The 230,686-nt window shown below is 62.7% G+C and carries 200 protein-coding genes and 4 tRNA genes (1 of these 204 running past the window's edge); 152 read left to right on the forward strand and 52 right to left on the reverse strand.

Annotated features, from left to right (window positions below):
* Positions 1-41: 41 nt before the first annotated feature.
* The gene (locus tag GJB56_RS01115) at positions 42-665 is read right to left on the reverse strand and encodes a TetR/AcrR family transcriptional regulator (RefSeq protein WP_019744384.1); all 624 of its coding nucleotides are present in this window, start codon (positions 663-665) and stop codon (positions 42-44) included.
* Between the two features lie 150 nt (positions 666-815).
* On the opposite strand from GJB56_RS01115, the gene GJB56_RS01120 reads away from it, so the two are divergent.
* From GJB56_RS01120 to GJB56_RS01150, 7 genes are all read left to right on the forward strand, one after another.
* On the forward strand, positions 816-1,484 hold the full coding sequence (locus GJB56_RS01120) for a MerR family transcriptional regulator (RefSeq protein ID WP_029536759.1): 669 nt from the start codon (positions 816-818) through the stop codon (positions 1,482-1,484).
* Positions 1,481-2,326: a thioesterase family protein gene (locus tag GJB56_RS01125; protein WP_020906772.1), complete on the forward strand. Its 846-nt coding sequence runs from the start codon at positions 1,481-1,483 to the stop codon at positions 2,324-2,326. Before GJB56_RS01120 ends, GJB56_RS01125 begins: the two co-directional genes overlap by 4 nt.
* A 34-nt stretch (positions 2,327-2,360) precedes the next feature.
* A complete protein-coding gene (proC, locus tag GJB56_RS01130) occupies positions 2,361-3,176 on the forward strand; it encodes a pyrroline-5-carboxylate reductase (protein ID WP_019744381.1) in 816 nt (271 codons plus the stop codon).
* Positions 3,177-3,302: 126 nt separating this feature from the next.
* A complete protein-coding gene (locus GJB56_RS01135; RefSeq protein WP_003941845.1) occupies positions 3,303-3,539 on the forward strand; it encodes a helix-turn-helix domain-containing protein in 237 nt (78 codons plus the stop codon).
* A gap of 244 nt (positions 3,540-3,783) precedes the next feature.
* Complete coding sequence (locus GJB56_RS01140; protein WP_003402602.1) at positions 3,784-3,885, forward strand: 30S ribosomal protein bS22; 102 nt, start codon at positions 3,784-3,786, stop codon at positions 3,883-3,885.
* Positions 3,886-4,122: 237 nt separating this feature from the next.
* On the forward strand, positions 4,123-5,256 hold the full coding sequence (locus tag GJB56_RS01145; protein WP_113682359.1) for an NAD-dependent epimerase/dehydratase family protein: 1,134 nt from the start codon (positions 4,123-4,125) through the stop codon (positions 5,254-5,256).
* Positions 5,253-6,290 carry a lysophospholipid acyltransferase family protein gene (locus GJB56_RS01150; protein WP_113682360.1) on the forward strand — a complete coding sequence of 346 codons (1,038 nt, stop codon included), beginning with the start codon at positions 5,253-5,255 and terminating at the stop codon, positions 6,288-6,290. Before GJB56_RS01145 ends, GJB56_RS01150 begins: the two co-directional genes overlap by 4 nt.
* Before the next feature lie 39 nt (positions 6,291-6,329).
* On the opposite strand, the gene GJB56_RS01155 is transcribed toward GJB56_RS01150, so the two are convergent.
* Positions 6,330-7,325: an HAD family hydrolase gene (locus GJB56_RS01155; protein ID WP_020968932.1), complete on the reverse strand. Its 996-nt coding sequence runs from the start codon at positions 7,323-7,325 to the stop codon at positions 6,330-6,332.
* 200 nt (positions 7,326-7,525) lie between these two features.
* On the opposite strand from GJB56_RS01155, the gene GJB56_RS01160 reads away from it, so the two are divergent.
* The 12 genes from GJB56_RS01160 to GJB56_RS01210 all read left to right on the forward strand — a co-directional run bounded on the left by GJB56_RS01160 (position 7,526) and on the right by GJB56_RS01210 (position 16,256).
* Entirely contained in the window at positions 7,526-7,786 is a 261-nt protein-coding gene (locus tag GJB56_RS01160; protein WP_003941953.1) for a glutaredoxin family protein, read from the forward strand.
* A 140-nt stretch (positions 7,787-7,926) separates the two neighbouring features.
* On the forward strand, positions 7,927-8,790 hold the full coding sequence (locus GJB56_RS01165; protein WP_021343418.1) for a redox-sensing transcriptional repressor Rex: 864 nt from the start codon (positions 7,927-7,929) through the stop codon (positions 8,788-8,790).
* Positions 8,787-10,148: a glutamyl-tRNA reductase gene (locus tag GJB56_RS01170; protein ID WP_019744375.1), complete on the forward strand. Its 1,362-nt coding sequence runs from the start codon at positions 8,787-8,789 to the stop codon at positions 10,146-10,148. The genes GJB56_RS01165 and GJB56_RS01170 overlap by 4 nt, the downstream gene beginning before the upstream one ends.
* Positions 10,145-11,119, forward strand: a complete 975-nt coding sequence (gene hemC, locus GJB56_RS01175) for a hydroxymethylbilane synthase (protein ID WP_019744374.1) — start codon at positions 10,145-10,147, stop codon at positions 11,117-11,119. Before GJB56_RS01170 ends, hemC begins: the two co-directional genes overlap by 4 nt.
* Positions 11,120-11,179: 60 nt before the next feature.
* Positions 11,180-12,742 carry a uroporphyrinogen-III synthase gene (locus GJB56_RS01180; RefSeq protein ID WP_003941969.1) on the forward strand — a complete coding sequence of 521 codons (1,563 nt, stop codon included), beginning with the start codon at positions 11,180-11,182 and terminating at the stop codon, positions 12,740-12,742.
* A 75-nt stretch (positions 12,743-12,817) separates the two neighbouring features.
* Positions 12,818-13,792: a porphobilinogen synthase gene (hemB, locus tag GJB56_RS01185; RefSeq protein ID WP_113682361.1), complete on the forward strand. Its 975-nt coding sequence runs from the start codon at positions 12,818-12,820 to the stop codon at positions 13,790-13,792.
* A 49-nt stretch (positions 13,793-13,841) separates the two neighbouring features.
* Positions 13,842-14,504 (forward strand): hypothetical protein, encoded by a 663-nt coding sequence (locus GJB56_RS01190; RefSeq protein WP_019744372.1) that lies wholly within the window; start codon positions 13,842-13,844, stop codon positions 14,502-14,504.
* A 57-nt stretch (positions 14,505-14,561) separates the two neighbouring features.
* Positions 14,562-14,717 (forward strand): hypothetical protein, encoded by a 156-nt coding sequence (locus tag GJB56_RS31310; RefSeq protein ID WP_019744371.1) that lies wholly within the window; start codon positions 14,562-14,564, stop codon positions 14,715-14,717.
* A 15-nt stretch (positions 14,718-14,732) separates the two neighbouring features.
* Positions 14,733-15,170 carry a hypothetical protein gene (locus GJB56_RS01195; RefSeq protein WP_019744370.1) on the forward strand — a complete coding sequence of 146 codons (438 nt, stop codon included), beginning with the start codon at positions 14,733-14,735 and terminating at the stop codon, positions 15,168-15,170.
* Positions 15,163-15,678, forward strand: a complete 516-nt coding sequence (locus tag GJB56_RS01200; RefSeq protein ID WP_019744369.1) for a hypothetical protein — start codon at positions 15,163-15,165, stop codon at positions 15,676-15,678. Before GJB56_RS01195 ends, GJB56_RS01200 begins: the two co-directional genes overlap by 8 nt.
* A complete protein-coding gene (locus tag GJB56_RS01205) occupies positions 15,671-15,943 on the forward strand; it encodes a hypothetical protein (protein WP_021333927.1) in 273 nt (90 codons plus the stop codon). The genes GJB56_RS01200 and GJB56_RS01205 overlap by 8 nt, the downstream gene beginning before the upstream one ends.
* A gap of 31 nt (positions 15,944-15,974) precedes the next feature.
* The gene (locus GJB56_RS01210) at positions 15,975-16,256 is read left to right on the forward strand and encodes a metal-sensitive transcriptional regulator (RefSeq protein WP_003942012.1); all 282 of its coding nucleotides are present in this window, start codon (positions 15,975-15,977) and stop codon (positions 16,254-16,256) included.
* Positions 16,257-16,268: 12 nt separating this feature from the next.
* Here the strand turns inward: GJB56_RS01210 and GJB56_RS01215 are convergent, their stop codons facing one another.
* Positions 16,269-16,784: a TetR/AcrR family transcriptional regulator gene (locus GJB56_RS01215; protein WP_230091111.1), complete on the reverse strand. Its 516-nt coding sequence runs from the start codon at positions 16,782-16,784 to the stop codon at positions 16,269-16,271.
* Between the two features lie 30 nt (positions 16,785-16,814).
* Here GJB56_RS01215 and GJB56_RS31575 point away from each other — a divergent pair, with 30 nt between their 5' ends.
* Complete coding sequence (locus tag GJB56_RS31575) at positions 16,815-16,958, forward strand: hypothetical protein (RefSeq protein ID WP_230091112.1); 144 nt, start codon at positions 16,815-16,817, stop codon at positions 16,956-16,958.
* Between the two features lie 40 nt (positions 16,959-16,998).
* On the opposite strand, the gene GJB56_RS01225 is transcribed toward GJB56_RS31575, so the two are convergent.
* The gene (locus tag GJB56_RS01225; protein ID WP_113682445.1) at positions 16,999-18,930 is read right to left on the reverse strand and encodes an acyl-CoA dehydrogenase family protein; all 1,932 of its coding nucleotides are present in this window, start codon (positions 18,928-18,930) and stop codon (positions 16,999-17,001) included.
* A 59-nt stretch (positions 18,931-18,989) separates the two neighbouring features.
* Positions 18,990-19,337, reverse strand: coding sequence for a hypothetical protein (locus GJB56_RS01230; protein WP_113682362.1), 348 nt, complete (start codon positions 19,335-19,337; stop codon positions 18,990-18,992).
* Positions 19,338-19,447: 110 nt separating this feature from the next.
* Between GJB56_RS01230 and hemL the strand changes: the two genes are divergently transcribed.
* From hemL to GJB56_RS01265, 7 genes are all read left to right on the forward strand, one after another.
* Positions 19,448-20,773, forward strand: coding sequence for a glutamate-1-semialdehyde 2,1-aminomutase (gene hemL, locus GJB56_RS01235; protein WP_019744354.1), 1,326 nt, complete (start codon positions 19,448-19,450; stop codon positions 20,771-20,773).
* A gap of 67 nt (positions 20,774-20,840) precedes the next feature.
* Positions 20,841-21,500 carry a histidine phosphatase family protein gene (locus GJB56_RS01240; protein WP_003941868.1) on the forward strand — a complete coding sequence of 220 codons (660 nt, stop codon included), beginning with the start codon at positions 20,841-20,843 and terminating at the stop codon, positions 21,498-21,500.
* Complete coding sequence (locus tag GJB56_RS01245) at positions 21,497-22,102, forward strand: TlpA disulfide reductase family protein (RefSeq protein WP_021333937.1); 606 nt, start codon at positions 21,497-21,499, stop codon at positions 22,100-22,102. Before GJB56_RS01240 ends, GJB56_RS01245 begins: the two co-directional genes overlap by 4 nt.
* A gap of 2 nt (positions 22,103-22,104) precedes the next feature.
* A complete protein-coding gene (locus tag GJB56_RS01250; protein WP_003941906.1) occupies positions 22,105-22,953 on the forward strand; it encodes a cytochrome c biogenesis CcdA family protein in 849 nt (282 codons plus the stop codon).
* Positions 22,950-24,614, forward strand: a complete 1,665-nt coding sequence (gene resB / locus GJB56_RS01255) for a cytochrome c biogenesis protein ResB (protein WP_113682363.1) — start codon at positions 22,950-22,952, stop codon at positions 24,612-24,614. Before GJB56_RS01250 ends, resB begins: the two co-directional genes overlap by 4 nt.
* Positions 24,611-25,573: a c-type cytochrome biogenesis protein CcsB gene (gene ccsB, locus GJB56_RS01260; protein ID WP_047889757.1), complete on the forward strand. Its 963-nt coding sequence runs from the start codon at positions 24,611-24,613 to the stop codon at positions 25,571-25,573. Before resB ends, ccsB begins: the two co-directional genes overlap by 4 nt.
* A gap of 142 nt (positions 25,574-25,715) precedes the next feature.
* Complete coding sequence (locus tag GJB56_RS01265) at positions 25,716-27,350, forward strand: MinD/ParA family ATP-binding protein (RefSeq protein ID WP_113682364.1); 1,635 nt, start codon at positions 25,716-25,718, stop codon at positions 27,348-27,350.
* A 25-nt stretch (positions 27,351-27,375) separates the two neighbouring features.
* Here GJB56_RS01265 and GJB56_RS01270 read toward each other — a convergent pair whose 3' ends face one another.
* Together GJB56_RS01270 and GJB56_RS01275 are read right to left on the reverse strand one after the other, a co-directional pair.
* Entirely contained in the window at positions 27,376-27,582 is a 207-nt protein-coding gene (locus tag GJB56_RS01270; protein WP_019744349.1) for a hypothetical protein, read from the reverse strand.
* Between the two features lie 163 nt (positions 27,583-27,745).
* Positions 27,746-27,958 (reverse strand): BldC family transcriptional regulator, encoded by a 213-nt coding sequence (locus GJB56_RS01275; RefSeq protein WP_003942029.1) that lies wholly within the window; start codon positions 27,956-27,958, stop codon positions 27,746-27,748.
* 291 nt (positions 27,959-28,249) lie between these two features.
* Here GJB56_RS01275 and GJB56_RS01280 point away from each other — a divergent pair, with 291 nt between their 5' ends.
* Both GJB56_RS01280 and GJB56_RS01285 read left to right on the forward strand, forming a co-directional pair.
* The gene (locus GJB56_RS01280; protein WP_019744347.1) at positions 28,250-28,636 is read left to right on the forward strand and encodes a DUF4229 domain-containing protein; all 387 of its coding nucleotides are present in this window, start codon (positions 28,250-28,252) and stop codon (positions 28,634-28,636) included.
* On the forward strand, positions 28,633-29,736 hold the full coding sequence (locus GJB56_RS01285; protein WP_021333942.1) for a PLP-dependent cysteine synthase family protein: 1,104 nt from the start codon (positions 28,633-28,635) through the stop codon (positions 29,734-29,736). The genes GJB56_RS01280 and GJB56_RS01285 overlap by 4 nt, the downstream gene beginning before the upstream one ends.
* Here the strand turns inward: GJB56_RS01285 and GJB56_RS01290 are convergent.
* The gene (locus tag GJB56_RS01290; protein ID WP_113682365.1) at positions 29,634-30,257 is read right to left on the reverse strand and encodes a GNAT family N-acetyltransferase; all 624 of its coding nucleotides are present in this window, start codon (positions 30,255-30,257) and stop codon (positions 29,634-29,636) included. The genes GJB56_RS01285 and GJB56_RS01290 overlap by 103 nt on opposite strands.
* Positions 30,258-30,379: 122 nt before the next feature.
* Between GJB56_RS01290 and GJB56_RS01295 the strand changes: the two genes are divergently transcribed.
* The 4 genes from GJB56_RS01295 to GJB56_RS01310 are packed head-to-tail and all read left to right on the forward strand — an operon-like array spanning position 30,380 to position 32,470.
* A complete protein-coding gene (locus GJB56_RS01295; protein WP_021333944.1) occupies positions 30,380-31,117 on the forward strand; it encodes a lysophospholipid acyltransferase family protein in 738 nt (245 codons plus the stop codon).
* Between the two features lie 54 nt (positions 31,118-31,171).
* A complete protein-coding gene (locus GJB56_RS01300) occupies positions 31,172-31,423 on the forward strand; it encodes a helix-turn-helix domain-containing protein (protein ID WP_113682366.1) in 252 nt (83 codons plus the stop codon).
* A gap of 5 nt (positions 31,424-31,428) precedes the next feature.
* Positions 31,429-32,040, forward strand: a complete 612-nt coding sequence (locus GJB56_RS01305) for a Clp protease N-terminal domain-containing protein (RefSeq protein ID WP_113682367.1) — start codon at positions 31,429-31,431, stop codon at positions 32,038-32,040.
* 49 nt (positions 32,041-32,089) lie between these two features.
* The gene (locus GJB56_RS01310; protein WP_003941998.1) at positions 32,090-32,470 is read left to right on the forward strand and encodes a phage holin family protein; all 381 of its coding nucleotides are present in this window, start codon (positions 32,090-32,092) and stop codon (positions 32,468-32,470) included.
* A gap of 12 nt (positions 32,471-32,482) precedes the next feature.
* Here GJB56_RS01310 and GJB56_RS01315 read toward each other — a convergent pair whose 3' ends face one another.
* Positions 32,483-33,352 carry a 1,4-dihydroxy-2-naphthoate polyprenyltransferase gene (locus GJB56_RS01315; RefSeq protein ID WP_019744341.1) on the reverse strand — a complete coding sequence of 290 codons (870 nt, stop codon included), beginning with the start codon at positions 33,350-33,352 and terminating at the stop codon, positions 32,483-32,485.
* Between the two features lie 49 nt (positions 33,353-33,401).
* Between GJB56_RS01315 and GJB56_RS01320 the strand changes: the two genes are divergently transcribed.
* Positions 33,402-36,650: a BTAD domain-containing putative transcriptional regulator gene (locus tag GJB56_RS01320; RefSeq protein ID WP_113682446.1), complete on the forward strand. Its 3,249-nt coding sequence runs from the start codon at positions 33,402-33,404 to the stop codon at positions 36,648-36,650.
* Between the two features lie 21 nt (positions 36,651-36,671).
* Here the strand turns inward: GJB56_RS01320 and GJB56_RS01325 are convergent, their stop codons facing one another.
* Positions 36,672-37,499 carry an ABC transporter permease gene (locus GJB56_RS01325; RefSeq protein ID WP_003941848.1) on the reverse strand — a complete coding sequence of 276 codons (828 nt, stop codon included), beginning with the start codon at positions 37,497-37,499 and terminating at the stop codon, positions 36,672-36,674.
* Positions 37,496-38,503 (reverse strand): daunorubicin resistance protein DrrA family ABC transporter ATP-binding protein, encoded by a 1,008-nt coding sequence (locus GJB56_RS01330; protein WP_003941960.1) that lies wholly within the window; start codon positions 38,501-38,503, stop codon positions 37,496-37,498. The genes GJB56_RS01325 and GJB56_RS01330 overlap by 4 nt, the downstream gene beginning before the upstream one ends.
* A gap of 154 nt (positions 38,504-38,657) precedes the next feature.
* Here GJB56_RS01330 and GJB56_RS01335 point away from each other — a divergent pair, with 154 nt between their 5' ends.
* A complete protein-coding gene (locus GJB56_RS01335) occupies positions 38,658-39,551 on the forward strand; it encodes a hypothetical protein (RefSeq protein WP_230091113.1) in 894 nt (297 codons plus the stop codon).
* 54 nt (positions 39,552-39,605) lie between these two features.
* Here the strand turns inward: GJB56_RS01335 and menE are convergent, their stop codons facing one another.
* The 5 genes from menE to GJB56_RS01360 are packed head-to-tail and all read right to left on the reverse strand — an operon-like array spanning position 39,606 to position 42,917.
* On the reverse strand, positions 39,606-40,745 hold the full coding sequence (gene menE, locus GJB56_RS01340) for an o-succinylbenzoate--CoA ligase (protein WP_021334073.1): 1,140 nt from the start codon (positions 40,743-40,745) through the stop codon (positions 39,606-39,608).
* Entirely contained in the window at positions 40,742-41,044 is a 303-nt protein-coding gene (locus GJB56_RS01345; protein WP_019744336.1) for a DUF3349 domain-containing protein, read from the reverse strand. The genes menE and GJB56_RS01345 overlap by 4 nt, the downstream gene beginning before the upstream one ends.
* Before the next feature lie 4 nt (positions 41,045-41,048).
* The gene (locus GJB56_RS01350) at positions 41,049-41,384 is read right to left on the reverse strand and encodes a DUF3349 domain-containing protein (protein ID WP_019744335.1); all 336 of its coding nucleotides are present in this window, start codon (positions 41,382-41,384) and stop codon (positions 41,049-41,051) included.
* Positions 41,385-41,438: 54 nt separating this feature from the next.
* On the reverse strand, positions 41,439-41,702 hold the full coding sequence (locus GJB56_RS01355) for a membrane protein (RefSeq protein WP_019744334.1): 264 nt from the start codon (positions 41,700-41,702) through the stop codon (positions 41,439-41,441).
* 15 nt (positions 41,703-41,717) lie between these two features.
* Positions 41,718-42,917 (reverse strand): inorganic phosphate transporter, encoded by a 1,200-nt coding sequence (locus GJB56_RS01360; protein WP_019744333.1) that lies wholly within the window; start codon positions 42,915-42,917, stop codon positions 41,718-41,720.
* Between the two features lie 284 nt (positions 42,918-43,201).
* On the opposite strand from GJB56_RS01360, the gene GJB56_RS01365 reads away from it, so the two are divergent.
* The 5 genes from GJB56_RS01365 to GJB56_RS01385 are packed head-to-tail and all read left to right on the forward strand — an operon-like array spanning position 43,202 to position 48,813.
* Positions 43,202-44,626, forward strand: coding sequence for an ABC transporter substrate-binding protein (locus tag GJB56_RS01365; RefSeq protein WP_020968953.1), 1,425 nt, complete (start codon positions 43,202-43,204; stop codon positions 44,624-44,626).
* A gap of 60 nt (positions 44,627-44,686) precedes the next feature.
* Positions 44,687-46,945: an ABC transporter permease gene (locus tag GJB56_RS01370; protein WP_113682369.1), complete on the forward strand. Its 2,259-nt coding sequence runs from the start codon at positions 44,687-44,689 to the stop codon at positions 46,943-46,945.
* Complete coding sequence (locus GJB56_RS01375; protein WP_020968954.1) at positions 46,938-47,681, forward strand: ABC transporter ATP-binding protein; 744 nt, start codon at positions 46,938-46,940, stop codon at positions 47,679-47,681. Before GJB56_RS01370 ends, GJB56_RS01375 begins: the two co-directional genes overlap by 8 nt.
* Positions 47,682-47,692: 11 nt before the next feature.
* Positions 47,693-48,451 (forward strand): ABC transporter ATP-binding protein, encoded by a 759-nt coding sequence (locus tag GJB56_RS01380; RefSeq protein WP_113682447.1) that lies wholly within the window; start codon positions 47,693-47,695, stop codon positions 48,449-48,451.
* A 2-nt stretch (positions 48,452-48,453) separates the two neighbouring features.
* Entirely contained in the window at positions 48,454-48,813 is a 360-nt protein-coding gene (locus GJB56_RS01385; protein ID WP_003942018.1) for a hypothetical protein, read from the forward strand.
* An 80-nt stretch (positions 48,814-48,893) separates the two neighbouring features.
* Here the strand turns inward: GJB56_RS01385 and GJB56_RS01390 are convergent, their stop codons facing one another.
* Positions 48,894-49,283, reverse strand: a complete 390-nt coding sequence (locus GJB56_RS01390; RefSeq protein ID WP_019744328.1) for a VOC family protein — start codon at positions 49,281-49,283, stop codon at positions 48,894-48,896.
* 28 nt (positions 49,284-49,311) lie between these two features.
* Positions 49,312-50,205 carry a 1,4-dihydroxy-2-naphthoyl-CoA synthase gene (locus GJB56_RS01395; RefSeq protein ID WP_024487301.1) on the reverse strand — a complete coding sequence of 298 codons (894 nt, stop codon included), beginning with the start codon at positions 50,203-50,205 and terminating at the stop codon, positions 49,312-49,314.
* Positions 50,206-50,288: 83 nt separating this feature from the next.
* Between GJB56_RS01395 and GJB56_RS01400 the strand changes: the two genes are divergently transcribed.
* From GJB56_RS01400 to GJB56_RS01410, 3 genes are read left to right on the forward strand one after another with little or no spacing between them, the layout of a single operon-like run.
* Positions 50,289-50,933, forward strand: coding sequence for a PaaI family thioesterase (locus GJB56_RS01400; RefSeq protein WP_024487302.1), 645 nt, complete (start codon positions 50,289-50,291; stop codon positions 50,931-50,933).
* 1 nt (position 50,934) lies between these two features.
* The gene (locus tag GJB56_RS01405; protein ID WP_020906810.1) at positions 50,935-51,930 is read left to right on the forward strand and encodes an o-succinylbenzoate synthase; all 996 of its coding nucleotides are present in this window, start codon (positions 50,935-50,937) and stop codon (positions 51,928-51,930) included.
* A 48-nt stretch (positions 51,931-51,978) separates the two neighbouring features.
* Complete coding sequence (locus GJB56_RS01410) at positions 51,979-52,425, forward strand: DUF6918 family protein (protein ID WP_003941973.1); 447 nt, start codon at positions 51,979-51,981, stop codon at positions 52,423-52,425.
* A 66-nt stretch (positions 52,426-52,491) separates the two neighbouring features.
* On the opposite strand, the gene GJB56_RS01415 is transcribed toward GJB56_RS01410, so the two are convergent.
* Both GJB56_RS01415 and GJB56_RS01420 read right to left on the reverse strand, forming a co-directional pair.
* The gene (locus GJB56_RS01415; protein ID WP_113682370.1) at positions 52,492-53,319 is read right to left on the reverse strand and encodes a siderophore-interacting protein; all 828 of its coding nucleotides are present in this window, start codon (positions 53,317-53,319) and stop codon (positions 52,492-52,494) included.
* Positions 53,320-53,377: 58 nt separating this feature from the next.
* Positions 53,378-53,980, reverse strand: a complete 603-nt coding sequence (locus GJB56_RS01420) for a flavin reductase family protein (RefSeq protein WP_021343457.1) — start codon at positions 53,978-53,980, stop codon at positions 53,378-53,380.
* Between the two features lie 68 nt (positions 53,981-54,048).
* On the opposite strand from GJB56_RS01420, the gene menD reads away from it, so the two are divergent.
* From menD to GJB56_RS01440, 4 genes are all read left to right on the forward strand, one after another.
* Positions 54,049-55,662, forward strand: coding sequence for a 2-succinyl-5-enolpyruvyl-6-hydroxy-3-cyclohexene-1-carboxylic-acid synthase (gene menD, locus GJB56_RS01425; RefSeq protein ID WP_020906813.1), 1,614 nt, complete (start codon positions 54,049-54,051; stop codon positions 55,660-55,662).
* A complete protein-coding gene (locus tag GJB56_RS01430) occupies positions 55,659-56,102 on the forward strand; it encodes a DUF3592 domain-containing protein (protein ID WP_113682371.1) in 444 nt (147 codons plus the stop codon). Before menD ends, GJB56_RS01430 begins: the two co-directional genes overlap by 4 nt.
* 68 nt (positions 56,103-56,170) lie before the next feature.
* The gene (locus GJB56_RS01435) at positions 56,171-57,316 is read left to right on the forward strand and encodes a glycosyltransferase family 4 protein (RefSeq protein WP_205318831.1); all 1,146 of its coding nucleotides are present in this window, start codon (positions 56,171-56,173) and stop codon (positions 57,314-57,316) included.
* A 97-nt stretch (positions 57,317-57,413) separates the two neighbouring features.
* The gene (locus GJB56_RS01440; RefSeq protein ID WP_230091200.1) at positions 57,414-58,052 is read left to right on the forward strand and encodes a demethylmenaquinone methyltransferase; all 639 of its coding nucleotides are present in this window, start codon (positions 57,414-57,416) and stop codon (positions 58,050-58,052) included.
* 55 nt (positions 58,053-58,107) lie between these two features.
* Here the strand turns inward: GJB56_RS01440 and GJB56_RS01445 are convergent, their stop codons facing one another.
* Positions 58,108-59,370 carry a geranylgeranyl reductase family protein gene (locus GJB56_RS01445; RefSeq protein ID WP_020968961.1) on the reverse strand — a complete coding sequence of 421 codons (1,263 nt, stop codon included), beginning with the start codon at positions 59,368-59,370 and terminating at the stop codon, positions 58,108-58,110.
* 104 nt (positions 59,371-59,474) lie between these two features.
* Here GJB56_RS01445 and GJB56_RS01450 point away from each other — a divergent pair, with 104 nt between their 5' ends.
* Both GJB56_RS01450 and htpX read left to right on the forward strand, forming a co-directional pair.
* Positions 59,475-60,524, forward strand: coding sequence for a polyprenyl synthetase family protein (locus GJB56_RS01450; RefSeq protein WP_020906817.1), 1,050 nt, complete (start codon positions 59,475-59,477; stop codon positions 60,522-60,524).
* A 135-nt stretch (positions 60,525-60,659) separates the two neighbouring features.
* Positions 60,660-61,523, forward strand: a complete 864-nt coding sequence (gene htpX, locus GJB56_RS01455) for a zinc metalloprotease HtpX (RefSeq protein WP_029254860.1) — start codon at positions 60,660-60,662, stop codon at positions 61,521-61,523.
* A 70-nt stretch (positions 61,524-61,593) separates the two neighbouring features.
* On the opposite strand, the gene GJB56_RS01460 is transcribed toward htpX, so the two are convergent.
* Positions 61,594-62,085, reverse strand: coding sequence for a YajQ family cyclic di-GMP-binding protein (locus GJB56_RS01460; RefSeq protein WP_003941854.1), 492 nt, complete (start codon positions 62,083-62,085; stop codon positions 61,594-61,596).
* 224 nt (positions 62,086-62,309) lie between these two features.
* On the opposite strand from GJB56_RS01460, the gene GJB56_RS01465 reads away from it, so the two are divergent.
* From GJB56_RS01465 to GJB56_RS01595, 27 genes are all read left to right on the forward strand, one after another.
* A tRNA-Tyr gene (locus tag GJB56_RS01465) sits at positions 62,310-62,392 on the forward strand.
* Positions 62,393-62,703: 311 nt separating this feature from the next.
* Positions 62,704-62,776 (forward strand) — tRNA-Thr (locus GJB56_RS01470).
* Positions 62,777-62,821: 45 nt separating this feature from the next.
* Positions 62,822-62,894: transfer RNA gene (locus tag GJB56_RS01475), tRNA-Met, on the forward strand.
* A gap of 61 nt (positions 62,895-62,955) precedes the next feature.
* Positions 62,956-63,123 (forward strand): 50S ribosomal protein L33, encoded by a 168-nt coding sequence (gene rpmG, locus GJB56_RS01480; protein ID WP_003941903.1) that lies wholly within the window; start codon positions 62,956-62,958, stop codon positions 63,121-63,123.
* Positions 63,124-63,209: 86 nt separating this feature from the next.
* Positions 63,210-63,764 (forward strand): (3R)-hydroxyacyl-ACP dehydratase subunit HadA, encoded by a 555-nt coding sequence (gene hadA, locus GJB56_RS01485; protein ID WP_113682374.1) that lies wholly within the window; start codon positions 63,210-63,212, stop codon positions 63,762-63,764.
* Positions 63,751-64,176, forward strand: a complete 426-nt coding sequence (hadB, locus tag GJB56_RS01490; RefSeq protein ID WP_003941909.1) for a (3R)-hydroxyacyl-ACP dehydratase subunit HadB — start codon at positions 63,751-63,753, stop codon at positions 64,174-64,176. The genes hadA and hadB overlap by 14 nt, the downstream gene beginning before the upstream one ends.
* 173 nt (positions 64,177-64,349) lie before the next feature.
* Positions 64,350-64,422, forward strand: a tRNA-Trp gene (locus GJB56_RS01495).
* A gap of 31 nt (positions 64,423-64,453) precedes the next feature.
* Positions 64,454-64,957 carry a preprotein translocase subunit SecE gene (gene secE / locus GJB56_RS01500; protein ID WP_020968963.1) on the forward strand — a complete coding sequence of 168 codons (504 nt, stop codon included), beginning with the start codon at positions 64,454-64,456 and terminating at the stop codon, positions 64,955-64,957.
* A gap of 84 nt (positions 64,958-65,041) precedes the next feature.
* Positions 65,042-65,878, forward strand: a complete 837-nt coding sequence (nusG, locus tag GJB56_RS01505; RefSeq protein WP_003942049.1) for a transcription termination/antitermination protein NusG — start codon at positions 65,042-65,044, stop codon at positions 65,876-65,878.
* Between the two features lie 66 nt (positions 65,879-65,944).
* Positions 65,945-66,379 carry a 50S ribosomal protein L11 gene (rplK, locus tag GJB56_RS01510; protein WP_003941896.1) on the forward strand — a complete coding sequence of 145 codons (435 nt, stop codon included), beginning with the start codon at positions 65,945-65,947 and terminating at the stop codon, positions 66,377-66,379.
* Positions 66,380-66,488: 109 nt separating this feature from the next.
* Positions 66,489-67,208 carry a 50S ribosomal protein L1 gene (gene rplA, locus GJB56_RS01515; RefSeq protein WP_003941982.1) on the forward strand — a complete coding sequence of 240 codons (720 nt, stop codon included), beginning with the start codon at positions 66,489-66,491 and terminating at the stop codon, positions 67,206-67,208.
* Between the two features lie 152 nt (positions 67,209-67,360).
* Positions 67,361-68,053, forward strand: a complete 693-nt coding sequence (locus GJB56_RS01520; protein WP_019744313.1) for a hypothetical protein — start codon at positions 67,361-67,363, stop codon at positions 68,051-68,053.
* Positions 68,054-68,505: 452 nt separating this feature from the next.
* A complete protein-coding gene (gene rplJ, locus GJB56_RS01525) occupies positions 68,506-69,090 on the forward strand; it encodes a 50S ribosomal protein L10 (RefSeq protein WP_003942074.1) in 585 nt (194 codons plus the stop codon).
* A 78-nt stretch (positions 69,091-69,168) separates the two neighbouring features.
* A complete protein-coding gene (rplL, locus tag GJB56_RS01530; RefSeq protein WP_003941857.1) occupies positions 69,169-69,555 on the forward strand; it encodes a 50S ribosomal protein L7/L12 in 387 nt (128 codons plus the stop codon).
* A 259-nt stretch (positions 69,556-69,814) separates the two neighbouring features.
* Entirely contained in the window at positions 69,815-70,936 is a 1,122-nt protein-coding gene (locus GJB56_RS01535; protein WP_024487305.1) for an ABC transporter ATP-binding protein, read from the forward strand.
* A gap of 9 nt (positions 70,937-70,945) precedes the next feature.
* Complete coding sequence (locus GJB56_RS01540; RefSeq protein WP_003942038.1) at positions 70,946-71,740, forward strand: MlaE family ABC transporter permease; 795 nt, start codon at positions 70,946-70,948, stop codon at positions 71,738-71,740.
* A gap of 5 nt (positions 71,741-71,745) precedes the next feature.
* Positions 71,746-72,606 (forward strand): MlaE family ABC transporter permease, encoded by an 861-nt coding sequence (locus GJB56_RS01545; protein WP_003941894.1) that lies wholly within the window; start codon positions 71,746-71,748, stop codon positions 72,604-72,606.
* Entirely contained in the window at positions 72,603-73,964 is a 1,362-nt protein-coding gene (locus tag GJB56_RS01550) for an MCE family protein (RefSeq protein WP_019744311.1), read from the forward strand. The genes GJB56_RS01545 and GJB56_RS01550 overlap by 4 nt, the downstream gene beginning before the upstream one ends.
* Positions 73,961-75,040, forward strand: a complete 1,080-nt coding sequence (locus GJB56_RS01555; RefSeq protein ID WP_019744310.1) for an MCE family protein — start codon at positions 73,961-73,963, stop codon at positions 75,038-75,040. The genes GJB56_RS01550 and GJB56_RS01555 overlap by 4 nt, the downstream gene beginning before the upstream one ends.
* Positions 75,037-76,032: an MCE family protein gene (locus GJB56_RS01560; RefSeq protein ID WP_003942053.1), complete on the forward strand. Its 996-nt coding sequence runs from the start codon at positions 75,037-75,039 to the stop codon at positions 76,030-76,032. Before GJB56_RS01555 ends, GJB56_RS01560 begins: the two co-directional genes overlap by 4 nt.
* On the forward strand, positions 76,032-77,285 hold the full coding sequence (locus GJB56_RS01565) for an MCE family protein (protein WP_113682375.1): 1,254 nt from the start codon (positions 76,032-76,034) through the stop codon (positions 77,283-77,285). The genes GJB56_RS01560 and GJB56_RS01565 overlap by 1 nt, the downstream gene beginning before the upstream one ends.
* Entirely contained in the window at positions 77,282-78,559 is a 1,278-nt protein-coding gene (locus GJB56_RS01570; protein WP_020906821.1) for an MCE family protein, read from the forward strand. The genes GJB56_RS01565 and GJB56_RS01570 overlap by 4 nt, the downstream gene beginning before the upstream one ends.
* Complete coding sequence (locus GJB56_RS01575) at positions 78,556-79,803, forward strand: MCE family protein (protein ID WP_019744308.1); 1,248 nt, start codon at positions 78,556-78,558, stop codon at positions 79,801-79,803. Before GJB56_RS01570 ends, GJB56_RS01575 begins: the two co-directional genes overlap by 4 nt.
* Positions 79,804-79,902: 99 nt before the next feature.
* Positions 79,903-80,631, forward strand: coding sequence for a hypothetical protein (locus tag GJB56_RS01580; RefSeq protein ID WP_019744307.1), 729 nt, complete (start codon positions 79,903-79,905; stop codon positions 80,629-80,631).
* Between the two features lie 45 nt (positions 80,632-80,676).
* Entirely contained in the window at positions 80,677-81,555 is an 879-nt protein-coding gene (locus GJB56_RS01585) for a hypothetical protein (RefSeq protein WP_047889747.1), read from the forward strand.
* 450 nt (positions 81,556-82,005) lie between these two features.
* A complete protein-coding gene (gene rpoB, locus GJB56_RS01590; RefSeq protein WP_019744305.1) occupies positions 82,006-85,512 on the forward strand; it encodes a DNA-directed RNA polymerase subunit beta in 3,507 nt (1,168 codons plus the stop codon).
* A gap of 117 nt (positions 85,513-85,629) precedes the next feature.
* Positions 85,630-89,586, forward strand: a complete 3,957-nt coding sequence (locus GJB56_RS01595) for a DNA-directed RNA polymerase subunit beta' (protein WP_019744304.1) — start codon at positions 85,630-85,632, stop codon at positions 89,584-89,586.
* A 95-nt stretch (positions 89,587-89,681) separates the two neighbouring features.
* Here the strand turns inward: GJB56_RS01595 and GJB56_RS01600 are convergent, their stop codons facing one another.
* A complete protein-coding gene (locus GJB56_RS01600; protein WP_003942070.1) occupies positions 89,682-90,068 on the reverse strand; it encodes a glyoxalase superfamily protein in 387 nt (128 codons plus the stop codon).
* A gap of 88 nt (positions 90,069-90,156) precedes the next feature.
* Between GJB56_RS01600 and GJB56_RS01605 the strand changes: the two genes are divergently transcribed.
* Positions 90,157-91,164 carry an LLM class flavin-dependent oxidoreductase gene (locus GJB56_RS01605; RefSeq protein ID WP_113682376.1) on the forward strand — a complete coding sequence of 336 codons (1,008 nt, stop codon included), beginning with the start codon at positions 90,157-90,159 and terminating at the stop codon, positions 91,162-91,164.
* 13 nt (positions 91,165-91,177) lie between these two features.
* Here the strand turns inward: GJB56_RS01605 and GJB56_RS01610 are convergent, their stop codons facing one another.
* On the reverse strand, positions 91,178-91,675 hold the full coding sequence (locus GJB56_RS01610) for a SixA phosphatase family protein (RefSeq protein ID WP_007728426.1): 498 nt from the start codon (positions 91,673-91,675) through the stop codon (positions 91,178-91,180).
* A gap of 73 nt (positions 91,676-91,748) precedes the next feature.
* Here GJB56_RS01610 and GJB56_RS01615 point away from each other — a divergent pair, with 73 nt between their 5' ends.
* Positions 91,749-91,949 (forward strand): hypothetical protein, encoded by a 201-nt coding sequence (locus GJB56_RS01615; protein ID WP_003941897.1) that lies wholly within the window; start codon positions 91,749-91,751, stop codon positions 91,947-91,949.
* On the opposite strand, the gene GJB56_RS01620 is transcribed toward GJB56_RS01615, so the two are convergent.
* Positions 91,946-92,704, reverse strand: coding sequence for an acyl-[acyl-carrier-protein] thioesterase (locus GJB56_RS01620; RefSeq protein WP_020906825.1), 759 nt, complete (start codon positions 92,702-92,704; stop codon positions 91,946-91,948). The genes GJB56_RS01615 and GJB56_RS01620 overlap by 4 nt on opposite strands.
* Positions 92,705-92,748: 44 nt before the next feature.
* Entirely contained in the window at positions 92,749-93,738 is a 990-nt protein-coding gene (locus tag GJB56_RS01625) for an NAD(P)-dependent alcohol dehydrogenase (RefSeq protein ID WP_113682377.1), read from the reverse strand.
* 65 nt (positions 93,739-93,803) lie between these two features.
* Between GJB56_RS01625 and GJB56_RS01630 the strand changes: the two genes are divergently transcribed.
* The 7 genes from GJB56_RS01630 to GJB56_RS01660 all read left to right on the forward strand — a co-directional run bounded on the left by GJB56_RS01630 (position 93,804) and on the right by GJB56_RS01660 (position 100,303).
* Positions 93,804-94,460, forward strand: coding sequence for a TetR/AcrR family transcriptional regulator (locus GJB56_RS01630; RefSeq protein WP_113682378.1), 657 nt, complete (start codon positions 93,804-93,806; stop codon positions 94,458-94,460).
* A 79-nt stretch (positions 94,461-94,539) separates the two neighbouring features.
* A complete protein-coding gene (locus GJB56_RS01635; protein ID WP_019744299.1) occupies positions 94,540-95,505 on the forward strand; it encodes an NADPH:quinone oxidoreductase family protein in 966 nt (321 codons plus the stop codon).
* An 89-nt stretch (positions 95,506-95,594) separates the two neighbouring features.
* Positions 95,595-96,065 (forward strand): MarR family winged helix-turn-helix transcriptional regulator, encoded by a 471-nt coding sequence (locus GJB56_RS01640; RefSeq protein WP_003941890.1) that lies wholly within the window; start codon positions 95,595-95,597, stop codon positions 96,063-96,065.
* Positions 96,062-97,594, forward strand: a complete 1,533-nt coding sequence (locus tag GJB56_RS01645; protein WP_003942006.1) for a DHA2 family efflux MFS transporter permease subunit — start codon at positions 96,062-96,064, stop codon at positions 97,592-97,594. Before GJB56_RS01640 ends, GJB56_RS01645 begins: the two co-directional genes overlap by 4 nt.
* A gap of 147 nt (positions 97,595-97,741) precedes the next feature.
* A complete protein-coding gene (locus GJB56_RS01650) occupies positions 97,742-98,836 on the forward strand; it encodes an LLM class flavin-dependent oxidoreductase (protein ID WP_113682448.1) in 1,095 nt (364 codons plus the stop codon).
* Entirely contained in the window at positions 98,823-99,296 is a 474-nt protein-coding gene (locus tag GJB56_RS01655; RefSeq protein ID WP_113682379.1) for a MarR family winged helix-turn-helix transcriptional regulator, read from the forward strand. Before GJB56_RS01650 ends, GJB56_RS01655 begins: the two co-directional genes overlap by 14 nt.
* A gap of 20 nt (positions 99,297-99,316) precedes the next feature.
* The gene (locus tag GJB56_RS01660; RefSeq protein WP_195849575.1) at positions 99,317-100,303 is read left to right on the forward strand and encodes a pirin family protein; all 987 of its coding nucleotides are present in this window, start codon (positions 99,317-99,319) and stop codon (positions 100,301-100,303) included.
* A 40-nt stretch (positions 100,304-100,343) separates the two neighbouring features.
* Here GJB56_RS01660 and GJB56_RS01665 read toward each other — a convergent pair whose 3' ends face one another.
* From GJB56_RS01665 to GJB56_RS01675, 3 genes are read right to left on the reverse strand one after another with little or no spacing between them, the layout of a single operon-like run.
* Positions 100,344-100,871, reverse strand: a complete 528-nt coding sequence (locus tag GJB56_RS01665) for a gamma carbonic anhydrase family protein (RefSeq protein WP_003941993.1) — start codon at positions 100,869-100,871, stop codon at positions 100,344-100,346.
* 44 nt (positions 100,872-100,915) lie between these two features.
* Positions 100,916-101,776, reverse strand: coding sequence for an EamA family transporter (locus GJB56_RS01670; protein ID WP_020968975.1), 861 nt, complete (start codon positions 101,774-101,776; stop codon positions 100,916-100,918).
* Positions 101,773-102,573: a crotonase/enoyl-CoA hydratase family protein gene (locus GJB56_RS01675; RefSeq protein WP_113682381.1), complete on the reverse strand. Its 801-nt coding sequence runs from the start codon at positions 102,571-102,573 to the stop codon at positions 101,773-101,775. The genes GJB56_RS01670 and GJB56_RS01675 overlap by 4 nt, the downstream gene beginning before the upstream one ends.
* A gap of 109 nt (positions 102,574-102,682) precedes the next feature.
* Between GJB56_RS01675 and GJB56_RS01680 the strand changes: the two genes are divergently transcribed.
* The 14 genes from GJB56_RS01680 (at position 102,683) to tuf (ending at position 118,607) form a co-directional block, all read left to right on the forward strand.
* On the forward strand, positions 102,683-103,483 hold the full coding sequence (locus tag GJB56_RS01680; RefSeq protein WP_031331858.1) for a TIGR03084 family metal-binding protein: 801 nt from the start codon (positions 102,683-102,685) through the stop codon (positions 103,481-103,483).
* A complete protein-coding gene (locus GJB56_RS01685; protein ID WP_113682382.1) occupies positions 103,480-105,201 on the forward strand; it encodes an acyclic terpene utilization AtuA family protein in 1,722 nt (573 codons plus the stop codon). The genes GJB56_RS01680 and GJB56_RS01685 overlap by 4 nt, the downstream gene beginning before the upstream one ends.
* Entirely contained in the window at positions 105,198-106,346 is a 1,149-nt protein-coding gene (locus GJB56_RS01690; protein WP_113682383.1) for an acyl-CoA dehydrogenase family protein, read from the forward strand. Before GJB56_RS01685 ends, GJB56_RS01690 begins: the two co-directional genes overlap by 4 nt.
* Positions 106,343-107,941 carry an acyl-CoA carboxylase subunit beta gene (locus GJB56_RS01695; RefSeq protein ID WP_019744291.1) on the forward strand — a complete coding sequence of 533 codons (1,599 nt, stop codon included), beginning with the start codon at positions 106,343-106,345 and terminating at the stop codon, positions 107,939-107,941. Before GJB56_RS01690 ends, GJB56_RS01695 begins: the two co-directional genes overlap by 4 nt.
* Positions 107,942-107,949: 8 nt before the next feature.
* A complete protein-coding gene (locus GJB56_RS01700; RefSeq protein WP_113682449.1) occupies positions 107,950-109,935 on the forward strand; it encodes an ATP-binding protein in 1,986 nt (661 codons plus the stop codon).
* On the forward strand, positions 109,935-111,095 hold the full coding sequence (locus tag GJB56_RS01705) for an acyl-CoA dehydrogenase family protein (RefSeq protein ID WP_029536739.1): 1,161 nt from the start codon (positions 109,935-109,937) through the stop codon (positions 111,093-111,095). Before GJB56_RS01700 ends, GJB56_RS01705 begins: the two co-directional genes overlap by 1 nt.
* A 24-nt stretch (positions 111,096-111,119) precedes the next feature.
* Positions 111,120-111,905, forward strand: a complete 786-nt coding sequence (locus tag GJB56_RS01710) for an enoyl-CoA hydratase family protein (RefSeq protein ID WP_046378231.1) — start codon at positions 111,120-111,122, stop codon at positions 111,903-111,905.
* Between the two features lie 42 nt (positions 111,906-111,947).
* On the forward strand, positions 111,948-112,559 hold the full coding sequence (locus GJB56_RS01715) for a TetR/AcrR family transcriptional regulator (RefSeq protein ID WP_113682384.1): 612 nt from the start codon (positions 111,948-111,950) through the stop codon (positions 112,557-112,559).
* A gap of 83 nt (positions 112,560-112,642) precedes the next feature.
* Positions 112,643-113,191, forward strand: coding sequence for a DUF3558 domain-containing protein (locus GJB56_RS01720; RefSeq protein ID WP_113682385.1), 549 nt, complete (start codon positions 112,643-112,645; stop codon positions 113,189-113,191).
* The gene (locus tag GJB56_RS01725) at positions 113,188-113,733 is read left to right on the forward strand and encodes a DUF3558 domain-containing protein (protein WP_060939051.1); all 546 of its coding nucleotides are present in this window, start codon (positions 113,188-113,190) and stop codon (positions 113,731-113,733) included. The genes GJB56_RS01720 and GJB56_RS01725 overlap by 4 nt, the downstream gene beginning before the upstream one ends.
* Positions 113,734-114,142: 409 nt before the next feature.
* Positions 114,143-114,517: a 30S ribosomal protein S12 gene (rpsL, locus tag GJB56_RS01730; protein WP_003941908.1), complete on the forward strand. Its 375-nt coding sequence runs from the start codon at positions 114,143-114,145 to the stop codon at positions 114,515-114,517.
* The gene (gene rpsG / locus GJB56_RS01735) at positions 114,517-114,987 is read left to right on the forward strand and encodes a 30S ribosomal protein S7 (RefSeq protein ID WP_003941856.1); all 471 of its coding nucleotides are present in this window, start codon (positions 114,517-114,519) and stop codon (positions 114,985-114,987) included. The genes rpsL and rpsG overlap by 1 nt, the downstream gene beginning before the upstream one ends.
* A 201-nt stretch (positions 114,988-115,188) precedes the next feature.
* Entirely contained in the window at positions 115,189-117,291 is a 2,103-nt protein-coding gene (gene fusA / locus GJB56_RS01740) for an elongation factor G (RefSeq protein ID WP_003942073.1), read from the forward strand.
* A gap of 125 nt (positions 117,292-117,416) precedes the next feature.
* Positions 117,417-118,607, forward strand: coding sequence for an elongation factor Tu (gene tuf, locus GJB56_RS01745; RefSeq protein WP_019744283.1), 1,191 nt, complete (start codon positions 117,417-117,419; stop codon positions 118,605-118,607).
* Positions 118,608-118,725: 118 nt separating this feature from the next.
* Here tuf and GJB56_RS01750 read toward each other — a convergent pair whose 3' ends face one another.
* From GJB56_RS01750 to GJB56_RS01770, 5 genes are read right to left on the reverse strand one after another with little or no spacing between them, the layout of a single operon-like run.
* Positions 118,726-119,289 (reverse strand): hypothetical protein, encoded by a 564-nt coding sequence (locus GJB56_RS01750; protein WP_019744282.1) that lies wholly within the window; start codon positions 119,287-119,289, stop codon positions 118,726-118,728.
* On the reverse strand, positions 119,286-120,260 hold the full coding sequence (locus GJB56_RS01755) for a DUF6286 domain-containing Asp23/Gls24 family envelope stress response protein (RefSeq protein ID WP_019744281.1): 975 nt from the start codon (positions 120,258-120,260) through the stop codon (positions 119,286-119,288). The genes GJB56_RS01750 and GJB56_RS01755 overlap by 4 nt, the downstream gene beginning before the upstream one ends.
* Positions 120,247-120,426 (reverse strand): hypothetical protein, encoded by a 180-nt coding sequence (locus GJB56_RS01760; protein WP_003942043.1) that lies wholly within the window; start codon positions 120,424-120,426, stop codon positions 120,247-120,249. Before GJB56_RS01760 ends, GJB56_RS01755 begins: the two co-directional genes overlap by 14 nt.
* Position 120,427: 1 nt before the next feature.
* A complete protein-coding gene (locus GJB56_RS01765; protein WP_020906840.1) occupies positions 120,428-120,805 on the reverse strand; it encodes a hypothetical protein in 378 nt (125 codons plus the stop codon).
* A complete protein-coding gene (locus tag GJB56_RS01770) occupies positions 120,802-121,269 on the reverse strand; it encodes an Asp23/Gls24 family envelope stress response protein (protein ID WP_003941912.1) in 468 nt (155 codons plus the stop codon). The genes GJB56_RS01765 and GJB56_RS01770 overlap by 4 nt, the downstream gene beginning before the upstream one ends.
* Positions 121,270-121,453: 184 nt before the next feature.
* Here GJB56_RS01770 and GJB56_RS01775 point away from each other — a divergent pair, with 184 nt between their 5' ends.
* Both GJB56_RS01775 and GJB56_RS01780 read left to right on the forward strand, forming a co-directional pair.
* Positions 121,454-122,632, forward strand: a complete 1,179-nt coding sequence (locus GJB56_RS01775) for an NAD(P)/FAD-dependent oxidoreductase (RefSeq protein ID WP_029254871.1) — start codon at positions 121,454-121,456, stop codon at positions 122,630-122,632.
* Positions 122,633-122,674: 42 nt separating this feature from the next.
* Positions 122,675-123,439, forward strand: a complete 765-nt coding sequence (locus tag GJB56_RS01780; protein WP_029254872.1) for a glutamate racemase — start codon at positions 122,675-122,677, stop codon at positions 123,437-123,439.
* Between the two features lie 37 nt (positions 123,440-123,476).
* Here GJB56_RS01780 and GJB56_RS01785 read toward each other — a convergent pair whose 3' ends face one another.
* A complete protein-coding gene (locus GJB56_RS01785; RefSeq protein WP_019744276.1) occupies positions 123,477-123,845 on the reverse strand; it encodes an SPW repeat domain-containing protein in 369 nt (122 codons plus the stop codon).
* Positions 123,846-124,206: 361 nt separating this feature from the next.
* On the opposite strand from GJB56_RS01785, the gene GJB56_RS01790 reads away from it, so the two are divergent.
* A complete protein-coding gene (locus GJB56_RS01790) occupies positions 124,207-124,944 on the forward strand; it encodes a DNA alkylation repair protein (RefSeq protein ID WP_031333080.1) in 738 nt (245 codons plus the stop codon).
* Between the two features lie 38 nt (positions 124,945-124,982).
* The gene (locus GJB56_RS01795; protein ID WP_113682386.1) at positions 124,983-126,302 is read left to right on the forward strand and encodes a glycosyltransferase 87 family protein; all 1,320 of its coding nucleotides are present in this window, start codon (positions 124,983-124,985) and stop codon (positions 126,300-126,302) included.
* Here the strand turns inward: GJB56_RS01795 and GJB56_RS01800 are convergent.
* Complete coding sequence (locus tag GJB56_RS01800; protein WP_020906844.1) at positions 126,274-127,329, reverse strand: ferredoxin--NADP reductase; 1,056 nt, start codon at positions 127,327-127,329, stop codon at positions 126,274-126,276. The genes GJB56_RS01795 and GJB56_RS01800 overlap by 29 nt on opposite strands.
* Before the next feature lie 361 nt (positions 127,330-127,690).
* On the opposite strand from GJB56_RS01800, the gene mdo reads away from it, so the two are divergent.
* The 4 genes from mdo to GJB56_RS01825 all read left to right on the forward strand — a co-directional run bounded on the left by mdo (position 127,691) and on the right by GJB56_RS01825 (position 132,058).
* Positions 127,691-128,965 carry an NDMA-dependent methanol dehydrogenase gene (gene mdo / locus GJB56_RS01810; protein WP_003942095.1) on the forward strand — a complete coding sequence of 425 codons (1,275 nt, stop codon included), beginning with the start codon at positions 127,691-127,693 and terminating at the stop codon, positions 128,963-128,965.
* A gap of 86 nt (positions 128,966-129,051) precedes the next feature.
* Complete coding sequence (locus tag GJB56_RS01815) at positions 129,052-130,134, forward strand: MadB family AAA-type ATPase (RefSeq protein ID WP_113682388.1); 1,083 nt, start codon at positions 129,052-129,054, stop codon at positions 130,132-130,134.
* Positions 130,131-131,654 carry a MadC family VWA domain-containing protein gene (gene madC / locus GJB56_RS01820; RefSeq protein WP_113682389.1) on the forward strand — a complete coding sequence of 508 codons (1,524 nt, stop codon included), beginning with the start codon at positions 130,131-130,133 and terminating at the stop codon, positions 131,652-131,654. Before GJB56_RS01815 ends, madC begins: the two co-directional genes overlap by 4 nt.
* Before the next feature lie 56 nt (positions 131,655-131,710).
* Positions 131,711-132,058 (forward strand): hypothetical protein, encoded by a 348-nt coding sequence (locus GJB56_RS01825; protein WP_020968992.1) that lies wholly within the window; start codon positions 131,711-131,713, stop codon positions 132,056-132,058.
* Here the strand turns inward: GJB56_RS01825 and GJB56_RS01830 are convergent.
* Together GJB56_RS01830 and GJB56_RS01835 are read right to left on the reverse strand one after the other, a co-directional pair.
* Positions 132,047-132,466: an RNHCP domain-containing protein gene (locus GJB56_RS01830; protein WP_113682390.1), complete on the reverse strand. Its 420-nt coding sequence runs from the start codon at positions 132,464-132,466 to the stop codon at positions 132,047-132,049. The genes GJB56_RS01825 and GJB56_RS01830 overlap by 12 nt on opposite strands.
* A 15-nt stretch (positions 132,467-132,481) precedes the next feature.
* Entirely contained in the window at positions 132,482-132,844 is a 363-nt protein-coding gene (locus tag GJB56_RS01835) for an RNHCP domain-containing protein (protein ID WP_113682391.1), read from the reverse strand.
* 420 nt (positions 132,845-133,264) lie between these two features.
* Here GJB56_RS01835 and GJB56_RS01840 point away from each other — a divergent pair, with 420 nt between their 5' ends.
* From GJB56_RS01840 to GJB56_RS01850, 3 genes are read left to right on the forward strand one after another with little or no spacing between them, the layout of a single operon-like run.
* Positions 133,265-134,470: an iron-containing alcohol dehydrogenase gene (locus tag GJB56_RS01840; protein ID WP_020968994.1), complete on the forward strand. Its 1,206-nt coding sequence runs from the start codon at positions 133,265-133,267 to the stop codon at positions 134,468-134,470.
* A 58-nt stretch (positions 134,471-134,528) separates the two neighbouring features.
* Positions 134,529-135,920 (forward strand): MadS family sensor histidine kinase, encoded by a 1,392-nt coding sequence (locus tag GJB56_RS01845; RefSeq protein ID WP_113682450.1) that lies wholly within the window; start codon positions 134,529-134,531, stop codon positions 135,918-135,920.
* Positions 135,917-136,600 carry a MadR family response regulator transcription factor gene (locus tag GJB56_RS01850; RefSeq protein ID WP_019744264.1) on the forward strand — a complete coding sequence of 228 codons (684 nt, stop codon included), beginning with the start codon at positions 135,917-135,919 and terminating at the stop codon, positions 136,598-136,600. Before GJB56_RS01845 ends, GJB56_RS01850 begins: the two co-directional genes overlap by 4 nt.
* Here the strand turns inward: GJB56_RS01850 and GJB56_RS01855 are convergent.
* A complete protein-coding gene (locus GJB56_RS01855; RefSeq protein ID WP_041815731.1) occupies positions 136,597-137,136 on the reverse strand; it encodes an RNA polymerase subunit sigma in 540 nt (179 codons plus the stop codon). The genes GJB56_RS01850 and GJB56_RS01855 overlap by 4 nt on opposite strands.
* An 83-nt stretch (positions 137,137-137,219) precedes the next feature.
* Positions 137,220-137,714 carry a GbsR/MarR family transcriptional regulator gene (locus tag GJB56_RS01860; RefSeq protein WP_019744262.1) on the reverse strand — a complete coding sequence of 165 codons (495 nt, stop codon included), beginning with the start codon at positions 137,712-137,714 and terminating at the stop codon, positions 137,220-137,222.
* Positions 137,715-137,782: 68 nt separating this feature from the next.
* On the opposite strand from GJB56_RS01860, the gene GJB56_RS01865 reads away from it, so the two are divergent.
* Together GJB56_RS01865 and GJB56_RS01870 are read left to right on the forward strand one after the other, a co-directional pair.
* Complete coding sequence (locus GJB56_RS01865) at positions 137,783-138,718, forward strand: ABC transporter ATP-binding protein (protein ID WP_113682392.1); 936 nt, start codon at positions 137,783-137,785, stop codon at positions 138,716-138,718.
* Entirely contained in the window at positions 138,715-140,385 is a 1,671-nt protein-coding gene (locus GJB56_RS01870) for an ABC transporter permease (RefSeq protein WP_113682393.1), read from the forward strand. The genes GJB56_RS01865 and GJB56_RS01870 overlap by 4 nt, the downstream gene beginning before the upstream one ends.
* A gap of 23 nt (positions 140,386-140,408) precedes the next feature.
* Here the strand turns inward: GJB56_RS01870 and GJB56_RS01875 are convergent, their stop codons facing one another.
* Both GJB56_RS01875 and GJB56_RS01880 read right to left on the reverse strand, forming a co-directional pair.
* Complete coding sequence (locus GJB56_RS01875; RefSeq protein WP_113682394.1) at positions 140,409-141,197, reverse strand: thioesterase family protein; 789 nt, start codon at positions 141,195-141,197, stop codon at positions 140,409-140,411.
* A gap of 233 nt (positions 141,198-141,430) precedes the next feature.
* Complete coding sequence (locus GJB56_RS01880; RefSeq protein WP_113682395.1) at positions 141,431-141,907, reverse strand: MaoC/PaaZ C-terminal domain-containing protein; 477 nt, start codon at positions 141,905-141,907, stop codon at positions 141,431-141,433.
* 104 nt (positions 141,908-142,011) lie between these two features.
* Between GJB56_RS01880 and GJB56_RS01885 the strand changes: the two genes are divergently transcribed.
* Entirely contained in the window at positions 142,012-142,437 is a 426-nt protein-coding gene (locus tag GJB56_RS01885; RefSeq protein ID WP_019744256.1) for a DUF6314 family protein, read from the forward strand.
* A gap of 16 nt (positions 142,438-142,453) precedes the next feature.
* Here GJB56_RS01885 and GJB56_RS01890 read toward each other — a convergent pair whose 3' ends face one another.
* Positions 142,454-142,666: a TOBE domain-containing protein gene (locus GJB56_RS01890; protein WP_003942061.1), complete on the reverse strand. Its 213-nt coding sequence runs from the start codon at positions 142,664-142,666 to the stop codon at positions 142,454-142,456.
* A 142-nt stretch (positions 142,667-142,808) separates the two neighbouring features.
* On the opposite strand from GJB56_RS01890, the gene GJB56_RS01895 reads away from it, so the two are divergent.
* Entirely contained in the window at positions 142,809-143,012 is a 204-nt protein-coding gene (locus GJB56_RS01895; protein WP_019744255.1) for a DUF4287 domain-containing protein, read from the forward strand.
* A 6-nt stretch (positions 143,013-143,018) separates the two neighbouring features.
* Here GJB56_RS01895 and mftM read toward each other — a convergent pair whose 3' ends face one another.
* Together mftM and mftR are read right to left on the reverse strand one after the other, a co-directional pair.
* Positions 143,019-143,852, reverse strand: a complete 834-nt coding sequence (gene mftM, locus GJB56_RS01900; protein WP_113682396.1) for a mycofactocin oligosaccharide methyltransferase MftM — start codon at positions 143,850-143,852, stop codon at positions 143,019-143,021.
* 28 nt (positions 143,853-143,880) lie between these two features.
* On the reverse strand, positions 143,881-144,480 hold the full coding sequence (mftR, locus tag GJB56_RS01905) for a mycofactocin system transcriptional regulator (RefSeq protein WP_019744253.1): 600 nt from the start codon (positions 144,478-144,480) through the stop codon (positions 143,881-143,883).
* A gap of 150 nt (positions 144,481-144,630) precedes the next feature.
* On the opposite strand from mftR, the gene mftA reads away from it, so the two are divergent.
* The 18 genes from mftA (at position 144,631) to GJB56_RS01995 (ending at position 166,262) form a co-directional block, all read left to right on the forward strand.
* Positions 144,631-144,726 carry a mycofactocin precursor MftA gene (gene mftA / locus GJB56_RS01910; protein WP_063836238.1) on the forward strand — a complete coding sequence of 32 codons (96 nt, stop codon included), beginning with the start codon at positions 144,631-144,633 and terminating at the stop codon, positions 144,724-144,726.
* The gene (gene mftB / locus GJB56_RS01915; protein ID WP_007728309.1) at positions 144,711-144,998 is read left to right on the forward strand and encodes a mycofactocin biosynthesis chaperone MftB; all 288 of its coding nucleotides are present in this window, start codon (positions 144,711-144,713) and stop codon (positions 144,996-144,998) included. The genes mftA and mftB overlap by 16 nt, the downstream gene beginning before the upstream one ends.
* Positions 144,999-145,074: 76 nt before the next feature.
* Positions 145,075-146,292 (forward strand): mycofactocin radical SAM maturase, encoded by a 1,218-nt coding sequence (mftC, locus tag GJB56_RS01920; protein ID WP_003942089.1) that lies wholly within the window; start codon positions 145,075-145,077, stop codon positions 146,290-146,292.
* A 55-nt stretch (positions 146,293-146,347) separates the two neighbouring features.
* Positions 146,348-147,526: a pre-mycofactocin synthase MftD gene (mftD, locus tag GJB56_RS01925; RefSeq protein ID WP_019744252.1), complete on the forward strand. Its 1,179-nt coding sequence runs from the start codon at positions 146,348-146,350 to the stop codon at positions 147,524-147,526.
* A gap of 26 nt (positions 147,527-147,552) precedes the next feature.
* The gene (locus tag GJB56_RS01930) at positions 147,553-149,484 is read left to right on the forward strand and encodes a mycofactocin system FadH/OYE family oxidoreductase 1 (protein WP_070796647.1); all 1,932 of its coding nucleotides are present in this window, start codon (positions 147,553-147,555) and stop codon (positions 149,482-149,484) included.
* Positions 149,481-150,308 (forward strand): mycofactocin-coupled SDR family oxidoreductase, encoded by an 828-nt coding sequence (locus GJB56_RS01935; protein ID WP_113682397.1) that lies wholly within the window; start codon positions 149,481-149,483, stop codon positions 150,306-150,308. The genes GJB56_RS01930 and GJB56_RS01935 overlap by 4 nt, the downstream gene beginning before the upstream one ends.
* Complete coding sequence (locus GJB56_RS01940) at positions 150,308-152,257, forward strand: mycofactocin system FadH/OYE family oxidoreductase 2 (RefSeq protein WP_113682398.1); 1,950 nt, start codon at positions 150,308-150,310, stop codon at positions 152,255-152,257. The genes GJB56_RS01935 and GJB56_RS01940 overlap by 1 nt, the downstream gene beginning before the upstream one ends.
* Before the next feature lie 52 nt (positions 152,258-152,309).
* On the forward strand, positions 152,310-153,548 hold the full coding sequence (locus GJB56_RS01945) for an HNH endonuclease signature motif containing protein (protein WP_113682399.1): 1,239 nt from the start codon (positions 152,310-152,312) through the stop codon (positions 153,546-153,548).
* Between the two features lie 100 nt (positions 153,549-153,648).
* The gene (gene mftE, locus GJB56_RS01950) at positions 153,649-154,341 is read left to right on the forward strand and encodes a mycofactocin biosynthesis peptidyl-dipeptidase MftE (RefSeq protein WP_019744248.1); all 693 of its coding nucleotides are present in this window, start codon (positions 153,649-153,651) and stop codon (positions 154,339-154,341) included.
* 97 nt (positions 154,342-154,438) lie between these two features.
* Positions 154,439-155,836: a mycofactocin biosynthesis glycosyltransferase MftF gene (gene mftF, locus GJB56_RS01955; RefSeq protein ID WP_020906864.1), complete on the forward strand. Its 1,398-nt coding sequence runs from the start codon at positions 154,439-154,441 to the stop codon at positions 155,834-155,836.
* Positions 155,833-157,314 carry a mycofactocin dehydrogenase MftG gene (gene mftG, locus GJB56_RS01960; RefSeq protein WP_070797554.1) on the forward strand — a complete coding sequence of 494 codons (1,482 nt, stop codon included), beginning with the start codon at positions 155,833-155,835 and terminating at the stop codon, positions 157,312-157,314. Before mftF ends, mftG begins: the two co-directional genes overlap by 4 nt.
* A 105-nt stretch (positions 157,315-157,419) precedes the next feature.
* The gene (locus GJB56_RS01965) at positions 157,420-158,733 is read left to right on the forward strand and encodes a helix-turn-helix domain-containing protein (RefSeq protein ID WP_019744245.1); all 1,314 of its coding nucleotides are present in this window, start codon (positions 157,420-157,422) and stop codon (positions 158,731-158,733) included.
* 143 nt (positions 158,734-158,876) lie between these two features.
* Entirely contained in the window at positions 158,877-160,400 is a 1,524-nt protein-coding gene (gene adh, locus GJB56_RS01970; RefSeq protein WP_007730158.1) for an aldehyde dehydrogenase, read from the forward strand.
* Positions 160,401-160,491: 91 nt separating this feature from the next.
* Positions 160,492-161,052, forward strand: coding sequence for a DUF779 domain-containing protein (locus GJB56_RS01975; protein WP_019744244.1), 561 nt, complete (start codon positions 160,492-160,494; stop codon positions 161,050-161,052).
* Between the two features lie 165 nt (positions 161,053-161,217).
* On the forward strand, positions 161,218-162,690 hold the full coding sequence (gene eat, locus GJB56_RS01980; protein ID WP_003941913.1) for an ethanolamine permease: 1,473 nt from the start codon (positions 161,218-161,220) through the stop codon (positions 162,688-162,690).
* Positions 162,687-164,111, forward strand: a complete 1,425-nt coding sequence (locus tag GJB56_RS01985; RefSeq protein WP_019744243.1) for an ethanolamine ammonia-lyase subunit EutB — start codon at positions 162,687-162,689, stop codon at positions 164,109-164,111. The genes eat and GJB56_RS01985 overlap by 4 nt, the downstream gene beginning before the upstream one ends.
* On the forward strand, positions 164,108-164,881 hold the full coding sequence (eutC, locus tag GJB56_RS01990; RefSeq protein WP_019744242.1) for an ethanolamine ammonia-lyase subunit EutC: 774 nt from the start codon (positions 164,108-164,110) through the stop codon (positions 164,879-164,881). Before GJB56_RS01985 ends, eutC begins: the two co-directional genes overlap by 4 nt.
* Before the next feature lie 82 nt (positions 164,882-164,963).
* Entirely contained in the window at positions 164,964-166,262 is a 1,299-nt protein-coding gene (locus GJB56_RS01995) for an HAD-IB family phosphatase (RefSeq protein WP_113682400.1), read from the forward strand.
* A 15-nt stretch (positions 166,263-166,277) separates the two neighbouring features.
* On the opposite strand, the gene GJB56_RS02000 is transcribed toward GJB56_RS01995, so the two are convergent.
* On the reverse strand, positions 166,278-167,108 hold the full coding sequence (locus GJB56_RS02000; RefSeq protein WP_051720805.1) for a glycosyltransferase: 831 nt from the start codon (positions 167,106-167,108) through the stop codon (positions 166,278-166,280).
* 222 nt (positions 167,109-167,330) lie between these two features.
* Here GJB56_RS02000 and GJB56_RS02005 point away from each other — a divergent pair, with 222 nt between their 5' ends.
* The 6 genes from GJB56_RS02005 (at position 167,331) to GJB56_RS02030 (ending at position 175,761) form a co-directional block, all read left to right on the forward strand.
* Positions 167,331-167,870, forward strand: a complete 540-nt coding sequence (locus tag GJB56_RS02005; protein ID WP_019744240.1) for a hypothetical protein — start codon at positions 167,331-167,333, stop codon at positions 167,868-167,870.
* 234 nt (positions 167,871-168,104) lie between these two features.
* Positions 168,105-169,475, forward strand: coding sequence for an MFS transporter (locus GJB56_RS02010; protein ID WP_019744239.1), 1,371 nt, complete (start codon positions 168,105-168,107; stop codon positions 169,473-169,475).
* A gap of 207 nt (positions 169,476-169,682) precedes the next feature.
* Positions 169,683-171,320, forward strand: coding sequence for an AMP-binding protein (locus tag GJB56_RS02015; RefSeq protein WP_113682401.1), 1,638 nt, complete (start codon positions 169,683-169,685; stop codon positions 171,318-171,320).
* A 4-nt stretch (positions 171,321-171,324) separates the two neighbouring features.
* Positions 171,325-172,992: a sigma-54-dependent Fis family transcriptional regulator gene (locus tag GJB56_RS02020; protein WP_030535447.1), complete on the forward strand. Its 1,668-nt coding sequence runs from the start codon at positions 171,325-171,327 to the stop codon at positions 172,990-172,992.
* A gap of 108 nt (positions 172,993-173,100) precedes the next feature.
* Positions 173,101-174,600 (forward strand): aldehyde dehydrogenase family protein, encoded by a 1,500-nt coding sequence (locus GJB56_RS02025; protein ID WP_019744236.1) that lies wholly within the window; start codon positions 173,101-173,103, stop codon positions 174,598-174,600.
* A 48-nt stretch (positions 174,601-174,648) separates the two neighbouring features.
* Positions 174,649-175,761 carry an NDMA-dependent alcohol dehydrogenase gene (locus tag GJB56_RS02030; RefSeq protein ID WP_019744235.1) on the forward strand — a complete coding sequence of 371 codons (1,113 nt, stop codon included), beginning with the start codon at positions 174,649-174,651 and terminating at the stop codon, positions 175,759-175,761.
* Between the two features lie 54 nt (positions 175,762-175,815).
* On the opposite strand, the gene GJB56_RS02035 is transcribed toward GJB56_RS02030, so the two are convergent.
* Positions 175,816-177,264, reverse strand: a complete 1,449-nt coding sequence (locus GJB56_RS02035; protein WP_113682402.1) for a hypothetical protein — start codon at positions 177,262-177,264, stop codon at positions 175,816-175,818.
* 224 nt (positions 177,265-177,488) lie between these two features.
* On the opposite strand from GJB56_RS02035, the gene GJB56_RS02040 reads away from it, so the two are divergent.
* The 3 genes from GJB56_RS02040 to GJB56_RS02050 all read left to right on the forward strand — a co-directional run bounded on the left by GJB56_RS02040 (position 177,489) and on the right by GJB56_RS02050 (position 182,719).
* Positions 177,489-179,735 (forward strand): MMPL family transporter, encoded by a 2,247-nt coding sequence (locus tag GJB56_RS02040; RefSeq protein WP_113682403.1) that lies wholly within the window; start codon positions 177,489-177,491, stop codon positions 179,733-179,735.
* 183 nt (positions 179,736-179,918) lie between these two features.
* Positions 179,919-181,358, forward strand: coding sequence for a hypothetical protein (locus GJB56_RS02045; protein ID WP_113682404.1), 1,440 nt, complete (start codon positions 179,919-179,921; stop codon positions 181,356-181,358).
* On the forward strand, positions 181,355-182,719 hold the full coding sequence (locus GJB56_RS02050) for an outer membrane protein assembly factor BamB family protein (RefSeq protein ID WP_113682405.1): 1,365 nt from the start codon (positions 181,355-181,357) through the stop codon (positions 182,717-182,719). Before GJB56_RS02045 ends, GJB56_RS02050 begins: the two co-directional genes overlap by 4 nt.
* A gap of 195 nt (positions 182,720-182,914) precedes the next feature.
* Here GJB56_RS02050 and GJB56_RS02055 read toward each other — a convergent pair whose 3' ends face one another.
* A complete protein-coding gene (locus GJB56_RS02055) occupies positions 182,915-183,802 on the reverse strand; it encodes a glycosyltransferase (protein WP_113682406.1) in 888 nt (295 codons plus the stop codon).
* 361 nt (positions 183,803-184,163) lie between these two features.
* On the opposite strand from GJB56_RS02055, the gene GJB56_RS02060 reads away from it, so the two are divergent.
* Complete coding sequence (locus GJB56_RS02060) at positions 184,164-184,466, forward strand: hypothetical protein (protein ID WP_054186885.1); 303 nt, start codon at positions 184,164-184,166, stop codon at positions 184,464-184,466.
* A 17-nt stretch (positions 184,467-184,483) separates the two neighbouring features.
* Here GJB56_RS02060 and GJB56_RS02065 read toward each other — a convergent pair whose 3' ends face one another.
* Both GJB56_RS02065 and dctA read right to left on the reverse strand, forming a co-directional pair.
* Positions 184,484-185,317 carry a glycosyltransferase gene (locus GJB56_RS02065; protein WP_230091115.1) on the reverse strand — a complete coding sequence of 278 codons (834 nt, stop codon included), beginning with the start codon at positions 185,315-185,317 and terminating at the stop codon, positions 184,484-184,486.
* A 569-nt stretch (positions 185,318-185,886) separates the two neighbouring features.
* Positions 185,887-187,284, reverse strand: a complete 1,398-nt coding sequence (gene dctA, locus GJB56_RS02070) for a C4-dicarboxylate transporter DctA (RefSeq protein WP_113682407.1) — start codon at positions 187,282-187,284, stop codon at positions 185,887-185,889.
* Between the two features lie 188 nt (positions 187,285-187,472).
* On the opposite strand from dctA, the gene GJB56_RS02075 reads away from it, so the two are divergent.
* A complete protein-coding gene (locus tag GJB56_RS02075; RefSeq protein WP_021334317.1) occupies positions 187,473-187,733 on the forward strand; it encodes a GlsB/YeaQ/YmgE family stress response membrane protein in 261 nt (86 codons plus the stop codon).
* A gap of 157 nt (positions 187,734-187,890) precedes the next feature.
* Here GJB56_RS02075 and GJB56_RS02080 read toward each other — a convergent pair whose 3' ends face one another.
* Positions 187,891-188,637: a GTP pyrophosphokinase gene (locus GJB56_RS02080; protein WP_029254901.1), complete on the reverse strand. Its 747-nt coding sequence runs from the start codon at positions 188,635-188,637 to the stop codon at positions 187,891-187,893.
* A gap of 48 nt (positions 188,638-188,685) precedes the next feature.
* On the reverse strand, positions 188,686-189,285 hold the full coding sequence (locus GJB56_RS02085; RefSeq protein ID WP_003941968.1) for an SACE_7040 family transcriptional regulator: 600 nt from the start codon (positions 189,283-189,285) through the stop codon (positions 188,686-188,688).
* Positions 189,286-189,383: 98 nt separating this feature from the next.
* Between GJB56_RS02085 and GJB56_RS02090 the strand changes: the two genes are divergently transcribed.
* From GJB56_RS02090 to GJB56_RS02130, 9 genes are all read left to right on the forward strand, one after another.
* Entirely contained in the window at positions 189,384-190,973 is a 1,590-nt protein-coding gene (locus GJB56_RS02090; RefSeq protein WP_021334316.1) for a carboxyl transferase domain-containing protein, read from the forward strand.
* Between the two features lie 5 nt (positions 190,974-190,978).
* Positions 190,979-193,018, forward strand: coding sequence for an acetyl-CoA carboxylase biotin carboxylase subunit (locus GJB56_RS02095; protein ID WP_029254902.1), 2,040 nt, complete (start codon positions 190,979-190,981; stop codon positions 193,016-193,018).
* Entirely contained in the window at positions 193,018-194,181 is a 1,164-nt protein-coding gene (locus GJB56_RS02100) for an acyl-CoA dehydrogenase family protein (RefSeq protein WP_020906879.1), read from the forward strand. The genes GJB56_RS02095 and GJB56_RS02100 overlap by 1 nt, the downstream gene beginning before the upstream one ends.
* On the forward strand, positions 194,178-194,666 hold the full coding sequence (locus GJB56_RS02105; RefSeq protein ID WP_047889533.1) for a MaoC family dehydratase: 489 nt from the start codon (positions 194,178-194,180) through the stop codon (positions 194,664-194,666). Before GJB56_RS02100 ends, GJB56_RS02105 begins: the two co-directional genes overlap by 4 nt.
* Entirely contained in the window at positions 194,663-195,490 is an 828-nt protein-coding gene (locus tag GJB56_RS02110) for an HpcH/HpaI aldolase/citrate lyase family protein (RefSeq protein ID WP_020906880.1), read from the forward strand. The genes GJB56_RS02105 and GJB56_RS02110 overlap by 4 nt, the downstream gene beginning before the upstream one ends.
* Before the next feature lie 3 nt (positions 195,491-195,493).
* Complete coding sequence (locus GJB56_RS02115) at positions 195,494-196,249, forward strand: CoA transferase subunit A (protein WP_007730192.1); 756 nt, start codon at positions 195,494-195,496, stop codon at positions 196,247-196,249.
* A gap of 41 nt (positions 196,250-196,290) precedes the next feature.
* The gene (locus tag GJB56_RS02120; protein WP_175413829.1) at positions 196,291-196,896 is read left to right on the forward strand and encodes a 3-oxoacid CoA-transferase subunit B; all 606 of its coding nucleotides are present in this window, start codon (positions 196,291-196,293) and stop codon (positions 196,894-196,896) included.
* Positions 196,897-197,355: 459 nt separating this feature from the next.
* The gene (locus tag GJB56_RS02125) at positions 197,356-226,020 is read left to right on the forward strand and encodes a non-ribosomal peptide synthase/polyketide synthase (RefSeq protein WP_154606638.1); all 28,665 of its coding nucleotides are present in this window, start codon (positions 197,356-197,358) and stop codon (positions 226,018-226,020) included.
* A gap of 89 nt (positions 226,021-226,109) precedes the next feature.
* Positions 226,110-230,686, forward strand: partial view of a non-ribosomal peptide synthetase gene (locus GJB56_RS02130; RefSeq protein WP_113684471.1) — the start only. It continues 9,172 nt past the right edge of the window; 4,577 of the gene's 13,749 nt are visible here — the first part of the coding sequence; the start codon lies at positions 226,110-226,112; its stop codon lies beyond the right edge, outside the window.

The following is a 230,686-nucleotide window of genomic DNA, read 5'->3' on the forward strand; positions in this document are numbered from 1 at the left end:
GTTAAGGGCTAATCGGACATGCCTGGAAATTCGACCAGCGTTCACGAAGTGACGCCGACGGCTTTCAGAGCTATCTCGCGGTAGAGAACACTGACTTCGCGCGGAGTCTGCGGTCCGTCGAGTCGATACCAGAGGACGACGGACTGACACATGCCCAGCAGTGCGCGGCCCGTTCCGGTGATGTCCGGGACCGTGAACTCACCGCTGTCGACGCCTGCCGTCAAAACGTCGACGAGTAGATTCTCGAGCTTCTTTCGTTTGGCGGCGTAGCTCTTTCGTTCGGCGTCCTCGAGGTACCGCAGTTCGGAATCGAGGAACGCGATGTCGGAGCGACTGGTCATGTGCAGAACACACGCCTCGACGAGATTGCCGAACTGTGCCGTCGGCGACGGTCCGGCAGCGTCGACCGCAGCGCTCGCGCGTGCGGTGACGTTCTCGATGCCCGGTTCCATCAGCGCGACGAGGATGCCTTGTTTGTTGCCGTGGTGGTAGTACAGCGTCGGCACGGTGACACCGGCACGTTTTGCGATGTCACGAACCGACGCTCCGTGGTAACCGAGTTCGTGGAACACCTCGAGTGCGGCGGTGAGCAGGGGAGTCAGCGTCAGTGGTTCGACGATGCGCCACTGTTCGTCGGGTTGAGCCCCCGACTGCAAATCCGTCATTCCGCCTGTTCGCTCCGTTCGGAAATTTCTGGTGGTGTGCGCAGAGAAGGTTCAACCCTAGCGCAAGGCGTGTCCTGCCTACCGATGCTCGGCCACCATTGGATAGCATCACTATCCAGTGGTGGCCCGAGCGAGTTGGACGGAGGAGCGGTGAAGGTTTCCGAATTGGCCGCACAGTCCGGCGTTGCGTTGGCCACGATCAAGTACTACCTCCGTGAAGGTCTGCTGATGCCTGGTGAACCGACCAGCGCGACGGGAGCGAGGTACGGCGAACAGCACGTCCGGCGACTTGCGTTGATCAGGGCGCTGGCCGGGGCGGGACTCGCGATTCCACGGATTCGTGCGGTGCTCGAATTGGTGGACAGTGACGAGCGATCCGAATTCGAGACCTTCGGTCGCGCGATCGCGCAACTACCGCCCTACGTCGATCCGGTGCCGGATCAACAGTTCCCCAGAGCTCGCAAGGTTCTGGAGTTTCTCGGTCAGGTCTACGAGCCGAGGTACGTGGCGGTTGCTCACCTCGAGCGTGCACTGATCGGTCTCGAGGATGCCGGACTGAGCCTCTCGGACGAGCGATTGCGCGCCTACGGCGACCACATCCGAGGAATTGCCGAAGTGGAAATCGAGCTGATGCCCACCAGTACGACGAAGGAGGGCGTTCGCCATGCCGCTTCGACCGAGGACGGCATTCGCTATGCAGTCCTCGGAACCGCCATGTACGAACCCGTCCTGACAGCATTGCGACGCCTGGCGCACCAAGACCTTGCCGCACGACATTTCCCGCAACACCGAGAAAGCACCGAACAGGAAAATCGATGAGCACCAGCCCCTTTCAAGATCTCAATCGCCTCACCTCGCTCGGCGACGGGCGATACACCGCAACGATCGATCCGATCTGGACCATCGGGCCGAAAGTGCACGGCGGCTCCATGATGGCTGTGTGCGCCGCTGCCGCGCGTCAATGTCTGCGAGACGGCGCAGGTGAGAACGACTCGCTTCTGAAGATGCAGCCACTCGCGGTGAGCGCCAACTATCTGTCCGCCCCCGACCCCGGTGAAGTCGAACTGGAGGTGATCGTCCGAAAGCAGGGACGCCAGGTCGCGTTGTTCGACGTCGAGTTGAGCCAGGCGGGACGCAGCGCTGTTCGCGCGGCGGTCACGCTCGGATTCCCCGATGACGGCGACCCCACCTTCGTCACTGCCTCGTCGATCGACGACATGTCACCGGAACCGCCGGAGAGTGCGGTGGCCGTCATCGGCGATCACCCGATGGCGCAGGTCGTGCACGTCGGGCAGGGCTGCGACATGCGAATCGACACCACCTCGGCGCACTTCCTGACCGGCAGCCAAGGCGAGGCCGAGGTCAGGATGTGGGTTCGTCCTCGACCCGAGGACGAGAACGACATCGACACCGCTGTGCTGTTCGCGATCATGGCGGGCGACATCAGCGCGCCCGTGACGATGAACCGCGGCCTGTTCGGGTGGGCGCCGACCGTGCAGTTGACGACGTACCTGCGCCGACTGCCGACGCCGGGATGGCTTCGCGTGCGGGCAAGCTCGGATGTTCTGGGCAGCACGTGGTTCGAAGAGGATCATGCTGTTCTCGATTCGACGGGCGCAGTCGTCGTACAGAGCCGTCAATTGGCGATGATGCCCCGCTAGGGTCGATCGCTGCGGTCGTGGCAGGCTGTTCGCCATGACAAGAATTGCGATTATCGGTGGCGGCAAGATCGGCGAGGCGCTGATCTCCGGGCTGTTGCAGGCCGGCCACGCCATCAAGGATCTGGTTGTCGCCGAGCAGTATCAACCTCGCGCAGACGAATTGATCGCCGAATACTCCATCCGCGTCAGCACGATCGCCGACGCCGCCGAGGGCGCCGACGTCATCGTCATCGCGGTCAAGCCCGGCGACGTCGAATCAGCGCTCACCGCGTTGACGAAGGTCGATCTGGATGGCGACCTCGAGCAATTGATCGTTTCCCTTGCGGCGGGTATCCCGACCGGGTTCTTCGAAACGCGTCTGCCCGCAGGGTTCCCGGTCATCCGCGTCATGCCGAACACCCCCATGTTGGTCGGGGAGGGCGTGAGCGTCCTCTCGCCCGGACGGCACGTCAAGGCCGAGCATCTCGAGCTCGTACGCGGCATCCTCGGCAGCGTCGGCAAGGTGGTCACGGTTCCCGAATCGCAGATCGACGCGGTCACTGCTGTCTCCGGTTCCGGCCCGGCCTACTTCTTCTTGGTTGCCGAAGCGATGATCGATGCGGGAGTCGGTCTCGGCCTGACGCGCCCGGTCGCTACCGAATTAGTGGTGCAGACGATGGTCGGCTCCGCAGCGATGCTCGATCGCACCGGCGACAGCGCGACGGATCTTCGCGCCGCGGTGACGTCACCGGGTGGAACGACGGCTGCGGCACTGCGTCAGCTCGAAGCGGGCGGCCTGCGGACGGCGTTCTTCGATGCCTTGGATGCCGCCAAGTCGCGCTCGGCCGCGATGGGTTCAGCTGCGGAATAGTCGTCCGTTTAGCCACACCCGTCGCTTTAACCCCACCAGTACAGCTAAGCTCGACTTAGTACGTACGTGTCTGTTCCGCCGGAGGGGAAGCCGGCGGCGCGAGTCGTGCTGGAGGTATGTGGATTAATGGTGTCTGCAAACAAGCCGTCCATGGGTTCGTCCCACGACGGAAAGCCGGCAGTGGCCGGCACGCAATTCCTCACTGTTGCTGAGGTAGCAACTTTGATGAGGGTGTCGAAAATGACTGTGTACCGGTTGGTACACAGTGGCGAATTGCCCGCTGTACGAGTGGGCCGTTCGTTCCGTGTACACGCGAAGGCGGTACACGATTACCTCGAAACCTCGTACTTCGATGCCGGCTGACCAGCCGGTTCGAAGAGGATGACCTCGGCGTGAGCCGAGTCGCGGGCACAGCGGTTGCTGTGCCGGAGGCTCGGTTTATGCCGAGTGAGACCACACCGGTACGATGAGTCACTGTCGTACCAGCAAGCTGGTGTCGTAAGGCGCTGAGCTAGTTAAAACGAGGGCCAGGCGCCAATTGCTTGGCGCAGGCGTACGTGACCGGCGTGCGCAGGAACGCTAGAGAAGAACGTGAGGGACACCCGCTATGGGTTCAGTGATCAAGAAGCGTCGCAAGCGCATGTCGAAGAAGAAGCACCGCAAGCTGCTTCGTCGTACCCGAGTACAGCGCAGGAAACTCGGTAAATAAGCAGTACCTGTTGATGCCCGCCGCCCCTTCCGGGGTGGCGGGCATCGATGTATTTCAGGGGAGGGGCGACGTATCTCAGGGGAGAGATGTGTCGGCCGTCTCATTGTCTGGGCGGTTTGTCTTGAATGGCCGAATTTTGGGTAGTCAGCGCGGGACCCCCTCTGCCCGTAAAGTGGGGGAAAATCGCGGGAGGAACGCTTCGGCAGAGCGCGTTTCTACTGGATATGGGGGTACTTGGTGGTTGAAGGTGACAACACTTCAGGGGGCACGACGCCTCGCGTCGTACTGGTGACCGGGGCGAGCAGATTTCTCGGCGGCTACCTGGTGACCAGGCTTGCGCAGAATCCGTCGATAGAGCGTGTCATCGCCGTCGACGCCGTCAGTCCGAGCAAGGACATGATGCGCAGAATGGGCCGCGCGGAATTCGTGCGAGCAGACATCCGCAATCCGCTGATCGGCAAAGTGATCCGAAACGCCGAGGTCGACACCGTCGTGCACGCGTCGACGCTTCAGAAAGCCCCCAAAGCCGGCAGCCGCGCCGCGATGAAGGACATGAACGTCATCGGCGCCATGCAACTGTTCGCGGTCTGCCAGAAAGCTCCGACGGTTCGCAAGGTGATCCTGCGCTCGGCTTCGGTCGTCTACGGGTGCAGTGCCAAGGATCCCGCTCAGTTCACCGAAGAAATGAGTGCGCGCCGCCGGCCGCCGGGCGGATATGCCCGCGACAGCCTCGAGATCGAGGGATACCTCCGCGGGATGGGGCGTCGGCGCCCGGACATCTCGGTCGGGATTCTGCGGTTGGCGCCGTTGATCGGACCTCAGCTGACTGCAACCGTCGGGCACTACGTCACCGCCCCACTCGTGCCCACCATCGTCGGGCGCAACGCGCGCCTGCAATTGCTCCACGTCGAGGATGCCCTCGCGGCGCTGGAGAAGGCGACTATCGGCCACGCCTCGGGTACGTACAACATCGCCGGCGACGGAGTGGTCATGATGTCGCAGGCGATCCGCCGGGCAGGCAGGGTGGAAGTTCCCATGCCGCTCGCTCTGTTCCGTAGTGTCGGGAGCGCGTTGGTGGGGTCGTCCATGAGGCTCTACACCGACGAGCAACTCGAGTACTTCCGGTTCGGCTGCGGACTCGACACCACTCGCATGCGCAGCGAGTTGGGGTTCGAGCCGCGATGGACCACCATGCAAGCACTCGACGATTTCATGCGTGCGATGCAGACGCGCCGGATCATCAAGTCCGAGTGGATCGATCGGGCAGAGAATGCGTTGACCACCATCCTCGGCGGTGACGCTGCCGAGGCGAGCGTAAGTGCAGACGTGATGCACATGCCGTTGTCGGGACGAAGTGCGGTGAAGGGGTGACTGACGTGGCGAAGGTAATTCCCCTGCGGCCCAGCGCAACTCACACCGGAAAGTCGGAAGCTTCTCGTTCGCGTGAGTCCGTCACCGGCGCGGAGCGTGACGTCCGTGAACAAAGTCAGCGTCGGCATCCGTCCGGAGTGCCGTCGGCGGCCGACCATGGTGGTGAGAGCACGTTCGTCGATGCGGCCAGGTCGGCGATCGTCGACCAGATCGCCTCGGCAGCAGAATTTTTCCGACGTCGGGTGTCCGGCGACTACGAGGTCGACGAGTTCGGATTCGACCCGCATTTTGCGGACAACGTCGTCATGCCAATGCTGCGGCCGTTGTTCGAGAAATGGTTCCGCGTCGAGGTCAGCGGGATCGAGAACATTCCCCTCACCGGGGGAGCGTTGGTGGTTGCCAATCACGCCGGTGTCATCCCACTCGACGGGCTGATGACGTCGGTTGCCGTGCACGATCATCATCCGGCGCATCGTCCACTGCGAATGTTGGCTGCGGACATGGCTTTCGAAATGCCGGTGGTGGGCGGACTGGCGCGCAAAGCCGGCCATACGTTGGCGTGCAACCCCGACGCCGAGCGTCTGCTCAACGAAGGTGAAGTCGCGGCCGTGTTCCCGGAAGGATTCAAGGGCATCGGGAAACCGTTCAGTGAGCGGTACAAGTTGCAGCGGTTCGGGCGCGGTGGCTTCGTGTCGGCCGCAATGCGAACCGGTGTTCCGATCATCCCGTGCTCGATCGTGGGCTCGGAGGAGATCTATCCGAAGATCGGTGATCTCACCACACTCGCACGCGTTCTCGGTTTGCCGTATTTCCCGGTCACACCTTTGTTTCCGCACCTCGGGCCACTCGGCCTGGTTCCATTGCCGTCGAAGTGGTACATCGAGTTCGGAAAACCGATCGTCACCGACACCTTCGAGAGCGGTGCAGCCGACGATCCGATGGTCCTGTTCGAGGTCACGGACCACGTCCGAGAAACGATTCAGCAGACGCTTTATCGGTTGTTGGCCAAGCGGCGCAACGTCTTTCTCGGCTGAGTTCGGTCCGGATCGCTTCTCGATCCGGACCGAACCCGCTCAGGCGTTCTGTTCTTTGCGCCTGGCGAGAATTGCCGCGAGCGCACCGCCGACTGCTCCGAGTACCAGCGCTGTGGGAACGCCGATTTTGGCGGCCTTTCGTCCGGTGCGGAAATCACGAACTTCCCAACCGCGGTTCTTCGCGAGTTCACGAAGGTCTGCGTCGGGGTTGATCGCCACCGGTGTCCCCACCAACGAGAGCATCGGTACGTCGTTGTGGCTGTCCGAGTAGGCGGAACAGCGCTTGAGATTGAGGCCTTCACGCACCGCCAACGTCCGTACGGCGTGCGCCTTGCCCATGCCGTGCAGGATGTCGCCGACGAGTCGGCCGGTGAAGACTCCGTCCTCACTTTCGGCGACGGTGCCCAAGGCGCCGGTCAATCCCAGTTTCTCAGCGATGACCTGGGCCAGTTCGACCGGAGTTGCCGTCACCAACCACACCTGTTGTCCGGCGTCGAGGTGCATCTGGGCCAACGCCCTCGTGCCTGGCCAGATCTTGTCGGCAATGACCTCGTCGTAGATCTCCTCGCCGAGGCGGGCGAGTTCGGCGGTGGATCGACCGGCCACGAAGGACAGTGCTTTCTCGCGGCCTTCGGCGACGTCGTCGCTACTTTCTCGGCCGGTGACTCGGAACTTGATCTGCTTCCACGCGAAATCCACCAGATCCGAGGTCTTGAGATACTTTCGTGCAGCGAGACCACGGGCGAAGTGGATGATTGACGCACCCTGCACCATGGTGTTGTCGACGTCGAAGAATGCGGCGGCCGTGAGGTCGCGCGGAACGGCCGGGGGCTCTTCGCCGGTTTCCGGTTCTGTGGGGTTGGCAGCTTCGTGCAATGCCAGAGCTGCATCAGCGCTCGCCTCGCCGGCGAGATTGGCTCGAACTTCCGACTCACTCGGGCCCAGCGGATTCTTCACATGGCGACGTCCGGGGAGAATGACCCCGGCAAGCCCTGATCCGAATCCGGAGCCGTTCGGTAGTGATCGCGCAGGCACCCGCACCTCCCGTGTTGCATTCTCGAGCAGAGAACTCTTCGAGTCAGCCTATCCTCCGCGATGAGGCCCGATGGGTTGGATGGTGACCTTCCCTGTGGTGTGTGACGTTCCTCTCCGCCGATTTGGTATCGAGTGGGGCTCCGGAGGCACACTCGACCGATCAAGTAGATGGCGTCCCAGTAGAAGAAAGGTATGCGTCGATGACTGCAGCTACGCATGAAGTGACCCTGTTGACACGCGCAGGATGCGCGTCCTGTGTCGGCGCGGCGGAGGTACTACGACGGGTCTGTTCCGAGTTCGAGCTGGAATTGACGTGCATCGACGTAGACGAAGCTGCCGCGACGGATCCAGAGCTGAGAGCGGAGTACGGAGACAGATTGCCGGTCATTCTTCTCGACGGACGCGAGCACGGTTACTGGGAAGTTGACGAAGAGCGCCTTCGTGACGATTTACGCAAGTAAGGCAACCCTCAAAGTTGTCTGCCAAGCCGCTTTGCAGGTGAACGGCACATCGAACCCGTCTCGAGCAACTTTGTGCATGGGTTCACAAGCGGTTACCGTGGTGTGAACATTCCCCCGGAGCATCGTGGAGGTCGACAGTCGTGTCGACCGGACGAGGAGCCAGCGACGTGACCGAACCGCACCAGACGCATGAGCCTGTGGCTCAGCGCGTCACCGGCGCTGCGGGCTCTTCTGTCACCGACTCGATCGCTCAGGATCGCGTCATCCCCCAGGCTACGGTGACGCGCTTGGCCGCATACCTGCGGGTCCTCGGAGTGATGTCCGACCGGGGTACCTCCATCGTCTCGAGCGAGGAACTTGCCCAGGCGTCCGGTGTCGGATCAGCGAAGTTGCGTAAGGATCTGTCGTTCCTCGGACCCAACGGTGTCCGCGGCGTCGGGTACGACGTCAACAGGCTCCGCATCCGCATCGAGCGTGCACTCGGACTCGATCGTGGGCACAAGGTCGTTCTCGTCGGAGTCGGAAACCTCGGCAAGGCGCTGGTCGGCTACGGCGGATTCAGCCGCCGCGGTTTCGAGATGGTCGGACTCTTCGACAGTGACGCAGATCGAATCGGAAGCAGAGTCGGGGATCTCGTCGTGCGCAGCACCGAGGAACTGACCGTCGCCTGCCGTGAACTGAATGCGACCATCGGCGTCATCTCCACACCGGACGAGGCCGCTCAGGGCGTGTGCGACCAGTTCGTCAGCGCCGGACTGCGCTGCATCATGAGTTTTTCGCCGATCGCCCTAGACGTTCCCGATCACGTGGAACTGCGACGCGTCGATCTCGCCGTCGAGATGCAGGTTCTCTCCTTCAACAGTGCGCGCAATGCCGATCAGGCATCCAGCGCGCCGCGAGTACGAGTGGCTCACGCCGCATCCGCTTCGTCAGTCCCATCCACCAGTTCACCCGCTCCGGTCGGAGCAGGTTCGACAAGAAACGGATCAGTGATCGCGCCGTGAGTGTTCTGCTTGTCGGGGTCTCGCATCGAACCGCGCCCGTCCCGGTGCTCGAGCGAGTAGCTGTCACCGACACCGATCGTCCGAAGCTGATCGACAAGCTTCTGGCGTCTTCGCACATCTCCGAAGCGATGATCGTCTCCACCTGTAACCGGGTGGAGGTCTACGCGGTGGTGGACGCGTTCCACGGTGCACTCACCGAGGTCGGTGAAATCCTCGCCGACCATTCGGGTCTCGACCTGACGGCGCTGCACGCTCACGCGTACGTCCGCTACAGCGAAGCAGCCGTCGAGCACCTCTTCGCGGTGGCCAGCGGCCTCGATTCCATGGTGATCGGCGAACAGCAGATCCTCGGCCAGATCCGTTCGGCCTACGCATCTTCGGATGCGCAGCAGGCCGCCGGACGCGTCGTCCACGAACTGGCTCAGCAGGCACTGCGCGTCGGCAAGCGAGTGCATTCCGAAACCGGAATCGACTCAGCCGGAGCATCAGTCGTATCCGTGGCTCTTGATCGTGCAGCGGGCATCATCGGTGAGGGCGGCCTCGTCGGCCGCACTGCCGTGGTTGTCGGAGCAGGCTCGATGGGCGGTCTGTCGGTTGCGCATCTCACTCGCGCCGGAATCGAACGCATCGTCGTCGTCAACCGGACACAGGAACGCGCCGAGCACCTCGCCGAGACGGCACGCTCCAACGGCGTCGACGCCGACGGTGTTGCCTTCGATCAGCTTTCGGCCGCGATGGCGCAGGCAGATGTCATGGTCACCTGTACCGGCGCGGTCGGGGCAGTGGTCACCCTGGCGGATGTGCACCGCGCACTCGCCGAGCCCGATCGCGACAACACTAAGCATCTGGTCATCTGCGACCTCGGGCTGCCGCGCGACATCGATCCCGCCGTCGCCGGCCTGCCGGGTGTCACCGTTCTCGACATGGAGACGCTGCAGCGTGATCCAGCGGCAGGCGCAGCCGCTTCCGACGCAGATGCCGCACGCACCATCGTCGCCGGCGAGCTTGCGACCTACCTTGCCGGACAGCGCCTCGCCGAGGTCACTCCGACCGTGACGGCTTTGCGTCAGCGCGCCGCCGACGTCGTCGAAGCCGAACTGATGCGGCTCGATTCGCGTCTGCCCGGCCTGGACGATCCGCAGCGCGACGAGGTTGCACGCACCGTGCGACGCGTCGTGGACAAGCTTCTCCACGCCCCGACCGTGCGCGTCAAGCAACTGGCGTCGGCCCCCGGCGGCGACTCCTACGCAGCAGCGCTGCGCGAACTCTTCGAACTCAGCCCCGGATCTCCCGCGGCCGTGGCCACACCCACCGACCTGGTGGACGGCGACCGCACTGGAAGGGACCTGCAGGCATGAGCGTCACCACCCCTCGATCGGGGAGCCCGCTGCGGATCGGCACTCGCGGAAGTCTTCTCGCGACCACGCAGGCCGGCACCGTGCGCGATGCCCTCATTGCAGCGGGACATCCCGCCGAGTTGGTCATCATCAAGACCAAGGGCGACCAGTCCACCGATCCCGTCCAGAAGATCGGCGTCGGAGTGTTCACGGCAGAGCTTCGAGAAGCTTTGCTGGACAACCGCGTCGACGTTGCTGTGCATTCCTACAAGGACTTACCGACCGCGCAGGATCCGCGTTTCGTCATCGCGGCGATTCCGCCTCGTGAGGATCCGCGTGACGCGCTCGTCGCCCGCGACGGTCTGGTCCTCGGGGAGCTTCCGGCCGGTTCCAAGGTGGGAACCTCGGCGCCCCGCCGTGTTTCGCAGCTCAAGGCACTCGGGCTCGGCCTCGACATCGTGCCGTTGCGGGGCAACCTGCAACGCCGTCTCGGCAAGGTCGAATCCGGTGAACTCGACGCCGTGATCCTCGCTCGCGCCGGCTTGTCCCGTATCGGTCTGCTCGATCTCATCACCGAGAACATCGAGCCCGTGCAGATGCTCCCCGCTCCGGCGCAGGGCGCTCTGGCCGTCGAATGCCTTTCTGCCAATGCGGAATTGGCGGCGATCCTGGCTGAGCACGATGACGCCGGTACACGGGCGGCAGTCACTGCCGAGCGTGCACTTCTCGCCGAGCTGGAAGCGGGCTGCACCGCTCCGGTCGGAGCGATCGCGGAGATCGTCGAATCCCTCGACGACGACGGCAGAATCTTCGACGAACTGTCGGTACGCGGCTGCGCAGCCGCCATCGACGGTTCGGACGTCATCCGTACCGGCGCCGTCGGTGCGCCGGACAAGGCCGAGGAACTCGGCCGAGCGGTAGCGCGCGAGTTACTCGAACTCGGCGCCCGCGAGTTGATGAACGTGACTACAGGCGAGGCAGCCGATGTTTGACGCCCCACTTTGCACTTGCACCAAGTTCCCATTTCGATACAGCGCACTGGAGAATCACCGATGACCCGAGTCCGAAAGAACACTCCCGGACGGATCCTGTTCGTGGGATCGGGACCGGGCGACCCCGCCCTGCTCACCGTTCGCGCACGTGACGTCCTCACCGGCGCCGCAATGGCATTCACCGATCCGGATGTCGACAAGGGTGTCGTCGCACTCGTCGGGATCGACATGGGCCGCGACGAGGAGACCGGCGAGCTGATCGCGGACGTGCGTCCGGCACTCGGTGAGCCTGCCGAGGTTGCAAAGACATTGGTGCACGAGGCCAAGAACGGCCACGACGTCGTGCGTCTGGTCTCCGGTGACCCGCTGACCACGGATTCCGTGATCGCAGAGGTCACGGCAGTCGCCCGCACGCAGGTTCAGTTCGAGGTTCTCCCGGGTCTGCCTTCGGGTTCGGCTGTGCCGAGCTACGCCGGTATGGCGCTCGGCTCGGGTCACACCGAGGCCGACGTTCGCGGTGAAGTCGACTGGGCTGCTCTGGCCGCTGCACCGGGACCGCTTGTTCTGCACGCGACGTCGGGACATCTCGCCGAGACCGCCAGCGCGCTGGTCGAGAACGGCTTGGCTCCGCAGACGCCTGCTGCCATCACCGTCCGCGGTACCACTCGTCAGCAGCGAACCGTCGAGGCAACTCTCGCGACGCTCAACGAAGCCGGATCCGAACTGGTGGGCTCGCTCATCGTCACCGTCGGCAAGGTTGTCGCGCAGCGCAACAAGATGTCGTGGTGGGAATCGCGCGCTCTGTACGGCTGGACCGTCCTCGTGCCGCGCACCAAGGATCAGGCCGGCGAGATGAGCGACCGTCTGGTCACTCACGGAGCGATCCCGATCGAGGTTCCGACCATCGCCGTCGAGCCGCCTCGCAGCCCGGCTCAGATGGAGCGTTCGGTCAAGGGCCTCGTCGACGGTCGTTACCAGTGGGTGGTCTTCACTTCCACCAATGCGGTTCGCGCAGTGTGGGAGAAGTTCGAGGAGTTCGGTCTCGACGCTCGCGCCTTCTCCGGCGTGAAGATCGCCTGTATCGGCGAAGCAACCGCAGCCAAGGTCCGCTCGTTCGGCATCAACCCCGAGCTGATCCCGACCGGTGAGCAGTCCAGCGAAGGCCTGCTGGCCGAATTCGCCCCGTACGACGACGTTTTCGATCCGGTCAACCGGGTTCTGTTGCCGCGCGCGGACATTGCAACCGAAACCCTCGCCGAGGGCCTGCGCGAACGCGGTTGGGAGATCGACGACGTCACCGCCTACCGCACCGTCCGGGCGGCGCCGCCGCCGGCCGAGACCCGCGAGATGATCAAGACCGGTGGATTCGACGCCGTCTGCTTCACCTCGTCCTCGACCGTGCGCAACCTCGTCGGCATCGCCGGCAAGCCGCACGCCCGCACGTTGGTCGCGTGCATCGGCCCGAAGACGGCCGAAACTGCTATCGAGTTCGGTCTGCGCGTCGACGTGCAGCCCGAGACCTCGCAGGTGGGACCGCTGGTGGAGGCTCTCGCCGAGCACGCAGCTCGGCTGCGCGCTGAAGGTGCTTTGCCGCCGCCGCGTAAGAAGTCTCGAAGGCGCTAGCGCACCCGTGAGTGGTTGAGGAGTCTGTGGACTCCTCAACCACTCACAGGTTCCGACGAAGGAGGGCTACTTCTCGTGTTTCCCACTCATCGCCCTCGCCGGCTCCGGCGCACCCCAGCGCTCCGGCGACTCGTGGCAGAGACCTCGCTCGAACCCCGGCACCTCGTGTTGCCGATGTTCGTTGCAGACGGCATCGATACGCCGCGTGAGATCAGTTCCATGCCAGGCGTTTTCCAGCACACCCTCGATTCGCTGCGGTCCGCCGCGGTGGAAGCAGTGGAAGCCGGCGTCGGTGGCCTGATGCTCTTCGGCGTCCCCAAGGCGGAGGACAAGGACCCCCAGGGCTCCGGTGCCTCCGATCCCGACGGCATCCTCAACGTCGGATTGCGCGCTCTGGCAGAAGAACTCGGTGATTCAACGGTCATCATGGCCGATACCTGCCTCGACGAGTTCACCGATCACGGCCACTGCGGCGTGCTTAACGCCACCGGCGCCGTCGACAACGACGCAACCTTGATCCGGTACGTCGAAATGGCTCTCGCGCAAGCTGAATCGGGTGCGCACCTGCTCGGCCCCAGCGGCATGATGGACGGTCAGGTGGCTGCGATCCGCGGTGCGCTCGATGCATCCGGGTATGTCGAGGTCGGTCAGCTCGCCTATGCCGCGAAATATGCGTCAGCGTTCTACGGGCCGTTCCGTGAAGCCGTCGGATCCTCACTGCAAGGCGACCGTCGTACTTATCAGCAGGACGGCGCCAACCGCCGCGAGTCGATGCGCGAGGTAGACCTCGACATCGCCGAGGGCGCTGACATGGTGATGGTCAAGCCTGCAATGTCCTACCTCGACATTCTGCGTGAGACCGCCGACCGGTCTCCGGTTCCGGTCGCGGCGTACCAGATCTCGGGTGAGTACTCGATGATCACGGCCGCCGCGCAGAACGGGTGGATCGATCGGGACGCGGCGATTCTCGAATCGCTCACCAGCATTCGCCGCGCCGGTGCCGACGTGGTCCTCACGTACTGGGCGTCGGAAGTTGCCGGATGGCTGTGACGGAGTCACGCATGGTGGCTGCACCGGTATCGACCGATACGCTGGTGTCATGACCGAGCAGTGGCCGCCGTCGCGCCAGGAACCGCCCCGCCGGGAACCTCCCTACGAGAACCAGCCGTTCGAGAATCAGCCGTACCGCGAACTCGGACCGATGCCGACGGGTCAGATCCCGGGATACGGCCCCGGTTACAACGGATACCCGGGCCCCCAGCCGAAACCCGAGCCGCCGACGGACGTCGTGACTGCGATTCAGTTGTGGTGGGCTGTGACGGCGCTGGGATTGGTCCAGGGCGGCGCGATGATCTGGATGCTGCTCGGGCAGAAGTCGATGTTCGTCGACGAGATGCTCAGGAACCAGGCGGCTGTCGACGCCGGTCTGACACGCTCCGACGTGGAGGGCATGTTCCCACTGGTCATCGTGTTCTCCGCTGTCCTGGTGGTGATCGTCACCGCGGTGTTCCTTTTGTTCGTGCGTTCGATGAGTCGTGGCAAGAACTGGGCTCGAATGTTGCTGACGTTCTGTGGAGTCTTCATGTTGGTCTCTGCGATCCCCGTGATCTTCGGGCTCGGCGGCGACGGAGGCGCGGCCACTCTGCTGTTCGGCGGAGCGGAAATCCTGCAGGCAGTTGCTGCTGTCGGGGCGATCGTGATGATGCACCGAAAAGAGTCCAATCCGTACTTTCTTCGTTTCCCCCCGGCGGGGAACCGATAGGTAGCTCGGGGTACTGTGAAACGGGTCACTGCAGTAGTAGGGGAGAGGTCGTAGACAATGAGTTCTCAGGAAGCCCTGCGCACGGAAAGCACCCACGACGCTCCACTGCGCCAACGTGGTTCACGGACCGAAGTGATCTTGTTCGCCATCCTTGGAGCCTCTGTTCTGGTGACACTCCTGGTGCTCATGATTCCGGGCATCGTCAGCGGATAGCGCACACTTGAACCCGTGAGTATCTCTACGAAGGTCCGGCGCCCGACGGCCGTCGAGGCAGCATTCTGGTTGTGGATCGCCAGCGCGTTCCTACTCATACTCTTCGGCCTGATCAATGTCACCAGCGCCTCGTATTCGCTGCGTGAGCAATTCACCGATCAAGGCGTATCGGCCGGAAACATCGACATCTACGTCACCTTCGTGCGGGTGTCCGGGCTGGTTCTGCTGTTGACCGGCCTTGCGATCGGCGGCCTCGCCGGTCCCACTCGCGCCGGAAAACCTCTGTGCCGACGGATCCTGGTGATCGTGTCCGGGGTGTTCGCGGTGCTGCAGATCGCGCTGGTCGTCGCCGGGATCAGTACCGTGCTCGCGCTTGTCGTTCCCGTCATGCTGATCTGTGCCTGCGTCGCGATCTACCGCGACACCACCCGAAGTTGGTTCGCCCGTGGCTGATCGCGCGCCGGAAATCGGCCCGGACGTTCTGTACTACGAACCGGGATCTCGGTGGTGGGCCATCGCGTTCGGTCCGATCTTCTGCCTGATCGCCTTGGTCATCGAGCTGTTCACCGGCCCGGTGGTGCATTGGTTCGGTCTGGCGATGTTCGCCGTGATCCTCACCGGCTTGGTGTACGTGCAGGTGATTGCCGCGCGCCGGCATGCGAGCGTGCTTCTGACCGCGACCACGTTGCGTCAGGGAACCGAAGAGGTGCCGATCACCGAGATCGCCGAGGTGTTTCCCGAATCGGACGACGCCGCCTACGAAGACGAAATGGAGCCGTGGGAAACGGCACGCGCGCTGGGTGAGCTGTCCGGAGTGCCCCGGCGTCGGCACGGTATCGGCTTGCGTCTGACCACCGGGGGATTGGTGCGAGCGTGGGCGAAAGACGATCGGGCACTTCGCGAGGCGTTGAGCCAGGTTGTCACGGTCGGTGTGGAACCGGACGGGTCTGCCGATGATTGAGGCGCAGCCAACTCCGCTCGTCGACGTGAAGACGTGGATCGGTGTACTCGGTATCGTCGCCGCCACGATTCTGGCGGTCGTGTGCTGGCGAGCGGGTACGACGACGTCCGACTTCGGACCGATACTGGAGGGCGCTCCGCCGTTCGAGAGCACGCACTACGACGGTCTCTGGATCTCGGGCGCCGGGTTGTCGATTCTGGTTGCGGGGCTGATGGCCATCGATGTCGTGCGCCGCGTCCGGGTGGGCTTCGTCGCATCGCAGTAGCCCTCATACGGGTAGGGGGTATAGTTGCGGTATGAGTAGTTACAGCCCCGAGCAGGACGATCTGCTCAAACGCCTTCGTCGTATCGAAGGTCAGGTAGCCGGAATCTCGCGCATGGTTGCAGACGACCGGTACTGCATCGACGTGCTCACCCAGGTGTCCGCCGCGACGAGCGCGTTGCAGTCCGTATCCCTGAAGCTTCTCGACGCGCACCTTGCGGGTTGCGTCGTCGAAGCTGCCAAGCAGGGTGGTCCGGAAGCGGACGTCAAGATCAAGGAAGCTCAGGCGGCCATCGCTCGCCTCGTTCGTTCGTAAGGTGTCGGTCCGTCACTCCGTGATGGACCGCGCGAGCGCCCGGGCGGAGAAGCTCACGAAGTACTCGGGTGTGACTTCTTTGGCGATGTTGATGACGATGGTGTCCGACAGGCCTTTGAGTCCGGAGAGCACGAGATGGATCACCGCGGGGTCGTCGATCAACCGGCTCCCTTCGGCTGCAGCAGATTCGGTGAGCGCTCGAATCAATGCCGAGTTGTAGACCGCTACGGATGCGTGAAGTTCCCGCATGCTTTCTCGGTCGGACCCGGCCATGCCTTCGATGTCGCGCCAAGTGGTGGTGAGTCGACCCACCCGTGCCCAGTGCCGAGCAAACTCGGAAATCATGGACTCGAGTAAGGCGCTCAGTCCCTGCTCGCGGGGGAGCGAGTTCACGAAGTCCGCCATTTCCAGCTGACTTTCGCTGAGGAGGGCTGCGAAGATGTCCTGCTTGTCGACGAAATACTGGTAGATCAGTCCGGTGCTGGTTGTGCCATCCCGGTGTCGTTCCTGCCCGGATTCTGGCAGCACATCCAATCGTTCTGGCTCGGATCAGCGGCCATGGAACCCATCCGCTCCGTCATCTACTTCGGTGGGAACGGAGCAGGACCGCACCTGCTCGTTCTGGGTATCTGGCTGGTCGCGGCACTCGGCCTGACCGGACTGCTTGCCTCTCGGCAGTCGAAAAAGACGGCAGCGCAATAAATGTGGTGGGGCCGGCGACTGCCGACCCCACCCGAACCCTTTACTTCAGCCGTACCGCGTCCGTGCCCGGTCCGTCGAGCATCGCGGACCCCAGCAGGATGTCCGGAATGCCGAACCCGTCGATCAGTGTCTCGACGTGGGGGCGCAGGGTGCGGCACCGCTCGTTGATCCCGCGCGTCACGGCCTTCGAACGCTCCACCGACAGATGCCGGTGTTCCATGAACCAGGCCTTGTCCTCCTCGATGACGGACAGTGCGTAGAGGTCGCACACCTCGCCGAAGAGTTCCTTCGCGGTCTCGTCCTCACAAGAGTCGATGCCGGCGACGAATGCTTCCAGGATGACGCGCTCGATGTGCGCCTGAGCGGCTTTGAGCACGTGGTCCTGCACGAAGTTGAACGCGTCGAACGGGTTCTCCTCGCGTTTCTGCGCTGCCTGCAATCGCCTTGCCGCAGTGGCGAGTAGGTACTCCTCGCGGTCTTCGAACATCTTCATCTGGGTGCCGCGGTTGAAGAGGCTGCCGTCCTCTTCGTTGTCCTGGCGAGTGTCGACGATCGTCTGCAGGATCTGCTGCGCTGCCGTGCGCTTCTTGACCACGTCGGAGACCGTCGTAGCCGCGAAGCGCATCCAGTCGACCGGGCTCATGCCGCGGACTTCGTCGGCGTACGAGGTGAGGAGTTCTTTTGCGACCAACTGCGTCAGAACGTGGTTGTCACCCTCGAACGTGGTGAAGACGTCAGTGTCAGCCTTGAGCGCGGTGAGGCGGTTCTCCGCGAGATAGCCTGCGCCACCACAGGCTTCGCGTGCTTCCTGGATTGCCCGAGTGGCATGCCACGTGTTGGCGGCCTTGAGTCCGGCGGCACGACCCTCGAGTTCGCGCTGCTCCTGCGGGTCCGGGTCGTCGCTGCTCTGAATGTCGTGCATCGCGGCGACCAGTTCGTTCTGTGCGAACTGCAGAGCGTACGAGCGGGCGATCAACGGCAGCAGACGCTTCTGATGGACGAGGTAGTCCATGATCAGGACCTCGTCGTCACTCTTCGGAGCACTGAACTGCCTGCGCTGCAGGGCATATCGACCGGCGATGGCCAATCCGACGCGGGCGGCCGCTGCCGCGGAACCACCGACGGTGACACGTCCACGAACCAATGTGCCGACCATCGTGAAGAACCGACGGTTCGGGTTCTCGATCGCCGAAGTGTACGTGCCGTCCTCGGCGACGTCGGCGTAACGGTTGAGCAGGTTCTCACGCGGGATGCGGACCTGGTCGAAGACGATGCGGCCGTTGTCGACTCCGGGCAGTCCACCCTTGAGCCCGCAGTCGGACGTCGTCACTCCGGGGAGGTCGTTGCCGGCGCCGTCACGAATCGGCACGACAAAGCAGTGGACGCCCTGGCTTTCGCCTCCGGTGATCAGCTGTGCGAACACTGCCGCGACAGTGGCGTGCTGGGCAGCGCCGCCGATGTAGTCCTTGCGAGAAGACGGGGTGGGGGAGTTGACGACGAACTCGCCCGTCTCGACGTCGTAGGTTGCCGTGGTTTCGAGTTCCTGGACGTCGCTGCCGTGACCGGTCTCGGTCATCGCAAAGCAACCGAGCAGGTCCAGGTCGATCAGCGGCTTGACGTACGCCTGGTGGTGACGCTCGGTGCCGAGGTTTTCGATGGCGCCGCCGAACAGTCCCCACTGCACGCCGGCCTTGACCATCAGTGAGAGGTCGGACATCGCGAGCATCTCGATGCTGGTGACGGCGCCACCCGCGTCGCCCGTTCCGCCGTGAGAGACCGCGAAACCGTTTGCGGCGTAGCCGAGATCGGCGAGGACCCGCATCTGTTCGAGAGCCTTGGAGCGCGCAATGGCGGTGTTGGGTGTGTAGTGCGGAGCAAAACGTTCGTCGTTCAATTCGCCGCGAACGCGCTCACGCACCTCCCGCCAGCGTCCGTCGAGTGTTGTCCTGAGGTGGTCCGCTGTGGTGGCCATGGAACCGACGATAGCGCGTAGCGCACCGCGGGCAACCCGGTTCGATCCCAACCTCACATTCAGCAGGAGCCCGCGGCACCCGCTTCGATTCCTTGGCGGAAGAGTTCCTTCTCGCTCTCGGACATAGCCTGGTACGAAGGGTCGTTCTCGACGATCTTCAGGAAGTCGGCGCCCGCTGTCTGTGTCGACGTGTCGCCGCTCTGAACACGCTGCTGAACGTAGACGGACACTGCCGAACACCCGCCGAGAAACGCCGGGTCGGTGCTCGTTGCCGCGGTGGTTCGAGCCGAGTCTGTGACGCTCGGCGGCGACGAAACTGTCGCCTTGTCGTCGTTCGAAGCGTCCGAACCACACGATGTGAGAAGAATCGCAGCCGAGACCATCAGCGTCGTCAACAGTCGCTTCATGCTCGGAATCGTCTCACGCGGGGCCCGGTTCGACCGGAAAACTCGCCTCGAGCACCGAAGTCCTACACCCTGTCGTTGTCAGATTCGACAGAACTGGGACACTGGAAGCCGTGACTGTGTCTTCCGGTGATCCCGACGTGCATGCAACGAACTCCGCTCGGCTCTTCGAACGTGCCGGCAACGTGATTCCGGGTGGCGTCAACTCGCCCGTCCGCGCGTTCGGTTCGGTCGGCGGAACACCGCGATTCATTCGCGAAGCATCCGGCTACACCCTCACCGACGTCGACGGGAACAACTACGTCGACCTGGTGTCGTCCTGGGGTCCGATGATTCTCGGGCACGCTCACCCGGCAGTCGTCGAAGCCGTTCGCGAAGCAGCGCTCGGCGGTCTCTCCTTCGGTGCGCCGACCGAAGGCGAAGTTGCCCTCGCCGAGGAAATCGTCGCCCGCGTCGCGCCCGTGGAAAAGGTTCGCCTGGTCAACTCCGGAACCGAAGCCACGATGAGCGCAGTCCGCCTCGCCCGCGGATTCACCGGACGCACCAAGATCATCAAGTTCTCCGGTTGCTACCACGGCCACGTCGACGCCCTTCTCGCCGACGCCGGATCGGGCCTCGCGACGTTCGGGCTGCCGACCTCACCCGGCGTGACCGGCGCTCAAGCCGAAGACACCATCGTCGTCCGCTACAACGATCTCGATGCAGTCGCCGCGGCGTTCGCCGCCAACCCCGGCGCCATCGCGTGCGTCATCACCGAAGCTGCAGCCGGAAACATGGGCGCCGTCGCACCGCTTCCCGGTTTCAACGAGGGTCTGCGTCGTCTCACCCGTGAGCACGGCGCACTCCTGATCATGGACGAGGTGATGACGGGATTCCGCGTCAGCGCCTCGGGTTGGTACGGCATCGACAACGTCGCCGGCGACCTCTACACCTTCGGCAAGGTCATGAGCGGCGGCCTGCCTGCCGCAGCCTTCGGCGGCCGCGCCGACATCATGGGTCACCTCGCGCCGGACGGTCCCGTCTACCAGGCCGGCACCCTCTCTGGTAACCCCGTGGCCGTCGCCGCCGGACTCGCGAGTCTGCGCGCCGCCGACGCCGAGGTGTACGCCAAGCTCGGCCGGAACGCGACCGCCCTCGGCGACCTCATGACCCAAGCCCTCACCGCCGAAGGCGTCGAACACCGTGTGCAGTACGCCGGAACCTTGGTGAGCGTGTTCTTCACCGAGAACACGGTGACCAACTACGACGAAGCCAAAGCCGCGCAGACCTGGCGATTCCCCGCCTTCTTCCACGCGTTGCTCTCCCGCGGCGTGTACCCGCCGCCGAGCGCGTTCGAAGCGTGGTTCGTCTCCGCTGCACTCGACGATCGAGCATTCTCGATCATCGCCGACGCCATGCCGCACGCCGCCAAGGCCGCAGCTGCTGCCGTCAAGCCCTGACACGTTCAAGCTCGAGCAACAACCGCACGCTTCCGACATCCATCTTCTTCAGCGAGGACCCTCGACTGTGACCGACGCCGATCACCCCGACCACACGTCCACCCGCACCATCGTCCACGTCCTTCGCCACGGCGAAGTTCACAACCCGCGCGGGATCCTCTACGGACGGCTCCCGGGCTTCCGGTTGTCGGTGGCGGGCGAAGCCCAGGCTCGTGCGGTCGCGTCGGTGCTCGCCGATCACGACATCACCCACGTGGTCGCGTCGCCGCTGCAGCGCGCACAAGAGACCGCGACGCCGATCGCCGAGGCACACAAGCTCGACATCGTCACCGACGAAAACCTCATCGAGGCAGGCAACGAGTTCGAGGGTCTCAAGGTTGCCGTCGGGGACGGTGCGCTCTCACGTCCGCGTCACTGGTGGAAATTGCGTGACCCGTTCACCCCGTCCTGGGGCGAGCCCTACCTGCAGATCGCTCATCGCATGCTCGCAGCCGTCAACGCCGCACGCGTCGCGGCAGTCGGACACGAAGCCGTCGTCGTCAGCCATCAGCTTCCGGTCTGGACACTGCGTCGATTCCTGCAGGGCGAGCGTCTCTGGCACGATCCCCGTCACCGTCAGTGTGGACTGGCCTCGTTGACCTCACTGGTCTACGAGGGCGACACCCTGGTCGACATCGTCTACTCCGAACCTGCCGGTGCCTCCGACCCGAGAGTGACAGGAGCATGATTTCGCGCCGCATCGCCGCAGCATTCGCAGCCGCTGCGTCGGCGATGCTTCTTCTCTCGTCCTGCGCGACCGGCGACGACGCCGTCGCACAGGGCGGAACTTTCGACTTCGTCTCACCGGGCGGGCAGACCAAGATCTTCTACGATCCACCGTCCGACCGAGGCACCATCGGCAAGCTCTCCGGGCCCGATCTTATGAACGAAGGTAAGAAGGTCGGCGTCGACGACTTCGAGGGCAAGGTCGTCGTCCTCAACGTCTGGGGTCAGTGGTGCGGGCCGTGCCGCGCCGAAGCCGACGACCTGGAACAGGTCTACGAGCAGACCAAGGATTCGGGCGTGCAGTTCCTCGGCATCAACGTCCGCGACGACACCAAGAACAAAGCGCAGGACTTCGTGGTCGACAACAAGGTCTCGTACCCGTCGATCTACGACCCGTCGATGCGTTCGCTGATCGCCCTCGGTGACGGCTACCCCACGTCGGTCATTCCGACGACGATCGTCCTGGACCGCCAGCATCGCGTTGCCGCGGTGTTCCTCCAAGAACTTCTCGCCGAGGATTTGCTGCCCGTCGTCCAGCGAGTAGCTCAGGAAGACGCGCAGTAAAGATGACAACCACGACCACCACGCTGCTGGCAGGCAGCGACACACTGAGTGCCGGTGTGGGCGAAGCGTTTCAGAACGCGGCGTCGTCCGGTCCGCTTCTGCTGGCCCTCGGCGCCTGTGTGCTCGCCGGTCTGGTGTCGTTCGCTTCACCGTGCGTCGTGCCGCTCGTCCCCGGCTACCTGTCCTACCTGGCCGGCGTCGTCGGCGCCGACGCCCCCGCGATCACCGCCGACGAGGCGAGGACCCGGACGATCACCCGGAGCAGTCGCCTGAGGGTCGCCGGTGCGGCCGGATTGTTCGTCGCCGGCTTCACCGTCGTCTTCGTTCTCGCGACCGCGTCGGTGTTCGGCGTGATCTCGACTCTGCTCGTCAACCGCGAGGTCCTGATGCGCGTGGGCGGTGTGGTCACGATCGCGATGGGTCTGGTGTTCATCGGACTGATCCCGGCGCTGCAGAAAGACGTCCGTTTCGAACCGCGTCGTGTGTCGTCGCTGGTGGGGGCGCCGCTGCTCGGGGGAGTGTTCGCGCTGGGGTGGACGCCATGCCTCGGGCCGACGTTGGCAGGCGTGATGTCCGTAGCCGCGGGAACCGACGGGATGACCGCCGCGCGCGGTGTCACCTTGATCGTCGCGTACTGCATCGGACTCGGCCTGCCGTTCATCATCTTGGCGCTGGGGTCGGCGCGTGCGCTGACCGGCGTCGGCTGGTTGCGTCGTAATGCACGCACCATTCAAATTTTCGGCGGAATCATGTTGGTGGCAGTGGGAATCGCCCTCGTCACAGGCGCGTGGGACCAGTTCGTCGGCTGGGTTCGCGACGCATTTATCTCGGAGGTGACGCTGCCGATATGACAGCTGACGATAATAACGACAACCCGACACCCGTGCTGCCGAAGCAGTCGGTGATCGGTCGAGTCGTTGCACTCGGGCGCAACACCTGGCGCGGGCTCACCTCGATGCGGACCGCGCTGGTTCTGCTGTTCCTCCTCGCACTCGCTGCGATCCCCGGCGCCCTGCTGCCACAGCGAACCCTCAACGAGGGCAAGGTCGCCGACTACATCGCCGAGCGTCCGACGCTCGGTCCGTGGATGGACCGCCTCGAACTGTTCGACGTGTTCAGCAGCTTCTGGTTCACCGCGATCTACGCTTTGCTCTTCATCTCGCTGGTCGGCTGCATCCTGCCGCGTTGCGTGGAGCACGCGAAGGCGCTGCGCACCCGTCCGGTGAATGCGCCGCGCAATCTTGCTCGCCTGCCGCACCACACCAAGAGCGTCGTCGACGGCGAGACTCCCGACGAACTTGCTGCCCGGGTGTCGAAAGAACTGCGTGGGTGGCGCGTCGAAACGCGTCGCGGCGATACGAAATCACGACGCGAAGGCGAGATCACCATCTCGGCGGAGAAGGGATACCTCCGCGAATTCGGCAACCTCGTGTTCCACCTGTCCCTGGTCGGATTGTTGATCGCGATTGCCGCGGGCAAGTTGTTCGGCTACGAGGGCAATCGCATCGTCATCGCCAACGACGGCCCCGGATTCTGCACGACTTCGCCGGCAGTGTTCGACTCGTTCGTCGCGGGCCTGAGCCTCGACGGCACCGGCATGACTCCGCTGTGTGTCCGTGTGAAGAATTTCCAGGCCGACTACCTCGAGACCGGTCAGGCAGAGATGTTCACCTCGGACATCTCGTACCAGGCAGGCGACGACCTCGAGTCCGATACCTGGCGGGACACGACCATCCAGGTGAACCACCCGCTGCGGATCGCCGGCGATCGTGTGTACCTGCAGGGACACGGATACGCGCCGACATTCACCGTCACGTTCCCGAACGGTGAGACCCGCACCGAGACGCTCCAGTGGCGTCCGGACGACGCCACGACGTTCCTGAGTAGTGGCGCAATGCGTTTCGACCCGCCGGGCGGCATGTATCCCGATACGGACGAGCGCCGGAAGAACCAGATTGCCATCGAAGGATTGTTCGCGCCCACAGCGCTGTTCCACGGCAACCTGCTGTCGTCGAGTTACCCGGCGATGAACGATCCGGCAGTCGCCATCGACATCTACAAGGGTGATACCGGACTCGATACCGGTAACCCGCAATCGCTGTTCGAACTCAACACCGAACTGATCAATCAGGGCCGACTGGTCAAGCAGGATCGAGTCAATCTGTTCCCGGGTGAGAGCGCGACGCTTGCCGACGGAACTCAGGTGCGATTCGATGGTGCCGTCGACTTCGTCAACCTGCAGGTCTCCCACGATCCCGCTCAGGTGTGGGTACTGGTTTCAGCGTTGACGATGATGGCGGGGTTGCTCGTCTCGCTCGTGATCAAGCGTCGCCGCGTCTGGGCACGTATCTATCCAGATGACGAACGACGTACTGTAGTAGAACTTGGTGGGCTTGCCCGCACCGACCACGCAGGCTGGGGCGACGAGTTCGACCGCCTCGCCGACCGCTTGCTGAAAAGCAATCCGACCACCGCGGTGAACCAACCGCACGCGCAGGAGAACGCCCGATGACAACCAACGAGACACTCGCGCAGTACAGCGACTGGGCCTTCAAGTCCGCCTTCACCGTGCTTGTGCTGGCGTTTGTGCTGCTCATCGTGCAGTACGCGTCGGCCAGAGCAAAGGCGGTTCAGGACAAGGAACTGGTCACCGCCGGCGGAGTCGATGCGTCCGTGCCTGGCAGAGTCGCGGAGACTCCGACCAAGTCGCTCTCGGAGCGATTCGGCGGAATGGGCCGAGCTGTCTTGGTTGTCGGAACAGTACTGATCTTCGCGTCGATCGTGCTCCGCGGATTTGCGACGGAACGATTCCCACTCGGCAACATGTACGAATTCGTGGCGATGGCGTGTGCGGCGTCGTTGCTGGTCGGGCACGTCCTGCTGATCAAGCCGGCGTACCGTCCGATGTGGGTCTTCCTGCTGGTACCGGTTCTGATCTTGATGTTCCTCGCCGGCACGGTTCTCTACGCCGACGCGGCTCCCGTGGTTCCGGCGCTGCGCTCGTACTGGCTGCCGATTCACGTGACGATCGTCAGCGTCGGCTCCGGCATCTTCATGATCGGCGGTATCGCCAGCCTCCTGTTCCTGTTGCGACTGAAGTTCCCGCCCGGTGACGAAGGCACGAGCATCGGCGGCCGGATCGCGGAGCGACTGCCGGACGCCCAGACGCTCGACCGCTTGGCATACAAGAGCACGATCATTGCATTTCCGCTGTTCGGCGCAGGTGTGATCCTCGGTGCGATCTGGGCGGAAGCTGCATGGGGACGCTTCTGGGGTTGGGACCCCAAAGAGACGATGTCCTTCATCGCCTGGGTGATCTACGCGGCCTATCTGCACGCGAGGGCAACGTCTGGTTGGCGGGAGACGAAGGCTGCCTGGATCAACATCGCCGGATTCGTTGCGATGCTGTTCAATCTCTTCATCATCAACATGGTCGTGTCCGGCTTGCACTCCTACGCGGGACTCAACTGATCCTCTCGAGGTACCGTGGGTGGCTGCCGACCGGTCTGTAGGTATTACCGGTGGGTAAGTCAGGGGCGGCGCCAGCTACGATGCAGCTTGGTGAATTACTAGCTGTCTGGTAGCTGCGGGATCGACGAGGGGGAACTGCGAGATGGCCGACAAGATCGAAGACGCCGGAGCAGGATTGTGGGAGCCGGTGCGTCCTGCCGAGCCGACGCGGCGCGAGCTGCGCACATCCGCGCCCGAGCCGTCATCCGACTCGGTTCCCAGTGATGTTCGCGGTCTCTTCGTGGCCCCGGTCGACTCCGGCCCGCTCCAGCAGGTCGCCGGCCAGGCGCCCAGTGCACCCGCCGCTCCGCCGCCGACGACGACCCCAGCGACTCCGGCGGCGCCGGTACCAGGTCCCAAGACGCCGGTCATCCAGTATCCGGCAGCACAGCCCGGCCCGATCAACGGCCAGTTCTCGACCTCGCCCGCGATGCCGATGCAGACCTATGAACCTACGAATCGTGCAGGGTCGGTTCCGGATTCGCGAACTGGCCCTCCGCAGCCTGTCCAGAGTCCGCTGCCTGTCCAGAATTCGCAGCCCAGTCCGACCGCGCATGGATCCGCGAGACCGCTCCAGCACCCGCAGGCGCCTTTTGCGCCCGGCGTGCATCCGCCAAATCCCGTGATTCGGCAGTTCGGGCACCCCGGCGCTGCGCCGGTGCAGAACGGCCACGCCCTCCAGAATGGTCAGGCCATGCCGATGGCCCCGCCGACAGCGCCACCTACTCGCGCTCCGATGCCGCAGACCGGATTCAACTCGGCTCCGGACAGTCGCTTCGAGTCGGCTCTCCCGATGACTGCGCAAGATCTCTCGGCTGCGCTCCTCGTCAAGCGGCCTGTCCGGCCTGCCCCGGTGGGTGGCTGGCGCAAGGCGCTGTACACGTTGTCCGGCCGATCGGTGAACCTCGGAAACGGTGCAAAGGAGCAGCACCTCGTCGAGTTGACGCGCCAGATCAACCAGCCGCTGCAGGGCTGCTACAAGGTTGCGGTGCTCAGTCTCAAAGGTGGCGTCGGAAAGACCACGACCACTGCGACACTTGGGTCGATGTTCGGCTCGATCCGCGGCGATCGCGTCGTCGCTGTCGATGCAAACCCCGACCGGGGAACGCTGAGCCAGAAGATCCCGCTCGAAACTCCGGCAACAGTGCGAAACCTGTTGCGCGACGAGAACAGTATCGAGAAGTACAGCGACGTCCGCGGCTACACATCGCAGAATCGCCACCGTCTCGAAGTGCTTGCATCCGACAGTGATCCAGCAGTTTCAGAGGCCTTCAGCGGCGGGGACTACACGCGCACGGTCGACATGCTCGAGAAGTTCTACAGCATAGTTCTGACCGACTGCGGCACCGGATTGATGCACTCGGCGATGCAGGCCATTCTCGAAGGTGCAGATTCGTTGATCGTCGTCAGTTCCGGATCTGTCGACGGTGCACGTAGCGCCTCCGCGACACTTGATTGGCTCGACGCTCACGGTTACAGCAGGCTGGTCGCCACGTCCGTAGCCGTCATCAACGCGGTACGGCCTCGCTCGGGCAAGGTTGATCTGCCCCGGGTCGTCGAGCATTTCGAGCAGCGCTGTCGAGCGGTGAGACTGATTCCGTTCGATCCGCATTTGGAAGAGGGCGCCGAAATCGATCTGGACCGGCTGCGTCCAGGTACTCGGGAAGCGGTGCTGGAGTTGGCTGCGGTGGTTGCGCAGGACTTTCCGGCCTCCCCGTTCGCGTTGCCGGGGCGGTAATCGGATAGCCGGGTGAGCCCGGACGCTACGTCGACGTGTCAGTCGGCGGTACGTCCGGCCCTTCCGTGCGCTTGCGTCGTGTTTGCTGGTTCACATTCCACAGGAATTCGGGATCGTCGTCCGGCCCGCGTACGCCGCTCACCGGGGTACGCGTCGACGGATCGGGCCCGAACGCCTTCCACATCAGAACGATCAATGTCACCAAACCCACCAACGCCAACAGATACAACACGGCGCACCTCCTCAGGGAACTGAAGTCGAGCCTACTCAGTCTCCGGCCCGCTTCACCAGAAGTGGTGCGGACAAGCGTTTCGGCTCAGTGCGCTGTGCTGTATCTGTCGGGTACTGCAAGATCTGTCGGGTACTACAAGTACTTCGACGTGAGCTGAAGTTGCTCAGTTGTTGTCCGCTTCGGTAGTCAGCGAGCGCAGAAGCTGCATGACCTCGGTCTCACGGAATCGACGATGTCCTCCTGGTGTGCGAAGCGAGCCCAGTCGTCCTGCGTGTGCCCAGCGGGTCACGGTCTTGGGATCGACATGAAACAATGCCGCTACCTGTCCGGGCGTCATGAGTGCGTCTGCGGCGGTATTGAAGGTTGGTGCGCTCATTGTGAGGTCCTCCATGTTGATGTCGAACGTTTGACGAACAGTGATTCCGAACCGAGCAGTGATTCCGAACTTTGGTTCCGAACCGTTGTGTCGACCAGTTGCCAAAAACCTGCGTCGAGTTTGTTTCGAAGTCCTTCGCTCACATTCGACCGTTTTCTGAGTGGTAGCGCAATGTTTGCACAGATATAGCCGGGTAGTCGATCTTTCAAGATAAAGTAATGTTTAAGTAAAGGACAAAATGGATATAGCGGGCTCAGTCCCACCCGTATTCGGAATGGGTAACCTGAGAGGGTGAGTCAGTTGTCTGAAAACCCCGAAAATGTTCCTTCTGAGCCGGTCAAGGCCAGTAAACCCTCCGCAAACTCTGGGCAAGCAAAGTCGGCTGCCGGGCCGGTGACCAAGGGTCAACTAGCCCGCGACGTGGTGCTGTACTCGGTCGCTCGGCTGCTGCTTGTCGTCGTGATCGGTGCCGTCATCATCGGTGGCGGAAAGCTCGCCGGCACCGACGTTCCCCTGATCGTCGCGGCACTGTTCGCAGTTCTCATCGCGCTGCCGCTGTCGCTGCTGCTCTTCGCGAAACTGCGCAAGCGTGTCAATGCGGGCATCGCGGCGGTCGACGCCCAGCGTCGGTCCGATCGTGACGATCTTCGCTCCAAGCTGCGCGGAGACGGGCGGTGACCACGGAGTCGCTCGACGTCGACCGTCGGACCTCGCGCCAGTGGGTCGACAACGCGGTGCGGCTGATCGAAGCCGACGCGCAACGCAGCGCGGACACTCACCTACTGCGCTATCCGCTGCCGAGTAACTGGACCGTCCAGCTCTATCTGAAGGACGAGTCGACCCACATCACGGGGAGTCTCAAGCATCGACTCGCACGGTCGCTTTTCCTCTACGCGATCTGCAACGGCTGGGTTACCGAAGAGACCACCGTCATCGAAGCGTCGTCCGGTTCGACGGCTGTCAGCGAGGCGTATTTCGCGAAGTTGCTCGGCCTGGATTTTGTCGCGGTGATGCCCGCGAGCACGAGTCCCGCCAAGATCGCACTGATCGAGGCGCAGGGCGGACGTTGTCATTTCGTGAGCGATCCGTCCTCGATCTACTCGGAATCGCATCGGCTCGCGAGTGAGTTGAACGGTCACTACATGGACCAGTTCACCCACGCCGAGCGCGCGACGGACTGGCGTGGAAACAACAACATCGCCGAATCGATCTTCACTCAGCTCGAGCACGAGGAACATCCGATTCCCGACTGGGTGGTCGTCGGAGCCGGGACGGGCGGAACCGGCGCCACGATCGGCCGCTTTCTTCGCTATCGGAAATTCGACACGGGGCTGTGCGTGGTAGATCCGGAGCACTCCGTGTTCTTCGACGCGTGGCGAGCGAGCGATCCGTCGATCGTCGGTACACGGGGTTCCCGGATCGAGGGCATCGGCCGTCCGCGCGTCGAACCGTCGTTTGTCGGTCAGGTGGTCGACCGAATGATCAAGGTGCCGGACGCAGGCTCGATCGCGGCCGCCCGGCACGCCAGCACAGCCCTGGGGCGCAAAGTGGGTGGCTCGACGGGGACGAACCTGTGGGGAGCTTTTGCGTTGATTGCCGAGATGATGGCAGCCGGGCGCAGCGGCAGCGTCGTCACGCTGCTGTGCGACGGCGGAGAGCGTTACTCGGGCACGTACTACAACGACGAATGGGTGGCGTCGGAAGGGATCGACCTGCTCGGTCCGACGGCAGTGCTGGACGAGTTCGTACGTTCGGGTGCGTGGACGGTCAGTTCCTGAATCGCCGGCGCCGGACCGTGTGACGGGCGGCTCATCGTCACCCGCGGCCAGGCGTCCAGCCCGGACGACTGCTCGTCCGTTCTGATGCGTATCAGGCCGGGAGAGAGCGTGTTCTCGGCCAGACGCACGAACCCGAGTCGCTCGTAGTACGGCGCGTTCCACGGAACGTCGACGAACGTCGTCAGAGTCACGAGATCGTGGTGATGGTCCGCCGCCCATTCGGTGACGGCGTCGATCAGCTGAGCTCCGAGGCCTTTGCGGGCATGATCGGGGTGAACGGAGACCTGTTCGATATGTGCACCGCCGTCCACGATCTCGACGAGCGCATACGCAACGGGTACGTCGTTTGCGTCGGTCTGAACCCAGATGTGCTCGGCTGCGAGAAAATCGTTCAACTCGTCGAGCGTCGGCGGTGGATCGTCTGCGATGGCGTCCATCCCGATGTCTCGGAACGGTTCGCCCGCGGCGATCTCGATCTGTTGCAGTGCGGGTAGGTCGGTGGATATGGCCGAGCGGATCACAGAAACCGTTTTACCTCGAGAGCGGAGTTTCTCCCAGCGCTACGCCTTCTGTAACCCAAACCTACGCAACCGTAGGTTGTGTATCGTTTGGTCAAGGGGCACTTCTCCAGCGAGGGCGGATCATGGGCAATCCTGAAGTTTCACTCGACAATTACGAGGCTGTGTACGAGTACTACCGCAGTCATCAGCAGAACCGATTCGTGGCGAAGCTCGCTTATGCCGCATTGGCGCTGAAGTACCGCCCGCGAGTGAAGTACGCGCCGGGTGCGGAAGCCGCGCTGAAGACTCTGCTGGAACGCAAGACGCAGTTGGTCGTGGCAGTCAATCATCTGACCGAGAGCGACCAGTTCACGCTCGCCGCGACCGCGTGGCGGACTCCGTTGCGTCGAGTGATCGGACGGACCCGGGTCCTCGCCAAAGACGAACTCTTCGTTGATCCTTCACAGCGCAAGAAGGTCGACATGATGGGCAGCATCCCGGTTTTTCGCAGCAAGAACTACGGCCTCCGTGCAGTTTCGGATGCCGGCCGAGTGATGATGGACGTCGCGGCCGAGCGGCTGGGCAACGGGGATTGTCTGGCGATTTTCCCGGAAGGGACGTGCAACACCGAAGATCCGACGCGGCTGCAGCACGTCAACAGCGGAATCGGCCACATCGTCGCGCGCGCCGAGAAGTTGGGATGCTCACCGGCCCTGGTGTCGATCGGCATCAATTACGGTCCGGTGGCCGGCGACGTCAAGGCTGCGAGTGTCTTTGTCGGAATGCCGGTGACCGAACTTCCGGACAAGCCGATGGATATCGCCCGAACTGTGCAGGCCGACTTGCAGGTGGCAGTGAACGGAGCCGTCGCCGGATACTAGACGCGCCTGTCAATTTTGGTTGACAGATTCCGGTTGTCAACCTAAATTGACATCATGACCGAAGCAACCTCTCTCGCTGCTGCCGCCGGTAGCCCGGATCCCACCGAGGGATTGCGTGCTGTTCGAGCGCTGCGTCGTCTACTCGAAAAACTCGAGGCCATTCAGGTCGCCAATGCGCGCCGTCACGGATGGTCCTGGCAGGCGATCGCGGATGCTCTCGAGGTCAGCCGTCAAGCCGTCCACAAGAAATACGCGTCCGCGCAGTCGGAATCGATGCTGCGTTCACTGCGCGAGAAGGGCAGGTAATTGCCATGTTCGAAAGGTTCTCCGCACAGGCTCGAGGCGTCGTTGTCGATGCTGTCGCCGGATCCGGTCCGGTCACGCCGATGGAACTTCTGACCGCGCTGCTCACCTCTGATCGGGGCATCGCCACCGAGGTGCTCACCGAGTCCGGTGTCTCCCTCGACGTGATCCGCCGTGCCGGCGCCGGCGCGAAGGGCGGTGACTCGAAAGGCGCTGACTCGAAAGGCGCTGACTCGAAAGGCGCTGACTCGAACAATCTCGACGACGACGCCGAGATACTCAAGTCGATCGGCATCGATCTCGATGCGGTTCGGGAAAGCCTCGAGCAGTCGTTCGGTGAAGGTGTGCTGGACGAGACGCCCGTGCCGGACGGTGTCGATACTTCGCGGAAAGGCCGATTCGGGTTTCCTCGTTCACGATTCGAGAAGGACTCCAAGAAGGTGTTGGAACTCTCGCTTCGTGAAGCACTCGCGCACAAGGACAATCGAATCGGTGCCGAACACATTCTGCTCGGCATCCTGCGTGTCGCCGACGGGCCTACCCGTCAGGCCCTCGAAACGCAGGTCACGATGTCGGTGATCCGTGAGCGCTTGGAAGCGAAGATGAATCGCGCCGCCTAGATTCGGCACGGCTCCGCATGCACGGGGCGGGATGTGCCAGCATTCAGACATGACATTTCTGGCACGTCTCATCATCAACGGCATAGCCATCTGGCTGGCGTCGGCGTGGGTCACCGGCATCACGATCGCCAACCACGACAACGGCACCTGGGGCACGGTTCTCGTGATCGCGGTGATCGCTTTGATCTTCACGGTGGTCAACGCCTTCATCAAGCCGGTAGTGCAGCTTCTCTCACTACCGCTGCTCATCCTGACCCTCGGACTGTTCACGCTGGTGATCAACGCCCTGATGCTGATGCTGACGGCGTGGATCTCGTCCGGTACGTCCTACGGCTTGACGGTCGACGGCTTCTGGACGGCAGTCTGGGGCGCGCTGATCATCTCGATCGTGAACTTTCTGCTCAGCGCGTTCGTCCCCGACAACCGTTGAGTACGTCGACGTTCAGGCGAGACTGAGCGCAACTGCGGTCGCGGCACCCCAGACGAGCATGGCGAGTCCGGTGTCGCGCAACGCGGGGATCAGAGCCATTCCCTGGCCCCCTGAACGCAGCGGGGCGTTGGCTCGGATTGCCAGTGGCAACGCCAGCAATCCGAGCAGGGCCCACGGAGTACGCAGGATCAGCAGCAAGGTCGCGACGAACGGGACGGCCAGCAGGATCACGTGCAGCGTGCGGGTCTTCGCGTCGCCGAGCCGGACTGCGAGAGTGATCTTTCCGGACTCGGTGTCGGTCGGGATGTCTCGAAGATTGTTGGCAACGAGCACCGCGCTCGAGAATGAACCGATGGCGATCGCGCCGGCCAGCCCGGCCAGATCCACCCGTTCGGCCTGTACGAATTGAGTTCCCAGCACTGCGATCAGCCCGAAGAAGATGAACACGGCGATCTCGCCGAACCCGCTGTATCCGTACGGCTTCTTGCCGCCGGTGTAGAACCAGGCACCGATGATGCAGAACACGCCGACCGCAACCAGCCACCAGGCTGTGGTCGCCGCCAGAACGAACCCGGCTACCGCGGCAACGGTGAAGCAGCTGATCGCTGCGGCCTTCACAGCTCCGGGACTGACCAACTTCGATCCGACCAAGCGCAGTGGCCCGACGCGGTCGTCGTCCGTTCCGCGGATTCCGTCGGAGTAGTCGTTCGCGAAATTCACCCCGACGATCAAGGCCAAGGAGACGATCAGTGCCAGGAGCGCCTTCCACCACACTGCGAGGTCCAGGGACGCCGCGGCTCCGGTGCCGACCAGCACGGGCGCAATCGCGTTCGGGAGTGTGCGCGGCCTCGCGCCTTCGATCCATTGAGCAGCTGTTGCCATACAACGATCTTTGCACTGTGCAATACGATCGAACGCGGTGGATCAGCACATGACTCGAGACGTGAGTGAGCGCGCCAGGTACGCGCAGTCGGGCGAAGACCCGGCAGACATTGCCTTGCTCGGACCCATTTCGACCAAAGTGGGCGATCGTCTGGTTCCGTTGCCGGGTCCGCGAGCTCGAACTCTGCTGGTTGCGCTGGCTCGCAATCCGGGTGAGCCCCGTACCGCGCAGAGCCTGATCGACGACGTCTGGGGGCTGGAGCCGCCGCGCTCACCGATGAACGCCCTCCACACTCAGGTCTCGCGCCTGCGATCTGCACTTCCGGACGGGGCACTCGAAGTCACGGCGGCCGGATACCGGCTCACTCTCGCTCGGGAGCGTGTCGACCTGGCGCGGGCAGCGGACGCCGCCCGTCGTCTGCGCGCCGGCGGCGCCGACGCGTCCGAGGCACTCGCCGTCACGACCGCGGCGCTGCGCCTGTGGCGCGGTACCCCCGGGAGCGACGTGGTCGGCGACGTCGCAGATCGTCTGGCGCTCGACGCAGGCCGCGTGTACGACGAACTGGAGTCCGCGCAGATCGACGCGTTGCTCACGTTGGGGGAGTACGCGGCCGCCATTCCACTGGTGCGCGGACGCCATCTGTCGAGCCCGTTCGACGACACAGCGGCCGAAGCGTTGATGCGTGCGCTCGCCGGAGCCGGCCGGGTCAACGAGGCACTCGAAGTATTCGCGGAGTTCCGCAACCACCTCGCCAATCGCCTGGGCGCTGATCCGTCACCCGCACTGGTGGCTCTGAACGCGGAACTTCTCGGGGCACCTGCGGCAACACCGCGAGCTGCGCGGGCGATCGGTCTACGCGCTGCCCCCAACACCTTGCTCGGTCGCGACAGCGACATCGACCAGATCGAATCCTTGCTGGCTCGCTCACGTGTGGTCACCATTCTCGGACCTGGTGGCGCCGGAAAAACCCGTCTCGCACACGAATTGGGCCTGCGCGGATCCGTGAACCAGCCTGGCGTCGCGGTGGTACTCGTGGAGTTGGCGTCGTTGCGCAGCAGTGAAGATGTCATCGCGGCCATCGGCGGCACCCTCGGAATCAGCGAATCCGATCTGGCGCCAGGCAAATTGACCGTCGGCCGGACGCATTCGGCGCGAGAGCGACTCAAAGAGGCGTTGTCCGCCGGTCCGATGTTGCTCATCCTCGACAATTGCGAGCACGTGATCGGCGCGTGTTCGGAGATAGTGGCCGAGATGATCGCGGCCGGTCGTCAGCTGACGGTACTGACCACCAGTCGTTCGCCGCTCATGATCAGTGCCGAGGCGGTGTACCCGTTGCCGCCGTTGGCGATCGACGACGGAACCGGCTCGGCAGTCGAACTCTTCTCGGCGAGAGCACGTGCGGTGCGGCCGTCCGTTCATCTGGACGTCGATGCGGTCGTCAAGCTGTGTACGACGCTCGACGGACTCCCGTTGGCGATCGAGCTCGCGGCTGCCCGGGTCCGCACGATGAGCGTCGACGAGATCGGTTCGAGACTTCGAGATCGGTTCGCGTTGTTGCGCTCCGATGATCCGACGTCTCCGGATCGGCATCGCACTCTGCACGCGGTGATCGACTGGAGCTGGAATCTGTTGGGCAGCGGGGATCAGATTGCGCTGCGTCGATTGTGCCGATTCCCGGCAGGTTTCACGCTTTCCTCGGCGCAGGCCGTTGCCGGGTGGGGCGCGTTGACCGATGTGGCCGGCGCCGTCGAAGCGCTGGTCAATCAGTCACTTCTTTCCGTCAGCGACGGGCAGGGTGAGCTTCGGTACTACATGCTCGAGACGGTCCGTGAATATGGCGAGGAGCGACTCGCCGCGTCCGGAGAGGGGCCGGAAGTCATCCGGCGCCTGGATGACTGGGCAATCGCGATCGCCGAGGACGCCGTCGTGCGTGCACGCACGGATCAGCTGCGCCTGATTGCCGACCTCGACGCCGAGCACGACAACCTTCTCGCGGTTCTTCGCTGGGCCGTGGAGCGCGGCGACGCGGTCACCGTAGCCAATGTCTTTCCCGTCCTCGCGATTCTGTGGGCCGTACGAGGATCGAATTCGGAAGTCTCGAACTGGGCGTCGAAGATCGTCGGGGCGACCGCGGACAACGATCTACGCGATGTAAATGCAGAATTGGTGGGCGCGACGTTCATTCTGGTGGCGATGCATCTGTTTTTCGCGGAGACCGATCGAAACCATGCCCGCGCGCGGGTTCGTCTTCGAAAGCTGTTGCGTGAGCGCGATGATCTCGGTCCGTTGTTCGCATTTCTGATCAAGCTGACCACGAGTGGGATCGCCAACCACAGACTTGCGCGTTTGGTTGCGGAAGGCGTTCGCAGTTCCGACCCCGAGACCCGAATGGCTGCGCTGTCCGCGCGTTCGAATATGCGCGAGAACATCGGGGATCTGCGGGGCGCTTTGCTGGACGGGGAAGCGTTGTTCGACTACGCGACCAATGCCGGTGACGAGTGGGGCCTTGCGATGGCGGCCCAGCATGTCGGGTCGGTCCACAGCCAATCCGCGCGATATGGCGAGGCCATCGAGTTCTACGCGATTGCGGCGGCGTCGATGGAACGCCTCGGTGCACGTGACGAGGCGATGCAGCTCATCTGCTTTCAAGCCGGAGCAATGATCGCATCCGGTGACACCGCCGGCGGGCGAACACTTCTCGATCGGGCACGCCCGGCCTTGGCGCACTCGGGTGGGACCGGTGCCATCGAAACCGATCAACGGCGCGCGGCGCTCATAGCGAGCATCGCCGAGGCGGATCTCGCCGACGGCCGAATCGACGAAGGGTTGGCCAGGTATCGAGAAGCACTGGAGTTGTTGGGCTCTGCGATCGAGAACATCTTCGGTGATCCCTTCGTCGTTCTGCTCGGTGCTGCGGCCGTGTGTGCTCACGTCGTTCACGGCCGACATGAACTCGTGGCAAATCGTGTTCTGCAGATGAAGGATTCGAGTGCTCTCAAGTTCGATCCCAAGGGTTATGCGGACCTGCCGCTCGCGGGTTCCTTGGCGTCGGCGATCGGGTCGTTCGATCTTGTCACGGGCAACATCGATCGAGGGGTCGAACTGATGGCTCTGTCGTTGAAAATGCCGGGGAGACAGGACTTCGTCTCGCTCCACCATGCGCGCCTCTCCGAATTCGCGGTTGGTGTAGTCGGAGCCGACAAGTGGTCTGTGGAAACCGAGAAGGTATCGGGTTACTCACGCAGAGCGGTCCGCGAAGCAGTGTTGGCTGCGCTTCGCGGACCGGTGCTGGATTAGAGCTGGACGATGTTGCGGGACTTATGTCTTGCGCATGTACATCCGCACGGTCAGGGGCGCCATGACGGCAACGATCACCGCGGCGCCGACCAACGACCACACGACGTGGATACCGAAGTGACCGTCGTTGGCCAGCTCGCGAACCGCGGTCACCAAGTGTGAGACCGGATTGACGTTCACGAACTTCTGAAGCCAACTCGGCATGGTGGCAGGATCGACGAACGCATTCGACAGGAACGTCAGCGGGAACAGCACGAGCATCGAAACACCCTGCACCGTAGACGCTTTGTTCATCAGCACGCCCATGAGGGCGAAGATCCAGCTGATGGAGAACGCGCACACCATGACCAGGATCGCGGCAGACAGAATGCCGACCACGCCGCCTGCGGGGCGGTATCCCATCGCGAAACCGACGATGAACGTGATGGTCGTGGCGATGCCGTAGCGCACGACGTCGGCGAGCAATGCGCCGGACAGCGGGGCGATACGAGCGATGGGAAGGGATTTGAAGCGGTCGAACACGCCCTTGTCCATGTCCTCACGAAGCTGAGTGCCCGTGACGATGGAACCGGTGATGACGGTCTGGACGAGGATGCCGGGGATGATCGTCGGCAGATATGCCGTCACGTCACCGGCGATCGCGCCGCCGAAGATGTACGTGAACATCAACGTGAAGATGATCGGCTGGATGACGACGTCGAATAGTTGCTCGGGGTTGTGCTTGATCTTGAGAATTCCGCGGTACGCCATCGTGAACGTGTTCGCGAAGCTCTGCTGCAGGCTGATGCGGCGGGGTGCGGCGTCCGGCTGGGCTATCGGCGACCGGGGTTTGGTGAGGGTGGTTGTCATGCGACGCTCCGATCGGAGTCGTTGTCGGACTGGGCGTCGTTGCGTCCACCGTCTTCGGGCTGGTGCCCGGTAATGGTCAGGAACACTTCGTCCAGGCTGGGTTTCTGTACGTTGATCTCGTCGACGGCAATTCCTTGCTCACGCAGACGGATCAACAGGTCCGCTGTGATCGACGGGTCGCTGAGCGGTGCGGTGATCCGACCGACTTCGGGGGTGACTCCCACCTCGACGCTGAGCGCAGCCGCAATGAGCGAGCGAGCTTCCTCGGTTCGGTCACGGTCGACCAACTTGAGCTGGAGGGAGGAGATCCCTACCGAAGCCTTGAGTTCGTCGGCGGTGCCGTTGGCGATCACGCGACCGCGGTCGATCACCGCGATGCGATCGGCCAACTGATCGGCCTCGTCGAGGTACTGCGTGGTGAGCAACACCGTCGAGCCCTCGGCGACGAGTCGCCGAATGGTCACCCACATCTGGGCGCGGGTGCGCGGATCCAGGCCGGTGGTGGGTTCGTCGAGGAACAGCAGCGGCGGGCGGGCGATCAGGCTGGCCGCCAGATCCAGGCGCCGACGCATACCGCCGGAGAAGTTCTTCAGCGGTTTGGTTGCGGCCTCGACCAGGTCGAACTCCTCGAGGAGTTCGAGGGACTTGGTGCGCGCATCGCGGCGGCTCAGGCCGAGCAACCGGGAGAAGATCACAAGGTTCTCGGTCGCGGTCAGATCCTCGTCGACGGAGGCGTACTGCCCGGTGACGCCGATCAGGGAGCGGACCGCGGTGGGTTCACGGCTGACGTCGTGACCGAAGATGCGCGCCTCACCGCCGTCGGGGCGAAGGAGGGTGGCGAGCATGCGGACAGTGGTGGTCTTGCCGGCGCCGTTCGGCCCGAGGACGCCGAACACCGAGCCGGTGGGGACGGTGAGGCTGACGCCGTCGACCGCGCGGTGCTCGCCGAACTTCTTGACGAGTCCGTCGGCCTCGATGGCAAGAGGCGAAGCTGTGTGGTTCATGGGATGAAGCTTGGCAGATCGATCTTGCATGGACCTTGCGTGGAACTTGCGGTTACTTGCACAGCGCGCGAGGTCGGTGCTCCACAACCGGCAAACAATCCCCAGACGGATCTTGCTTGTCGGTGTGCGGGCGCGGCGGCATCACGCTCGCTGCATGGAGATTCTCACGCGGGCACAGGCTCACCGCGACGGCACCAGCGACGCGCAGTTGCAGCGAGCGGTCAGGCGCGGCGAGCTGCACCGAATCGCAGCGGGGATCTACATGCGCGCCGATCACTTCCGCGAACTCGATGCGAGAGCACGCCACCGCTGCGCTGTCATGGTAGCCACCGAAAGCTGTGGACCAGGCGCAATCGTGAGCCACGCTTCGGCAGCGGTCATGCACGGATTGGATTGCGGCGGATTGCGATTGGGCACCGTGCACATGACGCGTAACCGGTGCTCGGGTGGGCGGAAGAGTCAAACCTTGCATCTTCATCCGGCAGTGGTCCCGGCCGAGGAGGTCGTGCTGATCGACGGCGTCGCAACCACGTCGCTTGCGCGAACGTTCGTCGACCTCGCACGGACGACGCCGTTCGAGAACGCCGTGGTGATCGGCGATTGCGCCCTGCGACGCGGAATGAGGCGTGAGGACGTCGACGCTTCGCTCGATCATGCGCGCGGACGGCTGGGAATGAGTCGCGCTCGAGTGGCGGCGACGTTCATCGAACCAGGTGCCGAGAGTCCGGGGGAGTCCATCAGCCGGGTACGCATGCGCGACGACGGTTGGCCGATGCCGACCCTGCAGCACGAGATCCGTCACGGTGGCCGGTTCATCGGGAGAGTCGATTTCTTCTGGAAAGAGCACGGTGTGGTGGGCGAGTTCGACGGGATGGTCAAGTATCGCGGCGACAATCCGGGGAGGGCGGTAGAGCGCGAGAAACTGCGGGAGGACGCGATCCGGGACGCGGGGTTCGAGGTGTTCCGGTGGGTATGGGCGGATCTTCGCGACTTCGAACGTGTCCGCGAAAGGTTCGAGCGGGCTTGCCTCCGCGGAGCCGCGCGCTGATTGTGCAGCCGCGGCGCTGATCAGGCCTGCGGCTGAACAATCGGGCTGCGGCTGCTAGCTGAACCGAGCCACCAGGGCGGCGCGGTCGAGCTTGCCCGGCCCCCGGAGCGGCAGTGCGTCCACGACGAACAGCTCGCGCGGCGCCGCGGTGACGTCGAGTGTCCGCTGAGCATGTGCGCGTAGTTCATCGAGCGTGGGAGCTTCGCCCTCGGGTACGACCACGGCCACCACCCGCTGCCCCAGCCGCTGGTCCTCGATGCCGATCACCGCGCACTCGCGAACGGCCGGGTGATCGGCCAGCGCGGCCTCGACCACCTGCGGTACGACGGTCAGCCCGCCGGTGGAGATTGCCTCGTCCAACCGGCCGCTGATGCGCAGGACTCCGTCGACCACCGCTCCGGCGTCGTCGGTCCGGAACCAACCGGGCTCGGCGAAAGCGGGGTGGTCGGGAAGCCCGCGGTACCCGGACGCGAGCATCGGCCCACCCAGCAGCACTCGCCCGTCGTCGATACGAATCTGCGCTCCGGACAACGGGATTCCGTCGTAGACGCAACCGCCGGAGGTTTCACTCATCCCGTAGGTGCGGACGACGGTGATGCCCGCTTCGGTGGCCTGCGCGAGTACCGGCGCGGGAGTCGCAGCGCCGCCGAGCAGAACCGCGTCGAGTGACGCCAGCGCCTCGACCGCGGCGCGATCACCGAGCGCCTTGACCAACTGCGTCGGCACCAAGGAGGTGTAGCGGCGCGGTCCGCTCATCGCGGCGACGGCGCCCGGAAGCGCTGCCGGGTCGAAACCCGCACTGACGTCGACGATCACCGGTTGCGTTCCGGCGAGAACACTGCGCAGCAGAACCTGCATACCGGCGATGTGGTGCGGAGGGAGAACGAGCAACCAGGATCCTGTGCCGCCGAGGCGTTCGTGGGTCGCGTCGCCGCTGGCACGCAGGGCATCAGCACCGAGCATCGCGCCCTTCGGCGTTCCCGTGGTTCCCGACGTGGCGACTACCAGCGAGACGCCGTCGTCGATGGGCTGATCGGGGTGCAGAGCGTCGCTCAGTCGGGCCGTCTCGCGTGCGTCGGCAGCCGGGACGGGGAGCACGGCGTCGTGCTCGCCGCCCAGGATCTGCGCGACGGCAGGCAATACCTCGAAAGCCGCCTCGCCCTGCGGAACCGCGAGTGTGCGAAGAACGTTCACCGGATGTCCGGCCCGGCAAGGGGCCAACCGCCGTCAGCCAGATGGCTTCGCACGCGGTCGACATCGGTTTCGAGAGGCATCTCGTTGGTGATCTTCGTGATGAGGACCTGGATGTCGGTCTTCTCGATGGGCAGATCGCCGTCCTCGATCAACGCGTCGGCGACGGCGTCGACCTCGGCCTCGGAGAGTCTGCGAGTGAGGAGTGCGAAGAGCGGGATGTAGTCCTGTTCGGGGACGCCATTGGGATAGCCGGCCCGCAACCAGCCGACTATCGACGTGAGGAAGGGCGGAAGAGCCATGACGTCAGCTCACATCTCGAACTTCGTTGTCGGCGTCCACGTCTTCGATAACCGGCCACCCACCTGCGCGCAGTCTTTCGGTGACACGATCGACGTCGTCCTCGGACGGCTCCTCGTTGAGGATCCCCTCGATGATGGCGCGAATCGTGTCGTAGTCGACGTGGCGGTCCGGTACCTCGTGCGCGGACTCGATGGACATCGAAACGACCTGCTCGATCTCCTCGTCGGTCAGACGTCGACGGAGAACCGCGAGCAGGGCGAAATGATCCTTGTCCGGGATGCCCTCGGGGTACCCGGCGCGTAGCCAGTCGAGCACGCTGCGCAATGAATACTTGCTCAAATCCTCGGCCTCATTTTCGTTTCGGTGGTTTCAGTGGTGTGCCGCGACGACCACTCAGAAGACGTGGATTCCGAACGTGCTGGCCAAGAAGTTCTTCATCAACAACAGAATTCCGGCGAAGATCGTGACGAGCACGATCGCAAAACAGAGGTACGCACCCATTTTACCCAGGGTGGTCGGTCCTTCGGTGCCGTCGGGATTAGGCAGGCTCAGCGACTTGAGGCCGAATGCGAAGATCGCCGGCAGTCCCGCTCCGAAGAGCAGTCCTACTGCCACTACCTGCCAGAGCGAATCGAGGGTATCGGTGAGTAGATGCATTCTCTTGCGCCCCTTTCAGGAGTTGCGGGTGGCTTCGGTGGACGGCGTGGGTTCGGCTGCCGGGATCTCGGCAATTGCCGCATCTGAATTCTCGTCCCATTCGGCGGTGACGTTCGCCGCGTCCACGGGTTCCTTACGCGAGCGTATGTACATGAAGATCGCGAAGGCGATGAGCGCGGCGAAGACGACGAGCACGCCGGCGAGTCCGCCGACCAGATGCGCAAGAGCCCAGCAGATAGCTCCGACGACGGCAGCCGACGGCAATGTGATCAGCCAGGCTGCGGCCATCCGGCCGGCGACACCCCAACGGACCTCGGCGCCCTTGCGACCGATACCCGTACCGAGGATCGAGCCGGTGGCGACGTGGGTGGTCGAGAGGGGGAGTCCGAGGTGGCTCGACGTGAGGATGATGGCGGCGGACGACGCTTCGGCTGCCAGACCCTGCGGCGCGGCAATCTCGACAAGACCCTTGCCCAGGGTGCGGATGATGCGCCAACCGCCGAGGTAGGTGCCGAGGGCGATCGCGACGGCACAGGTGAACTTCACCCAGAACGGCATCTCGGTCTCGGCGGTGATGGTGCCGTGAGCGACCAGGGCCAAAAAGATGACGCCCATCGTCTTCTGGGCGTCATTGGTGCCGTGTGCAAGTGAGATCAGGGAGGCGGTGCCGATCTGGCCGAAACGGAAACCGCGCTCGCGCTCGTCTTCCTTGACGGATGCGGTGATGCGGTACACGAGCTTGGTGCCGACGCCCGCGACCAGAGCAGCGACGACCGGCGCGAGGATTGCGGGGACGACGACCTTGGTCAGCACTCCGCCCCACTCGACTCCGCCCATACCGATGGAGGCGATCGCGGCGCCGATCAAGCCGCCGAACAGCGCGTGCGAGGAGCTCGACGGCAATCCGAGAAGCCAGGTCGCCAGGTTCCAGATGATTCCGCCGACAAGACCGGCGAACACGATCAGCAGCAGATCCTGCCCACTGACCGCGCCGAGGTTGACGACACCTTTGGCTACCGTCGCGGCGACCTCGACGGACAGGAACGCACCGACCAGGTTCAGGATCGCGGAAAGTGTGACCGCAACTTTGGGCTTGAGTGCACCGGTCGCGATGGAGGTGGCCATTGCGTTACCCGTGTCGTGAAAACCATTCGTGAAATCGAACGCGAGGGCGGTGACAACTACCACCAGGAGGATTACGAGCTCTGCGGTCACAACGTGAATTGTGCGTATCGAACGCGTAAAAGTACAGCGAACGGGATGCGAACAGGGCCTCCGTGGAGTACGTCCCCGCGCGTGGGCTGCGGCGCTGCCGTTCGCGATGTGTTCAGCGCCACGAAATCCGAACCCTGTGTGGGACCTCACTTTTTGGTCTCACTCACCGGGAAGGCACATTCGGACCGTTTTAAACGCTGATTACCTACGGGCACCGAGCGCACCGGAACAGGGGTTTCACCTCTGTATCTCGGTGTCTGTCAGTGAGAAGGAGAGCTCCGACCGTGAAGCCCAACAAGTCCACGAAGCTGATCGTGGCACTCGCAGCGACCGCCGTTCTGGCATCAGCCTGCGCATCGAATCGTGGTGACGATCCCTACGCCGTCGCTGTCGGCGGATCAGGCGTCAGCGCCGATCTTGCGTCGAGCACATCCGACGCGAAGTTCGGCACCCTCGATTCGCCGTGTGGCGAAGGCGATGCCACCGGCGCAACCGATCAAGGCGTCAGCGACACCGAGATCAAGATCGGGTTCGGTGACGACCGCGGGTACGTGAAGTCTCCCGGGCTGAACAAGGAAATGAGCGATGCGGTGAACGCGCTCATCTCGTGGTGCAACGATCAAGGCGGTATCAACGGCCGCAAGGTCGTCGGTACCGACTACGACGCCGCGATGACGCAGGCCAACTCGGTCATGCAGGAAGCGTGCGCGAGTCAGTTCATGATGGTCGGCTACGGCTTCGCGATGGATCAGACTGCGGAGCAGACGCGTGTCGCGTGCAACCTGGTGTCAGTGCCAGGCTTCACCGTCTCGCCGGACGCCGCGAACGGACCCATGACGTTCCAGGGAGTTCCGTTCCCCGTCGACTACGCGAACGGTTCGCAGTGGTTCCAGATGGCCGAGATGCATCCCGATCTGGTGAACGACTTCGACGTCGTCAACAGCACGATGCCCACGATCATCAGCTCCACCACGAAGATTCGTTCGATCGCCGAGGCAGCGGGCTTCAAGCTCAAGGATTGCGGCGTCACACTCAACTACGAGGGCGAATCGAGCTACGTGCCGTTTGCCGAGAAGTACAAGGAGTGCGGTGCGAAGGGTATCTGGACGTCACGATCGGCAAGCCCGTCGGAGCTGAACTTCGTGAAGGCCCTCGACCAGGTCGGGATCGATCCCATCTTCTTCGGTGAAGCCACCTGGTACGGCGCGACCGTCTCCGATTGGAACAAGGACACCGGACTGCTCGACAACCTCAACGCGGGCATGACCTTCCAGATGCTCGAGAACGCGGACAAGGTGCCCGCAGTGAAGAAGTACGTGGATCTGGTTTCCGAGCAGGGTGGCAAGACTGCGCTTCTCGGTATGCAGGCGGCGTCGTCGTTCCTGCTGTGGGCGGCCGCCGCGGACGAGTGCGGCAGCGATCTGACGCGTCAGTGCATGGTCGACGAACTCTCGAACATTCACGAGTGGGACGGCGGCGGATTGCATGCCGTCACCGATCCCGGCAAGAACATGCCGGCCACCTGCGGACTCATGACCTCGCTGAAGGGCAGTACCTACTCGCAGGCCTTCCCGTCCACCGCGGGCGAATTCAAGTGCGACCCCAAGTACCTCGTCGCGACCGACAAGAGCACCTGGGGAACCGAGCTCGGCGCTGACCGCGTTTCGACGAAGTACCAGAACGCCAACGTCATCAAGCCGCAGTCCTGATTCTTCCGACTCGGGCGGCGAGCGCCAACCGCCGCCCGAGTCCCTAACGAGGGTTCAGCCATGAACACTTTTGTCACTTTCACGATCCTGGGCCTGGTCCTGGGGTCGGTGTACGCGATCGCTGCCTCCGGGCTGGTGCTCACGTACAACACGTCAGGCATCTTCAACTTCGCGCACGGTGCACAGGCAATGCTCGGTGCGTTCATCTACTGGCAGTTGCGCTACGGCTGGGAACTTCCCACGGTTGTCGCCTTGCTGATCTCGTTGGTCCTGGTCGGTCCGCTGATGGGTCTCGGCCTCTACGTCCTGATCATGAAGGGGCTACGCGATACCGCCGAGGTCACCAAAATCGTTGTGACGGTAACGATCCTGCTCGGAATGCTCTCGATCTCGCACTGGTTCTGGCATCCCGAGACCGCCCGAACGATGCAGATGTTCTTCGGTGACCAGTCCAAGATCACGGTGTTCGGCGCGAGCATCCGCTACCACGAGCTGATCTGCATCCTCGTTGCGATCGCTATCGCCGTCGGTCTGCGTATTCTATTCACGCGCACCCGGGCCGGTGTTGCGATGCGCGGCGTCGTCGACGATCCGGAACTACTGCGCCTCAACGGCCACAATCCGGAGCGTCTCGCGGCACTGTCCTGGGCGATGGGTTCGACGCTCGCAGTCCTGGCCGGCATCCTGATCACCCCGATCAGTGGCGGCACACTCGAGGCGAACATGTTGACGCTCTTGGTGATCGACGCGTTTGCCGCGGCCATGTTCGGCCGGTTGCGCAGCATCCCACGCACGTTTGTCGGCGCCGTGGTTCTCGGGCTTGCCGGTACGTACGTATTGGCGTACTTCCCGACAAGTTGGAGTTGGACGTCGAATTTCCGTGTCTCCCTGCCGATGATCGCGCTGTTCGTCGTACTCATCGTCCTACCTCAGGACCGCCTGCGCGGCGCGGTCACTCGCACTCGCGAGCGGTACCACGTTCCGAGCGTACGCAAGGCCGTCGTCTGGGGCGTGGCACTGATCGTCATCGTGTACCTGATCCGTCTGCTGATGGTGACGTCGGCGGTCACGACACTGACTATCGGAATGACTTTCGCGATCATCGCGCTCTCGCTCACACTCCTCACCGGCTACGCCGGTGAATTGAACTTGGCGCCGGTATCTTTCGGCGCTATCGCGACCATCGTGGCCTTCCACTTCGGGATCTCAGGTTCCGGGTTGGCTGCGCACCTCAACCTGTGGGGCATCGTCGTCGGAGTCCTCGTCACCGCCGTGATCGGTGGCCTCGTCGCGTTGCCGGCGCTGCGGCTCAGAGGGCTGTATCTCGCGCTTGCGACCATGGCATTCGGAGTGTTCCTCTCCAACATGGTCCTTCGCGACACCACCGAACACGAGATGTTCGGCATGAAGTATTCGCTGTTCAAAGACGGCAACATCGCTCTCCCTCCGCTGAAGATCGGCCCGCTCGATCTGAGCAACGAGACGGTGTTCCTGATGACCGTGACCGCGCTGTTCTCGGTACTCGGCGTCGGCGTCATCGCGTTGCGTAACAGCGGCTACGGGCGCCGTCTCGCTGCGATGAAGGACAGCCCGGCCGGTTCGGCCATGCTCGGCCAGAGCCTGGTTCGGCTCAAGCTGAGCGTCTTCATGATCTCTTCAGGGATCGCCGGTCTCGGCGGCATTCTGATGTCGAGCGCGATGGGTTCCGTCTCGGGCGAGAGCTTTGCCATCATGGTCAGCCTCTCGCTGCTCATGCTGACCGTCGTCGCGGGCATCGGATACGTCACCGGCGCGCTGTTCGGTGGGCTCATGGCCGGAATCGGCTTTGCCGTCATCATGGTCTCGTTCACCAATCTGGCTTCGGCGCAACCGGAGTTGGAGGGAATGTGGCTGCTGCTGGGCAACATCGCGGCCGTCAGCCCGGCCCTGATCGGCATCGGTGTCGGCGCGAACCCCAGTGGCACCGTGCACAGCGTGATCGAGGGCTACCGTCGGCTCACCGATGCCAGGCCGGTTCTGATCGGCGGCGCCGCAGTCGTTCTGCTGACCTACGTCCTTGCTCTGACCGGCGTACTCGGCAACTGGTGGTTCGCATCCATCACGATCGCGGTGGTGTTCATGCTGCCCGTGATCGGCGAGATGGTCATGCCCCGTGCGGTTCTCACTCCGGAAGAATTGGCAGCCAAGGCGACAGTCGTTCCCGAAGACGTCGGGATCGACGTCCCGTACAGCCCCGAGATCCGTGACGAGATCGACCGCGAACTGGGGATTCCTCAGTACCAGGGCGGCTCGCCGAAGGAGTTGACCGCCCATGTCTGATGCACCTCTTCTCGAAACACGCGGTGTGAGCGTTCGTTTCGGTGGGCACGTCGCGGTCAAGGACGTTTCGCTCACCGTGCAACCCGGAACCGTGACGGGACTGATCGGACCGAATGGTGCGGGCAAGACGACGCTCTTCAACACCATCACCGGGCTGCAGAAACCCACGTCCGGTCAGGTGTTCCTCGGCGGCGTCGACGTGACGAAGCTGCCGCCGCACAAGCGGGCAGGTCGCGGGCTTGCACGTACCTTCCAGCGGCTCGAACTGTTCGTCTCGCTGTCGGTGCGTGACAACCTGCGCGTCGCCGGAGACATCCACAAGGCGAACGGCCGCAACAAGATCGACGTGGACAGCGAGACGGATCGTCTGCTGGAGCTGACCGGGCTGACGGATGTCGCGGACAAGGACGTCGCGGACATCCCCACCGGACGCGCCCGCGTCGTCGAAGTTGCACGGGCGCTCATGACCGACCCGCGAGTGCTGCTGCTCGACGAACCGGCCTCGGGCCAGACCGAGCAGGAAACCGAGGTCTTTGCCGAGATGCTCACCGAGCTGGCGGCGGGTGGACTCGGAATCTGTCTGGTGGAGCACGACATTCCGCTGGTGATGAAGGTGTGCTCGACCATTCACGTGCTCGACTACGGCGCAGTCCTCGCATCGGGTGATCCGGAGAAGATCCGGACGGATCCGGAAGTGATCGCGGCCTACATCGGGACCGAGGAGGAGGCGGTATGACTTCAGCGAAAATTGGCGAGGCGAAAATTGGCGAGGCGAAAATCGACGAGGGCATACGCAGCCCCGACCGCGCCGAACCGTTGCTCGAACTGTCCGGTGTCCGTGCCGGTTACGGATCCATCGAGGTTCTGCACGGGGTGGATCTGGTACTCGAACCGGGCGCAGTGGTGGCGCTGCTCGGACCCAACGGTGGTGGCAAGACGTCGACGCTCAAGATCTGCTCAGGCGTCCTGCCGGTCACCCGCGGCGAGTTCCGGCTCGCGGGCCAGGTCGTGAACGGCGTCGAGCCTTCGGAGTTGGCGAGGCTGGGCGTCTGCTCCATCCCCGAGGGACGCGGGATCTTCGCAAACCTGACCGTGCGCGAAAATCTGTGGATCGCCACGGGAACGGGCGTCGGGTTGGCCGAACTCGAAGAGGTTGCGTACAGCAGGTTCCCGATCCTGGGGGAGCGGCGCGGGCAGTTGGCCGGATCGATGTCCGGCGGCGAGCAGCAGATGCTGGCGCTGTCACGGGCGCTCGGCACTCACCCGACGGTGCTCCTGCTCGACGAGCTGTCGATGGGTCTCGCACCGCGAATCGTCTCGCAGATGTACGACGTCGTCGGCTCGCTTGCAGCCGAAGGCATTTCCATTCTCGTCGCCGAGCAGTTCGCACGAGCGGTGCTGCCCATCGCGACCTCGGCCGCACTCATGTTGCAGGGACGCGTCGTGAAGACCGGCGATCCCCTCGACATCGAAAACGAACTTTCTACCAGTTATCTAGGAGGATGACGATGACTACTCTCGCCGAAGATCGCCGTGAGGAATTCAAGAAGAACATCGCAGAGTTGAAGCTGGACAAGAAGCAGGCAGGCGGCGACGCTGCGACGCGCATCGCCGGCCTGGTGCTCATGGTCGTCGGAGTCGTCGGCGCCTTCGTCGTCTACATCTCTTCGCTGACGCTCTCGGACCTGCGGGATCTGGTGTCGTACCAGATCCTCACCGTGGTTTTCCTCGCCCTGACAGTGGTCGGTGCCGCACTCTTCCTGGCCGCATCGGTGGCAAAGGTGCTGCGGCTGTGGTTGGTTCGCCAACTGCTCGAGGGTCAGGCCCAGACAGATCAGATCTCTCAGGCGCTGAGCACGCGCAACTGATCTCTGCGAAGAACCGACAGATGCCCGCCACGAAAGTCGTGGCGGGCATCTGTCACTGCTCGGCTACAGCTGTGTCTCGACTACGCGGACGGTGGCCGGGAATCGCGTCGGATCGGATGGTCCTCCGGGATCTGCACCATCACGATCGGTGTCCCGTCGGGGTCGGCGATCCACATCTCGTGCAGACCCCACGGTTCTTGCCTGGCCTCGCGGGCGATCTTGACTCCGGCGAGAACCAGTTCGGTCTGAGCGGCAGTGAGGTCACGGACCTGCAGCCAGATCGCGCCGCGAAAGCCACCTTCGCCGGTGCCGCCGTGCGCTGCGACTTCGATCAGCCCTTGGCCGGCGAAGAAGACTGTGCCGCCGGGATATTCACGAGCGATCGCCAGACCGAGGGTGTCTCGGTAGAAGCTCAGCGTTCGTTCGTACTCGCTCGGGCGCAATATCGTACGGCTACTCAGAATCTCCACGTCCGACCTCCCTCTCGCACCTACTGTCTCAGAAGTACCAGGGATATGGTGACCAATCGGGATCACGCTTTTCGAGGAACGAGTCGCGACCCTCGACGGCCTCGTCGGTCATGTACGCCAAACGTGTTGCCTCACCGGCGAACAGCTGCTGGCCGACCAACCCGTCGTCCTGCAGGTTGAACGCGTACTTGAGCATCCGCTGTGCCTGCGGCGACTTGCCGTTGATCTTGCCTGCCCAGTCGATCGCGACGTTTTCGAGTTCCGCGTGGTCGACAACCTTGTTGACCGCGCCCATCTGATGCATTTCCTCGGCGGTGTACGTCTCACCCAGGAAGAAGATCTCGCGAGCGAACTTCTGGCCCACCATCTTTGCCAGATAGGCGCTGCCGTAGCCGCCGTCGAAGCTTCCGACGTCGGCGTCGGTCTGCTTGAACCGTGCGTGCTCGCGGCTGGCGAGCGTCAGGTCGCACACCACGTGCAGGCTGTGACCGCCGCCCGCAGCCCAACCGTTGACCAGGCAGATCACGACCTTCGGCATGAAGCGGATCAGGCGCTGGACCTCGAGGATGTGAAGGCGTCCGGCGCGTGCTTTGTCGACGGTGTCCGCCGTTTCACCTTCGGCGTACTGGTAGCCGCTGCGGCCACGGATGCGCTGGTCTCCGCCCGAGCAGAACGCCCAGCCGCCGTCCTTCTCGCTCGGTCCGTTGCCGGTGAGCAGGACTGCTCCCACGTCGGAGGTCATACGGGCGTGATCGAGCGCGCGGTACAACTCGTCGACGGTGTGCGGGCGGAACGCATTACGTACTTCCGGTCGGTCGAAGGCGACGCGAACGGTGCCTTGACTGACGTGCCGGTGGTACGTGATGTCGGTGAGGTTCTCGAATCCGGGAACAGGGCGCCAGAGCTGCGGGTTGAAGGTCACCTCAGTCACGATAGAGGCACGCCTCGCGCGTCTAACGGATGCCTGAGGTAGAACACGTTCCCGGGCGCGCTAACGTGCAGGTCATGAGCGAACAAACCGCAGACGGCACGGAGATCGTCACAGACGGTGAGAAGCGGGGCGGATTTCCACGGTTCCGGCATACTCCCGCAGGTCCGGACTTCGGCCGCTTCGTCGAAGCGATGCGCAGGTTGCAGGACCTTGCCGTCTCGACCAATGTTCCCGACGACGTACTCGCAGACATCGCTACGCAGGCCGAGGAGCTTGCCGATCGGTTGACTCCGTACGAGGTGCCGGAGGGCAAGTCGCCCGCGGGTTCGAACATCCAACTGCCCGGACGCGGCAGCCTCCTCATGCTCCCGTGGATGGTCGAGAAGTTCGACACCGAAGGAGTCCGCAGTACCGGCGTCTTCCGCCGCTACCACCTGGGCGGCAACGGTGCCGCTCACGGCGGTGTCCTGCCCTTGCTGTTCGACGACGTCTTCGGGATGACGGTCCACGCGGGTGGCCGTCCGATTTCCCGGACCGGCTACCTCCACATCAACTACCGCGCGATCACTCCGCTCAACACGCAACTGGTGATCGAAGGGAAGGTGGATCGGGTCGAGGGTCGCAAGACCTTTGTCAGCGCACGTCTGACCGACCTCGACGGCAAGCTCCTCGCCGACGGTGAGGCGCTCATGATCGAACTGCTTCCAGGACAGCCCTGAGATGTTCCCCTCGTTCGACGATCTGATCTCGGACGCCGTGGTGCTCGCGCTGCCGATGCGAGTTCGCTTTCGCGGCATCACGACTCGTGAGGCTCTGCTCGTTCGTGGCCCGGCCGGGTGGGGAGAATTCGCACCCTTCGTCGAGTACGACGACGACGAGGCGTCGCAGTGGCTGCTCGCCGGGATCGAGGCGGCGTGGCTGGGTCCGCCGCCTGCGCTTCGTCACGCCGTTCCCGTCAACGCCACCGTGCCGGCGATCGACGCCTCTGCCGTTCCGCAATTGTTGGAGCGCTTCCCCGGGGCCCGGACCGCCAAGGTCAAGGTCGCCGAGAAGGGGCAGTCGTTGGCGCAGGACGTCGCCCGGGTGAACGAGGTGCGTCGGCACATCCCGAACGTGCGCGTCGACGCCAACGGCGGGTGGAGTGTGGACGAGGCGATCACGGCTTTGCGAGCGATCACCGAGGACGGTGAACTCGAATACGCGGAGCAGCCGTGTGCAAGCGTCGAGGAACTGGTCAGCGTCCGCGCCGCGGGGACCGGTGTGCGGATCGCTGCCGACGAGAGCATTCGCCGTGCCGAGGACCCGTTGCGCGTCGTACGAGCCGGGGGAGCGGACGTAGCCGTCGTGAAGGTGCCCCCGCTGGGCGGAATGCGTGCTGTGGTGGCGCTGTCGGCGCAGCTGGCGGACTACGGGGTGCCGGTGGTGGTCTCGAGTGCGCTGGACACGGCTGTGGGGATGTCCGCGGGACTGGCGGCCGCGGCAGCCTTGCCCACGCTTCCGTTTGCCTGCGGCCTCGGCACGGGCGGCCTGTTCGTCCGGGATGTCGCGGTCACCGGAGCAGCCGTCGACGGCGCTTTGTCTGTTGGTGCCGTCGAGCCTGATCCGGTTCTGCTCGAGACGCTGGCCGCGCCCGCGGACCGGCGCGACTGGTGGTTGGAGAGGGCCAGGCGCTGCCATCGGATACTCGGCAGTAGAGACCTGCCGAATTTCGTATAGTCTCGGGCGCGACCTGATGAACATCAGTGAAGAATGAAGGGATCGAAAGTGGTTGCAGCTCTGAACGAAACCCTGCTCGAGGAATCACGGGTTCCCGCGGTCGTCGCGGACGTGCAGACCTTGATCGACGCAGAGGTTTCGGATAAGTCGGGGGCCTCAGGGCTGGCTCTCAAGGGTGGCTACGGCGCGGTCAAGAAGGTGAGCCCGTCCATCGTGCCGGACGCCGTCACCGCGCTTCTGCCGGCTTTCGTGGCAAAGCTCGAGCCGTACTGGCAGGAATTCTCGGCTTCCGGTGAAGGCAGCTTCGCCGATTTCATCAGCGCCCGCGGCGACGCGGTTGCCGATTCCCTCCTCGAGGTGACGGACGAGCGTATCGAAGGTAGCGACAAGGCCGTCGTCAAGTCGATGTACTCGAAGCTGCGCGGTTCGGCCAAGAAGCATGTGACTGCAGCTCTGCCGCGTCTGGGCGATGTGATCCAGAAGCACGCTGCATAAGCGAACGTAAGACAACGAGCGGCCCGGGAGTTTCTCCCGGGCCGCTCGTTTTTTTGCATTCGTTTGTCAGTGAGCCGAATGTCCGCGGCGCCAGAAGCCGGTGAAGGTGATGTCCGTCTTGGCGAACTTTCGGTCGTTCACGAGATGCCGACGCAGCCCGGTGGTGAGTGCCTGTTCGCCGGCGACAAACGTGTAGGACGGCCCCTCGGGCAGTTCGGCGGCGCGGACGGTCTCGAGGGTCAGAACACCCGGCGTTGCGTGTTCGTCCTCGCGAACGAGCCAATGCACGTTGACGTTCGCCAACTCCGGAATGTCTTGCTTGTCTTCGATGTTCGGAATCTCGACGAAGACCTCGGCACGCAGGTCTGCCGGCGCGGTTTCCAGAATGCCGATGAGCGCCGGAAGTGCGCTCTCGTCGCCGACGAGCAGTTGCCACTTGGCCTCGGGTGTGGGGTTGTAGATGCAGCCTTCGTCGAGGAGGGCGACATTGTCGCCGGTCGACGCGGTGTCCGCCCACGCGGATGCCGGGCCGATGTCGCCGTGATAGGCGAAGTCGATGTCGATCTCCGTGGTCTCACCGAAGAGACCGGATCCGGCAGCACGGTAGGCGCGAATCGTGTAGTTGCGCACGACCGGTCGCGTGTCCTTGGACATCAACAGGTACTGCGCGTACCAGAGATTGCTTGCCGCGCTCGGCAACCGGAGTTCGCTCTGGCCGACCTGCGGGATGAACATGCGGAACCACTGATCGGCACCCATCGGTGCGATGGTGGACAGCTCTTCGCCGGCAATGGTCACTCGGATGAAGCTCGGGCTGATTCGTTTGTTCGCCACGACCTGCGCCGACACGATGCTGCGTGAGGCCGGTTTCACGAACTTGGCGCGCTTGGCCATGACTGGTTGCTCCCTGATTAGCTGTTACTCGTACCTAATCAGGTAACCCTAACCTGATTTACGGCCGGTGTGGAGTGGTGGGTCTGTCCTTTTCGACGACTTCGGGAGGAAGACCCCACTGCGCTCGGCCAAGTCGGCTCATCGGTGCGATTGCCGCGAAGTCCGGTAACCCGTCGTCGGCGACAGCCTCGGGACGTACTGCGACCGCGACCACATTTCCCATCACGACAAATGAATTACCGACCTCGATGACCTGGTGAAGCGTGCATTCGATGGCGATCGGGGAGTCGGCGACCCGGACAGGGCGAACCCGCTCGCTCGGTTCGCTACGGATGTTCAACTCGAGAAATTCGTCGGCCTCGGCGTCGTAGAAGGCCGAACTCTTGTTCACCACGTCTGCGAGCGTGGCGGTCGCCAGGTTGATCACGAATTCGCCGGTCGCTTCGATGTTGCGCAGACTGTCCTTGCGTCCGACCGACGTGAACTGCACGATCGGCGGCGCCGAACTTGCCACGGTGAAAAAGCTGTACGGAGCCAGATTGCCGACGCCGTCCGCCGACAGGGTGGACACCCAGGCAATCGGCCGGGGGACCACCGAAGCAGTGAGTAACTGATAGAACCGGCGGGGTTCGAGCTCGGCTGGATCGAAGAGTGTGCGCACCCACACATAATGCCGCTGTCCCCGCCCCTGGGCATGCTTGCACCCGAACATCTGACACTCTTGAAGGCGTGAATCCGTCCACTGCACAAGCCACAGCCGTCGTCGACGAACTGGTTCGTGGTGGCGTGCGTGAAGTCGTGCTGTGTCCAGGCTCTCGCAACGCGCCCCTCGCATTTGCCCTCCAGGCCGCCGATCTCGACGGCCGGTTGCGTCTGCACATGCGGATCGACGAGCGGACAGCAGGCTTTCTGGCACTCGGACTGGCAATCGCCGGGAAACGACCGGTCCCCATCGTGATGACCTCCGGGACCGCCGTCGCGAATCTCGGACCTGCTGTCCTCGAGGCCAACTACGCGCGAGTGCCGCTGGTGGTCCTGAGCGCCAACCGGCCTTACGAGATGCTCGGCACCGGCGCCAACCAGACCGTCGAGCAACTCGGGCTCTTCGGCAGTCAGGTTCGCGCAACCATCAGCCTGGGCTTGGCCGAGGACGATTCGACGCAGAACAGCCAGTGGCGCTCGGCGGTCTGCCGGGTCCTCGCCGCTGCCCGCGGAACCAGATCCGGAAACGCGGGTCCGGTGCATTTCGACATCCCGCTCCGAGAGCCGCTGGTGCCGGACGTGCACGTCCATGGCCCGGTTCCGGAGGGCCGTCCAGGCGGTGCAGCCTGGACCACCACGCAGAACGCGACGCTCGATGTTCCGGTCGATCTGGACCTCACCGCAGATACGGTGGTCATTTCCGGACACGGCAGCGCACTTCGGCCTGAGCTGGCCGGCCTGCCGACAGTGGCCGAGCCGACGGCTCCGATGCACGGGATCGCACTGCATCCACTCGCGCTCTCGCAACTCAAGCCCAAGCAGGCGATCATCACCGGCCGCCCGACGTTGCATCGTCAGGTCTCGAAGGTTTTGGCCGATCCGAGCGTCGACGTCTACGCGCTGACCACCGGGCCGCGCTGGCCCGACGTATCCGGCAACGTGCTCGCCACGGGAACCAGGGCAGTGGTCACCGGGACGCCCGATCCCGCCTGGATTGCTCGATGCGCCGCGCTGACCGAACACGCCGAAACTGCCGTCCGCAAGCAACTCGACGCCCACCCCAAAGCCACTGGCCTGCACGTGGCAGCTGCCGTGATGGATGCACTCGCGGACGGCGACCAGCTTCTGCTCGGCGCGTCCAACCCTGTTCGCGACGCGGCACTCGTGAGCTATCCCAAGCCCGCCGTGCGGGTGCTGTCGAATCGCGGCGTCGCAGGTATCGACGGCACCGTCTCGGCGGCGGTCGGTGCCGCACTGGCATACGAGGGTGGCCGGACCGTCGCCCTCATGGGCGACCTGACCTTCCTGCACGACGCGTCCGGGCTGCTGATCGGGACCGGTGAGCCGAGGCCGAGCGACCTCACCATCGTCGTGGCCAACGACGACGGCGGCGGCATCTTCGAACTCCTCGAACAAGGCGACCCGCAGTACGCCGGCGTCTTCGAGCGAGTGTTCGGAACACCGCACGGCATGGACCTCGCTGCGCTGTGCGCGGCCTACCGCGTGCCGCACGCAGCCGTCACCGTCGACGCCCTGGCAACGACGCTGGCGCAACCCGCAAACGGCATTCGTGTGCTCGAAGTCGCGACAGATCGCAGTGGACTGCGCGAACTCCACGCTTCCGTGCGAGCACAGTTGTGACGCAAACGGTTCTGCGGCGCTTCCGCATCGGCGTACTGGTGGTTGCGGTCGGCATTTCGGTGCTCGCGGTGATCCTGGTTCTCGGTGCCTGGCGCAACGATCGGACCATCGAATCGAACATGGGGACCGCAACCGCCGAGGTGCTCTCGGCAGGCTCGCTACGTTCGGCGATCAGCTTCGTGACACCAGACGGCGCGAATCACAACCCTGAACTCGGCGTGCTCTACCCCACCAATCTGACTGTGGGACAACGCATCGAGGTGGAGTACTCCAAAGCCGACCCTGATTTGGTCCGGGTAGCGGGACGCAACGCGACGGTGGCGCTGATCCCGGCGGGATCGGTGATCGTCGTGACGTGGCTCCTGGCTGGACCGTCGATCTGGTACCTGCGCAAGCGGGAAGGGGGAGCTCCGGGATCGGCGCCGGTCGCTTCGAGTTAGTTCGCGCTTCGCCGGAACTTCACACGAACATGACGTGGACTTTTCCTGGCCCTGTCACCGTTCTCGGTGTGAGAGTAGCCATCGTTGCGGAGTCATTCCTGCCCAACATGAACGGTGTCACCAACTCGGTACTACGCGTGCTCGAACACCTCGATCGCACTGGCCACGACGCCATGGTCATTGCGCCGGACACTGTCGGATCCGACACCTCTGCCGCCACCGAACACGAAGGTGTTCAGGTGGTTCGGGTGCCCGCCGTCATGGTGCCCAAAGTCAGTTCACTCCCCGTCGGCCTGCCACAACCGCGTCTGACGACGGCCGTGCGGACCTTCGCGCCCGACGTCGTCCATCTGGCGTCGCCGTTCCTGCTCGGCGCCGGGGGAGTGGCCGTCGCCAAGCGGCTCGCGATACCCACCGTCGCGGTTTACCAGACCGACGTCGCCGGATTTGCCGAAAGCTACGGTCTCGGCGTCACCAGTCGCGCCGCGTGGGCGTGGACCCGTCGAATCCACAAGAGCTGCAACAGGACCCTTGCACCCTCCACGGCGGCAGTCGACGCCCTCGAAGAGCACGGCATTCCGCGCGTGCACCGGTGGGCCCGCGGCGTCGACGCACAACGATTCGCGCCTTCGCGTCGTAGCTCGGCGTTGCGGCAGTCCTGGATCGGCGACAGCGACCAGTTGGTGGTCGGCTTCGTCGGTCGCCTCGCGCCCGAAAAACACGTCGAGCGACTGGCCGTGCTGGCGGCCGATCCCAGTGTGCAGATCGTGATCGTCGGAGACGGTCCGGATCGCGAGAACCTACGACGACTGATGCCGGATGCGATCTTCACCGGACAACTCGGCGGTACCGCCCTGGCCGACGCCTATGCGAGCCTGGACGTATTCGTTCACCCCGGCGAGCACGAAACTTTCTGCCAGGCGGTTCAGGAAGCCCTCGCGAGCGGTGTACCTGTCGTCGGACCGGACGCCGGCGGACCGCGTGACCTGATCTCGCATTGCCGCAACGGCTACCTCCTGCCGACGGACAGGTTCACCGAACTCCTGCCAAGCGCCGTCGACGCACTTCGTCAGCGTGATCTGCGGGTGCAGTTCGGCTCCGCGGCGAGGCGCTCGGTGCTGCACCGGACCTGGCCGGCAATCTGCGAAGAGTTGCTCCGTCACTACGAGGACGTGCAGGGCCTCGGGCGGCGAACGGGTGCCAGAGCAGCCTGAACGCCCTCGCTGCCCGAGGGTTGGTAGCGTTTCGGGTGTGGCCACTACACACGGAACCCGAGCAACTCTCGAGAAGCAACCGCACGAAGTCGCGTCGATGTTCGACGACGTCGCGGAGCGATACGACCTCACCAACACCGTGCTGTCCTTCGGCCAGGACAAGGGTTGGCGCAAGGCCACCCGCGAAGCCCTCGACCTCAAGCCGGGCGAGAAGGTACTCGACCTCGCCGCCGGAACCGGAGTCTCGACCGTCGAACTGGGGCGCTCCGGTGCCTGGTGCGTCGCCACCGACTTCTCCAAGGGAATGCTCAAGGCCGGAATCTCGCGCAAAGTTCCGATGGTCGCAGGTGACGCGATGTACCTGCCCTATGCCGACAACGTGTTCGATGCCGCGACGATTTCCTTCGGCCTGCGCAACGTCTCCGACTTCGAAGCCGGACTGCGCGAGATCGCCCGCGTCACCAAGCCGGGCGGACGTCTCGTCGTCAGCGAGTTCTCGACGCCCGTCTTCGGGCCCTTCCGCACGGTCTACATGGAGTACCTCATGAAGGCGCTCCCGCAGGTCGCACGCACCGTCAGCAGCAACCCCGACGCCTACGTCTACCTCGCCGAATCGATCCGTGCCTGGCCGACCCAGGAAGAGTTGGCACGCAAGATCGAGGCTGCCGGGTGGAAGAACGTCAAGTGGCGCAACCTCACCGGCGGCGTCGTGGCGCTGCATTACGCCACTGCCTGAACTGCTGTGCGCCTTTATTAACCGCGGGCGGTTAATAAAGGCGCACAGCACTTGCTCAACCGAACAACGGTCGGGAGTCGATCTTTCTCGACGCGGCCCCCGACGCACGCCATGCCTTCGCCGTCAGATCGGCGTCGGCGTCGGTGACGAGGTTCCCCATCACCCGAACGGCGACCGTCATCAGTGCCCGTGAGCGCATCGCAATCGGGCCCGAGGCGGGCAGGAATTGCGGAACCGTCAGCAGGCCTGCGAGTCGGCGCGCGACCGAGAACGCCTGCCCGTAATGCTCCCGAAGCACGGTCGGCCACAGCTCCGTGAGGTCGTCGGCGCCGAGCTGTTCGACCACCAGACGTCCGCCTTCGAGGCCGTAGTCGATGCCCTCACCGTTGAGCGGGTTCACGCACGCTGCGGCGTCGCCGATCACGGCCCAGTTGCGTCCGGCGATGTTGGAGACGGCGCCGCCCATGGGTAGCAAAGCCGAAGCGACGGAATGTATCTCGCTGCTCCACTGCCACTCACTTCGGCGCTGGTCGGTGTACAAGTCGAGCAAGGGACGCAGGGCACCCGGCGCCGGGCGCTTGGACGTCGCCAGTGTCCCGACGCCGATGTTCACCTCGCCGGTGCCGAGCGGGAAGATCCAGCCGTACCCCGCCTGCAACGTGCCCTCGGCGTCCCGCAGTTCCAGATGCGAGGTGATCCACGGGTCGGCGCTGCGCGGCGTCGCGACGTAAGCGCGTGCCGCGACGCCGTACGCGGTGTCCCGGTGCCACTGCCGTCCCAGCTTCTTGCCGAGCGTCGAGCGAACGCCGTCGGCGATGATCAGCGTCCGGCAACGAAGAGTGCTGCGTCCCGAGGGGCCGGCGAGTACGACGGCGGCTACTCGATCACCGTCGAGTTCGACGTCGACGGCCTTGGTGCCCTCGACCATGACCGCGCCCGATTCGACGGCGCACTGGCGAATGGCGTCGTCGAGTTCGGTCCGAGGGATCGCACTGCCGATCGGCGGGAACGACGTCCCTGGCCACTCGAGTTCGAGTTCTTGTCCGAAGCCGGACAACCGCAGGCCCTTGTTGGTCGTATGTGACCGAACCCACTCGCCGAGGCCGAGGAGATCCAGTTCGGCCACGGCGCGCGGAGTGAGTCCATCACCACAAGTCTTGTCTCGCGGGAACACGGCAGCGTCCACCAGCACGACGTCTCGGCCGCTGCGGGCGGCCCAAGCCGCGGCCGAAGAACCCGCGGGACCTGCGCCGATGACCACAATGTCGGTTTCGGTCGGAAGCGAATCGACGACGGGGGACTGCTCTTCTACGGACACACTCACATCTTCCCAGGCTCGCGATCGCCACCGTGGCGAGGCCGTCCCGAGTGCGAACCGCTAGGTTCACTACCGTGGGAACCGAGCCGTCACTGACGACAGGAATGGGTACTGACATCGTGAGCACCGAAAAGACTGCTGCCGACGCAACCGCATCGAGCACCGTCGTTGCAGGCATCGACCTGGGCGACGAACAGCTCGCCGCAGTAGTGCGTGGTGGACTCTCCGATGTCGAGGAGTTGTTGGTCAGCGAGCTGTCCGACGGCGAAGACTTCCTCACCGAGGCCGCGCTGCATCTCGCGCGAGCCGGTGGAAAGCGCTTCCGTCCGTTGTTCACGATCCTGACCGCGCAACTCGGACCGGTGCCGAACGATCCGTCGATCATCACCGCAGCGACTGTCACCGAACTCGTTCACCTGGCGACGCTCTATCACGACGACGTCATGGACGAGGCGTCCATGCGGCGCGGAGCACCCAGCGCCAACGCCCGCTGGGGAAACAGCGTGGCGATCCTGGCCGGCGACTATCTGTTCGCGCACGCATCACGCCTGGTATCGACGCTCGGACCTGAAGCCGTTCGGATCATCGCCGAAACCTTCGCAGAACTGGTCACCGGCCAGATGCGCGAGACGATCGGCGTCAAGAAGGAACAGGATCCGGTCGAGCATTACCTCAAGGTCGTGTGGGAGAAGACCGGTTCGCTCATCGCTGCATCCGGACGATTCGGCGGCACCTTCTCCGGCGCCGACGCAGCTCACATCGAGCGTCTCGAGCGCCTGGGTGACGCCGTCGGCACCGCGTTCCAGATCTCCGACGACATCATCGACATCTCGTCCGTATCGGCGCAGTCCGGAAAGACTCCGGGCACCGACCTGCGCGAGGGTGTCCACACCCTGCCCGTCCTGTACGCGTTCCGCGAAGAAGGAGCCGACGCAGATCGCCTGCGGGAGCTGCTCGCGGGCCCGGTCACCGAAGACGCACTGGTAGAAGAAGCTCTCGAACTGCTCGAGCGTTCGCCGGGCATGGTCAAGGCGAAGGCAAAGCTGGGCGAGTACGCAGTCTCGGCAAAGGCCCAGTTGGCCGAGCTCCCGCAGGGACCGGCGAACGAAGCGCTCGTGCGCCTCGTGGACTACACGATCGAACGAGTCGGCTGACACACCTGGGGTGAAACCCTGACGACCCTGGGTGGGAACCCTGATGACCCTGTCCTTCGTTGACTGAACAGAACCGGTGCATACGCCGGGAGTTCGGGTGAGCCTTCGGCTCCAGCGAGGCAAGAGGTGAGCAGTTTGCACGGCTACGCGAACGGTGCGAAGACATTCGGGTTGTTGGTGGGGATGTCGGCGCTGATCGTCTTCATCGGTTCGCTGTTCAACAGCCCGTTCCTTCTGTGGGGATCCGTTCTGTTTGCCGTCGGCATGAATGCCTACGTCTACTTCAACAGCGACAAGCTGGCGCTTCGATCGATGCGCGCCCAGCCCATCACCGAGGTCGAGGCACCGGCGATCTACCGGATCGTGCGCGAACTCGCCACGACGGCGCACCAACCGATGCCCAGGCTGTACATCAGCCCCACGAACGCCCCGAACGCGTTTGCCACCGGTCGTAGCCCTCGTCACGCCGCGGTGTGCGTGACCAGCGGCATCATGCAAATCCTGAACGAACGCGAGCTGCGCGCCGTACTCGGGCACGAACTCTCCCACGTCTACAACCGGGACATTTTGATCTCGTCCGTGGCCGGCGCGATGGCCAGCGTCATCTCTGGCCTGGCCAACTTCGCGATGTACGCGAGCATCTTCGGTGGCCGAGGGAACGGGCAGGGAAGTAATCCGATCGCCTTGCTGCTCGTCTCCCTACTGGGACCGATCGCGGCAACCGTGGTCAAGCTGGCCGTTTCGCGCTCTCGCGAGTATCAGGCTGATCAATCGGGAGCCGAGCTCACCGGTGACCCATTGGCGTTGGCGTCGGCGCTGCGCAAGCTCGAGTCGGGCGTGGCAGCCGCGCCGTTGCCGCCTGAGCCCAAGCTCGCGGCGCAGTCCCACCTGATGATTGCCAACCCCTTCAGAGCGGGGGACAAGGTGAGCAAGCTGTTCTCGACGCATCCGCCCATGGCGGACCGGATCGAGCGTTTGGAGAAGATGGCCGGGATGTAGGGCCTTCGGCCCCTGTGCACGGTTAGGTAGTCCCAGGACTCCTTAACCGCGCACAGGGGCGCAGCCCCCACTACCGGTAGTTCACGAACTGCAGGGCGATCCCGAAGTCCTCACCCTTGAGCAGGGAGATGACGCCCTGGAGGTCGTCGCGCTTCTTGCTGCTCACACGAAGTTCCTCACCCTGGATCTGCGCCTTGACGCCCTTGGGGCCCTCGTCGCGAATCTTCTTGGTGATCTTCTTCGCGTTCTCGCTGCTGATGCCCTGGACCAAGGTTCCGGACAGCTTGTAGATCTTTCCGGACTGCGCCGGCTCGCCGGCATCGAATGCCTTCAGCGAGATGTCACGACGGATCAACTTCTCCTTGAACACGTCGAGGGCGGCAAGCAGTCGCTCCTCGGTGTCGGCGTTCAACGTGATCGTCTCTTCACCAGACCACTCGATCGACGCTCCCGTGTTTCGGAAGTCGAAACGCGTGGTCAGCTCCTTGGCAGCCTGATGCAGGGCGTTGTCCACCTCTTGACGGTCAACCTTGCTCACCACGTCGAAGGACGAATCAGCCACTTCACACTCCCGCTTTCCGGTAGTTCACGAACATCGAGTTCTGCCCACCTTCCATACCGGTGGACACCTCGACGTTATCGGGTCGGCACCGCCCGTTACCACCCGGTTTGCAAAATGGGGGTGTGTTCGTTGTATTCTTCTCACCGCACCGAGGAAGCCGTTTTCGGCCGCCGCACGTCGCGATATACTTGCGAATGCGCCGGATCGAAGCTTGGTGCAAGCACGGCAGATTGCCCGAGCGGCCAATGGGAGCGGACTGTAAATCCGTCGGCTTATGCCTACGTAGGTTCGAATCCTACATCTGCCACACCAAGTCAGCCCCGATTCTCTTTACGAGAGTCGGGGCTGACTTTTTTGTGCTTGTTCCGAGGTCGGGTGGGCGTTGGTGACGCCGGCGTCGGCTGCGGCTCAGGGGCCTCGGGAGTGCTTCTGGGGATGCCTTCGGGGGAGTGCGGGGTCAAGTTGGTTCCCGCAAAGCCCTCGCCAGCGGCCCCGATCGGTGCAACAATGGGCTCCGGCACCATTTTTGCCCCGATGACCAGCGGATTTGGTGCTGGCGCTCGTTCGTGTGTAATCTTTCGGAGGCTTCAAGAGAGCGGCAACGCACTCCTGAGCCACGCCCCCTTAGCTCAGTCGGTAGAGCGTTTCCATGGTAAGGAAAAGGTCAACGGTTCGATTCCGTTAGGGGGCTCGCTGGATTGTGGTGCCGTGCTTTCCGCGCGACACTCGACACCGAGGCGGTGTAGCTCAGTTGGTAGAGCAAACGACTCATAATCGTTGCGTCGCCGGTTCAAGTCCGGTCACCGCTACACAATATGCATGATCCACCCTGATTGCTCGTAATCAGATACACCCGAAAGAAGGCATCCCGTGGCCTCCTCGACCGACGTTCGGCCCAAGATCACCTTGGCCTGCGAGGTATGCAAGCACCGCAACTACATCACCAAGAAGAATCGGCGCAACGACCCCGATCGCCTGGAGCTCAAGAAGTTCTGCCCCAACTGCGGAACCCACCAGTCGCATCGCGAGTCGAAGTAGTAAGTCCTTAACAGGACGACGATTTTCGCGGAAGACCCTCTCTGGGCCTGCGTCTTCGGGTCCTAGCTAGAAGAGAGTCTCACCGCGTGACAGATTTGCAAGAGAACCAGGCAGCGGCCGAGGTCCCTACGGACCCGGCCGCTCATGCCGTCCAGATGGTCGGTCACCACTATCGTGTCGAAGACTTCTACGAGGTCGGACGCGAGAAGGTGCGCGAGTTCGCTCGCGCCGTCCAGGACGCGCATCCTGCGCACTACGACGAATCGGCAGCCAAATGCCTCGGATACGACGGCCTGATTGCTCCCATTACGTTCGTCGCCATCGTGGGTGCCATTGCTCAGCGACGTCTGTTCGAAGAGATCGTCACCGGCTACGACTTGAGTCAGATTCTTCAGACCGATCAGCGACTGGTGCTGCACAAGCCCATGCAGGTCGGTGACCGACTCTTCTGCGATGTTTTCCTGGATTCGTTCAGGCAGGCCGCAGGTAGCGACATCATCGTGACCAAGAACATCATCACCGATCAGAACGACGAAGCAGTTGTCACCACGTGGACAACGCTTGTTGCTCGAACGGGTGGGGAAGTGGACGAGAACATCGCCCACGCAGTCAAGGACGTGATGATGCATGTCGCTTCGTAAATTTTCCGACGTGAGTGTCGGCGAACTTCTCCCCGAGAAGTCCGTCACCCTGACGCGTGGAAACCTCGCCAACTACGCGGGTGTTTCGGGAGATCCCAATCCGATTCACTTCAGTGACGAGGTCGCACGACTTGCCGGCTTGCCGGACGTCGTCGCGCACGGCATGCTCTCCATGGGCATCGGTGCCGGCTACGTCACCGAATGGCTGGGGGATCCGGGTGCAGTGACCGAGTACAACGTACGGTTCACGAGCCCGGTGATCGTGGCAGCCGACAAGGCTGCCGAGATCGAGTTCACCGCCAAGGTGAAGTCGATCGACGAAGAAAGCAAGACCGCAGTACTGGCAATCGTGGCCAAGTCCGAAGGTAAGAAGATCTTCGGTCGTGCCACCGCCACGGTCCGTCTAGCCTGATCGCAGGGCGGATTGTGTTTGTTCCGGGGCTTTGAAGTACACTGAGATTTCTGGGATTCCTCAGCGCTGCGCGCTGCCCTGAATGTTGCAAGACATTCACCTCGGGTAGCGCGTATGTTGTGTGATCGCAGAACGGTTGATTCAGGCAGGGTCCACCTGTCGATGTCAACCAAAGGGGCGTAGCTCAACTGGCAGAGCAGCGGTCTCCAAAACCGCAGGTTGCAGGTTCAAGTCCTGTCGCCCCTGCCCCCGGATGCCAGCGACTGAGAGGAACGACGTGAGCGAGGAGCGCGCCAAGCGCGACGCCGACACTTCGGATGCGGAGACTTCAACGTCTGCCGATTCGACCGGTGTCGACGACACTGCAGCTGACGCGACTACGCGTTCCGATCTGTCGTTGGACAAGGACGGTGCCGAGAAGGCTCCCTCCGCATCCAGTGGGGTTTCCAACAAGCCGACCGGCAAGCGCGCTGCACGCGGCGCCTCGGTCAGCGCGTCCACCGTGAAGACTCCGGCCCGGACGGCATCCCGGACATCTTCGGCCAAGCCGACTGCAACGAACCCCGGCAAGAAGCCCAAGGCGAAGAAGGACAACATCTTCAAGCGCCTGCGCAAATTCTTCCGCGAGGTCATCGCAGAACTCCGTAAGGTCATCTGGCCGAACCGCAAGCAGATGATCACCTACACCAGCGTCGTGCTGACGTTCGTGGTCTTCATGGTCGCTTTCATCAGCGGCGTCGATATCGCTGTGATCAAGGGTGTCACCTGGCTGTTCGGCTGATCGCCGTAGCAGTCGGGCGTCTTTGCCTGCGAGCGCGACAAGACCCGACCCGGGTCCGAGTAACGAGAGGAAGCGAGTGCCCCAGTGAGCACCCCCGAGAACGACACGAATGAGGCTTTGGCCGAAGAGCGTGTTTCTGCCGAGGCGGCAGCCGAAGTAGACGTCGTGGTTGCCGAAGGCACCGATGCAGACGTTGCCGAAGGCACTGATGCAGACGCTGCAGCGACCGAGGACGTCATCTCCGACGATGCCGAGAACTCCGACGAGGCCGCTCCCGCCGCCGAGCTCGAGGTCGAGGATCCCGTTGCCGAACTCAAGGCTGCGCTGCGTCGCGCCCCGGGTGACTGGTACGTCATCCACTCGTACGCCGGTTACGAGAACAAGGTCAAGACCAACCTCGAGACTCGCGTTCAGAACCTCGACGTCGGTGACTACATCTTCCAGGTGGAAGTTCCCACCGAAGAGGTCACCGAGATCAAGAACGGCCAGCGCAAGCAGGTCAATCGCAAGGTTCTGCCCGGATACATCCTCGTTCGCATGGAGCTCAACGACGAGTCGTGGGGCGCAGTGCGCAACACGCCTGGCGTCACCGGTTTTGTCGGTGCCACGTCGCGTCCCTCGCCGCTGACCCTCAACGAGGTCGTCAAGTTCCTGCTCCCGCAGCAGGAGCAGAAGAAGCAGCAGGCTGCAGCGGCCGCCGTCGCAGCAGGCGAGGCACCGTCCGAGTCCTTCGGCAAGCCCCTCATCGAGGTCGACTTCGAGGTCGGCGAGTCGGTCACCGTCATGGACGGCCCGTTCGCAACCCTTCCGGCCAGCATCAGCGAGGTCAACGGCGAGCAGCAGAAGCTCAAGGTTCTCGTGTCGATCTTCGGTCGTGAAACCCCGGTTGAGCTCAACTTCAACCAGGTCGCGAAGATCTGACCACCCCAAAACTTGCAATTTGTTCGACGCAAGACACACACCCAAGCTAGAAACTAGGAACTAGAGATGCCCCCAAAGAAGAAGAAGCTCGCCGGGCTCATCAAGCTGCAGATCCAGGCAGGTCAGGCTAACCCTGCACCTCCCGTGGGTCCCGCGCTCGGTCAGCACGGCGTGAACATCATGGAGTTCTGCAAGGCCTACAACGCGGCGACTGAGTCCCAGCGCGGCAACGTTGTGCCGGTCGAGATCTCGGTCTACGAAGACCGGACCTTCGATTTCAAGCTGAAGACCCCTCCCGCCGCCAAGCTGCTCCTCAAGGCAGCCGGCGTCGCCAAGGGCTCCGGCGAACCGCACAAGACCAAGGTTGCCTCGGTGACCATGGATCAGGTGCGCGAAATCGCGAAGACCAAGGCTGAAGACCTCAATGCCAATGACATCGAGCAGGCCGCGAAGATCATCGCCGGCACCGCTCGTTCCATGGGCATCACGGTCCAGGGCTAATAGTCCGCTCCACAGCATTACGTGGGAGGGCCGGCCAGGCCCCGACCACAACTGAACCATTCACCACTGCACAGGTAATTCGCTGCAGTGATAAGTAAGGACAGAACAAATGGCAAAGCGCAGCAAGGCGTACCTCGCCGCCGCTGAGAAGATCGACGCAGACAAGCTCTACAGCCCGCTTCAGGCTGCAAAGCTCGCCAAGGAGACGTCGTCCACCAAGATGGATGCAACCGTTGAGGTTGCAGTTCGTCTGGGCGTCGACCCCCGTAAGGCTGACCAGATGGTCCGCGGAACGGTCAACCTGCCCCACGGCACCGGTAAGACCGCTCGCGTCATCGTGTTCGCTGTTGGCGAGAAGGCAGCAGAAGCCGAGGCTGCAGGCGCTGACGTAGTCGGTGCAGAAGACCTGATCGAGCGCATCCAGGGTGGATGGGTCGATTTCGACGCCGCAATCGCGACTCCTGATCAGATGGCCAAGGTCGGCCGCATCGCCCGTGTCCTCGGACCGCGTGGCCTGATGCCGAACCCGAAGACGGGCACCGTCACGGCGGATGTCACCAAGGCTGTCAACGACATCAAGGGCGGAAAGATCAACTTCCGCGTCGACAAGCAGGCCAACCTGCACTTCGTCATCGGCAAGGCATCGTTCGACGATGAGAAGCTGGTGGAGAACTACGGCGCAGCCCTGGACGAGATCCTGCGTGCGAAGCCCTCGTCGGCCAAGGGTCGCTACGTGAAGAAGATCACGGTCTCGACCACCACCGGTCCGGGCATCCCGGTGGATCCGAACCGTACTCGCAACCTCCTCGAGGATGCTGCAGACGCGTAAGCAGTCCGCATACGAACAAGAAGGCCGGCAGGGATCACTCCCTGCCGGCCTTCTTGTCTGTTTCGGGAGAGGGTGATCCCTGCCGGTGGTACCGGTCCAACGGTGGTATCGATCCAACGGTGGTATCGATCTAACGGTGGCATCATCGGGGTATGCACGAAGCGTTCCAGTTCCTCGGAAACTTTTGGTGGCTGATCTTCGTTTTCGGCGGCACCATCGGTGGGGCGCTGAAAGGTGTCGCGGTTGCCAACGAAAGGCGGATCGAGCGCCGGCAAGAGCGCTTCCGGCTCAAGCAGGAGACCAAGGTCGCCATCGCGCAGGCCAACGCACAACATCACGCCGACGAAGAAACACAGCGCCGAGAGCTGGCCAAGGCCATCGAGCAGCACGATGCGGTCGACGCCCGATGGTTCTCGTACGAGCTCGATCCGGTCACACTGCTCGACACTCCGATGATGACGGACATGCGTGAGCCTTTGACGGCCGATTTTCATCGAGCCAAATATCGTGCCGATCTGCTCCGTCCAGGCAATCCGGAGACGATGATCGGTAACCAGCAGGCACAAACCGAGTACCGCGAGGCGGTGCACGCTTACTCGATCGCCTTCGAGATCGCAGAAGCGGAGGCGAAACGTCGCCGACGGAGCGGATTCACCCTCGATGAACAAGAGCGCCTGGTACGGGCGCAACGTCTGCTGCGCCTGGCCATGGACGATGGCGCGACGCCACAGGAACGTCAGAGTGCGTATCGGAAGGCTCACAAAGAACTCGACGGGCTGCTGGTGCTGCCGGACCGAGCTCGGGCAGAGATCGAACACAAGATCGCCAGGGCTATCGGTGCTTGAAGAAACCGGGTGCTTGAAGAAACCGGGTGCTTGAAGAAACCAGCTGCGTGACGAGGCCGATTTGGTTATGCAGCGAGTAGTCAGGTAGTCTTCGACGCGGAGTTCAGTGCTGGATATGAACTTCACCCCAAAATCATGTTCTACCCAAGACCGTTGGTGATTGCACTCAGTAATGAGTGTGGTTGAAAGTCCGGGAGTGCCCGGCGGCCCACGTAGGTGAACGAGGTAGGGGGATAGCTTGATGTAGTGGTTCTACAGTTTGCCTGGTTATGCACTGCTTTGCGTTGCATCGTTAGGCTGATTCGTAAGCCTCTTCTTCATGTTTCCTCTGTACGCCCCGTGCGCTTGCGCCGGGGCGTTTTGCATGTCGCGGACTGTGTCTTCTCGGGTTCACCCGATGAGGTGCAGCGGTTCCTGAGTGGGACAACGACTGTCACGAGAGGAGGCGAAGTATGGCAAAGCCTGAGAAGGTTTCCGCAGTTGCGGAAATCACCGAGCAGTTCAAGGGTTCGACCGCCGCTGTGGTCACGGAATACCGTGGCCTTTCGGTTGGCAACATCACGACACTGCGACGCGCTCTCGGAGAAGGTGCCACCTACTCCGTCGCCAAGAACACCCTGGTCAAGCGTGCCGCCGCAGAGGCTGGCATCGAGGGCCTTGATGACCTGTTCGTTGGTCCGACCGCCATTGCATTCATCAAGGGCGAACCGGTCGACGCTGCGAAGGCTCTGAAGAACTTCGCTAAGGACAACAAGGCGCTCATCATCAAGGGCGGCTACATGGACGGCGCTGCGCTGTCCGTGGAAGAGGTCAACAAGATCGCGGATCTCGAATCCCGCGAAATCCTGTTGGCAAAGCTTGCCGGCGCGATGAAGGGCAACTTGGCAAAGGCCGCAGGCCTGTTCAATGCTCCCGCTTCGCAGATGGCCCGTTTGGCCGCTGCCCTGCAGGAGAAGAAGGCCGCAGAAGGCGGAGCCGCAGAGGCCCCCGCAGAGGCTGCCACCGAGGCTCCGGCCGAGGCCGAAGCCGAAAGCTGATCCGCACCCGCGCATCACTGCTATAACCCCGCCCGGTCGCGGATCAGCGACATGGGACTTACAGGAAGGACCGCCACAATGGCGAAGCTCAGCACCGAAGAGTTGTTGGACCAGTTCAAGGAGCTCACCCTCCTCGAGCTCTCGGAGTTCGTTAAGGCATTCGAGGAGACCTTCGAGGTCACCGCTGCTGCTCCCGTCGCCGTCGCCGCTGCAGGCGCACCGGCTGCCGGCGCAGAAGCTGCTGAAGAGCAGGACGAGTTCGACGTCGTCCTCGAGTCGGCTGGCGACAAGAAGATCCAGGTCATCAAGGTCGTCCGTGAGGTCGTTTCCGGCCTCGGCCTGAAGGAAGCCAAGGACCTCGTCGAGAGCGCTCCGAAGGCCATCCTCGAGAAGGTTGCCAAGGACGCCGCAGAGGCTGCCAAGGAAAAGCTCGAAGCTGCCGGCGCAAAGATCGTCATCAAGTAAGACGGTTTTCCCGCTGCTCTTCGCGAGTAGTAACGAAGAGGGCCACTCCCCACGGGGAGTGGCCCTCTTTTTTTGAACTTTTTTCGCGGGTGATATGTCGGAATCCATGCAGGTGGGAGGGGTGCCCGAACTAGGCTGTGACCTGAATTATGCTTCTTCCCTACTCGTTAGTAGTATTCGCAGTCACGGGTACCACTCCCATGCGATAGAGTGACCCAACCCACACGGGTGCATGCATGCAACGGACGTCGCGGAGGTAATGGTGGGAGTCGAGGTAGCGGTACAAGGACTGACAAAGTCTTTCGGGTCGCAGAGGATTTGGCAGGACGTGTCGTTGACACTTCCCGCGGGTGAGGTCAGCGCACTGCTCGGGCCTTCGGGTACCGGTAAGTCGGTGTTCCTGAAGTCCCTGATCGGACTGCTCCGCCCTGAACAAGGCTCCATTGTCATCGACGGCACGGACATCCTGCAGTGCTCCTCCAAGGAGCTCTACGAGATCCGCAAGCTGTTCGGCGTTCTGTTCCAGGACGGCGCACTGTTCGGCTCGATGAACTTGTACGACAACATCGCATTCCCGCTTCGTGAGCACACCAAGAAGTCGGAATCCGATATCCGCAAGATCGTGATGGAAAAGCTCGATCTCACGGGTCTGGTCGGCGCCGAGGACAAGCTTCCCGGTGAGATCTCCGGCGGTATGCGCAAGCGTGCCGGTCTTGCGCGTGCACTCGTTCTCGATCCCGAGATCATCCTCGTCGACGAGCCTGACTCCGGTCTGGATCCGGTGCGTACGACGTACATCAGCCAGACGCTGATCGACATCAACGCCCAGTCGGACGCGACGATTCTGATCGTCTCGCACAACATCAATCTCGCACGCACGGTGCCGGACAACATCGGCATGCTCTTCCGTCGTCAGTTGGTGATGTTCGGTCCTCGTGAGGTGCTGCTCACCTCTGACGAGCCCGTCGTCAAGCAGTTCCTCAACGGAACGATGATCGGTCCGATCGGTATGTCGGAGGAAAAGGACGAGGCTCAGATGGCGCACGAGCAGGCGCTCGTCGACGCCGGTCACCACGCCGGTGGTGTCGACGACGTCGAGGGCATCGTGCCGCAGATGAAGGCCACCCCCGGAAACCCGGAGCGTCAGGCTGTTCGTCGTCGCCAGGAGCGCGTCCGCCAGATCATGCACACCCTCCCAGCTAACGCTCAGGCGGCAATTCAGGACAGCCTCGACGAGGTTGACGGAACTGGGCAGTACGCTCCCCAGTACGCCGACGCGAGCGGCTATCAGGGGGAGTGGAACGACAACTCGCAAGACACGCAGGTCATTCCTGCATACGAGGGCGATCCCTACGGAAACACGACACACGGGCAAGGGTAGGCATATCGGATGGGGGTTACCCGCAACTCGGTTCTGAGTCCGGTCAACGGAGCATTAACTCAGGCCGGAAACATCGTCGAACTGTTTGTCGACGTCGTCAGGAATACGTTCCGGCGTCCATTTCAGTTCCGTGAGTTCATCGAGCAGGCCTGGTTCATCGCCAGCGTGACAATTTTGCCGACGGCATTGGTAGCCATTCCTTTCGGCGCCGTCGTCTCACTGCAGACCGGTTCGCTGATCAAGCAGTTGGGCGCAGAATCGTTCACCGGCGCTGCCAGCGTCCTGGCGGTGATCCAGCAGGGTAGCCCTCTGGTGACAGCATTGTTGGTCGCCGGTGCGGCCGGATCGGCCGTGACGGCCGACCTCGGTTCTCGAACCATTCGCGAAGAGATCGACGCGATGGAAGTCCTCGGAATCAATCCGATTCAGCGCCTGGTGGTTCCGCGTGTACTCGCGATGGTGCTGATCGCTGTGCTGCTCAACGGACTGGTGTCCGTAGTCGGTATCGCGGGTGGTTACTTCTTCAACGTGATCCTGCAGGGCGGTAACCCCGGTGCCTACATCTCCTCGTTCTCAGCTTTTGCGCAGCTACCGGACATTTGGAGCGGTGAGATCAAAGCCGCGGTGTTCGGTGTCATCGCCGGTGTGATCTCCGCGTACAAGGGACTCCACCCATCCGGTGGCCCGAAGGGCGTCGGTGAGGCGGTGAACCAGGCCGTCGTCATCACGTTCCTGCTGTTGTTCTTCGCCAATCTGATTCTGACGATGGTGTACCTCCAGATCGTGCCGGCGAAGGGATCTTGACCTAAATGACCATCGCACGAGGCCGCGGCGATCAGTTCCTGCTGAAGAGCCGCAAAGTTGCCAGAATTCCAGTGAACGCGTTGGACCGCGCGGGCGAGCAGATGTCGTTCTACGCGCGCGCCATCGCATGGACCCCGCGCACCCTGCATCGGTACCGGAAGGAGACGCTTCGGCTGCTCGCCGAAGTGACCTTCGGTAGCGGTGCGCTCGCAGTCATCGGCGGAACGATCGGTGTCATCGCGATGATGTCGGGATTCACCGGTGTCGTCGTCGGTCTGCAGGGCTTCGCCGCTCTGGAGCAGTTGGGTAGCTCGGTCCTGACCGGCTTCCTGTCCGCATACGTCAACACCCGTGAGATCGCTCCGATCGTTGCGGCTCTTGCGCTCTCGGCCACGGTGGGTTGTGGTTTCACCGCTCAACTCGGCGCTATGCGAATCTCCGAAGAGATCGATGCACTGGAGGTCATGGCAGTTCCGTCAGTGCCGTTCCTGGTCACGACCCGCATGATCGCCGGCTTCGTCGCCGTCATCCCGCTGTACATCGTGGGTCTGCTTGCGGCGTACCTCGCGTCGCGAGTGATCAGTACCGTGTTCAACGGGCAGTCGACGGGCTCGTACGACCACTACTTCAATCTGTTCCTGCCACCGCAGGACGTGCTGTATTCGTTTGCGAAAGTCCTGGTCTTCGCCTTCGTGCTGATTCTGATCCACTGCTACTACGGGTTCCATGCCTCGGGTGGTCCCGCAGGCGTCGGTGTGGCCGTCGGCCGCGCTGTTCGTGCCGCAATCGTCACGATCGCCGTTCTCGACTTCTTCCTCAGCCTCGCAATCTGGGGCACCACGACGACAGTGAGGGTGGCCGGATGATCGAGGCTCCGTCAGTCCTGCGCCGCCGTGTGCTCGGACTCGTGTTCTTCGTGGTGTTGGCACTGTTCCTGGCCTTCACCATCGGAACCTTCAACAAGACGTTCAAGGACGTCGTGAAGATCGACCTCGTCACCGACACCGTCGGAAATGCATTGCCACCCAACGCGGACGTCAAGGTTCGTGGTCTGCTGGTCGGCGAGGTGCGATCCGCGTCGACAAAAGACGGCCAGGTCACCTCGGTCCTCGCGATCGAACCGGACAAGGCTGATCTGATTCCGTCGAACGTGACGGCACGTCTGCTCCCGAAGACGCTTTTCGGTGAGCGATACGTCTCCCTGATCATTCCGGAGGGAACCACCGCTGCTCCGATTTCCGCGGGAACGGTGATCCAGCAGGACAAGAGCGGAAACGCTGTCGAGGTCGGCGACGTTCTGGACGGACTGCTCCCACTTCTGCAGGCGATTCCGCCGCAGGATCTGGCGAACACTCTCGGTTCTCTCGCGCAGGGTCTGACGGGACGCGGCGCTGAGCTCGGTCTGACGGTCGATCGTCTCGAGGAGATCTTCCGCGGCGTCAACACCGAGCTGCCCGCGGTGCAAGAGGATCTGCGCAAGTTCGCGGACTTCTCCCAGACGTACTCGGACGCTGCGCCCGATCTGATCAACGCTCTCGACAATCTGCGGACCACGGGTAACACGGTGGTTCAGAAGCAGGACCAGTTGCGGACTCTGCTGGCGTCGCTCACCGTGACATCGTCGGACACCGCAGCCTTCCTCGAAGCGAACTCGTCCTCGATCATCACGCTCGCTGCGGATTCGAAGGAAGCTCTCCAGCTTCTGGCTCAGTACTCACCGACGTTCGGGTGCACGTTCAAGGGCTTCTCGGACACCGCCCCGGAAGCTGCCAAGATCCTGTCCACCGACGCGCCCAATCCTGGTGTGCGTGCGAGTATTCAGATCGTGAACCCCAAGGGTCGCTACCTGCCCAACCAGGACGAGCCACGGCTCGTCGACAACCGCGGCCCGGTTTGCTACGACAACGTCACCGAGCCAGGTCGTCCGTTCCCGCAGTACCCCGGTGGTTCGTACGGTGACGGTTCCTACCAGGTTCCTTCCCGCAATCCCGGTCCCGCCACCATGGAATTCCTGCCTGCACCCGAGGGCTCCGGACCTCAGTTGTTCTCGACCAACAACAGCGGTCCTGCTCAGCAGGCCGGCTACGCGGGCTCGAAACTCGAAGAGGATACGTTGAAGGTGATCTACGGACAGGCCAACGGTGTTGCGCCGGACGATGTTCCGGCGTGGACCACGATGGTCAGTGCTCCGGCATTTTCCGGTGCGGAGGTGAGCGTCCAATGAGAGGACTCGCAGCTCCACTGACAAAGCTCATCATCTTCGTGGTGGTCACCGTCCTGGCAACAGGATTGCTGGCCGCCAGCATCGCCAACCTCGGCGGCGGCGGAGGCACCAAGTTCAACGCAGTGTTCTCCGACGTCACTTCGCTGAACGAGGGCGACGAGGTGCGCATCGCCGGTGTTCGTGTCGGACAGGTCGAGAAGATCGCGATCGTCAACGACAACCAGGCCGAGGTGCAGTTCTCGGTGTCCGACCGTGATTGGTTGCCTGCCAGTTCCATCGCCACGATCCGGTTCCGCAACCTGGTCGGGCAGCGATACATTTCGCTCTCGCAAGGTGAAGGCAGCCAGGGGCAGAAGATCACCGGCGGCGACACCCTGCCGTTGGCGCAGACTCGCCCGGCAGTAAATCTCACGACCCTGTTCAACGGCTTCAAGCCGCTGTTCACCACCCTGAGCGCTGACGACGTCAACAAGCTGTCCTACCAGATCATCCAGGTCTTCCAGGGGGAGTCCGGCACCATCAGCGAACTCGTCCGCAACACAGCGAGTTTGACCAACACCGTCGCGGACAAGGACGCCGTCATCGGGGCGGTGATCAAGAACCTCAACGACGTTCTCGACACAGTCAACGCGAACGACAAGAACCTCGATTCGCTGATCGTCAACACCCAGCAACTCGTCACCGGGTTGGCCAACGAGCGCGGTGTCGTCGGTTCGGCCGTCACCTCACTCGCCGGGTTGACCGATGCCACGGCAGATCTGCTCGAGCCGACGCGGCCGTCGATTCAGGGCTCGATCACGGCGCTCAACACGCTGGCGACCACGCTCAACCGTCGTAGTGACGACGTGAACGCGGTGCTCGAGACCTTGCCGGTCAAGCTCGACAAGCTCGCTCGCGTAGCGAGTTACGGTTCCTGGTTCCAGTTCTACCTGTGCGGAATCGACATCGTTGCCGGTCCCGGACAGTCTGCGTCGCTGAATCTGCCCACCGGCCTGCCTACGGTCAATCAGCCGATTTACACCAACGCGGCCACGCGATGCACTCAAGACGGTATGAGGGAGTTGCAAGGTCGATGAGTAAACGTCGCAGTCCGGCAATGGCCGGAGCCATCGGTATCTTCGTGGTGCTGTTGGCCACTTTGTCCGCGTTCTTCCTCGATTCGCTTCCGTTCGTGGGAGCAGGCTCGTCCTACTCCGCCGAGTTCTCCGAAGCTGCGGGTCTCAAGCCTGGCAACGAGGTTCGTATCGCCGGCGTGAAGGTCGGCAAGGTCACTTCCGTCGATCTCGACGGTGACCGTGTTCTCGTCGACTTCAAGGTCAGTGACGCGTGGGTGGGAGATCAAACCTCTGCGTCCATTCAGATCAAGACGATTCTGGGACAGAAGTACCTCGCACTCGATCCGCGCGGAACCGACAACCTCGATCCCAAGGACCGGATTCCGCTCGAGCGCACCACCTCTCCGTACGACGTCGTTCAGGCCTTCTCGGCAGCGGCGGACACCGTCGGCGACATCGACACCGACCAGTTGGCGAAGAGCATGGAGACGTTGTCCCAGGCATTCTCCGAGACACCTGGCGATGTCCGCGCTTCGCTCGACGGTGTCAGTCGGCTGTCGCAGACGATCGCGAGCCGCGATCAGGACTTGCAGAAGCTCTTCGCCGCCACCGGGAAGACGTCGCAGATTCTTGCGGATCGCAACAAGGAGTTCACCCAGCTGATCCGAGACGGCGGACTTCTGGTGCAGGAGCTCAACAATCGCCAGCAAGCGATTTCGCAGCTGCTCACCGGAACTCAGCGAGTCTCTCAGCAGCTCACCGGTCTCGTTCGCGACAACGAGGCGGCAATCGGGCCGGCGCTGACGCAGCTCAACGGCGTCATCGACATCTTGAAGGCCAACAACGAGAACTTGGACAAGGCACTGAAGCTCTACGAACCCTTCATTCGCTTGTACGCCAACGTGGTCGGCAACGGCCGTTGGTTCGACCAGGTCGTCGTGAACCTCCTTCCGCCGGGTCTGCCGGATATTCCGGGCTACCGTGACCCCGTTCGTACGTTGGGAGGCAACTGATGGCTGATACTGCCGAAGCCGGAAGCGGCTCCAAGAAGCGCTCGGTCGCGATCATCGCCGCTGTTCTGATCGGGTTACTCGTAATCGGTGGCGCGCTGTGGTGGGTGTTCACTCGCGCCGGTACCACCAAGATCACCGCCTACTTCGACAAGTCGGTGGGTATCTACGACGGTTCCGACGTTCGTGTTCTCGGTGTCAAGGTCGGCACCGTCGAATCCGTCGAACCTCAGGGAGATCAGGTCAAGGTCGAGTTGCGCGTCGATCGTGGGATCGACATCCCCGCCGGTGCCAGTGCCGCTCAGATCACGCCTTCGGTGGTTGCCGACCGCTACATCCAGCTGACACCGGTCTTCACCGGCGGCGACAAGATGGCCAGCGGTGCAGTCATTCCGATCGAGAAGACGGCGACGCCCGTCGAGGTCGACCAGTTGTACTCCAGCATCGACGAACTCGCGTCGGCGCTCGGTCCTGAAGGTGCCAACAAGAACGGAGCACTGTCCGATTTCGTAGAGACAGGTGCGGCCAACCTCGAGGGCAACGGTGAAGCGTTGGGAGACAGCATCACCAACCTCTCGGATGCCGCACGGACGCTCAACGATTCGCGTGACAACATCTCGCTCACCATCAAGAACCTGGATACTTTCGTGGGCGCTCTCGCGGCCAACGATCAGCAGGTGCGCCAGTTCAACACTCAGTTGTCGGACCTGACCGGATTCTTGGCAGGTGAGCGCGACGATCTCGGTGCCGCTCTGAACCAGCTCTCGATTGCTCTCGGCGACGTCGCGAAGTTCGTGGCAGACAACCGTGATCAACTGGTCCAGACAACCGAAGGTCTCGTCGAACCGACACGGACATTGGCGAACAACAAGGAAGCCCTGGCCAACACGCTCACCATGCTTCCGTTGGCGATCTCCAACCTGGTCAACTCGTACGACGCCGAATCAGGTGTGCTGGCTTCACGTCTGGCGTTCCCTGATCTTCAGAACCCGGCCGGCGTGCTCTGCAAGTTGATGGACCTCGGCAAGCTGTTGCCCGGTGATCCTCGGTTCGAGGCATTGGGAAGGCAGATGCAACCGGCTATCGACCAGTGCGCAAACGTCGCGGCGATGACCGACGCAGCCAATCAGGCTGCAGGCCTGAACCTTCCCTTCGGCATCCTTGCCGGTTCCGAACGACAGATGCAGGTAGTTCCGGGCACTGTGCCCGGCGTCGTGTCACCGCGACTGACCAGTGGAAACGGGGAGGGCGAGTGAAGCGTTCATTGATAGTCGGCGCCGGACTGTGCGCCGTCCTGATCTCGGCAACAGCCTGCTCGTCCGAGGGAATCTACGCGGTTCCGCTTCCCGGCGGTCCCGATGTGGGTTCCGATCCGATGCACTTGACCATTCAGTTCGACGATGTCTTGGACCTTGTTCCGCAGTCCGCTGTGAAGGTCGACGGTGTTCCGGTCGGTCGAGTCGACGACGTGTCGGTCGGACCGGACGGATGGACCGCGGACGTCGGAATCATCCTCGACTCGTCGGTTGATCTACCCGCCAACGCAATTGCCGCGGTCGAGCAGACCAACCTGCTCGGCGAGAAGTTCATCCAGTTGTCGGCCCCGCCATCCGGACCGGACTCTGCGAAGCTGGCCGACGGAGACCTGATTCCGCTCGATCGCACTCGCCACGCCACGGAGATCGAGCAGGTTCTCGGCGCATTGTCGCTGCTGCTCAACGGCGGCGGTGTGGGCCAGTTGCAACCCATCGTCGAAGAACTCGGGGCCGCATTCGACGGTCGCGAGGGCAAGACGAGAAGTCTTCTGGAGCAGGCGAACACACTCATCGGTGGACTCAACGAACAGCGTGACGACATCACCCGCGCGCTCGACGGCCTGGATGTGCTCTCGACCCGCGTCAACGATCAGAACGAGAAGATCGGGAAGATTCTCGAGGAACTCCCCGTTGCGACACAGGTTCTCAACGAGCAGCGCCCGCAGCTGACGCAGATGCTTGCTCAGGTGGATCGACTCGGAACAGTGGGAACCGACGTCCTCACGCAGTCCAAGGACGATCTGATCGCTGATCTTCAGGCTCTGCGTCCAACGCTGCAGGCGCTCGCAGACTCCGGTGACGACTTCGTCGGGGCACTTCCTTTCCTTCCGACGTTCCCGTTCCCGGACGGTGTCGAGAAGATTGCGCAGGGTGGTTCCGTGAACCTCTTCCTGAGCGTCGACTTGCAGATCGGCAACACTCTCTCGGGTCTCGGTGTCGGACAGGGTGAACCGGAATACCGTCAGCCGAAGTTCGGCAATCCCAAGCCGGTGGTAGATCCGTCCAACCCGTACTACAACGGAAACGGACCGCGGCCGGGTTGGCCGACGGTGTCGCTGCTGCCGATCGCTCCGATCCTGCCGCAGATCCCCGTCGTCGCCGGTCTACCCGCCACCACGGCCGGTGACCCGGCAACACCGGCTCCGGCAGCGGACCCACTCAACCCCATCCAGGGAATGCTGGAACAGTTCGGAATCGGTGGTGATGGACAGTGAGATCAGCTCTGGTCAGATGGCAGCTCGTCGGCTTCGTGGTGGTCGCGCTTCTGGGTCTCATCTACGTCGGCGCCAAGTACGTGCGTCTGGACAACCTCATGGGGTTCGGTCAGTACACGGTCAAGACCGAATTGGCCACGTCCGGTGGAATTTTCACCAACGCCGAAGTGACGTATCGCGGTGTGCCGGTCGGTCGAGTGGGCGACATGTCGTTGACCGAGGACGGAATTCAGGTCGACCTGAAGATCGACAACAGTGCTCCGGAGATTCCCGCGTCGGCCCGTGCAGTCGTGGCCAACCGCTCCGCCATCGGTGAGCAGTACGTCGATCTTCAGCCCGATACCGATCAGGGACCGTTCCTCGCGGACGGCTCGGTGATCGCGGTGGGGGACACCACAACTCCGATCCCGATCGAAGATGTGCTGACCAGCGCCAACGGCTTGGTCAAGTCCGTGCCGGTCGACGCGCTCCACACCGTCGCCGTCGAACTCGGTGCCGCATTCAACGGCAAGGGCGAGGACATTCAGGTCCTGGCCGATTCGCTGTCCGGTCTCTCGCAGTCCGGGCTCGACACTCTGCCTCAGACGCTCGCGCTGATTCGGAACAGTGAGACGGTACTGACGACGCAGTCGGATCAGTCGTCCGCGATCAAGCAGTTCAGTACCGATCTCGATGCTGTCACGGCGCAGTTGCGGACCAGCGATCCGGACATCCGTCGCTTGATCGACAACGGCATCCCGGCCAGCGATCAGATCGGTGCCCTCATCAACGAGGCGGGCCCGAGCCTGACGACTGACCTGACCAATCTTGCCGCGACCACCAAGACGCTTGCACCCCGAACAATCGCGCTGCAGCCGTTCCTGATCTTCCTTCCCGGCCTGGCCGCTGCCGCACCGACGGTTGCTCCCGGCGACGGAACGGTCCATCAGGGCTTGGTGCTCGAGACCAACAATCCGCTCTCGTGCACGGTGGGTTACGAAGGCACCATGGCGATCCTGGACGAGATGAAGCGTCAGAATCCCAACTTCGACGACACCCAGCAGGATTTCCCGCTCAACACCGCGGCGTCGTGTGAGACGCCGCTGGGCAGCGAGACGGGCGTCCGCAGTGCCAACCGCGTGGTGTACGCCGATCCCGACACGATCCAGCCTTGGGACTTCAAGCCGAAGGTCGATCCGGACAAGTTGAACCTCAACCCGATCGCGACGCAGTTGGCGCCGTTGCTCGGAGTGACACCGAAGTAGACCGATCCGAATGTGGTCGAGTTTGTGCAGTTCAGGCTACTGAGTTGTGGCAGTTGACGATTCGCGGCCAGAGGCTGGGCAAAACAGGTAAGTAGGGTAGTGAGTGTGATTCAGAGAAACAGTTCCCCGCAGTCCGGCGGGCCCGAGCAAGTCGAATCGGGAGCGCCGACAACCGGTAGACCGAAGGGGCTGACAGCGTCTCTGATTGCGGTCGGTGTCTTGCTTCTGGCGGCAGTGGTTGCGCTCGGTGTGTTCGGCGTCCCGTACGTTCGGGCGCTCACCACCGACCGCACCACCGCCGAGATGCGTGACGACGCGCTGATCGGTGCGCAGCAAGTCGCGATCAACCTCAACAACGCGGATTCGGCCAATCTCGACCAGTCGATCGAGAACATGCGTTCTTCGGTGACCGGTGACGAGATGACGACGTATCTGCAGACCGTTCAGGATTCCATCACCGACGAGTTGCGTAACTCGGGTTCGAAGGCTGATACCGAAGTTGTGCAGTCCGCGCTGACCGAGCTCAATACCGATGACCGGACCGCCACGGCACTGGTCGTCGTTCGAGTCACCACGACCCAGGGCAACCAGTTCGTCAAGAATCAGCTCGGCATGCGGCTGGGCATGGTCGAGGTCGACGGGGTCTGGAAGGCGCAGTCCGCTGATCCGATCGGATCGCGGCTCGATCTCGGCTCGGGCACTCTGCCGGCTGCCGACGGCTCCACGCCTGCTCCTGACGCAACGCCCGCACCCGGTTCGGGGACCGAAGCACCGGCATCCGGTGCTCCTGCACCGACAACCGAGGGTGGTGATTCCGGTGGCCAGTAGTTCGTCGAACCTGCACACCGACATCCCTCGAAGGAGAAGCGCGTAATGCCACCCAAACGTCGTACCGGCGGACCGTCCTCCCCTCAGAACCGTCGGCCGAAGATCGCTGGAAGCGCTCGTTCGCTCAACGTCCCCGCGGGGACGTCCGACTCGGACCCGGTCGAGCCCACGATCGAACAGCCGGAAGAAGAGACACAGGAGGCTGTGAAGCCGGAGGCTGTGAAGCCAGAGGTTGCGAAGCCGAAGGTTGCGAAGCCGACGCTCACGAAGGCCGAGTCCGGCGACATCGAGCCGCCGAAGACGGAAACCGACGCTCCGGAATCCACACCAGGCCCCGATCTGACCAAACCGGCGAAAACCGTCGCAGACGAACCCAAGGCCCCTGCTACCCCGGAGACGGGCGCGGGGGAGTCGGCGACAACAGCTACACAATCCAAGACCGGTTGGCGCCTGGTCGCGATCCTGGGGGCCGCAGCGGTCATCGTCGCGATCCTCGCCGGCATCGCCTTCTTCAAAGTCGGCGCGAAGACGGACGACATCGCCTGGGTGGACGAAGGCGCCACTGCTGAGGTTCTTCGTGTGACGCCGTCGGCGTTGGCTGCAGTCTTCACGTTCTCGCCCGACACGTTCGACGCCGATTTCGACAAAGGTGTACAGGGCCTGAACCAGTCGATGCGCGATCAGCTGACGCAGTACAAGGACACGCAGAAGGCCGGCGTCGAACAAACTCAGACGGCAACGACCGCTGATGTCCCGCTGATCGGGATCACACGACTCGAGAAGGACCGGGCGCAGTTGCTCGCCCAACTGAACGTCAGCTCGACGCAGAACGGCGTGGCGGCAGACTCTCGCTCCGGAATGGTCATCGTGAGCCTGGAGAAGCAGGACGGAAACTGGCTGATCTCGGAGATTCGCGACCAGTAGCTCGGAGATTCGCGACCAGTACCCGCGCGAAGATCTGGACCGACGCACGATGTCGGTCCAGATTTTTCGTATGTGACGCCGTTGCTGGCTACACTTCCGGTGGCGGTGTTCGAATGCGCGTCACGAATGTTCGAATGCTGCGACACGCGCTCTCGCCCTTGACGGAGCGGTCCGCAAGGTCCACTCTGATCGGTGAACATGCACGGACGAGTGATCGGCAGTCTCACGTCAGTATCTGAATTCGACCCTCAGTTACACCCGACTCGACATTTCCAGAGTAAGGGTGTACTTTTGGACGTTGCGCTGGCTGCCTCCTGTCCACCCCTCGTCTCAACCGCTGCGAAGTCAAGTACTTCTTGCTTTCTGCGACGGGTTTCGTTCGGGTTGTAACCAGCGAAATTCGAAGCAGATACAGCGGCGGTCGCAACAGCACGGAGCGGCCCGCGTGAGGTGCTGGAAGGACGCATCTTGGCAGTCTCTAGCCAGACCAAGGCAGTTTCCGGAATCCCCGGAGCCCCGAAGAGGGTTTCGTTCGCGAAAGTTCGCGAACCCCTCGAAGTTCCCGGGCTTCTTGACGTACAGACAGATTCGTTCGAGTGGCTGATCGGCGCGCAGAGTTGGCGTGAACGAGCAGCGGCACTCGGCGACAATGCAGTGTCCGGTGGTCTCGAGGACATCCTCGCGGAGCTTTCTCCGATCGAGGATTTCAACGGCACTATGTCGCTGTCCTTCTCCGACCCTCGATTCGACGAGGTCAAGGCCTCGACGGACGAGTGCAAAGACAAGGACATGACCTACGCGGCGCCGTTGTTCGTCACCGCGGAGTTCATCAACAACAACACTGGTGAGATCAAGAGCCAGACGGTCTTCATGGGAGATTTCCCGATGATGACCGACAAGGGCACCTTCATCATCAACGGCACCGAGCGTGTGGTCGTCTCGCAGCTCGTGCGTTCCCCCGGTGTGTACTTCGACATGAGCGTCGACAAGAGCACCGAGAAGGATCTGCACAGCGTCAAGGTGATCCCGGGTCGCGGCGCATGGCTCGAGTTCGACGTCGACAAGCGCGACACCGTTGGTGTCCGTATCGACCGCAAGCGTCGTCAGCCTGTCACCGTCCTGCTCAAGGCACTCGGCTGGACCACCGAGCAGATCACGGAGCGCTTCGGCTTCTCCGAGATCCTCATGGCCACGCTGGAGAAGGACAACACCGCCGGCACCGATGAGGCGTTGCTCGACATCTACCGCAAGCTGCGTCCGGGCGAGCCCCCCACCAAGGAGAGCGCGCAGACCCTGCTGGAGAACCTGTTCTTCAAGGACAAGCGCTACGACCTCGCTCGCGTGGGTCGTTACAAGATCAACAAGAAGCTCGGCCTGAACGCGGGTCAGCCGATCGTTGCATCCACGCTCACCGAAGAAGACATCGTCGCCACCGTCGAGTACCTCGTGCGTCTGCACGCAGGTGACACCTCGATGACGGCTCCGGGCGGCGTCGAGGTTCCCGTCGAGGTCGACGACATCGACCACTTCGGCAACCGTCGTCTGCGTACCGTCGGCGAGCTCATCCAGAACCAGATCCGCGTGGGCCTGTCCCGCATGGAGCGTGTGGTTCGTGAGCGCATGACCACGCAGGACGTCGAGGCAATCACGCCTCAGACGCTGATCAACATCCGGCCCGTCGTCGCTGCGATCAGGGAGTTCTTCGGAACCTCCCAGCTGTCGCAGTTCATGGACCAGAACAACCCGCTGTCGGGGCTGACGCACAAGCGTCGTCTGTCCGCCCTCGGCCCGGGTGGTCTGTCCCGTGAGCGCGCCGGCCTCGAGGTTCGCGACGTTCACCCGTCGCACTACGGCCGCATGTGCCCGATCGAGACCCCGGAAGGCCCGAACATCGGCCTGATCGGTTCGCTGTCGGTCTACGCCCGCGTCAACCCGTTCGGTTTCATCGAGACCCCGTACCGTCGCGTCGTCGACGGACAGGTGACCGACGAGGTCGACTACCTGACCGCTGACGAAGAAGACCGCCACGTAGTCGCGCAGGCCAACTCGGCCATCGACCGCGAGGGTCGCTTCACCGACTCGAAGATTCTCGTCCGCCGTAAGGGTGGCGAGGTCGAGTTCGTCGCGTCCTCCGACATCGACTACATGGACGTTTCGCCGCGTCAGATGGTGTCCGTCGCAACCGCGATGATTCCGTTCCTCGAGCACGACGATGCAAACCGTGCCCTGATGGGCGCCAACATGCAGCGTCAGGCTGTCCCGCTGGTTCGCAGCGAGGCACCTCTCGTCGGAACCGGCATGGAGCTGCGTGCAGCTGTGGATGCCGGCGACGTCATCATCACCGAGAAGACCGGTGTCGTGGAGGAGATCTCCGCGGACTACGTCACGGTGATGGCTGACGACGGAAGCCGCAAGACGTACCGGATGCGCAAGTTCGCGCGTTCCAACCAGGGCACGTGCGCCAACCAGCGTCCGATCGTGGACGAGGGACAGCGTGTCGAGGCCGGCCAGGTTCTGGCCGACGGCCCTTGCACCGAGAACGGTGAGATGGCGCTGGGCAAGAACTTGCTCGTCGCGATCATGCCGTGGGAAGGCCACAACTACGAGGACGCGATCATTCTGTCGCAGCGTCTCGTGGAAGAGGACGTCCTGACCTCGATTCACATCGAGGAGCACGAGATCGATGCCCGCGACACCAAGCTCGGTGCCGAGGAAATCACTCGCGACATCCCGAACGTCTCCGACGAGGTCCTCGCCGACCTCGACGAGCGCGGCATCATCCGTATCGGTGCCGAGGTTCGTGACGGCGACGTGCTGGTCGGAAAGGTCACGCCGAAGGGCGAGACCGAGCTGACCCCCGAAGAGCGCCTCCTTCGCGCCATCTTCGGTGAGAAGGCTCGCGAGGTTCGTGACACGTCCCTCAAGGTTCCTCACGGTGAGACCGGCAAGGTCATCGGAATCCGCGTGTTCTCACGTGACGAAGACGACGATCTACCTCCCGGTGTCAACGAGTTGGTCCGCGTCTACGTGGCACAGAAGCGCAAGATCCAGGACGGCGACAAGCTCGCCGGCCGCCACGGTAACAAGGGCGTCATCGGCAAGATCCTGCCGCAGGAAGACATGCCGTTCCTCTCGGACGGCACGCCTGTCGACATCATCTTGAACACGCACGGTGTCCCGCGTCGTATGAACATCGGTCAGGTCTTGGAGACCCACCTCGGGTGGATCGGCAAGACCGGCTGGAACATTCAGATCGCGTCCGACGGCACTCGTCCCGACTGGGCTGCGACCCTGCCGGAAGAGATGCTGTCCGCTCCGGCCGACTCGAACATCGCCACCCCGGTGTTCGACGGTGCGAAGGAAGACGAGCTCACCGGTCTCCTCGGCGCGACGCTGCCGAACCGTGACGGCGAGCAGATGGTCGGACCCGACGGAAAGGCCACCTTGTTCGACGGCCGCTCCGGCGAGCCGTTCCCGTACCCGGTCTCGGTCGGTTACATGTACATCATCAAGCTGCACCACTTGGTCGACGACAAGATCCACGCTCGTTCGACCGGTCCGTACTCGATGATCACGCAGCAGCCTCTCGGTGGTAAGGCCCAGTTCGGTGGCCAGCGCTTCGGTGAGATGGAGTGCTGGGCGATGCAGGCCTACGGCGCGGCTTACACGCTGCAGGAACTGCTGACCATCAAGTCGGACGACGTGGTCGGTCGAGTCAAGGTGTACGAAGCCATCGTCAAGGGCGAGAACATCCCCGAACCCGGCATCCCCGAGTCGTTCAAGGTGCTCCTCAAGGAGCTCCAGTCGCTCTGCCTCAACGTGGAGGTGCTGTCCTCGGACGGCGCGGCCATCACGATGGCGGACGGCGACGACGAGGACTTGGAGCGGGCCGCAGCGAACCTGGGCATCAACCTGTCCAGGAACGAAGCTGCGACGGTCGACGACCTCGCGAACTAGGTTTCGGTCCCCGGGTTGCTCTTGAAAGAGCGGCCCGGGGGCGTAGTTCACATTTGAATTGGCAGTCAGGTTGCCGGGTGACCGGCAACCGTAACCCCAACGGGGAAAGGAAGTTACGTGCTCGACGTCAACTTCTTCGATGAACTCCGCATTGGCTTGGCCAGTGCAGAGGACATCCGCAATTGGTCCTACGGCGAGGTCAAGAAGCCGGAGACCATCAACTACCGCACGCTCAAGCCCGAGAAGGACGGCCTCTTCTGCGAGAAGATCTTCGGCCCCACCCGGGACTGGGAGTGCTACTGCGGTAAGTACAAGCGTGTCCGCTTCAAGGGCATCATCTGTGAGCGCTGTGGCGTCGAGGTCACTCGCGCCAAGGTTCGTCGTGAGCGTATGGGTCACATCGAACTGGCCGCACCGGTCACGCACATCTGGTACTTCAAGGGTGTTCCGAGCCGTCTCGGTTACCTGCTCGACCTGGCTCCGAAGGATCTCGAAAAGATCATCTACTTCGCTGCCTACGTCATCGTCGGCGTCGACGAGGAGCTCCGTCACAACGAGCTGTCCACCCTCGAAGCCGAGATGCAGGTCGAGAAGAAGACCGTCGCAGATCAGCGCGACGCCGATCTCGAGGCACGTGCGCAGAAGCTCGAAGCCGACATCGCCGAGCTCGAGGCAGAGGGCGCGAAGTCCGATGTCCGCCGCAAGGTCAAGGACGGCGGCGAGCGCGAAATGCGTCAGCTCCGTGACCGCGCGCAGCGTGAGCTGGATCGTCTCGACGAGATCTGGACCACCTTCACCAAGCTGAGCGTCAAGCAGCTCATCATCGACGAGCTCCTGTACCGCGAGCTGGTCGACCGTTACGGCGAGTACTTCACGGGTGCGATGGGCGCAGAGTCCATCCAGATCCTGATGCAGAACTTCGACCTCGACGCCGAGGCAGAGTCTCTCCGCGAGACCATCCGCAGCGGCAAGGGCCAGAAGAAGCTGCGTGCACTCAAGCGCCTCAAGGTGGTTGCGGCATTCCAGACCAACGGCAACTCGCCGATGGGCATGGTCCTCAACGCTGTTCCGGTGATCCCGCCGGAGCTTCGCCCGATGGTTCAGCTCGACGGTGGACGTTTCGCGACGTCCGACCTCAACGACCTGTACCGCCGCGTCATCAACCGCAACAACCGCCTCAAGCGACTGATCGACCTCGGTGCTCCCGAGATCATCGTCAACAACGAGAAGCGGATGCTGCAGGAGTCGGTCGACGCCCTGTTCGACAACGGTCGTCGTGGACGTCCGGTCACCGGACCGGGTAACCGCCCGCTGAAGTCCCTGAGCGATCTGCTCAAGGGCAAGCAGGGTCGTTTCCGTCAGAACCTGCTCGGTAAGCGCGTCGACTACTCGGGTCGTTCCGTGATCGTCGTCGGTCCTCAGCTCAAGCTGCACCAGTGTGGTCTGCCCAAGCTGATGGCTCTCGAGCTGTTCAAGCCGTTCGTGATGAAGCGTCTGGTCGATCTCAACCACGCGCAGAACATCAAGTCGGCCAAGCGCATGGTCGAGCGCAAGCGCGTCCAGGTGTGGGACGTCCTCGAAGAGGTCATCGCCGAGCACCCCGTGCTGCTCAACCGTGCACCTACGCTGCACCGTCTGGGTATCCAGGCATTCGAGCCGCAGCTCGTCGAGGGCAAGGCCATTCAGCTCCACCCGCTGGTGTGTGAGGCCTTCAACGCCGACTTCGACGGTGACCAGATGGCTGTTCACCTCCCGCTGTCGGCAGAGGCTCAGGCCGAGGCACGCATCCTGATGCTGTCCTCGAACAACATCCTCTCGCCTGCTTCGGGTCGCCCGCTCGCCATGCCGCGTCTGGACATGGTCACGGGTCTGTTCCACCTGACCCGTCTCGACGAGGGTGTCACCGGTGAGCTCGTTGCTCCGACCAACGACGAGGCAGAGCAGGGCGTGTACTCCTCGCCCGCCGAGGCTCAGATGGCAGTCGACCGCGGCGCGCTCTCGGTTCAGGCTCAGATCAAGGTGCGTCTGACGCAGCAGCGTCCGCCGCGCGACCTCGAGAACGAACTGTTCCCCGAGGGCTGGAAATACGGTGACGGCTGGACCGCCACCACGACGCTCGGCCGTGTGCTCTTCAACGAGCTGCTTCCGGCGGACTACCCGTTCGTCAACGAGCAGATGCCGAAGAAGCGCCAGGCGACGATCATCAACGATCTCGCCGAGCGGTACCCGATGATCGTGGTTGCTCAGACCGTCGACAAGCTCAAGGACGTCGGGTTCTACTGGGCCACCCGTTCGGGTGTCACGGTCTCGATTTCCGACGTGCTCGTGCCGCCGGAGAAGCCTGCCATCATCGAGGACTTCGAGGCTCAGGCCGACAAGATCGAGAAGCAGTACCAGCGTGGTGCTCTGGACAAGAAGGAGCGCAACAGCGCTCTGGTCACCATTTGGCAGGAAGCGACCGACAAGGTCGGCAAGGCCATGGAGGCTCACTTCCCCGACAGCAACCCGATCCCGATGATCGTGAAGTCCGGCGCAGCCGGCAACATGACTCAGGTTCGCTCGCTCGCCGGTATGAAGGGTCTGGTGACAAACCCGAAGGGTGAGTTCATCCCGCGTCCGATCAAGTCTTCCTTCAAGGAAGGCCTGACCGTTCTCGAGTACTTCATCAACACGCACGGTGCTCGTAAGGGTCTGGCCGATACCGCACTCCGCACCGCCGACTCGGGCTACCTGACCCGTCGTCTGGTGGACGTTTCGCAGGACGTCATCGTCCGCGAGGTCGACTGTGGAACAGAGCGCGGCATCGTCACCACGATCGCCGAGAAGCAGGCCGACGGCACGATGATCCGCGATGCTCACGTGGAGACCAGCACGTACGCCCGTACCTTGGCGGCCGATGCAGTCGACGCGAACGGCACCGTCATCGTCGAGCGTGGCCACGATCTCGGTGACCCCGCGATCGATGCTCTGCTCGAAGCCGGCATCACGACGGTCAAGGTCCGCTCGGTCCTGACCTGCACCACCGGCACCGGCGTTTGCGCCACTTGCTACGGCCGTTCGATGGCCACCGGCAAGCTGGTCGACATCGGTGAGGCTGTCGGTATCGTCGCCGCACAGTCGATCGGTGAGCCCGGTACCCAGCTGACCATGCGTACCTTCCACCAGGGTGGTGTCGCAGGAGATGACATCACCGGCGGTCTGCCGCGTGTCCAGGAGCTGTTCGAGGCACGTGTGCCCAAGGGCAAGGCTCCTATCGCGGACGTCACCGGTCGGGTACAGCTCGAAGACGGCGATCGTTTCTACAAGATCACCATCGTTCCGGACGACGGCGGCGAAGAGGTTGTCTACGACAAGCTCAGCAAGCGTCAGCGTCTGCGCGTCTTCAAGCATGCAGACGGTCGCGAAAGCCTCTTGGCTGACGGTGACCACGTCGAGGTCGGACAGCAGCTCATGGAAGGTGCTGCCGATCCCCACGAGGTCCTGCGAGTCATGGGTCCGCGTCAGGTTCAGATCCACTTGGTCAACGAGGTCCAGGAGGTGTACCGGAGCCAGGGTGTGTCGATCCACGACAAGCACATCGAGGTCATCGTGCGCCAGATGCTTCGTCGCGTGACGATCATCGATTCCGGTGCCACCGAGTTCCTGCCCGGTTCGCTCACCGAGCGCGCCGAGTTCGAGTCGGCAAACCGCCGCGTTGTCGCCGAGGGTGGCGAGCCCGCAGCCGGCCGTCCGGTGCTCATGGGTATCACGAAGGCGTCGCTCGCGACGGATTCGTGGCTGTCCGCGGCATCGTTCCAGGAGACCACTCGTGTCTTGACCGACGCGGCTATCAACTGCCGCTCGGACAAGCTGATCGGTCTGAAGGAAAATGTCATCATCGGCAAGCTGATCCCTGCCGGTACCGGTATCAACCGTTACCGCAACATCCAGGTTCAGCCCACCGAAGAGGCACGCGCCGCTGCTTACGCAGTGCCGTCGTACGACGACCAGTACTACAGCCCGGACGGCTTCGGCCAGAACACCGGTGCTGCAGTTCCGCTGGACGACTACGGCTTCAGCAACGACTACCGCTAGTCGGGTAGTCGCATGTGACGACTACCGCTAAGCGTTAGTTCGTAGAAAATCCCCCCACCTCGAAAGAGGTGGGGGGATTTTTCATCTCGCTCGCTTCAGGAGTTGCTGCCGCTGAGATCCGGGATGACGATCTCCTGGACAGCCCACTTGTTGCCGTCGGGGTCGGCGAAGTAGATGAATCTGCCCCAAGCCTGGTCGTCGATCGGGCTGATGTCGATGCCGCGGCTCTTGAACTCGCGCTCAGCCTCTTCGATGTCCTTGACCACTACCTGCATGCCGACGACGGAACCGGGCTCGGCGTCGGTGATTCCCTTGCCGATGCAGATCGAGCAGGCCGAACCGGGTGGGGTCAGCTGGACGAAGCGCAGGTCCTCGCTGACCGTGTGATCGTGGTCGGCGTTGAAGCCGAGGCGGACGTAGAAGTCCTTGGCGCGGTCGATGTCGGTGACGGGAATGGCGACCAGTTCGAGCTTGATGTCCATGACGTGCCCTTCATGTGATGGTGGATTCCGGCGACAGGTCCAGTGTTGCGGGGATTGCGGTCAGAAACGGTCCTCATTAGGCGCCCGGATGAAACTTTCCGAATTCCTTGTTGCTCCGAGAGTGCTTCTCTCACTGCTCGACCGATCCCGAACCAGGAGCGGATACCCCGACTCCGCAGCTCTGACGCATTCCGTCGAACGCGCCGCGCACGCCGACGCTCTCGGCTACCACCGGTTCTGGGTGGCCGAGCATCACGCGGTGCCCGGGATCGGGAGTGGGTCGCCGGCAGTACTGCTTGCCGCGATCGGCGCGCATACGCGCGATATCAGACTCGGGAGCGGTGGGGTCATGCTGCCGAATCACCAACCGCTGATCGTCGCCGAGCAGTTCTTGATGCTGGAGGCTCTGTACCCGGGGCGAATCGATCTCGGCCTCGGCCGATCGCTGGGATTCACGGAACCTGTTCGTCAGGCACTACGACGCAGCAAGGATGCTCCGGACACGTTTGCGTCAGATCTCGATGAGGTGAGGCGCTATCTGGACGGATCCGCGGCAGTGACGGCACGGCCGGCGTCGGAGACCGGGGTGCCGATCTTCGTACTCGCGACGCGTACAGGTTTGAAAGTGGCAGCGCAACTGGGGCTTCCGGTGGTCGTGGGTGGGCCGATACTCGGAATCGGGAGCACCGACCGGGTGGATGCATTGGACGAGTACCGCCGAGCTTTCCGGGCCACCGACGCTCATCCCGAACCCTATGTGGTGGTTTCTCTCGAAGTGGCGGTTGCCGATACCACCGACGCGGCGCGTGAGTTGCTGATCCCGGAGGCATACGCGCTCGCAGAATCGTCACGGACGGGGGAGTTTCCGCCGCTCGCGTCGCTGGACGGGATCAGGCGCGCCCCGCGCAGTGATCGAAATGCCAGGCGTATCGAGTCGTTCATGGCGTCGGCGCTGCACGGCACACCTGTCGAGGTGAAACAACAGCTTCACGATCTCGCCGAGCGGACCGGTGCCGACGAAGTGCTGGCGTCGACGTCGACGTACGACCGTGACACGCTTGCACTTTCGGACCGCCTGCTACGTGAGGTGCTTTAGCGGTGTGGTTGATCTAACGGGGCACGTGAAACTCGAGCAGAGTGGCGACGGAGTCGTCGAGTTCGGTCCACGGCACCGGTACGGAGAGGACGGCGATCGCCGAAGTCGGGAACTTGTCGCGGATACGTTGGGCCGCTTCGGAGTTTTCGTTCGATGCGAGATCGAGTGCAGTCCAGGGAATTCCGGGTTCGTGTCCGACGATCAGGAGCGTCTTGACGTGGTCGGACGTGGTTCGCGCAGCTGCAATGACGTCTGCGGGTGAGCCGCCGTAGATGGACTTCTCGAATCCGGCGGGAGCTTCGATTCCCGTCGAGGCAAGGGTTTCGACGGTGCGCCGGGAGGTGGAGCACAGAACGGCGTCTACGGGCGGGACGTTTTCGCGGATCCATTCGCCGCCGATGCGGGCCTCGCGCAGGCCCCGTTCGGCGAGCGGACGCTCGTGATCACGGATGCCCTCGGGGTAGCTGGACTTGCCGTGTCGCATGAGGACGAGGGTGCGGTGGTCGGCCATGCGTTCACGGTATCCGCTTTGTGCCCGTCAGTCCGGTTACTCTGGATGGTCAGGACCTTGAAGGAGGTTTTCGATGGCCGGTAAGAAGCTCGATCGAACTAATGCCCGAACTGCACTCGAGGTGGTACGCGAAAGCCCCACCATCGCTTTCATCACCGTTGCCCCGGCAGTGGTCGTGTTCGGCGTGGTGTGGTGGCTCTTCGGTTTCTGGGCCGCGATTCTTCTTGCGTTGGTGTTCGGTGTCGCGGCTGTCGCGACCCAGAAACTGCGTTAGAGGGCGCTCACCTGCGCAACTGCGCGGAGCGCTTCGCCGACCAGGAACCAGACCGTGACGGTCTTGTCGTCGACGCGGCTGCGCAGGACGACGTCGTCGCTGGAGACGATGGGGGAGAGGTACTCGATCAGTGCTCGATGCGGAACTGTACGCAGTTCGGTGCGCGCGCTGAGGACCTCTTCGACTGCCTGCCAGTAGACGGCGTTGTTGACGTGGTCGAACGGGTCGATATCCGTGGCGCGCAGAGCGAACGGCGTGTCCAGAACACCCGCGTCGTCTGCCTCCGGTGCGTTCTCGGCGAGGACACGCTTCCACTTCAGGCGATGCTCGTCGGTGGATTCTTCCAACGGCCGCATGAAGTCGTCGCTCATCCTGGTGGGCATGCCTGACTCGGCGCTGATGTTGATCCAGAAGCCTTCGGTTTCCATCAGCGCGCCGTTGCTGCCGTCGAAGCGCACGCGCATGTTCGCCCATCTCGTGGAGAAGCCGGAGCACCAGCGAGTCATCGTCAACTCTTCCGGCCAGATCGCCGGGCGTACGACATCGACGACCGTACGACGCACTATCCAGAGCGGATGAGTGTCGATGGCGCCGGCGGCTTCGATGTTGTCGTTGCCGATGTCCTGCAGATAACGGGCGACGGCGTCGAGCCTGACCTGCTTGGCGACGTCGATGTCGCCGGTACGGACCGGGCGGGACTTGACGAAGATCGGTCCTCTGTCTGGCTGCGGCGCGAGCGTGAGATCTGGGTTCACGTGAGATTCCTGTTCGCTGGAGTGAGCCGATTCTGTCAGGCTTTTCAGCGAGTGGCGATTATCTGCTTTCCGCAGCCGGAACCGTCGACCATTCGTGCCACGGCGACGGCGGTGTCGGCAAGGGGATGAACGGAGTCGATCACCGGGGTGATGACACCTGCGTCGATCATTGCCGTCAGCACCTCCAGATCCTCGGCGTTCTCCGAAGCCATCAAAGACCCGAGCTTCTGAGATGCGAACGGAGACAAGCACAGTGCGCGGATTTGGCGATCGATTCCGCCGAGCCACCGTCCGCCGTTCTCGCCGCCCACGATCACGAGCCTTCCGGTGCGTGTGAGCGCCCGTCGAAGATCTCGCAGTCGGCGGTTGCCGCCGGTGTCGATGATGACGTCGTACCGATGCGATCCGTCGGTGGCGTCGTCGACGCGGTAGTCGAGAACCTCGTCGGCACCGAGGGAGCGGACGGTATCGGTTTTCGAGGTGCTGCATACGCCGGTGACGAGCGCGCCCATGGCTTTCGCCACCTGCACCGCGTAGATCCCGACGCCACCGGATGCACCGAGAACGAGGACGGATTGCCCCGCCTGCACGCGGCCGTGGTCGCGCACGGCTTGCAGCGCTGTGAGGGCGGAGACCGGCACCGCTGCTGCTTGTGCGAACGACAACCGGGCAGGTTTTGCGGCAATCTTCGTCTCGAGTGCGCACGCGTACTCCGCAAACGAACCGACCGCGATCCCGTATACCTCCTGGCCGAGTGCCACGCGGGTCACCGAACTGCCGACGGCCTCGACTCGGCCGGACACGTCCAGTCCGCGGACCCGGTTCTCAGGTCTGCGCAGTCCAAATCCCGCGAGGCGCAACGGATATGGCAGTCCGGCCATGAGATGCCATGCCCCGCGGTCGACGGACGCGGCCTCGACGCGAATCAGCACTTCGTTGTCGGCGACAGTGGGGCGCGGAATGTGGTCGAAGTAGAGAACGTCGGCTTCGCCGTAGCGATCCTGTACGACGGCGGTCATCAGTTCCTGCGGCATGCGAGTCTCCGTTCGTCGAATGCTTACGCCGTAAGTATTGCACTTACGGTGTAAGTTCTGTCAATGTGGAGAAGCGCACAAGATTGACCCGAGATGACGTTGTACGCGCTGCCGTGGCGCTTGCAGATTCCGTCGGAATCGATTCGATGACCATGCGGAAGCTGGGGACCGAACTGGGCGTCGAGGCGATGTCTCTGTACAACCATGTTTCGGACAAGGGGGATCTGCTCGACGGAATGGTCGATGCGGTCTTTGCGGAGATCGATCTTCCGACGCCGGGACTGCCGTGGCGAACGGAAGTTCACGCGCGAGCGGTATCGACTCGGGAGGTGCTGGGGAGGCACCCGTGGGCAACTCCGTTGATGGAGTCCCGAACGACGCCTGGTCCCGCGACCCTGCGCCACCACGACGCCGTCATCGGAACACTACGCGCTGCCGACTTTCCGGTCGCCCTTGCTGCGCATGCCTTTTCGATCATGGATGCGTACATCTACGGCTTCGTGCTGCAAGAGGTGAGCTTGCCGTTCGAAACAGCGCAGGAAACGACGGAACTGGCGAAGGCGATCATGGGCTCGTTCGAGAGCGGTCAGTATCCGCACCTGGCCGAGTTGACCACCGAGCACGTCCTAGCTCCGGGATACAACTACGCCGCCGAATTCGCTTTCGGTCTTGATCTGATTCTCGACGGACTCGAACGTCTGCACATCGGGAGCGAACGATGATCTGACGTGAGTACCGGGTTAAAGTCGAGAAAACCGGGTTACCGGTCCAGACTTCAGATGTCCCGAAGAGGAGCTTTCTGTGCGCGCCATGGTGGTTACGGAACTGTCCGGTCCCGAAGGAATTGTGGCGCAGGAGGTTCCCGAGCCCGCAGCCGAAGGTCTTGTTCTCATCGATGTGAAGGCCAGTGGCGTCTGCTTTCCGGACCTACTCATCACCTACGGCAAGTATCAGATCCGCCCGGAACCGCCGTTCATTCCCGGCGCGGAGATCTCGGGCGTCGTGGTCTCCGCGCCGGAGGGGTCGGGTTTCGCTCCGGGCGATCGTGTTCTCGCGGCCGCGTATCTGGGCGGCTATGCAGAGCGGATTGCCGTCAACCCGGCGCAGGTACTCCGAATTCCGGACGGACTCGCCTTCGACGAGGCGGCCTCTCTGATCATCAACTATCAGACGATGGAGTTCGCGCTGGCTCGTCGCGCGAAGATCGTCGCGGGGGAGACGGTCGTCGTGCTCGGCGCTGCGGGCGGAGTCGGAACGGCAACCATCCAGCTGGCCAAGGCGCACGGCGCTCGGGTGATTGCTGTAGTGCGACGCGAGGGTGTCGAGGACTTCCTGCGTGAGCTCGGTGCCGACGAGGTTGTCGCGCTGGCTCCGGGATGGGGAGAGCGGATTCGGGAACTGACCGACGGCGTCGGCGCTCAGATCGTGGTAGATCCGGTAGGCGGGGATGCGTTCGACGACGCGGTCCGGGTTCTGGCGCCGGAGGGGCGTCTTGTGGTTATCGGTTTTGCCGGCGGCGGCATTCCTCAGGTCAAGGTGAACCGGGTGCTGTTCCGCAACATCAGCATTGTCGGCGCGGCGTGGGGCGAGTTCACGCGCACCAATCCCGAAGCGGTAGCCGAGGTGCATGCATCGCTGGTAGAACACGTCCGGAACGGCTTGCGTCCGCTGGTCAAGGCACGGTATCCGCTTGCCGACGCAGCAGTTGCCCTGGCGGATCTCGAAAGCGGCAAAGTTCTCGGAAAGGCCATCTTGCTGCAGGAATGATTCTTCGCAACGTGATGGTGCTCACCAAATAATAAGTTGCAACATGTTTTCATTTGGGCAATAGTTGCAACCGCACTACCATTTGCCAGGTGATCGCTTCCGATTCTGATGACCTGTATGGAGCACTCGACGAGTTGTTCACTCGCCTGATGAGCGCCGGTGATTCGGAGTCGATCGATGCGTTGATCGAACTGGATCTCTCGTTCTCTCAGGTGCGTGTGCTGTTCGTACTTGCACAACGTGATGCGGCGATCCCGATCAACGAGGTTGCCGACGAGCTTCGGCTCTCGGTGGCAGCTACGGGGCGGAACATCGATCAGCTCGTGAACATGGGTCTGGTCGATCGCCGTGAAGACGAGCGGGACCGACGCGTCAAGCGGGTTTCCTTGTCGGAGGCCGGTCGTAAGGTGACGACCAACCACATCGAGTGCAAGCGCGGCCAGCTTCGCGAATTCGCGTCGCGTGTTCCTGAGCCAGAGCGGATTCGTTTGTTCGAGGCTCTCAAGCCCATTCTCGCGGGTGACTATCTGCGAGCACTTAACCAGGAGACTTCGCGATGACATCGCCGAACGCGCCGGCACCGGCGTCCGACAAACTTGACGGGGCGGTCCTCAAGATCGCTTCCGTGGTGGTGCTCGGCGCCATCATGTCGATTCTCGACGTAACCGTGGTGAGCGTCGCGCTCACCACTTTTGCCGAGGACTTCGAAACTTCGTACGCCACCGTCGCGTGGACGATGACGGCCTACACGCTCGCCTTGGCGACGGTCATTCCGGTTACCGGTTGGGCTGCCGACCGTTTCGGCACCAAGCGCCTGTACATGACGGCCCTGGTGCTGTTCGTGCTCGGTTCGGTCGCTTGTGCGATGGCGTGGGACATCACCTCGCTCATCGGCTTCCGCGTGCTCCAGGGTCTCGGCGGCGGCATGTTGATGCCGCTCGGTATGACGATCATGACCCGGGCCGCCGGTCCGGACCGTGTCGGTCGTGTCATGGCAGTTCTCGGTATCCCGATGCTGCTCGGTCCTATCGGCGGCCCGATTCTCGGTGGTTGGCTGATCGAGGCCGCGAGCTGGCACTGGATCTTCCTGATCAACTTGCCGATCGGCATCATCGCTCTGGCTGCTGCGTTCATCATTCTGCCGTCCGACAAGGCGAAGCCTTCGGAGTCCTTCGACTTCCTCGGCATGATCCTGCTGTCGCCCGGCCTGGCGCTGTTCCTGTTCGGTGTGTCGTCCATCCCTGAGGTGGGAACCGTCGCGTCCGCTCGGGTTCTGGTGTCGGCCGGTATCGGTCTGGCACTGATCATCGCCTTCGTGTTCCACGCGCTCAACAAGGATCACCCGCTGATCGACCTGCACCTGTTCAAGAACCGTCAGTTGACCACCGCCGTCATCACGACGTCGCTGTTCATCGTCGCGTTCATGGGCGCCGGGTTGCTGTTCCCGAGCTACTTCATTCAGGTCGGCGGGCACACCACGCTCGCGGCCGGATTGTTGATGGCTCCACAGGGTCTGGGCGCTATGGTCACCATGCCGATCGCTGGTCGACTGGTCGACAAGATCGGCCCGGGCAAGATCGTCCTGACCGGTTTGCCGCTGATTCTCATCGGTTTGGGTGTGTTCACACAGGTTGCCTCGGATTCCCCGACGTGGCTGCTGATGGGCGCCTTGTTCGTCATGGGCCTCGGTATGGGTTGCACCATGATGCCGCTGATGACCGCAGCTATCGTGACGCTCTCCAACGAGCAGATCGCTCGCGGCTCCACTCTGATGAACATCGTTCAGCAGACCGCAGGTTCGATCGGTACCGCCGTGATGTCGGTGGTCTTGACCAACCAGCTTCTCGATCGTGGCCTCGATACGACGATGGTCGGTGCGGCGTCGCACATTCCGACCGAGCCGGGAAGTCCGCAGGAGTCTGCTGCCAATTCGATTCTCAGTGCGGCGTCGGACGCTTTCGGCAACACCTTCCTCGTTGCCACTGTGCTGATCGTCCTGACCCTCATCCCGGCGTTCTTCCTGCCGCGGAGCAAGACCACCAGGCCGGTGGCCGAGGGCGAGACGGCAACGCCGATCGTTATGCACTGACCGCTTTTCGGTAGATCGTTTGTCCAGGTGAGGGCGGCACACATCTTGTGTGCCGCCCTCATCTTTTTGCCGTGGAATACAGCTGGATGGTTGAATGTTTGATCAGTTACATGCAAACGCATGGATCTAGTTCGCGGAGGAGCAACCATGCAGTTCGGAATCTTCACGGTTGGTGACGTCACCACTGATCCCACGACGGGTAAGACCCCGACAGAGCACGAGCGCATCAAGGCCATGACGACCATCGCCAAGCACGCCGAGGAAGTCGGTCTCGACGTCTTCGCGACCGGCGAGCACCACAACAAGCCGTTCGTGCCGTCATCTCCGACCACGATGCTCGGATACATCGCGGCCCAGACCAAGAAGATCACGCTCTCCACGTCCACGACGCTGATCACCACCAATGACCCGGTGAAGATCGCCGAGGATTACGCGATGCTTCAACACCTCGCTGAGGGGCGTGTCGATCTGATGATGGGTCGCGGAAACACCGCGCCTGTGTACCCGTGGTTCGGCAAGGACATTCGCGCCGGTATCCCGTTGGCGCTCGAGAACTATCAACTTCTTCGCCGGCTCTGGGACGAGGAGGTCGTGAACTGGCAAGGGGAGTACCGCACACCACTCCAGGGATTCACGTCCACCCCGCGCCCGCTGGACGGCGTCGCGCCGTTCGTGTGGCACGGTTCGATCCGCAGCCCCGAGATCGCGGAGATCGCGGCGTATCACGGCGACGGATTCTTCGCGAACAACATCTTCTGGCCGAAAGAGCACTACATCGAGCTGATCAATCTCTACCGCCAGCGTTACGAGCATTACGGCCACGGCTCCGCGGATCAGGCGATTGTCGGTCTCGGTGGTCAGGTCTTCATGCGCACGAACAGTCAGGACGCGGTCAAGGAATTCCGTCCGTATTTCGACAATGCTCCGGTGTACGGCCACGGGCCCTCACTCGAAGAGTTCACCGAGCAGACGCCGCTGACCGTCGGTTCCCCTGAGCAGGTCATCGAGAAGACGTTGGCGTTTGCCGATTTCTTCGGCGACTACCAGCGCCAGCTGTTCCTGATGGATCACGCCGGGCTGCCGCTCAAGACGGTGCTCGAGCAGCTCGATCTGCTCGGTGAGGAAGTTGTTCCGGTTCTGCGCCGTGAGTTCGCGGCCAGGCGGCCAGCACATGTGCCGGACAACCCGCCCACTCACGCGTCGATGAAGGCGGCTCGTGAGGCAAGCAGTGTCACTGCCTGACGAGCAACCGCCTGAGGTTCCGGTCAGCACCACCGAACTCGCCACCGACGCCTGGGAAGCCTTGTTTCGCGCCCAGGTGTCGGTGCTGCGGCGGTTGGCTGCCGACGACGTCTGGGATCAGGTGTCGATGCGCGAGTACGACGTGCTGTTCACATTGAGCCTCACACCGAGTAGTTCACTTCGCCTGCATGACCTGAATCGCGAGATCCTGTTGAGCCAGCCGTCACTCAGCCGCCTGGTAGAACGGTTGGAGGGTGAAGGTCTGGTATCGAGAAGTGTTGATCCACAGGATCGCCGCGGGACGATCGTGCAACTCACCGAAGCGGGTGCAGCGCTGCAGAAATCAGTGGGTCGCCGTCATGCGGCGAGCATTCGTCGCCACGTCGGACCGGCCCTGGGCGCGGATGAACTTCGACTGTTGGCCGAATTGTGCACGCGTCTGCGTCTCGCGCAGTCATGACTAGAGGCAGGATGGACGATATGAGCAACCTCGAAGCGCAGCCCGTCGAGCAGGAATGCGAAGGCCATCCGGCGGAGAGCGAGATTCAGATTCTCACCCCGCGCGACGTACCGCTCGGTGGCCCGCGGGCGATGCGAGTGCGTCGCACCCTTCCGCAACGCGAGCGTTCGCTGATCGGGGCATGGTGTTTTGCCGATCATTACGGTCCGGATGACGTCGGCTCAGGACCGGGCATGCATGTGCCGCCGCATCCGCATACCGGATTGCAAACGGTGAGTTGGCTGTTCACCGGAGAGATCGAGCACCGTGACAGCATCGGTTCCCATGCAATGGTGCGGCCGGGTGAACTGAATTTGATGACGGCCGGGAGTGGGATCGCGCACTCCGAGGTGTCGACGCCGAATACGAAGGTTCTGCACGGGATGCAGTTGTGGGTGGCGCTGCCGGATGCGGCGCGCGATACCGCACCCGCGTTCGTTCACTATCGACCGGAGCCGGTGACCACCGATGGTGTCACGCTCAGTGTGTTCCTCGGCTCGCTCGCCGGTGACACGTCTCCGGTGTCTACCTTCACCGAATTACTCGGTGCCGAGGTGATTCTCGATCCTGGGGCCGAGATCGCCCTCGATGTCGATCGTTCACATGAGCACGGCGTGATCGTCGATCAAGGATCGGTTGTTCTGCGTGGTACCACCGTCGGCTGGGCCGAGTTGGGTTATCAAGCACCAGGTTTCGGAAAACTGACTTTGCGCAATCCGGGATCCGAACCGGCTCGACTGCTACTGCTCGGCGGGAAACCGTTGGGCGAGCAGGTCATCATGTGGTGGAACTTCATGGGTCGTACCCACGAAGAGATCGTCGAGTATCGACGCAAGTGGCAGACCGAGCTGGCCTCCGGATTCGACGGCAGCGTCCCGGACCAGCGTTTCGGCGTCGTGCCGGGATACGACGGCCCGGCGCTCCCGGCACCCGAGTTGCCGAACAGTACGTTGCGGCCCCGAGGCTAGTCGTTGCTCTTGCGGCTACCGTCCGCGAGCATCGTCTCGATCAGGCCTGTTCGATGTCCTGGTGAGCCTTCGCGAGCATGATGTAGCCGGCGCCGTTGGCGGTGATACCGGCCTTTTCGCCTTCGGAGAGTTCACGTTTGACCTTGGCGGGCACGCCGGCGACCAGTGATCCAGGCGGGATTTGCATCCCCTGAGACACGACCGCACCGGCTGCAATCAGTGATCCCGAACCGATGTGTGCGCCGTTGAGCACCACGGCACCCATGCCGACGAGAACGTCGTCTTCGACGGTGCACCCGTGCAGCACTGCGTTGTGGCCGACCGAGATTCGCTCGCCCAGCACTGCGGGGAACGTCGGGTCGGCGTGCACGGTGCAGTTGTCCTGAATGTTGGTGTCAGCGCCGATGGAGATCGATTCGGCGTCGCCGCGGATAACCGCGCCGTACCAGATGCTGGCTCCCGCAGCGATGGTCACAGCGCCGACAACGGTGGCGTTGGGTGCGATGAACGCACTTTCGTCGATCTGTGGGGTGTTACCGAGAACGGTGGCGATGATCGGGTTGGTCATGGTTCTCCTGTGCGTTGGAATGACGTGCTCTGACGGTACCTGGACTATTTCGGTGTGGACTTTCGATTCATGACTACCGTCCCGACACCCGCGGTCACCACCAGTCCGATGGCGACGAGTGTGAAAGCGTCGAGCGTTTGCCCGATCACGAGGACTCCGGCCAGTGCGGCCGCTGCCGGTTCGAGGGCGATGAGGACCGCGAAGACCTTCTTGGCCAAGGAGCGCAGCGCCCACATTTCCAAGCTGTACGGGATGACGGACGAGAGGACGGCGACGGCCGCGCCTGCGGCGAGCATCTTCGGATCCAGCAGTTCACTTCCGCCCGAGACGACGCCGAAGGGGAGCGTCAAGACGGCTGCGACGATGCTTGCCCCTGCCAACCCGTCGGCACTCGGGAGCGTCGCGGCCAGGTGGGAACCGGCCACGATGTAGCCGGCCCACGCAGTCGCGGCGATCAACGCGAACATCACCCCGATTGGGTCCAATCCGGATTCGCCGTGATCCCCCAACCCGAGCAGCAACACTCCGCCGAAGGCGAGCAGCACCCACGCTCCGTCGGCCCACCGACGCGACAGAACTGCGGCCAGCGTCAACGGTCCGAGGAACTCGATGGTGACGGCCGTGCCGATGGGCACCGTGTCGAGGGCGAGGTAGAAGGCGCCGTTCATCACGGCGAGGGCGATGCCCAGCGCGAAGATGCCTTTGCGTTGCCGGTTCGACCACCTGCTCCATCGTGGGCGGACGATGACGCCGAGGATGATCGCGGCGATCGTCAGCCGCAGCGTCGTGGCTCCGGCGGGCCCGATCTGCGAGAACAATGTCGTCGCGAATGCCGCTCCGAACTGGAGCGACAGTATCGAGGTGAGGACCGCGCCGACCGGCAGTAGCTGACTGCCCGCCTTCATTCTCCGGTGAACTCGGGACTTCGACGCTCGAGCATCGCGGCGACGGCTTCGTGGTGATCTCGGGTGTGGTGGGCGATCGACTGCATGGCGGCCGAGAGTTCGAGCAGGCTCTCGAGGCTCTGGTGCTGGCCTTCGCGGAGGAGTCTCTTGGTCATGCGGAGTACCTGCGGGGGATTGGCGGCTACACGAGCTGCCAAAGCGTGCGCTGCGGAAAGCAATTCCTCGGGTTCGGTGATCTGCGAGACCAGACCCCAGTCGAGTGCCTTCGCAGCATCGATGGGTTCGCCGGTGAATGCCATCTCGGCGGCGCGGGCGTTGCCGATCGCGCGGGGGAGCAGCCAGGCTCCGCCGTCGCCGGGGATGAGTCCCACCTTGACGAAGCTCTCGGCGAAGACTGCGGCGGTCGAGGCGATGCGGAGGTCACACATGAGGGAGAGGTCGCAGCCCGCTCCGATGGCCGGGCCGTTGACGGCTGCGATGGTCGGCACCTCACATGTGTACAGCGCGAGCGGAATGCGCTGGATGCCGTGCCGGTAGCCCTGGCGGATCTCGCCGGGAGCACCACCGAACATGCCTTCCTTGTCTCGCATGTGTTTGACGTTGCCGCCGGAGGAGAAAGCCGACCCGGCCCCCGTGAGGATGACCGCTCGCACACTCTGATCTCGGTTGACTGCGGTGACCGCGTCTTCGAGGGCCTCGATCATGTCGATCTCGGAGATCGCGTTGCGGGTGTCCGGGCGATTGAGGGTCCACGTGACCACATCGCCGGTTCGCGAGATCAGTACGGCGTCGCTCATGGGTGCTCCTGGTAGTCGATGGCAGTTGAGCTCAGTCTCTCACCACAAGATTTCTCAATAACAATCATTCGTGCTTGATTTTTATGGACCCGGGTGTGATGCTGGTCGCATGGCCGAACTTCAGACGTTCATCGATGACTTGCGGGCCGAAGGCGAGAGCCTCGACGCCCTGGTTGCGGATCTGCCCGAGGAGAAGTGGGCGACAATGACGCCGGCGGAAGGGTGGAGCGTCGCGCATCAGATCGGGCACCTGCACTGGACGGACAGTGCTGCGATCCTGGCGATCACCGACCCGGACGGGTTTGCGGAGCAGTTGAAGGCGGCGTTCGTGAATCCGGCGGGATTTGTCGACGACGGTGCTGCCGAGCAGGCGGCCCGCCCGCCGGCGGAGTTGCTCGCCGATTGGCGAGCGGGGCGCACCGCTCTCGTCGAGGCTCTCACCGCCGCCCCGTCCGGTACCAAGTTTCCTTGGTACGGCCCGCCCATGGGCGGAGTGTCCATGGCAACTGCGCGATTGATGGAGACGTGGGCGCACGGGCAGGACGTTGCCGACGCACTCGGCGTCGAGCGAGCCCCGACGGCGCGCATCAAGAACATCGCTCATCTGGGTGTCCGTACGCGGAACTTTGCGTACTCGGTCAACGAGAAGACGCCGCCCGCCGACGATTTCCGGGTTGAGTTGACGGCGCCGGACGGTTCGCTCTGGACCTGGGGGCCGGAAGATGCACCGCAGAAGGTGACCGGGCCCGCATTGGACTTCTGTTTGCTGGTCACTCAGCGTGCCAATCGCGCCGATCTCGATCTGGTTGCCGTTGGTGCCGACGCGGACGAGTGGCTCGGGTTCGCGCAGGCATTTGCCGGACCCAGCGGTGAGGGACGAGCCGCACGAGAAGCGAAGGTGGGCAAATGAGTTCGGTACGGATCGGTAACTGCTCCGGGTTCTACGGCGACCGCATCTCGGCGATGCGCGAGATGCTCGAGGGCGGCGACCTCGACTACCTGACCGGCGACTACCTTGCCGAGTTGACGATGTTGATCCTCGGACGGGACAGGATGAAGGACCCGTCGCTCGGCTACGCGAAGACGTTCCTGCGACAGGTGGAAGACACCCTCGGACTTGCGCTCGACAAGGGCGTGAAGATCGTCGCGAATGCCGGCGGACTCAACCCGGCCGGACTGGCGCACGCGCTGCGCGAGGTCAACACCAAGCTGGGGTTGAACGCGAAGATCGCCCACGTCGAGGGCGACGATCTGGTCTCTCGGGCAGACGAACTCGGACTCGGCTCCCCGCTCACGGCCAACGCGTACCTCGGCGCCTGGGGCATCGTCGAAGCATTGTCAGCCGACGCCGATGTCGTGGTCACCGGACGTGTCACCGACGCTTCGGTGATCGTCGGTCCCGCCGCTCACCATTTCGGTTGGAAGCGAGATGATTTCGATCAGCTGGCCGGTGCTGTCGCGGCGGGCCACGTCATCGAGTGCGGAACCCAGGCCACCGGCGGCAACTACGCGTTCTTCGCCGAGATTCCGAATCTGGGCCGTCCTGGCTTCCCGATCGCCGAGATCAACGCGGACGGGTCTTCGGTCATCACCAAGCATGCCGGAACGGACGGCGAGGTGAGCGTCGGCACCGTGACGGCGCAGCTGCTGTACGAGATCACGGGTGGGCGCTACGCAGGCCCGGACGTGACCACCCGCATCGACAACGCGGTGCTCACCCAGGAAGGCCCGGATCGGGTGCTGATCAGCGGCGTCACGGGCGAGGCTCCGCCGCCGCAGTACAAGGTCTCACTCAACACGCTGGCCGGGTTCCGCAACGAGGCCACGTTCATCCTCACGGGTCTCGACATCGAGGCCAAGGCCGATCTGGCGAAGACTCAACTCGAATCCTGGCTGACGAAGAAGCCCGCCGAACTGGTCTGGACTCTCGCTCGCACGGATCATCCGGATTCCGACACCGAGGAAACCGCGAGTGCGTTGCTGCGCTGCGTGGTTCGCGATTCCGATCCCAAGGTGATCGGTCGTCCCTTCTCTGCGGTTGCGGTGGAAATGGCACTCGCCAGTTACCCAGGCTTCTCGCTGACCGCGCCGCCGAGCAACGGACAACCGTATGGAGTGTTCACCCCCGGCTACGTCGACGCCGGATCGGTGCCTCACATGGCCGTACTGCCCGACGGCACTCGCGTGGACATCGCTCCGTCGACGCTGACGCGGGACCTCGAAGCCGTCGACGAACCTGAGCGTCCGGAACCGTTGCCGCCACAGTCTTCGCTTTCGGTGCCACTCGGCACGATCGCCGGTGCCCGTAGTGGCGACAAGGGTGGAAATGCCAACGTCGGCGTCTGGGTTCGCACGGACGATCAGTGGAAGTGGTTGGCGCACAACCTGACCGTCGAAATGCTCAAGGAACTGCTACCGGAAGCAGCAGACCTGAACGTCACTCGCTACCAGCTTCCGCACCTTCGTGCCGTCAACTTCGTGATCGAGGGAATCCTCGGTCAGGGTGTCGCCTCACAGGCACGGTTCGATCCGCAGGCCAAGGGAATTGGTGAATGGCTGCGCTCGCGCCACATCGACATCCCGATTTCGCTACTCCCCGTAACTGACGAGAAAGAGGATTCACGGTGACCGTGTGGACCACACCGGAAAGGCTTGCGCTTCGCGAGACCGTACGCGGATTCGTGAACCAGGAGATTCTGCCGCATCTGACGCAGTGGGAGCGCGACGGCGAGATTCCGCGCGAATTACACCGCAAGGCAGGCGCTCTCGGGCTGCTCGGCGCCAGTGCTCCCGAATCGGTGGGCGGTGAGGGCGGCGACGCCGTCGACTCCATCGTGATCTGTGAGGAGATGCATCAGGCAGGTGCGTCGGGCGGGCTGTTCGCATCGCTCTTCACCTGCGGCATCGCGGTGCCGCACCTGATCGCGGCCGGCGACGAGGCGCAGATCGAGAAGTGGGTCAAGCCGACCCTGCGCGGCGACAAGATCGGCTCGCTCGCCATCACCGAGGCCGGCGGAGGCAGCGACGTCGGGCACCTGACAACCACAGCCAAGTGCGACGGCGATCATTACGTCGTGAACGGCGCCAAGACGTTCATCACCTCCGGCGTTCGAGCCGACTTCGTCGTTACCGCAGTGCGCACCGGTGGTCCCGGCGCGGGTGGTGTCTCACTGCTCGTGATCGAGAAGGGCACACCGGGATTCACCGTCTCGCGCAAACTCGAGAAGATGGGCTGGCGTGCATCCGATACCGCGGAACTGTCCTTTGTCGATGCCCGGGTTCCGGTGGAGAATTTGGTCGGCGCAGAGAACAGCGGCTTCGCGCAGATCGCCCAGGCATTTGTTTCCGAACGTGTCGCGCTCGCCGCGCAGGCGTATGCCAGTGCAGAACGTTGCCTGGAGCTGACCCTCGAATGGTGCCGCGCCCGCGAAACTTTCGGTCGGCCCCTCATCAGTCGGCAGGCCGTGCAGAACACCGTCACCGAGATGGCCCGCAAGATCGACGTCGCCAAGGTGTACACCCACTCGGTGATCGAGCGGTACATGGCCGGTGACGGCGACCTGATCGCCGAGGTGTGCTTCGCGAAGAACACGGCAGTCGAGACGGGCGAATGGGTTGCGAACCAAGCCGTTCAGCTGTTCGGCGGCCTCGGATACATGCAGGAAAGTGAAGTGGAGAGGCAGTACCGGGACATGCGAATTCTGGGAATCGGTGGCGGAACCACCGAAATCCTCACCGGCCTCGCGGCCAAGCGATTGGGGTATCAGTCATGAGTGTCATCCGGTCAACGCTGGACACCAATTCCGAGGTGTATCAGACCGCAACATCGACCATGAACACCAAGCTCGCCGAGATCGAGGTCGAGCACGCCAAAGCGCTTGCCGGTGGCGGCGAGAAGTACACCGAGCGGCACCACAAACGGGGAAAGCTTCTGGCGCGCGAGCGGATCGAACTCCTGCTCGATCAGGATTCGCCGTTTCTCGAGCTGTGTCCCCTCGCTGCATGGGGGAGTGACTTCCCGGTCGGCGCCAGCACCGTGGTCGGTATCGGCGTTGTCGAAGGTGTCGAATGCCTGATCGTCGCCAACGATCCCACTGTGCGCGGCGGCACCAGCAATCCGTGGACGCTGCGTAAGGGATTCCGCGCCAACGACATCGCCATGCAAAATCGCCTCCCGGTGATCTCGCTGGTCGAGTCCGGCGGTGCAGACCTGCCGACGCAGAAGGAGGTGTTCATCCCGGGCGGGCGTATGTTCCGTGACCTCACACAGCTTTCCGCAGCCGGTATCCCCACCATTGCACTGGTCTTCGGTAACTCGACTGCCGGCGGCGCGTACATCCCGGGCATGTCCGACCACGTCGTGATGATCAAGGAACGCTCCAAGGTGTTCCTCGCAGGCCCGCCGCTGGTCAAGATGGCCACCGGTGAGGAATCAGATGACGAGGCACTCGGCGGCGCCGAAATGCACGCTCGCAAGTCCGGGTTGGCTGACTACTTCGCAGCCGACGAGCAGGACGCGATCCGCATCGGTCGCTCGATCGTCAAGCGACTCAACTGGACCAAGAAGGGGCCGGCGCCTCGCGCGGAGATCATCGAACCGCTCGAGGATCCGGAAGAGTTGCTCGGCATCGTTCCGGCCGACCTGAAGATTCCGTTCGATCCGCGTGAGGTCATCGCCCGTATCGTCGACGGTTCCGACTTCGACGAGTTCAAGCCGCTCTACGGTTCCTCCCTCGTGACCGGCTGGGCCGAACTCAACGGTTACCCGATCGGCATCTTGGCCAACGCACGTGGAGTGCTCTTCAGTGAGGAGTCCCAGAAGGCAACGCAGTTCATCCAGCTCGCCAACCGCTCCAACACGCCGTTGCTGTTCCTGCACAACACCACCGGCTACATGGTGGGTAAGGAATACGAGGAGGGCGGCATGATCAAGCACGGATCGATGATGATCAATGCGGTAGCCAACTCCAAGGTTCCGCACATCTCGATCCTGCTCGGAGCGTCGTACGGCGCCGGTCACTACGGCATGTGCGGACGGGCATTCGATCCGAGATTCCTCTTTGCCTGGCCCAGTTCCAAGTCCGCCGTCATGGGCGGTGCGCAGCTTGCCGGCGTCATCTCCATCGTGGGACGCGCTGCTGCCGAGGCCCGCGGCCAGGTTTTCGACGAGCAGGCTGATGCCGGCATGCGCGCGATGATCGAGAACCAGATCGAGGCCGAGTCACTTCCGATGTTCCTGTCCGGGCGTCTGTACGACGACGGCGTCATCGATCCCCGAGACACCCGCACCGTGGTGGGAATGTGCCTGTCGGCCATTGCCACCGCCCCGATCGAAGGCACCGAGAACTTCGGCGTCTTCCGTATGTGAGGCACGCCGTGACAATCACTTCAGTACTGGTCGCCAATCGTGGCGAAATCGCCCGCCGTGTCTTCGCAACCTGTCGGAAGAACGGAATCGGCACGGTTGCGGTATTTTCCGACGCGGATGCCGACAGCCCTCACGTCGCCGAAGCCGATGCTTCGGTTCGCCTGCCGGGTAACACGCCTGCCGAGACCTACCTGCGGGGCGAGTTGATCATCGCCGCCGCGAAGGCTTCGGGCGCCGACGCGATTCACCCCGGCTACGGATTCCTCTCCGAGAACGCGGAGTTCGCGCGCAGCGTCATCGACGCGGGGCTGACGTGGATCGGCCCACCCGTCGAATCCATCGAGCTCATGGGGTCGAAGGTCGAGTCCAAGAAGATCATGGACGCCGCCGGAGTTCCGGTGCTGTCCGAACTCGATCCCGCTGCGGTGACCGAAGCTCATCTGCCAGTGCTGATCAAGGCGTCGGCGGGCGGCGGCGGACGCGGCATGCGTGTCGTTCGTGAATTGTCGGCGCTGGAAGGCGAACTGGAAGCGGCGCGGCGTGAGGCGCAGTCCGCCTTCGGCGACCCGACGGTCTTCTGCGAGCGCTACCTCGAGACCGGTCGGCACATCGAGGTCCAGGTCATGGCCGATCGCCACGGTGGGGTGTGGGCGGTGGGGGAGCGCGAGTGCTCGATCCAGCGTCGGCATCAGAAGGTGGTCGAAGAGGCGCCGTCGCCGCTCGTGCAGCGCATCCCCGCCATGCGCGAGAAGCTGTTCGACGCCTCGCGGCTCGCAGCCAACGCCATCGGCTACGAAGGCGCAGGAACCGTTGAATTCCTGGCTGACGAAAAAGGCGACTTCTTCTTCCTGGAAATGAACACCCGTTTGCAGGTAGAGCATCCGGTCACCGAGTGCACCACCGGACTCGATCTGGTGGAACTGCAATTGCAGGTCGCTTCAGGTGAAGCACTTCCGGACGAACAGCCGGAGATCCGGGGGCATTCGATCGAGGTGCGACTGTACGCCGAGGACCCCGCCAAGAACTGGCAGCCTCAGAGTGGAACCGTTCACCACATCGAGTTGCCCGGTGACCCGCAAGAATTCAGTGTTCTGCGTGAGCAGGGCGTTCGCCTCGACTCCGGCGTCGTCGACGGCAGTGTTGTCGGCGTCCACTACGACCCGATGTTGGCCAAGATCATCTCGTACGCGCCGACGCGGACAGCAGCTGCCCGGCTGCTCGCGTCGACGCTGGCGCGCACCAGGATTCACGGCCTGCGCACCAACCGCGATCTGCTCGTCAATGTCCTGGCTCACCCCGCCTTCATTGCCGGGGACACCGATACGGCGTTCTTCGAGACCCATGACCTCGAGAAGTTGTCAACGCCTCTGGCCGACACCGACGCCGAAAGGCTTTCGGCGCTAGCGGCGGCACTTGCCGATGCCGCGCACAACCGGGCGTCGGCGCGCGTCATCGGCCGCTTGCCCAGCGGGTGGCGCAACCTGCCGTCGCAGCCGCAGAGCAAGAGCTACTCCACTGCGTCGGGCGACTACGACGTCCGCTACTCCCTGAGTCGAAGCGGCGTGTTGAACGCAGAAGGCTTCGACGACGTGAGCGTGGTATCGGCAACTGCTGCCCGAGTAGTGCTCGAGCAGAGCGGAGTACAGCGCTCGTTCGACGTGGCGGCATACGGGAGTGAGATTTTTGTCGACTCCTCGCTGGGCCCAGTCGCGTTGACGGCAGCACCGCGCTTCGTGGATCCGTCGGCGGAAGTCGCCGCCGGTTCGTTGCTCGCTCCGATGCCGGGATCGGTTATCCGCCTCGGCGCCGCACTCGGTGACACCGTCACTGCCGGCCAGCCGATTCTGTGGCTAGAGGCCATGAAGATGGAACACACCGTCACCGCGCCGACTGCCGGTGTCCTGGTAGAACTTCCGGTCGCCGTCGGCCAGCAGGTCGAAGTCGGATCGGTACTCGCACGTGTGGAAGAACCCGCTACAGAAGAGGAAGCATGATGAGTTTCATCGAAACCGAAGAGCAGAAGGAACTGCGGGCATCCGTTTCCAAACTGGGTGAGCGCTTCAACTACGTCGACTACGTGCTGCCCAAGGCGCGCAAGGGTGAGCCGCTCACCGAATTGTGGAACGAGGCGGGCAAACTCGGATTCCTGGGCGTCAACCTGCCGGAGGAATACGGCGGCGGCGGTGCCGGTATCTACGAACTCGCGCTGGTGCAGGAGGAATTGGCGGCGCAGGGCGCCGGTCTGCTCCTGGTTGTCGTATCCCCGGCCATCTGCGGCACCATCATCGGCAAGTACGGCACGGCGGAGCAGAAGCAGCAGTGGCTACCCAGCCTCGCCGACGGCTCCAAGATCATGGCGTTCGGAATCACCGAGGCCGACGCCGGTTCCAACTCTCATCAGATCACCACGACGGCACGCAGGGATGGCGACGACTGGATCCTGAGCGGCAACAAGATCTACATCTCGGGTGTCGATCAGGCTGACGCGGTCCTCATCGTCGCGCGCACCGAGGACTCCAAGACCGGCAAGCTCAAGCCCGCTCTGTTCATCGTCCCCACGGATTCTCCCGGATTCGTGAAGACGCAGATGGAGATGGACATCATCGAGCCGGACCACCAGTTCATCTTGTTCCTCGACGACGTCCGTTTGCCGGCCGACGCTCTGGTCGGTGAAGCCGATGCCGCCCTGATGCAGTTGTTCGCCGGCCTCAACCCCGAGCGCATCCTGGGTGCGTCGATGGCTATCGGCATGGGCCGTTACGCCCTGAACGCTGCGGTGAAGTTCGCCAACGAGCGCACGGTGTGGAAGACGCCGATCGGTGCGCACCAAGGTATTTCGCATCCACTCGCGCAGGTGAAGATCGAACTCGAGCTCGCCAAGCTGATGATGCAGAAGGCCGCAGTGCTCTACGACAGCGGTGACGATTTCGGTGCTGCCGAAGCCGCGAACATGGCAAAGTACGCCGCCGCCGAAGCCAGCATCAAGGCGCTCGATCAGGCGATCCAGACGCACGGCGGCGCAGGCCTGACGAAGGAATACGGGTTGGCCGCCATGCTCGGCGCGGCCCGTATCGCCCGCGTCGCGCCGGTGAGCCGCGAGATGATCCTCAACTTCGTCTCGCAGCACTCTCTCGGTCTGCCGCGGTCGTACTAAACGGTCCTACTGAAGAGGAGACTCATGACGGATCAGGACAAGCCATACGTACGGTACGAAGTATCGGGCGGTGCTGCCACGATCACTCTCGACTCACCCCACAACCGCAACGCGATTTCGACGCGGTTGGTCACGGAGTTACAAGCGGGGTTGACGTCAGCGGCCGCCGATCCGGCAGTTCGAGCGGTGGTGCTCACCCACACCGGTGGAACATTCTGTGCGGGAGCCGATCTCAGCGAGGCTTCCGGATCGTCCTTATCTCCGGAAGAGGCCGTCAAAGAACGAGGGCGGGGAATGCTGACGCTCTTGCGCAGCATTCTCGAGCTTCCCAAGCCGGTGATCGGGCGCATCGACGGTCACGTCCGAGCCGGGGGTATGGGTCTTGTCGGGGCGTGCGACATCGTCGTCGCCGGACCGGCGAGCACCTTCGCGGTGACGGAATCACGGTTGGGTTTGGCAGCGTCCATCATTTCGCTCACGGTCCTACCGAGGCTCGACCAGCGATCTGCGAGCCGATACCTGCTCACCGGAGAGAAGTTCGGCCAGCACGAGGCCGAATCCATCGGACTCGTCACCGCCGCGTCGCAGGACACGGGGGAGTCGATCACCGAACTGCTCGGCACCTTGCGTCAATGTTCACCGCAGGGACTTGCCGAATCGAAGTGGATCACGACGCGTTCGGTCCTGGCCGGATTCGACCGTGACGGCGAGGAGATGATCGCGCAGTCTGCCCGGCTGTTTTCCTCTGACGAGGCTCGTGAGGGCATGATGTCTTTCTTGCAGAAGCGTCCAGCAGCCTGGGCGCAGTAGAACTGCGCACTGGAACACAGCGGTAGAAAGGATGGCGGCGCGATGACTCGAGAACCCAAGCAGGACCGAAGTCGAGTCACGCGCTCCCACCTGCTCGAAGTGACTGTGGAGTGTCTCGCCGAACTCGGATGGAGCGCAACGACGATGAGCGTCGTCGCCCAGCGTGCCGGGGTGTCCCGCGGTGCGATGCAGCATCACTTCCCGACCCGCGAGGACCTCATCACCGCGGCGCTCGAGGTGATGTTCGACGCCAGGATGGATCAGGCACGAAAGGAATCGACCGACCTTCCGGTGGGTGCCGGACGAACCGAGGCGGTCATTTCGCGGTTGGTCGAGTACTACACCGGGACTCTGTTCAAAGCAGCACTGCAGGTGTGGACGGCCGCTGCCTCCGACCCCGACCTGCGGGCCCGCGTGTTGCCCCTCGAGGAACGGTTCGGGCGCATCGCGCACCGCATGGCCGTCGAGAGTCTGGGCGTCGACGACTCCGATCCGGTGACGCACCGTTTGGTACAGGCGACCCTGGACCTGGCCCGCGGGCTGGGGCTGGCAGACGTCTTGACCGACGACTCGCGTCGACGCACCGAGGTGGTCAAACAATGGGCGGCGCAATTGGATTCCACGCTGGTTCGGGTACCGGTCTCAACTCCCTGAATCGGTAGCGGCGTGGCGGCGACCGGTGAGCGAGGTGCGTACGTGGCGTGTGTCGGGGGCCACCGAGAAGTACAGTCGGCTCCATGGCCGCACGCACCCTCACTTCGATCGGGACTTCGGTATTGGTCTCGGCTGCCGTGCTTTCGGCGGTGGTCGGCTGCAGCTCCGACGACGGGGCCGTCGATCAGCCGGGCGACGGCGCGGGTTCGCAGGCGCTCGCACCCACCGATCCCGGTCCGATGTTCGCCGAATGCGGCTCGGTGACCGACGAAGAAGTTGTCAATGCCTTCAACCTCGGCGCTTTTGCGACGACGACGCGCAACGGCGTCGGTTGCCAGTGGGAGGTCGCTGGTTCGAGCGGTCCGAGCGTCAGTTTCTCCTGGTACCGCGGTAGCCCGATCGGCCGCGAACGGGCCGGGTCCGACCTGCTCGGACGTCCCGCCGCCGACATCACGATCGGCGGTCATCAAGGCTTCATCGCGTCCACGGCAGGTTCGCTGTGCGAGTTGGGTATCGCGTTCGGCGGAGACTTCGTGCACTGGTCGATCACCTACGGTTTGCTGCCACCGACCGCGGATCCATGCACGGTGGCGCGGGATCTGATGGAAAAAACAGTTTCGAGGGCACAGTGAAGTTCGAGGGCGCCGTGAAGCGCGTACGGATCGGGCTCGCCCTGGCTGGATCGCTGGTTCTGCTGACAGGCTGCGGCTCGGTGGTCATCGGGACTCCCCGTGCGGAGGGCAGCTACGGCGGTAGTGACAGCCAGGAATTCGCCAACGTCCTCCAAGAATGCGAGGCCGTCACCGACGAGCAGATCGCCGGTGCCGTGGGTGCCGACGCCGTCGGGCGTGGGTTCTTCGGCGCCATCTGCCGTTGGGACGGCATCGGGGCCGCGGGTCCGATCAAGATCACCTTCAACTGGTTCGAGACGGGCACCCTCGATCACGAGCGCGCTGCATTCGAACATCTGGGATACGTGGTGGCGAAAATCGACATCAACGGCAGTGGCGGTTACGAGGTTCGCCAGCCGGCCGATCCGCAGAGTTGCGGCGTGAGCGCGAGCGCACCGGCCGGGGGAGTGTTCGGGTGGTGGGTCACCGAGCCGCAGGGCGGCGCGGATCCGTGCGAGGCTGCGGCAAAGCTCGGCGCGTTGACGTTGAACCGCAGCATCTGATCGTGACCGGTCCGGCTGCGTGGTCTGAGTTTGCAGCCAGAGTGTCTGGTCAGAGCGTGAGGTCACTATCACCGTGGCCTCGCTTTGACCTCGTGGCGCGCCGACAGGTATCGTTATGGGTCGTGTCCGGCATGCCCGGGCCGATCTGTGTGCCTAGCTAGGTATTGCCGTGCGCGCGTTCGAGCAGAAACTGCTGATGAACGAGCATCCGGCTGCCTGTGTGGGGGTATGCGACACGCCCGACCTCGGGGGCAGTGCGCGGCATGAAAGTGCTGAGTACAGACTCTGAGGTGGGTGAGGAGCAGCAGCTCTCTTGCTCCAACTGCTAGATCCCTAATTTCAGAACAGCCACGTTTTCGAACGGCCCGAGTTCGCTCGAGCAGTCTGTTCGTCACAAGAAAGCCGGTAAATGCCAACCATCAACCAGCTGGTCCGCAAGGGTCGCCGCGACAAGACCGCCAAGGTCAAGACGGCAGCCCTCAAGGGCAGCCCGCAGCGTCGTGGCGTGTGCACTCGCGTGTACACCACCACCCCCAAGAAGCCGAACTCCGCGCTCCGTAAGGTCGCACGTGTTCGCCTCACGACTTCGGTCGAGGTCACCGCGTACATCCCCGGTGAAGGTCACAACCTTCAGGAGCACTCCATGGTGCTCGTCCGTGGCGGTCGTGTGAAGGACCTCCCGGGTGTCCGTTACAAGATCATCCGCGGCTCCCTGGACACCCAGGGTGTCAAGGGTCGCAAGCAGGCACGCAGCCGCTACGGCGCCAAGAAGGAGAAGAGCTAATGCCACGTAAGGGCCCCGCTCCGAAGCGCCCGCTCATCAACGACCCGGTTTACGGTTCCCCGTTGGTGACGCAGCTCGTCAACAAGATCCTGCTGGACGGCAAGAAGTCCACCGCAGAGCGAATCGTGTACCAGGCTCTCGAGCAGGCACGCGAGAAGACCGGCACCGATCCGGTCGTCACTCTCAAGCGCGCCCTGGACAACGTCAAGCCTGCACTCGAGGTTCGTAGCCGCCGCGTCGGTGGCGCTACCTACCAGGTGCCGGTCGAGGTTCGTCCCGGTCGTTCCACCACGCTGGCACTGCGCTGGCTGGTCACCTTCTCGCGTGCACGTCGTGAGAAGACCATGGTCGAGCGTCTCGCCAACGAGCTCCTCGATGCCAGCAATGGCCTCGGTGCAGCTGTGAAGCGTCGCGAAGACACTCACAAGATGGCCGAAGCCAACAAGGCATTCGCCCACTACCGCTGGTGATGTAAAGCGTCGGAGCAACTGCCATCGGGTGGGGCTCCGACGCTTGTCGCCGTTGGCGACCTGATCATCTCGCCGGTTTCCGGACGCAGGTGGCCAGGTTCGCTTCGGCAGAGACATAATTGAAAGACCATGGCCTTGACGGTGGAACACACCGGATACGGCCGACACCCGAAAACCAAGCAACGAGCGGGGAAGAAACCTGTGGCACAGGAAGTGCTGACTGACCTGAACAAGGTCCGCAACATCGGCATCATGGCGCACATCGATGCCGGCAAGACCACCACCACCGAGCGCATCCTGTTCTACACCGGTGTCAATTACAAGATCGGTGAGACGCACGACGGTGCGTCGACGACGGACTGGATGGAGCAGGAGAAGGAACGCGGCATCACGATCACGTCTGCCGCCGTGACTTGCTTCTGGAACAACAACCAGATCAACATCATCGACACCCCCGGCCACGTCGACTTCACGGTCGAGGTGGAGCGGTCGCTGCGCGTGCTCGACGGCGCAGTTGCTGTCTTCGACGGTAAGGAAGGTGTCGAGCCGCAGTCCGAGCAGGTTTGGCGTCAGGCTGCCAAGTACGACGTTCCGCGCATCTGCTTCGTCAACAAGATGGACAAGATGGGCGCGGACTTCTACTTCACAGTCCAGACCATCATCGACCGTCTCGGCGCGAAGCCGCTCGTTCTCCAGCTGCCCATCGGCGCTGAGGACGACTTCGACGGCGTCGTCGACCTGGTCGAGATGCGTGCCATCACCTGGCGCGGCGTAGTTCCGACCGGTGCACTGCCGACCATCGAAGAGATCCCCGCGGACCTCGTCGAGAAGGCTGCAGAGTACCGCGAGAAGCTGCTCGAAACCGTTGCCGAGTCCGACGAAGCTCTCATGGAGAAGTACTTCGGCGGCGAAGAGCTCACGGTCGAGGAAATCAAGGGCGCCATCCGCAAGATGACGGTCGCTTCCGAGCTGTACCCGGTCATCTGTGGCTCCGCGTTCAAGAACAAGGGCGTTCAGCCCATGCTCGACGCAGTCATCGATTACCTGCCGAACCCGCTGGACATCGGCGAGGTCGTCGGCCACAAGCTCGGTGACGAAGAAGTAGAGATCACTCGCAAGCCGAGCAAGGAAGAGCCGTTCTCGGCTCTCGCCTTCAAGATCGCTGCTCACCCGTTCTTCGGCAAGCTGACCTTCGTCCGCGTGTACTCGGGTCGTATCGATCCGGGCGCTCAGGTGCTCAACGCAACCAAGGGCAAGAAGGAGCGCATCGGAAAGCTCTTCCAGATGCACGCCAACAAGGAGAACCCGGTAGACGAGGCCGTAGCCGGCCACATCTACGCAATGATCGGCCTCAAGGACACCACCACCGGTGACACCTTGTGCGATCAGGCGAGCCCCATCGTCCTCGAGTCGATGTCGTTCCCCGCGCCGGTCATCCAGGTCTCCATCGAGCCCAAGACCAAGTCCGACCAGGAAAAGCTGGGCGTCGCGATCCAGAAGCTGGCCGAAGAGGATCCGACCTTCTCGGTCGAACTCGACGAAGAGACCGGTCAGACCGTCATCGGCGGTATGGGCGAGCTCCACCTCGACATCCTCGTCGACCGCATGCGTCGCGAGTTCAAGGTCGAGGCGAACGTCGGTAAGCCGCAGGTTGCGTACCGCGAGACCATCACCAAGAAGGTCGAGAAGCACGACTACACCCACAAGAAGCAGACGGGTGGCTCGGGCCAGTTCGCAAAGGTCATCATCGCTCTGGAGCCTTTCGTGGGCGAAGACGGTGCTACCTACGAGTTCGAGAACAAGGTCTCCGGCGGACGTATCCCGCGCGAGTACATCCCCTCCGTGGATGCTGGTGCGCAGGACGCGATGCAGTACGGTGTTCTCGCCGGCTACCCGCTCGTGAACCTGAAGCTGTCGCTGCTCGATGGTGCTTACCACGACGTCGACTCCTCGGAAATGGCGTTCAAGGTTGCCGGTTCGCAGGCACTGAAGGAAGCCGCCCGCAAGGCCGGCCCCGTCATTCTCGAGCCGCTCATGGCTGTCGAGGTCACAACGCCCGAGGAGTACATGGGCGACGTGATCGGCGACCTCAACTCCCGCCGTGGCCAGATCCAGGCCATGGAGGAACGCAGTGGTGCCCGTGTCGTGAAGGCGCTGGTTCCGCTCTCGGAGATGTTCGGTTACATCGGTGACCTGCGGTCGAAGACCCAGGGCCGTGCGAACTTCTCCATGGTGTTCGATTCCTACGCAGAGGTTCCCGCGAACGTCTCGAAGGAAATCATCGCCAAGGCGACGGGCGAGTAAGCACAGCGAGCTCCCCAGCCCGCGCCGGCAAGTGACCTCGGTTGCTTCCGGCACGAAGCACGACCAAGTAACAACCAACCGCACTGCTGCATACGGCAAGCAACAACAGTCCAGGAGGACACAAAGTGGCGAAGGCGAAGTTCGAGCGGACGAAGCCGCACGTGAACATCGGCACCATTGGTCACGTCGACCACGGCAAGACCACGACGACGGCGGCCATCACCAAGGTTCTCGCGGATGCATTCCCCGACCTGAACGAGGCTTCGGCCTTCGATCAGATCGACAAGGCTCCCGAGGAAAAGGCTCGTGGCATCACGATCAACATCTCGCATGTTGAGTACCAGACGGAAAAGCGCCACTACGCGCACGTCGATGCACCGGGTCACGCCGACTACATCAAGAACATGATCACCGGCGCAGCTCAGATGGACGGCGCTATCCTCGTCGTCGCAGCTACCGACGGCCCGATGCCCCAGACGCGCGAGCATGTCCTGCTCGCTCGCCAGGTTGGCGTTCCTTACATCCTCGTCGCCCTGAACAAGGCCGACATGGTTGACGATGACGAGATCCTCGAGCTCGTCGAGATGGAGGTCCGCGAACTGCTGGCCGCTCAGGAATTCGACGAGGAAGCCCCCGTCATTCCGATCTCGGCACTCAAGGCACTCGAGGGTGACCCGAAGTGGACGCAGTCCATCCTCGACCTGATGGCTGCAGTCGACGAGTCCATCCCGGACCCGGTCCGCGAGACGGACAAGCCCTTCCTCATGCCCGTCGAGGATGTCTTCACGATCACCGGCCGTGGCACGGTTGTCACCGGTCGTATCGAGCGTGGCTCGGTCAACGTGAACGAGGAGGTGGAGATCGTCGGCATCAAGGAGACCTCCACCAAGACCACCGTCACGGGTATCGAGATGTTCCGCAAGCTGCTCGACTCGGGCCAGGCCGGCGACAACGTCGGACTGCTCGTTCGTGGCATCAAGCGCGAAGATGTCGAGCGTGGACAGGTTGTCGTCAAGCCGGGCACCACGACTCCCCACACGGAGTTCGAGGGCCAGGCATACATCCTGTCGAAGGACGAGGGCGGCCGCCACACCCCGTTCTTCAACAACTACCGCCCGCAGTTCTACTTCCGTACCACGGACGTTACGGGCGTCGTGACGCTGCCTGAGGGCACCGAGATGGTCATGCCCGGTGACAACACCGAGATGTCCGTCAAGCTCATCCAGCCTGTCGCCATGGACGAGGGCCTGCGCTTCGCAATTCGCGAAGGCGGCCGTACGGTCGGCGCCGGCAAGGTTGCCAAGATCATCAAGTGAGACTCTTGTCTCGCTAGCTGATTCACAGCACTAGAAAAGGCGCTCATTCCCTTCGGGGAGTGAGCGCCTTTTCTGTGTCTGTGGTCAGGTGGTCTGCAATCGGTTGTTCGGGGTGCTTCTACTTGGAGGCTTCTACCCGGTCGAGATGCAACAGAACCTGTACCGCGACAGGTGAGCCGTCGAGGCTTCGCCTGGTTGCACGGGCGATGTGTTCGGCCGAAGTGGTGAAGCCGACGACATCGATCGCCGGGTCTGCGGTGACGACAATCGACAGCGTTGGCAGTCCGCGATCGATCGTCGCTTTGCTTCTGGTGCTGCGCACGCCGCTCAGCTGGGCGAGTTCTGCCGCTACGCCGTCGGCGACCGGTCCCAGATCCACACTGACGTCTGTGCCGGACTCGTTGTGCCGCAATGTGACTGCGCTCGTTCGGCGTCGACGAAGGTTCAGGTACAACAGCCCGAAACCGGCGAAGACGCAGAGGATGAAGGTGCCCGACAGCACCCAGTGCCACCAAGGCTCCTCCGGAAGACCGAAGAGGACCTCACGATCGAGTCGTGACACCCAGGTCCTGATCAGTGAGGCACCCGCGTCCCACGCGATGGCGTATGCGCCCGCCGCGAGGAGTGCGATTCCGACGATGAGGACGATGGTCCGATCGACCGCGGAGATCCAACGGTTCACGAGGCGTCCTTTCGTCGTACTGGCGTTTCTCTCACGACTACCGAAAGCTGCAGTGGCTGCTGGAGTATCGCGAGATGAGGCCGAACTGCCGCGTCGACGGCCGCGGCAAGTTCGGTTCGATCGCCGCCGGTGGATTCGATGTGGACCTTGATGTGTTTGCGGTCGACGCTGGTGTGGGCCGAGTCGACGCCGGGAACGACCGCTGCGTGGCTACTGCACAGACGTGCAATGTCCGTCGGCCGCATCCATACCGTCGATGCGCTCGGGTTACCCAACGGCACATGGGTTTTCGCCCGGCGTTTGAGGGCGGACATGATCAGGACAACGCCCGCGACGACGGCAGCGATCGCGACCGGCAGCAGCCACGGTTGCCAGTGCAGACGCGACGTCCACTCCACGGAGTTTCGGATCCAGGGCGCCGAATCGAAGGTTCCGCGGTTGATGAACCATTCGCGCGAGACCACGAAAGCGAGTGCGAGTAGACCGCACGCGATGACGACGGCTGACACCGCGGCGGCGGGGTTCGCGGAGGGAACTCGGGGTGGAATCGGATCCGAGAGTGCCTCCTGTGCGGGGCCTTCCGCGATTTCGACGCCGGAAACACAGGATTCGTCAGAACCCTCGGTTGCCGCGATCATGACGTTCATGTCGTGGAGGGGCAGGCCGGTCAGCGACTCGACGCTGCGTCCGACTTCTGCCCGCACGCGACCGGTCAGTTCGGTGACCGAACATGGCCAGGACACAGCGAGGAACAGATTGATGGCCACGGCGTCGCTGCCCATCGAGATGTCGGCTCGCGGAAGGTCGCGCCCGGTCAGGCGGGTCAAGCCACCGGACTGGCGGACCACCCCCGGGACGTTCACCGCTGCGGCAGTGGCTATCTTGGCCATCGCCCGGTCCTTGATGACCAGTGAACCTCGTAGGCCGGGATCGTCTGCCGCGTTCGGAGTGGTCGGCTCAGCCACGGCCACGGCTTCGGAGGATCGCGCCGAGATCGAGATGTCCGTCGCGGTGTGCTCCGATCGCCATACCGGCGGCGCCGAGCAGGACGGCGAAGACGAATCCGCTGAATCCGCCCATGATTCCGGCGAGCGCGAGGAGCAGACCGACCAGCAGTCCGACGGTAGTGCTGTTCATGTCAGTTCCCTTCTCGAATGTTCGGTGCGATCTCGGTGACAGTGGAGAGCTCGGTGACTGCATCTTCAGAATTTTCGGGTGGATATCCCGCTGTCGACAAGTCTCCGACGGTCACGTTCACCGGTACGTCGACCAACCGTGCCACCACCGCTCGGACGCGTTCGGCGACGCCGCGAACGTCGGCCGGATAGTGAACGGAAATGTGTACCGCACAAGAGTTTTCGTCGACGACGACGCCGGTGACTCGGCGTCCGGGGAGGTAGGTTCCCACCTCACCGAATTGCCCGCCGTGCAGATCTGCCACTTCCGGGATCGCAAGAACTGCGTCGGCGACGACCTCGGCCGCGTCGATCTCGCGGCCGGCGTCGGCGGTACTCACTGAACCCTCGGCTTGGCTTCCGGATCGGTACTGCCGCCGCTCTCTGCATCCTCGAAGAGCATGACGTCGAAGACGGTGATGTTGACCTCGGTGACCTCGAGACCCGTCATGCTTTCGACTGCGGCAATGACGTTTCGGCGGATACCCACCGCCAATTCGTGGAGTGCGACGCCGTATTCGGCGACAATGCCGATGTCGATGGCGGCTTGTTTCTCGCCCACTTCCACCGCCACGCCCTGGGCATGGTTGACGCGGGCGCCCGGAATGCGGTCGCGAAGTGCCCCCACCGCGCGCGCGGTGCCCCCACCGACGTCGTACACGCCGTTGATCTCGCGGGTCGCGATACCGGCGATCTTGGCGACCACGGCGTCGGCGATGATCGTCTTGCCCTGGGTGCTGACTAGTTCCGCGCCACCGTCGGCGCCGAATCGGACGCTGTTCTTTTCACTGGAATCGCTGGTCATGGGGGCTCCCTGCTCATGTGTCAGTGCGTGCGTCTGAAGTACCTCCAACTGTAGTGACTGGTAGGTGGCCATGCGGGATGCACCACACCTACTCCGGCATTTGGTATGGCAGAGTCGGGGGCAAATAGTGACGGCGTTCATAGTGAGCGCTGCTAGTGACGTGGGTCGGACAGGGTGGTACGTGGTGGCACGGATAGTGATCGTGGGTGCGGGGTTGTCGGGGCTGCGGACCGTGGAGGAACTGCGACGAGCAGGCTTCGAGGGTGAATTGACGCTCGCCGGTGGGGAAACACATCTGCCCTACGACCGGCCGCCGCTGTCGAAGGAAGTGATCCGCGGCGACAAGGACGAGACGACGCTGCGTCCGGCAGAGTTCTACGTCGAGAACAAGGTCGATCTCAAGCTCGGTTCGCCCGCGACCTCGGTGGACACTGCCGCAAAGTCGGTGGCGTTCGCGGACGGATCCACCCTCGACTACGACGAGTTGGTCATCGCGACCGGACTGACTCCGCGTCGCATTGCCGGCCTTCCGGAGCTGTCCGGAGTGCACGTTCTGCGCTCCATCGAGGAGGCGCTGGCCCTTCGCGCCGAGCTGGCTCCCGGCAAGCGTGCGCTGATCGTCGGGGCCGGCTTCATCGGCTGCGAACTGGCCGCCAGCATGAAGTCTCACGGCGTCGACGTCGTGTTGCTCGAGCCTCAGCCGACACCGCTGGCGTCGGTGCTCGGCCCCACCGTTGGCGCCCTCGTCGAACGTCTGCATCGGAACGAGGGCGTCGATGTCCGCGTCGGCACCGGCTTGACCTCGTTGTCCGGCGACGGAGCGGTTGCCACTGCGACCTTGAGCGACGGTTCGGAGATCCCGGTCGACGTGGTGGCGATCGGAGTCGGTTCGGTGCCGGTCACGGGATGGCTCGATGGTTCGGGAATCGAACTCGACAACGGAGTGCTCTGCGACGGCGTCGGCCGCACCAGTACCGAACACGTCTGGGCCGTCGGCGACGTCGCGTCCTGGCAGATCGGTGATCGACGTAAGCGCGTCGAACACTGGACCAATGCGGGCGACCAGGCCAAGATCCTGGCGGGAGCGCTCACCGGAACGGGTGATCCCGATGCTCCGGCGCAGGTTCCCTACTTCTGGAGCGATCAGTACGACGTCAAGATCCAGGCGTTGGGGACCGTCGCACCCACGGACACCGTTCACATCGTCAAGGACGACGGCCGAAAGTTCGTCGCCTACTACGAGCGCGACGGTGTGCTGGCAGCTGTCGTCGGCGGAGGTAGCGCGGGAGCGGTGATGAAGATGCGCGCCAAGATCGCGGCCGGCACGCCCATCTCTGACGTGTTGGAGTCCACACCGGCCTGAACGGATGAGGCAGGACCGGTTCCGAGGCGATAGATTTGTGCGGTGATCGTTGCACTCATCGACTCGGGACTGGGCCTGCTCCCTACCTCTGCGTGGCTCAGACGCCTGCGCCCGGATCTCGATCTGGTGCTCTCCCTGGATCCGGACGGCGCCCCCTGGGGCCCCAAGCCTGAGCCGTGGGTCGTCGACCGGGTACTCGGTGCGGTGCGGCGGAGCCTCGATCGTGGGGCTCAGGTCATCGTTCTTCCATGCAATACCGCCAGCGTCACCGCGCTGCCACACGTGCGAGAACTGGTCGGGCCGGAAGTACCGGTCATCGGAACGGTGCCCGCGATCAAACCCGCCGCTGCCGCGTGCGATTCAGTGGCGATCTGGGCTACAGCCGCGACGACGGCCAGCCGGTACCAAGCCGATCTGATCGAGCAGTTCGGCAACGGCGCCAAGGTCGTCGGAGTGCCGTGCCACGGCCTGGCCGATTCGATAGATCTCGGTGATCGCGCAGCCGCACTTGCTGCCATCGATTCCGCGGTTGCCCGGACGCCGGACGACGTCAGCGGCGTTGTCCTCGGGTGCACCCACTACCCACTGCTCGCCGACGAGATCGCAGCACGGTTACCCGCCGGCGTCACACTCTTCGACAGCGCCGAAGCCGTTGCACGACAGACTCTGCGGCGGATCGACGGGCTCGGTGCCGTGGGCGAAGGATCGGGAACCGTCGAGGTGTTCGTGAGCGGTCGTCCGGGCGCACTACCGCCCAGCGCCGAAGCCTTCGACGCCGGGCGGTTGTTGGGCGCGATCAAAGCCTGATCCAGCCGCTCTGTCAATGGGCAGCTACGCCGCTCCGTCAATGGGCGGCTACGCCGCCGTGACCCCCGTGATGCATCCGCGCACTCATCACCGGCATCGCACTCACCGCGACCACAACGGTCAGAACCCCGACAACCCAGGCCGTCCACGACGCACCGCGCAGAGCGTCGAAGTTCATCACCCAGGGTGAAATGAACATCAAGACGCCGAAAACACCCATCGCGTAATCCGCCATGGCCATGTCCGGACGTGCCATGTGCGCCAGACCCGACAGTGCAACCAGGACACCCAGGACGACGAGTGACCACATTGCCCGATCGGTGGTGTCGAGCCACATCGGCGAGAGAGCCGCAAAGACGCCGAGAACCACCGCGACGGCATCTTGCATTCGATTCCACGACTTCATGACGAGACCTCCAAAGACGAGAGTGTGTCCACCTGTAGTACACGCCCGCGGAAGATCGAGATCAACTCTCCGCCAATTGCATTCGCGTTGCAGTTAGAGGCGATGCGGAGGCTCGAATATCAAGATTTGTGACCATTCGTCCGGATGGCCACGAGCCCACGCGGCGCGCTTGCCGCGATATGTCCCGAGAGTGCCATGAGGGTGAGAGTGGTGAATGCGATAGCGGCGGTGATCATGGGTGGTCCTTTCACTGACTGTCCTCGAGTGTCGTCTGCCGACCTGTGGCCGAGCAGGGCACACGGTGTGAGGACGCTGAGAGAATCGAAGAGTCCGCACAGACGACCCGTGAGAAGGTTCTGGGGTGACGCAATCGAGTGCCCCGGACGTGATCGAGCAGTTGGCCGACCTCGCGGATCCCGCGGATGCCGTCCACTTGCAGCGGTTCTTCAAGACAGCGCCGGGGGAGTACGGCGAGGGTGACGTATTCATCGGCGTGCGAGTACCGAAGACGCGATCGGTGGTGAAGAAGCACGTCGGACTCGCGTTGCCTCAGATACGTCTTCTTCTCGACAGTGACGTTCACGAGCACCGATTGGCCGGGCTGCTGATCCTGGTCGCTCAATTCGAAAAAGTCAGTCGCCCAAAATTTTTCGACGACGAGGGCCGCGCTCGCATCGCAGGCTTCTATCTGACCGCTGTCGAGGACGGGCGGGTCAACAATTGGGATCTAGTGGATTCGTCCGCCGGACAGATCCTCGGCGGCTGGCTGTACGACCGAGATCGCCGGCTGATCTTCGAGCTTTCCGATTCGGCTGACCTGTGGCGACGACGGGTGGCGCTGCTGACGACGTACGGATTCATCACTCGCGGCGACGCGTCGACCACGCTCGAGCTTGCCGCGCAGGTGCTGGGTGATCGACGAGACCTGACCCAGAAAGCGATGGGCTGGATGCTCCGCGAGGTGGGCAAGCGGGTGGATCGGGATTTGTTGACCGGCTTCCTTACTGAGAATGCAGCAGACATGGGACGCACGGCGCTGAGCTACGCGTGCGAACACCTGACCGCAGACGAGCGAGCGCACTTCCGGGCGGCCCGCTAGCGAAGTACCGCTCGGTAGGTTGTGGGACGATTCTCGGTATGCCCGCCACCCGTGTCGAGGCGTCTCGAATTGTGACGATCGGTTCACTGATCGCTGCCGGCGTCGCAGCTCTGTGTTATCTCGTGTACTCCGTTCGGGCCGTCGAACCCGTTGATTTTCTCGTCTACCGCTACGCTGCCCAGGCATTTGCCGCAGGCTCGAACATCTACGAGAGCAACCTTGTCGGCCCGTTGATCGTCGACGAGGGCATGCCGTTCACCTATACCCCGTTCGCCGTGATCTTCCTCTGGCCGACTGTTCTCTTCGACTGGTGGACGGCCTATCTGCTGTGGTCGGCGTTGTGCATCGCGGCGGTGGTGTGGACAGTCGCCAAGTTCACTCCCGCTCGCGTCCCCAAGCGGCCGCTCGTCATGGCGGCATTGGTCCTGGCCGTGTCGGTGACACCCATCGTCAGCGCGCACATCTCCTTCGGCCAGGTGAACCTGGTGCTGATGGTGCTCGTACTGCTCGACGTGACCCGCAGAGGCGATTCGAGATTCGGCCGGTGGTTTCCACGAGGACTTTTGATCGGCGTCGCAGCCGCGATCAAGCTGACGCCGGCGCTGTTCATCGTCTACTTCGTCGTCACGAAGCAGTGGCGACTCGCGATCTGGAGTTCGATCGGATTTGCCGCGGCGACCGCCGTCGCAGCAATGGTGGACCCGGCCGTCAGCTGGACCTTCTGGTCGGACGTCGTCTGGAACCTCAGTGACCGGGTGGACTTGAGCGGGCAGGCGATCGCGAGTGCCGGTAACAGTTCACTGCAGGGCGGACTTGCGGCACTGGGCACATGGACGGCGTCTCTGGCGATGCCGTTGACCGTGCTGTGCGCGGCGGTAGCGCTCTGGGTCGCCCGAGATGTATATCGCGTCGGTCGTGCGGTCGATGCGGCGTTGGTGATCGGATTGAGTGCGCCGATCCTTTCGCCGATCAGCTGGATTCATCACTGGGTGTATCTCGTGCCTGCTGCCGTCACGGTTCTCTTTCGGCTTCGATCGCCGCTGCAGTTCGGTGCGGCCGCTGTGGGGTTGGCCGTCGTCTATTGCGGGCCGAGCATGGGGCAGCAGTTCATCGAGACGTCGCCGCTCCTGCTGCCGCTGGGGTTGGTCCTTCGTGAAGGCTTCCTGATCGTGACCCTGGTGCTGATTCTTGCGCTGTGGCGGTTGCCCACAACGGCGCCGGAGTGGATGACGGGGCGGGACTCGGAAGATGGCGCGGATGATGGCTCAGAAGATGACAAAGCCCCCGATTCCGCAGGGAATCAGGGGCCGTCATGCATCGAAGCAGGGTTCAGAACTCGATCTTCAGGCGATCGGTGATCGGCTTCGCCTGGCAACCGAGGATGTAGCCGTTCGCCACGTCCTCGGCGTCGAGGATTTCGGAGTTGTCCATCTGAACTTCGCCTTCGGTGACGGTGCAGGCACACGACCCGCACTCACCTTCCTGGCAGGAGTACGGAACGTCGAGACCCTTGGCGAGCATGATGTCGACGAGCGTCTGCTTGCGCGGCCAGACGAGGGTGTGGGTTTCACCGTCCAGTTCGACCTCGACGGTTGCGGCGTCGGCAGCTTCCTCGTCGGAGACCTCGGCTACCTCGACGTCACGGAACGGGTCGCCGGCGAGTGAATTGAAGACCTCGGCGTGAACCTGCGTGCGGGGCATGCCCGCTTCTGCCAGTGCCTTGTGGACGGCGTCCATGAAGGGGCCCGGGCCGCACATGAAGGCCTCGTACGCGACAAAAGGCTTGGCGAGCGTCGCCAGTTGTGAGACGGCGGGGAGTCCCTGCACGGTTTCGATCCAGTGGACCACGGTGAGGCGGCCGGGGTGTTGCGCTGCCAGCTCGCGCAGTTCGGCGCCGAAGATGACGGACTTCTCGTCGCGATTCGCGTAGATCAGCACGACATTGCCGCTGCCCTGTGTGAGGGCGGACTTGAGAATCGAGATCACCGGAGTGATTCCGCTGCCTGCACCGAAGAGCAGGAAGTCGTGATCGAGCGATTTGGGCGTGAAGACACCTGACGGCGGCAGCACTTCGATGGTGTCGCCGACCTGGAGCTTGTCGCACAACCAGTTGGAGCCGTAGCCGTCGACGGTTCGCTTGACGGTCACCTTGGGGGCGTCGTCGGTGAAGGGTGAACTGGCCAGGGAGTAGCAGCGTGCGACCGAGCCGGTCTGATCACTCGGGATGCGCAGGGTCAGGAATTGACCTGGCTTGTAGTCGAACTTGTCCTTCAGTTCTGCGGGAATCTCGAACACCAGCGACCGGGCGTCGGAAGTCTCTTCGATGACTCCGGACACGGTGAGTACCGCCGATCGCGAGCTGTGCGGTACCTCGACTGTCGTCATCGCGAAGCTAGTCCTCTCGTGAAGCTGGGTAAAGCGCAGGTCAGTGAAGTGCAACATCTAGAACGTGTTCTAGTTCAATGTTAGCAGTGATGAAAAGCTACTGGGGATCGTAGTCGCCGAGCAACACGTTCCCGATCAGCGGGAACCACGGCAGTCTGATCCGGCCTTCCTGGCGGTCCGGGGTGGCGACGACCTGCCCGAACGGGCGGTTCGCGGGCGGCGTCCGGGCGGTTGAGCTGCCGAAGTCTGTGCGCGGGGTGTTTGTCGGTACACAGTGGGAACCAGGTGAGACGCCGGTCACAAAGAATCGGCTCGAATCCCTCCCGCAGTCACATTCGTGCACATCCATGAGGAGATACCGATGGCTATCGAGCTCAACCAGATCTGGGACTTTCCGATCAAGGAGTTCCACCCCTTCCCGCGCGCCCTGATGGGTGTGGGCGCTCACGACATCATCGGTGTGGAGGCCAAGAATCTCGGCTTCAAACGCACCCTTCTGATGACGACCGGTCTGCGCGGTTCGGGCATCATCGAGGAACTCGTCGGCAAGATCGAGTACCAGGGTGTCGAGGTCGTGCTCTACGACAAGGTCGAGTCGAATCCCAAGGACTACAACGTCATGGAGGCCGCGGCTCTCTATCAGAAGGAGAAGTGCGACTCGATCATCTCGATCGGCGGTGGTTCGAGCCACGACGCCGCCAAGGGTGCTCGCGTCGTGATCGCACACGACGGTCGCAACATCAACGAGTTCGAGGGCTTCGCCAAGTCCACCAACAAGGAGAACCCGCCGCACATAGCCGTATCCACTACGGCTGGAACGGGTTCCGAGACGTCGTGGGCATACGTCATCACTGACACCTCGGACATGAACAACCCGCACAAGTGGGTGGGCTTCGACGAGGCGACCATCGTCACGTTGGCGATCGACGATCCGCTGCTCTACTACACCTGCCCTCAGCATTTCACCGCGTACTGCGGCTTCGACGTACTCGCACACGGCAGTGAGCCTTTCGTTTCTCGTCTCGATTTCGCGCCTTCGCTCGGTAACGCGATCTACTCGGTCGAGTTGGTCGCGAAGAACCTGCGCGAGGCCGTCTTCGAGCCGCGTAACCTCAAGGCCCGCGAGGGAATGATGAACGCGCAGTACATTGCCGGACAGGCCTTCAACTCCGGTGGCCTCGGCATCGTTCACTCGATCTCGCACGCGGTCAGTGCATTCTTCGACAGCCACCACGGTTTGAACAACGCCATCGCCTTGCCGCGTGTGTGGGAGTACAACCTGCCTTCGCGTTACGAGCGCTACGCCCAGTTGGCCGGCGCACTCGGTGTCGACACTCGCAACCTCACCACGGTTCAGGCCGCGGACGCTGCCGTCGAGGCTGCCATCCGTCTGGCCAAGGACGTCGGTATCCCCGACAACTTCGGGCAGGTTCGCACAGACTCGTACGCGAAGAACCAGATGAACACCAAGAAGTACGAGGGTCGTGGTGATGTCATCAAGGGTGACGAGAAGACTGTGCGCGCCATCTCCGAGCACATTCAGGACGACTGGTGCACCCCGGGTAACCCCCGTGAGGTCACTGTGGAGTCGATGATCCCGGTTGTCGATCACGCGATCAACAAGTCGTACTTCTAGCAGGGCCTTCGGCCCCGTGCGCGCTTAAGGAGTCCAGAGACTCCTCGAGCGCGCACAGGGGCTGTGCCCCTATCGAAAGGTATTCCATGTCCGGTCGTAGTTTCTCCAGCGGAATCGAAGTGAAAGATGCTCTGCGAGAGCAGGACTACATTGCCGATGACGAGTTCGCGGTAGTCGTTCATCTGGCGACGGCGTTGGGGCGTCCGCTCCTGCTCGAAGGGCCGGCTGGTGTCGGCAAGACGGAACTGGCGAAGTCTCTGGCTGCGATCGGGGGCCGCAAACTGGTGCGATTGCAGTGCTACGAAGGGCTGGACGACAATCGCGCCCTGTACGAATGGGACTACGCGAAGCAACTCCTGCACGTGCAGATGCTTCGCGACCGGATCAGTGATCAGGTTTCCGAATTCGACAGCGTCGCCGAAGCGTCGAAGTTTCTGGCCGATCAGGATTTCGGGTTGTACTCCGAGAACTTCCTGTCCGTGCGGCCGCTGCTCGAAGCTATCCTCTCGCCCGATCCGGTAGTGCTTCTGGTCGACGAGGTGGACCGCACCGAGGAATCGATGGAAGCGCTGCTCCTGGAGATTCTCGCCGAACAGCAGATCACCATTCCCGAGGTCGGTACGTTCGTTGCCCGCTCGCAGCCCTGGGTCATCCTGACGTCCAACGACACCCGCGAGCTCTCACCCGCGCTCAAGCGTCGCTGTCTGCATTACCATCTCGGCTATCCGACGTCGGAGCGTGAACGCGAGATCGTCACGGCCCGAGCGCCGGAGGTGGATACGGCTACGGCCACCGAGGTTGTCGAATTGGCTCGCATCTTGCGTGATCTCCCGCTGCGCAAGAGCCCGTCCATCTCGGAGGTCATCGACGCGGCCAGAGCGGCAACAGTGCTCGCCGCCAGCGGATTCGACACCGCTTCCGACGCCAAGGTGCGCGACATCCTGCTCACGGCGTTGCTCAAGTACTCGTCGGATGTGACGCTGGCCAAGGAACGATTCGACGGAAAGCTTCTCGAATCGCCGTCGCGTGACGGTGGTGAGCCGATCGAGCGATCCACGGTGGCAAGCAAACCCGCCAACACGACGACGGCCGTGTTCCGGGGGACCGGTGGACGTGACCCCCATCAACAGGGAATCCGCGGCGGCAGCGGAATCCGTTCGACGCGATGACGACGCTCGGTGGCCTCGCCGTGTGGCAACCGTCGTTTGTTCTCGATGTGGTGTCCGCGAGTTTCGGCCGATTGCTGAGGGCAGCCGGGGTTTCCGCGTCACCGGCCGAGGTCATCGAGGTTCGGCGTGTACTCGCGATGGTCGGAGCTTCGGATCGTGAGACGTTGCGCGCATGTCTTCGGGCAGTGTGCGCCAAGTATTCTCACGAACAGGCCGGTTTCGATCGGGCGTTCGACGCGCTGTTCCGGCCTGCCGCAGGCAAAGCGCACGCCGAGCGGATGGCTTCGCGCGCCGAGGTGGCGGACGGTCTGCCCACCGCGCTGGGGATCGACGAGGATCAAGAAGTAGGCCGGTATGCCGAGTACAACGAGCGCGCGGCCGAGGTCGGCGACTACTTCGAGACTCCGGAAGCGGAGAAGGGGTTCAACCCACACAAGGACGACGACGATGTGTCGATGACGTCCAGCGATGCGGAACTGTCGGTGGATACCGGTTCGGAGACCGGTCGACGGGGAGTCAGCTACACGGTCGACGTGGACCGTGCCGCGTCGGCAGTGGTCGGCGACCTGAGCACCAGTGTTGCTGCAGCAGTGACCGGTTCGTTGTCCTGGGACGATCCGACGTCGATCCTCGCCTGGCTGGATGCATACGACCCGAGCAAAGCGTATGCGGACGTCTCCGACGACGGGCCGCTGACGCAGGCGCAACTGAACCGGCTCGTCGAGGCGGTCGAAGCGTTCGTGCAAGCACTCTCGGCCGCTGCACTCGCCGAAAGCGCTCCCGATGCGCCCGACAGCGAATCTGCTGCGGGCGCAACGCACAACGACATCGAACTCGCGTGCCACGAGGTGCTTCGGCGGATGAGAGGACCGTCCAGGCCTCGTCCTCGGGAGCGCTCTCGTGGGCATCTCGACATGCGACGCACGGTGCGTTCGAGTCTGCGCACCGACGGAATTCCCTTCCATCTGGTCGTGAAAGCTCCTCGCCCCGATCGTGTTCGACTACTTCTCATCGCAGACGTGTCGCTGTCCGTGCGCCCGATCACCGCGTTCACTCTGCGGTTGGCTCAGGCAATGCATCGCCGGGCAGATCGTTGTGAAGTCCTCGCATTCGTCGATCGTCCGGTCGACGTGACCGACACCCTTCTCGCCAGTAGCGGTGACGGCGCACTGGCTGCGGTACTTGCGCACCCGGGTCTGGATCTGGAAGCCAGCAGCGATTACGGTCGAGTGCTCACAGAATTGTTGGACGAGCACGGAAACACCTTGAACTCACGGACGTCCGTCATCATCGTGGGCGACGGTCGGTGCAACGGGTTGCCCCCACAGGTGGACAAGCTCGAGGAACTCCGCCGAAAGGTTCACCGTCTGGCCTGGATCACGCCTGAACCTCAGCGTTACTGGAACCAGGCATCGTGCGCGATGCCGGAGTATTCGGAGATCTGCGACGAGGTTGTTGTTGCCCGAGATGCCGCGCAACTGATGGCAAAGGCCGCTGAACTGGGGCACGCACTTCGCTGATGTCACTGCACGTCACCGATGTCACTGCGCGATCCGTCGTGAACTAGTTTGATCTCATGTCCGAAATCAGGGGATCGATCTGGCGGCCGATCGCGGCGCTGACAGTGCTCGGCGCCGTGTGTGGGTTGGTGGCGCTCGGCGTGTTTCAGTGGTGGTGGAACTCGTTGGCATCACCTCACATTCTCACCGGCGGGTCTTATCGGGAGCCGTTTGCCGAGCCGACATACACCGGGCCCATATTCATGGACCTCTTTCCGGCAGAACCTGCTCCGTGGCTGTATTCGGGACTGGTCCTCGGACCGACGGCGGTCGGCTTGCTTGCCGGGATCGTGTTCGTGGTGTTCGTCCGGCGTAATCGCGCGCAGGACCGCGCGATTACGCCGGACGATCGATCAGAGCGCTAGCAACGCGCGCGAGCCCAGTCGAGGATCCGCCAACGGGCGTAGTGCCAACCGCAGCAAGACCAGGGCGTTGTCGTCGCCGGCGATCCTGTTGACTTTCAACGTATTGCACTCGATGCACTGGTGAACGAGCATCCACTCACCGTCTTGCCGTACCGACAGGGACAGCGCCGCCATGGCACCTCTGCACTGTTGTGCCCGGTCGCCCGGAACACGACCATCGACGTGGCGGCTTGCCAGACAGTTCGGGCAGTGGTTCCGATGTGCGGTACCCGGCGCCGCAGTGGAGATGTCCAAACGGCATGTGAGACAACGGAAGCTCGATCCTTGTTCGCCGCCGATTCCGTGCAATACGTGCTTGGTCCGTTGCGGTGCCCGCCGCGCGCGGGTGCTGGGATTCCTACGTGGCATCTGCTTTCTCACCCCTCACAAGTCGCCGAAGGCTTCGAGCGGGAAGGGTGGTTGTGCGAGCGGCCGCACCGCCATCCTCATCAACAACAACTGGTTGTCGTCACGGCTGACGGGGTTGGAGGTGAGTTCGAGGCACTGTGCGCAGCGGTGGATGATCATCCAATCGCCGCTTCGCAGCACCGCGATCGAAATGGGGGCCATCCGCATTCCGCAGTCCGACGGTCCACCTTCCACCTGGTCGAACAGGTGTCGGGAATGCAGGCAACTGGGGCAGTGGTTTCGGCGATCACCATCGGGGCCGTACGTCAGGACGGTGAGTCCGCACTGAATGCACGAGAAGGTGTCGGTTTTCGAGATGGAATTGTGTGATTGAGGCACTGGAGAACTCCTAGCTGAGTGAACAAAGCAGGTAGGAGCAGGCCGAGTGGCCTCGCGGCTGTCAGTCCGTCGTTTCGGGGATCAGCAAGTGACCCTCGAGGTTGCCGGCAGTGCAGGGGCGAGAGGCGCGCTCGGCGCGGGCTGGGTCATAAACACCTTCTGGATCGGTACTACGGGCCGCTCTGGCCAGAACCGAAAGTACAACGGGATCTGATTGCCGCGCCATCTATTTTCCGGCGACGACTACCTGCCCGAACGGGTAGGTAAGTGCCTCTCCTTCGGTGGGTGTGCCCCGACTGCTGTCCGCGTAGGCTCGGGGCCAGCACTTGTAAGGTGGATCACACCAGTTGGTGCTCGGGCGAGCGAGCTGGGAATTCGCGAAGCGGTGATCTCGGTGCCGCGCGAGAGGAGAGTGGGGTCGTGTCCGTGGCATATCCGGATGCTGTGAACCACGGTGTTCATCGCCGCGGCACTGCTGCTCGACTGGTCAAATTTCACGCCCCCGAGATCGTCTTCGGTATCGGTTCCCTGGTCGAGGCAGCACACGCGACTCTGCGGTTCGGCGGGTTCCGCCCGTTTCTGGTCACCGATCCCGGCTTGATCGACGCGGGGTGGGTCAGCGAACTCGAGGACCATCTCACGGAGCAGGGCTTGACCGCGACAGTGTGGTCAGGGCTGACGCCCAACCCCAAGGACTTCGAGATCGCGGCCGGTTTCGAGGTGTACCAGGAAGGCGAGTGCGACGTCATCATCGCGCTCGGTGGCGGTTCCGTCATCGACGCGGCTAAAGGTGTAGCCGTCCTCGCTGCCAACGGCGGCAACATACTCGACTACGAGGGTGTCGATCAGGCGACAAAACCGATCCCGCCGTTGGTGATGGTTCCCACCACGTCCGGAACGGGCGCTGACGTGTCGCAGTTCTGCATCGTCACGGACACGACCCGCGGCACCAAGATCACCATCATCGGCCGTGCCCTCGTGCCAGATGTGACGGTCATCGATCCGCGGTTGCTCACGACGATGCCCGAGTGGCTCAATGCTGCAACGGGATTGGACGCACTGACGCACGGAATCGAAGCCTTCGTCTCACTGGCGCACAATCCGTTGACCGATCATCACGCGCTCCGCGCGGTCGGCCTCGTGACGGAGAATCTGGTGAACACGATCCAGGACCCGATGGAGATGGAAGCTCGATCGGTGATGGCGCAGGCGAGTCTCGAGGCCGGGTTGGCGTTCACCAACGCGATACTCGGAGCCGCGCACGCCATGAGCCATCAGGTGGGCGGCATGCTTGATCTGCCACATGGCGTCATCAACGGAATTCTGTTGCCCCACGTCATCCGATTCAATTCCACGACGGACGCTGCCCCCTTTGTCGCCATCGCTGCGGCACTGAGCCTTCCTGAACAGCACGGCACCCCGGAGGAAGCAGCGCTGGCGGTGGCCGACCGGGTCGAACGTCTCGCCCGGGAGGTTGGGGTTCCGAAGGGGCTGGGGGAGTTGGGTGTTCGCGAGGGAGACCTCAGTCGACTTGCCAGCTTCGCGTTGCTCGACGCCTGCATGTCCACCAATCCCAGGGAAGCGACGCAGGAGCAGATGGTGGCGTTGTTCCGAGGTGCGTTGTGAAGAGGGACAGTGTGATGCGGTGCAGGGTGATGCGGTGCAGGGTGAAGCGGTGCAGACGATGACCGCGGACCTGTCGCGGCTCACCGGTTTACGTTCGGGTAAGAGTTCGTTTTATCCGCAGTACCGCGGCGCTGCCGAGCGTCTCGAACGCGTCGTACATGCGTTGGAATTGATCTCGCGGGCTTTGGTGCGGACCGTCGAGGGGCCGGAAACCCTCGTCTGCGCGGTCGCGGAAGCCGCCCGTGCTCATCTGAGTGCCAACTGGATAGTCTTCGCCTTGGCCGACGGAACATTGCCCGACGCCGGACCACGGCGATTGGTTCTCGGCCCGGACGCCACCCCATTTCTGGTCGACAACGTCGAGGGGCCACCACTTCCGGAGGACGTCGTCGAATGCCTCGACGACATCCGGTGCGGAAGAATCGAATCCAACTCGGTGATCGACGCTCACTATGCGTTTGTGCCGATCGTACTCGGCGGCGGTGTGGTCGGCGCCTTTGCTGCCTGGACGCCGGCTAACCGGACACTCGATACGACGGACGGAGCCGTGCTCAGCATTCTGGCCAGCCAGACTGCTGTGGCCCTGCAGAACTCGGCGCTCTACCAGCGCGGACAACTACTGCTCGAACGAGCCGAAGACGCATATGCGGAGGCCAATCGCACTGCAGCCGACCTCGCGGTGCGCAACAGCGAATTGGAGTCCACGCAGCGTCAACTCGGAGTGGCTCACCGGCACCAGGTGGTCGACGACGAACGGCACCGGATCGCCCGCGAACTTCACGACAGCGTGACACAGGCTGTGTTGTCGGCCGGCATGCAGATCGAGGTCTGCCGGAGCGACATCCCGGAGGCGGAACGCAGTGAAAGACTGGACTTGGCAAAGGATTTGACCAGGCGGGCGGTCGAGCAGCTTCGCTCGGCGATCTACGCGCTCAATCATTCCTCGGACGCGGACCGGACGTCGCTGCCCGAGATGCTCGAGCAGCTCGGCGTGGTTCACATGCCGGACGAGTTGGCGGTCAGCGTTCGCGTCGGCGGCACTCCGACCGAGCTTCCAGGCGATGTCGAACACGCTCTTCTGCGGATCGCGGGGGAGGCGCTGTTCAATGTTGCGGTGCATGCCCATGCGAGTCGAGCGGTCCTGCGGTTGACCTATCGAGCGGATACGGTGCTGCTGTCGGTTTCCGACGACGGTGACGGCGACCCTGCGCGGATGCGTCTGATCCTCAAACTCGCAGCCACCAACGACGTCGACGGCCGTCATCGCGGACTGGCGAACATGCAGACACGAACTCTCGAGTTGGGTGGTGCGCTCGAAGTACGGCGCGCGCGGATCGGTGGAATTCAGATTCTCGTGCGACTGCCACTACCACTGCCACAGGCACTTCCGCTCCAGGCGGATGTCGACAATCTTTGCTCCACCACTGAAATCGAGAGCGAGGAATCATGACCACTGCGCGTCCCGTCATCACCCGCGGAGCATCGCCGGTTCAGGGATTGGTTCGAATCGTCCTGGTCGACGACCATGCAATTTTGCGGCAAGGGCTCCGCTCGGTTCTCGAGCGCGAAAGCGACCTCGAGATCGTGGGGGAGGCTTCGTCTCTCGCCGAGGCGCTTGCCGTGGTCGACAAGGTGGGCCCGGACATCGTCTTGATGGATCTGAAACTCTCCGCCAGTTCCGACTACGAGGGACTGACCCTTTGTGGCCAGTTGTCCACGGCGCATCCCGGGCTCGGACTGTTGGTTCTCACCACCTTTCTCGACGATCAACTGGTGGTGCGAGCGGTACACGCGGGTGCTCGCGGCTATGTCGTCAAAGACGTCGACACCACCGAATTGGTACGTGCGATCAGGGCGGTCTCGCGGGGTGAGAGTGCGTTCGATTCTCGCAGCGCATCGGCTGTCGTCCGATCGCTCAACGGGCAGTCGTCATCCAAAGAACGATTGACCGATCGTGAACTCGAAGTACTGAGACTGCTCGCAAACGGCTTGTCCAACATCAAGATCGGTGAGCGATTGTTCATCTCGCCGACCACGGTCAAGTTCCACGTCAGCAACATCATGCGCAAACTCGAGGTGAGTCGGCGAGCAGAGGCCGTCTACGCCGCGAGTAAGCAAGGTCTGATCTAGCTCCGCTCGGAGACCGCCCAGGCGCGCAGCGCCTGATGCTGTACGAGGAGCACGCTCGATCGAGTTGTGCGCAGAGTCGACGCGGTCATCTCGGCAGTCAGACCCACTGCGATTCGCAATACCAGGACCTCACGTTGGTCGTCGGTGAGGCGACGTGGGCGTTTGAATTGTCCGTCGATGTTGCGTGACTGGGGAATTGACGCAATCCGTTGCGAGGCCAACTCGTAGGCGAAGTTCTCGATGCGTGTGTCGGCCGAGATCGTTTCGGACATTCGTGTGACGACGTCCAGGGTGCATTGATGGGCGAGATCGTCGGCGAATGTTGCGACGGGCGTCCCGAGAAGCCTGGCGCGATAGTAGAGAACGACGCGAGGGTGCAATCGGGCCAGGAGTTTCGACAGTGCGTGATGATCGCCGGCGAATGCCCCGGCGGCGTTGCGGTTCAAGGAAATCGATTGTTCACAGGTTTCGGGTGAAGCGGTTCGTGCGGAGGGTGGCGTCGGTGAAGTCTTCGCGCCCCTGATCGACAGCTTCATCAACAACTCCTCGGGTACAGCGCACCTCATCATGCTGGAACGAGAATTGAGGTACCCCACCGAAAATGCGGGTAAACCTGAAGTTACCTTCCAGGTGTCCGGTCTTTTCGCTGGGAGCGCCAGTCCGCGAGCATGCGCGGCATTTCCGCGGCCATGAAGTCGAAGAAGTCGCGCAGATCTTCCATACGATCGCCGGCCGTAGTGCCTTCACCGAGGACCCGAATGCCCTCGTCCGCAACTGCCGAGACCTGGTAGAGGGACGATTGTTTCGTGACAAACGCGTCGGCCCACATGTCGACGCTGACGCAGTAGTGCTGACGCCTCGATCCGGGGACGGCCACTCGCTCGATCAATCCGACTTGCTGGAGGTATCTGACGGCTCCGGAAATGGCGGCGGGGCTCACTCCCAATCGGGATCCGAGATCTCCTGGCGTGGACGAGGGTGTCTCGCTGGTCATCAACGCGGCCCACACGCGGGCAGGCATCGGCGGAAAACCCATGTCGCTCAGAACGAGTGAGAGTCGTTCGACAAAATGTCGGCTCTCGTCCGGTGCAACGGTGTGGCTGGTGTCGGTCATCGGAACCCTTCGATCTTTTCTTCTTTTCTATCTTCACACATTTGTGAAATCGGCGTACGGTCAAATTCATGGGTGCGGCAATTTCAGTGAAAAGCCTCGTCAAGACCTTCGGTACCACCCGCGCGCTGGACGGCCTCGACCTCGAAGTCTCAGCAGGTGAAGTGCACGGATTCCTGGGACCGAACGGCTCTGGAAAGTCGACCACTATTCGGGTGCTCCTCGGCCTGCTCCGCTCGGACTCCGGAGACGCAACTGTTCTCGGCGGCGATCCGTGGCGAGACGCTGTTACCTTGCATCGACGTCTCGCTTACGTGCCTGGCGACGTGAATCTGTGGCCCAACCTCACCGGCGGGGAGGCTATCGATCTGTTGGCGGGTCTGCGCGGTGGCTTGGACCGAAAACGCCGCAGCGAGTTGCTCGATCGCTTCGAACTTGACCCGACCAAGAAGGCGCGGACGTACTCGAAAGGTAATCGGCAGAAGGTTGCACTCGTGGCGACGTTTTCGTCCGACGTCGACCTTTACGTACTCGACGAACCGACATCGGGGCTCGACCCGTTGATGGAAGCGGTGTTTCAGGACTGCGTCGAGGAGGTGGCTCACGCCGGAAAGACGGTCCTGCTGTCGAGCCATATCCTCGCCGAGGTCGAAGCGCTGTGCGATCGCGTGAGCATCATCCGCGACGGGCGGACGGTGGAAGAGGGAACGCTGTCCGAACTCAGGCATCTCACGCGCACGTCCATCTCGGCGGAGACACAGCGCCAGATCGGCGGACTCGACGGGCTCGGCGGGGTCCACGACGCGGTGATCGACGGTAACCACGTCACCTGCGAAGTCGACAGCGCGCAACTCGGACCGCTCATGACGTACTTGGTCGGATTCGGAATCGTGGCGCTCACTTCCACTCCGCCGACACTCGAAGAACTTTTCTTGCGTCATTACGGTGACGAGCGTGCCAGGGAGACTTCGGTCCACCTGCGAGCCGAGACCGGTGTACGGCCGTGACCGTTGTTGTCGAGTCCGCTCCACCGGTACCGGCCTCGGCAAGTCAATTCACCGGCACACGCCGACTGGTCCGGTTGGCTTTGCGACGGGACCGAATTCAGCTTTCCGTGTGGGTCATCTCGATCGTCCTGTTCATGCTGCTCGTCGTCGCCAGTGTGACCGGGCTGTACTCGACACCCGAGGAATTACGAAACATCGCAGTCAGTTCCGCGGTATCGCCGGTGGCGCTGGCGACCAACGGAATCGTGTCCGGCGATTCGCAGGGCGCGATAGTCGCCAGTCAGTCGGTGCTCGTGTTCGCATTGGTGGCGGCATTGATGAGCACCCTTGCGGTGGTTCGTCATACACGACAGAACGAGGAGACCGGCCGTGCCGAGATGATCGGTGCTGCGGTGGTGGGTCGGCGAGCGCTTCTGACGTCCGCACTGATTGTCACGGTCGGTGCAAACCTGGTTCTGACATTGGGAATTGCGCTGGGATCGATCGCCGTCGGTTTGCCTGTCGTTGGTTCGCTCGCGTTGGGTGCTTCGATAGGTGGGACCGGAATCGCGTTTGCCGGTGTGGCGGCGGTGACTGCGCAGATCACCGACGGTGCTCGTACGGCCAACGGTCTGGCGGGTGCCGCGATCGGTGTGGCCTTCATGCTGCGCGCGATCGGCGACGTGAACAGTACGGTCGTCGACGACGGAACTCGCGTGGTGAGCGGTTGGTTGTCGTGGCTTTCGCCGATCGGATGGGCGCAACAGATCAGACCTTTCGACGACGACGCCTGGTGGATCCTGTTGTTGCTGATCGGATTTGCGGTTGTGCACGTGATGGTGGCGTTTGTTCTCATCAGCCATCGTGATCAGGGAGCGGGGCTCGTGCAGCCCCGGCCCGGCCCACCGATTGCAGCATCGTGTTTGCCGTCGGCTTGGGGCCTGGCGTGGCGCATGCAGCGAATGACGATGTTCTGGTGGATCTTTGCCGTTGTCATTCTCGGGTTCGCCTACGGCGCTGTGGGCAACGAGATCGACGCGATGGTGGGATCGTCGCAGCAAACCGCGGAGATGTTCGAGAAACTCGGTGGCGGCGGTACGGATCTGGTGGATTCGTACTTGGCCACTGCTCTCGGTCTCACCTCGATAGTGATCGCGGCATATTCGGTCCAGAGTCTTCTCCGGATGCGGGGCGAGGAAACATCGGGACGGCTCGAACCGTTGCTGGCAACCTCTTTGTCGCGGTGGAGGTGGATGCTTTCCCACCTGGGTGTGGTTGTGGGCGGGGTGATCCTCGCGCACGTCTTGATGGGTGCCTTCACCGGATTTGCCTTCGGGCTCGTCACGGACGACATCGGCGGCAACACACTTCGCATGACAGGCGCTGCCTTGGCCTATCTACCTGCAGTGCTTGTAGTCGTGGGGTTGGTGTCGTTGGCTTTCGGACTGTTTCCGACCTACGCGTCGGCGCTCTCCTGGGGAATCTTGGCGGCATGCATCGTGCTCGGGCAACTCGGAACGTTGCTGAAGCTTCCACAGTTAGTGCTGGATCTGTCACCCTTCACCCATGTGCCGGGTGCCCCCGCCGAGCCAGTGACAGTTCTACCGCTGCTGGCAATGATCGTTGTGGCAGTAGTGCTTTCGATAGCATCGCTTGTTGCGTTCCGTCGTCGCGACCTCCAGGGGTAGTAGGGCTGAACTCAGTTGGGAGTTCAACTCAGAATTCGACGAAGCTGGCGAGCCCGAGCAGCGAGCCGTCCGGTCGAGTCGAATAGTTCGGATTCGTCAACACAGAGAGTGTCTGTCGCCCAGGCGGTCCCGTGGCGTAGGCGATACCACGGTGACAGTGTTCGGGGATCTGCCGTGAGGTGCTCCGGTGTGAAATGCGCGGTGAACTCGATAGTGGGTATAGCCACGGGCATCGTCAGTGTCGCGAACAATCCGGGCGGAAGCGCGTCGAGAAGGACCGCGGCGCGCTCTTGGGCCGTGAAATCGAGGTCTGTGAGCAATCGGATCCAGACGTCGAATTCCGGGGAGTCGCCACCGGCGAACGGCCTCGCGGAATTGATCGGCCGGATGTCGAGGTGCTGGGAGAACGGCACAAAATCCACCGGGATCTCCAGCGGCGGCAGGGTTGACGGGTCGGCCGGAGTCGGTTCGGCGACAGGGGCGGACATCGTTGTGCCTCCTGTGTCGCGGGCTAGCCGAACGAGAGCGGATCCCGAACCGGTCAGCGTGACGTGGCAACTGACTGTCCGCCCGCCCCGCATATCGTCGACAGTCAGCTCGGCCGGCCCCGGAGGGACGGGGCGGTCCAGGTGCGCCGTGACTGCCAGAGGTTCGGCTCCGGACGCGTCGGCAGCCACTCGCAGCATCCGTGCAACGGCGAGTCCGCCCTGAATGCCGTCGAAACTCCGCCAGCTGGAGTCGAATTCGGTGTGATGACACGCTGCGTCGGTCGACGGCGCTACCGTCGCGGACGCCTGACTATTAATTGCCATAGTCAGCACCCTAGATGCTGACTATGGCTATGGCAAGCTAGGGTCTACTCGGGAGTGCTGGACGACCCACCGAAGAGCATGTAGATGAGGATCTGAAGAATGCCGAGAGGATTGATCTCGCCGAGGCTGCTCATGTGTGAGGAACTCCTGTTTGCGGGGATGGGTACTGTTGCGTCGCAACGTCACTGAAAGTACGGCAATTCAGACAATGCGGTGCGGAATTTACCGATAATTCACTGTCCGCGAGTCGGGCGACAGTGCAGGTAGGCGTCAGTGACTACGTCGAGAACGCGATTGCCGTGTGCATCGACCAATTTCGCTGTGATGGTGACCAATCCCCGCGCGCGATTGTCGAACACGACGTTGTCGACGGTGACCTTTCCGCTCAGGGTGTCACCGGGGCGAAGTGGACGTAGGAAGCTCACGTCGCGCATGGTCTTTCCGGCGATCACGTTCCACTGGTCGTAGAGACTGGCGACCACCAACTTCTGGCAGATCGACAGGGTGTGTAGCCCGCTGGCGATCAACCCGCCGAAGACCCCGGACCCGGCGGCTTCCTTGTCGATGTGAAACCACTGGGGATCCCACTGGGTTGCGAACTCGACGATCTCCTCTTCGGTCACCGAATACGAGCCCAATGGGATCACCTGGCCGATCTCGAGATCTTCTGCGAACACTGTGCGTTGGTGAAGGGCGGCCGAATCGTTCATGTCTGTGTGAATCTCCTGCGTGTTCCGGATGTACTCGGAACATACTCCCCGCAGTGCGTTCGGCCCCTTCGTAAGTCCTTGTCCAGGGTCACTAGAATCGTCACATGGTTGACGACGCGAAGATCGAGCCGAGGGCGCTGGCAGGAACGTGGCACTTCGAGCGCGACATAGTCGACCGCCTTTCCGGTTCCACCAAGCATGTCTTCGGCGAGACCACTATCTCCGACGCCGGTGACGGTCGGATGCGCTGGTACGAGAGTGGCACTCTGCGTGACGGCGATCTGGAATTGCCAGTGTTCCGGACTCTGTTCATTGCAAAGCGCGGCCTCGAATGGGCCGTGACATTCGAAGACGGCAGAGAGTTCCACGACTGGGCGCCGGGGGAGGAAGTCGAGCACCTGTGCGGTGCGGACACCTACCGCGGGCGAATCGACGTCACTGCAGTAGATGGATCGGCTTGGGCGGTCGTCTGGACCGTGACGGGGCCGAGCAAGAACTACACGATGACCACGCATCTCACCCGGCCCTGATCGCAGCGATCACCAGTTATTCGACGCCGATCGTCACCTCGGTGGACTTCACGAATACCGTTGCAGCTTGGCCTGGTTCGAGGTCGAGATCCAGTGCGGCATCGCGGGTGATCGACGAAGTCACGATCTGGTTGCCGCCGTCCAACTTCACCTTGACCGTTGCCATGACGGTGCCGAGGTTGACCTCGGTGATGGTGCCGGTGAGTTGATTTCGTGTGGACAGTCGCATCTCTGAAACTCCTGTGCTCTGGGGTGGGTGTACTTCGACCATAATCCGATGGTCGCGTATCTACCCAGCGATTCCGCAGGTGCGGACATGCGGGCACCGCAGGTGCGCGAATATTGTCGGGCGGTGGAGGTAGATTCCGGTCATGACTGAACCCGTGAAAGGCCCGGCGTCGTATTTTCCGTCGATCGAGAAGAAATACGGTCGGCCGATCGGTGAGTGGCAAGAGCTGATCAAAAGCTCAGACCTCACCAAGCACATGGAATTGGTGAATTGGTTGAAGTCGGAGCACGGGATGGGGCATGGGCACGCGAATGCACTTGTCGCCCATACGCTGAAAGAAGGCTAGTTCTTTTCAGGCGGCCGATGCGTCCAGCACCAACCAGCCGCCGTGATGCTCGAATACCTCGAACGGCACACCGGTCTGCCGGCCGACCGCACACAGTGACTCTAGATCGAACGTGCGGATGTGGCCGTGGCACGCGGTGGCTTCGTCTTCGAAGGGGACGGCTATGACGACCCGTTGACGTGCGATTCGGAGTGCCTGCGCGATCACGGCTTCGCCGACCGAGTCGTCGACGTGCTCGAGGAGATGAATTGCGGTGACGGTGTCGGCGCTGTTGTCCGGTGCCGGTACTTCACCCGCGTCGCAGATCACCGTGTCGATCGTGATGCCGAGTTCGGGGGCTACCGCGTCGAGCAGGATCATCGTTCCGGGCAGGATGTCCGTGGCGGTCACGTCCATTCCGGCGCGCGCGAGCCGCAGGGGCAGGAAACCGAAGCAGGAACCCAGATCGAGTACGGAACCGCGAACCAGTTCTTCGGCTTTGTCGTGAATCGGCGCGAAATCTGCAGTGCCGTCCAGTAGTTCGGCAAGGGAGTTCCGGTAGTAGGTGGTCCAGGATTCGAGAGCGCCGTCCACGGTGGACCGAACCAGTCCGACCATCGTCAACTCGAATTCGTTCTGACCGAACTCCGCGTCCTGGATCGACGAGGTGACTCCGGCTACGAGTCGCTCGCTCAGATCGGCGGGAGTGAGGGAGTGCCTGACGTGGAGTCGGCCGCCTCGACGATCGAGCGAGATCGGACCGGAATCGACACGTTCGACGGTGACATGCCCGAACGACCACAAGCCCGGCGTCGACGGTGCCAGTGAATCCAGGACCGGTTCGTTCGTGATGGTGGACATGATCGCCTTTCTCAGGTGGTGATGCTTCTCAGGTGGTGATGCCGGTCCGCAAGGACTGCGTGCCTGTTTTCAAGAGTTCCGGTAGCTCGAGTGAATCGTCGGTGAGCCACTGTTCGTACGCTGACATGGCGACCCCGAGCAGAAGATAGCCGACCGTGCGTGGGCCGTGATCGGTCGGCTCGAGATTCATTCGGCGTGCGACGTAGTCGGCGACCACCTGCCGCCAACCTTCGTACATCACCACAGAGTATGCCTGAAGCGTCGGAACTTCGAGGATCAATTCCATCCGTTTGCGATGTACCGCAGTCTCTTCCGGTGGGAAGGTGTTGAACGTCAACAATGCGGATTCGAGTGCGTCGACCAACGGTATGTCAGCGGGCAGTGAATCCAGGTGCTCGCGCATCTCGTCGAGATGTCCGTCGAAGTCGCCCCAGGGGACGGCGTTCTTGGACGGAAAGTAGCGAAAGAAAGTCCGACGCGCGATGCCGGCGGCGTCGGCTATCTGGTCGACGCTCACCTCGTTGAAGCCGACGGTGGAGAACAGTTCGATGCCGATCGTGCTGATTCCCTCCCTCGTTGTGGAGGGGCGACGACCTATCCGAGCGGACGGTTTCTTGCGGCTACGCATACTTTTTTCGCTCCATGTGTGTCATTCTGCACTCGATGCCATTACAGTGGTGAACCGAGTCACAGTGAAGTCCCACTAGTGACCACCAACTCCCAGGTTGGAAGTCTGATCTACAGACTTCCAGACGGAGTGCGACCGCAGGAGGAATCCATGTCAGATCGTGACAACAAGGCGCTTGAGAACGACCTCGTCGAGGAGTCCCTCGTTGAGGAAGTTTCCATCGACGGCATGTGCGGCGTGTACTGACCGTGTCTGCTTTGGATCTCGATGCGGGGTGGAAACTCCACCCGCAGGTAGCGCTTCGCCCCGAACCTTTCGGGGCGTTGCTCTACCACTTCGGAACGCGCAAGCTGTCGTTCCTGAAGAACACGACCATCGTTGCGGTGGTCAAGGCGTTGCCAGACCATCCTGATGTCAGGTCCGCACTACGTGCGCAAGGCATCGAAGATGACGCGGCTCCCCAATATGCCCGCGCGCTGAGCACTCTCGCCGATTCGCACATGATCGTGCCTGTCTGAGCCAGACGCTCGCCCCCACGTGCGGAACAGCCCTTCTGCACGTTCGCCCGCTTCATTTCTTCGCGAGGACGCAGCCATGACCTCAGTTCTTGAACAGCCCTCTCCGCCCGCCAAGGTGGGTCGCCTCGTCGATCAGTTCGAACTCGGACTCGACGCCCCCATCTGCCTGACGTGGGAACTCACCTACGCCTGCAACCTGTCCTGCGTGCACTGCCTTTCGTCGTCGGGTCGCCGTGACCCCAACGAGCTGAGCACCGAACAGTGCAAGTCCATCATCGACGAGCTGCAACGTATGCAGGTCTTCTACGTCAACATCGGTGGCGGCGAGCCGACGGTACGCTCCGACTTCTGGGAGCTCGTCGATTACGCAACGGACCACCAGGTTGGCGTGAAGTTCTCCACCAACGGCGTGAAGATCGACAAGAAGGTCGCGGCACGGCTTGCGGCCAGTGACTACGTCGACGTGCAGATTTCCATCGACGGTGCCACCGCTGAGGTCAATGACGCTGTGCGCGGGCCTGGTTCGTTCGCAATGGCCGAGCGGGCTCTCGCGAACCTGAAGGAAGCCGGCTTCAAGGACGCCAAGATTTCGGTGGTCGTCACGCGGCACAACGTCAGTCAGCTCGACGAGTTCAAGGCTCTCGCGGACAAGTACGACGCGACCCTGCGCATCACTCGACTGCGCCCTTCGGGTCGCGGCGCCGACGTGTGGGACGACCTGCACCCACGCCCCGAGCAGCAGCGTGAGCTCTACAACTGGTTGGTGGCCAACGGCGAAGGCGTCCTGACGGGCGACTCGTTCTTCCACCTCTCCGCGTTCGGCGATGCACTGCCCGGTCTCAATCTCTGTGGCGCGGGCCGCGTCGTGTGCCTGATCGACCCGGTCGGTGACGTGTACGCATGCCCGTTCGCGATTCACGAGCAGTTCCTCGCCGGAAACATCGTGAAAGACGGTGGATTCCAGGAAGTCTGGCAGCACTCGGACCTGTTCGAGGAGCTGCGCTCGCCGCAGACCGGTGGCGCCTGCAGCAAGTGCAATCACTACGACTCCTGCCGGGGTGGCTGCATGGCAGCCAAGTTCTTCACCGGACTGCCGATGGACGGACCTGACCCCGAATGCGTCATCGGTAACGGTGAAATGGCATTGGCGTCGGCGGGAGAGGTCCCGAAGTCCAGCGTCGACCACTCCCGTTCCGGTCAACGTAAGACCCCACGTGCATCGGTGCCACTGACACTGATGATGCGTCCGCCCGCCAAGATTTGTGACGAAAACCCGCTTGCGGGAATGCAGTAACTACTGCGCGATACCGACAGTGCGGCGAAAGCTGCACCCCAGAGAGGTCAGTTCAATGGCTAAGAATGCTTTCTTCGAGACGGTGGCAGAAGCACAGCGCCGTGCGAAGAAGAGGTTGCCCAAGTCCGTGTACGCGGCGTTGGTGGCGGGATCCGAGAAAGGGCTGACGGTCGACGACAACGTCGCGGCATTCAGCGAACTGGGCTTCGCTCCTCATGCTGCGGGACTGTCGGACAAGCGCGAGATGTCCACCACCATTATGGGCCAGGACATTTCGTTGCCCGTCATGATTTCACCGACCGGTGTGCAGGCAGTGCACCCCGACGGTGAGGTAGCGGTAGCTCGTGCGGCTGCAGCACGGGGAACAGCCATCGGACTGAGTTCTTTCGCCAGCAAGTCCATCGAAGAAGTTGCCGCGGCCAACCCGCAGGTCTTCTTCCAGATGTATTGGGTCGGCAGCCGCGACGTGCTCCTGCAGCGTATGGAGCGCGCTCGCGCTGCCGGTGCCAAGGGCCTGATCATCACCACCGACTGGTCCTTCTCGTACGGTCGCGACTGGGGCAGCCCGTCCATCCCCGAAAAGATGGACCTCAAGGCGATGTTCCAGTTCGCTCCCGAGGGCATCATGCGCCCGAAGTGGTTGCTGGAGTTCGCCAAGACAGGCAAGATCCCCGACCTGACAACACCCAACCTCGCGGCTCCCGGCCAGCCGGCACCGACGTTCTTCGGCGCGTACGGCGAGTGGATGCAGACCCCGCTTCCGACTTGGGAAGACATCGCCTGGCTTCGTGAGCAGTGGGGTGGACCGTTCATGCTCAAGGGCATCATGCGCATCGACGACGCCAAGCGAGCTGTCGACGCCGGTGTCTCCGCTATCTCGGTCTCCAACCACGGTGGTAACAACCTCGACGGCACCCCGGCGCCGATCCGCGTGCTCCCGGGCATTGCCGAGGCCGTGGGCGATCAGGTGGAAGTTGTTCTCGACGGCGGCATTCGACGCGGCGGCGACGTCGTCAAGGCGCTAGCACTCGGAGCCAAGGCCGTCATGCTCGGGCGCGCCTACCTGTGGGGTCTCTCGGCAAACGGCCAGGCCGGTGTCGAGAACGTGCTCGACCTGATGCGGATGGGCATCGACTCGGGGTTGATGGGCCTTGGCCACTCGTCCATCACGGAACTGAGCCCGGCAGACCTGGTGATCCCGGATGGCTTCACACGCTCACTGGGCGCCAGCTGAGATTGCGGTTCCGATAGAGCTGTGAGTTGACACTCGACGAACACACAACCCTGGCCGGACGCTTCGTCCGGTCCAGGGTTGTTTTCGGTCCGCATGAGACCAATCTTGCTGTGGGAAGATCACTTTCCGATCGGCACCGTGCGTACTACCAGCGCCGCGCCGAGGGTGGAGCCGGAATCGTCGTCACCGAAGTGGCCTCGGTATTGGAGAACGACTGGCCGTACGAGCGTGCACCGCTGGCGTCGGAATGCGGCCCGGGGTGGCAGTCGATCGCGGCCGCATGTGCTCCGTACGGAACGCTGGTTCTTGCCGGGCTCGGTCATACCGGCATGCAGGGATCGAGCGCATACTCCCAATCGGTGCTGTGGGGACCGTCAAGAGTGGCCGACCCGGTGACGCGTGAGTTGCCGATGGCAATGGGGCAGCCGGAAATCGACCAGTTGATGGCCGGCTTTCGTGAAGCGTCGGCAATGGCCATCGCTTCGGGAATGGACGGAGTGGAACTCGATGCCGGTCCTCGAAGCATTCTGCGGCAGTTCCTTTCGGGTCTGACCAACACTCGGCAAGACCGATACGGCACTGATCGCGTTGCCCTTGTTCGCGAGATCATCTCGGCAGTGCGCGAGGAAGTCGGGTCGGACCACGTTGTCTCCCTGCGGTTGTCCTGCGACGAGGAAGCACCATGGGCGGGACTGACACCCGATCTCGCCGCCGGTTTTGCACGCGATCTGTCGCCACTACTCGATCTCCTTGTCGTCGTTCGTGGCGGACTCTATTCGTCAGAGGGGTACCGACCCGACTTTCACTGCCCGCCGAACTTCAACCTCGATCTGTGCCGTGAGATCAAGGCCGCGGTCTCGATTCCGGTTGTCGTGCAGGGGAGCGTCGTGGACATCGCCGACGCTCGTGCAGCGCTGGAAGTGGCCGAGTTCGTCGAGATGACCAGGGCCCAGATCGCGGACCCGGACCTGGTCGTGAAAGCCGCGCGCGGTGATCGTCCACGGCCGTGTGTGCTCTGCAATCAGACGTGCCTCGTGCGTGATCCTCGCAACCCGGTCGTGACGTGCGTGGGGAATCCGAGCGCGGGTTTCGAGACGGTGGACCCCGATGAGCGAGAGCAGATTTCGACACCGGGAGCCGTGCTGGTCGTGGGGGGTGGCCCCGCCGGGATGGAAGCCGCGCGGATCTCGGCGGTGGCGGGGCACTCGGTCACACTCGTCGAGAGTTCATCGCAGTTCGGCGGCATGATCCGAACTTTTGCGCGAGGTGACGGCCGCAGCCGGTTCACACTCCTCGCACAGTGGCTCGAGGACGAATGCCGTCGTAGCGGCGTGACGATGCGGACCGGGGCGGCGGTCGAGGCGCAGGACCTGAGTGACGCACGTAGTCGGGGCGAGCTGATTGTTTTTGCCACCGGTAGCGCTGCGCGGCCGCCGACGTATCCGGTCGACGATTCGGTTCGGTGGTTGGATGCGTCGGAAGCCTTCGAGAAGTTGACCACCGTGGGGCCGGGTCCGGTCGCGCTGATCGATCCGCTCGGTGGACCGATCGCGGTGGCGCTCGCAGAAGCACTCGCGGCCCAGGGCGTCTCCGCCTCGATTGTGACTCCGGACAGCATCGTCGGTTCGAGGCTCGGTGCGAGTGGGGATCTGGTCGGCGCCAACACGCGCATCCAGCAGGCCGGGGTCACCAGGGTGCTCGCGTCCCGTGTCATCGAAATCGCCTCAGGGGTCGTCTGCGTCGAGCACGTCCATACCCGCGAGCGCTCACAGCTCGAGTGTGAAGTGGTGATCGACTGCTCGCATCGTCTGCCGAACGAAACGCTGAAGGAAGCGGCCGACATCCAGGTGGGTGACTCGGTTGCCCCGAGAACTGTTCTCGAATCCATCCGCGAAGGGCGCTTTGCAGGGTTTACTACTAGAACGAGTTTCAATTCTGCAGAGAGGGCTATCTCATGACACAGCGTTCAGTTCGTTCGCTCGAAGGTCGCGTTGCTTTCATCACCGGCGCAGCGCGCGGTCAAGGACGTGCGCACGCGGTCAAGATGGCGCGCGAGGGAGCAGCGATCATCGCAGTCGACGTGTGCGCGTCGGTGGCGTCGGACAATTCTTACGACGCAGCAACTTCCGAGGACTTTGCCGAGACGATACGTCTGGTCGAAGCGGAGGGTGGGAAGATCCTCGCCCGCGAGGTCGATGTCCGTGACGGCGCAGCGCTCACCGCGGTGGTCAAGGACGGTGTCGAGCAGTTCGGACGCCTCGACATCGTGGTCGCCAATGCCGGGGTCTGTAACTGGAATCGATTCTGGGAAATGTCGGACGAGCAGTGGGAAACCCTGATCGACATCAACCTGACCGGAGTCTGGAAAACCCTCAAGGCATCGGTGCCGGCGATCATCGAAGGTGGGCGCGGTGGATCGATCATCGTGGTCAGTTCGGTGGCCGGACTCAAGGCGCTGCCCGGACAGGCGCACTACGCGAGCGCCAAGTTCGGTCTCGTCGGTCTGACGCAGGCCGCGGCAAAGGAACTGGGGGAGTACAAGATCAGGGTCAACTCGATCCACCCTTACGGAGTAAATACGCCGATGGGGGTCGACCAGGGCGCGCTCGAGGTATTTGCAAAGTTTCCGCAGTACCTTCCCAACTTCACTCCGATCCTCTCGGACATCGCGTTCGCCGAACCCGACGAGATCGCCGATACCGTTCTGTGGCTGGCCGGTGACGGTTCACGCACCGTCACGGCAAGTCATATCGCTCTCGATCAAGGAAACTCCAAGGTCTGATGACGCCGTACCCGCGCCTCTTCGCGCCACTGCGCCTGGGCAACCTGACACTCCGCAATCGGGTCGTGTTCTCCGCGCACCTGACCAATTACGCGGAGAACGGGTTGCCGACGGAGCAGCACGCGAGCTACTACGAGGCGCGGGCACGCGGCGGTGCGGGTCTGATCATCACCGAGGAGCACTCGACGCATCCTTCGGATCGACCGTACGAGAAGATGATTGCGGGCTATCGGCCGGAAGCGATCGAGGGATACCGGCGGATCACCGACGCCGTTCATGCGCATGGTTCGTCGATTCTCGCGCAGATCAACCACAATGGGGGTCAGGGCGCTGGAACCTATTCGCGATCGCCGCTGTTGGCGCCGAGCGCCGTTGCGGATCCGTTGTTCCGCGAGGTGCCCAAGGCTGTCGACGACGCGGACATCGCCGAGATTCTCGCAGGGTTCGCCCTTGTTGCGCGCAACTGCGTTGCCGGTGGCTTCGACGGGGTGGAATTGCAGGCGTCGCAGTCGTCCATCGTGCGCGCGTTTCTCGCACCCTCGACCAACCTGCGCACCGATCGCTACGGCGGGGGCGTGGCGAATCGTGCGCGTTTCCTTCTCGAAGTGCTCGGGGTCCTGCGTAAGGCCATCGGCCCGGATCGTGTGCTCGGTGTGCGCCTGAGTGGATACGAAGGAACGCGGGGTGGCATCGAACTGTCCGACGCGGTAACCACCGCCCAACTGATCGAAGCTGACGGTCACGTCGACTACATCAACACCACCGTCGGAATGGCCACGGAAACACTGCATCTGGTCGAAGCATCGATGGCTGTACCCACCGGCTACGCCAACTTCGTCCCGTCTGCGATCAGGGAGGTCGTCGATCTTCCAGTCGTCGGAGTCGGCCGTTTCAAGACGCCGGAGCAAGCCGAAGCTGCACTCGAGGACGGTGTATGCGATCTGGTGGGCGTAGTTCGCGGGCAGATCGCCGATCCGGATTTCGTGAACAAGGCGCGTGCCAGTCAATCGTCACAGGTGCGAACCTGCCTGTCCTGCAACCAGGAATGCGTCGGGCGGATGGGTCTGGGGCGTTGGTTGGGGTGCACCGAAAATCCGCGCGCCGGTCGGGAATCGGTCCCACTGCCGATGCCGCGGCGACGGTGCCGCACGGTGGTGGTAGTTGGCGGCGGCCCGGCCGGCCTGCAAGCTGCGGCCACCGCGGCCCAGCGAGGTCATGCGGTGACGCTGTTCGAACGTGAACGAAGACTTGGCGGACAGATTCTTACCGCCTCGGTGGTATCGGTTCGCCGTGAGCTCGCCGACCTCGTGCGAAATCTCGAATCGGAGTGTCGCCGAAGCGGTGTGACGATCGAGCTGGGTGTTGGAGCTGACCTTGCGATTGTGGAGGAAAGGGCGCCCGACGTGGTAGTGATCGCAACCGGCGCGCGGCCCGTGCGCCCAACGTGGGCGGGTGGATCAGAGCGTGTCGTAAGTGTTCGAGACGTTCTCGACGGCAGGGTTCTGCCGAGTGGAACGGTGCTCGTATACGACGAGTTGGGATTCCATCAAGGTACGTCGGTGGCGGAATTCCTGGCTGATCGAGGTTGCGCTGTCACGATCGCGACCAACGGCATGGTGGTTGCCCAAGATCTGAGCGTCACCCTGGATTTCGAGGGGTGGAACCGCCGGGCGTTCGAGAAGTCGATCGTGCAACGGACGGATCTGATGGTGACTTCGGTGAGCACTGGAGCCTCGCCGCTCGTGAGCTTGGTTCACCTTCCGACGGGTGTGGTCGAGGAAGTTGCGGTCGACTGGGTGGTCTTCGCGACACAGCAGGAACCTGTCGACGAGTTGTGGAACACCTTGCAGGGAAGTTCTTTCGAGATATTTCGCATCGGTGACGCCCTGTCCCCGAGACGTTCGCACGCAGCGGTCATCGAGGGGCATCGGGCTGCGTTGGCGATTTAAGTCGTCCGTTTTGTCACTGGTTATCGAATGTATGTTCGATTAAGATTTCGGTATGGACAGTCGTGAAGCGTGGCAGCTGGATGGTGAGGATCTCAAGTGTGAGGTTCTGGATCTGGTGCGTGTCCGGCACGAGTTGCAGTCGCGGATGGTGTTGTTGATCGTGGAGATGTTTTCCCGTGAGGTTCTCGGGGGGAAGGGTTTTCGGGCGATCGCGCAGTGGTTGCATGGTTCGACGAATTTGGAGATCGGTGAGTGCAGTCTGCTGGTCGGGTTGGCGCGGTTGTTGATGCTCGAACCCGTTGTGGGCAATGCGTTTCACCGTGGTGACGTGGATGCGTTGAAAGCGCGTCAGGTGGCGTCGTTTTGTCAGCATCCGCCCAAGAACATGACCCTGGCGGATGTGGACAAGGCCCGGGGGATTCTGCTCGGGTTGGCGTCGAAGAACATTGCCGATTGTGATGCGGTGCGGGCAGCGATCCGGCGGATCGAGAAGCAGTACGGCAAACGCGAGGACGGTGTTCCGGTCGGCGAGGATTCGGAGCGGAACGAGTTCTACGCCTCGAAAGGCTTGTACGGGCGTGTGTCTGTGAAGGGTGATCTGGATGCTGTGAACGGGGCACGGTTGATCACGTTGCTGTCGAGCCTGTCCGCTCCGACACCGGAGAAGGACGGCGTCAAGGACACCCGCACGCCGGCATTACGGCGTGCGGACGGGTTTTGCGAACTGTTGCGCCGTTACGAGGGGGCGGGGTTGGGCCCGGTCGAAGGCGGGGTGAAACCGCACATCACGGTGACTGCGTCGGCGAAGGACGTGACGGATCTGCAGGCCTTGAAAGACCTCCTGCCGTCCACTGAGGAGCTGGGGTTCGCGTGGACCGATTGGGTAGGCCCCATCAGTATCGACACCGCCCGGATGCTCGCCTGCGACTGCACCGTCACCCGAATCTTGTTGGACGAGAATGGTGTTCCGCTCGACTGCGGTAAGGAAGTGCGAACAGCGACCGTTCCGCAGCGACGGGCGTTGGCGGTTCGTGATGGTGGGTGTGCGTTCCCGGGGTGTGGGACTCCGTCGGGGTGGTGCGATGCCCATCATATTGTTCACTGGAACGATGGCGGCCCAACAGATCTCGACAATCTGATCTTGTTGTGCGGTCATCATCATCGGACACTGCACCACACCGAGTGGCGGGTGGAGATCGGCCCGGATCGGAAGACGGTGTTCTATCCACCGATGTCCGTTGATCCGTATCAGCAGCCGATCGGCGGGAACAGCCCACCAACAGCAGCGTGACCGCGACAACCGAAAACTGATACACCGGGGCACAACCATGCCCCGGTGTATCCGCATGCTGTGTTGCGGTGGGAGGGGCCGGCACCAATACGATCGGGGGATGAGTTCTCCGCGTGACCTTGCTGCCATCCCGAGTCCTGCGCTCGAAGGCACTGCGCTCACCGTCGTGGTCCCGGTCGGTTCTTTCGAACAACACGGACCGCACCTGCCTCTCGATACCGACACTCGGATCGCGAGAGCAGTCGCACAGGCTCTCCCCGACGTTGTCGTGGCCCCGGCCATCGAATACGGGGCGAGCGGCGAACACGAAGGGTTTGCCGGCACGATTTCGATCGGTGCCGAGGCTATGGAAACCCTCGTCGTCGAATACGGAAGGTCGGCGTTCAGATGGACGAAGCGGGTGCTGTTCGTCAACGGCCACGGCGGAAATGGTCCCGCGCTGGCCAAAGCTGTGGCACTTCTTCGATACGAGGGACGTGACGCCGCTTGGGTGCCGTGCGCTGTTGCGGGTGCCGATGCGCACGCGGGACACACTGAAACGAGCCTATTGCTGCACCTTTCGCCCGATTTGGTGCACATGAGCCTTGCTGAGACAGGAAATTTGTCTCCTATCGCGGACCTGATGCCAGGAATGCGTTCGGGCGGTATGGTCGCTGTGTCGCAAAACGGCGTTCTCGGCAATCCAGTCGGGGCTACCGCCGAAGACGGCGCATACATCTTCGGTGAGTTGGTAGGACGCGTGACGGATGGACTGGCCCGGTGGGAGCCTGGTCCAGATGGGAGGCTTCGGTGACGACCACGACCGAGTGGGGGCGGACGGTCCACCTGCGACGGCTTTCGAGGCTGCGACGAGTTGCAGCACGACGGGCTACGTCCCTTACGATCATCTGATGCGACCAGCAAGACTCCCCGACGGCTTCGGCATTCGGTTGGACCCCAAGGTGCGCACGTACTCGGGCGGCCGGGTGCTCATCGGCGGCTCTCCGACACGGATGCTCAAGCTGGCTCCGACGGCTGCGGCGATGATCGGTGACGGCTTCCTCGAGGTGGTCGACCAGCAGAGCGCTGCGGTTGCTCGTCACCTTCTCGATTCAGGCGTCGCGAATCCTCGTCCGATGTCGACACCGTCTGCGGCAGATGTCACCGTCGTGATTCCGGTCAAGGACAACCAGGCCGGCGTCGAACGCCTACTGCCCGTCCTCAAGGATCTGACCGTCATCGTTGTCGACGACGGTTCGGAAGTGCCGGTGGAGCCCCGTCGCGCCTGCCCGGGCACCGGAACCATCACAGTGGTGCGGCACGAGAGCGCCCGCGGACCCTCGGCAGCGAGGAACTCGGGATTGCGTTCGGCCCAAACACGTTTCGTAGCTTTCCTCGACTCCGACGTCATACCGCGTGCCGGTTGGCTCGAGTTGATGTTGGGCCACTTCAGCGATCCAGGGGTTGCCCTTGTTGCGCCCCGCATCGTCGCCCTCGATCCGTACGGGACGGCGCTGGCGCGGTACGAGAACATGCGATCGTCTCTCGACCTCGGACGTAAAGAAGCTGCGGTGAAGTCGGGAAGTCCGGTCGCCTATGTTCCCAGCGCGGCCGTGATCGTCCGGCGCGACGTGGCACTCGAATGCAACGGTTTCGACGAGAGTCTCGAAGTGGCCGAGGACGTCGATTTCTGCTGGCGACTGCAGGCTGCGGGTTGGCGACTGAGGTACGAACCGGTTGCGCATGTCGCCCACGATCATCGAGTTCAGTTCGACAAGTGGTTCGCCAGGAGAGCGTTCTACGGCACGGGCGCGGCGCCGTTGGCTGCAAGACACGAGGGTTCGGTTCCGCCGATGGCGATGTCGTTCTCGACGCTCTTCGCGTGCATCGCCGCCGCAACACTGACCCGTTCCGGTCTTGCGAGTGCGCTGGGCGCTCTGCTCTTCACGGTGTATCGCCTGCGAAAGATGTTCAACGGGCTGAGTCAGCCCACCCGGATCGCAGCGATCCTCACTGCGCAGGGGTTTGTCGGAGGATTCTGGCAACTCGCCTCGGCGATGTGTCGTCACTACTGGCCGGTGACTCTTCTGGCGGTGATCGCTTCCCGTCGAATTCGGCGACTGGCCGTCGCTGCGGCAGTCACCGAAGGTTTGGTGGACTGGTATCGCCACCGTGAGCCAGGCGGGCTGGGTCCGGTTCGGTACGTCTTCTTCAAACGAGCAGATGACATCGCGTATGGAGCCGGACTCTGGCGGGGCGCGTTCGACGCCCGTGACTGGGCGGCGCTGAAACCTCGAATCACCAAGTGACAGAAGCCGACTACGCAGATTTCCTGGTTGTCGGTGGTGGCACGTGTGGCTGCGTCGTCGCAGCCAGGCTCAGTGAAGATCCATCCGCCACGGTGATGCTCCTCGAATCGGGAAGCGGATATCGTTCGGCGCTCGAACTTCCGGACGTCCTGGGTGATCCGTACCGACTGCCGGTCGGACCTGCGAGCGAATACACGTGGACCTATCCGGTCGAACTGACACCGCGTCGGGCGTCCACGATTGCGCGCGGGCGGACGCTCGGTGGGTCCGGGGCCGTCAACGGTGCGTACTTCACGCGCGCGACCCGCGCAGATTTCGAGAACTGGCCGAGTGCTTGGCGATACGACGACGTCTTGCCGTACTTCAAGAAGTCTGAGACGGATCGTGATTTCGAGGGCGAGTTCCACGGGTCCGCCGGTCCGATCCCGGTCGAGCGTCGAGCGTGGGACCAACTGCATCCACTGAGCGGTGAGTTTCATGCGGCAGCGCTCGGAGCGGGCTTTCCCGACGACGTCGACAAGAATGCGCCGGACTCGTTCGGCGTCGGCCGAGTGCCACTGAACGTGGCGGATCATCGTCGGATCAGTACTGCGATCGGGTATCTGATGCCGGCGTTGCACCGCCCGAATTTGCGGGTAGAATCCGGAGTGAACGTCATTCGCATCGTATTCTCGGGAACCCGTGCGATCGGCGTCGACGTTCTCGAAGACGGCAACGTCCGACGCATTCGTGCCGACCACGTGATCGTGTGTTCGGGTGCGGTGGCGACGCCGCACATTCTCTTGAATTCCGGTGTTGGTCCGGCGGAACAACTTGCAGAGCAAGGAGTTTCCGTCATTCTCGATCGACCTGGCGTCGGCCAGAACTTCGTCGACCATCCGGAAGTGCTGCTGCCGTACCATTTTTCGACGCCTCGTACGATTCGCTCGCAGACACCGGTGCTGGAGACTGCACTCAATCTCGCCGAGCTTGAAATCCGTCCGTACACCGCATCTTTCACAGACTTGGTTCCCGGTGTGCCTCGCATGGATCACGGCGTCGGGGTGGTCCTCATGGCGCCGCGCAGTCGGGGGAGCATCGAACTGGTATCGGGGGATCCCGCTGGGGCACCGCGTATTCGATACAACTACGTCGCGTCGATGCACGATCGAGCAGCCATTCGGGAAGGAATGCAGATCGCCGAGAACCTTCTCGAGTCGATCGCCGAGACCGGGTTGATCGATCGCCCCGTCGTGGAGTACACAGGCGAGTGGATCGAATCTCGCCTCGGTACGTCCTTGCACATGTCCGGTAGCTGCGTGATGGGCGCCGAATCGGACCCGTTCGCAGTCGTCGATGATCGGTGCCGTGTGATCGGCGCGCAAGGACTCAGTATTGTTGACACGTCAATCCTGCCGACGATCCCGACCCGCGGCCCACACGCGACCGCGGTGATGGTCGCGGAACGAGCAAGCGCCATCCTGCTCGGTGACGAGTGACCGCGAGGGGCAGCAGGCTAGGTCGACAGTCATACCGAATGGTCGTTCTCGCCTATGGGCTGTGATCGGCGTTACAGTGGTCCACGGAGCGGAGGAACGCAAAATATGGCACGTGAACAGGCTGTGTCCGGCAACCCGTGGGTGGCGGTCAGGCCAGGGGATGACGTCGCGTTACTCGCGCGGCGACTTTCGTCTGCCCATCAGTCGTTCATCGATGCCCGCGGCGTGCCCGGCCAGGGGCTGACCGACGACTCCCATGTCCGTTCGGTCGTGCTCGAGTCCTGGATGCGGAGCCGCAACAAGGGAGTAAATCCTGATGTTGTCGGCAACCCTGAGATGCTCGAAGGGTTGGAACTCGAAAAATATCGGTCCGCGCATCCCATGTCACTGATCCGTCCGGTGATTCGGAAACTCCTGGTGGAAGATGCTGCCGAGACCGGATTGCTGATCGCGATCAGCGACGCACACGGTCGACTGCTCTGGGTCGAGGGTGACAACTCGGCCAAGGACAAGGCGTTGTCCATGAACTTCGTCGAAGGCGCCGACTGGAGCGAAGATCGTGTCGGCACCAATGCGCCGGGAACGGCGCTTGCTCTCGACCACTCCGTACAGATTTTCGGATCCGAGCATTTCAACCGAACCGTGCACGACTGGAGTTGTTCGGCCGCACCCGTCCACGATCCCACCACTGGGCAAATCCTTGGTGCCATCGACATCACCGGTGGTCCCAGGGTCGCGGTTCCCGAAGTGCTGTCGCTGATCCGTGCAACTGTTGCGGCCGCCGAATCGGAATTGCGATTCCACCTCTTGAACTCGCCTATCCCGCTCAGCGCGACGGCTCCGCGCCTCGAAACATTCGGTGCCGGACGGCCGACGCTGGTTCGCGGCGGTGACCGCATCCCGATTTCGCAGCGTCACGCCGAGATTCTCCTTCTGCTCTCCGAACATCCGGAGGGTCTGAGCTCCGACCACCTTGCGGTCCTGCTCGACGAGGGGGAGCTCGACGCAGTGACCATTCGCGCGGAAATGTCGCGGCTTCGTAAGGTTTTCGGTGCCGACCGGCTGGCTTCGCGTCCTTATCGGATCATCACGGAGTTCACGACAGACGTCGGCGACGTGCGGGCAGCGTTGGATCGCGGAGACGCGGCGACGGCGATGAAACTGTATTCGGGCCCGGTACTGGCAGGCTCGGCCTCCCCGGGAATCGAAGAGGTGCGGGAAGAACTACGCACCAGGGTTCAGGCGGCTCTGCTGCGTGGAGGTGACGCCAACCTGCTGGCCCGGTGGACCACGTCCGTACACGGGCGCGAAGACTCCGTCGTGTGGGAGGCCTACCTGTCCACGTTGGATCCTCAATCTCCGCTGTATTCCCAGGTCCAGGCAAGAATTGATCTCCTCGACCGCCAATTGGGCATCTGAGAATCATCTGCGTTTCTCGCACGCAACGTACTTGCAACGTTGCAACTCCTAGTGTTGTGAATCACACCCCACCGGGGGGTGGGATTGCAGTCACCTATTTGGTGGATGCGCCCAGGAAGATCACGTTTACATAGGAGCTTGCAATGACCGTGTACGCCCGTCCAGGTACCGCCGACGCGATCATGTCCTTCCAGTCTCGATACGACAACTGGATCGGCAACGAATGGGTTGCTCCGGTCAAGGGTCAGTACTTCGAGAACCCGACACCGGTGACCGGACAGAATTTCTGTGATGTGGCTCGTTCCACCGCAGAAGACATCGAGCTCGCTCTCGACGCAGCGCACGCAGCAGCTCCGGCCTGGGGCAAGACCTCGGTCGCCGAGCGCGCGATCATCTTGAACAAGATCGCTGATCGTATGGAGGAGAACCTCGAATCCATCGCACTCGCCGAGTCGTGGGACAACGGCAAGCCGATCCGCGAGACCCTCAACGCCGACATTCCGCTCGCCATCGATCACTTCCGCTACTTCGCGGGAGCTATTCGCGCACAGGAAGGTTCGCTTTCGGAGATCAACTCCGACACCGTGGCGTACCACTTCCACGAGCCGCTCGGCGTAGTCGGCCAGATCATTCCGTGGAACTTCCCGATCCTCATGGCCGTGTGGAAGCTCGCACCCGCCCTTGCTGCCGGCAATGCCATCGTGCTCAAGCCTGCCGAGCAGACACCCGTCTCGATCCTGCACCTCATCGGCATCATCGGTGACCTGCTGCCTGCCGGTGTGCTCAACATCGTCAACGGCTTCGGCGTCGAGGCCGGAAAGCCGCTCGCGTCGAGCCCGCGTATCAAGAAGATCGCGTTCACCGGTGAAACCACCACAGGTCGCCTGATCATGCAGTACGCGTCGCAGAACCTCATCCCCGTGACCCTCGAACTAGGTGGCAAGAGCCCCAACATCTTCTTCTCCGACGTCCTCGCCTCCAACGACGACTACCAGGACAAGGCACTCGAGGGCTTCACGATGTTCGCCCTCAACCAGGGCGAGGTTTGCACCTGCCCGTCACGTTCGCTGATCCAGGAAGACATCTTCGACGAGTTCCTCGCGATGGCCGCCATTCGCACCAAGGCTGTGCGCCAAGGGGATCCGCTCGACACCGACACCATGATCGGTGCCCAGGCCAGCAACGATCAGCTCGAGAAGATCCTCTCGTACATCGAGATCGGCAAGGCCGAAGGCGCCAAGGTCATCACCGGTGGTGAGCGGGCCGAACTCGGCGGAGACCTGTCCGGCGGCTACTACGTCCAGCCGACGGTGTTCACCGGCAACAACAAGATGCGCATCTTCCAGGAAGAGATCTTCGGACCCGTCGTCTCGGTCACCTCGTTCAAGGACTACGACGAGGCCATCGAAATCGCCAACGACACGCTCTACGGTTTGGGCGCCGGTGTCTGGTCCCGCGACGGCGGAGTTGCGTATCGAGCAGGCCGCGACATCCAGGCCGGTCGCGTCTGGACCAACACGTACCACCAGTACCCGGCACACGCCGCTTTCGGTGGATACAAGCAGTCCGGCATCGGCCGCGAGAACCACCTGATGATGCTCTCGCACTACCAGCAGACCAAGAACCTCCTGGTCAGCTACGCCCAGAAGGCTCAGGGCTTCTTCTGATCGACCCACCGGCACCCGTGAGCCCCTCGCTGCGGGTGCCGGTGCGCAAGACTGCAACACGCGAAACCTGCACAAACACACGGAGGTTGGAATGAGCGCCACGGACACACCCGATACCGGCGCCGTTCCACCCCGGTTGGTGACCACCGCTGGGGCGGCTGACCTGCTACGCCGCCTCAGCGGGACTCACGGCGAACTGATGATGCATCAATCCGGCGGATGCTGCGACGGCTCGGCCCCGATGTGTTATCCCTCAGGCGAATTCATCGTCGGGGACCGTGACGTACTACTCGGAATCGTCGATCTCCGACTTGCTGTCGGAGAGATTCCCGAAGACCTTCCCACCGGAACCGACGCTGTACAGGTCTGGATTTCCGGATCACAGTTCGAAGCCTGGAAGCACACCCAGTTGGTGCTGGACGTCGTGCCCGGCCGCGGCAGTGGATTCAGCCTGGAGTCTCCTGAAGGATTCAGATTCCTCAGTCGAGCAAGGGCGTTCACACCGGACGAAAACGAAGCACTCGGCGCTTCGAGCATTCTCGTAGGCGCTGATTGGGAAGCGGGCGTGCGTCCTTCGCCCCCGACGGTTCCCCAGGTCGTCGCCGAGGCCGTCGATGCCTGCCCGGTGCCGGGCGCGGCCGCCCGATCCTGAGAACGGCCGCCTGAAGAAGATCTGAACAGACTCGGGGCCGCTCACATGACAGCCAGTTAACAGCACGGTCATCTCCAGGCGACCTTCTCCGTACATCGCCCACATACCGTTCATTTCACGCGACGCATCCACCGTGCGTCGTCTCATTCTTGACCGATTCAGAGGATGGACATGTCTCTTTCCGACCACGCAACCGGCAAAAACGCCGGTGCCGCGGGTGCACACCACGACGGCGCAGACTTCCATGCGGAAGACAATTCGTATCTGGAGAAACGAACACTCCGAAAGGGAACAGCAGGGTGGGTGCTGCTTGCGGGGTTGGGTGTCAGCTATGTGATTTCCGGTGACTACGCCGGCTGGAACAACGGTCTGGCCGAAGGTGGTTTCGGTGGCCTTCTCATCGCGGCCGTCGTCATCGCGGGGATGTACCTGGCGATGGTGCTCGGTATGGCCGAGATGTCGTCGGCACTTCCTGCCGCTGGTGGTGGATACACGTTTGCCAGACGGGCCATGGGGCCCTGGGGCGGATTTGCCACCGGCACAGCAATTCTCATCGAGTACTCGATAGCACCCGCAGCGATCGCGACCTTCATCGGTGCGTACGTCGAGTCCCTGAACCTGTTCGGGATCACCGACGGGTGGTGGGTGTACCTCGCGGTGTACGCGATCTTCATCGGCATTCACCTCACCGGCGCCGGTGAGGCACTCAAGGCGATGTTCATCATCACCGCCATTGCACTCGTCGGCCTGGTCGTGTTCGCGGTTTCGGCTGTCGGCCTTTTCGATTCGTCCAACCTCACCGATATCGCCGTCGACACCAGCGCAGTCGGATCGTCGTCGTTCCTGCCATTCGGTCTGCTCGGAATCTGGGCCGCCGTGCCCTTCGCGATCTGGTTCTTCCTTGCCGTCGAAGGTGTACCGCTGGCCGCCGAGGAAGCGCGTGAGCCGGAGAAGAACGTCCCCCGCGGCATCATCATCAGCATGTTGATCCTGATCGTCACAGGCGCAACGGTTCTCTTCCTCGCCACCGGTGCGCTCGGCGCCGACGCCCTGTCCACCTCCGGAAATCCGCTCGTCGAGGCGCTGGGGGACAGCGGAGCGGCAAAGGCCGTCAACTACATCGGACTTGCCGGTCTGGTCGCGAGCTTCTTCTCGATCATGTACGCCTACTCACGTCAGACGTTTGCTCTCTCCCGCGCCGGCTACCTGCCGAAGAACCTGTCGGTGACCAACAAGCGCAAGGCCCCCACTCTCGCGCTCGTCGTTCCCGGAATCATCGGCTTCGCGCTCTCACTCACCGGTGAAGGTGCCATGTTGCTCAACATGGCGGTGTTCGGCGCGGCAGTCAGCTACGTCCTGATGATGGTGAGTCACATCGTTCTTCGTAAGCGTGAGCCGAACATGCCGCGCCCGTACCGCACGCCCGGCGGTATCGCCACCACCTCGTTTGCGCTCGTGATCGCGGCAGTGTCGGTGGTGGCCACCTTCCTGGTCGATCCCGTTGCGGCATTGCTGACGTTGGTTGCCTTCGGAGTTCTGATGGCGTACTTCGGTCTCTACAGTCGTCACCACCTTGTTGCCAACTCGCCGGACGAGGAGTTTGCTGTACTTGCACAGGCGGAAGAAGAATTGGGATGAGTCGCGGGATGGCCAAGTATCACCAGCAGGTATCCGGAACCAACTACTCGTTCGACGGTCTCGTCGATCTGATGGCAAAAGCGACACCACTGCGGTCGGGTGACGAACTAGCCGGTTGCGCGGCAAGCTCCGATGCTGAACGTGCTGCTGCCCAATGGGTTCTGGCTGATCTTCCGTTGACTGTGTTCCTCGAAGATCTGTTGGTTCCGTACGAGGACGACGAGGTGACCCGGCTCATCATCGACAGCCACGATCGCCTCGCATTTGCGCCGGTGGCCCACCTGACTGTTGGCGGATTACGGGACTGGCTGCTCGAGACTGCGTCGGCGCCGGAAGCTTCAGCACGCTTGTCTGCCGTGAGTCCCGGTCTGACCCCCGAGATGGTTGCCGCGGTCAGCAAGATCATGCGCAATCAGGACCTGATCGCCGTCGCCAAGGCCATCACGGTCACCGCGGGGTTCCGCACTACCATCGGACTGCCTGGACGGCTGAGCACCCGACTCCAGCCAAACCACCCGACGGACGATCCACGCGGCATTGCGGCGGCCACATTGGACGGTCTCCTGATGGGATGTGGCGACGCCGTCATCGGCATCAACCCCGCGACGGATTCACCCCAGGCCACCTCGGATCTGCTCCACCTGCTCGACGACATCCGTCAGCGATTCGAGATCCCGACTCAGTCGTGCGTGCTCTCTCACGTGACCACCACGATCGGACTGATCGAATCGGGGGTGCCGGTCGATCTTGTCTTCCAATCGATTGCCGGTACCGAAGGCGCCAATTCCGGTTTCGGAGTGAACATTCCGCTACTGCGCGAGGGTAACGAGGCCGGACGCTCCTTGAACCGCGGAACGGTCGGCAACAACGTCATGTACCTCGAGACAGGGCAGGGGTCCGCCCTCAGTTCAGGTGCCCACTACGGCACCGGCGGAGCCCCGGTCGATCAGCAGACACTCGAGACCAGGGCATACGCCGTGGCTCGAGATCTCGAGCCGCTGCTGGTCAACACGGTGGTCGGTTTCATCGGTCCCGAGTACCTCTACGACGGCAAGCAGATCATTCGCGCGGGCTTGGAAGATCACTTCTGCGGAAAACTCCTCGGGCTGCCGATGGGAGTGGACGTCTGCTACACCAACCACGCCGAAGCCGATCAAGACGACATGGACAACCTCCTCACCTTGCTGGGCGTCGCCGGCGCGGCGTTCGTGATCGCGGTGCCCGGCGCCGACGACGTGATGCTCGGCTATCAAAGTCTGGCGTTCCACGACGCGTTGTACGTGCGTAAGGTCCTCGGTTTGCAGCCCGCCCCGGAGTTCGAGACCTGGCTCCACAACTTGGGGATGACCGACGCAAACGGTCGGGTTCTTCCGATCGACGCCGAAATGTCGCCGCTGCGGGCTTTGACGGTGAACTCATGACCGAAGATCAGGCACCGATCCTCGATTTCTGGGGTCCACTGCGCAAGACCACACAATCGCGTATCGGGTTGGGGCGTGCCGGAGATTCGTTGCCCACCAAGCGGGTTCTCGAATTCAAGGCAGCACACGCCGCAGCCCGCGACGCAGTGCACGAGCCACTCGATTCCGAGACTCTCGCCAGTCGGGTCGACGGGGTGGGTATCGGGGCACCGGTGGTAGTCGCGAGCAGCGTCTCCACTCGCAGCGAGTATCTCCGGAGACCCGACCTGGGTCGCCAGCCTGCTGACCTGAGCGCGATCAAGAGCTCCGACAAGGAAATCGGGTTCATCCTCGCCGACGGACTCTCCCCGCGAGCACTGATGGACCACGGCGAGCAACTACTGTCCGCGTTGGTCACGGTGTTGGGGGAGCGGTACTCGATTGCGCCGCCGGTGATCGCCACGAATGCCCGTGTGGCACTGGGTGATCACATCGCCGCCGCGATGGGAGTGCAGACGGCGATCGTCCTGATCGGCGAACGTCCAGGGCTCTCCGTTGCGGACAGCGTCGGGATCTATCTGACTCACCTTCCGCGCGTCGGTCGTACCGACGCGGATCGAAACTGCATTTCCAATGTCCACCCACCCGAGGGCCTCGGATACGAGCAGGCTGCTCGTGTCGTCCTGGGGTTGGTGACGGGAGCGCGCCAATTGGGCCGCTCCGGCGTCGACCTCAAGGACACCTCTCGCGCCGACGCCGTTGCGTCGGGAGAAGTGCTGACGCTCGATTAGTTGACAGCTGCACGGCATACCCGGGTCGATCGACACTCGGGTATGCCGTCGTACCCGAATCACGACGAAAATGAGGGAATCGATGTTCCGTTCGCTGCATGCCCGCGCCCTGTGTGCGTTGGCCGTAGGTAGTGTCCTGTTGAGTGCAACTGCATGTAGTTCGGCCGAGAGTGCCACGAAAGAGGATGCGGCGCAGGGTAGTTCATCCTGCGCGGCGTTGGATCCCAGTCTGGCGTGGTACGGCGACAACCGTGTGAGGTTGGATGCCATGATGACGGAGTTCGGAACGTGTGGAGCTGCAGGTGATGTCGATGACGGCGCTCCGTTGGCGCTCTTCGACTGGGACAACACAGTTGTCAAGAACGACATCGGAAGCGCCACTGCATTCTGGATGATCAAGAACAACAAGGTGTTACAGCCCGCCGGAGCGGACTGGGCAACCATCAGTCGCTTCATGACTCCAGCCGGCGCTGCCGCACTTTCCGCCGCGTGTGGCTCGGAGACCGCACCGGGTCAACCCTTGGTAACCAGTACCGACTTGGACTGCGCTGACGAGATCGTTGCGGTACTCGAGGAGAAGACTCGCGACGGACAGGTTGCATTCGACGGCTACGATCACCGCCGGACCAAGGCTGCATACGCGTGGGCGGTGCAGTTGATGGCAGGGCACACCGAGGACGAGATCACCGAGTACGCCCGCGCAGCGCGTGCTGAGAATCTCGCTGCTGCAGAAGGATCCGATCAGACCGTCGGTACCACGGAAGTCGACGGCTCGGTGCGTTACTACGAGCAAATCGAAGATTTGGTGAAAACCCTCGGCGCTCATGGATTCGACGTGCGGATCATCTCCGCGTCGGCCGAACCGGTCGTTCGTGTCTGGTCGGAGCAGCTGGGATTGGATGCCGATCACGTGATGGGAGTTCGGCCGATCGTCGAGGGCGGCGTTCTGACGGGGCGCCTGCGGGGATGTGGTGGGGTTGCGGACGGTGACGACTCGGTCATTCCGTACATCGATGGGAAGCGGTGTCAGGTCAACGAGGTTGTATACGGGGTCCAAGGGCCTACGGCGTTCGAGCAGTTGCCTGCCGATCGGCGTCAGGTGTTTGCTGCCGGTGATTCTGTCACCGACGTGACGTTCCTCGGAGATGCGACCGGTGCGCGCCTGGTGATCAACCGCAACAATCCCGAACTGATGTGCAATGCCTATGACAACAGTGACGGAAAATGGCTGGTCAACCCCATGTTCATCGAACCGAAAGCACAGGCGGTTGCTCCCTATCACTGCTCGACCGATGCCTACACCGACGCGGCCGGGGCCAAAGGCGCCGTGACTCGTGCGGACGGCAGCGTGATCCCCGATCAGGCCGATACCGTCGCCTGAAACGATATCGGGCGCTCAGAAGTAGAAGGTGCGATTCCTGGCGGCGCATTTGAGCTTGCCCACCTGTAAACCGGCAAAGGCGATCCATCGACCCCGCGGCATTCCGCTGAGCCTTTGTGGAATCAACGGATTCAGCAAGATTAGGCCGGCAAGAGTGGTGAGCGAAGATTTTATCGTCGGTCGTCGGACCCCGTAGTCACGAAATGCAAGAAATAGCTCGACTTCAGCCATACCGTACGACACGGTCTGGTGCCATGTTCCGCTAAGGGTTGATCGAAGCCGGTAGGCGACGGTTGCCTTAGGCGCGTGGGCGAAGGACAGGCCTGAGATCTGGGCTCGCCACGAAAACTCGACATCCTCGCCCGCTGTCATCGATTCGTCAAAGCCGCCGATCGAATCGAAGGCGCGCTTCCAGATTCCAATGTTGCAACCCATCGCAGAAGGAAGAAAGCGGCCGAGAACCAGCCCGTCCGTCGAGGAAAACGGTCGCCACGAATGCACTTCCGGCGAATTGATCGATTCTGATTCCACGCCGCCGGCAATCAGATCTGCGAATTCGGCCGAAAGAAGCAGCTGGGTCAGCCAGGAGCTGTGGACGCGGTCGTCACCGTCGCAAAATGCAAGAAATTGCCCACGCGCATTTGCCGACCCATTGTTCCGGGCAAAGCTGATTCCAGCTCTCTGAGAAGAATCTATATATCGAAGGTCGAGCTCAGCCGTGAGCGGGTGATTTGCAATGTGCTGTTCGAGACCGTCTGTCGATCCATTGTCACTCACGATGACCTCGAAAACTCCGCCGAAGTTCTGCTCGCTCAACGCAGTCAGCTGGACGTCGATGTATTTCATGACGTTTAGGCAGGGGATTATCACAGACACCATCGGAGCTATCACGCTGCAAACATACCGGATCGTCCGAATTGTCAGTCGGGGAGCCCCTCGTCAGCTACTCGACACATGGCAAAGTGTGTGTGATCTGATTCTTTCGAGCCCTTCACTGGGCTTCGGAGACCCAGGGGTGTCCGCTGACATGCTGGAGCCGCAGAGGCGGCACGTGAGTAGGAGAAATTGATGGCCTTCGCTGGCAATGTGGACGAACTGGCGCTGCTCCAAGCAGTACGTCTCAAGGAGCGGGTCGGAGCGGTTGTACTGGCCGAGCACTTGGGCGTCAGTGCAGCGTCCGGTCAAGCTGCGTACGACGCACTTGTCGCGCAGGGTAAAGCGGCCGAAGCAGAAGGTGCCATCAGCCTGACCGAGAAAGGCCTCGCGGAACTCGAAGATCAGTTGGACGCTGAGCGGGTCTCGATCGACGAGGACTCCATCGGCGAGGTGTACGAGGCTTTCGTTCCGCTGGACGAGGAGTTCGTTGCACTTATCGACGACGCAGACGCGAATTCCCTTGCCGAGCTGGACCGCCGGGCTGCAAACCTGTTCGACGATTTGTCGGCATTCGTTCCGCGGTTGTCCCGCTACCAGGATCTCTTCTCGGATGCTCTCGCTAAAGTTCAAGCGGGGGAGTCCAAGTGGATTTCAGAACCGATCATCGACTCCTATGCCACGGTGTGGGGAGAGATCCGTCAGGAGCTTTTCGGGGCTGCCGGAAAGGCTTGATTCGTAGCGCTGGACCTGACGCAGTTCAGCGTGGGCCGTCCGATTCGTGCGAACGAATCGGACGGCCCACGGCATGTGAAGAGCCGTGAAACTCGTTTCCATTGCATACAAGTCGTGACCGAGATCACTCCTACCCCCTTTCGGGGGTAGTGCGGGGGTGAGCCACATCACTACCTTTCCTCCTATCGACGGTGATGCCCACAGGGCGACACCACGGGACCACGGAGGAATCGAGTGACCACAGTCTCTCCCACAGGCGGCAACAGCGCCGCCGGCGCCGGGGGTGCGAGTGCCGCAGGCGCGACACAACCCCCGCAGACCACCAGTGTGCGGCGCGTCGCGATCGCGAGCTGCATCGGCACGACCATCGAGTTCTACGACTTCTTCATCTACGGAACTGCTGCGGCACTTGTCTTTCCGACGGTATTCTTCCCCGCGCTCGGTGCCACCGCGGGAACCGTCGCATCGTTTGCGACCTTCGCAGTCGCATTTATCGCCCGGCCCGTCGGCGCAATGCTGTTCGGACACTTCGGTGATCGCATCGGTCGCAAGAAGACTCTGATCTCGACGCTCCTGCTCATGGGTATCTCGACGCTCCTGATCGGCTTGCTACCCGGTGCGGCAACTATCGGTGTTGCGGCTCCGATCATCCTGGTGCTCTTGCGATTCGGCCAAGGCTTCGCGGTCGGTGGTGAATGGGCAGGCGCAACTCTGCTCACCGCGGAATACGCCCCACCGGGCAAACGTGGTCTGTATGCGATGTTCCCGCAGCTCGGCCCCGCAATCGCCTTCGTGCTCTCGAGCAGTACATTCCTCATCACCGGCGCTGTTCTCGGCGATACCAACCAAGCCTTCCTCGACTACGGCTGGCGTATCCCGTTCTTGTTCTCCATCGTGTTGGTCGGCATCGGCCTCTACATGCGACTCGCCATCGAGGAGACCCCGGTCTTCAAGGCGGAGCAGGCAGAGCGCGTCGCAGAGCAGAAGAACGAAGCACCTCGCACCCTTCCGTTCCTGGATGCCTGGCGGTTCCAGACCAAGGAAATCCTGCTCTCGGCCGGCGCCCTCGCTTGCCTGTTCGCGTTCTTCTACATGGGCACGGCGTTCCTCACGAGCTACGGAACCAAGACCCTCGGCTTCTCCCGCCCGTTCGTCCTGTCGGTCGGTATCGCGTCCGCCTTCGTCTTCGGTGCGGCGATCATCGTCTCCGCCTTGTACTCGGACCGCATCGGGCGTCGCAAGGTCATCATGATCTCTTGTGGTCTGGCTGTGGTGTGGGCGCTCATTCTGTTCCCGCTCCTGGACACCGGAACACCGATCGCGTTCATCCTCGGAATGTTCGGCACGCTGATGATCTTCGGAATCGCGTACGGCCCCTGTGGTGCGCTGCTTCCGGAAATGTTCCAGACCCGCTACCGCTACACCGGTGCCGGCCTCGGCTACAACCTCGCCGGAGTGCTCGGCGGCGCAGTGCCGCCGCTGATCGCCGCACCGCTGGCCTCGGCCTACGGGAGTATGGCCATCGGAATCATGTTGGCAATCCTCGGCGTGGTGAGTCTGGTCTGCACCTGGGCGCTCGTCGAGACCAAGGACCACGCCCTGTAAACACTGTGCGCCTTTATTAACCGCCGGCGGTTAATAAAGGCGCACAGCAGGCGGGTGGGGTGTCCGGACTCTGAACAGTTACGGACACCCCGCACCGGGAAGTATGTCGTGCATCACACCGAATCGAGTAAATTCGTAGATGAGAGGGTCCGCTGCGGCGGCCCCTCTCATAGGTGCCTGAACAGGTAACCGGAGAGGACAGAACACATGAGTACGCCGCTGCCCAGCTATACGTCCGGAGTATGGGACGGTCCGATGCTGGGCGACACCATCGGAGACAACCTCGATCGCACGGTTGCCGCACACGGTGACCGCGATGCGTTGATCGACCACGCCAGCGGTCGACGATGGACGTACCGGGAGTTCGCCGAGCAGGTGAACGGGCTCGCTGCCGAACTACTTTCCCGTGGTGTGGGGAAGGGCGACCGAGTGGGAATCTGGGCTCCCAACTGTCCGGAATGGACGTTCACGCAATACGCGACGGCAAAGATCGGCGCGATCCTGGTCAACATCAATCCGGCGTACCGCTCGCACGAGTTGCAGTACGTGCTCGAGCAGGCCGGAATCTCGACGCTGGTGTCTGCGGCCAGCTTCAAGACCTCGGACTACGCGTCGATGATCGAGACGGTGCGGCCGCAGTGCCCGGATCTGACGTCGGTGCTCCTGCTCGGTTCACCCGAGTGGGACGCGGTGCTTGCCGACGGGTTGGCGGCCCAGGCCAGCGATCCGGCTCCGCTCGCAGCTGCCCAAGCCGCGCTGTCGGCCGACGACGCGATCAACATCCAATACACCTCGGGCACTACCGGTTTCCCGAAGGGCGCGACGCTCAGCCACCACAACATCCTCAACAACGGCTACTTCGTCGGCGAGTTGTGCCACTACAGCGAGGTCGATCGGGTGTGCATCCCGGTGCCGTTCTATCACTGCTTCGGCATGGTGATGGGCAACCTTGCGTGCACCAGTCATGGTGCTGCCATGGTCATTCCGGGCCCCGCCTTCGATCCGCGCGCTTCGCTCGAGGCCGTCCAGGCCGAAAAGTGCACGTCCCTCTACGGCGTTCCGACGATGTTCATCGCCGAGTTGGCGCTGCCGGACTTCGACAGCTTCGATCTGTCGTCCCTTCGCACCGGCATCATGGCGGGTTCGCCCTGCCCGGTCGAAGTGATGAAGCAGGTCATCGATCGCATGGGCATGGCAGAGGTGTCCATCTGCTATGGCATGACCGAGACGTCGCCGGTGTCGCTGCAGACCCGCTCCGACGATTCGATCGAGCATCGCACCGAAACCGTCGGTCGGGTGGGGCCGCACCTCGAGATCAAGATCGTCGATCCGGCAACCGGACTGACGGTGCCGCGCGGCGAGCCGGGCGAACTGTGCACGCGTGGTTACTCGGTCATGCTCGGCTACTGGGAGAACCCGGAGAAGACCGCCGAGGCTATCGACGCTGCCCGGTGGATGCACACCGGAGACATCGGAGTCATGGACGAGGCCGGATACGTCGCTATCACGGGACGCATCAAGGACATGGTCATCCGCGGTGGTGAGAACGTATATCCGCGTGAGATCGAGGAGTTCCTTTACACCCATCCCGACATTCTCGACGCGCAGGTCATCGGTGTGCCGGACGCCAAGTACGGCGAGGAATTGATGGTGTGGGTCCAGATGCGCGAAGGTGCAGACGATCTGGACGCCGATTCGGTCCGTGCCTTCTGCACCGGCAAGCTCGCGCACTACAAGATTCCGCGGTATGTCCATGTCGTGGACGAGTTCCCGATGACAGTCACGGGCAAGGTCCGCAAGATCGCGATGCGAGAACAGGCGATCGAATTGATCGGTCAGGCCTGAGCATATGTCCGCGAACCCAGGGGAGCGTGAGCCGGTACGCCCCGAGATCGCGCTCTCCTGGAAGCGTTCTCGACTGAGTGGCCTCGATCCGTCGTCGGCAATCGCCGTGGACACCGAGGAGCAAGACGGCGAGTCTCGTCTGCTCCGGGCCGCCGCGCCCGTGCTCGACGAGGTGTCGCAACAGATCGCGGGCACCGGTTTCTGTGTGCTGCTTGCTGATCGAGAATGTCGCGTGGTCGCTTCGGTGTACTCCGACAGCCGCGTCGAGCGGACGATCGAGCGGTTGGGCGTCGTCAACGGTTCACGCTTCGGTGAAGAGCACGCCGGTACCAATGCACTCGGTACGCCGCTCGAGGTAGGTCGAAGTGTGGTGATCCACGGGGACGAGCATTTCCTCGACAGCCTCAAGGGATTGAGCTGCTACGGCCAGCCGATCCTGCATCCCGTCACACGTCGCGTCGAGGGTATTCTCGACATGACCGGCGTTGTCTCGCAGGCCAACCCGCTGTTCGCGCCCTTCCTTGCGCGTGCTGCGGCGGATATCGAGAAACGACTGCTCGAAGGCTCCAAAGCGTCGGAGCAGCGGCTGGTCGACGCATTCCAGCGAGTTTCACATCAGCGCCACATTGCCGTCGCGGCCATCGGTGACGACATCCTGCTGAGCAACCGAACGGCCTTGGATCTGCTCGACACCGCCGACCACGTATCACTCCGGTCCTTGATCGCCGATCTCAATCCTGATCAATCGAGGCTTGTGACAGTCGAATTGGCGTCCGGTGCGCTGGCGCGAGTTCAAGCCGACCGGATTTCCGGGGCCGACGGCGGCGCACTCTTCCTGGTCGAACCACTCCAGCGGGAACGGGCACCCATCCGCAGAACCCACGAGCGGGCACCATCTCCGGGGGAGCGACTGCGCCGAGACCTCATGCGAGCGCGGGCCTCGTCGTCCGCAGTTGCCATCTCGGGTGAAGCAGGTTCCGGTCGAACTTCGGCAGCATCGGACGTGGTCGGGAGCGTCGACGCCAGTTGGCACGATGCCACGCGGATCGCGTTCGACGGCCGTGAGCAGTGGATCACCGATCTTGTGCGAGCAGCCCGTAAGCGTTCGGGCGTGGTCGTGATCGAACAGGTGCAGCTCCTTCCCGGTTCGGTGTTGCCGCTGGTCGCAGACCTGATTGACGCCAGCGCCGAGGGGCCGAAGATCGTACTGACCAGCGGGGCGGCAGTTGATCTTCCGCCGACCATCGCGGCGCTGCTTTCACGATGCGCCTCCAGGGTTGTCATCACCCCTCTGCGCGAGCGACAGGCTGAGATCGCCGAGTTGGCTCAGGCGATGTTGGAGGGGATCTCGCCCGAGTTGAGGTTGACTGCCAGCGCTGCCGAAGCGCTCGCTGCGGCCAGTTGGCCGGGCAACCTGGCCGAATTGCGCGTCGTGTTGAATCGGGCCTCAGGTGAACGCTCGAGCAATCGCATCGACGTCGTCGATCTGCCCGAGGACTATCGCACCACGACCAAGGTGTCGCGGTTGGCAGGGCGGGAGAAGGCCGAGCGCCAGGCGATCATCGGAGCGTTGAAAGACTGCGGCGGCAACAAGGTTCACGCGTCGGCGCAACTCGGAATCAGCCGAAGCACTCTCTACACACGGATGCGGGCGCTCGACATCACTGTGTAGTTTGCTGTCCGAATTGAGTTGTACAAAGTTCGGACAGTTAGCACCCCCGGAAGCGCGGAAGTATGGCGTGCATCACATTCGCACCTCACTACTTCAGGGGAGTTTCCGATGACGGCAGTAGCCGAACACACCATCAGTTCCGCGGTACAGGGTTTCCTGAACGGACCGAAGAAGCTCTACATCGGCGGCGAATTCGTCGACGCCGCTTCGGGTCAGACCTTCGCGACGTACAACCCGGCTGACGGACAGAAGCTCGCAGACGTGGCACACGGCCAGGCCGAAGACATCGACCGCGCGGTGCGCGCCGCCCGAACGGCTTTCGAGGACGGCCCCTGGTCTCGGATGAAGGCAAACGAGCGCGAGCGGATGATCTGGCGCGTCGGAGACATTCTCAGTGCTCGTGCCGAGGAATTCGGTCAGCTCGAAGCTCTCGACAACGGCAAGTCCGTTGCCATCGCCACCGCCGTCGACGTGGCTTGGGCTGCAGACGTTTTCCGCTACTACGCGGGTTGGGCCACCAAGATCGAAGGCAGCACCGTCAACGTGTCGATGCCCTTCTCTCCGGGCGGCGAGTTCCACGCCTACACCCTGCGTGAGGCAATCGGCGTCTGTGGACTGATCGTGCCGTGGAACTTCCCGCTGCTGATGTCGTCGTGGAAGCTCGCCCCCGCGCTCGCCGCCGGCAACACGGTGATCCTCAAGCCCGCTGAGCAGACCCCGCTCACCGCACTGCTTCTCGCGGAGGTCTTCGAAGAAGCAGGCTTCCCGCCCGGCGTCGTCAACATCGTTCCCGGCTTCGGCGATGCAGGTGCTGCACTGTCCGGCCACGACGACGTGGACAAGGTCGCGTTCACCGGTTCCACCGAGGTGGGTAAGAAGATCGTCGACGCCGCCAAAGGCAACCTGAAGAAGGTTACGCTCGAGCTCGGTGGCAAGAGCCCCAACATCGTATTCGCCGACGCAGATTTCGATTCCGCGGTGGAGGGTTCACTCAACGCCTGGCTGTTCAACCACGGTCAGTGCTGCGTTGCGGGTACCCGTCTGTACGTCGAGGACACCATCTTCGAGAAGTTCACCGAGGCCGTCGCGCACGCAGCGAGCCAGGTCAAGATCGGACCCGGCCTCGATCCCACCACCCAGCTCGGACCGCTGGTCTCGCAGGAGCAGTTCGACAAGGTCACCGGTTACCTCCGAGAGGGAATCGCCGACGGCGCACGTGCACTCACCGGCGGTAACCGCTGGGGCGATCAGGGCTACTTCGTCGAGCCGACTGTCTTCGTCGACGTCAAGCCCGAATTCTCCATCGTTCAGGAGGAGATCTTCGGACCCGTCGTGGCAGCGCTGCCGTTCAACGCGGACGACGGACCCATCACTGCCGCAAACGATTCCATCTACGGACTTGCCGCCGGCATCTGGACCCGTGACATTTCCAAGGCCCACCGCACGGCCAAGCGCCTCAAGGCTGGCTCGGTGTGGATCAACCAGTACAACGGCTTCGACACCGCAATGCCTTTCGGCGGATACAAGCAGTCCGGTTGGGGCCGCGAGCTCGGCGCTTCGGCTATCGATCTCTACACCCAGACCAAGGCCGTCAACATCGCCCTCTGACCGACCCCCATCGCTCATTCTCTCGTCCGACAATCAAGGAGATCACCAGTGAAGACCAAAGCTGCTGTACTGCTCGAGCCCGGAAAGCCTTTCGAGATCATGGAACTCGACCTCGACGGCCCCGGGGTGGGTGAGGTATTGATCAAGTACACCGCTGCCGGACTGTGCCATTCGGATCTGCATCTGACCGACGGTGATCTCCCGCCGCGTTACCCGATTGTCGGCGGACACGAAGGCTCGGGCATCATCGAAGAGGTCGGACCCGGCGTCACGAAGGTCAAGCCGGGCGACCACGTCGTGTGTAGCTTCATCCCCAACTGCGGCACCTGTCGCTACTGCTCGACCGGTCGCCAGAACCTTTGTGACATGGGTGCCACCATCCTCGAAGGTTCGATGACGGACGGTTCCTTCCGTTTCCACGGCAACGGAATGGATTTCGGCGGAATGTGCATGCTCGGAACATTCTCCGAGCGCGCCACCATTTCTCAGCACTCGGTGGTCAAGATCGACGATTGGCTTCCCTTGGAGACAGCGGTGGTCGTCGGCTGCGGCGTGCCTTCGGGTTGGGGAACGGCAGTAAATGCCGGTAACCTTCGCGCCGGTGACACCGCGGTGATCTACGGCATCGGGGGTCTCGGCATCAACGCCGTCCAGGGCGCCGTTTCGGCCGGCTGCAAGTATGTCGTGGTGGTCGACCCGGTTGCTCTCAAGCGTGAGACCGCACTGAAGTTCGGTGCAACCCATGCCTTTGCAGACGCCGAGAGCGCTGCTGCCAAGGTCAACGAGCTGACGTGGGGACAGGGCGCCGACGCGGCGCTCATCCTTGTCGGCACCGTCGACGAGGACGTGGTCAGTGCAGCGACAGCAGTGATCGGCAAGGGCGGCACCGTGGTGATCACGGGTCTCGCCGATCCCGCCAAGCTGACCGTGCACGTGTCGGGAACCGATCTGACGCTGAACCAGAAGACGATCAAGGGCACATTGTTCGGATCAATGAACCCGCAGTACGACATCGTGCGTTTGCTTCGTCTCTACGATGCGGGTCAGCTCAAGCTCGACGAACTGATCACCAACACCTACAGCCTCGAAGACGTCAACCAGGGCTACCAGGATCTGCGTGATGGCAAGAACATCCGTGGCGTGATCATTCACGACAAGTAGGACAACTGCTGTGCGCCTTTATTAACCGCGGGCGGTTAATAAAGGCGCACAGCACTATTTCTTGGCTTTCGACAAAATCTGCATCAACTGAAGTAGTGCCGAGAACTTCGCGAATACCGAGCGCGAGACCACCGGACCGAAAGCCGCGGTGTCGGTTGCATCGAACGCGTCGAGCAGCTCGCGGAAGCTTTCGACCTGTTTGACCATCGCGTCGAGATCGACGTGTGTGGCGGCGTCGGCATCACGCAGAGCTAGTAGGTACTGCGGCGCCGTCACCAAGGCGACTGCCGGGATCTTCCGCTCGAACAGTGGTTCACCCTCGCCGAAATGAATGACCGCTCCTGGCGCCACGATTCGGCGATCGCCTGCCCCGATGTCGCGCCACAGCGGTGCAACGATGTCGTGTACTTCTCGGCTCGTCGCGTAGAGCAGTTCCGGTTCCGGAGTGGTCACCAACGCATAGCTGCCGGTCGAGGTGTCCTCGGTATCACCCAGCGCGCCGAGGTGTTCGATCGCGATCCCGGCTACTGCGCGCGCCTGACCGGCTTCGCCCTTCCATATCTCGGGGTGCGCTTCGAGCCAGGTGGAGGTTGCCTGTCCGTGCTTGGACACCGCTGGAATTCGCAGGTGGCCAGTCGTCAGCACAAAAACGTACGACCGTCGATGCGGCTGCGCGACGGCGTGCCGCGCCAAGGCCAACATTCCCAGATGCCCGTTCTCCTCGACGCCGTTGGTTCCGTCGCTGTGAGTGATGAGCAGAATCGTCTCTTCCGGTGATGTCCCCGGGGATACCGCCCACACCGTGTCGGTCCGGGTGTCCGGATGCAGAGTTGCATCCAGAACCAGAGTCGCCCGCTGACCGGAACGAGCTGCAGCGACAACCTTCCTGCCCTCGTCGCCGGCCACCCAGACGGCGGGGATGTCGTGGTACGGCTGCGTGAACGGAAGATATTGTCCCAGTGCGTTGTCCGGAGCGATGTCACGCCACACCGCGATCACGCCGAGCACTCCGGCCTTGCGGGCCTTGTCGAGTTTCGGGCCAAGAAGGGTTGCGGAGAGAACCGGATTTCGAAGAGTCTCGTCGGTGGCGATCGGACCCCACTCGCTGACCAGGAGCTTGCGGGGAAGATCGACGTGCGGGACCTCGATCACCGCGATCGCGCCCTTGGCCAAGGACCACTTGGGGCGTCGCGCGCTGACGTAGACCAGGGGAGCGGAGATTCCCTGAGGCCCGGTCAATCCCGAGTAGGGGAATGCGGACGAAACATTGATCGGTCCCGTCGGCAATTCGATGCGAAGCCCCTCAGATGTGTCCGGTAGATCCCAGCGTTCGAAAGTGTGTGAATCACGCCGGACTTCGAGGCCCAGTTCGGTCAGTTCGTTCGCGACTTCTTCCACCACAGCGTGGTGTGAAGGTGATCCTGTCAATCGTGGCCCCAGCGCGTCGAGTCGCTGTTGGCCGGCAAGGAGGAGATCGCGATCGACGGCCTGGCCGTGATTCATGGGATTGCCTTTCGTACTACGCGACGTCTGCTCTGGTGAGGCGCCTGCCCGTGTCGTGTCCACGGTACCGAGCGGTCTGAAAAGGAGACGGAGAGCGCGCCGGATATGCCGTTTTCGCAGATATACCAGGTGCCAACGAGCCGGTCGGTCCGTACCGTATGACCTTGGCACCGAAAGACTCCGTGTTCTTCGGACAGACCAGTCCACGGCGAGAGAGGCCTACGTTGGCTACGTATCTTTACAGGTTGGGGAAGTTCGCTTTCCGCCACAAGTATCTTGTGGTGGCCGCGTGGATTATCGTGATCGCGGTGGTGGGGGGCGCTATCAGCGCCACAAATCCGACGTTCTCCAAAGAATTCAACCTTCCGGGCACCGATTCACAGCGTGCGACCGAGTTGATGAGCGAGAACTTTGCAGCTGCAGCGGAGCAGCAAACTCAGGCGTCGACCAGTATTCTCATCGCGGCAGACGACGGGCTTGCCGCGCACAGCGATCAGATCGATCAGTTGATCGCGCAGGCGAAGACGTTGCCGGACATCGTCGATCCCGAGAAGATCGTCAATCCGGTCACTCTCGCGGAGGGCAATCCAGCGGTGGCGTCGGCCGTTCTCGGCGACAACGGCAAGGTCGGGCTGATCCAGCTCAATCAGTCGATTCGCATCGAGGATCAGACGCAGGCCAACAAGACCGCGTTCCTCGACTTGATGGCAAAGTTCCGCACCGGCGGCTTGCAAGTCGAAGGAACCGGCTCGATGATGCAGGTGCAGGCCGCGGGCGGTCTGTCGGAGATGCTCGGCTTCGCGGTGGCGTTCATCGTGATGATCGTGGCGTTCGGTGCACTCATCGCGGCGTTCATCCCGTTGTTCACTGCAATTCTGGGAATTGCGCTGGCCACTCTGACTGTCACCCTCGGCTCGGGCTTCTTCGACATCAACGAAGGCGTCACGGGAATCGTCACGATGATCGGCATCGCAGTCTCGATCGACTACGCGTTGTTCATCGTGTCGCGCTACCGCAGTGAGCTCAACCTGGGCGGAACCAGGGAAGCCGCCGCCGGACGCGCAGTAGGTACTGCCGGTTCGTCTGTCGTATTCGCGGGCCTGACAGTGGTGGTCGCGCTGGCGGCCCTGGCGGTGGTCGGGGTTCCTATGATCACGCAGATGGGAATCTCGGCAGCGGTTGCCGTCATTATCGCTGTGCTCGGCGCAATCACATTGATCCCAGCGGTTCTGGGTATCTTCGGCCGATTCGCGTTCTCGCCTCGTATCCCCGGGCTGCGCCACGGTGACGAGCCCGAGACGATGGAATCCAACGGACATCGCTGGGCCAAGGTAGTCACCAAGTACCCGTGGCCGATCGCGGGTGCTGCTCTGGTCCTCCTGGTGATCGCGGCTATTCCGATGACGAAGCTCGAACTCGGACTCTCGTTCACTCAAGACGAAGAGCGACCGGCACTGGCCCTCCTGCAACGAGGATTCGGTGAAGGCGTAAACGGCGAATTGTTCGTCGTGCTCGACGCGCCCGACGGTACCGACATCACTGCGATTGCCGAAGGCACTGTCGCGCACATCAAGGGCCTCGACAACGTCGCAACGCCGGATCAGTTGATGTGGGTCGGAAACGGACCGGACGCGGCAAACCCGATGGCGGGCGCAAACTCTGCGCTCATCGCGGTCACCCCGCAGATGTCTCCGAGCGGCCCCGAAACCCACGAGCTGATGAATCAGATCCGGGACTACGGATCGACGGTGAAGTCGGAAGGCGCAGAACTCGGTGTAGCGGGTCAAACCGCGATCGTTGCAGACATGTCGTCGAAGCTCAGTTCCGCGCTCATCCCGTATCTCATCGTGGTTGTGGGGCTGGCGTTCATCATCATGATGGTCGTCTTCCGCTCGATCTTGGTGCCGCTGACCGCAACTCTCGGATTCCTGTTTTCCGTCTGTGCGACCTTCGGCGCCACGGTGGCCATTTTCCAGTTGGGCGACTTCGGGCTGATCGAGCACACACAACCCATCATCTCGTTCCTGCCGATCTTCATGATCGGTGTGGTCTTCGGGTTGGCGATGGACTATCAAGTGTTCCTCGTGACGCGAATGCGCGAGGAATACGTGCACGGATTGTCGGCCAAGGACGCCATCATCTCCGGCTACACCCATGGTGCTCGCGTGGTCGCGTCGGCGGCCATCATCATGATCTCCGTGTTCGGCGCATTCATGCTGTCCTCGGAGACGACAAGCAAGATGATGGGCTTCGGTCTCGCGGCGGCAGTCTTCTTCGACGCCTTCATCATCCGCATGATCGTGATCCCTGCGGTCATGTCGATTCTCGGTGATTCGGCGTGGAAGTTGCCGGCGTGGCTCGACAAGATCCTGCCGAACGTCGACATCGAGGGTGAAGCGATTCGGCGGATTCCGATCGAGCAGGATCCGGATTCCGATCCAGACCCGAATCAGGTGCCTGTGAGGGTGTAAGCACTCAGGTCGTCAGGACGGGGTGCCGGTTGCACAGCAACTGGCACCCCGTTCTTCTGTCTTCATGCGGCGCTCGCGCGATAGGAAACCATCCGGTTGGTAACAGAAATCGCTGTGATCGCGACAGGACTTCCAGAGGCGACGCGCATCGGGAGCGAGCCGTGACAGTGACTGCGAGGGTACGTGTCGAAGGAGCAAACCGATTCGAAGCGGGCCGAGAAGTGGACCTTCGCGCTGACGGTCGTCTCCCTGATGGCCGGTGGGACAGTGGTTGCCGGGCTGGTGGATCGGTGGAGCAGCTCGCCGTCCGGCGACATCTCGGTAGCTGCGTCATCTTCGATCACCATGACGTCCACACCGAACGAGATTCGGGCGGAGGATGTGCCTGAATTCTCGTACGTCACGCCGAGCGCGGTGTACCCGACAACGATTCCGGGTTGTGCGAGTGTCGAAGCGCCAGAGGAGGAGACGTTCTTCTCCTACATTCTGGACGGTTCTGACACGTACGACGATCCGCGTTTTCCGTGGTTCTCGAGCGCCAAGGCAGCCGCGATGTCCGACGCGGTCAAACAGGCGCTCCCGAAAGATGTCGAGCTGAAGTTCGCCAGCCCGGGTAATTCGCTGCAGTTCGGGCCGATCTCTGCACCTTCGAACACAGATGGGCTGCCCGAGGGATTCTCGCTCGAGGAGTTGGCGTCCACCACTGCGTCCGGGACGCTGATTCGGGACGGGAAGATCGGCGCGCTCAGCCTGATGCTGCACTCGAGTTCTGATCCGATCCCATCGTGTGTTGCGGGGTCGCTCGTCGAACGTCGGGTGCTGGCCGACCAGTCTGTGGTGGATCTGCAGGATACGTGGAGCGAAACCAATGGTGTACGCACCCTTAATCGGTCGGCAATGTTGTACGGAGTCGACGGGACCCGTATTCAGGCGTATCTCAACGACACGAACAACGACGGAGGTCCGGACGCCGAGAGTTCCGGCGTGGTGCCACTGACGCTCGACGAACTTGTAACCCTTGTCGAAATGCCACAGCTGCGAATCACCACGCCAGTTCCCCCGGGTACGGCACCGCTTTCGCCCGGGTGCCACGGGATCCCTCGAGACTCTAGCGACGTGGCCGAACTCGATCGCGCGACGATCGAACGTCTCAACGCCGTACTCGAGATCAGATGGCGTGCTGTACCTCCGGGTTTTCCGATTCTTGATGCCGGACCGGGCGCTCTGACGGTCGCGGAGAATGACAGGTCCACCGCATGTCAGAGATTTCTCACTCGGACGGGAGAGAACGAGTCGACGCTCAACATGACAATTACCGGCGGACAACCACTCCCCGCGGAGCCCAACAAATACGACCCCTCCTACTACGGGCACCCCTTGGAGTTCGTGACGCGACCGGATGGATCCGTGATCGAGCGAGACGAACGGGATTACTCGACCGTACCCATGACAAATGACGGCTCGAAAGCAGAATCGACGCAGGAAACGAGCAGGTCGGTGGTCGTCACCCGTCCGAATGGGACCCAAGTCTCGGTTTCGTCGTCGGCTGCGATCCCGAACGTGCCGATGACGTTCGAGCAGTTGGAGTTTCTCGCGACGACCGAAGGCTTGGAGATTCGATGACCACCAGATTCTCCCCGAAATCGCGCCTTCGGATCGCGGCCGCCGCAGCCGTAGTCACCGTCACTGCCGCCATCGCCACGGTGGTCACGTCGACGAGTTCCGAACCGACAGCGATCTCGTCGCCGCTATGGAGCGTCGAGGCCTCCGAGATTCTCGGGCGCGAGTTCGCGATATTTCGGAGCCCACTTGTCGGCACCGAATTCAACATGGACATGGGCGGATTCATCGACGCCGGATCACTCGTGGTCACGATGATCGGTATGCCGGATCGTCAGGCGTATTCGTTGGACGACGCAGAATTGGTCGGATTGGACGCCGAAGATGGCACAGTTCGTTGGCGCACGTCGGCGGTCGACATCGGTGGTTGCTCCGAGACTCTGCTCGGCAGTTCGGTGCTGTGTTTCTCCGGGCCGTACGTATCCGGTGGTTCGTACTCACTTTTCGATATCGAGACAGGAGAGCGTCGAGACATCAAGACGCCGTGGGCACCGATCATCGCGGTTGTCTCGGGTGACACGGTCCTCGCGCTCGAGGGTGATATCGAGAGCAACGACGTTCGCGTGCACAGCGGAACCGTCGACGATCCGGAAGCGAACTGGTCCAAAGCGTTCGACGTCGGTGGATCGTGGGAAGCCGGTTACGTCGATCCGGTGCTGTCGGTGCACGGCGATCTGGGTGTGATCGCACTCGACGAGTCTCTGGGATTCGAGCTGAAGACGGGCGAACAGCGGTGGGTACACGGTTACTCCACCTGTTCGACCGCGCATACATCGTCGGACGGCGTGACATTGGTGTCGGATGGCGGTTGCGAAGGCGATGGCCGTCCGACAAGTGAGTACGCGCTCGATCAGAACGGGCGCGAGTTCGCCAGGACGGACGAACTGCCCTCGGAGTCCTCGTACTACGGCGGGCGATACAGCCGAGATGATCCCGCGGGAAGATCGACTCCGATCATTCTGGGACACAGCGGTTTCGACCGGACTTCCGGCGAGAAATTGTGGTCCAACAGTGAACTCTTCGACACCGCACAGTCGTTGGCGGTGATCGGCAACGTGGTTGCCGTGACACGTTCCGGTCCCGAACCCGAGGTCCAGTTCGTGGACCTCTTCACCGGTGAGGTCCTGTGGCGATCGAACGCTGAGCGCGCCGGGGCGGTTGTCTGGCACGGCGATGTCGTTATCGACGAGGGAAACGTCTACGGAACGGATGTCCTTACGGGCCAACGTAGTTGGGAGGTTCGGGTGGATCAGGACGGGGACGACGAGTTCACCCCCTGGGCGATGCCGCGGGAGCTGTGGGCGGGGGACAAGGTGCTGTTGCGTTCCAGTGAAGACCGCATCACGGCGTTGAAGGTGTCGTGAAATCCGGTGTGGTGCATGTCCGTTAATACACTCGGATAAGCGCTCGGTACTCGGCGGTCAGCGGCCCGCACGGTCATCGATGAGCGGGTTTCGGTGTACCTCGTGGAGGACGCGGCGGACTTTTGTGCGCATCAGCAACGAGGGGTCTCTGCTGCACTGTCACTTCGCACCTGGTGAATAGCGAGGCTGGATTGGCTACTGGTTGACCGGCATGATTCGTCCTTGCGATTTGCCGAACAAGCGTCTGAACTCAAAACGCTCCTGCTCGAAATTGTATGCACGGTATATCGGCCATGCCAAGGCGTGGACAACTGTGTCCAGCCGGATCAGGAACTTGAAGCGCCAATTCATGACGTTGTGGAGTCGAAGGACCGATTCAGAAGCGCGGTTGTACTTCGAGTATTCGCGCGGAGGTGTTTCTCCCCGCCTCCCCGATGTTTCGACGCGCATGGAGTCGCACTGTCCGATTGTCAACCCGATCTTCTGGAGACATATCGAGAGATCCATGTCTTCGTGAATGTCAGTGCGCTCGCTCAAATTCTTCCGCACTTCTAGCCACGCTGATCTTTTCACGGCCATGTTCGCTCCGGTAGCAGCTAGCACTCGGCGATCATGATTGAACTTTCCACGTCGAATTTGTCGGTCAAGTACGAACCGGTGGACGCGCGAGAAAGGGGATTCGAAGAGGTATGTGACGCCCGCAACGGCGCAGTGGGTGGAGTTGGGGCCGAGGAATTCGCAAATCGCGGCCGCCCATCCGGTCTGGACCCGGGTGTCGGCGTCGATTCGGCCGACCAGTTCACAAGAAGACGCGTCAAAACCCGCATTTCGGGCATGCACAACACCTTGGCGTGACTCGAAGATATATCGAACTTTTTCGTGTGACCCTGCGTAGCGTTCTATTATCGAGGCGGTTCGGTCGGTGGAGTTGTTGTCGACTATCAAGATTTCGTCGATTGTGTCACCTTGCGCGAGCAGACGGTCAATGCAGTCCGCGATTCCTGCCTCTTCGTTAAACACAGGTACAATGACCGACAATTTATTTCGGTGAGGATTCTCAGTCGATTGCTTTGGGGACGTCACAATCGTTCCTGAGGTTTACGGTTCGGGTGAATCTTCACAAAATAACGGTATCAATCAATTTTTCACCTTCAAAATCGTGGCACTCGGGTAGGTACGCCATGCCGAAACGGCCGCATGGCTACTGGTGTACGATTTGTTCTTTTTGTTGAGATTCTTGTTTGTAAAATTGCAGGTAGCGGGATATCTGATCGATAAGAGGGCTGTGGCGGCGCCGGCTGTCGGTCGATGTGTGGGCCGTCGTTCGAGTGCCAGAACTTATGCCGTATCTCACGCATTCCATACCGTGGTGGATGACTTGATGAGACGGACTGCCCGACTGTTTGGCCTCGGCGTAGGTTTACTGCGAGATTCAGATCGAACTATGCCGAACGGCCTTCCCGTGCGGATCGACTTCCCCGAGCGATGGAACGTCTTCGCCCCCGTGTACTCGGCGCATGAGCTCGTCGTCGAGTTGCCAACCGCCGTCGGTAAGGTATTCAAGATTCCACTGATCAATGGCGCAATGCGACGGGTGATCGTCGAAGAGGTTGTCGACCTCGCCCTCGCGGCCGAATTGTCGTCGATGGTGACCGGGCATCGGTATACCTCGACCAGTTGTCGGCGAACGATCGTGTGGATCAGCTACGAGACCGTATTCTGCACTATCACTTCGAATCTGCGGTGATTATCGAAATCGATGGGCTACTGGTGAACCGGCATGATTCGACCCTGCGATCTGCCAAACAAGCGCCTGAACTCCAGGCGCTCCTGCTCGAAGTTGTAGAGGCGGTAAACGGGCCACACGAGCGCGTGGAGCATCGAGTCGCCCCAGATTGTCAGTTTGAGGCGCCAATTCATGATGTTGTGAAGGTGCAAAACCGATTCGGATGCCTGGTTGTACTTCAGGTACTCCAACGGAGGGGTTTCACCGCGTCGACCGGACGTTTCTGCTCGCATGTCGGCGATCTGACCGATCGTCATCCCTTCCTTCCGAAGGCACAGTGAAAGGTCGATATCTTCGTGGATGTCCGGCCGGTCGCTGACTCGCTCGCGGACGGCCAGCCATGCGCTTTTTCTGATCGCCATGTTTGCTCCGGCGACAGCAAGTACTTGACGTTCGCAATCGAACTTTCCCTGCTTGACCTGACGGTCCAGTGCGAAACGGTGGATTCGGGCAAACGGCGATTCGAAGAGATAGGTGAGTCCGGCGACCGCTGAATGCGCAGTGCTGCGCTGGAAGAAACCTTTGACCGCACGGGCCCATCCCGGTTGGACCCGCGTGTCTGCGTCGATCCGACCGATGATGTTGCCGGTCGAGGCGTCGAAGCCGGCGTTCCGCGCATGAACGACGCCTTGCCGGGCCTCGAAGACATATCTCACTCGGTCGTGCTTCTCGGCGAACTTGTGAATGATCGATGCGGTGCTGTCCGTCGAGTTGTTGTCGACGACCAGAATCTCGTCGATTTCGGACTGGATCAGTAAGCGCTCGATGCAGTTCGAAAGGGAGTTTTCTTCGTTGAATACTGGAACAACCACGGAGAGTCGATTAGTGGACAAGTGTTCAATTTCTTGCATGGACTCGGTCACTTGGCTCCTTTGCTGGGCAATTAGTCCAGTCCTTCGCAAAGGTTACGATAGCAATGGGTGTCCGTTTCGGCAATTTGGAGTGGTGAGATTTCGGTCATTTTTGCAAATGCCCACTCCGTCGAGGAGTCGACATAAGTGCAGCTAGATGCGCGTTTCTGTGTTCGGAAGAATGGTTTCCGCAATGTTTGATTCTTTGCTCACTCGAGTCTGTTTGTCGGCTGAACAGTGGACTTTAGTCCTTCTATTTTCGGCAAACATAATGCTGGCAGTTCGCTGATCTTCGGATCTGAACAATGGCAACCGCGTAGCAATATTGAGATAGTGGAGGATGCTTTCCCTGGTGCCGAGTTAGCCCAGCGCACGTGGAATATCTGTGAATTCACCAGTCCTTAGTCGGCAAGCTCGCCACTCCCTGCAAATATTTGCGTTCGGGCGTGCTGGTCTGAGTATTCCGGTCAAGTACGTCCCCGCGAACCTTCAGCACCGATTCCGACGCGCAGCCGGTGGGCACCATCTCCTCAACGGGGCACGGCGCCCTCGGCTTCGGGTGCCGGAACAGTTTTCCCGGTGATCGGATCGACTTCCTCGAGCGGTGGAACGTCTTCTCCGTCGAGCACTCGGCGCATGCGCTCCTTGTCGAGCTGCCCCTCCCAATTCGCGACCACGAAGGTCGCGACACAATTCCCGAGCAGGTTCACCGAGACTCGCATCGAGTCCATGATTCGATCGGCGCCCAGTAGGAGGGCGACTGCGGCAACCGGAATTGCGCCGTGACCGATTGCGGCCACGGTGGCGGACAGTGCCAGGAATGACGATCCCGGCACGCCGGCCATTCCCTTCGACGTGAGCATCAGTACCAGGACGGCAGTGATCTGTTCACCGAGTGTCAGGTCCACGCCGAGTGCCTGAGCCAGAAACAGCATGCAGATCGACAGGTACAGCGTCGCGCCGTCGAGATTGAACGAGTAGCCGGTAGGCACCACCAATCCTGTTGTAGTGCGCGAGCATCCGGCGTTGGTGAGCTTGACCATGATTCGGGGCAGAACTACTTCGGTCGACGCCGTTCCCAACGCGAGGAAGAGTTCGTCCTTGATGTACTTGACGAACTTCCACAGATTCACGCCCGCGAAGTACCTGACTATCGCCGCCAGGATGAGGATGAACAGGACGGCCGCGAGATAGCATGCGGCGATCAGCTTTCCGTAACTTCCGAGCGAAGCGATCCCGTACTGGCCGACGATGTACGCCATCGCGCCCAAAGCGCCCAACGGCGCCAGTCTCATGATCCAGCCGATGATCGTGAAGAACAGATGGCTCAGACGATCGACGAGTTCGAACACGATTGGTGGTCCACTCTCGCCTGCCTTGGCCAAGGCGAGCCCGAACAGTACGGCGAAGAAGAGGACTTGGAGGAGTGCGTTCTCGGCGAAGGCCGAAACTATCGACACCGGAATGATATTGAGCAGGAATTCCACGGTGTGGGGAAGCTCGCCGCTTCCAGTCTTGGCGGCCACGGCGTCCGCACCGTTCGCCAGCGTCTCCGGATCGATGTTGAATCCCGCACCCGGCTTCATCAGATTTCCGATGAGCAGCCCGAACAACAGGGCGAAGGTGGTCACCACCTCGAAGTAGATGAGTGCTTTGACGCCGATACGCCCCACGGCCTTCAGATCCCCGACGTGAGCTATCCCGATCACGACGGTGCAGAAGATGATCGGCGCGATCAGCATTTTGATCAGCTTGATGAAGCCGTCGGCGAGGGGCTTGAGATTCGCGCCGAATTCCGGCCACAACCAGCCGATGAGAACGCCGATGACGATAGCGGCGATCAATTGCACGAACAGTGATCGGTACCAGGGCGGCTTGTTGGCGAGTCGCGCGAGCTCGCTGTTCGGCAGTTTTACGGAAGTTGGCATGGATGGGAACGGTAGGTCTGCTTGATTGCGAAAAAATAACTCGCGAATGTCGTGGATGTAACGCGTCGAGGTTGCATCTCGGACAACAATTCGGTCAACAAGCGACAGTTGTGTGTGACTGTGGTTATTGTTTCCCTGAGCGGTGATCTTCCGTCCGCGTGCATGCACGACGTGTGAGAGGGGCTGTCATGGGGCAAATTATCGGAACCATCATTTTCGGCGCAGTCATCGGAATCCTGGCTCGTCTCGTACTGCCAGGTAAGCAGCAGTACGGCATGATCATCACCGTCGTCCTCGGTGTCGCCGGAGCGCTTATCGGGTACTGGGTCTGGGGAGCGATCTCGGACAAGGGCGACACGGGTGGAATCGACTGGATCCGCTGGATCATCAGCATCGCCGCGGCGGCCGTGCTCTCGATCGGCTACAGCGCCGTCACGGGCAAGAAATAGCAAGCCAACGCGATTCGCGAAGTGCGCCCTCCCGAAGTTCGGGAGGGCGCACTTTTGGTTTGCCCTAGTTGTCCGACCCCAGTTGTGAGCGAACGGCACTCTCGTCGCCTCAGATGCGCCGAAAGGCGCGTTCGCTCAGGGGAGGGTCGCTGTAAATTCAGAGCGCCCGTCGCTGAAGATGAAGCGCCTCGAGGAACTGCGCCGGCAGATCCTGCTCGAGGATTTCGTCGTCGGGATGCGGTAGCGCTTTGATTTTCGCGAACTCGTCGTTGAGGCGTTCCATCTTGACGTCGAGGCGGTGTGCCGCGGCAGCAGCCTCGGTGAGTTCGTCGAGGAGCTCGACGGGAACCTCGCGGTTGTACTTGTAATAGATCTTGTGCTCGAGGCTCGCCCAGAAATCCATCGCGATGGTGCGGATCTGGAGTTCGATCGGTACGTGCCGGACGCGGTCGCTCATGAAAACCGGGACCTCGACGATCAGGTGCAAGCTCTTGTAGCCGTTGGGTTTCGGATCGGCGATGTAGTCCTCTCGCTCGATCACCCGAAGGTCCGTCTGACTGGTGAGCATCTCGGCGATCCGGTACGTGTCGGAAATGAAGCTGCAGGTGATGCGCACGCCGGCGATGTCGAAGATGTTCTTCGCGATGTCGTCGATCGTGAGCGGGATGTTCAGTCGTTGAGCCTTACGCAGGATGCTGTCCGGCGACTTGACCCGTGACGTCACGTGTTCGATGGGGCTGTACTGATTGATGTGAGTGAACTCGTCCTTGAGGATGTTCACCTTGGTCATCAGTTCGGAGATTCCGAATTGGTACAACATCATGAAGCGGGAGAACTCGGTCCGCAGTTCGGCGAAATCGGCTCTGCTGACCCCACTGCTGTCTTCCACGTTCGGCACCCTCATCTGTTAGCTGGTGTAACCAGTCTGCCACCGATTGTGCCGTGTCCGGTTTCAGTGGGTGCGCAGTGCGGCGAGCGTCATATCCCGCAGGACGCGACGTGCGCGTGCCGGCGAAGCTGGGTTGGCGCTGTGAGGGGTCGAGTTGATCAGTCCGAAAGTGGCATGCGCTTTGATGCGGGCATCCGCCTGGTCGAGCTGGGGATCGAGTTGCTCGAGGACTCCGACCCACACCTCGACGTACTTGCGCTGCGTTTGGCGCACCTGTCGACGGGCGTCGGCCGGCAGGCTTTCGAGGTCGCGGTCCTGGATGCGGATCAGGTCCGGCTCGCCGAGCGCGAAGTCGAGGTGGAACTCCACTAGTGCGTCGAGAGCGGCGCTCGGTGAGTCCGCTGCCTCCGCTGCCGCAGAACCGCCTTCGTGCAGGCGCGTGCTGATGCCGACGAGAAGTTCCACGAGGACGGCATCCTTGTTGGGGAAATGCCGGTACACGGCCGGGCCGCTGATACCGACGGCCGCGCCGAGGTCTTCGAGTCGCACACTCACGAATCCGCGTTCGGCGATCAACCGTGCGGCGGCATCCAAGAGCTGACGACGACGGTCGGCCTTCATCTGATCGCGTCGCGTCGGAGCTGCTACCTGCTCAGAGGTCATTCTCTCGATCTTTCTTCGCTTGTGTTCTGGACAACTCAGTTAATCATAGTTAATCTAGTTTCAGTTATCGAGCATTAACTCATGGCGAAGGCGGCGGGATGACTCCCAGTGGAATCACGCAAGGATCGGGCTACCGGTCCGATCACACCGTTCTGGTGGACGAACTGAAGAAGAAACTGGCGCAAGCAGCGCTGGGTGGCAACGAGCGTTCTCGCGAGCGCCACGTGAGCAGAGGGAAACTGCTGCCGCGAGATCGCGTCGACTCGCTGCTCGACCAGGGCAGCCCGTTCCTCGAGTTGTCGCCGCTGGCGGCCAACGGCCTGTACGACGACGAGTGCCCCGGCGCCGGCGTCATCACCGGTATCGGCCGTGTGTCGGGCCGGGAGTGCGTCATCGTTGCCAATGACGCAACGGTCAAGGGCGGCACGTACTACCCGATGACGGTGAAGAAGCACCTGCGCGCGCAGGAAGTTGCGCTGCAGAACAACCTTCCATGCATCTACCTCGTCGACTCCGGCGGCGCCTTCCTGCCGCGCCAGGACGAGGTCTTCCCGGACCGTGAGCACTTCGGCCGGATCTTCTACAACCAGGCGACCATGAGCGCCAAGGGGATTCCCCAGATCGCCGCAGTTCTCGGTTCGTGCACCGCGGGCGGCGCTTACGTGCCCGCGATGAGCGACGAAGCAGTGATCGTCCGCAACCAGGGCACCATCTTCCTCGGCGGCCCGCCGCTGGTGAAGGCAGCCACCGGTGAGATCGTGACGGCAGAAGAGCTCGGCGGCGGCGACCTGCACTCCAAGGTTTCCGGCGTCACCGACCACCTGGCCGAGGACGACCGCGACGCACTTCGTATCGTGCGCAACATCATTGCCACGCTCGGCCCCCGCTCCGAGCGCCCGTGGGACGTCATCTCCACGGTTCCGCCCGTCGCCGATCAGAGCGAGCTGTACGACGTCGTCCCGACCGATCCCCGTACTCCGTACGACGTGCACGAGGTGATCACCAAGCTCGTCGACGGTGGCGCGTTCCAGGAGTTCAAGGCTGAATACGGCAAGACGCTCGTCACCGGTTTCGCGCACATCGAGGGCCACCCGGTCGGCATCATCGCCAACAACGGCGTGCTCTTCGGTGAATCCGCCATGAAGGGAGCACATTTCATCGAACTGTGCGACAAGCGCAGTGTGCCGCTGCTGTTCCTGCAGAACATCGCGGGCTTCATGGTGGGACGCGACTACGAGGCCGGCGGTATCGCCAAGCACGGCGCCAAGATGGTCACGGCAGTCGCGTGTGCACGGGTCCCCAAGCTGACAGTCGTCATCGGCGGCTCGTACGGCGCCGGCAACTACTCCATGTGTGGACGCGCGTATTCACCTCGCTTCCTGTGGATGTGGCCGAACGCGCGCATCTCGGTCATGGGCGGCGAGCAGGCAGCTTCGGTGCTCTCGACGGTTCGTAGCGAGCAGCTCGACAGTGCGGGCAATCCGTGGTCGGCCGAGGACGAAGAGTCGTTCAAGGCGCCGATCCGTGAGCAGTACGAGGCTCAGGGCAATCCGTACTACTCCACTGCGCGGCTGTGGGATGACGGTGTCATCGATCCCGCCGATACCAGAACTGTTCTCGGCCTGGCCCTTTCGGTGTGCGCAAACGCACCGATCGAGCCGGTCTCCTACGGCGTCTTCCGGATGTGAGCGAAATGACTGAGTTGCGCACTATCGATACTGTTCTCGTGGCCAACCGCGGTGAGATCGCGGTTCGCGTGATCCGCACGTTGCGTGAGTTGGGAATTCGCAGCGTCGCCGTCTACAGCGACGCCGATGCGAATGCTCGCCACGTCCGCGAGGCCGACACTGCCGTCAACATCGGACCGGCCGCGGCGCGTGAAAGCTACCTCGTCATCGACAAGGTGATCGACGCTGCCAAGTCCACCGGTGCTCAGGGTATTCACCCCGGTTACGGCTTCCTGTCGGAGAACTCGGCGTTCTCGGCTGCTTGCGCGGCCGCCGGAATCGCCTTCCTCGGCCCCTCCGAGCGGGCTATCGAGGTGATGGGCGACAAGATCACCGCGAAGAACGCGGTTGCCGCGTTCGACGTGCCGGTGGTCCCGGGTATCGCTCGCCCGAATCTGACCGACGAAGAACTGATCGCAGCGGCCGAGGACATCGGCTACCCGGTGTTGGTCAAGCCTTCGGCAGGCGGCGGTGGCAAGGGAATGCGTCTGGTCGAGGATCCGGCCAATCTGGCCGAGGCTCTTCGCAGTGCCCGCCGTGAGGCCGCGTCGTCGTTCGGCGACGACACCCTGTTCCTCGAGCGATTCGTCCTGCGGCCCCGGCACATCGAGGTCCAGGTTCTCGCCGACCAGCACGGCAACGTCGTTCACCTGGGTGAGCGCGAATGCAGCCTGCAGCGGCGTCACCAGAAGGTCATCGAAGAGGCTCCGTCGCCGCTGCTCGATCAGGTGACCCGTGACCGGATCGGCGCGGCAGCCTGCAACACCGCTCGAAGCGTCGATTACACCGGCGCCGGCACTGTCGAGTTCATCGTCTCCGCCGACAAGCCGGACGAGTTCTTCTTCATGGAGATGAACACCCGCCTGCAGGTCGAGCACCCCGTCACCGAAATGGTGACCGGACTGGATCTGGTCGAATGGCAGGTTCGTGTGGCAGCAGGGGAGAAGTTGGCCTTCTCCCAGAGCGACATCACACTGACCGGGCACGCTATCGAAGCTCGTGTGTACGCGGAGGATCCGGGCCGTGGGTTCCTGCCGACCGGCGGCCGCGTCGTCGATCTGGTCGAGCCGTCAGGTTCCGGCGTGCGCGTCGATTCCGGACTGCTCGCGGGCACCGTCGTCGGCAGTGACTACGACCCGATGCTCAGCAAAGTCATCGCCCATGCTCCCGACCGCGCAGGCGCACTGCGCAAGCTCGATCGCGCACTCGGTGACACCGCAGTGCTCGGAGTCGTGACCAACATCGAGTTCGCACGATTCCTCCTCGCTGATCCGGATGTGATCGCGGGCAACCTCGACACCGGTCTGCTCGATCGTCGCGTCGAAGACTTTGTCGCGGCCGATGCCTCCGACGAGGTTCTCATTGCTGCCGCGGCGTATCGCTGGCTCTCGCGATGGACGACTTCGGAATCCGTTGATCCCTGGGACGTCCCGAGTGGATGGCGCGTCGGAACTCCCGCTCCGACCAGCATCAGGCTCGCCGCCGGCACCCGAACGTCGCACGTTGCGATCGTCGGCGTTCCCGCCGATGCAAAGGTCGAGGTCGAAGGTTCACAGCCGCGCGCATTCAGCGCGACCCTGACAGGATCCGAACTGGCGGTAGTGATCGACGGACGCCGACGCACGTTTGTCGTCGCCGAGACCGATGGTGGTCTGTGGCTGGCAGGCGGCGGAACCTGGCACGTGCGCGAGGTTGCCGAAGTCAGCGTTCGCGGTGAGGACAAGCATGCCGGTGACGCCGAAATCGCCAGCCCCATGCCCGGTGCCGTCATCGCAGTCAACGTCGAGAACGGCGCGGCAGTGAGCGCGGGACAACCACTCGTCGTTGTCGAGGCCATGAAGATGGAGCACTCCTTGACGTCCCCGATCGACGGGATCGTGGAAGTGCTTGTCCGTCAGGGCGATCAGGTGATGGTGGATCAGGTTCTGGCCCGCGTGGTACCTGTCGCGGACGAAGAGACTGCAGAAGAAAAGACCGAGAACACGACGCAGAAGGAAGACGCCTGATGTCCGATTACCTTGCCACCGGAGCGCTTCCGGACGAATACCAGCAGCTCGCCAAGACTGTTGCGGATTTCGCGAAGACCGTCGTGGCACCGGTTGCTGCCGAGCACGACGCCAACCACACCTTCCCGTACGAGGTAGTGGCCGGGATGGCCGACATGGGACTGTTCGGCCTGCCGTTCCCCGAGGAGTACGGCGGAATGGGCGGCGACTACTTCGCACTCTGCCTGGCGCTCGAAGAGCTGGGCAAGGTCGACCAGAGCGTCGCGATCACTCTCGAAGCTGGTGTGTCCCTCGGCGCCATGCCGATCTACCGTTTCGGCAACGAGGCGCAGAAGGAAGAGTGGCTCCCGCAGCTCACCAGCGGAAAGTCGTTGGCTGCTTTCGGCCTGACCGAGCCGGGTGCGGGTAGCGACGCCGGCGGCACCAAGACCACCGCGAAGTTCGACAGCGGTGAGTGGATCATCAACGGCAACAAGCAGTTCATCACCAACTCGGGCACCGACATCACCAAGCTCGTGACGGTCACCGCGGTCACGGGTGTCAAGGACGGTGGCAAGAAGGAGATCTCGACCATCCTGGTACCGACAACGACCCCCGGCTTCACGGCCGAGCCCGCGTACAACAAGGTCGGCTGGAACGCATCCGACACCCATCCCCTCACGTTCGCCGATGTTCGCGTCCCCGAAGAGAATCTGCTCGGTGAGCGTGGCCGCGGCTACGCGAACTTCCTGCGCATCCTCGACGAAGGCCGAATCGCTATTTCGGCGCTGAGCGTCGGTGCCGCCCAGGGCTGCGTCGACGAGTCGATCAAGTACGCGAAGGAGCGCGAGGCGTTCGGTCGGCCGATCGGACACAACCAGGCCATCGCGTTCAAGATCGCGCGTATGGAGGCCCGCGCCCACGTCGCACGTACCGCGTACTACGACGCGGCCGCACTCATGTTGTCGGGCAAGCCGTTCAAGAAGCAGGCGTCCATCGCCAAGCTCATCTCCTCCGAAGCTGCCATGGACAACGCCCGCGACGCCACCCAGATCCACGGCGGATACGGCTTCATGAACGAGTACGCCGTCGCGCGCCACTACCGTGACAGCAAGATCCTCGAAATCGGTGAGGGAACCACCGAGGTGCAGTTGATGCTCATCGCCCGTGAGGCAGGGTTGTGACGAACCCCAGGAAGATCACTCAGCGCGGACTCTGGTTCGAGGAGTTCGAGGTCGGCGCGATCTACGAGCATCGCCCAGGCCGAACGGTGACCGAGGCTGACAACGTACTGTTCACGACTCTGACGATGAACACGCAGGCGCTGCATCTTGATGCTGCGTACAGCGAAGGCACTCAATTCGGTGTGCGGCTGGTCAATTCGATGTTCACCCTGTCGACCATCGTCGGCCTCTCGGTCGCGCAGTTGACGCAGGGCACCATCGTCGCCAACCTCGGTTTCTCCGAGATCAGCTTCCCGAAGCCGCTCTTTCACGGGGACACCCTGTATGCCGAGACGCTCATCGCGGACAAGCGTGAGTCGAAGAGCCGTCCGGGCGAAGGCATCGTGACGCTCGTGCACACCGGGCGCAATCAGCACGGCGATGTCGTCGCACTGGCCACGCGCAAGACGTTGGTGCAGCTCCGCCCGGCCGAGGTGTCCTCATGACGTGGACGCCACCGGGGCCGGCCTGGTTGTTCTGCCCGGCGGATCGTCCCGAGCGCTACGCGAAGGCGGCCGCCGTTGCCGACGTCGTGATCCTCGATCTCGAAGACGGGGTGGCTCCGGCCGACAAAGAAGCCGCACGTGCAGCCCTGATCGACACTCCTCTCGATCCGGACCGGACGATTGTGCGCGTCAATCCGGTCGGTACGCCTGATCACGAACTCGATCTGATCGCGCTGGACGGCACGCACTATTCGCGTCTCATGCTGTCCAAGTGCGAATCGGCCGAGGACGTCCTCTCGCTCGCACCGGCGGACGTGGTTGCACTCGTCGAGTCCCCGCGAGGAGCCCTCGCCGTGGCCGACATCGCGCTTGCTGCGAACGCCATCGGTGTCATGTGGGGAGCCGAGGATCTTGTGGCCGGTCTCGGCGGTAATTCGAGCAGGCACCCGAACGGTTCGTACCGCGACGTTGCCAAGCACGTCCGATCGACGTCTCTCCTGGCTGCGAAGAGCTACGGCCGGTTGGCTGTCGATTCCGTGTATCTCGACATCAAGGACCTCGTCGGCCTGGGCGTCGAGTCCGCTGATGCTGTCGCAGTCGGCTTCGACGTGAAGGTTGCGATCCACCCGAGTCAGGTCGAGGTAATCCGTGGTGCCTTCGCACCTTCGGAAAAAGAGATCGACTGGGCCACACGAGTGCTTGCCGCGGTGTCTACTGAACGTGGTGTGTTCGCGTTCGAGGGCAAGATGGTCGACGCTCCCGTTCTTCGTCACGCCGAGAAGCTTCTTCACCGAGCCGGAATCTTTCAGCAGAAGGAGAACTAACGGATGAGCAAAGTCGTGAATACGGCAGCTGAGGCAGTTGCCGACATCGCGAGCGGATCCAGGCTCGCAGTGGGCGGCTTCGGGCTGTGCGGTATTCCCGACGCACTGATCGCGGCGATCGCCGACGGCGACGCCACCGATCTCGAGGTGTTCTCCAACAACTGCGGTGTCGACGACTACGGTCTCGGCATTCTGCTCGGCGCGCACCGGATCGCCAGGGTGACGGCGTCGTACGTGGGGGAGAACAAGGAGTTCGCCCGCCAGTATCTCGCCGGTGAGCTCGAAGTGGAGTTGACGCCGCAGGGGACGCTGGCCGAGCGGCTGCGAGCTGGCGGTACCGGCATCCCGGCGTTCTACACTCCGGCCGGCGTCGGCACACCGATCGCCGAGGGCGGCTTGCCGTGGCGATACAACCCGGACGGTTCGATCGCCGTGGCGTCGCCACCGAAGGCGACGGCAGTGTTCGGTGGCCGCACGTATGTATTGGAAGAGGCGATCACCGCTGACTTTGCGCTCGTGCACGCGGACTACGGCGACACCGAAGGAAATCTCGTCTTCAACAAGACGGCGATGAACTTCAACCCGCTTGCTGCCATGGCCGGCCGGATCACCATCGCGCAGGTGGAGAACCTCGTAGAGCCGGGCGACATCGACCCCGCGCACGTGCACCTACCTGGGGTGTTCGTCGCGCGGGTCGTGCACACAGGTCCACAGGAGAAGCGGATCGAGAAGCGGACCGTCTCAGGAGGTACCAAGTGAGCAGCGCAGAGGAAACTCGTATCGGTTGGACCCGCCACGAGATGGCTGCTCGCGCTGCTGCCGAGATGCGGCCGGGTGAGTACGTCAACCTCGGTATCGGCCTGCCGACGCTGATCCCCAGTTACTTGCCCGAGGGTGTCAAGGTGGTCCTGCACAGCGAGAACGGCATCCTCGGTACCGGACCGTATCCGACCGATGATCAGGTCGATGCCGACCTCATCAATGCAGGTAAAGAAACCGTCACTGTCAATCCTGGTGCCGCGTTCTTCGACTCGGCCCTCTCGTTCGGGATGATCCGCGGCGGCCACATCGACACCGCGGTGCTCGGCGGGATGCAGGTGTCGAAGACCGGTGACCTCGCCAACTGGATGGTCCCCGGCAAGATGGTCAAGGGCATGGGCGGGGCGATGGACCTGGTCCACGGTGCCCGCCGCGTCATCGTCGTGATGGAGCACACCGATCGCGACGGAAACCCCAAGATCGTCGAGACATGCACCCTGCCGCTCACCGGGCAGGGCGTCGTCAACCGGATCATCACCGACCTCGCGGTGCTGGACGTCACCGCGGACGGGCTGGAGCTTGTGGAGCTGGCTCCAGGTGTCACCAGTGAACACCTGAAGAGTGTGACTGGTGTGGGTTTTTCCTGAAGCTTCGTACCTTCAATCGAAAGAACGCGCCGACCGCTGGTCGGCGCGTTCTTTCGTCGGTCTGTCGGCGTGTACCGATAGTCTCGATCAGCGACTGTCGAATCTGGTTCGAGCTCGGGCACCAAGTAGCTGAGGGGCCTGTAAATTGTCCGAGGTGACTGATGTGGATGGGGGTGCAGATCGTCGGCAGCAAATTGATTGTTCCAGGGGTGGAGATGCCGCGCACAGTGTCTGAACCGTGCGTTTCGGCAATGCGATCGGGGGGTAGATGAGCTGGGCGATTTGTAACGAATTGCAGCAAAACCGTCGATACACCGGGGTATGGATTTCTCTTGTCACCTATGTATCGGAGACAATGGGTGGTTCTGGCTCGTCGAGGTTGGATGAGGTCGGTAGCTGCTGCGAATCGGACGTTCGGCTCGCACGGGTGCGCAATGGTGTGGAAGAGAGGCTGTGGGCGTGAATTCGCTGGGTAACGGAGAACTGGGGAGCGGCAAGCCGGAGGTCGGCAGCTCGCCGGAAGACGTTCAGCGATCAGACGCATTCCCACTTTCGGCGGCCCAGCTCGGTATGTGGTTCGCGCAGCACCTTGATCCCGCAGTACCGGTCAACATCGCCCAGTACGTCGAACTCCGTGGTGCTCTGGAGCTTGACGCCCTTCGCCAGGCCTGTGCAGACGCCGGTCGCGAAATCGGGTCGGCCTTCGTCCGGATCTTCGAGATCGATGCCCAGCCGTACCAGATCATCGACCCCACACTCGATGATTCAGTCGGCTACGTAGACCTTCGTAGTGAAGACGACTCGCACGACGCCGCCATGCGGTGGATGCGAGCAGATCGCAGCCGGCCGATCGACATGCTTACGGACCGACTGATCTCTGCCACGATCCTGCGCCTCGGCGAGAACCGCTACTACTGGTACACGCGGGTCCACCACACAATTCTCGACGGTTTCGGTGCGTCGACGTTCGTCACTCGCGTGGCGGAGCTGTACTCGGCGCGCGTGGAGGGCCGGGATCCGGAGCCGAGTGAGGCCTCCGATCTCCGGAACGTCTACGAGGTGGACAACAAGTACCGCCAGTCGAGTCGTTTCGAAACCGATCGCAAGTACTGGGCAGACAAGATCGAGAATCTCGACGAGATCTCGAGCCTCGCGGGTCGAAGTGCCGCGCCTGCTCCAGTCAGTCGGATCGACAGTGCAGCGCTGTCCAACCACGTCGAGGCTCTGCTCGGGCGGTTCCTCGAGCGCGTGGAGAAGACCACTGTTGCCGGCACTGTCGTCGCGGCGTTTGCGGCGTACCTCGCTCAGATGACCGGGCGAGAGGATGTGTCGCTGAGTCTGCCCGTTTCCGGTCGAACGACAGCCGTGCTGCGTCGATCCGGAGGCATGGTCTCCAACGTCGTGCCGCTGCGACTGACCGTCACTGCGGACACCACCGTCCAGGAGCTTCTGGACGACGTCAGGAACGAAATGTCCGGCGCACTGCGTCACCAGCGGTACCGACACGAGGACATGGTTCGCGGGGGTGACGGACCGGGTCGGGGCGGATTCTTCGGTCCCTGGATCAACATCATGATGTTTTCCACCGAGTTGGCGTTCGGGCCCCTCGTCGGCGAGCTTCACATCCTGTCCACGGGTTTGATCGAAGACCTCGGTGTCAACCTGTACCAGAGCGTCGGCGATACCCGCACACACATCGACTTCGAGTCGAATCCCAATCTGTACGCGCCCGCGGACGCCCAGCGAAATCACTCGCGGTTCGTAGAGTTTCTCGAGAAGTTCGTCTCGGCCGAAACGAGCCGCAAGGTCTGGGATCTTCCTGTCGCAACCGACGAGGAGCGAAACAAGGTTGCCTTGTGGAACCGCACCGGCTTCCACGTTGCCTCGCAGACCATCACCGAAGCATTCGAGCGTCAGGTCGAGAGAACTCCCGATGCCACCGCTGTCGTTTTCGAAGGCGCCAGCCTCACATACGCCGAATTCGACTCTCGCGCAAATGGTTTGGCTCGTCAACTCATCGCCATGGGTGTTGGGCCCGAATCGCTTGTAGGACTGTCGATCCGCAGGTCTTTGGACTTGATGGTCGGTCTGTACGCGATTGCCAAGGCCGGCGGAGCCTGGGTGCCGGTGGATCCCGACCACCCAGCGGAACGCACTGCCTACATTCTCGAGTCGGCGCAGCCCACGTGTGTTGTGACCACTGCGCGGGACGACGTGGATCTGCCCTCGGGCACACGGGTCATCGAGATCGACACACTGGACTATGGGCAGCTCGACAGCAGGCCGATCGTCAACGCAGATCGCCTGTCTCCCTTGCATTTCTCGAACACTGCGTACGTGATCTACACCTCGGGTTCGACCGGTCGACCCAAGGGTGTCGCGGTCACTCACGCGGCGATCAACAACCAGCTTCAGTGGATGAACGCCGAGTACGAGTTTTCGGCGTCGGACATCTACCTGCAGAAGACCGCTACGACATTCGACGTGTCGCTGTGGGGATTCTTCATGCCGTTGCAGGTCGGCGCCACGCTCGTCGTCGCGACTCCGGACGGTCATCGAGACCCGATCTACGTGGCGAACAAGATCGCGGAGCTCGGCGTCACGATCACCGACTTCGTGCCATCCATGCTCACGCTGTTCACTGCGAATGCACCTGCCGGATCTTGTGATTCGTTGCGTCACGTGTTCGTCATCGGCGAGGCGCTCCCGCCCGAGACGTCTTCCGCCTTCCGCGAACTCTGTGGAGCCGGACTGCACAACCTGTACGGTCCGACCGAAGCCGCGGTATCGGTCACGTACTACGAGGCGGTGGCCACGGATACTACTTCCGTGCCGATCGGTATGCCGCAGTGGAACACTCAGGCGCACGTACTGGACGGACAACTTCGCCCGACCCCCATCGGGCAGCCGGGTGAGCTCTATCTCGCCGGCGTTCAACTCGCGCGCGGATACGTTGGTCGACCGGACCTGAGCTCGGATCGGTTCGTAGCCAATCCGTACGGCACGGCCGGTGAGCGTATGTACCGGACCGGCGACCTCGTCCGTCGCCGTGAGGACGGAAACCTCGACTACATCGGGCGTACCGACTTCCAGGTGAAGTTCCGTGGGCAGCGCATCGAGCTCGGCGAAATCGAGACCGTCCTTCTGGCACACCCCGACGTTTCCCAGGCTGTTGTCTTGGTGACCGTCACCCCGACCGGTGATCAATTGGTCGGCTACGTCGTGCCGGGCCCGGGCCGAAACATCGATGGTGCGGTGCTCAGTGAGTTCGCCGGTCGAAGCCTCCCTTCGTACATGGTTCCGGCCGCGTTGATGGTGCTCGATGCGTTGCCGCTCAACACGAGTGGCAAATTGGATCGTGCCGGGTTGCCCGAGCCGGTGTTCGCGAGTGCGAAGCAGTACCGCGAGCCCCGCACCGAAATCGAGCGGGTTGTCGCTGACGTCTTTGCCGACGTTCTCGGTGTCGAGCGCGTCGGTATCGACGACGACTTCTTCGAACTCGGTGGAAACTCGCTGGTTGCAACACAGTTGGTGACCCGCGTGGGTTCCGCCTTGGGAGTGCAACTCGGCGTTCGAGAGCTTTTCGAGTCCACCACGGTCGCTACCTTGGCGGCCCGCGCCGAGTCTGTGGCGGGTAACGCCAGGCAGCTCACCCCGCTGATCGCCAAGCCTCGTCCCCAGGTTGTCCCGCTCTCGCTTGCACAGCAGCGCATGTGGTTCATCAACCGTCTCGATCCGTCGACGCCCGCGTACAACCTTCCGTTCACGGTCCGGCTCACCGGTTCGGTGGACCCGTCCGCCCTGCATGCCGCGGTGATGGATCTTCTCGAGCGACACGAGTCCTTGCGGACGATCTACCCTGATGTCGACGGAACCGCGCAACAGCTGGTTCTGCCGGTCGACCGGGCTGCGGTGGAGTTGAATCCGGTCAAGATTCGGAATTCGCATCTCGACGCGGCGCTGTTCGACGTGGCGTCTCGCGGCTTCGACGTGACGCTCGAAATCCCGGTACGGGTTGCCCTCTTCGAGGTGTCTCCGACGGACTACGTCCTGGTGATGGTTCTCCATCACATCGCTGCAGACGGACTGTCGTTCCGTCCGCTCGCACGTGACCTTCTCGTCGCATACTCGGCGCGAAGTGAGAAGTCTGCGCCGGCGTGGACGCCGCTGCCGATCCAGTACGCCGACTACGCCCTGTGGCAGCGCGAAGCACTGGGATCCGACGAAGACCCGCGCTCGGAGTCGTCTCGCCAGATCAACTTCTGGCGCCGGGCACTTGCCGATTTGCCGGATCAGTTGGATCTGCCGACCGACCGACCTCGTCCTGCCATCGCGTCCAATCACGGTGCCAAGCACCATTTTCAGATCAGCGAACGCACGACGCGCAAGTTGAACGAGTTGGCGCGCGCGAGGAGCGTCTCGCTGTTCATGGTGTTGCAGGCGGCATATGCAACGCTGTTGAGCCGGCTCAGTGGTACCTCCGACATCGCGATCGGTGCCCCGATCGGCGGGCGAGGCGATCAAGCGCTCAATGACGTGATCGGCATGTTCGTGAACACCCTGGTGCTTCGCACCGAGGTCGATCCGAACGAACGATTCGAAGAGTTGCTCGCTCGGGTAAGGGAATCGGGCTTGTCTGCCTACGGGCACGCCGATGTGCCGTTCGAGCGGTTGGTCGAAGTCCTGAGTCCGGCGCGTTCGCAGGCTCGTCACCCGCTGTTCCAGGTTGCGCTCACTGCGGAGATCAGTGGACGACGCGAACTGGAATTCTCAGGTGTCAAAGCAGTTGCAGCTGAATTGGAAGTACCGGTCGCCAAATTCGATCTCGAACTCATGGTGTCCGAGAATCCCGAAGGAACCGAAGACGCGGATGTCTTGAGTGCCACCTTCACCTACGCCACGGACTTGTTCGATCCGGCCACGGTGAACACTTTCGCTACTCGGTTCGTGCGCATTCTCGATGCCGTGGCTACCCGACCTGAAACGATCGTCGGCGATATCGACCTGCTCTCACGCTCCGAGCGCACCGATCTGACGGTCGTAGCCGCGGATGACACGATGCCCCGGCAGAGTCTCGTCGACATCTTCCTGTCCGGCACGGCTGAGGCGGATTCGGTTGCTGTTCGCTTCGAGGGTCGATCGATCACCTACCGCGAGCTCGATGAGCAGTCGTCGAAGCTCGCACGGGTTCTGATCGGACGGGGCGCCGGCCCCGAGACCATTGTTGCTCTCGCCTTTCCTCGCTCGTACGAGATGGTCTGTGCAGTATGGGCGGTGGCGAAGTCAGGGGCGGCATACGTCCCAGTCGACCCGAGCTATCCGGAAGATCGTGTCCGGCACATGCTGGCCGATTCTTCGGCCGCGATCGGACTCACGTCGGGACAGTTCGTAGATCAGCTTCCTGCGGTCACAGAATGGTTGGTCCTTGACGGACAGGCGCTGAACGGAGAACTGTCGACGCAATCTTCAGCGCCGGTCACGGACGAGGACCGAATCGCTCCGATTCACAGTTCTCACGTTGCATATGTCATTTACACATCCGGTTCCACGGGAAAACCGAAGGGTGTCAGCGTCACTCACGGTGGTCTCCGTGGGGTCAGAGACGCAGCACAGCGTCGCTACGAGGTAGAACAGTCCTCACGCTTCCTCCATATCTGTTCACCGAGCTTCGACCCGTCGGTACTGGAATGGATGGTCGCCTTCTCTGCGGGTGCAACTTTGGTGATCGTTCCCTCGACAATTATCGGTGGACACGAGTTGTCGGATCTTCTTCATTCCGAGAAGGTCACACACGCGATCATCACTCCCGCAGTACTCGGGACCATGGAGCCGGCAGAGCTGCCTGAATTGCGAGTCGTCTCCGTCGGCGGTGACGTGACCACTCCCGAGTTGCTGGCGAAATGGGCCCCAGGGCGCGCCTACTTCAATGGGTACGGTCCGACCGAGACCACGATCATCTCGTCGTTCGGCGATCTCGCGATCGGCCGATCGATCGACATCGGGCGTCCCGTCGAGGGCATGTCGGCACTGGTACTCGACGAGCGTCTGCATCCTGTTCCAGTCGGTACCAGGGGAGAGCTCTACTTTGCGGGCGCTGCATTGGCTCGGGGCTACCACGAGCGGCGAGGTCTTTCTGCGGAACGGTTTGTTGCCAACCCGTATTCGCCGGACGGCGAGCGAATGTACCGGACCGGCGATGTCGTGCGCTGGACCGGCGGAGACGCGCGCGGTGACGCGGGGGTTCTCGAATACGTCGGCCGCAGTGACTTCCAGGTCAAGGTTCGCGGATTCCGTATCGAACTCGGTGAGATCGACGCAGTTCTGTCCTCGCACGAGTCTGTGCGCTTCGCGGTGACAGTCGGAAGCGAAGGCGCGGCGGGTGTCACAACCCTCGTTTCCTACGTCGAACTGGCTGACGGGTCGAGTTTCGATCGGGACGTGCTCGCCTCGTTCGTGGCGGAGGCTCTGCCGAGCTACATGGTTCCGTCCGTCATCATGGAACTCGCTGAGGTTCCGTTGACCCCGGTGGGCAAATTGGATCGCCGGGCTTTGCCGGAGCCTGTTTTCGAGGTCCGCGAGTTTCGTGCACCCACCACGCCGGTGGAAGAGATTGTCGCGCAGGTGATTGCGGATGTTCTCGGAGTGGAACGAGTCGGCCTCGACGACGACTTCTTTGAACTCGGTGGCAACTCCCTGGTGGCTACTCAGGTCACCTCCCGATTGGGGCGGGCGCTCGACACGACGGTGCCGGTGCGAACGCTATTCGACGTTTCCACCGTCGAGGCGCTCGCCGCACACATCGAGTCGCACGTAGGTAGCGGCGGGCAGAAGGCGCTCGTCGCACAGGTGCGTCCCGCGGAAATTCCGTTGTCGCTGGCGCAGCAGCGCATGTGGTTCCTGAACCGCTTCGACACCGACTCGGCTGCTTACAACATCACTTTTGCTCTGCACTTGACTGGTCATCTCGATACTGCCGCGATGGAAACTGCGCTCGAGGACGTACTGGACCGGCATGAAGTGCTCCGAACGGTATATCCGGACGGGGCTTCCGGACCGAAGCAGTCGATTCTGTCGCTTTCGGAGGCGTTCGGCGGACTGACCGTGGAGTCGGTTTCGGATCAGGATGAGCTCGAAAGTCGAGTCGCTGCAATCGGATCCTCAGCGATCGACGTCACCGTCGACGTGCCGATCCGTGTCCGCCTGTTGACGGTCAGCGACACCGAGCACACCCTCGCGATCGTGGTTCATCACATCGCCGCTGACGGTTGGTCGATGGCGCCCCTGGCACGCGATGTCATGATTGCCTACTCGGCACGCAAGGACGCGATCGCGCCGGCGTGGCAGCCGTTGACTGTGCAGTACGCCGACTATTCGTTGTGGCAGCGTGAGGTTCTGGGGTCGGAAGACGACTCGGAATCACTCATCTCGCAGCAGATCTCGTACTGGACCGAGACTCTGGTAGACCTACCGGATGTGATCGAGCTTCCGTCGGACCGGTCTCGGCCTGATGTGGCGTCGATGCGCGGCGAGCGATTCGCGTTCGAGATCTCCGGGGATGTGCACCGTCGATTGGACGCGCTGGCACGGGAGAACAACGCAACGCTCTTCATGGCGTTGCACTCGGCGCTTGCCGTTCTGATGGCCCGACTGAGCGGGACCTCGGACATCGCCGTGGGCACCCCCGTTGCCGGTCGCGGCGACGAGGCGCTCGACGATCTCGTCGGTATGTTCGTCAACACGCTTGTTCTGCGCACCGAGGTCGACCAGGCCCAGGCATTCACGGATCTGCTCGCTGCAGCGAGTGATTCTGCGCTCGGAGCGTTCGCTCACTCGGACGTGCCCTTCGAGCGGTTGGTGGACGTCTTGGCTCCCGCCCGGTCGCAGGCCAGACATCCGCTGTTCCAGGTTGTGCTGTCCTTGCAGAATCTCGCGCAAACGGCATTGGAACTGCCGGGACTGGCGATCAAGGCCGCCGAAATCGACACGACCACTGCCAAGTTCGACCTCGAACTCGCAGTAACCGAGTCGATCGGCGAAGACGGGATCCAGCAAGGGCTCTCGGCCGAATTCACTTTTGCTGCAGATCTGTTCGACGTTTCGACGGTCGAGGGGTTTGCTCGGCGTCTGGTTCGTATCCTCGAGACTGTCGTGTCGGTTCCTTCGATTGTCGTCGGTGACATCGATATTCTCGATGCGGCCGAGCGGGGTGTGCTGGCCGATGTTCATGGAGGTCAGTCGGTCTCGGGAACCCTGGTCGAGATTCTCACAGTGGCGGCCGCTGTGGATCCGTCGGCGGATGCGATTCGCTTCGACGGTGAGTCGATCAGCTACCGCGAACTCGACGAGCGGTCGTCGCGACTCGCTCGTGTTCTGATTGCGAAGGGCGTCGGGCCGGAGGATCGGGTCGCGATCGCGATTCCGCGTTCGGCCGATTCGGTTCTCGCTCTGTGGGCAGTGGCGAAAACGGGTGCTGCGTTCGTGCCAGTCGACCCGACGTATCCGGTTGACCGTATCGCCCACATGATCTCCGATTCCGGTGCGGTGCTGGGTCTTGCGCTCAGTGACGTCGAGGCAGGATTGCCGTCGGCGTTGACGTGGGTTGTTCTCGACGACGAGAAGACAGTGGCGGCGTGCGCGGCAGAATCCTGCGCGCCGGTGAGTGATTCGGATCGACGTAGTGCGATCGACGAGCGGCAGCCTGCGTACGTCATCTACACGTCCGGCACCACAGGTCTGCCCAAGGGCGTTGTGGTCACCAACGCCGGTGTGGCGAATTTCTGTGCCGAGCAGGTCGAGCGCTATGCGCTGACCGCGGATGCTCGGACGCTGCATTTCGCCTCGCCGAGTTTCGATGCGTCTGTCCTCGAGTTGCTGATGGCATTCGGATCCGCGTCGACGATGGTGATTGCGCCGACGACGGTGTACGGCGGCGCGGAACTGGCCGAGATCTTGCGCTCGGAGGGCGTGACGCATGCGTTCGTGACGCCCGCTGCGCTGGCATCAGTGGATCCGAGCGGGCTTGACGCGTTGCGGGTGGTTGTCGTCGGTGGCGAAGCCAGTTCGCGGTCTCTCGTTGCCAAGTGGGCGGTGCCGCTTCCGGATGGCGGTGTGCGTGGATTCTTCAATGCGTACGGTCCGACGGAGTCGACAGTCGCCTCGAACATCAGCGATACGCTGACCGCGTTTGATCGTATGAACATCGGCGGCCCGATTCGAGGTATGGCCGCGCGGATCTTGGACGGCCGCTTGCAGCCTGTGCCGGTTGGTGTCGCAGGTGAGTTGTACGTGTCGGGTGTTCAGGTCGCTCGTGGATACCTGGGACAGCCGGCATTGACGGCGGGTCGTTTTGTCGCAGACCCGTTCGGGGCGCCGGGAGAGCGGTTGTACCGCACGGGTGACGTGGTCCGGTGGATCGACGGTGGCGCGGTGGAGTACGTGGGCCGCAGCGACTTCCAGGTCAAGATCCGTGGGTTCCGTATCGAACTCGGCGAAATCGAGGCCGCACTGACCCGATGCGCGGGCGTTGCGCAAGCTGTTGCTCTTGTACGCTCCGACGATCACTTCGGCGATCGCCTCGTTGCATACGTGGTGCCACAGGCCGGCGCCGAGGTGGATCCCGCACAGGTCATCGAGTCGGTGTCGACGTTCCTGACCGGCTACATGGTTCCCGACTCGGTCCTGGTGCTCGATTCGATTCCGTTGACCACCGCGGGCAAGACGGACATCAAAGCTCTGCCATCGCCCGTGTTCGAGTCGAAGGTGTATCAGGCGCCGATCACGACCGTCGAAGAGACTGTCGCGCAGGTGTTCTCCGAAGTTCTCGGAGTCGCACAGGTTGGCCGCGACGACGACTTCTTCGAGCTCGGAGGCAACTCGCTGATCGCGACCCGTGTCGCCGCACGGCTGGGGGAGGCGCTTGACACAAGCGTTCCGGTTCGTGCGCTCTTCGAAGCGTCGACCGTGCAGTCACTCGCCCTCCGGCTCGAGCTGCACGCCGGTTCGGGTGCCACGGCCCCACTGGTCCCGCAGTCCCGGCCCGCTCGGATCCCACTTTCGTTGGCGCAGCAGCGCATGTGGTTCCTGAACAGGTTCGAACCCGAGTCGGCAGTGAACAACGTTCCGGCGGCGATCAGGATTTCGGGCGCCCTCGATGTGGCAGCTCTCAACGCTGCCGTGATCGATGTCGTGGGCAGACACGAATCACTGCGGACGCTGTATCCGGACGTCGACGGCGTCGGGTATCAGGAAATCCGTGACGTTCGAGACGTTGTTGTCGATCTCAGCCCCGTGTCGATCACGGAAGATCGCCTGGCTGCAGGCGTCGCAGAGCTGGCGACGGTCGGCTTCGACGTGACGTCTGAAGTCCCGTTGCGCGCCAAGCTCTTCAAAGTCGGCGATAGCGAATACGTCCTGGTGTTCGTGGTGCATCACATCTCGACCGACGGTTTCTCGATGGGCCCGTTGACCCGCGACGTGATGGTTGCCTACGAAGCACGTACACGAGCGTCCGTGCCGGCTTGGACGCCGTTGCCGGTGCAGTACGCCGATTACTCGTTGTGGCAGCGTGAGGTTCTCGGGTCCGAGGAGGATCCGCAGTCCGTGATCGCGAAGCAGATTGCGTTCTGGTCGGATGCGTTGGCTGATCTTCCGGAGCAGTTGGATCTGCCTGGTGATCGTCCGCGTCCCGAGGTCGCTTCAGGGCGCGGAGCCGAGGTCGAGTTCGATATCGACGCCACTCTGCACGAAGCTGTCAATTCGATTGCGCACAGCAGTAACTCGACACCGTTCATGGTTGTTCACGCAGCGCTCGCCGTCGTACTTTCTCGTTTGTCTGCAACGACCGACATCGCGATCGGTACACCGATCGCGGGTCGCGGTGAGGCGCAGCTCGACGATCTGATCGGTATGTTCGTCAACACTTTGGTGTTGCGTACCGAGGTTGATCCGTCGATGTCGTTCGCGGATCTGTTGGCTTCGGCGCGTGAAGTGGATCTACAGGCGTTCGCGCATGCGGATGTTCCGTTCGAGCGTGTGGTGGAGGTTCTCGATCCGGTTCGTTCGCAGGCTCGTCATCCGCTGTTCCAGGTGGCGTTGACGTTCCAAAACCACGAACAGGCAACGCTCGAACTGGGCGACCTCGAAGTGTCGATCGAAAGTGCCGATCTTGCGTTGGCGAAATTCGACCTCCAGTTGACTCTGACTGAACGAACCGACGAGGCCGGCGCACCTGCCGGAATGTCCGCCTCGTTGACGTATGCGACGGATCTGTTCGACGAGTCGACCGTTGTGGAATTCGGTGATCGGCTGGTACGGACCTTCCGCGCGGTGACTGCTGATCCCACCGTAGCGGTGGGTGACGTTGACATCTTGGTCGATGGTGAACGAAACCTGCTCTCCCGCTTCAGTGCTGGCCAGATCGATCGTGGTGTGGATTCGACGTTGTCGGCGTGGTTCGATGATGCTGCTGCGCGGTTTGGTGATCGGATCGCGGTGCGGTTCGGTGGCGAGTCGTTGTCTTATGGTGAGTTGTCGGTTCGGTCGAATCGGTTGGCGCGCAGGTTGATTGCTCAGGGTTGTGGTCCGGAGTCGTTGGTGGCGGTGGCGTTGCCGCGGTCGGCGGATCTTGTGGTGGCGTTGTTGGCGGTGGTGAAGTCCGGTGCGGGGTATTTGCCGGTGGATCCGTCGTATCCGGCTGATCGTGTCGAGTTCATGCTGGCCGATGCTGCTCCGGTGGCTGCGATTTCGTGGTCCGGGCGTGAGTTGGTGTTGCCCGCTGGTTTGCCGGTGGTTGATATCGACGCGGTGGATGTGTCGGAGTTCGAGGGTTCGGTGGTGACGGATGCGGATCGTGTTGCGCCGTTGCGGTCGTCGAATGTTGCGTATGTGATTTACACGTCGGGTTCGACGGGTCGCCCGAAGGGTGTGCAGGTTCCGCACATCACGGTGGCGAAGTTGTTTGCGAATACCGAGAGTGTGTACGGGTTCGACGAGTCGGATGTGTGGACGATGTTCCACAGTTATGCGTTCGACTTCTCGGTGTGGGAGTTGTGGGGTCCGCTGTTGTACGGCGGCACGTTGGTCGTCGTGGACTATGTGACGTCGCGGTCGCCGGAGCAGTTCTTGGAGTTGCTTGCTGCTGAGCGGGTGACGGTGCTCAATCAGACGCCGTCGGCGTTCTATCAGTTGGCTGAGGCTGATCGGTTGGCGTCGGAATCCGGTCTGGCTGCCGAGTTGTCGTTGCGGTGGGTTGTTTTCGGTGGGGAGGCGCTCGAGCTTCGACGCTTGTCGGATTGGTATGGCCGCCGCGGTGACTCTGCGCCGACGTTGGTGAACATGTACGGCATCACGGAGACGACGGTGCATGTGAGCCATCGTGTGTTGGATGCTGCGTTGGCGGCGGATGCGTCGGCGAGTGTTGTGGGTCAGGCTATTTCGGGTCTGCAGGTGTTTGTGCTCGATACGCGTTTGGCTCCGGTGCCTGTTGGTGTCGCGGGTGAGATGTATGTCTCGGGTGTGCAGTTGGCTCGGGGTTATCTGGGTCAGGCGGGGTTGACGTCGACGCGGTTTGTGGCGAGTCCTTTTGCTGCTGGTGAGGTGTTGTACCGCACGGGTGACGTGGCGTCGTGGAACAGTGCTGGTGATTTGGAGTATCTGGGTCGCGCGGATGATCAGGTGAAGATCCGTGGGTTCCGGATCGAGATCGGTGAGATCGAGTCTGCGGTGTTGGCGGATGTGTCGGTGGCGCAGACGGCGGTGGTTGTTCGGGAGGATTCTCCGGGTGATCAGCGGTTGGTGGCGTATGTGGTTTCGGCTGCGGGTGTGAGCGTTTCGGTCGACGATCTTCGGGTGTCGGTGGGTTCGTTGTTGCCGGAGTACATGGTGCCGTCGGCGTTTGTGGTGTTGGATTCGATTCCGTTGACGGTGAACGGGAAGTTGGATCGTCGGGCGTTGCCGGTTCCGTCGTTGCAGGTTGCGGTGTTCCGGGCTCCGATGTCGGTGGTGGAAGAGGTTGTGGCGCAGACGTTTGCGGATGTTCTGGGCGTTGAGCGTGTTGGTTTGGATGATGATTTCTTCGCGCTCGGTGGTAATTCGCTGATTGCGACGCAGGTGACGTCTCGGTTGGGTCAGGCGTTGGATGCTTCGGTGTCGGTGCGGGAGTTGTTCGAGGCGTCGACCGTTGAAGGGCTTGCTGCCCGACTCGGTTCTCACGTTGGTGGCGGTTCGCGTGCGGCGTTGACTGCGCAGGTGCGTCCGGCGCAGGTGCCGTTGTCGTTGGCGCAGCAGCGCATGTGGTTCCTCAATCGATTCGACACGGCATCGGCTGTCGACAATGTCCCTGTTGCCGTTCGGCTCACGGGTGCGCTCGATCTGGCCGCCCTGAATTCGGCAGTTCACGATGTTATCGGTCGCCACGAGGTTCTGCGCACGGTCTACCCCGAGGTCGACGGAATCGGCTACCAGAAGATCCTCTCGGCTGGAGATGTCTCGATCGATCTCGGTGCAGAACGCGTCACCGACGACCGAATCCAGGCGGAGCTGTATTCGTTCTTCGCCCAGGGCTTCGATGTCACCGTCGAGGTTCCGTTGCGCGCCAAGCTGTTCCAGGTCGCCGATGATGACTTCGTGTTGTCGTTCGTGGTGCATCACATCTCGACCGACGGCTTCTCGATGAGCCCGTTGACCCGGGACGTGATGACCGCGTACTTCGCCCGCTCACAGGGTCAAGCCCCGGTGTGGACGCCGTTGCCGGTGCAGTATGCCGACTACGCACTGTGGCAGCGTGAGGTTCTCGGGTTCGAGGACGATCCGCAGTCAATCATCGCGCAGCAGATCAACTACTGGTCCGATGCCCTGGCCGACCTGCCCGAGCAGCTGGACCTTCCCAGTGATCGCACCCGCCCCGAGATCGCAACGGGACAAGGAGCGAACCACACCTTCACCATCGACGCGCAACTGTGGGCCGATGTGGAAGCAACAGGTCAGGCGGCGGGCGCAACGCCGTTCATGGTCGTCCACTCTGCGCTGGCCGTGCTGCTGGCACGGTTGTCCGCGACAACCGACATCGCAATCGGCGCTCCTGTCGCCGGTCGCGGTGAAGCGCAGCTCGACGATCTGATCGGCATGTTCGTCAACACTTTGGTGCTGCGCACCGAGGTTGATCCGTCGATGTCGTTCACGGATCTGTTGGCTTCTGCGCGTGAAGTGGATCTGCAGGCGTTTGCCCACGCTGACGTGCCGTTCGAGCGGATCGTCGAAGCGCTCGATCCGGTGCGTTCGCAGGCACACCACCCGCTGTTCCAGGTGGCATTGACCTTCCAGAACCTTGGCCAGAGTGCTCTCGAACTGCCCGGACTCACCGCCGCTGCTGTGGAATTCGACGCAGCACTGGCCAAGTTCGATCTGCAATTCACTCTTGAAGACGCCGCTGACGCCGGTATGTCCGGCACTCTGACCTACGCGACGGATCTGTTCGACGCGTCGACAGCGGCCGAGTTCGCTGATCGCTTCGTGTCCGTCCTCCGTGGCGTTGTCGCGAATCCGACTGCTGCCGTTGGCGACGTGGATGTTCTGACCGCCGGTGAGTTGGATCGCGTTCTGTCATGGAGCGACACGGGTGTCGATCGTGGTGTGGATTCGACGTTGTCGGCGTGGTTCGATGATGCTGCTGCGCGGTTTGGTGATCGGATCGCGGTGCGGTTCGGTGGCGAGTCGTTGTCTTATGGTGAGTTGTCGGTTCGGTCGAATCGGTTGGCGCGCAGGTTGATTGCTCAGGGTTGTGGTCCGGAGTCGTTGGTGGCGGTGGCGTTGCCGCGGTCGGCGGATCTTGTGGTGGCGTTGTTGGCGGTGGTGAAGTCCGGTGCGGGGTATTTGCCGGTGGATCCGTCGTATCCGGCTGATCGTGTCGAGTTCATGCTGGCCGATGCTGCTCCGGTGGCTGCGATTTCGTGGTCCGGGCGTGAGTTGGTGTTGCCCGCTGGTTTGCCGGTGGTTGATATCGACGCGGTGGATGTGTCGGAGTTCGAGGGTTCGGTGGTGACGGATGCGGATCGTGTTGCGCCGTTGCGGTCGTCGAATGTTGCGTATGTGATTTACACGTCGGGTTCGACGGGTCGCCCGAAGGGTGTGCAGGTTCCGCACATCACGGTGGCGAAGTTGTTTGCGAATACCGAGAGTGTGTACGGGTTCGACGAGTCGGATGTGTGGACGATGTTCCACAGTTATGCGTTCGACTTCTCGGTGTGGGAGTTGTGGGGTCCGCTGTTGTACGGCGGCACGTTGGTCGTCGTGGACTATGTGACGTCGCGGTCGCCGGAGCAGTTCTTGGAGTTGCTTGCTGCTGAGCGGGTGACGGTGCTCAATCAGACGCCGTCGGCGTTCTATCAGTTGGCTGAGGCTGATCGGTTGGCGTCGGAATCCGGTCTGGCTGCCGAGTTGTCGTTGCGGTGGGTTGTTTTCGGTGGGGAGGCGCTCGAGCTTCGACGCTTGTCGGATTGGTATGGCCGCCGCGGTGACTCTGCGCCGACGTTGGTGAACATGTACGGCATCACGGAGACGACGGTGCATGTGAGCCATCGTGTGTTGGATGCTGCGTTGGCGGCGGATGCGTCGGCGAGTGTTGTGGGTCAGGCTATTTCGGGTCTGCAGGTGTTTGTGCTCGATACGCGTTTGGCTCCGGTGCCTGTTGGTGTCGCGGGTGAGATGTATGTCTCGGGTGTGCAGTTGGCTCGGGGTTATCTGGGTCAGGCGGGGTTGACGTCGACGCGGTTTGTGGCGAGTCCTTTTGCTGCTGGTGAGGTGTTGTACCGCACGGGTGACGTGGCGTCGTGGAACAGTGCTGGTGATTTGGAGTATCTGGGTCGCGCGGATGATCAGGTGAAGATCCGTGGGTTCCGGATCGAGATCGGTGAGATCGAGTCTGCGGTGTTGGCGGATGTGTCGGTGGCGCAGACGGCGGTGGTTGTTCGGGAGGATTCTCCGGGTGATCAGCGGTTGGTGGCGTATGTGGTTTCGGCTGCGGGTGTGAGCGTTTCGGTCGACGATCTTCGGGTGTCGGTGGGTTCGTTGTTGCCGGAGTACATGGTGCCGTCGGCGTTTGTGGTGTTGGATTCGATTCCGTTGACGGTGAACGGGAAGTTGGATCGTCGGGCGTTGCCGGTTCCGTCGTTGCAGGTTGCGGTGTTCCGGGCTCCGATGTCGGTGGTGGAAGAGGTTGTGGCGCAGACGTTTGCGGATGTTCTGGGCGTTGAGCGTGTTGGTTTGGATGATGATTTCTTCGCGCTCGGTGGTAATTCGCTGATTGCGACGCAGGTGACGTCTCGGTTGGGTCAGGCGTTGGATGCTTCGGTGTCGGTGCGGGAGTTGTTCGAGGCGTCGACCGTTGAAGGGCTTGCTGCCCGACTCGGTTCTCACGTTGGTGGCGGTTCGCGTGCGGCGTTGACTGCGCAGGTGCGTCCGGCGCAGGTGCCGTTGTCGTTTGCGCAGCAGCGCATGTGGTTCCTCAACCAATTGGACCGCGAATCGGCAGCCAACAACATTCCGATGGCGATCACTCTCACTGGCGAGTTGGATCAGGCGGCGTTGTACGACGCTGTCGTGGACGTGTTGAAGCGTCACGAGGTTCTGCGCACGGTCTACCCCGAGGTCGACGGTGCCGGCTACCAGCGGATCTTGCCGGTGGCGGCAGTTCCGGTGAATCTGGCTCCCGTGCAAATCGAAGCATCCGACATCGTGGCGGCGGTGACGGACTTCGTCACGTCAGGCTTCGACGTCACCGCTGAGGTTCCATTGCGGGCCAAGCTCTTCCAGCTCGCGGAGGACTCGTTTGTACTGGCGATAGTGATTCACCACATCTCCACCGACGGTTTCTCGATGGGTCCGTTGATCCGCGACGTGATGACCGCGTACTACGCCCGCTCACAGGGTCAAGCCCCGACCTGGGCGCCGTTGCCGGTGCAGTATGCCGACTACGCACTGTGGCAGCGCGAGGTTCTCGGTTCCGAGGGTGACACGGAATCCGTACTCGCAGAGCAGATCGGCTACTGGGCCAAAGCTCTCGACGGAGTTCCGGACCAGATCACCTTGCCCAGTGACCGCGCGCGTCCAGCCGTGTTCACCGGCCGGGGAGCCACCTACAGCTTCCCGATTTCCGCGGATGTTCACCGCGGACTGGCCGCTGTGGGTCGCGAGCACCAGGCATCGCTGTTCATGGTGATGCACTCGGCGTTGGCAACACTTCTTGCCCGGTTGTCCGGCACCACCGACATCGCAGTCGGCACCCCGGTCGCCGGTCGCGGTGAAGCGCAGCTCGACGATCTGATCGGCATGTTCGTCAACACGCTCGTGCTGCGTACCGACGTCGATCCGGGGATGTGTTTCCTCGATCTGCTGACGTCGGCGCGTGAGAGTGATCTCGCGGCTTTCGCTCACGCAGACGTGCCGTTCGAGCGGCTGGTCGAGGTACTCGATCCGGTTCGTTCGCAGGCTCACAACCCGTTGTTCCAGGTTGCCTTGGCATTCCAGAACCTGGGGCAGAATAACCTGACGTTGCCGGGACTCGATATCACTGAATTCGATATCGCGGAAACGGTAGCGAAGTTCGACCTTCAGTTGACTCTGGTGGAAGCTGCCGATGGTCACGGCATGACGGCGACCTTCACCTATGCGACGGATCTCTTCGACGAGGGGACAGTTGTCTCCTTCGCCGAGCGGTTGACTAGAATTCTCGAGGCCGTCGCCGTGGATGCGACGCAGGCTGTCGGCGACATCAACATCCTCGAAGCGCCTGAGCGTATCGAATTGACCAGTCGCCGAGCGTCCTCGGGCATCGAGCCGAAGCCGTTGGCCGACATCCTGGCCGAGACCGCGTTGCTGTATCCCTCCAACGAAGCTCTCCGCTACCAGGATCGGTCGATGACGTACGCCGAGGTCGACGAGTGGTCGTCGCGCCTCGCCCGCGTCCTGATCGCTCGCGGTCTGGGCGCCGAAGACCTGGTCGCAGTGTCGATTCCGCGTTCTATCGAATCGGTCCTGCTGGTGTGGGCGGTATCCAAGACAGGTGCCGCCGTTGTTCCCATCGATCCGCACTACCCGGCTGACCGCATCGCGCATATGGTCTCCGACTCGGGCGTCTCGGTCGGTCTGACTCTCGAAGCTGAACTCGCAGGGCTTACCGACACCGTCGAGTGGCTTGCGATCGACAGTGCTGTTTGCGCGGAATTGATGGCAGCGCAGGATAGTTCACCGATTCGTGAAGATGAGCGTGTGCGCCTCGTCCTTCCGGCGCATCCGGCCTGGGTGATCTACACGTCGGGCACAACAGGCTTGCCCAAGGGTGTTGTTGCTACGGGAGCAGGCCTCGCGAGCTTCAGCGCAACGCAGGCACAGCACTACCTGGTGACGCCGAACTCCCGCACGCTGCACTTCGCGTCACCGAGTTTCGACGCGTCGATGCTCGAACTGTTCCTGGCTGTCGCGACAGGCGCTGCCATGGTGATCGTCCCGACATCGATCTTCGGCGGCGACGAATTGACCGCGCTGTTCAAGTCCGAACGCGTCACACATGCCTTCATCACGCCCGCGGCGTTGGCTTCCATGGATCCGTCTGGCCTGAACGATCTCGAGGTGGTTGGTGTCGGCGGTGAGGCGTACTCGCCGGAGTTGATGGCCAAGTGGGCGGATCAGCCGAACCGTCGACGTACGTTCCTCAATGTCTACGGTCCCACCGAGACCACTATCGTCACCAATGTCAGTGTGCCGCTGATGCCGGGCGACCGGATGACCATCGGCGAAACCATCGGCGACATGGCCGCGTTTGTTCTCGACACACGTCTGCAGCCCGTTCCGGTTGGCGTTACCGGTGAGCTGTACCTGTCGGGTCCCCAGGTCACCCGCGGATACCATCGCCGCCCGGGATTGAGCGCGGATCGCTTTGTTGCCAACCCGCACGGCCTGTCCGGTGAGCGCATGTACCGCACCGGTGATGTTGTGCGTTGGACTGACCGTTACCAGGTTGAGTACGTGGGCCGCAACGACTTCCAGGTGAAGATCCGTGGGTTCCGTATCGAGCTCGGTGAGATCGACGCGGCACTGACGGCACATTCGGACGTCGAGTTCGCCGCGACGATGGGCACCACGCTGACGTCCGGTGCTCCGGCGCTGGTGTCGTACGTGTTTGTCGGCAAGGAATCTGCTGTCAGCTCGGCGGATCTGAGTGAGTTCGTTTCACGCACTCTGCCGGCGCACATGGTGCCTGCGTCGATCATGGTTCTGACCGACATGCCGCTGACCCCGGCCGGCAAGCTGGACCGAAAGGCTCTGCCGGAGCCGGTATTCGAGGTCAAGGAGTTCCGCGCTCCCACGACCGAGATGGAACGCGTCCTCAGCGAGGTCTTTGCCGACGTTCTCGGCCTCGATCAGATCGGTACCGACGATTCGTTCTTCGCTCAGGGCGGAGACTCGATCATGTCGATCCAGTTGGTGTCCCGGGCCAAGGCCCGCGGTGTTCTGTTCACGCCCAAGGACGTGTTCGAGAACAAGACGGTGGCTGAGTTGGCAGAGGTTGCCGTCTTCGGCTCCGACGCCGATGCGATCACTGTTCTCGCCGAGATCGTAGGCGGCGGCATCGGTTGGATGCCGCTCACGCCGATCAAGCGATTCATGTTCGAACGGCCCGGCAGCTTCCAGCGTTTCAACCAGTTGTTGACGCTGGAGTTGCCGCTCGGCATCGACCGGACCGGTGTTGTCGACACACTGGCTGCCGTCATCAATCACCACGACATGTTCCGTTCGCGTCTGGTCGATGACCAGCGTGGTCCGGGCATGGCTGTGTCCGCGCCCGGAACCGTCGACGTTGATTCTTTGGTGCGACGGGTGCTGGTGGACCCCGCGATTTCGGGCGCAGACCTGACGGCCATCGCGTCGGGTGCTCTCGACGACGCTCTCGGCCGGTTGGATCCGGCCGCCGGTGTCATGGCTCAGTTCGTGTGGATCGACTTCGGTGACACACGCACCGGCCGATTGATCATGGCTGCGCATCACCTGATCGTCGACGGCGTCTCCTGGCGAATCATCGTGCCGGACTTGATTTCCGCGTGGGCTCAGCGCAGTGGCGGAAGTGCACCCGTGCTCGAACCGACGGGCACGTCCATGCGTACCTGGGCGCACTCGCTCGCTGCGGAATCACGATCAGACAAGCGACTGGCAGAACTGCCACGTTGGCGCAAGACGCTGTCGACTCCAGACCCGATTCTCGGTTCGCGGGCGTTCGATCCGTCCGTCGACGTTGCGGCAACAGTCGAGCGTGTGCGCGTGGAGGTGCCCACAGGCGTCACTGAAACACTGCTGACAACTCTGCCCGAGGTGTTCCGCGGCGGAGCCAACGACGGTTTGCTGGCCGGACTTGCTCTGGCACTGGTGCGCTGGCGCCGTGAGCGGGGCATCGACACCGAAGCGGCACTGCTCCAGCTCGAGGGCCACGGCCGCGAAGAGGGCGTCGTCCCGGGTGCCGATCTCTCACGCACCGTCGGCTGGTTCACGGCGGCCTTCCCCGTCGCACTCGACCTTGCCGGTATCGACATCGACGACGCCTTCGACGCCGGAGTTGCTGCGGGAGCGGCGATCAAGGCAGTCAAGGAGCAGTTGCTCGCCGCTCCCGACAAGGGTGTCGGCTACGGACTGCTGCGGTACGTCAACGACGACACCTGCACTGAGCTGTCGAAGCTGAGCAGCGGGCAGGTCAGCTTCAACTACCTGGGTCGCATTGTGGCGGAGGATATTCCGGCTGCAGCGCAAGGCCTCGGATGGATTCCGGCACGCGACTTCTCCGATGTCGCTGCGCCGGAAGACCCGGACATGCCGGCCAACAAGGTTGTCGACATCAATGCCATCGTCAACGACGGCCCTGACGGCGCGGTGCTCGAAGCATCGTTTGCCTTCCCGAACGGATTGCTGAGCGCCACCGAGGTGCAAGCCCTGGCCGACCTGTGGGTCGGAGCACTCACAGCGCTGGCGCAGCACGCACAGGCCTTCGGCGCAGGCGGACTCACGCCGTCGGACGTGCCGCTGGTAACGCTGACCCAGCAGGATCTCGACGGGTTCGAGCAGCGTTTCCCCGCGGTGCAGGACGTCTGGCCGCTGGCTCCGCTGCAGTCGGGTCTGCTGTTCCACGCTGTCATGGCCGAGTCCACCGTCGACCTGTACTCCGTGCAGATGGTTCTCTCGCTGTCCGGCCGCGTCGACGCGGATCGCCTCCACGCCGCAGCACAGGCCATCATCGATCGTCACCCGAACCTGCGCACCGCATTTGTGGTCGACGGAACGGGTACGCCGGTCCAGGTAGTTCTCGGTGACATCGACGTGCCGTGGCGCGAACTGGATCTCACCACAATCGCTGACAGCGAAGAACGACGCCGCGAGTTGGATCGGATTCTTGTCGAGGACCAGGCCACGCACTTCGACATGTCGAACCCGCCGTTGATCAAGTTCACGCTGATCAAGATCGCGGCGAGCGAATACCGCCTTGTTGTGGCAAACCACCACATCATCCTCGACGGCTGGTCCATGCCGCTGCTGCTCCACACGCTCCTCGGCCACTACGCCATGCGTGGGAACATTCCCGCTCAGACGCGGTCACTGAGCTACCGGAACTACCTCGCGTGGCTGGTCCAGCAGGATCGCAGTGTGTCCATGGATGCCTGGGCGAAGGCGTTGGGCGGCGTCGAAGAGCCGACGTTGTTGGCTCCCACCGTCGTTGGTCAGGAATTCAGTGCGCTGTCGCAGAAGTTGCAGATCTCGCTCAGCGAATCGGTGACCGCGACACTGACCGGTTTGGCATCGAGGACCGGCGTTACCGCCAACACGATCGTCCAGGCTGCCTGGGCAATTCTGTTGGGACGCATGACCGGTCGCCAGGACATCGTCTTCGGTGCCACGGTCTCCGGCCGTCCGCCACAACTCGACAGCGTCGAGAAGATGGTGGGTCTGTTCATCAACACGCTGCCCGTTCGTGTCCAACTGGATCTGGCCGAGTCCGTCGAGGCATTGCTCTCACGGGTTCAGATCGAACAGGCGGGATTGCTCGATCACCATTACCTCGGCCTGACCGACGTGCAGAGCGCCGCGGGCGTCGGCGGACTCTTCGACACTCTGGTGATCTTCGAGTCCTACCCGGTCGACCGTGACGGTCTTGCAGCGCAAGCAGAGTTCTTGGACGGCATGGTGATCGATGATGTCGCCTCCGACGATTCCACGAACTACCCGCTCACACTGCTGATCGGTCTCGACGACCAACTGCACTTGACGCTTCGTTACCTACCCGACTTCTTCGACGAGTCGTACGCGCAGACCCTGCTGGGTCGCCTCGAGACTCTGCTGACCGAAATCGGTGAAACGCCGTCTACTGCAGTCGGTGACGTCGAGGTCATGACGGCGCCTGAGCGTGCTTTGGTGCTCGAGTCGTGGAACGACACGTCTCGTCCGGTTGTGGGTGGGTTGTTGTTGGATGGTTTTGATTCTGTGGTGGGGGTTTGTTCGGGTTCGCGGGCGGTGGTGTTCGGGGATGAGGTGCTCTCGTATGGGGAGTTCGATGAGAGGGTTAATAGGTTTGCGCGTTATTTGATCGGTTTGGGTGTTGGGCCGGAGTCGTTGGTGGGGTTGGCTGTTCGGCGGTCGGTGGATTTGTTGGTTGGGTTGTATGCGATTGTGCGTGCGGGTGGGGCGTGGGTGCCGTTGGATCCTGATGCTCCGTCCTCGCGTAATGAGTATGTGTTGGATTCGGCTGATCCGGTGTGTGTGGTGTCGACGGAGCGTGATGGTTTCGTGGCGTCGGGTCGTCGGGTTGTGTGTGTGGATGTTGTTGATGTGTCTGGTTTTTCGGGTGCGCGGGTGTTGGATGTGGATCGGCGCTCGCCGTTGCGGGCGTCGAATACGGCGTATGTGATTTTCACGTCGGGGTCGACGGGTCGGCCGAAGGGTGTGGCGGTCTCGCATGCGGCGATTGTGAATCAGTTGGAGTTCATGCAGGGCGAGTATCGCTTGATGTCGTCTGATGTGTATTTGCAGAAGACGGCGACGACGTTCGATGTGTCGTTGTGGGGTTTTTTCATGCCGTTGCGGGTGGGTGCGGTGTTGGTGTTGGCGTCGGCTGATGGTCATCGGGATCCGGGGTATTTGGCGTCGGTGATTGATGATCAGGGTGTGTCGGTGACGGATTTTGTTCCGACGATGTTGTCGACGTTTTCGTCGTTGGTGGATCCGGGGTTGTTGGGTTCGTTGCGTGATGTGTTGGTGATCGGTGAGGCGTTGCCGGTGGAGGCGGTGCGTGAGTTCGGGTTGGTGTCGTCGGCGCGGTTGCATAATTTGTATGGTCCGACTGAGGCGGCGGTGTCGTTTACGTTTGCGGATGTGACGGCTGCTGGGTCGGGGTCTGTGGTGTCGATTGGTGTGCCGGAGTGGAATTGCCGGGTGTTTGTGTTGGATTCGCGTTTGCGGCCGGTTGCTGTGGGTGTTGCGGGTGAGTTGTATTTGTCGGGTGTGCAGTTGGCTCGGGGGTATGTGGGTCGTCCGGATTTGAGTGCGGATCGGTTTGTGGCGTCGCCGTTCGGTTCGGGTGAGCGGATGTATCGGACGGGTGATTTGGTCCGTTGGAACACAGTTGGTGAGTTGGAGTACATCGGTCGTACTGATTTTCAGGTGAAGTTCCGTGGTCAGCGGATCGAGTTGGGGGAGATCGAGGCGGCGTTGGTGTCGCATGGGTCGGTGTTGTCGGCTGCGGTGGTGGTGCGTGGGTCGGTGATGGGTGATCAGTTGGTGGGGTATGTGGTGCCGGCGGTGGGGTCGGTTGTGGATGTGAGTGTGTTGCGGGGGTTTGTGGGGGAGCGGGTTCCGGGTTATATGGTTCCGGCTGCTGTGGTGGTGTTGGATGCGTTCCCGCTTAATTCGTCGGGGAAGTTGGATCGGGCGTTGTTGCCGGAGCCGGTGTTCGAGGCTCGGGTGTTTCGGGCTCCGGTGTCGTCGGTGGAGTTGGTGGTGGCGTCGGCGTTTGTGGGTGTGTTGGGTGTTGATCGGGTGGGGTTGGATGATGATTTCTTCGAGTTGGGTGGCAACTCCCTCATCGCGACTCGGGTTGTCATGCGCATCGCCGAAGAACTCGAGACGGCCGTACCGGTCCGCCTTCTGTTCGAAGCGTCCACCGTCCAGGAACTTGCCGCACGTCTCGAATCACACGTCGGTGAAGGAAGCCGCCTTGCGCTGACAGCTCAGGATCGACCGGAAGAGATTCCGCTTTCTCTTGCGCAGCAGCGTATGTGGTTCCTCAACCGCTTCGACGGCTCGGCAGGCGCCTACAACATGCCGTTTGCACTGCGGCTGAGCGGTGAACTCGATCTGGGCGCGATGCGTGCGGCGATCGGCGACGTCGTTGCCCGCCACGAAACCCTGCGCACTGTGTATCCGGAAACCGATTCGGGACCGGTCCAGGTCATCGAACCGGTAGGACATACGCCGGTGGAATTGAACGTCGAGAGTGTCACGGAAGCCGAGATTGTCGGCAAGCTGGTCGAATTGGCGTCGACGAGGTTCGACGTGACGGCCGAAATCCCGCTGCGGATTCGGTTGTTCCAGGTAGCCGAGAACGAGTACGTCCTCGCCGTCGTGGTGCACCACATTGCCGCGGACGGCTCCTCGACTACTCCGTTCGCCCGCGATCTCGTCATGGCCTACGCGGCACGGGCGCAGGGAACGGCGCCGGGTTGGGCCCCGCTGGACGTGCAGTACGCCGATTACAGCCTGTGGCAGCGCGAGGTGCTGGGTAGCGAGGAAGACCCGGAATCCGTGTCGTCCGAGCAGATCGCCTACTGGAGCCAAGCTTTGGCCGGGCTGCCGGATCAGCTGGACCTGCCGACGGACCGTCTGCGTCCCGCCGCGCAGTCGTACCGCGGTGGCTACCTTCAGTTCGAGATCGACGCAGCAGTGCATCAGGGCCTGTCGGCGCTGGCCCGTGAGCACGGGACCACCCTGTTCATGGTCACGCACGCGGCGTTTGCGATTCTGTTGGCGCGCCTTTCCGGCACCGACGACATCGCCGTTGGCACCCCGATCGCTGGCCGCGGTGAGCGTGCGCTCGACGATCTGATCGGCATGTTCGTCAATACCCTGGTATTCCGGACACACGTCGACGGTTCCGACAGTTTCACGGAACTACTTGCCCGCGTGCGCGAGAACGACCTGCAGGCCTTTGCGCATGCCGACGTTCCGTTCGAGCGACTGGTCGAAGTTCTCAACCCCGCACGTTCGACTGCTCGGCACCCGCTATACCAGGTGGGCTTCCTTTTCCAGAACATGGAACAGGCAAGCCTGGAACTGCCTGGCCTCACCGTCAAGGGCCTCGAGATCGACAACGGTGTCGCTCAGTTCGATCTGCAGTTGATCGTCGGTGACAACTACGACGAGCGTGGTGTTGCCTCCGGCATCTCGGCCGTATTCAGCTACGCGCACGACCTTTTCGACGAGTCGACAGTCCAGTCCTTCGCTGATCGGTTCAACACCGTTCTGGCAGCGGTGGTTGCCGATCCGTCGATCGTGGTCGGCGACATCGACGTGCTCGATCCGCGTGAGTCGAATCAGGTTCTGCAGGAATGGAATGCAACGGAGCAGGTACTCGACGCCGAGGCGACACTGGTCGATCTGTTCGATCAGCAGGTTGCCGCTCACGGTGATTCCGTCGCGTTGGTGCACGGGCTCGAATCGCTGACGTATGTGGAGTTCGACGACAAGGTCAACCGGCTCGCCCGTCACCTGATCGAACTGGGTGTCGGTCCGGAGTCGTTGGTGGCATTAGGAATGCGACGCTCCATCGACCTGGTGATCGGCATGTACGCCGTTGCCAAGGCAGGCGGCGGTTATGTTCCGATCGATCCGGATCATCCGGCCGATCGCACCGGGTACGTCCTCGAGATGGCCGCGCCGGTCTGCGTGCTCAGCAACGAGAACGACGCACCGTCGCTCGCGGGGATCGACAATGTTCTTCTCATCGACACCCTCGATCTGTCGCGCGTCTCCGGAGCGCCGGTGCGCGGCGACGAGCGGACCGCACCGCTTCGTTCGGCGAATACCGCGTACGTGATCTTCACGTCGGGATCGACCGGCAAGCCGAAGGGTGTGGCGCTGTCCCACGCCGCGATCGTCAATCAGCTTCTGTGGAAGCGTGATCGCTACGGTCTCGACCAGACCGACGCAATGTTGCTCAAGACTGCAGCGACGTTCGACCTCTCGGTCTGGGAGTTCTGGTCCGCGTTGACATCCGGGTCCCGCCTGGTCATCGCCGACCCGGACGGACACAAGGACGCCGAGTACATGCTGGCGCTCATCGCTCAGGAGAAGGTGACGACGCTGCACGCGGTGCCGTCCATGCTCTCGATGCTGACGGCCGCAGCAGACGGCACTCTTCCGCAGTCGCTCGAGCGTGTCCTTGCCATCGGTGAGGCCTTGCCCGCGGCAACGGCGGCAGAGTTCCGCAAAATGTCCGACGCGGCACTCGTCAATCTGTACGGTCCGACCGAGGCTGCGGTGTCAGTGACCGCGCACGATGTGGACGAGAGCGACACCTCGTCGGTCTCGATCGGTGCCCCGGAATGGAATACGCAGGTCTACGTGCTCGACGAGCGACTGCATCCCGTTCCGGTCGGAGTCACCGGTGAGCTGTACCTGGCCGGAACCCAGTTGGCTCGCGGTTATCACGGCCGCGCCGACCTGACGTCGGAACGCTTTGTCGCCAACACCTTCGGAGAACCGGGCACACGTCTGTACCGCACCGGCGACCTCGTTGTCTGGCGCAGTGGCGGTGAACTCGAGTACGTCGATCGTGCCGACTTCCAGGTGAAGATCCGCGGCTACCGCATCGAACTCGGTGAGATCGAAGCTGTTATCAGAGCTGCTGAGTCCGTGGACGCCGCGGTTGTCGTCGCGAAAACCGATCCGCGACTGGGGGATCGACTGGTCGGGTACCTCGTTCCGCAGGCCGGGGCCACCGTCGACGTCGACAGCGTGAAGGCGGAACTCGTCCGCGAGTTGCCGAGTTACATGGTGCCGTCGGCGTTGATGGTGCTGAGCGAATTGCCGCTCAACATCAACGGCAAGATCGATCGAAAGGCGCTGCCGGAACCCGAATTCGAGGCAACGGAGTTCCGTGCCCCGAGCAATCCGGTCGAAGAGATCGTGGCCTCGGTGTTTGCCGAAGTCCTGGGCGTTCCACGAGTCGGGTTGGACGACGACTTCTTCGATCTCGGCGGAAACTCGCTGATCGCCACACAGGTCGTGGCCAGGTTGGGTCAGGCACTTGACGCCCAGATTCCGGTGCGGATCATCTTCGAAGCGTCGACTGTCGGACTGCTGGCGTCGCGGGTGCTCGAACATGCCGGTTCAGGTTCGCGGGCACAGTTGGTGGCGCAGGAACGGCCGTCGCAGATTCCGTTGTCGCTCGCTCAGCAGCGGATGTGGGTTCTCAACCAGATCGACCGCAGGTCTGCCGCGTACAACATCCCGGTCGCGATCCGGATGTCCGGCGATCTCGACGTCGCAGCATTGCAGTCGGCCGTCTCCGACCTTGTTGCTCGCCACGAGATCCTGCGGACGTTCTATCCCGATCTCGGGGACGGCCCGACGCAGTCGATTCAGTCGAAGTCGGCAGCCGTTGTCGACATGGCCGTGCTGTATGTCGGCGAAGACACGATTGGGGCCGAGGTCGCGAAGGTCGTCGGTCAGGGCTTCGACGTCACTGCCGGTGTTCCGCTGCGCGTTCGCCTTTTCCAGATCACGCCCACCGAGCATGTCCTGATCGTGGTGGTCCACCACATCAGCGGCGACGCGTTCTCGATGGCGCCGATGATCCGAGACACGATGGTCGCGTACACGGCGCGTACCGGGGGAGCGGCACCCGAATGGGCTCCGCTCGAAGTCCAGTACGCGGATTACACGTTATGGCAGCGCGACGTTCTGGGTTCCGAGGGCGATCCGGACAGTGAACTGTCGACGCAGCTTGCCTACTGGACGCAGGAACTCGCCGGCGTTCCCGAACTTCTGGAACTGCCGACGGACCGTCCTCGTCCGCCGACGCAGTCGATGAAGGGTGCGGACTTCCTGTTCACTCTCGGCGCCGACTCCACGCGTCGAATCGCGGAAATCGCGCGCGAGCAGAACTCGACCGTGTTCATGGTCGTGCATGCCGCGTTCTCGGTGCTGCTGTCCAAGCTCAGCGGCTCGAACGACATCGCGATCGGTACACCGGTGGCGGGCCGCGGCGAGCGAGTCCTCGACGACCTGGTCGGTATGTTCGTCAACACGCTGGTGTTGCGCACGCAGGTGAAACCGGCAACCACGTTTGTCGACCTGCTGCAGCAGGTGAAGGAGAAGGACCTCGCGGCGTTCGGAAACGCAGACGTGCCCTTCGAGCGTCTGGTCGAGCAGGTCGGCCGTGAGCGCTCACAGGCATACTCACCGCTGTTCCAGGTGATGCTGACGTTCCAGAACATGGCACTTGGCACGTTTGCGCTGCCAGGGCTCGAACTGTCGGCGGTGGACGACGGATTCGACTCGGCGATGTTCGACCTGCAGCTCACCGGAATCGAGGAGTTCGACGAGCACGGAGCGCTGTCCGATATCCGGATGCGATTCACCTATGCAACCGATCTGTACGACGCCGCAACCATGGAACTGTTCGCAACCAGGTTGCGGGCCGTGGTCGACGCCGTTGCCGCAGATCCGACGGTGGTTCTGCGGACCATCGACATCGTGACGGACTTCGAACGCGCGCTGATCGAGGCAGCCGAGCCGAAAACGGCCGCGGACCTTCCGGACCTCGCAGCAGCGGCCGCCGCAGCAGATCCGACGGCGGTTGCCTTCACACACGGAGACACGGTGGTGACCTTCACACAGCTGGCCGAAAAACTGGCTGTGATGAAGCAGACGATGGGTGCGGCGCTCACTGCCGACGCGTTGGTCTCGGTTTCGCTGAACGGTCTGGTTCCGGGCATTCTTCCGGCACTGGGCGCCGACGGTATTACCTCGCTCGTCGAGTCTTTGATAACTGACGCGCAGGCCACGCTGGGGAAGGGTTCCGGTACGGACGGGTAATATGCAGTATTTGCCCCATGGGCGTTGATCTGTACGACCAGTCGTGCGTTGGATCTGCGCCGTGCTGTCGTCAGTTGGAGGAAGTGTTGATGTCCGTCGGTATGCCGGGACCACAGTCGCTGACGATCGAGGACCTGCCGAGATTGATCGCTGCAGTAGTCGAGGCGGAGCCCGACCGGACAGCGCTTGTTCATGCAGACGCCGAGGTCACCTACGAACGGTTGCACTCGGAACTGACCACACTCGACTCCGCGATGGGTGGTGCGCTCGGCCCGGACGCACTCGTACCCGTCGTGATCTCCACGCTGCTGCCGGAGTTGCTCGCCACACGAGAGGGTGGCCTCGAATCCGTCGTCGGTGCGCTCATCGCCGACGCGACTTCCGTCGTTGCTTTCGAGGCTCCGTCGGTCGTCGAGTCGACTCTCGTAAGTCTGTTCGAGGAGCAGGTCGCGCGTACCCCCGATGCCGTCGCCCTTCGTTTCGGCTCCACGGCGTCGACCTACGCGGAATTCGATCGCCGGGTCAATCAGCTCGCCCGCGAGCTCGTCGCCCGTGGCGTCGGACCGGACACACTCGTCGGCCTGGGTATCCGTCGGTCCGTCGAACTGCTGGTTGCGATGTACGCGATCGTCAAGGCCGGTGGTGCGTACGTACCACTCGATCCAGACCATCCCGCTGAGCGTCTGGCGTATGTGATCGACGTCGCCGCGCCCGTCCTCGTGCTCACGACGTCAGTGGACGCGGTCGGCATTCCCGAAAACGTCGATGTACTGCGGATCGATGACATCGATGTCTCGGCGCACTCAGGCGCGCCGCTTGCCGACGGTGACCGGCTGTCACCGCTGCGCACCGACAATCTTGCGTACGTGATCTTCACGTCGGGTTCGACCGGCAGGCCCAAGGGCGTCGGTGTGTCACACGAGGCAATCGTCGCCAACCTCCGATGGAGGCAGAGCGAATATCCCTTCACCGACGAAGACGTCATCCTGCAGAAGACGCCGTTTACGTTCGACGTGTCGGTGTGGGAGTTCTTCTGGCCGTTGCAGGTCGGCGCTTGCCTCGTGATCGCGAAGCCGGACGGGCATCGTGATCCGGCCTACGTCGCAGCGACGATGATCGAGTACGGCGTCACCGTTGTACATTTTGTCCCCTCGATGCTCGCGGTCTTCGTCGCTGAACCGCGCGCTTCCGAGATCACCTCGCTACGTTACGTTTTCGCCTCGGGTGAAGCGCTTCCCGCCCAGACCGCCGCGCGGCTGCGCGACGTCAGCACCGCGGAACTGCACAATCTGTACGGACCGACCGAGGCAGCCGTCGACGTCACGTACTACGCAACCGGACCGCAGGACGAGGTCTCCATTCCGATCGGCCGTGCTGTCGCCGAAACAGAGCTACTCGTCCTCGACGACGCACTGCGTCCAGTACCTCCCGGCGTCCCCGGCGAGCTTTACCTCGCGGGGGTCCAGCTGGCCAGAGGGTATGTCTCCCGCCCCGATCTGACGGCGGATCGGTTCGTCGCGCATTCCACCTCGGACGGCGAGCGCATGTACCGAACCGGCGACCTGGTCCGATGGCGCGGTGCCGGCGCCGACCGCCTGCTCGAGTACCTCGGCCGCACCGACTTCCAGGTGAAGCTGCGGGGACTGCGCATCGAACTCGGCGAAATCGAATCAGCGCTACTCGACAACGATGCAATCGCACAGGCGGCCGTTCTCGTCCGCTCCGATGCGGCTTTGGGCGACAATCTGGTGGCATACGTGGTTCCCGCATCGGGAGTTGTGCTCGACACCGACGCTCTTGCACGTGAATTGGGTGGACGCCTGCCGGACTACATGGTGCCGTCGCTGTTTGTCGAACTCGAGGCGTTTCCGCTCAATGCCAGTGGCAAGCTGGACCGCAAGGCGCTGCCGGCGCCCGAGTTCACAGCGCAGGTTGTCGAATACCGGGCAGCGAGTACGCCGGTCGAGAAGACGTTGATAGCGATCTTTGCCGACTTGCTCGGCCGCGACGATCTCGGCATAGACGACGGGTTCTTCGACCTCGGGGGCAATTCACTGCTCGCGACGCGAGTGGTGGCGCGCGCGAACGCCGAACTCGGCGTGGAACTCGACATGCGAGCTTTCTTCGATGCTCCTACGGTATCCGAATTAGCTTCTCTCGTAGGCGATTCTGCTGGCCGCGGTACGAAGGCTCCTCTCGTTGCACAGGAACGTCCCGACCGGATCCCGCTTTCGCTTGCGCAGCAGCGTATGTGGTTCCTCAACCGCTTCGACTCGACCTCGGCAGTCGATCACATCCCAGTCGTTCTCCGGCTGACCGGAATGCTCGATGCCGCTGCGCTCCGTTCGGCGATCGATGATCTCGTCGAGCGGCACGAGAGCCTGCGTACTGTGTACCCGGAGGTCGACGGCGTCGGCTACCAGCAGATCTTGACCGTCTCCGACGTGGAGCTCGATCTGTCGCCGGTCGCTGTGGCCGAATCCGAGATCACCGAGCGTGTCATCACGGAGATCACCGGGGGATTCGACGTCACCTCACAGGTGCCGTTGCGGGTCAAGCTCTTCCAGGTGGCCGCGTCGGAATACGTCCTTGTATTCGTCGTCCACCACATCAGTGGTGACGGCTTCTCGATGGGCCCCTTGGTGCGCGACGTCGTGACCGCTTACGCGAGTCGGGCGGCTGGCAGCGCACCCGAATTCACGCCGCTGGACGTGCAATATGCAGACTTCTCGATCTGGCAGCGAACAGTCCTCGGCAGCGAGCACGACGCGGAATCGGTGATATCGCGCCAGATCGATTACTGGACACAGCAGCTCGACGGGCTCCCCGAGCGGCTAGACCTGCCGATGGATCGACCCCGCCCGCCCGTCGCGAGTTATCGCGGAGCGTCGCACACGATGACTATCGGTGCGGACGTACTCGCGCGCCTCGAGTCGATTGCGCAGGCGAACAAGGCCACGGTGTTCATGGTATTGCACAGCGCAATCGCCGTGCTGTTGGCGCGTTTGTCCGGAACCACTGACATCGCGATCGGCACCCCGGTGGCGGGTCGTGGCGATCGCGCACTCGACGACGTCATCGGCATGTTCGTCAACACCCTGGTGCTGCGTACCGAGATCAATCCGGCAAGTACATTCGACGAGCTGGTGAACCAGGCACGGATTGCAGACCTCGATGCATTCGGTAACGCTGACGTCCCGTTCGAGCGCCTGGTAGAGGTGCTCGACCCGGCACGCTCGCAGGCACACAATCCGCTGTTCCAGGTGATGCTCGCGTTCCAGAACCTCGGCCAGAAAACACAAAGTGGCGCAACGCTCGGCGGCCTCGAGGTAAGCGGTTTCGAGCTCGAGTCCGCAGTCGCCAAGTTCGACCTCCAGTTCACGGTGTGGGAAGACATCGAGTTCGGCGGGCTGTCAGTCGTCATCGATTATGCGCGTGACCTTTTCGATGCCTCGACCATCGAGACGTTCGGTTCCAGGCTGTCCGTATTGCTCGGTGCGGTCGCTGCCGATCCGGCCGTTCTCGTCGGCGAGATCGATCTGTTCGGCGCCGGCGAGGCAGCCCGCGTGCTCGACTGGTCGGTGGGGCAGCGTGTGTCGATCGGCGACAGATCGCCACTTGCACTCTTTGCCCGGCATGTCAGTCGCGACCGGTCGACGGTTGCCGTCGTGGCCGATGATCGGACCCTCACCTACGGGGAACTCGATGCGCGGTCGTCGGTGCTCTCTCAGGACTTGCTCGCTGCGGGTGTGGGAGCGGACGACGTGGTTGCGCTGGTGCTGCCCAGGTCGTGGCAGTGGGTAGTGGCAATGCTCGCGGTGTGGAAGACCGGCGCCGGTTACACACCAATCGATCCCACGTTGCCGACCGAGCGCGTGAATACATTGCTCGAAGACACCAGTGCCCGCGCGGTGATCGCGTCCGGCGGCGTCCAGACGGCGCTCCCGGTGCTGCGGGTCGAGAGCACTGATGGGGCGGAATCCGGCGATTCTGTTCCGGAATGGGTGGACCATTGGCGTGAGCGGGGCGCAGGTGAGCGCGTGGGATACGTCATCTCGACCTCTGGTTCGACGGGTCGGCCCAAGCCCACGGTCGTACCGATGGCGGGCATCGAGAATACGACAGCCTGGTACCGATCCGAACTTCCGGACGCCGCTGGTGTGGTCGTTGCGTCGTCACCGAGTTTCGATCTCACGCAGAAGAATGTGTGGGGACCGCTTACCAGCGGTGGCAGTGTTCACGTCGCCGCAGCGGGGTTCGACCCCGCCGAGATCCTTCGCGCCGTCTCCGACGACGACGTCCAGGTCGCGAACATGTCGCCGAGTGCATTTGATGCACTGGTCGATGCCGACGTGGACGGCGTCCTCGAATCGCTCGACGTCGTGTTCCTCGGTGGTGAGCCCATTCAGGTTGGTCGGCTCAAAGATCTGATGGCCGCCGGTGTGCGCGTCGTCAACAGTTACGGCCCCACTGAGGCCTCCGACGTAGTGTCCTTCCAGGAGGCGGCACCGGGAGACGTCAACGGAGTCCCCATCGGGATTCCAATTCCGAATATCGAACTCTACGTGCTGGATTCGCGCCTGCAGCTGGTCCCGGCCGGAGTGGTCGGTGAGCTTTACGTGGGAGGTGTGGGAGTCAGCCGCGGATACGGCGGACGCTTCGACCT

It is taken from the genome of Rhodococcus sp. AQ5-07 (genome assembly GCF_009707305.1).
Classification (GTDB): Bacteria; Actinomycetota; Actinomycetes; order Mycobacteriales; family Mycobacteriaceae; genus Rhodococcus_F; species Rhodococcus_F erythropolis.

Bases quoted from the DNA above. Each gene is read 5' to 3' on its own strand.
- GJB56_RS01190 (WP_019744372.1), top strand. From the start codon at position 13,842: ATGACCGAGCAGTGGCCGCCGTCGCGCCAGGAACCGCCCCGCCGGGAA.
- GJB56_RS01830 (WP_113682390.1), bottom strand. From the start codon at position 132,466: ATGCCACGTAGGAATCCCAGCACCCGCGCGCGGCGGGCACCGCAACGG.
- GJB56_RS02085 (WP_003941968.1), bottom strand. From the start codon at position 189,285: ATGACCTCTGAGCAGGTAGCAGCTCCGACGCGACGCGATCAGATGAAG.
- madC (WP_113682389.1), top strand. From the start codon at position 130,131: ATGACGACGCTCGGTGGCCTCGCCGTGTGGCAACCGTCGTTTGTTCTC.
- mdo (WP_003942095.1), top strand. From the start codon at position 127,691: ATGGCTATCGAGCTCAACCAGATCTGGGACTTTCCGATCAAGGAGTTC.
- GJB56_RS01845 (WP_113682450.1), top strand. From the start codon at position 134,529: ATGACCGCGGACCTGTCGCGGCTCACCGGTTTACGTTCGGGTAAGAGT.
- GJB56_RS01450 (WP_020906817.1), top strand. From the start codon at position 59,475: ATGGGTACTGACATCGTGAGCACCGAAAAGACTGCTGCCGACGCAACC.
- GJB56_RS01850 (WP_019744264.1), top strand. From the start codon at position 135,917: ATGACCACTGCGCGTCCCGTCATCACCCGCGGAGCATCGCCGGTTCAG.
- GJB56_RS02115 (WP_007730192.1), top strand. From the start codon at position 195,494: ATGAGCAAAGTCGTGAATACGGCAGCTGAGGCAGTTGCCGACATCGCG.
- GJB56_RS01560 (WP_003942053.1), top strand. From the start codon at position 75,037: ATGAGTAAACGTCGCAGTCCGGCAATGGCCGGAGCCATCGGTATCTTC.
- GJB56_RS01310 (WP_003941998.1), top strand. From the start codon at position 32,090: ATGACATTTCTGGCACGTCTCATCATCAACGGCATAGCCATCTGGCTG.
- proC (WP_019744381.1), top strand. From the start codon at position 2,361: ATGACAAGAATTGCGATTATCGGTGGCGGCAAGATCGGCGAGGCGCTG.
- GJB56_RS01935 (WP_113682397.1), top strand. From the start codon at position 149,481: ATGACACAGCGTTCAGTTCGTTCGCTCGAAGGTCGCGTTGCTTTCATC.
- rpsL (WP_003941908.1), top strand. From the start codon at position 114,143: ATGCCAACCATCAACCAGCTGGTCCGCAAGGGTCGCCGCGACAAGACC.
- GJB56_RS01140 (WP_003402602.1), top strand. From the start codon at position 3,784: ATGGGTTCAGTGATCAAGAAGCGTCGCAAGCGCATGTCGAAGAAGAAG.
- GJB56_RS01300 (WP_113682366.1), top strand. From the start codon at position 31,172: ATGACCGAAGCAACCTCTCTCGCTGCTGCCGCCGGTAGCCCGGATCCC.
- GJB56_RS01400 (WP_024487302.1), top strand. From the start codon at position 50,289: ATGAGCGAACAAACCGCAGACGGCACGGAGATCGTCACAGACGGTGAG.
- GJB56_RS01230 (WP_113682362.1), bottom strand. From the start codon at position 19,337: ATGAAGCGACTGTTGACGACGCTGATGGTCTCGGCTGCGATTCTTCTC.
- GJB56_RS01985 (WP_019744243.1), top strand. From the start codon at position 162,687: ATGAGTCGCGGGATGGCCAAGTATCACCAGCAGGTATCCGGAACCAAC.
- dctA (WP_113682407.1), bottom strand. From the start codon at position 187,284: ATGCCAACTTCCGTAAAACTGCCGAACAGCGAGCTCGCGCGACTCGCC.
- rplL (WP_003941857.1), top strand. From the start codon at position 69,169: ATGGCGAAGCTCAGCACCGAAGAGTTGTTGGACCAGTTCAAGGAGCTC.
- GJB56_RS01565 (WP_113682375.1), top strand. From the start codon at position 76,032: ATGGCTGATACTGCCGAAGCCGGAAGCGGCTCCAAGAAGCGCTCGGTC.
- GJB56_RS01605 (WP_113682376.1), top strand. From the start codon at position 90,157: ATGAAACTTTCCGAATTCCTTGTTGCTCCGAGAGTGCTTCTCTCACTG.
- GJB56_RS01585 (WP_047889747.1), top strand. From the start codon at position 80,677: ATGCCACCCAAACGTCGTACCGGCGGACCGTCCTCCCCTCAGAACCGT.
- GJB56_RS01975 (WP_019744244.1), top strand. From the start codon at position 160,492: ATGAGCGCCACGGACACACCCGATACCGGCGCCGTTCCACCCCGGTTG.
- hemC (WP_019744374.1), top strand. From the start codon at position 10,145: ATGAGCGTCACCACCCCTCGATCGGGGAGCCCGCTGCGGATCGGCACT.
- GJB56_RS02025 (WP_019744236.1), top strand. From the start codon at position 173,101: ATGACGGCAGTAGCCGAACACACCATCAGTTCCGCGGTACAGGGTTTC.
- GJB56_RS01795 (WP_113682386.1), top strand. From the start codon at position 124,983: ATGCCCGCCACCCGTGTCGAGGCGTCTCGAATTGTGACGATCGGTTCA.
- GJB56_RS01180 (WP_003941969.1), top strand. From the start codon at position 11,180: ATGACCCGAGTCCGAAAGAACACTCCCGGACGGATCCTGTTCGTGGGA.
- GJB56_RS01210 (WP_003942012.1), top strand. From the start codon at position 15,975: ATGAGTAGTTACAGCCCCGAGCAGGACGATCTGCTCAAACGCCTTCGT.
- GJB56_RS01415 (WP_113682370.1), bottom strand. From the start codon at position 53,319: ATGGCCAAGCGCGCCAAGTTCGTGAAACCGGCCTCACGCAGCATCGTG.
- GJB56_RS02120 (WP_175413829.1), top strand. From the start codon at position 196,291: ATGGCTGCTCGCGCTGCTGCCGAGATGCGGCCGGGTGAGTACGTCAAC.
- mftM (WP_113682396.1), bottom strand. From the start codon at position 143,852: ATGTCCACCATCACGAACGAACCGGTCCTGGATTCACTGGCACCGTCG.
- GJB56_RS01675 (WP_113682381.1), bottom strand. From the start codon at position 102,573: ATGAGCGACGCCGTACTGATCTCGCGAACCGGCGATGTGGTCACGTGG.
- GJB56_RS01550 (WP_019744311.1), top strand. From the start codon at position 72,603: ATGATCGAGGCTCCGTCAGTCCTGCGCCGCCGTGTGCTCGGACTCGTG.
- GJB56_RS01650 (WP_113682448.1), top strand. From the start codon at position 97,742: ATGCAGTTCGGAATCTTCACGGTTGGTGACGTCACCACTGATCCCACG.
- mftR (WP_019744253.1), bottom strand. From the start codon at position 144,480: ATGCGTAGCCGCAAGAAACCGTCCGCTCGGATAGGTCGTCGCCCCTCC.
- hadB (WP_003941909.1), top strand. From the start codon at position 63,751: ATGTCGCTTCGTAAATTTTCCGACGTGAGTGTCGGCGAACTTCTCCCC.
- GJB56_RS01610 (WP_007728426.1), bottom strand. From the start codon at position 91,675: ATGGCCGACCACCGCACCCTCGTCCTCATGCGACACGGCAAGTCCAGC.
- GJB56_RS02090 (WP_021334316.1), top strand. From the start codon at position 189,384: ATGACTCCCAGTGGAATCACGCAAGGATCGGGCTACCGGTCCGATCAC.
- GJB56_RS02060 (WP_054186885.1), top strand. From the start codon at position 184,164: ATGCCGAACGGCCTTCCCGTGCGGATCGACTTCCCCGAGCGATGGAAC.
- GJB56_RS02080 (WP_029254901.1), bottom strand. From the start codon at position 188,637: ATGAGGGTGCCGAACGTGGAAGACAGCAGTGGGGTCAGCAGAGCCGAT.
- GJB56_RS01860 (WP_019744262.1), bottom strand. From the start codon at position 137,714: ATGACCGACACCAGCCACACCGTTGCACCGGACGAGAGCCGACATTTT.
- GJB56_RS01545 (WP_003941894.1), top strand. From the start codon at position 71,746: ATGACCATCGCACGAGGCCGCGGCGATCAGTTCCTGCTGAAGAGCCGC.
- GJB56_RS01330 (WP_003941960.1), bottom strand. From the start codon at position 38,503: ATGAACCACACAGCTTCGCCTCTTGCCATCGAGGCCGACGGACTCGTC.
- GJB56_RS01685 (WP_113682382.1), top strand. From the start codon at position 103,480: ATGAGTTCGGTACGGATCGGTAACTGCTCCGGGTTCTACGGCGACCGC.
- GJB56_RS01520 (WP_019744313.1), top strand. From the start codon at position 67,361: ATGCACGAAGCGTTCCAGTTCCTCGGAAACTTTTGGTGGCTGATCTTC.
- GJB56_RS01875 (WP_113682394.1), bottom strand. From the start codon at position 141,197: ATGGCAATTAATAGTCAGGCGTCCGCGACGGTAGCGCCGTCGACCGAC.
- GJB56_RS01405 (WP_020906810.1), top strand. From the start codon at position 50,935: ATGTTCCCCTCGTTCGACGATCTGATCTCGGACGCCGTGGTGCTCGCG.
- eat (WP_003941913.1), top strand. From the start codon at position 161,218: ATGGACATGTCTCTTTCCGACCACGCAACCGGCAAAAACGCCGGTGCC.
- mftD (WP_019744252.1), top strand. From the start codon at position 146,348: ATGGCTAAGAATGCTTTCTTCGAGACGGTGGCAGAAGCACAGCGCCGT.
- adh (WP_007730158.1), top strand. From the start codon at position 158,877: ATGACCGTGTACGCCCGTCCAGGTACCGCCGACGCGATCATGTCCTTC.
- GJB56_RS01615 (WP_003941897.1), top strand. From the start codon at position 91,749: ATGGCCGGTAAGAAGCTCGATCGAACTAATGCCCGAACTGCACTCGAG.
- GJB56_RS02005 (WP_019744240.1), top strand. From the start codon at position 167,331: ATGGCCTTCGCTGGCAATGTGGACGAACTGGCGCTGCTCCAAGCAGTA.
- mftA (WP_063836238.1), top strand. From the start codon at position 144,631: ATGTCAGATCGTGACAACAAGGCGCTTGAGAACGACCTCGTCGAGGAG.
- mftE (WP_019744248.1), top strand. From the start codon at position 153,649: ATGAGTTCTCCGCGTGACCTTGCTGCCATCCCGAGTCCTGCGCTCGAA.
- GJB56_RS01160 (WP_003941953.1), top strand. From the start codon at position 7,526: ATGACTGCAGCTACGCATGAAGTGACCCTGTTGACACGCGCAGGATGC.
- GJB56_RS01680 (WP_031331858.1), top strand. From the start codon at position 102,683: ATGGCCGAACTTCAGACGTTCATCGATGACTTGCGGGCCGAAGGCGAG.
- GJB56_RS01885 (WP_019744256.1), top strand. From the start codon at position 142,012: ATGGTTGACGACGCGAAGATCGAGCCGAGGGCGCTGGCAGGAACGTGG.
- GJB56_RS01625 (WP_113682377.1), bottom strand. From the start codon at position 93,738: ATGCCGCAGGAACTGATGACCGCCGTCGTACAGGATCGCTACGGCGAA.
- GJB56_RS01205 (WP_021333927.1), top strand. From the start codon at position 15,671: ATGATTGAGGCGCAGCCAACTCCGCTCGTCGACGTGAAGACGTGGATC.
- GJB56_RS02000 (WP_051720805.1), bottom strand. From the start codon at position 167,108: ATGAAATACATCGACGTCCAGCTGACTGCGTTGAGCGAGCAGAACTTC.
- GJB56_RS01760 (WP_003942043.1), bottom strand. From the start codon at position 120,426: ATGAACAGCACTACCGTCGGACTGCTGGTCGGTCTGCTCCTCGCGCTC.
- GJB56_RS01855 (WP_041815731.1), bottom strand. From the start codon at position 137,136: ATGAAGCTGTCGATCAGGGGCGCGAAGACTTCACCGACGCCACCCTCC.
- GJB56_RS02075 (WP_021334317.1), top strand. From the start codon at position 187,473: ATGGGGCAAATTATCGGAACCATCATTTTCGGCGCAGTCATCGGAATC.
- GJB56_RS31575 (WP_230091112.1), top strand. From the start codon at position 16,815: ATGGAACCCATCCGCTCCGTCATCTACTTCGGTGGGAACGGAGCAGGA.
- GJB56_RS01440 (WP_230091200.1), top strand. From the start codon at position 57,414: ATGTTCGACGACGTCGCGGAGCGATACGACCTCACCAACACCGTGCTG.
- GJB56_RS01825 (WP_020968992.1), top strand. From the start codon at position 131,711: ATGTCCGAAATCAGGGGATCGATCTGGCGGCCGATCGCGGCGCTGACA.
- GJB56_RS01385 (WP_003942018.1), top strand. From the start codon at position 48,454: ATGACTACTCTCGCCGAAGATCGCCGTGAGGAATTCAAGAAGAACATC.
- GJB56_RS01715 (WP_113682384.1), top strand. From the start codon at position 111,948: ATGACTCGAGAACCCAAGCAGGACCGAAGTCGAGTCACGCGCTCCCAC.
- GJB56_RS01695 (WP_019744291.1), top strand. From the start codon at position 106,343: ATGAGTGTCATCCGGTCAACGCTGGACACCAATTCCGAGGTGTATCAG.
- GJB56_RS02095 (WP_029254902.1), top strand. From the start codon at position 190,979: ATGACTGAGTTGCGCACTATCGATACTGTTCTCGTGGCCAACCGCGGT.
- GJB56_RS01815 (WP_113682388.1), top strand. From the start codon at position 129,052: ATGTCCGGTCGTAGTTTCTCCAGCGGAATCGAAGTGAAAGATGCTCTG.
- GJB56_RS01940 (WP_113682398.1), top strand. From the start codon at position 150,308: ATGACGCCGTACCCGCGCCTCTTCGCGCCACTGCGCCTGGGCAACCTG.
- GJB56_RS01125 (WP_020906772.1), top strand. From the start codon at position 1,481: ATGAGCACCAGCCCCTTTCAAGATCTCAATCGCCTCACCTCGCTCGGC.
- GJB56_RS01880 (WP_113682395.1), bottom strand. From the start codon at position 141,907: ATGAACGATTCGGCCGCCCTTCACCAACGCACAGTGTTCGCAGAAGAT.
- GJB56_RS01540 (WP_003942038.1), top strand. From the start codon at position 70,946: ATGGGGGTTACCCGCAACTCGGTTCTGAGTCCGGTCAACGGAGCATTA.
- GJB56_RS02100 (WP_020906879.1), top strand. From the start codon at position 193,018: ATGTCCGATTACCTTGCCACCGGAGCGCTTCCGGACGAATACCAGCAG.
- GJB56_RS01785 (WP_019744276.1), bottom strand. From the start codon at position 123,845: ATGAAGTCGTGGAATCGAATGCAAGATGCCGTCGCGGTGGTTCTCGGC.
- GJB56_RS01895 (WP_019744255.1), top strand. From the start codon at position 142,809: ATGACTGAACCCGTGAAAGGCCCGGCGTCGTATTTTCCGTCGATCGAG.
- rplK (WP_003941896.1), top strand. From the start codon at position 65,945: ATGCCCCCAAAGAAGAAGAAGCTCGCCGGGCTCATCAAGCTGCAGATC.
- GJB56_RS01800 (WP_020906844.1), bottom strand. From the start codon at position 127,329: ATGACGACAGTCGAGGTACCGCACAGCTCGCGATCGGCGGTACTCACC.
- GJB56_RS02015 (WP_113682401.1), top strand. From the start codon at position 169,683: ATGAGTACGCCGCTGCCCAGCTATACGTCCGGAGTATGGGACGGTCCG.
- GJB56_RS02020 (WP_030535447.1), top strand. From the start codon at position 171,325: ATGTCCGCGAACCCAGGGGAGCGTGAGCCGGTACGCCCCGAGATCGCG.
- GJB56_RS01710 (WP_046378231.1), top strand. From the start codon at position 111,120: ATGACGGATCAGGACAAGCCATACGTACGGTACGAAGTATCGGGCGGT.
- GJB56_RS01325 (WP_003941848.1), bottom strand. From the start codon at position 37,499: ATGACAACCACCCTCACCAAACCCCGGTCGCCGATAGCCCAGCCGGAC.
- GJB56_RS01245 (WP_021333937.1), top strand. From the start codon at position 21,497: ATGATTTCGCGCCGCATCGCCGCAGCATTCGCAGCCGCTGCGTCGGCG.
- mftC (WP_003942089.1), top strand. From the start codon at position 145,075: ATGACCTCAGTTCTTGAACAGCCCTCTCCGCCCGCCAAGGTGGGTCGC.
- rpsG (WP_003941856.1), top strand. From the start codon at position 114,517: ATGCCACGTAAGGGCCCCGCTCCGAAGCGCCCGCTCATCAACGACCCG.
- GJB56_RS01305 (WP_113682367.1), top strand. From the start codon at position 31,429: ATGTTCGAAAGGTTCTCCGCACAGGCTCGAGGCGTCGTTGTCGATGCT.
- GJB56_RS01135 (WP_003941845.1), top strand. From the start codon at position 3,303: ATGGTGTCTGCAAACAAGCCGTCCATGGGTTCGTCCCACGACGGAAAG.
- GJB56_RS01865 (WP_113682392.1), top strand. From the start codon at position 137,783: ATGGGTGCGGCAATTTCAGTGAAAAGCCTCGTCAAGACCTTCGGTACC.
- GJB56_RS01275 (WP_003942029.1), bottom strand. From the start codon at position 27,958: ATGAGCGCACCAACCTTCAATACCGCCGCAGACGCACTCATGACGCCC.
- GJB56_RS01535 (WP_024487305.1), top strand. From the start codon at position 69,815: ATGGTGGGAGTCGAGGTAGCGGTACAAGGACTGACAAAGTCTTTCGGG.
- GJB56_RS31310 (WP_019744371.1), top strand. From the start codon at position 14,562: ATGAGTTCTCAGGAAGCCCTGCGCACGGAAAGCACCCACGACGCTCCA.
- GJB56_RS01265 (WP_113682364.1), top strand. From the start codon at position 25,716: ATGGCCGACAAGATCGAAGACGCCGGAGCAGGATTGTGGGAGCCGGTG.
- GJB56_RS01720 (WP_113682385.1), top strand. From the start codon at position 112,643: ATGGCCGCACGCACCCTCACTTCGATCGGGACTTCGGTATTGGTCTCG.
- GJB56_RS01315 (WP_019744341.1), bottom strand. From the start codon at position 33,352: ATGGCAACAGCTGCTCAATGGATCGAAGGCGCGAGGCCGCGCACACTC.
- GJB56_RS01355 (WP_019744334.1), bottom strand. From the start codon at position 41,702: ATGCATCTACTCACCGATACCCTCGATTCGCTCTGGCAGGTAGTGGCA.
- GJB56_RS01225 (WP_113682445.1), bottom strand. From the start codon at position 18,930: ATGGCCACCACAGCGGACCACCTCAGGACAACACTCGACGGACGCTGG.
- rplA (WP_003941982.1), top strand. From the start codon at position 66,489: ATGGCAAAGCGCAGCAAGGCGTACCTCGCCGCCGCTGAGAAGATCGAC.
- GJB56_RS01335 (WP_230091113.1), top strand. From the start codon at position 38,658: ATGGAGATTCTCACGCGGGCACAGGCTCACCGCGACGGCACCAGCGAC.
- GJB56_RS01705 (WP_029536739.1), top strand. From the start codon at position 109,935: ATGAGTTTCATCGAAACCGAAGAGCAGAAGGAACTGCGGGCATCCGTT.
- GJB56_RS01295 (WP_021333944.1), top strand. From the start codon at position 30,380: ATGGGCAATCCTGAAGTTTCACTCGACAATTACGAGGCTGTGTACGAG.
- GJB56_RS01670 (WP_020968975.1), bottom strand. From the start codon at position 101,776: ATGAAGGCGGGCAGTCAGCTACTGCCGGTCGGCGCGGTCCTCACCTCG.
- eutC (WP_019744242.1), top strand. From the start codon at position 164,108: ATGACCGAAGATCAGGCACCGATCCTCGATTTCTGGGGTCCACTGCGC.
- GJB56_RS01250 (WP_003941906.1), top strand. From the start codon at position 22,105: ATGACAACCACGACCACCACGCTGCTGGCAGGCAGCGACACACTGAGT.
- GJB56_RS01645 (WP_003942006.1), top strand. From the start codon at position 96,062: ATGACATCGCCGAACGCGCCGGCACCGGCGTCCGACAAACTTGACGGG.
- rplJ (WP_003942074.1), top strand. From the start codon at position 68,506: ATGGCAAAGCCTGAGAAGGTTTCCGCAGTTGCGGAAATCACCGAGCAG.
- GJB56_RS01345 (WP_019744336.1), bottom strand. From the start codon at position 41,044: ATGGCTCTTCCGCCCTTCCTCACGTCGATAGTCGGCTGGTTGCGGGCC.
- GJB56_RS01370 (WP_113682369.1), top strand. From the start codon at position 44,687: ATGAACACTTTTGTCACTTTCACGATCCTGGGCCTGGTCCTGGGGTCG.
- resB (WP_113682363.1), top strand. From the start codon at position 22,950: ATGACAGCTGACGATAATAACGACAACCCGACACCCGTGCTGCCGAAG.
- GJB56_RS01995 (WP_113682400.1), top strand. From the start codon at position 164,964: ATGTTCCGTTCGCTGCATGCCCGCGCCCTGTGTGCGTTGGCCGTAGGT.
- GJB56_RS02035 (WP_113682402.1), bottom strand. From the start codon at position 177,264: ATGAATCACGGCCAGGCCGTCGATCGCGATCTCCTCCTTGCCGGCCAA.
- ccsB (WP_047889757.1), top strand. From the start codon at position 24,611: ATGACAACCAACGAGACACTCGCGCAGTACAGCGACTGGGCCTTCAAG.
- GJB56_RS01770 (WP_003941912.1), bottom strand. From the start codon at position 121,269: ATGACCAGCGATTCCAGTGAAAAGAACAGCGTCCGATTCGGCGCCGAC.
- GJB56_RS02050 (WP_113682405.1), top strand. From the start codon at position 181,355: ATGACCACCAGATTCTCCCCGAAATCGCGCCTTCGGATCGCGGCCGCC.
- GJB56_RS01320 (WP_113682446.1), top strand. From the start codon at position 33,402: ATGACTCGAGACGTGAGTGAGCGCGCCAGGTACGCGCAGTCGGGCGAA.
- GJB56_RS01600 (WP_003942070.1), bottom strand. From the start codon at position 90,068: ATGGACATCAAGCTCGAACTGGTCGCCATTCCCGTCACCGACATCGAC.
- GJB56_RS01555 (WP_019744310.1), top strand. From the start codon at position 73,961: ATGAGAGGACTCGCAGCTCCACTGACAAAGCTCATCATCTTCGTGGTG.
- GJB56_RS02110 (WP_020906880.1), top strand. From the start codon at position 194,663: ATGACGTGGACGCCACCGGGGCCGGCCTGGTTGTTCTGCCCGGCGGAT.
- GJB56_RS01665 (WP_003941993.1), bottom strand. From the start codon at position 100,871: ATGACCAACCCGATCATCGCCACCGTTCTCGGTAACACCCCACAGATC.
- GJB56_RS01115 (WP_019744384.1), bottom strand. From the start codon at position 665: ATGACGGATTTGCAGTCGGGGGCTCAACCCGACGAACAGTGGCGCATC.
- GJB56_RS01945 (WP_113682399.1), top strand. From the start codon at position 152,310: ATGGACAGTCGTGAAGCGTGGCAGCTGGATGGTGAGGATCTCAAGTGT.
- GJB56_RS01660 (WP_195849575.1), top strand. From the start codon at position 99,317: ATGAGCAACCTCGAAGCGCAGCCCGTCGAGCAGGAATGCGAAGGCCAT.
- GJB56_RS01965 (WP_019744245.1), top strand. From the start codon at position 157,420: ATGGCACGTGAACAGGCTGTGTCCGGCAACCCGTGGGTGGCGGTCAGG.
- mftF (WP_020906864.1), top strand. From the start codon at position 154,439: ATGCGACCAGCAAGACTCCCCGACGGCTTCGGCATTCGGTTGGACCCC.
- GJB56_RS01890 (WP_003942061.1), bottom strand. From the start codon at position 142,666: ATGCGACTGTCCACACGAAATCAACTCACCGGCACCATCACCGAGGTC.
- GJB56_RS01375 (WP_020968954.1), top strand. From the start codon at position 46,938: ATGTCTGATGCACCTCTTCTCGAAACACGCGGTGTGAGCGTTCGTTTC.